At 54.3% G+C, this 230,686-nt stretch carries 208 protein-coding genes, 2 tRNA genes, 1 other RNA gene and 1 other annotated feature (2 of these 212 running past the window's edge); of the genes, 104 read left to right on the top strand and 107 right to left on the bottom strand.

What is annotated here, in order from left to right:
• Both J2125_RS22930 and J2125_RS22925 read left to right on the top strand, forming a co-directional pair.
• Positions 1 to 225, top strand: partial view of a DUF1283 family protein gene (locus J2125_RS22930; protein ID WP_017802268.1) — the 3' portion only. It extends 123 nt beyond the left edge of the window; the window shows 225 of its 348 coding nt (coding positions 124–348); the start codon falls outside the window, past its left edge; the stop codon is at positions 223 to 225.
• A 51-nt stretch (positions 226 to 276) separates the two neighbouring features.
• Complete coding sequence (locus J2125_RS22925) at positions 277 to 573, top strand: DUF1161 domain-containing protein (protein ID WP_026111859.1); 297 nt, start codon at positions 277 to 279, stop codon at positions 571 to 573.
• Positions 574 to 602: 29 nt separating this feature from the next.
• Here J2125_RS22925 and J2125_RS22920 read toward each other — a convergent pair whose 3' ends face one another.
• Complete coding sequence (locus J2125_RS22920) at positions 603 to 2,063, bottom strand: MDR family MFS transporter (RefSeq protein ID WP_017802266.1); 1,461 nt, start codon at positions 2,061 to 2,063, stop codon at positions 603 to 605.
• A 479-nt stretch (positions 2,064 to 2,542) separates the two neighbouring features.
• On the opposite strand from J2125_RS22920, the gene osmY reads away from it, so the two are divergent.
• Genes osmY through osmV form a run of 4 tightly spaced genes read left to right on the top strand, consistent with a single transcriptional unit; the run spans position 2,543 to position 5,946 of the window.
• Positions 2,543 to 3,208 (top strand): osmoprotectant ABC transporter permease OsmY, encoded by a 666-nt coding sequence (osmY, locus tag J2125_RS22915; protein ID WP_420864406.1) that lies wholly within the window; start codon positions 2,543 to 2,545, stop codon positions 3,206 to 3,208.
• 21 nt (positions 3,209 to 3,229) lie between these two features.
• Positions 3,230 to 4,153 (top strand): glycine betaine ABC transporter substrate-binding protein, encoded by a 924-nt coding sequence (locus J2125_RS22910; RefSeq protein ID WP_017802264.1) that lies wholly within the window; start codon positions 3,230 to 3,232, stop codon positions 4,151 to 4,153.
• Between the two features lie 9 nt (positions 4,154 to 4,162).
• The gene (gene osmW, locus J2125_RS22905) at positions 4,163 to 4,810 is read left to right on the top strand and encodes an osmoprotectant ABC transporter permease OsmW (protein ID WP_017802263.1); all 648 of its coding nucleotides are present in this window, start codon (positions 4,163 to 4,165) and stop codon (positions 4,808 to 4,810) included.
• Positions 4,810 to 5,946 (top strand): osmoprotectant ABC transporter ATP-binding protein OsmV, encoded by a 1,137-nt coding sequence (gene osmV, locus J2125_RS22900; RefSeq protein WP_017802262.1) that lies wholly within the window; start codon positions 4,810 to 4,812, stop codon positions 5,944 to 5,946. Before osmW ends, osmV begins: the two co-directional genes overlap by 1 nt.
• 41 nt (positions 5,947 to 5,987) lie before the next feature.
• Here osmV and bioD read toward each other — a convergent pair whose 3' ends face one another.
• The 3 genes from bioD to J2125_RS22885 form a co-directional block, all read right to left on the bottom strand.
• A complete protein-coding gene (gene bioD / locus J2125_RS22895) occupies positions 5,988 to 6,653 on the bottom strand; it encodes a dethiobiotin synthase (protein ID WP_017802261.1) in 666 nt (221 codons plus the stop codon).
• Positions 6,654 to 6,785: 132 nt separating this feature from the next.
• A complete protein-coding gene (mlc, locus tag J2125_RS22890) occupies positions 6,786 to 8,003 on the bottom strand; it encodes a sugar metabolism global transcriptional regulator Mlc (protein ID WP_017802260.1) in 1,218 nt (405 codons plus the stop codon).
• A gap of 156 nt (positions 8,004 to 8,159) precedes the next feature.
• Positions 8,160 to 9,044: a LysR family transcriptional regulator gene (locus tag J2125_RS22885; protein ID WP_017802259.1), complete on the bottom strand. Its 885-nt coding sequence runs from the start codon at positions 9,042 to 9,044 to the stop codon at positions 8,160 to 8,162.
• 96 nt (positions 9,045 to 9,140) lie between these two features.
• Between J2125_RS22885 and J2125_RS22880 the strand changes: the two genes are divergently transcribed.
• Together J2125_RS22880 and tus are read left to right on the top strand one after the other, a co-directional pair.
• Positions 9,141 to 10,397 carry an MFS transporter gene (locus J2125_RS22880; RefSeq protein WP_017802258.1) on the top strand — a complete coding sequence of 419 codons (1,257 nt, stop codon included), beginning with the start codon at positions 9,141 to 9,143 and terminating at the stop codon, positions 10,395 to 10,397.
• A gap of 168 nt (positions 10,398 to 10,565) precedes the next feature.
• Positions 10,566 to 11,495 carry a DNA replication terminus site-binding protein gene (gene tus / locus J2125_RS22875; protein WP_017802257.1) on the top strand — a complete coding sequence of 310 codons (930 nt, stop codon included), beginning with the start codon at positions 10,566 to 10,568 and terminating at the stop codon, positions 11,493 to 11,495.
• Between the two features lie 53 nt (positions 11,496 to 11,548).
• On the opposite strand, the gene fumC is transcribed toward tus, so the two are convergent.
• Complete coding sequence (gene fumC, locus J2125_RS22870; protein WP_017802256.1) at positions 11,549 to 12,946, bottom strand: class II fumarate hydratase; 1,398 nt, start codon at positions 12,944 to 12,946, stop codon at positions 11,549 to 11,551.
• A 209-nt stretch (positions 12,947 to 13,155) separates the two neighbouring features.
• On the opposite strand from fumC, the gene manA reads away from it, so the two are divergent.
• The 4 genes from manA (at position 13,156) to J2125_RS22850 (ending at position 18,065) form a co-directional block, all read left to right on the top strand.
• Entirely contained in the window at positions 13,156 to 14,328 is a 1,173-nt protein-coding gene (gene manA / locus J2125_RS22865) for a mannose-6-phosphate isomerase (RefSeq protein WP_017802255.1), read from the top strand.
• A gap of 143 nt (positions 14,329 to 14,471) precedes the next feature.
• Positions 14,472 to 15,980, top strand: a complete 1,509-nt coding sequence (locus J2125_RS22860) for a YdgA family protein (RefSeq protein WP_017802254.1) — start codon at positions 14,472 to 14,474, stop codon at positions 15,978 to 15,980.
• A 160-nt stretch (positions 15,981 to 16,140) separates the two neighbouring features.
• Positions 16,141 to 16,860 (top strand): helix-turn-helix transcriptional regulator, encoded by a 720-nt coding sequence (locus tag J2125_RS22855; protein WP_026111857.1) that lies wholly within the window; start codon positions 16,141 to 16,143, stop codon positions 16,858 to 16,860.
• Between the two features lie 470 nt (positions 16,861 to 17,330).
• Entirely contained in the window at positions 17,331 to 18,065 is a 735-nt protein-coding gene (locus J2125_RS22850; RefSeq protein ID WP_017802252.1) for a PAS and helix-turn-helix domain-containing protein, read from the top strand.
• 64 nt (positions 18,066 to 18,129) lie between these two features.
• Here J2125_RS22850 and J2125_RS22845 read toward each other — a convergent pair whose 3' ends face one another.
• Positions 18,130 to 18,999, bottom strand: coding sequence for a LysR substrate-binding domain-containing protein (locus tag J2125_RS22845; RefSeq protein ID WP_017802251.1), 870 nt, complete (start codon positions 18,997 to 18,999; stop codon positions 18,130 to 18,132).
• 120 nt (positions 19,000 to 19,119) lie between these two features.
• Between J2125_RS22845 and J2125_RS22840 the strand changes: the two genes are divergently transcribed.
• Positions 19,120 to 20,499, top strand: a complete 1,380-nt coding sequence (locus J2125_RS22840) for an NAD-dependent succinate-semialdehyde dehydrogenase (protein WP_017802250.1) — start codon at positions 19,120 to 19,122, stop codon at positions 20,497 to 20,499.
• A 155-nt stretch (positions 20,500 to 20,654) separates the two neighbouring features.
• Positions 20,655 to 21,653: an adenosine deaminase gene (gene add / locus J2125_RS22835; RefSeq protein WP_017802249.1), complete on the top strand. Its 999-nt coding sequence runs from the start codon at positions 20,655 to 20,657 to the stop codon at positions 21,651 to 21,653.
• A gap of 82 nt (positions 21,654 to 21,735) precedes the next feature.
• Here the strand turns inward: add and J2125_RS22830 are convergent, their stop codons facing one another.
• The 5 genes from J2125_RS22830 to J2125_RS22810 form a co-directional block, all read right to left on the bottom strand.
• Positions 21,736 to 22,776, bottom strand: coding sequence for an oxidoreductase (locus J2125_RS22830; RefSeq protein WP_017802248.1), 1,041 nt, complete (start codon positions 22,774 to 22,776; stop codon positions 21,736 to 21,738).
• Positions 22,777 to 22,901: 125 nt separating this feature from the next.
• On the bottom strand, positions 22,902 to 23,816 hold the full coding sequence (gene araC / locus J2125_RS22825) for an arabinose operon transcriptional regulator AraC (protein WP_017802247.1): 915 nt from the start codon (positions 23,814 to 23,816) through the stop codon (positions 22,902 to 22,904).
• A gap of 73 nt (positions 23,817 to 23,889) precedes the next feature.
• A complete protein-coding gene (araH, locus tag J2125_RS22820; RefSeq protein WP_017802246.1) occupies positions 23,890 to 24,879 on the bottom strand; it encodes an L-arabinose ABC transporter permease AraH in 990 nt (329 codons plus the stop codon).
• Between the two features lie 22 nt (positions 24,880 to 24,901).
• On the bottom strand, positions 24,902 to 26,425 hold the full coding sequence (gene araG / locus J2125_RS22815; protein ID WP_017802245.1) for an L-arabinose ABC transporter ATP-binding protein AraG: 1,524 nt from the start codon (positions 26,423 to 26,425) through the stop codon (positions 24,902 to 24,904).
• A 72-nt stretch (positions 26,426 to 26,497) separates the two neighbouring features.
• On the bottom strand, positions 26,498 to 27,481 hold the full coding sequence (locus tag J2125_RS22810; RefSeq protein WP_017802244.1) for an arabinose ABC transporter substrate-binding protein: 984 nt from the start codon (positions 27,479 to 27,481) through the stop codon (positions 26,498 to 26,500).
• Positions 27,482 to 27,854: 373 nt separating this feature from the next.
• On the opposite strand from J2125_RS22810, the gene J2125_RS22805 reads away from it, so the two are divergent.
• The 4 genes from J2125_RS22805 to J2125_RS22790 all read left to right on the top strand — a co-directional run bounded on the left by J2125_RS22805 (position 27,855) and on the right by J2125_RS22790 (position 38,147).
• Positions 27,855 to 29,540: a ribulokinase gene (locus tag J2125_RS22805; protein WP_017802243.1), complete on the top strand. Its 1,686-nt coding sequence runs from the start codon at positions 27,855 to 27,857 to the stop codon at positions 29,538 to 29,540.
• 11 nt (positions 29,541 to 29,551) lie between these two features.
• Positions 29,552 to 31,057, top strand: a complete 1,506-nt coding sequence (gene araA / locus J2125_RS22800) for an L-arabinose isomerase (RefSeq protein ID WP_017802242.1) — start codon at positions 29,552 to 29,554, stop codon at positions 31,055 to 31,057.
• A gap of 516 nt (positions 31,058 to 31,573) precedes the next feature.
• A complete protein-coding gene (locus J2125_RS22795) occupies positions 31,574 to 34,756 on the top strand; it encodes an inverse autotransporter beta domain-containing protein (protein ID WP_209499542.1) in 3,183 nt (1,060 codons plus the stop codon).
• A gap of 742 nt (positions 34,757 to 35,498) precedes the next feature.
• A complete protein-coding gene (locus J2125_RS22790) occupies positions 35,499 to 38,147 on the top strand; it encodes an inverse autotransporter beta domain-containing protein (protein WP_017802239.1) in 2,649 nt (882 codons plus the stop codon).
• A gap of 58 nt (positions 38,148 to 38,205) precedes the next feature.
• Here J2125_RS22790 and yjfF read toward each other — a convergent pair whose 3' ends face one another.
• From yjfF to ytfQ, 4 genes are all read right to left on the bottom strand, one after another.
• Complete coding sequence (gene yjfF, locus J2125_RS22785; protein ID WP_017802238.1) at positions 38,206 to 39,192, bottom strand: galactofuranose ABC transporter, permease protein YjfF; 987 nt, start codon at positions 39,190 to 39,192, stop codon at positions 38,206 to 38,208.
• A complete protein-coding gene (gene ytfT, locus J2125_RS22780; RefSeq protein ID WP_017802237.1) occupies positions 39,185 to 40,204 on the bottom strand; it encodes a galactofuranose ABC transporter, ATP-binding protein YtfT in 1,020 nt (339 codons plus the stop codon). Before ytfT ends, yjfF begins: the two co-directional genes overlap by 8 nt.
• Positions 40,197 to 41,717 (bottom strand): galactofuranose ABC transporter, ATP-binding protein YtfR, encoded by a 1,521-nt coding sequence (ytfR, locus tag J2125_RS22775; protein ID WP_017802236.1) that lies wholly within the window; start codon positions 41,715 to 41,717, stop codon positions 40,197 to 40,199. The genes ytfT and ytfR overlap by 8 nt, the downstream gene beginning before the upstream one ends.
• A gap of 106 nt (positions 41,718 to 41,823) precedes the next feature.
• Complete coding sequence (ytfQ, locus tag J2125_RS22770; RefSeq protein WP_017802235.1) at positions 41,824 to 42,780, bottom strand: galactofuranose ABC transporter, galactofuranose-binding protein YtfQ; 957 nt, start codon at positions 42,778 to 42,780, stop codon at positions 41,824 to 41,826.
• Between the two features lie 702 nt (positions 42,781 to 43,482).
• On the opposite strand from ytfQ, the gene ydgT reads away from it, so the two are divergent.
• The 9 genes from ydgT (at position 43,483) to nth (ending at position 50,855) form a co-directional block, all read left to right on the top strand.
• A complete protein-coding gene (gene ydgT, locus J2125_RS22765; protein WP_017802234.1) occupies positions 43,483 to 43,698 on the top strand; it encodes a transcription modulator YdgT in 216 nt (71 codons plus the stop codon).
• Between the two features lie 113 nt (positions 43,699 to 43,811).
• A complete protein-coding gene (locus J2125_RS22760; protein ID WP_017802233.1) occupies positions 43,812 to 44,255 on the top strand; it encodes a DUF2569 domain-containing protein in 444 nt (147 codons plus the stop codon).
• A gap of 126 nt (positions 44,256 to 44,381) precedes the next feature.
• Entirely contained in the window at positions 44,382 to 44,963 is a 582-nt protein-coding gene (rsxA, locus tag J2125_RS22755; protein ID WP_017802232.1) for an electron transport complex subunit RsxA, read from the top strand.
• Complete coding sequence (rsxB, locus tag J2125_RS22750; protein ID WP_017802231.1) at positions 44,963 to 45,541, top strand: electron transport complex subunit RsxB; 579 nt, start codon at positions 44,963 to 44,965, stop codon at positions 45,539 to 45,541. The genes rsxA and rsxB overlap by 1 nt, the downstream gene beginning before the upstream one ends.
• The gene (gene rsxC / locus J2125_RS22745; protein ID WP_209499541.1) at positions 45,534 to 47,825 is read left to right on the top strand and encodes an electron transport complex subunit RsxC; all 2,292 of its coding nucleotides are present in this window, start codon (positions 45,534 to 45,536) and stop codon (positions 47,823 to 47,825) included. The genes rsxB and rsxC overlap by 8 nt, the downstream gene beginning before the upstream one ends.
• Positions 47,826 to 48,884 carry an electron transport complex subunit RsxD gene (gene rsxD / locus J2125_RS22740; RefSeq protein ID WP_017802229.1) on the top strand — a complete coding sequence of 353 codons (1,059 nt, stop codon included), beginning with the start codon at positions 47,826 to 47,828 and terminating at the stop codon, positions 48,882 to 48,884.
• A 12-nt stretch (positions 48,885 to 48,896) separates the two neighbouring features.
• Positions 48,897 to 49,529: an electron transport complex subunit RsxG gene (gene rsxG / locus J2125_RS22735; protein WP_026111856.1), complete on the top strand. Its 633-nt coding sequence runs from the start codon at positions 48,897 to 48,899 to the stop codon at positions 49,527 to 49,529.
• The gene (locus J2125_RS22730; RefSeq protein ID WP_017802227.1) at positions 49,522 to 50,223 is read left to right on the top strand and encodes an electron transport complex subunit E; all 702 of its coding nucleotides are present in this window, start codon (positions 49,522 to 49,524) and stop codon (positions 50,221 to 50,223) included. Before rsxG ends, J2125_RS22730 begins: the two co-directional genes overlap by 8 nt.
• Positions 50,220 to 50,855 carry an endonuclease III gene (nth, locus tag J2125_RS22725; protein WP_017802226.1) on the top strand — a complete coding sequence of 212 codons (636 nt, stop codon included), beginning with the start codon at positions 50,220 to 50,222 and terminating at the stop codon, positions 50,853 to 50,855. Before J2125_RS22730 ends, nth begins: the two co-directional genes overlap by 4 nt.
• Before the next feature lie 40 nt (positions 50,856 to 50,895).
• Here the strand turns inward: nth and J2125_RS22720 are convergent, their stop codons facing one another.
• The 3 genes from J2125_RS22720 to J2125_RS22710 form a co-directional block, all read right to left on the bottom strand.
• Positions 50,896 to 51,972 (bottom strand): porin OmpC, encoded by a 1,077-nt coding sequence (locus J2125_RS22720; protein ID WP_017802225.1) that lies wholly within the window; start codon positions 51,970 to 51,972, stop codon positions 50,896 to 50,898.
• Positions 51,973 to 52,050: 78 nt separating this feature from the next.
• Positions 52,051 to 53,445, bottom strand: a complete 1,395-nt coding sequence (locus J2125_RS22715; protein ID WP_017802224.1) for an amidohydrolase — start codon at positions 53,443 to 53,445, stop codon at positions 52,051 to 52,053.
• Between the two features lie 12 nt (positions 53,446 to 53,457).
• Positions 53,458 to 54,717, bottom strand: coding sequence for an MFS transporter (locus tag J2125_RS22710; RefSeq protein WP_017802223.1), 1,260 nt, complete (start codon positions 54,715 to 54,717; stop codon positions 53,458 to 53,460).
• A 133-nt stretch (positions 54,718 to 54,850) separates the two neighbouring features.
• Here J2125_RS22710 and J2125_RS22705 point away from each other — a divergent pair, with 133 nt between their 5' ends.
• Complete coding sequence (locus J2125_RS22705) at positions 54,851 to 56,860, top strand: helix-turn-helix domain-containing protein (RefSeq protein ID WP_017802222.1); 2,010 nt, start codon at positions 54,851 to 54,853, stop codon at positions 56,858 to 56,860.
• Between the two features lie 46 nt (positions 56,861 to 56,906).
• Here the strand turns inward: J2125_RS22705 and betA are convergent, their stop codons facing one another.
• The 3 genes from betA to betI form a co-directional block, all read right to left on the bottom strand.
• Positions 56,907 to 58,553: a choline dehydrogenase gene (gene betA / locus J2125_RS22700; RefSeq protein WP_209499540.1), complete on the bottom strand. Its 1,647-nt coding sequence runs from the start codon at positions 58,551 to 58,553 to the stop codon at positions 56,907 to 56,909.
• Between the two features lie 66 nt (positions 58,554 to 58,619).
• Positions 58,620 to 60,086 (bottom strand): betaine-aldehyde dehydrogenase, encoded by a 1,467-nt coding sequence (betB, locus tag J2125_RS22695; RefSeq protein WP_017802220.1) that lies wholly within the window; start codon positions 60,084 to 60,086, stop codon positions 58,620 to 58,622.
• Between the two features lie 22 nt (positions 60,087 to 60,108).
• A complete protein-coding gene (gene betI, locus J2125_RS22690) occupies positions 60,109 to 60,705 on the bottom strand; it encodes a transcriptional regulator BetI (protein WP_026111854.1) in 597 nt (198 codons plus the stop codon).
• A 161-nt stretch (positions 60,706 to 60,866) separates the two neighbouring features.
• Between betI and betT the strand changes: the two genes are divergently transcribed.
• From betT to J2125_RS22655, 7 genes are all read left to right on the top strand, one after another.
• A complete protein-coding gene (gene betT / locus J2125_RS22685; protein ID WP_017802218.1) occupies positions 60,867 to 62,882 on the top strand; it encodes a choline BCCT transporter BetT in 2,016 nt (671 codons plus the stop codon).
• 87 nt (positions 62,883 to 62,969) lie between these two features.
• Positions 62,970 to 64,547, top strand: coding sequence for a sensor domain-containing diguanylate cyclase (locus J2125_RS22680; RefSeq protein ID WP_017802217.1), 1,578 nt, complete (start codon positions 62,970 to 62,972; stop codon positions 64,545 to 64,547).
• 87 nt (positions 64,548 to 64,634) lie between these two features.
• Positions 64,635 to 64,976, top strand: coding sequence for a hypothetical protein (locus tag J2125_RS22675; RefSeq protein WP_026111852.1), 342 nt, complete (start codon positions 64,635 to 64,637; stop codon positions 64,974 to 64,976).
• A 476-nt stretch (positions 64,977 to 65,452) separates the two neighbouring features.
• Positions 65,453 to 66,955, top strand: a complete 1,503-nt coding sequence (dtpA, locus tag J2125_RS22670; protein ID WP_017802215.1) for a dipeptide/tripeptide permease DtpA — start codon at positions 65,453 to 65,455, stop codon at positions 66,953 to 66,955.
• Between the two features lie 161 nt (positions 66,956 to 67,116).
• Entirely contained in the window at positions 67,117 to 67,722 is a 606-nt protein-coding gene (gene gstA, locus J2125_RS22665) for a glutathione transferase GstA (protein WP_017802213.1), read from the top strand.
• Between the two features lie 243 nt (positions 67,723 to 67,965).
• Positions 67,966 to 68,745, top strand: coding sequence for an L-threonylcarbamoyladenylate synthase (locus J2125_RS22660; RefSeq protein WP_017802212.1), 780 nt, complete (start codon positions 67,966 to 67,968; stop codon positions 68,743 to 68,745).
• Positions 68,746 to 68,880: 135 nt separating this feature from the next.
• Positions 68,881 to 69,783: a LysR family transcriptional regulator gene (locus J2125_RS22655; protein ID WP_017802211.1), complete on the top strand. Its 903-nt coding sequence runs from the start codon at positions 68,881 to 68,883 to the stop codon at positions 69,781 to 69,783.
• 66 nt (positions 69,784 to 69,849) lie between these two features.
• On the opposite strand, the gene J2125_RS22650 is transcribed toward J2125_RS22655, so the two are convergent.
• Both J2125_RS22650 and J2125_RS25230 read right to left on the bottom strand, forming a co-directional pair.
• Positions 69,850 to 71,127, bottom strand: coding sequence for an HlyD family secretion protein (locus tag J2125_RS22650; protein ID WP_026111851.1), 1,278 nt, complete (start codon positions 71,125 to 71,127; stop codon positions 69,850 to 69,852).
• 260 nt (positions 71,128 to 71,387) lie between these two features.
• The gene (locus tag J2125_RS25230; RefSeq protein ID WP_017802208.1) at positions 71,388 to 71,750 is read right to left on the bottom strand and encodes a hypothetical protein; all 363 of its coding nucleotides are present in this window, start codon (positions 71,748 to 71,750) and stop codon (positions 71,388 to 71,390) included.
• Between the two features lie 568 nt (positions 71,751 to 72,318).
• Here J2125_RS25230 and olsF point away from each other — a divergent pair.
• From olsF to map, 4 genes are all read left to right on the top strand, one after another.
• On the top strand, positions 72,319 to 74,031 hold the full coding sequence (gene olsF / locus J2125_RS22640; RefSeq protein ID WP_026111850.1) for a bifunctional ornithine lipid synthase OlsF: 1,713 nt from the start codon (positions 72,319 to 72,321) through the stop codon (positions 74,029 to 74,031).
• Positions 74,032 to 74,286: 255 nt separating this feature from the next.
• On the top strand, positions 74,287 to 75,474 hold the full coding sequence (locus J2125_RS22635; protein WP_017802206.1) for a serine hydrolase domain-containing protein: 1,188 nt from the start codon (positions 74,287 to 74,289) through the stop codon (positions 75,472 to 75,474).
• Positions 75,475 to 75,575: 101 nt separating this feature from the next.
• Positions 75,576 to 75,815 (top strand): ParD-like family protein, encoded by a 240-nt coding sequence (locus J2125_RS22630; protein ID WP_017802205.1) that lies wholly within the window; start codon positions 75,576 to 75,578, stop codon positions 75,813 to 75,815.
• Entirely contained in the window at positions 75,812 to 76,597 is a 786-nt protein-coding gene (gene map, locus J2125_RS22625; protein ID WP_017802204.1) for a type I methionyl aminopeptidase, read from the top strand. Before J2125_RS22630 ends, map begins: the two co-directional genes overlap by 4 nt.
• Positions 76,598 to 76,642: 45 nt before the next feature.
• Here the strand turns inward: map and J2125_RS22620 are convergent, their stop codons facing one another.
• Both J2125_RS22620 and J2125_RS22615 read right to left on the bottom strand, forming a co-directional pair.
• Positions 76,643 to 76,945 (bottom strand): HigA family addiction module antitoxin, encoded by a 303-nt coding sequence (locus J2125_RS22620; RefSeq protein ID WP_017802203.1) that lies wholly within the window; start codon positions 76,943 to 76,945, stop codon positions 76,643 to 76,645.
• Positions 76,945 to 77,223, bottom strand: coding sequence for a type II toxin-antitoxin system RelE/ParE family toxin (locus J2125_RS22615; RefSeq protein ID WP_209499539.1), 279 nt, complete (start codon positions 77,221 to 77,223; stop codon positions 76,945 to 76,947). The genes J2125_RS22620 and J2125_RS22615 overlap by 1 nt, the downstream gene beginning before the upstream one ends.
• Before the next feature lie 158 nt (positions 77,224 to 77,381).
• Here J2125_RS22615 and J2125_RS22610 point away from each other — a divergent pair, with 158 nt between their 5' ends.
• Positions 77,382 to 78,248 carry a hypothetical protein gene (locus J2125_RS22610; RefSeq protein ID WP_017802201.1) on the top strand — a complete coding sequence of 289 codons (867 nt, stop codon included), beginning with the start codon at positions 77,382 to 77,384 and terminating at the stop codon, positions 78,246 to 78,248.
• Between the two features lies 1 nt (position 78,249).
• Positions 78,250 to 78,663: a CesT family type III secretion system chaperone gene (locus J2125_RS22605; protein WP_017802200.1), complete on the top strand. Its 414-nt coding sequence runs from the start codon at positions 78,250 to 78,252 to the stop codon at positions 78,661 to 78,663.
• 36 nt (positions 78,664 to 78,699) lie between these two features.
• Here the strand turns inward: J2125_RS22605 and pdxY are convergent, their stop codons facing one another.
• The 5 genes from pdxY to anmK form a co-directional block, all read right to left on the bottom strand.
• A complete protein-coding gene (gene pdxY / locus J2125_RS22600; protein ID WP_017802199.1) occupies positions 78,700 to 79,560 on the bottom strand; it encodes a pyridoxal kinase PdxY in 861 nt (286 codons plus the stop codon).
• A gap of 94 nt (positions 79,561 to 79,654) precedes the next feature.
• A complete protein-coding gene (tyrS, locus tag J2125_RS22595; RefSeq protein ID WP_017802198.1) occupies positions 79,655 to 80,926 on the bottom strand; it encodes a tyrosine--tRNA ligase in 1,272 nt (423 codons plus the stop codon).
• 123 nt (positions 80,927 to 81,049) lie between these two features.
• Positions 81,050 to 81,706 carry a pyridoxamine 5'-phosphate oxidase gene (gene pdxH / locus J2125_RS22590; RefSeq protein WP_017802197.1) on the bottom strand — a complete coding sequence of 219 codons (657 nt, stop codon included), beginning with the start codon at positions 81,704 to 81,706 and terminating at the stop codon, positions 81,050 to 81,052.
• Positions 81,707 to 81,774: 68 nt separating this feature from the next.
• The gene (locus J2125_RS22585; protein ID WP_017802196.1) at positions 81,775 to 82,095 is read right to left on the bottom strand and encodes an MliC family protein; all 321 of its coding nucleotides are present in this window, start codon (positions 82,093 to 82,095) and stop codon (positions 81,775 to 81,777) included.
• A 13-nt stretch (positions 82,096 to 82,108) separates the two neighbouring features.
• On the bottom strand, positions 82,109 to 83,230 hold the full coding sequence (anmK, locus tag J2125_RS22580; protein WP_017802195.1) for an anhydro-N-acetylmuramic acid kinase: 1,122 nt from the start codon (positions 83,228 to 83,230) through the stop codon (positions 82,109 to 82,111).
• A gap of 285 nt (positions 83,231 to 83,515) precedes the next feature.
• Between anmK and slyB the strand changes: the two genes are divergently transcribed.
• On the top strand, positions 83,516 to 83,983 hold the full coding sequence (gene slyB, locus J2125_RS22575) for an outer membrane lipoprotein SlyB (protein ID WP_017802194.1): 468 nt from the start codon (positions 83,516 to 83,518) through the stop codon (positions 83,981 to 83,983).
• Between the two features lie 51 nt (positions 83,984 to 84,034).
• Here the strand turns inward: slyB and slyA are convergent, their stop codons facing one another.
• The 5 genes from slyA to J2125_RS22550 form a co-directional block, all read right to left on the bottom strand.
• A complete protein-coding gene (gene slyA / locus J2125_RS22570; protein ID WP_017802193.1) occupies positions 84,035 to 84,472 on the bottom strand; it encodes a transcriptional regulator SlyA in 438 nt (145 codons plus the stop codon).
• 258 nt (positions 84,473 to 84,730) lie between these two features.
• The gene (gene sodC, locus J2125_RS22565; protein WP_017802192.1) at positions 84,731 to 85,252 is read right to left on the bottom strand and encodes a superoxide dismutase family protein; all 522 of its coding nucleotides are present in this window, start codon (positions 85,250 to 85,252) and stop codon (positions 84,731 to 84,733) included.
• Positions 85,253 to 85,340: 88 nt separating this feature from the next.
• Positions 85,341 to 86,237: an aldo/keto reductase gene (locus J2125_RS22560; protein WP_017802191.1), complete on the bottom strand. Its 897-nt coding sequence runs from the start codon at positions 86,235 to 86,237 to the stop codon at positions 85,341 to 85,343.
• A 75-nt stretch (positions 86,238 to 86,312) separates the two neighbouring features.
• Positions 86,313 to 86,552, bottom strand: a complete 240-nt coding sequence (locus tag J2125_RS22555) for a DUF1289 domain-containing protein (protein ID WP_026111848.1) — start codon at positions 86,550 to 86,552, stop codon at positions 86,313 to 86,315.
• Positions 86,553 to 86,593: 41 nt separating this feature from the next.
• Positions 86,594 to 87,520: a LysR substrate-binding domain-containing protein gene (locus J2125_RS22550; protein ID WP_040462491.1), complete on the bottom strand. Its 927-nt coding sequence runs from the start codon at positions 87,518 to 87,520 to the stop codon at positions 86,594 to 86,596.
• Between the two features lie 112 nt (positions 87,521 to 87,632).
• On the opposite strand from J2125_RS22550, the gene J2125_RS22545 reads away from it, so the two are divergent.
• From J2125_RS22545 to rnt, 6 genes are all read left to right on the top strand, one after another.
• Complete coding sequence (locus J2125_RS22545) at positions 87,633 to 88,277, top strand: NAD(P)-dependent oxidoreductase (protein ID WP_017802188.1); 645 nt, start codon at positions 87,633 to 87,635, stop codon at positions 88,275 to 88,277.
• A gap of 109 nt (positions 88,278 to 88,386) precedes the next feature.
• A complete protein-coding gene (gene eptA / locus J2125_RS22540) occupies positions 88,387 to 90,018 on the top strand; it encodes a phosphoethanolamine transferase EptA (RefSeq protein WP_026111846.1) in 1,632 nt (543 codons plus the stop codon).
• Positions 90,019 to 90,061: 43 nt separating this feature from the next.
• Entirely contained in the window at positions 90,062 to 90,658 is a 597-nt protein-coding gene (locus tag J2125_RS22535; RefSeq protein WP_026111845.1) for a TetR/AcrR family transcriptional regulator, read from the top strand.
• A gap of 43 nt (positions 90,659 to 90,701) precedes the next feature.
• Entirely contained in the window at positions 90,702 to 91,799 is a 1,098-nt protein-coding gene (gene nemA, locus J2125_RS22530) for an alkene reductase (RefSeq protein ID WP_017802185.1), read from the top strand.
• Positions 91,800 to 91,922: 123 nt separating this feature from the next.
• Complete coding sequence (gene gloA, locus J2125_RS22525; protein ID WP_017802184.1) at positions 91,923 to 92,330, top strand: lactoylglutathione lyase; 408 nt, start codon at positions 91,923 to 91,925, stop codon at positions 92,328 to 92,330.
• Positions 92,331 to 92,434: 104 nt separating this feature from the next.
• The gene (rnt, locus tag J2125_RS22520) at positions 92,435 to 93,115 is read left to right on the top strand and encodes a ribonuclease T (protein ID WP_017802183.1); all 681 of its coding nucleotides are present in this window, start codon (positions 92,435 to 92,437) and stop codon (positions 93,113 to 93,115) included.
• 91 nt (positions 93,116 to 93,206) lie between these two features.
• On the opposite strand, the gene J2125_RS22515 is transcribed toward rnt, so the two are convergent.
• A complete protein-coding gene (locus J2125_RS22515; RefSeq protein ID WP_017802182.1) occupies positions 93,207 to 93,539 on the bottom strand; it encodes a Grx4 family monothiol glutaredoxin in 333 nt (110 codons plus the stop codon).
• 431 nt (positions 93,540 to 93,970) lie between these two features.
• Between J2125_RS22515 and J2125_RS22510 the strand changes: the two genes are divergently transcribed.
• Entirely contained in the window at positions 93,971 to 94,762 is a 792-nt protein-coding gene (locus J2125_RS22510; RefSeq protein ID WP_017802181.1) for a C40 family peptidase, read from the top strand.
• Positions 94,763 to 94,837: 75 nt separating this feature from the next.
• Here J2125_RS22510 and cydH read toward each other — a convergent pair whose 3' ends face one another.
• Positions 94,838 to 94,927, bottom strand: coding sequence for a cytochrome bd-I oxidase subunit CydH (gene cydH / locus J2125_RS22505; RefSeq protein ID WP_017802180.1), 90 nt, complete (start codon positions 94,925 to 94,927; stop codon positions 94,838 to 94,840).
• A gap of 284 nt (positions 94,928 to 95,211) precedes the next feature.
• Between cydH and purR the strand changes: the two genes are divergently transcribed.
• A complete protein-coding gene (purR, locus tag J2125_RS22500) occupies positions 95,212 to 96,237 on the top strand; it encodes an HTH-type transcriptional repressor PurR (protein WP_017802179.1) in 1,026 nt (341 codons plus the stop codon).
• Positions 96,238 to 96,265: 28 nt separating this feature from the next.
• On the opposite strand, the gene punR is transcribed toward purR, so the two are convergent.
• Positions 96,266 to 97,177 carry a DNA-binding transcriptional activator PunR gene (gene punR / locus J2125_RS22495; protein WP_017802178.1) on the bottom strand — a complete coding sequence of 304 codons (912 nt, stop codon included), beginning with the start codon at positions 97,175 to 97,177 and terminating at the stop codon, positions 96,266 to 96,268.
• A 116-nt stretch (positions 97,178 to 97,293) separates the two neighbouring features.
• Between punR and punC the strand changes: the two genes are divergently transcribed.
• Both punC and cfa read left to right on the top strand, forming a co-directional pair.
• Positions 97,294 to 98,487, top strand: a complete 1,194-nt coding sequence (gene punC / locus J2125_RS22490) for a purine nucleoside transporter PunC (RefSeq protein ID WP_017802177.1) — start codon at positions 97,294 to 97,296, stop codon at positions 98,485 to 98,487.
• A 371-nt stretch (positions 98,488 to 98,858) separates the two neighbouring features.
• The gene (gene cfa / locus J2125_RS22485) at positions 98,859 to 100,007 is read left to right on the top strand and encodes a cyclopropane fatty acyl phospholipid synthase (protein WP_026111844.1); all 1,149 of its coding nucleotides are present in this window, start codon (positions 98,859 to 98,861) and stop codon (positions 100,005 to 100,007) included.
• A 112-nt stretch (positions 100,008 to 100,119) separates the two neighbouring features.
• Here the strand turns inward: cfa and J2125_RS22480 are convergent, their stop codons facing one another.
• A complete protein-coding gene (locus tag J2125_RS22480) occupies positions 100,120 to 100,770 on the bottom strand; it encodes a riboflavin synthase (RefSeq protein ID WP_017802175.1) in 651 nt (216 codons plus the stop codon).
• Between the two features lie 233 nt (positions 100,771 to 101,003).
• Here J2125_RS22480 and J2125_RS22475 point away from each other — a divergent pair, with 233 nt between their 5' ends.
• The 3 genes from J2125_RS22475 to J2125_RS22465 all read left to right on the top strand — a co-directional run bounded on the left by J2125_RS22475 (position 101,004) and on the right by J2125_RS22465 (position 102,699).
• Entirely contained in the window at positions 101,004 to 102,377 is a 1,374-nt protein-coding gene (locus J2125_RS22475) for an MATE family efflux transporter (RefSeq protein WP_017802174.1), read from the top strand.
• Between the two features lie 151 nt (positions 102,378 to 102,528).
• Positions 102,529 to 102,605, top strand: a tRNA-Val gene (locus J2125_RS22470).
• A 17-nt stretch (positions 102,606 to 102,622) separates the two neighbouring features.
• Positions 102,623 to 102,699: transfer RNA gene (locus J2125_RS22465), tRNA-Val, on the top strand.
• A gap of 33 nt (positions 102,700 to 102,732) precedes the next feature.
• Here the strand turns inward: J2125_RS22465 and J2125_RS22460 are convergent.
• The gene (locus J2125_RS22460) at positions 102,733 to 103,563 is read right to left on the bottom strand and encodes an alpha/beta hydrolase (protein ID WP_241763967.1); all 831 of its coding nucleotides are present in this window, start codon (positions 103,561 to 103,563) and stop codon (positions 102,733 to 102,735) included.
• Between the two features lie 77 nt (positions 103,564 to 103,640).
• Positions 103,641 to 104,585: a LysR family transcriptional regulator gene (locus J2125_RS22455; RefSeq protein WP_017802172.1), complete on the bottom strand. Its 945-nt coding sequence runs from the start codon at positions 104,583 to 104,585 to the stop codon at positions 103,641 to 103,643.
• A gap of 72 nt (positions 104,586 to 104,657) precedes the next feature.
• Here J2125_RS22455 and J2125_RS22450 point away from each other — a divergent pair, with 72 nt between their 5' ends.
• From J2125_RS22450 to J2125_RS22440, 3 genes are all read left to right on the top strand, one after another.
• Positions 104,658 to 105,590: an alpha/beta hydrolase gene (locus tag J2125_RS22450; RefSeq protein ID WP_017802171.1), complete on the top strand. Its 933-nt coding sequence runs from the start codon at positions 104,658 to 104,660 to the stop codon at positions 105,588 to 105,590.
• Positions 105,591 to 106,020: 430 nt separating this feature from the next.
• Positions 106,021 to 107,433: a pyruvate kinase PykF gene (gene pykF / locus J2125_RS22445; RefSeq protein ID WP_017802170.1), complete on the top strand. Its 1,413-nt coding sequence runs from the start codon at positions 106,021 to 106,023 to the stop codon at positions 107,431 to 107,433.
• Positions 107,434 to 107,737: 304 nt separating this feature from the next.
• Positions 107,738 to 107,974, top strand: coding sequence for a major outer membrane lipoprotein (locus J2125_RS22440; protein ID WP_017802169.1), 237 nt, complete (start codon positions 107,738 to 107,740; stop codon positions 107,972 to 107,974).
• 147 nt (positions 107,975 to 108,121) lie between these two features.
• Here the strand turns inward: J2125_RS22440 and J2125_RS22435 are convergent, their stop codons facing one another.
• From J2125_RS22435 to sufA, 7 genes are all read right to left on the bottom strand, one after another.
• Positions 108,122 to 109,162 (bottom strand): L,D-transpeptidase family protein, encoded by a 1,041-nt coding sequence (locus J2125_RS22435; protein WP_017802168.1) that lies wholly within the window; start codon positions 109,160 to 109,162, stop codon positions 108,122 to 108,124.
• Positions 109,163 to 109,233: 71 nt separating this feature from the next.
• Positions 109,234 to 109,650 carry a cysteine desulfuration protein SufE gene (sufE, locus tag J2125_RS22430; protein WP_017802167.1) on the bottom strand — a complete coding sequence of 139 codons (417 nt, stop codon included), beginning with the start codon at positions 109,648 to 109,650 and terminating at the stop codon, positions 109,234 to 109,236.
• Between the two features lie 28 nt (positions 109,651 to 109,678).
• Positions 109,679 to 110,902 carry a cysteine desulfurase SufS gene (sufS, locus tag J2125_RS22425; RefSeq protein WP_017802166.1) on the bottom strand — a complete coding sequence of 408 codons (1,224 nt, stop codon included), beginning with the start codon at positions 110,900 to 110,902 and terminating at the stop codon, positions 109,679 to 109,681.
• Positions 110,892 to 112,178: a Fe-S cluster assembly protein SufD gene (gene sufD / locus J2125_RS22420; protein WP_017802165.1), complete on the bottom strand. Its 1,287-nt coding sequence runs from the start codon at positions 112,176 to 112,178 to the stop codon at positions 110,892 to 110,894. The genes sufS and sufD overlap by 11 nt, the downstream gene beginning before the upstream one ends.
• On the bottom strand, positions 112,153 to 112,899 hold the full coding sequence (gene sufC, locus J2125_RS22415; protein WP_017802164.1) for a Fe-S cluster assembly ATPase SufC: 747 nt from the start codon (positions 112,897 to 112,899) through the stop codon (positions 112,153 to 112,155). Before sufC ends, sufD begins: the two co-directional genes overlap by 26 nt.
• 51 nt (positions 112,900 to 112,950) lie before the next feature.
• Positions 112,951 to 114,444, bottom strand: a complete 1,494-nt coding sequence (gene sufB / locus J2125_RS22410; protein ID WP_017802163.1) for a Fe-S cluster assembly protein SufB — start codon at positions 114,442 to 114,444, stop codon at positions 112,951 to 112,953.
• 8 nt (positions 114,445 to 114,452) lie between these two features.
• On the bottom strand, positions 114,453 to 114,827 hold the full coding sequence (gene sufA / locus J2125_RS22405) for a Fe-S cluster assembly scaffold SufA (protein ID WP_017802162.1): 375 nt from the start codon (positions 114,825 to 114,827) through the stop codon (positions 114,453 to 114,455).
• A gap of 397 nt (positions 114,828 to 115,224) precedes the next feature.
• Between sufA and J2125_RS22400 the strand changes: the two genes are divergently transcribed.
• The gene (locus J2125_RS22400) at positions 115,225 to 115,629 is read left to right on the top strand and encodes a hypothetical protein (RefSeq protein ID WP_026111843.1); all 405 of its coding nucleotides are present in this window, start codon (positions 115,225 to 115,227) and stop codon (positions 115,627 to 115,629) included.
• A 31-nt stretch (positions 115,630 to 115,660) separates the two neighbouring features.
• Here the strand turns inward: J2125_RS22400 and J2125_RS22395 are convergent, their stop codons facing one another.
• Together J2125_RS22395 and ydiJ are read right to left on the bottom strand one after the other, a co-directional pair.
• Positions 115,661 to 116,083, bottom strand: coding sequence for a hotdog fold thioesterase (locus J2125_RS22395; RefSeq protein ID WP_017802160.1), 423 nt, complete (start codon positions 116,081 to 116,083; stop codon positions 115,661 to 115,663).
• Positions 116,084 to 119,137, bottom strand: a complete 3,054-nt coding sequence (ydiJ, locus tag J2125_RS22390; protein ID WP_017802159.1) for a D-2-hydroxyglutarate dehydrogenase YdiJ — start codon at positions 119,135 to 119,137, stop codon at positions 116,084 to 116,086.
• A 225-nt stretch (positions 119,138 to 119,362) separates the two neighbouring features.
• Here ydiJ and ydiK point away from each other — a divergent pair, with 225 nt between their 5' ends.
• Both ydiK and rprA read left to right on the top strand, forming a co-directional pair.
• Positions 119,363 to 120,499, top strand: coding sequence for an AI-2E family transporter YdiK (gene ydiK, locus J2125_RS22385; RefSeq protein WP_017802158.1), 1,137 nt, complete (start codon positions 119,363 to 119,365; stop codon positions 120,497 to 120,499).
• A 255-nt stretch (positions 120,500 to 120,754) separates the two neighbouring features.
• An RNA gene (rprA, locus tag J2125_RS22380) (antisense sRNA RprA) lies at positions 120,755 to 120,858 on the top strand.
• A gap of 221 nt (positions 120,859 to 121,079) precedes the next feature.
• Here rprA and ppsA read toward each other — a convergent pair.
• A complete protein-coding gene (ppsA, locus tag J2125_RS22375; protein WP_017802157.1) occupies positions 121,080 to 123,455 on the bottom strand; it encodes a phosphoenolpyruvate synthase in 2,376 nt (791 codons plus the stop codon).
• A gap of 487 nt (positions 123,456 to 123,942) precedes the next feature.
• Between ppsA and ppsR the strand changes: the two genes are divergently transcribed.
• The 7 genes from ppsR (at position 123,943) to J2125_RS22340 (ending at position 131,949) form a co-directional block, all read left to right on the top strand.
• The gene (gene ppsR / locus J2125_RS22370; RefSeq protein ID WP_017802156.1) at positions 123,943 to 124,776 is read left to right on the top strand and encodes a posphoenolpyruvate synthetase regulatory kinase/phosphorylase PpsR; all 834 of its coding nucleotides are present in this window, start codon (positions 123,943 to 123,945) and stop codon (positions 124,774 to 124,776) included.
• 175 nt (positions 124,777 to 124,951) lie between these two features.
• Positions 124,952 to 125,998, top strand: a complete 1,047-nt coding sequence (locus J2125_RS22365; RefSeq protein WP_017802155.1) for a 3-deoxy-7-phosphoheptulonate synthase — start codon at positions 124,952 to 124,954, stop codon at positions 125,996 to 125,998.
• Between the two features lie 267 nt (positions 125,999 to 126,265).
• Complete coding sequence (locus J2125_RS22360) at positions 126,266 to 128,281, top strand: TonB-dependent hemoglobin/transferrin/lactoferrin family receptor (RefSeq protein WP_017802154.1); 2,016 nt, start codon at positions 126,266 to 126,268, stop codon at positions 128,279 to 128,281.
• A 51-nt stretch (positions 128,282 to 128,332) separates the two neighbouring features.
• Positions 128,333 to 129,364, top strand: coding sequence for a hemin-degrading factor (locus tag J2125_RS22355; protein WP_017802153.1), 1,032 nt, complete (start codon positions 128,333 to 128,335; stop codon positions 129,362 to 129,364).
• Entirely contained in the window at positions 129,361 to 130,179 is an 819-nt protein-coding gene (locus J2125_RS22350) for a heme/hemin ABC transporter substrate-binding protein (protein WP_017802152.1), read from the top strand. The genes J2125_RS22355 and J2125_RS22350 overlap by 4 nt, the downstream gene beginning before the upstream one ends.
• Positions 130,176 to 131,177, top strand: coding sequence for a FecCD family ABC transporter permease (locus tag J2125_RS22345; protein ID WP_209499538.1), 1,002 nt, complete (start codon positions 130,176 to 130,178; stop codon positions 131,175 to 131,177). Before J2125_RS22350 ends, J2125_RS22345 begins: the two co-directional genes overlap by 4 nt.
• The gene (locus J2125_RS22340) at positions 131,170 to 131,949 is read left to right on the top strand and encodes a heme ABC transporter ATP-binding protein (RefSeq protein WP_017802150.1); all 780 of its coding nucleotides are present in this window, start codon (positions 131,170 to 131,172) and stop codon (positions 131,947 to 131,949) included. Before J2125_RS22345 ends, J2125_RS22340 begins: the two co-directional genes overlap by 8 nt.
• Here J2125_RS22340 and J2125_RS22335 read toward each other — a convergent pair.
• From J2125_RS22335 to J2125_RS22255, 17 genes are all read right to left on the bottom strand, one after another.
• On the bottom strand, positions 131,946 to 133,385 hold the full coding sequence (locus J2125_RS22335; protein WP_017802149.1) for a protein adenylyltransferase SelO: 1,440 nt from the start codon (positions 133,383 to 133,385) through the stop codon (positions 131,946 to 131,948). The genes J2125_RS22340 and J2125_RS22335 overlap by 4 nt on opposite strands.
• A gap of 130 nt (positions 133,386 to 133,515) precedes the next feature.
• The gene (locus J2125_RS22330) at positions 133,516 to 134,256 is read right to left on the bottom strand and encodes an EAL domain-containing protein (protein WP_017802148.1); all 741 of its coding nucleotides are present in this window, start codon (positions 134,254 to 134,256) and stop codon (positions 133,516 to 133,518) included.
• A gap of 382 nt (positions 134,257 to 134,638) precedes the next feature.
• Complete coding sequence (locus tag J2125_RS22325) at positions 134,639 to 135,097, bottom strand: C40 family peptidase (RefSeq protein WP_017802147.1); 459 nt, start codon at positions 135,095 to 135,097, stop codon at positions 134,639 to 134,641.
• A gap of 92 nt (positions 135,098 to 135,189) precedes the next feature.
• Entirely contained in the window at positions 135,190 to 135,942 is a 753-nt protein-coding gene (btuD, locus tag J2125_RS22320) for a vitamin B12 ABC transporter ATP-binding protein BtuD (protein WP_017802146.1), read from the bottom strand.
• Positions 135,943 to 136,488, bottom strand: coding sequence for a glutathione peroxidase (locus J2125_RS22315; protein WP_017802145.1), 546 nt, complete (start codon positions 136,486 to 136,488; stop codon positions 135,943 to 135,945).
• A 33-nt stretch (positions 136,489 to 136,521) separates the two neighbouring features.
• Positions 136,522 to 137,511: a vitamin B12 ABC transporter permease BtuC gene (btuC, locus tag J2125_RS22310; RefSeq protein WP_017802144.1), complete on the bottom strand. Its 990-nt coding sequence runs from the start codon at positions 137,509 to 137,511 to the stop codon at positions 136,522 to 136,524.
• A 92-nt stretch (positions 137,512 to 137,603) separates the two neighbouring features.
• Positions 137,604 to 138,026: a DUF2502 domain-containing protein gene (locus tag J2125_RS22305; RefSeq protein WP_017802143.1), complete on the bottom strand. Its 423-nt coding sequence runs from the start codon at positions 138,024 to 138,026 to the stop codon at positions 137,604 to 137,606.
• 214 nt (positions 138,027 to 138,240) lie between these two features.
• The gene (ihfA, locus tag J2125_RS22300; RefSeq protein WP_017802142.1) at positions 138,241 to 138,540 is read right to left on the bottom strand and encodes an integration host factor subunit alpha; all 300 of its coding nucleotides are present in this window, start codon (positions 138,538 to 138,540) and stop codon (positions 138,241 to 138,243) included.
• A 4-nt stretch (positions 138,541 to 138,544) separates the two neighbouring features.
• Complete coding sequence (gene pheT / locus J2125_RS22295; RefSeq protein ID WP_017802141.1) at positions 138,545 to 140,932, bottom strand: phenylalanine--tRNA ligase subunit beta; 2,388 nt, start codon at positions 140,930 to 140,932, stop codon at positions 138,545 to 138,547.
• 15 nt (positions 140,933 to 140,947) lie between these two features.
• Positions 140,948 to 141,931 (bottom strand): phenylalanine--tRNA ligase subunit alpha, encoded by a 984-nt coding sequence (gene pheS, locus J2125_RS22290; RefSeq protein ID WP_017802140.1) that lies wholly within the window; start codon positions 141,929 to 141,931, stop codon positions 140,948 to 140,950.
• A 77-nt stretch (positions 141,932 to 142,008) separates the two neighbouring features.
• Positions 142,009 to 142,133 (bottom strand) — a sequence feature (Phe leader region).
• Positions 142,084 to 142,128, bottom strand: a complete 45-nt coding sequence (gene pheM / locus J2125_RS22285; protein WP_106120997.1) for a pheST operon leader peptide PheM — start codon at positions 142,126 to 142,128, stop codon at positions 142,084 to 142,086. Its footprint overlaps the feature before it by 45 nt.
• 189 nt (positions 142,134 to 142,322) lie before the next feature.
• On the bottom strand, positions 142,323 to 142,679 hold the full coding sequence (rplT, locus tag J2125_RS22280; protein WP_017802139.1) for a 50S ribosomal protein L20: 357 nt from the start codon (positions 142,677 to 142,679) through the stop codon (positions 142,323 to 142,325).
• Positions 142,680 to 142,720: 41 nt separating this feature from the next.
• On the bottom strand, positions 142,721 to 142,918 hold the full coding sequence (rpmI, locus tag J2125_RS22275) for a 50S ribosomal protein L35 (RefSeq protein WP_010275699.1): 198 nt from the start codon (positions 142,916 to 142,918) through the stop codon (positions 142,721 to 142,723).
• 94 nt (positions 142,919 to 143,012) lie between these two features.
• Positions 143,013 to 143,564: a translation initiation factor IF-3 gene (infC, locus tag J2125_RS22270; RefSeq protein WP_040462415.1), complete on the bottom strand. Its 552-nt coding sequence runs from the start codon at positions 143,562 to 143,564 to the stop codon at positions 143,013 to 143,015.
• A 3-nt stretch (positions 143,565 to 143,567) separates the two neighbouring features.
• Positions 143,568 to 145,496: a threonine--tRNA ligase gene (thrS, locus tag J2125_RS22265; RefSeq protein ID WP_026111840.1), complete on the bottom strand. Its 1,929-nt coding sequence runs from the start codon at positions 145,494 to 145,496 to the stop codon at positions 143,568 to 143,570.
• 342 nt (positions 145,497 to 145,838) lie between these two features.
• Positions 145,839 to 146,591 (bottom strand): DUF481 domain-containing protein, encoded by a 753-nt coding sequence (locus J2125_RS22260; protein ID WP_026111839.1) that lies wholly within the window; start codon positions 146,589 to 146,591, stop codon positions 145,839 to 145,841.
• A gap of 255 nt (positions 146,592 to 146,846) precedes the next feature.
• Positions 146,847 to 147,959: an ABC transporter substrate-binding protein gene (locus J2125_RS22255; RefSeq protein WP_026111838.1), complete on the bottom strand. Its 1,113-nt coding sequence runs from the start codon at positions 147,957 to 147,959 to the stop codon at positions 146,847 to 146,849.
• Positions 147,960 to 148,120: 161 nt separating this feature from the next.
• Between J2125_RS22255 and ghoS the strand changes: the two genes are divergently transcribed.
• Positions 148,121 to 148,411 (top strand): type V toxin-antitoxin system endoribonuclease antitoxin GhoS, encoded by a 291-nt coding sequence (gene ghoS, locus J2125_RS22250; protein ID WP_017802134.1) that lies wholly within the window; start codon positions 148,121 to 148,123, stop codon positions 148,409 to 148,411.
• A gap of 104 nt (positions 148,412 to 148,515) precedes the next feature.
• Complete coding sequence (locus tag J2125_RS22245) at positions 148,516 to 149,409, top strand: fructosamine kinase family protein (protein WP_017802133.1); 894 nt, start codon at positions 148,516 to 148,518, stop codon at positions 149,407 to 149,409.
• Positions 149,410 to 149,438: 29 nt separating this feature from the next.
• Here J2125_RS22245 and J2125_RS22240 read toward each other — a convergent pair whose 3' ends face one another.
• On the bottom strand, positions 149,439 to 149,978 hold the full coding sequence (locus J2125_RS22240; protein WP_017802132.1) for a YniB family protein: 540 nt from the start codon (positions 149,976 to 149,978) through the stop codon (positions 149,439 to 149,441).
• 172 nt (positions 149,979 to 150,150) lie between these two features.
• Here J2125_RS22240 and hxpB point away from each other — a divergent pair, with 172 nt between their 5' ends.
• The 7 genes from hxpB (at position 150,151) to J2125_RS22205 (ending at position 157,952) form a co-directional block, all read left to right on the top strand.
• Positions 150,151 to 150,819, top strand: coding sequence for a hexitol phosphatase HxpB (gene hxpB, locus J2125_RS22235; RefSeq protein ID WP_017802131.1), 669 nt, complete (start codon positions 150,151 to 150,153; stop codon positions 150,817 to 150,819).
• Between the two features lie 174 nt (positions 150,820 to 150,993).
• On the top strand, positions 150,994 to 151,830 hold the full coding sequence (gene kduI, locus J2125_RS22230; protein WP_017802130.1) for a 5-dehydro-4-deoxy-D-glucuronate isomerase: 837 nt from the start codon (positions 150,994 to 150,996) through the stop codon (positions 151,828 to 151,830).
• Positions 151,831 to 151,883: 53 nt separating this feature from the next.
• Positions 151,884 to 152,645 (top strand): 2-dehydro-3-deoxy-D-gluconate 5-dehydrogenase KduD, encoded by a 762-nt coding sequence (gene kduD, locus J2125_RS22225; protein WP_017802129.1) that lies wholly within the window; start codon positions 151,884 to 151,886, stop codon positions 152,643 to 152,645.
• 123 nt (positions 152,646 to 152,768) lie between these two features.
• Positions 152,769 to 153,359: a metal-dependent hydrolase gene (locus tag J2125_RS22220; RefSeq protein ID WP_017802128.1), complete on the top strand. Its 591-nt coding sequence runs from the start codon at positions 152,769 to 152,771 to the stop codon at positions 153,357 to 153,359.
• A 169-nt stretch (positions 153,360 to 153,528) separates the two neighbouring features.
• A complete protein-coding gene (locus tag J2125_RS22215; RefSeq protein ID WP_017802127.1) occupies positions 153,529 to 154,920 on the top strand; it encodes an L-cystine transporter in 1,392 nt (463 codons plus the stop codon).
• A 177-nt stretch (positions 154,921 to 155,097) separates the two neighbouring features.
• A complete protein-coding gene (gene katE, locus J2125_RS22210) occupies positions 155,098 to 157,362 on the top strand; it encodes a catalase HPII (RefSeq protein WP_017802126.1) in 2,265 nt (754 codons plus the stop codon).
• Positions 157,363 to 157,571: 209 nt separating this feature from the next.
• Positions 157,572 to 157,952 carry a DUF6515 family protein gene (locus tag J2125_RS22205; RefSeq protein ID WP_017802125.1) on the top strand — a complete coding sequence of 127 codons (381 nt, stop codon included), beginning with the start codon at positions 157,572 to 157,574 and terminating at the stop codon, positions 157,950 to 157,952.
• A 124-nt stretch (positions 157,953 to 158,076) separates the two neighbouring features.
• Here J2125_RS22205 and J2125_RS22200 read toward each other — a convergent pair whose 3' ends face one another.
• From J2125_RS22200 to osmE, 3 genes are all read right to left on the bottom strand, one after another.
• Complete coding sequence (locus J2125_RS22200; RefSeq protein ID WP_017802124.1) at positions 158,077 to 158,553, bottom strand: hypothetical protein; 477 nt, start codon at positions 158,551 to 158,553, stop codon at positions 158,077 to 158,079.
• Positions 158,523 to 159,281: a winged helix-turn-helix domain-containing protein gene (locus J2125_RS22195; protein ID WP_017802123.1), complete on the bottom strand. Its 759-nt coding sequence runs from the start codon at positions 159,279 to 159,281 to the stop codon at positions 158,523 to 158,525. The genes J2125_RS22200 and J2125_RS22195 overlap by 31 nt, the downstream gene beginning before the upstream one ends.
• A gap of 335 nt (positions 159,282 to 159,616) precedes the next feature.
• A complete protein-coding gene (osmE, locus tag J2125_RS22190) occupies positions 159,617 to 159,952 on the bottom strand; it encodes an osmotically-inducible lipoprotein OsmE (protein ID WP_017802122.1) in 336 nt (111 codons plus the stop codon).
• Positions 159,953 to 160,184: 232 nt separating this feature from the next.
• Between osmE and J2125_RS22185 the strand changes: the two genes are divergently transcribed.
• The 5 genes from J2125_RS22185 (at position 160,185) to cho (ending at position 164,827) form a co-directional block, all read left to right on the top strand.
• Positions 160,185 to 160,769, top strand: a complete 585-nt coding sequence (locus tag J2125_RS22185) for a TetR/AcrR family transcriptional regulator (protein ID WP_017802121.1) — start codon at positions 160,185 to 160,187, stop codon at positions 160,767 to 160,769.
• Positions 160,766 to 161,956: a multidrug effflux MFS transporter gene (locus tag J2125_RS22180; protein WP_017802120.1), complete on the top strand. Its 1,191-nt coding sequence runs from the start codon at positions 160,766 to 160,768 to the stop codon at positions 161,954 to 161,956. Before J2125_RS22185 ends, J2125_RS22180 begins: the two co-directional genes overlap by 4 nt.
• A gap of 106 nt (positions 161,957 to 162,062) precedes the next feature.
• Entirely contained in the window at positions 162,063 to 162,890 is an 828-nt protein-coding gene (nadE, locus tag J2125_RS22175; RefSeq protein WP_017802119.1) for an ammonia-dependent NAD(+) synthetase, read from the top strand.
• A 57-nt stretch (positions 162,891 to 162,947) separates the two neighbouring features.
• A complete protein-coding gene (yddG, locus tag J2125_RS22170) occupies positions 162,948 to 163,853 on the top strand; it encodes an aromatic amino acid DMT transporter YddG (protein WP_017802118.1) in 906 nt (301 codons plus the stop codon).
• Positions 163,854 to 163,957: 104 nt separating this feature from the next.
• Positions 163,958 to 164,827, top strand: coding sequence for an excinuclease Cho (gene cho, locus J2125_RS22165; protein ID WP_017802117.1), 870 nt, complete (start codon positions 163,958 to 163,960; stop codon positions 164,825 to 164,827).
• A gap of 85 nt (positions 164,828 to 164,912) precedes the next feature.
• On the opposite strand, the gene spy is transcribed toward cho, so the two are convergent.
• From spy to J2125_RS22135, 6 genes are all read right to left on the bottom strand, one after another.
• Complete coding sequence (gene spy, locus J2125_RS22160; protein WP_026111837.1) at positions 164,913 to 165,410, bottom strand: ATP-independent periplasmic protein-refolding chaperone Spy; 498 nt, start codon at positions 165,408 to 165,410, stop codon at positions 164,913 to 164,915.
• Positions 165,411 to 165,711: 301 nt separating this feature from the next.
• Positions 165,712 to 166,707, bottom strand: coding sequence for a succinylglutamate desuccinylase (astE, locus tag J2125_RS22155; RefSeq protein ID WP_017802115.1), 996 nt, complete (start codon positions 166,705 to 166,707; stop codon positions 165,712 to 165,714).
• Positions 166,708 to 166,789: 82 nt separating this feature from the next.
• On the bottom strand, positions 166,790 to 168,118 hold the full coding sequence (gene astB, locus J2125_RS22150; protein WP_017802114.1) for an N-succinylarginine dihydrolase: 1,329 nt from the start codon (positions 168,116 to 168,118) through the stop codon (positions 166,790 to 166,792).
• Complete coding sequence (gene astD, locus J2125_RS22145; protein ID WP_017802113.1) at positions 168,115 to 169,584, bottom strand: succinylglutamate-semialdehyde dehydrogenase; 1,470 nt, start codon at positions 169,582 to 169,584, stop codon at positions 168,115 to 168,117. The genes astB and astD overlap by 4 nt, the downstream gene beginning before the upstream one ends.
• Positions 169,581 to 170,618 (bottom strand): arginine N-succinyltransferase, encoded by a 1,038-nt coding sequence (gene astA / locus J2125_RS22140; protein WP_017802112.1) that lies wholly within the window; start codon positions 170,616 to 170,618, stop codon positions 169,581 to 169,583. The genes astD and astA overlap by 4 nt, the downstream gene beginning before the upstream one ends.
• Positions 170,615 to 171,835 carry an aspartate aminotransferase family protein gene (locus tag J2125_RS22135; protein WP_017802111.1) on the bottom strand — a complete coding sequence of 407 codons (1,221 nt, stop codon included), beginning with the start codon at positions 171,833 to 171,835 and terminating at the stop codon, positions 170,615 to 170,617. Before J2125_RS22135 ends, astA begins: the two co-directional genes overlap by 4 nt.
• A gap of 511 nt (positions 171,836 to 172,346) precedes the next feature.
• On the opposite strand from J2125_RS22135, the gene J2125_RS22130 reads away from it, so the two are divergent.
• From J2125_RS22130 to J2125_RS22115, 4 genes are all read left to right on the top strand, one after another.
• Positions 172,347 to 173,768, top strand: a complete 1,422-nt coding sequence (locus J2125_RS22130) for a cytochrome ubiquinol oxidase subunit I (protein WP_017802110.1) — start codon at positions 172,347 to 172,349, stop codon at positions 173,766 to 173,768.
• Complete coding sequence (cydB, locus tag J2125_RS22125; RefSeq protein ID WP_017802109.1) at positions 173,768 to 174,778, top strand: cytochrome d ubiquinol oxidase subunit II; 1,011 nt, start codon at positions 173,768 to 173,770, stop codon at positions 174,776 to 174,778. The genes J2125_RS22130 and cydB overlap by 1 nt, the downstream gene beginning before the upstream one ends.
• A 10-nt stretch (positions 174,779 to 174,788) precedes the next feature.
• Positions 174,789 to 174,950 carry a DUF2474 domain-containing protein gene (locus J2125_RS22120; RefSeq protein WP_017802108.1) on the top strand — a complete coding sequence of 54 codons (162 nt, stop codon included), beginning with the start codon at positions 174,789 to 174,791 and terminating at the stop codon, positions 174,948 to 174,950.
• Between the two features lie 547 nt (positions 174,951 to 175,497).
• Positions 175,498 to 176,571: a porin OmpC gene (locus J2125_RS22115; RefSeq protein ID WP_017802106.1), complete on the top strand. Its 1,074-nt coding sequence runs from the start codon at positions 175,498 to 175,500 to the stop codon at positions 176,569 to 176,571.
• A 99-nt stretch (positions 176,572 to 176,670) separates the two neighbouring features.
• On the opposite strand, the gene J2125_RS22110 is transcribed toward J2125_RS22115, so the two are convergent.
• From J2125_RS22110 to J2125_RS22100, 3 genes are all read right to left on the bottom strand, one after another.
• Positions 176,671 to 177,576, bottom strand: a complete 906-nt coding sequence (locus tag J2125_RS22110) for a bestrophin family protein (protein WP_017802105.1) — start codon at positions 177,574 to 177,576, stop codon at positions 176,671 to 176,673.
• 118 nt (positions 177,577 to 177,694) lie between these two features.
• Complete coding sequence (locus J2125_RS22105; RefSeq protein ID WP_017802104.1) at positions 177,695 to 178,615, bottom strand: bifunctional helix-turn-helix transcriptional regulator/GNAT family N-acetyltransferase; 921 nt, start codon at positions 178,613 to 178,615, stop codon at positions 177,695 to 177,697.
• Between the two features lie 105 nt (positions 178,616 to 178,720).
• Positions 178,721 to 180,160, bottom strand: a complete 1,440-nt coding sequence (locus J2125_RS22100) for a YchO/YchP family invasin (protein WP_017802103.1) — start codon at positions 180,158 to 180,160, stop codon at positions 178,721 to 178,723.
• Positions 180,161 to 180,379: 219 nt separating this feature from the next.
• Between J2125_RS22100 and J2125_RS22095 the strand changes: the two genes are divergently transcribed.
• Entirely contained in the window at positions 180,380 to 180,925 is a 546-nt protein-coding gene (locus tag J2125_RS22095; RefSeq protein WP_017802102.1) for a YbhB/YbcL family Raf kinase inhibitor-like protein, read from the top strand.
• Here J2125_RS22095 and J2125_RS22090 read toward each other — a convergent pair whose 3' ends face one another.
• The 6 genes from J2125_RS22090 to J2125_RS22065 form a co-directional block, all read right to left on the bottom strand.
• Positions 180,926 to 181,726, bottom strand: a complete 801-nt coding sequence (locus J2125_RS22090) for a glucose 1-dehydrogenase (protein ID WP_017802101.1) — start codon at positions 181,724 to 181,726, stop codon at positions 180,926 to 180,928.
• A 25-nt stretch (positions 181,727 to 181,751) separates the two neighbouring features.
• Positions 181,752 to 182,795 carry an ABC transporter permease gene (locus J2125_RS22085; RefSeq protein WP_026111836.1) on the bottom strand — a complete coding sequence of 348 codons (1,044 nt, stop codon included), beginning with the start codon at positions 182,793 to 182,795 and terminating at the stop codon, positions 181,752 to 181,754.
• 19 nt (positions 182,796 to 182,814) lie between these two features.
• Positions 182,815 to 184,353 carry a sugar ABC transporter ATP-binding protein gene (locus tag J2125_RS22080; RefSeq protein ID WP_017802099.1) on the bottom strand — a complete coding sequence of 513 codons (1,539 nt, stop codon included), beginning with the start codon at positions 184,351 to 184,353 and terminating at the stop codon, positions 182,815 to 182,817.
• A 10-nt stretch (positions 184,354 to 184,363) separates the two neighbouring features.
• Positions 184,364 to 184,975, bottom strand: a complete 612-nt coding sequence (locus tag J2125_RS22075) for a DUF2291 family protein (RefSeq protein ID WP_017802098.1) — start codon at positions 184,973 to 184,975, stop codon at positions 184,364 to 184,366.
• Between the two features lie 52 nt (positions 184,976 to 185,027).
• Positions 185,028 to 185,963 (bottom strand): D-ribose ABC transporter substrate-binding protein, encoded by a 936-nt coding sequence (locus J2125_RS22070; protein WP_017802097.1) that lies wholly within the window; start codon positions 185,961 to 185,963, stop codon positions 185,028 to 185,030.
• A gap of 118 nt (positions 185,964 to 186,081) precedes the next feature.
• Positions 186,082 to 186,879 carry a GolD/DthD family dehydrogenase gene (locus J2125_RS22065; protein ID WP_017802096.1) on the bottom strand — a complete coding sequence of 266 codons (798 nt, stop codon included), beginning with the start codon at positions 186,877 to 186,879 and terminating at the stop codon, positions 186,082 to 186,084.
• Between the two features lie 359 nt (positions 186,880 to 187,238).
• Here J2125_RS22065 and J2125_RS22060 point away from each other — a divergent pair, with 359 nt between their 5' ends.
• Positions 187,239 to 188,030 (top strand): DeoR/GlpR family DNA-binding transcription regulator, encoded by a 792-nt coding sequence (locus J2125_RS22060; RefSeq protein WP_017802094.1) that lies wholly within the window; start codon positions 187,239 to 187,241, stop codon positions 188,028 to 188,030.
• On the opposite strand, the gene cobA is transcribed toward J2125_RS22060, so the two are convergent.
• The 7 genes from cobA to J2125_RS22025 form a co-directional block, all read right to left on the bottom strand.
• Positions 187,973 to 188,809: a uroporphyrinogen-III C-methyltransferase gene (gene cobA / locus J2125_RS22055; RefSeq protein WP_017802093.1), complete on the bottom strand. Its 837-nt coding sequence runs from the start codon at positions 188,807 to 188,809 to the stop codon at positions 187,973 to 187,975. The two genes, J2125_RS22060 and cobA, sit on opposite strands and share 58 nt — an antisense overlap.
• Before the next feature lie 11 nt (positions 188,810 to 188,820).
• Positions 188,821 to 191,445, bottom strand: a complete 2,625-nt coding sequence (locus J2125_RS22050) for a nitrate reductase (RefSeq protein ID WP_017802092.1) — start codon at positions 191,443 to 191,445, stop codon at positions 188,821 to 188,823.
• The gene (nirB, locus tag J2125_RS22045; protein WP_017802091.1) at positions 191,442 to 195,530 is read right to left on the bottom strand and encodes a nitrite reductase large subunit NirB; all 4,089 of its coding nucleotides are present in this window, start codon (positions 195,528 to 195,530) and stop codon (positions 191,442 to 191,444) included. Before nirB ends, J2125_RS22050 begins: the two co-directional genes overlap by 4 nt.
• Positions 195,531 to 195,540: 10 nt before the next feature.
• On the bottom strand, positions 195,541 to 196,329 hold the full coding sequence (locus tag J2125_RS22040) for an ABC transporter ATP-binding protein (RefSeq protein WP_017802090.1): 789 nt from the start codon (positions 196,327 to 196,329) through the stop codon (positions 195,541 to 195,543).
• A gap of 10 nt (positions 196,330 to 196,339) precedes the next feature.
• A complete protein-coding gene (ntrB, locus tag J2125_RS22035; RefSeq protein ID WP_017802089.1) occupies positions 196,340 to 197,221 on the bottom strand; it encodes a nitrate ABC transporter permease in 882 nt (293 codons plus the stop codon).
• Between the two features lie 11 nt (positions 197,222 to 197,232).
• Entirely contained in the window at positions 197,233 to 198,483 is a 1,251-nt protein-coding gene (locus J2125_RS22030; RefSeq protein ID WP_017802088.1) for a CmpA/NrtA family ABC transporter substrate-binding protein, read from the bottom strand.
• 281 nt (positions 198,484 to 198,764) lie between these two features.
• The gene (locus tag J2125_RS22025) at positions 198,765 to 200,030 is read right to left on the bottom strand and encodes a nitrate- and nitrite sensing domain-containing protein (protein WP_017802087.1); all 1,266 of its coding nucleotides are present in this window, start codon (positions 200,028 to 200,030) and stop codon (positions 198,765 to 198,767) included.
• A gap of 189 nt (positions 200,031 to 200,219) precedes the next feature.
• Between J2125_RS22025 and J2125_RS22020 the strand changes: the two genes are divergently transcribed.
• The 9 genes from J2125_RS22020 to J2125_RS21980 all read left to right on the top strand — a co-directional run bounded on the left by J2125_RS22020 (position 200,220) and on the right by J2125_RS21980 (position 211,515).
• On the top strand, positions 200,220 to 202,028 hold the full coding sequence (locus J2125_RS22020) for a methyl-accepting chemotaxis protein (protein WP_209499537.1): 1,809 nt from the start codon (positions 200,220 to 200,222) through the stop codon (positions 202,026 to 202,028).
• Between the two features lie 400 nt (positions 202,029 to 202,428).
• Positions 202,429 to 202,944, top strand: coding sequence for an SH3 domain-containing protein (locus tag J2125_RS22015; protein ID WP_040462414.1), 516 nt, complete (start codon positions 202,429 to 202,431; stop codon positions 202,942 to 202,944).
• A gap of 100 nt (positions 202,945 to 203,044) precedes the next feature.
• Complete coding sequence (gene icmH / locus J2125_RS22010) at positions 203,045 to 204,265, top strand: type IVB secretion system protein IcmH/DotU (protein ID WP_026111832.1); 1,221 nt, start codon at positions 203,045 to 203,047, stop codon at positions 204,263 to 204,265.
• Complete coding sequence (tssM, locus tag J2125_RS22005; RefSeq protein WP_017802084.1) at positions 204,265 to 206,376, top strand: type VI secretion system membrane subunit TssM; 2,112 nt, start codon at positions 204,265 to 204,267, stop codon at positions 206,374 to 206,376. The genes icmH and tssM overlap by 1 nt, the downstream gene beginning before the upstream one ends.
• 16 nt (positions 206,377 to 206,392) lie before the next feature.
• Positions 206,393 to 207,091 carry a type VI secretion system-associated protein TagF gene (gene tagF, locus J2125_RS22000; protein WP_017802083.1) on the top strand — a complete coding sequence of 233 codons (699 nt, stop codon included), beginning with the start codon at positions 206,393 to 206,395 and terminating at the stop codon, positions 207,089 to 207,091.
• Positions 207,092 to 207,127: 36 nt separating this feature from the next.
• Positions 207,128 to 208,294: a type VI secretion system-associated FHA domain protein TagH gene (tagH, locus tag J2125_RS21995; RefSeq protein WP_017802082.1), complete on the top strand. Its 1,167-nt coding sequence runs from the start codon at positions 207,128 to 207,130 to the stop codon at positions 208,292 to 208,294.
• Positions 208,291 to 209,067: a PP2C family protein-serine/threonine phosphatase gene (locus J2125_RS21990; protein ID WP_017802081.1), complete on the top strand. Its 777-nt coding sequence runs from the start codon at positions 208,291 to 208,293 to the stop codon at positions 209,065 to 209,067. Before tagH ends, J2125_RS21990 begins: the two co-directional genes overlap by 4 nt.
• Positions 209,068 to 209,081: 14 nt before the next feature.
• Entirely contained in the window at positions 209,082 to 210,032 is a 951-nt protein-coding gene (locus J2125_RS21985) for a hypothetical protein (protein WP_017802080.1), read from the top strand.
• 55 nt (positions 210,033 to 210,087) lie between these two features.
• Complete coding sequence (locus J2125_RS21980) at positions 210,088 to 211,515, top strand: serine/threonine protein kinase (protein WP_017802079.1); 1,428 nt, start codon at positions 210,088 to 210,090, stop codon at positions 211,513 to 211,515.
• Positions 211,516 to 211,573: 58 nt separating this feature from the next.
• On the opposite strand, the gene J2125_RS21975 is transcribed toward J2125_RS21980, so the two are convergent.
• Positions 211,574 to 212,245 carry a gamma-glutamylcyclotransferase gene (locus J2125_RS21975; protein WP_017802078.1) on the bottom strand — a complete coding sequence of 224 codons (672 nt, stop codon included), beginning with the start codon at positions 212,243 to 212,245 and terminating at the stop codon, positions 211,574 to 211,576.
• Positions 212,246 to 212,495: 250 nt separating this feature from the next.
• A complete protein-coding gene (chaB, locus tag J2125_RS21970; RefSeq protein WP_017802077.1) occupies positions 212,496 to 212,723 on the bottom strand; it encodes a putative cation transport regulator ChaB in 228 nt (75 codons plus the stop codon).
• Between the two features lie 388 nt (positions 212,724 to 213,111).
• Between chaB and chaA the strand changes: the two genes are divergently transcribed.
• Positions 213,112 to 214,209: a sodium-potassium/proton antiporter ChaA gene (gene chaA, locus J2125_RS21965; protein WP_017802075.1), complete on the top strand. Its 1,098-nt coding sequence runs from the start codon at positions 213,112 to 213,114 to the stop codon at positions 214,207 to 214,209.
• 44 nt (positions 214,210 to 214,253) lie between these two features.
• On the opposite strand, the gene J2125_RS21960 is transcribed toward chaA, so the two are convergent.
• The 7 genes from J2125_RS21960 to hemA form a co-directional block, all read right to left on the bottom strand.
• Positions 214,254 to 214,670: an META domain-containing protein gene (locus tag J2125_RS21960; RefSeq protein ID WP_026111831.1), complete on the bottom strand. Its 417-nt coding sequence runs from the start codon at positions 214,668 to 214,670 to the stop codon at positions 214,254 to 214,256.
• 90 nt (positions 214,671 to 214,760) lie between these two features.
• The gene (gene kdsA / locus J2125_RS21955) at positions 214,761 to 215,615 is read right to left on the bottom strand and encodes a 3-deoxy-8-phosphooctulonate synthase (RefSeq protein WP_017802072.1); all 855 of its coding nucleotides are present in this window, start codon (positions 215,613 to 215,615) and stop codon (positions 214,761 to 214,763) included.
• A gap of 34 nt (positions 215,616 to 215,649) precedes the next feature.
• Positions 215,650 to 216,459: an invasion regulator SirB1 gene (gene sirB1, locus J2125_RS21950; RefSeq protein WP_017802071.1), complete on the bottom strand. Its 810-nt coding sequence runs from the start codon at positions 216,457 to 216,459 to the stop codon at positions 215,650 to 215,652.
• Positions 216,456 to 216,854 carry a SirB2 family protein gene (locus J2125_RS21945; RefSeq protein ID WP_017802070.1) on the bottom strand — a complete coding sequence of 133 codons (399 nt, stop codon included), beginning with the start codon at positions 216,852 to 216,854 and terminating at the stop codon, positions 216,456 to 216,458. The genes sirB1 and J2125_RS21945 overlap by 4 nt, the downstream gene beginning before the upstream one ends.
• Positions 216,855 to 216,863: 9 nt before the next feature.
• On the bottom strand, positions 216,864 to 217,697 hold the full coding sequence (gene prmC / locus J2125_RS21940) for a peptide chain release factor N(5)-glutamine methyltransferase (RefSeq protein ID WP_017802069.1): 834 nt from the start codon (positions 217,695 to 217,697) through the stop codon (positions 216,864 to 216,866).
• Positions 217,697 to 218,779, bottom strand: a complete 1,083-nt coding sequence (prfA, locus tag J2125_RS21935; protein WP_017802068.1) for a peptide chain release factor 1 — start codon at positions 218,777 to 218,779, stop codon at positions 217,697 to 217,699. Before prfA ends, prmC begins: the two co-directional genes overlap by 1 nt.
• Positions 218,780 to 218,848: 69 nt before the next feature.
• The gene (hemA, locus tag J2125_RS21930; RefSeq protein WP_017802067.1) at positions 218,849 to 220,105 is read right to left on the bottom strand and encodes a glutamyl-tRNA reductase; all 1,257 of its coding nucleotides are present in this window, start codon (positions 220,103 to 220,105) and stop codon (positions 218,849 to 218,851) included.
• A gap of 237 nt (positions 220,106 to 220,342) precedes the next feature.
• Here hemA and lolB point away from each other — a divergent pair, with 237 nt between their 5' ends.
• The 3 genes from lolB to prs all read left to right on the top strand — a co-directional run bounded on the left by lolB (position 220,343) and on the right by prs (position 222,913).
• Positions 220,343 to 220,966 carry a lipoprotein insertase outer membrane protein LolB gene (gene lolB / locus J2125_RS21925; RefSeq protein ID WP_017802066.1) on the top strand — a complete coding sequence of 208 codons (624 nt, stop codon included), beginning with the start codon at positions 220,343 to 220,345 and terminating at the stop codon, positions 220,964 to 220,966.
• Positions 220,966 to 221,823, top strand: a complete 858-nt coding sequence (ispE, locus tag J2125_RS21920; RefSeq protein WP_017802065.1) for a 4-(cytidine 5'-diphospho)-2-C-methyl-D-erythritol kinase — start codon at positions 220,966 to 220,968, stop codon at positions 221,821 to 221,823. Before lolB ends, ispE begins: the two co-directional genes overlap by 1 nt.
• A 142-nt stretch (positions 221,824 to 221,965) precedes the next feature.
• Positions 221,966 to 222,913 carry a ribose-phosphate diphosphokinase gene (gene prs, locus J2125_RS21915; RefSeq protein ID WP_085939527.1) on the top strand — a complete coding sequence of 316 codons (948 nt, stop codon included), beginning with the start codon at positions 221,966 to 221,968 and terminating at the stop codon, positions 222,911 to 222,913.
• Between the two features lie 133 nt (positions 222,914 to 223,046).
• Here the strand turns inward: prs and J2125_RS21910 are convergent, their stop codons facing one another.
• The gene (locus J2125_RS21910) at positions 223,047 to 223,940 is read right to left on the bottom strand and encodes a LysR family transcriptional regulator (protein WP_017802063.1); all 894 of its coding nucleotides are present in this window, start codon (positions 223,938 to 223,940) and stop codon (positions 223,047 to 223,049) included.
• A gap of 103 nt (positions 223,941 to 224,043) precedes the next feature.
• Here J2125_RS21910 and J2125_RS21905 point away from each other — a divergent pair, with 103 nt between their 5' ends.
• Positions 224,044 to 225,534, top strand: coding sequence for an MFS transporter (locus J2125_RS21905; RefSeq protein ID WP_017802062.1), 1,491 nt, complete (start codon positions 224,044 to 224,046; stop codon positions 225,532 to 225,534).
• A 67-nt stretch (positions 225,535 to 225,601) separates the two neighbouring features.
• Here J2125_RS21905 and ychH read toward each other — a convergent pair whose 3' ends face one another.
• Positions 225,602 to 225,880, bottom strand: coding sequence for a stress-induced protein YchH (ychH, locus tag J2125_RS21900; protein ID WP_017802061.1), 279 nt, complete (start codon positions 225,878 to 225,880; stop codon positions 225,602 to 225,604).
• Positions 225,881 to 226,158: 278 nt separating this feature from the next.
• On the opposite strand from ychH, the gene pth reads away from it, so the two are divergent.
• The gene (pth, locus tag J2125_RS21895) at positions 226,159 to 226,746 is read left to right on the top strand and encodes an aminoacyl-tRNA hydrolase (protein ID WP_017802060.1); all 588 of its coding nucleotides are present in this window, start codon (positions 226,159 to 226,161) and stop codon (positions 226,744 to 226,746) included.
• A 61-nt stretch (positions 226,747 to 226,807) separates the two neighbouring features.
• On the opposite strand, the gene J2125_RS21890 is transcribed toward pth, so the two are convergent.
• Positions 226,808 to 228,286, bottom strand: a complete 1,479-nt coding sequence (locus tag J2125_RS21890) for a SulP family inorganic anion transporter (protein WP_017802059.1) — start codon at positions 228,284 to 228,286, stop codon at positions 226,808 to 226,810.
• 238 nt (positions 228,287 to 228,524) lie between these two features.
• On the opposite strand from J2125_RS21890, the gene ychF reads away from it, so the two are divergent.
• The gene (ychF, locus tag J2125_RS21885; RefSeq protein WP_017802058.1) at positions 228,525 to 229,616 is read left to right on the top strand and encodes a redox-regulated ATPase YchF; all 1,092 of its coding nucleotides are present in this window, start codon (positions 228,525 to 228,527) and stop codon (positions 229,614 to 229,616) included.
• Between the two features lie 186 nt (positions 229,617 to 229,802).
• On the opposite strand, the gene J2125_RS21880 is transcribed toward ychF, so the two are convergent.
• A protein-coding gene (locus tag J2125_RS21880) for a phthiocerol/phthiodiolone dimycocerosyl transferase family protein (RefSeq protein WP_026111829.1) crosses the window boundary here: on the bottom strand, positions 229,803 to 230,686 show its 3' portion. The gene runs 376 nt beyond the window's last position; 884 of the gene's 1,260 nt are visible here — the last part of the coding sequence; its start codon lies beyond the right edge, outside the window — the gene reads right to left on this strand; it ends in the stop codon at positions 229,803 to 229,805.

Here is a 230,686-nt window from a genome sequence, read left to right as displayed (position 1 = left end):
GCCGCCCTTAGCAACGAACAGGCGCGTCAGGAAAAAGAGCAGTGGGACGATACGCGTATGCTACGAAAAAAAGTTAACAGCCGCGTCGAAAAAGAGTTCGATAAATCTGACCGCGCATTTGATACCCGTGATGCCTGCGATAAAAGCTACAACGTTAACGCGTACTGGGAAGCCAACACCCTGCGCTGCCTTGATCGCCGCACCGGACGTCCGGTAGCGCCATAATCGGCTGACTGATGCTATGCTTACGACAGTTTTTAACAAAAGGATGATGTGATGAAAACGTCTACATTGATGCTCACTGCACTCTGTTTATTCGCCCCGCTGGCTGCTCAGGCATCCTGTGAGACGGTTAAAGCCGATATCAGTAAAAAAATCATCAGTAACGGTGTGCCTGAATCGGGTTTCACCCTCGATATTGTCCCTAACGATCAGGCCGACCAGGCCGGTGGCCAGGTCGTCGGTCATTGCGAAAACGATACGCAAAAAATTGTTTATAAACGCATGACCACTGATAGCGACACCAATGTGCCTGCCGACGCGGGCAGTACGCAGGACGCCCCAGCGCAATAACCGCAGCGGGCGGTGTTCACACCGCCCTTCTACAGGTCTTCAGGCCGCCGCTGCGGCATCACGCGAGCAATCAGCAGACTCATCAACGCAATCAGCAATGCAGCAACAAACACCCAGTGCAGTGATGCCGCAACCTGCGTCACCATCTGTTGCAAAGTGTCGTGCTGTAATGCCTGACGCTCATTTCCGGACATTATCTGCTGTACCGGATCCTGCTGATCGGGCAAGCGCAGCAGCAAATTATAATTAAGCACCGCGCCCATTAATGCCGTCCCCAGCGCTGAACCGAGCATGCGGCTGAACATAATCGATGCAGTACAGATACCACGAATATGAAACTCCGCGCTGTTCTGCACTGAAACCAGGAAGGTAGTGCTGGTCATGCCCATGCCGGTGCCAATAATAAAGGCGTAGAGTGCGGCGTGCAGCATGCTGCTGTCACGCTGCAGCGTCAGCAACAGCCCGCAACCTACAATCAGCAGCAACGCGCCCAGTTGCGCAGTAAAGCGATAGGAGGTGCGTTGCATTAAATGACCGCTAATCGCACTGGCAATGGGCCAGCCAATCGACATCATCGCCAGCGCGCTACCCGCCTGTAACGGCGTGCCGCCATTTACGCCCTGGATCCAGGTCGGCAGAAATGCGCTGATGCCCATCATCGCCGCGCCGATAATCAGATTTCCGGCGTTACCCGCCACAATCACCCGGCTGCGCCAGATAGCCAGCGGAAATAGCGGCTCCTTCGCCTGCTGCTCATTTCTTACCAGCGCAAAGCCACAAAGCAGTGACAACGCCAGAAACGCCAGCGACCAGTAGCCAAGGGTTTCCGCCTGCAACAGCGCGATCAACAGTGATGAGACACAGAGCATCAGCCAGCCACTGCCCGCCAGATTCAGGCGATGTTGCTGCTTCGCCTGCATATCCGGCAGAAAGCGCGCCAGCATCAGCATTGAAATCAGGCCAATTGGCACATTAACCCAGAAGATTAACGCCCAGTTAAAGTGCTGCACAATCCAGGCGCCGGAAAGCGGTCCAATAATCGCCGCAAAACCCCAGACGCTGGAGAGCCAGCCCTGAATACCGGCGCGCTCTTTTGGCGAATAGATATCTGCGACGATAGTGGAGGTCAGCGGCATAATCGCCCCGGCCCCCAGTCCCTGAAATGCACGAAACAGAATCAGCCAGCCCATACTGCTGGCGAAGCCGCACAGGACCGAACCCAGCAGAAACAGCGATGTACCGATAAAGAACACTTTCTTTCTGCCCCACAAATCGGCCAGACGACCATAAATCGGCACGCTAACCGCCTGCGTCAGCAGATAGATAGAGAATACCCAACCAAAATGAGAAAAGCCGCCCAGTTCCGCCACGATAGTGGGCATTGCTGTGGCCACAATGGTGACTTCAATCGCCGCCATAAACATCGCCAACATCGCGGCAATCAGAATCCAGTGGCGATGCGTGACCTGATGATCAATAGTTTCCGTCATAGTATTCCTTTCCTGTGTCTCTTTTAAGGCTAGCTTATCCCGCCTGGCAATAGTTTCCGTATTGTGCGCCACTTATAGTGACAGGGTCACTTCCCCCGGTTAAATTTATATTTATGCGCTTTGCGCCAGTTGAGACGCGGCTCTCAGCCAGATCTGGCGAAAAACTATCCTGCTGATTTTGCCCGTAAAAGTTGCCATTATCAGCAACACACTGCTATAGATTCAGAGGCCATTTTTAACCTTTATCATGCAAAAAAGGTGGAAAATAGTTTTTTTGTCTGCTTAAAGCGGTGATTTCGGTATTGGATATGGCGTTCAGTTTTGGCGATATCTGTCGATTCACTAACTGAATGAAATAACAAGGGCAGGCTTCCGGCTCCCAATGGAAGTCCGACCTGATTAATGACGTTTCAGGGAGAATCCTGTTTATGCAAAACTCTACGCTGGCTAAGCGTGCAGCCCTTGCGGTGCTGTTTATTATGGTGGTGGTCGGGCTGCTGGTTTATGGCCTTGGCTTCGATACCATCCGCGCACGTCAGGTCGATTTAGTCTATCTCGGTCAGCAGCATATGATGCTGGTGTTCTGGTCGATGTTCTTCGCCCTGCTGATCGGCATTCCCAGCGGAATTTTTCTCAGCCGTCCTTTCGCCCGTCGCTGGGCCGAATATGTGATGCAAATCTTTAACGTCGGCAACACCCTGCCGCCGTTAGCGGTGCTGGCGCTGGCAATGGTGATCATCGGTATTGGCGATGGCCCGGCAATCTTCGCGCTGTTTCTCGCCTCGTTATTACCTATTGTGCGCAATACCTACGCTGGACTCTGCTCGGTGCAGCCTTCGTTACTGGAAGCGGCTAACGGTATTGGCATGACTAAAAATCAGCGTCTGTGGCAGGTAGAGTTACCTAACGCCTCGCCGGTGATTCTTTCCGGGATACGTATCGCCACCGCGATCAATGTCGGCACCGCCCCGCTGGCGTTTCTGATTGGCGCCAGCAGTTATGGCGAGCTGATCTTCCCGGGTATCTATCTGAACGATTTCCCGACGCTGATTTTGGGTGCTGCGGCAACGGCGCTGTTTGCGCTAATCCTCGATATGTTGCTGGCCGGTCTGGGTCGTTTGTTAAGCCCACATACGGCGGTCTAAAACAATAACAGGAGCTTTGCTATGGCATCTGCCAATAAATTGACCCGCTGGGTCCGCCACACCACTCTCGCCCTCAGCGCCACACTGGCGCTAACCAGCGCCGCTTCAGCCGCGCCGATTATTATGGCGACTAAAAGCTTTACCGAGCAGCATATTCTATCGGCGATGAGCACTCTGTGGCTGACGAAAAAAGGCTTTCAGGTTGAACCGAAAACCAACATTGCCGTCAGCATTACGCGCAGTGCAATGCTGAGTAAACAGATCGATATGACCTGGGAGTATACCGGTACGTCGCTGATTATCTTTAACCATGTTGAAAAGCCAATGAGCGCGGAAGAAGCGTATCAGACGGTGAAGACGCTCGACGGTAAGAAAGGATTAATCTGGCTGGATCCGGCGCCAATGAATAATACCTACGCCTTCGCCATGCAGCGCGACCGCGCGGATAAAGAGCATATCGATACCATGTCGCAGCTGGTGGCCAAAATCGAACAGGTGCGTAAGACCGATCCGGACAATAACTGGATGCTGGGCCTCGACCTGGAGTTTTCTGGCCGCTCCGACGGTATGAAACCGTTGCAGAAAGCCTATGGACTGGAGCTGGATCGTCCGCAGATCCGCCAGATGGACCCGGGGCTGGTGTATAACGCCATTCGCGACGGTTTCGTCGATGCCGGTCTGATTTACACCACCGATGGCCGGGTTAAAGGCTTCGACCTGAAGGTGCTGAAGGATGATAAAGGCTTCTTCCCGAGCTATGCCGTTACGCCGGTGGTACGCCAGGATACGCTGGATGCCCATCCTGGTCTGGCGGAAGCGCTGAATCAGCTCTCGCCGCTGATTACCGATGAGGCGATTACCGAGATGAACAAACAGGTCGATATCGATCATCAATCTCCGCAGCAGGTTGCGCGCGATTTCCTGAAATCTCACGGCATGCTTTAAGGAGAAGCTATGGATACGATTCATTATATTGTCGACAACTGGGGTTACCTGCTGAGCCTTACCGGGCAGCATTTGTGGCTGGTAATGCTGGCTGTCGGCTGCGCGATTATTATCGGCGTGCCGATTGGCATCCTGATTATGCGCTTTAAATGGCTGGCGACACCGGTGCTGGGACTGGCGACCATTGTGCTGACCATCCCTTCTATTGCGCTGTTTGGCCTGATGATTCCGCTGTTTTCGATGATCGGTCAGGGGATTGGCGTCGTGCCTGCAGTAACCGCAGTGTTTCTCTACTCGCTGTTGCCGATTGTGCGGAACACCCATACCGCACTGGAGAATATTCCCGGCGGTCTGCGTGAAGCTGGTCGCGGCATTGGTATGACTTTCTGGCAGCGTCTGCGTTGGGTGGAAATCCCGATGGCGCTGCCGGTCATTTTTGGCGGTATTCGTACCGCTGTCGTCATGAACGTTGGCGTTATGGCCATCGCCGCAGTGATTGGTGCGGGCGGACTGGGCCTGCTGTTACTTGATGGTATCAGCGGCAGTGATATCCGCATGTTAGTTTCCGGCGCTTTGATGATCTGTTTGCTGGCGATTATTCTTGACTGGCTGTTGCATCGTCTGCAGTTAGCGCTGACTCCTAAGGGGATTCGATAATGATAAAACTGGAAAATCTCACTAAACAATTTACCCAGAAAAACGGCACCACTTTTAATGCCGTCGATAATGTCAGCCTGAATGTGCCTGAGGGCGAGATGTGTGTGCTGCTTGGCCCGTCCGGCTGCGGTAAAACCACCACGCTGAAGATGATTAATCGTCTGATCCCGTCAACCAGCGGCAGGATTCTGATTAATGGCGAAGATACCAGCAGCCTCGATACCACTACCCTGCGCCGTAATATTGGTTATGTGATCCAGCAAATTGGTCTGTTTCCCAATATGACTATTGAAGAGAATATTACCGTGGTGCCACGCATGCTGGGCTGGGATAAAAAGCGCTGTAAAGATCGCGCCAGTGAGCTGATGAGCATGGTGGCGCTGGACCCGACTAAGTTTCTGCACCGTTATCCCAAAGAGATGTCTGGTGGCCAGCAACAGCGTATCGGCGTGATCCGTGCGCTGGCGGCGGATCCACCGGTGCTGCTGATGGATGAACCTTTTGGCGCGGTAGACCCGATTAACCGTGAAGTGATTCAGAATGAGTTTCTCGATATGCAGCGCCAGCTGAAGAAAACCGTGATGCTGGTCAGCCATGATATTGATGAAGCGCTGAAGCTTGGCGACCGTATTGCGGTATTTGGCCAGGGTAAAATCGTGCAGTGCGCCAGCCCGGATGAGCTGCTGGCGAAACCGGCCAATGAGTTTGTCGGATCTTTTGTTGGTCAGGACCGTACGCTGAAACGCCTGCTGCTGGTGCAGGCGGGTGACGTTACCGATCAGCAGCCGACCATTACCGTACAGAAATCGACATCGCTGTCAGACGCCTTTGGCACCATGGACGATAATGATATGCGTTCGGTTACCGTGGTGGATGATGACGGCAAGCCACTGGGCTTTGTTAAACGCCGCGAAGCGCGCGGCGCCAGCGGCGTCTGCGCGGAAATGCTGCATCAGTTTACCGTGACCGGCCGTGCCGAAGAGAACCTGCGCGTGGTGCTCTCCAAACTCTATGAGCACAATCTGGTGTGGATGCCGATTGTTGATGAAGAGGGTCGCTACAGCGGTGAGATTTCGCAGGATTATATTGCAGATTATCTCAGTTCTGGCCGTACGCGGCGTGCGCTGGGCCTGTAGAAATCGGTAAGACGGGCGGCGATAACGCCGCCTTTTTTACACTATTTAATCGCCGATAAATCGAGGTATTTCGCCAGTTCACGCTGTTCGGCCCGCGGTAAATAGGGCAACTCGCCTAACAGTGGCGCCGGGATCTTATCGCGCAACACATCGATAATCTCTGCGTAGTGCGCCAGTCCCGGATTAATCCGGTTCGCAACCCATCCCAGCAGCGGCAGGCCATCATTAATCACCGATTCTGCGGTTAGCAGTGCATGGCTGATACAACCAGACTGGATGCCAACCACCATCACCACCGGCAGTTTCTCCTGTACCGCCCATTCAGAAAGCGGACGCAGATCATTCATCAGACTGCGCCAGCCGCCCGTCCCCTCAACCACCACCGCATCCGCCTGCTCGCATAAGTGCTGCAAACCGGCGCTCAACTGGCTGTAGCTGATTTTATGATCGCGGCTGGCGCTGATCTCATCTTCCTGCAGGGTGAACGGATTTATTGCCTGATACGGCAGTTGCAGGCTGGAAGACGCCTGTAACACCAACGCGTCTTTGTTGCGTAAGCCCTCTTCCGTTTGCTGGCTGCTTTTGGCTACCGGCTTATAGCCCACCACGCGTGGGTACTCAGCGGCCAGTTTTTGCAACAGTGCGCGGGAAACCACCGTTTTTCCGACAGCAGTATCCGTACCGGTTACGAATATACGACTAAACATGGGTGCGTCTCCGACAGGCCAACAACCTGAAATTAATGATTTTGCTCAAAGGTTTGTGTCGGAAAATTGTAGAGTAGCGCGCCGGACGCCAGTTTGCGTTAGCGCAAGCTTTTGTGGATAAGCAGCAATGGATTAGCCCTGCAACAGTTTGACCAGCAGCGACCCGTTATACATCGCATCTTTAACCAGCGCCGCACCAGGCATGGTGCCCAGATTAACAAACTGCGTCGGTTCGACATCGATTTGCGTACTGTAAGCGGGCAGCGATTGCTGGCGAATACAGGCGGTTATTGCCGGATAGAGGATTTCTGCGGCGCGATTTAACGGCGAACCAATCAGAATTTTTTGCGGATTAAACAGATTGACCATCACCGCCACAATGCGGCCAACGCTGCTGCCGACACCAGCGATAATATCTCTGGCCAGCTGATCGCCAGCCAGCGCCGCATCACAGAGTGCTGTCACCGTCAGCGGCTGGTTATGCAGCGTGGAAGCTGGCGCTAACACCATACGTTGTGCGGCGAGGGCAAGGATGCTGCTGATACTGGCCACCGTTTCGAGGCAGCCATGGTTGCCGCAATAACACTGCTTGCCATAAGGATCGACCTGAGTATGACCAATCTCCACCAGAGTGCTGTTGCCGTTATGCAGCAGACGCCCACCGGTAATCACCCCGGCGCCGACATTGTGATCAATCACTACATGGATCACGTCGCGCGCGCCGCGTGAGGCGCCAAACAGCGACTCAGCCATGGTCCAGGCGCAGATATCGTGCTGAATATAGATCGGTAAGCCGGTGCGTTGTTCCAGCTCCGGCCCCAGTGGCATATCCACCACGTCGTAAAACGGCATACGATGTACAATGCCGCTGCGGGTATTAATGATGCCCGGCAGAGTGATGGCAATCGCGGTCAGGCGTTCAAGCTTGCGCTGATGGCGGATAAAAAACTGGTCAATTTCAGCGGTAATGCGCGTTAACAGCGGCTCACGGCCTTCCTGCGGCAACGGCAGTTGCTGCTCGATAACCAGCGCACTGCTCAGATCGCGCAGAGCCAGGGTGATCTCCCCTGCGCTGATACGCACGGAAAGATAGTGCCAGGCGGCAGTATCGAGGATCAGACCGACCGCTGGCCGTCCGCGGCTGCCCATCTCCTGGAACTCCGTCTCCTGCACCAGGTGAGCTTCCAGCATTTCGCGCACAATTTTAGTAATGCTGGCCGGAGCCAGTTGCGCAAGTCTGGAGAGTTCAATGCGCGAAATCGGACCAAATTGATCTATCAGGCGATAAACAACGCCAGCATTGGTCTGCTTTATCTGGTCTATATGCCCAGGCTGACTATCCGCTATCACAACCCTGCTCCCGCTTATTTTCGCGCTTCAAAATAAACCCTTTTCGCTATGGTGAAACACTTGGCGGGTTGCGTCAAATATTTGATTCGATATGTGATTTACTGCACACAAAAGCGCTTATAATGCGCGTAAAACCGTCAGCCAGCCTGTCAGCCGCTACTTTAACAACAGGCCCATCATATGCTGGAGTACCGCGCTCTGTTCACGCTGCTTCGCCCAAACCAGCCAGACTTCAGATAAGGCATCATGCTGTTGCAGTGGCAACCAGACCACATCAGTAAGATGAATACGCTTAAATGACGCTGGTAGAATCGATACCCCAAGACCCGTAGAAACCAGCCCGAGAATGGTCATCGCCTCGCCCACTTCCTGAGTGATATAGGGTTCGATCTGGTGGCGCTTGAGCATACCGAGAATTTCGCTGTATAACGCCGTGCCGACCTGCGGGTCAAAAAAGACAAAAGGTTCGCTGGCCAGCGCCTGCAACGGAATACTCTGCTTCTGCGCCAGCGGATGAGCGCGATGCACCAGCGCATATAAAGGTTCGCGCAGAATCAGCTTATGGTCGAGATTATCCGGCAGCGGCGTATTACGCATCACCCCCAGATCAAGGCGCCCATCGCTGAGTGGATCCAGCTGCTGACGGGTATTAATTTCCTGCATCTGAATATGAACCTGCGGATAACGCTGGCGAAAAATAAACAGCGCATCAGAAACCGGGGCGATAAATGGCGCAGACGAGGTAAAACCAATGCGCAACTCTCCTTCCACTCCCATATGCAGACGTGCAGCTTTATCCGCCGCCTGTTCCACATTCAGTAATATCTGCCGGGCATCGGTCAGAAACTGCTCACCGGCCGCGGTAAGGTTGACGCTGCGATTAGTGCGCGCCAGCAGACGTGCGCCAATTTGTTGTTCCAGCAGCAATATTTGCTGGCTGAGGGGGGGCTGAGAGATATTCAGCCGCTGAGCGGCGCGGCCAAAATGCAGTTCTTCGGCGACGGCAATAAAGTAGCGCAGATGGCGCAATTCGATATTCATACTTTAAACGTCTTATTTGAGATTATTAATATATTAGACATCATAATCCAGCTTGCCTAAGGTTAACACTCTGATTTTATTCCCTGAGGAACAGTTGTGAACCGCTCATCCCAGACCGTTACGCTGGACGACTCCAGCGTTGAACGCGTCTCCACCCCCGCATCAGCAAAAAACTTGTATATCTCCCGCGGTACGCCGCAATTTATGCGCGTTACCTTAGCGCTATTTTCCGCCGGACTGGCCACTTTTGTGCTGCTTTACTGCGTGCAACCGATTCTGCCGGTGTTATCGCAACAGTTTGGCGTTTCGCCCGCAGAGAGCAGTATCTCGCTGTCGATTGCGACGGGAATGATGGCGCTGGGGCTGCTGTTTACCGGCCCGCTTTCTGACGCCATTGGTCGTAAATCGGTGATGGTTACCGCGCTGCTGCTGGCGGCGATCTGCACCCTGATCTCAGCAACCATGACCAGCTGGCATGGCATTCTGTTGATGCGTGCCTTGATCGGCCTGTCACTGAGCGGCGTGGCGGCAGTGGGTATGACCTATCTGAGTGAAGAGATCCATCCCAGCGTGGTGGCTTTCTCAATGGGGTTATATATCAGCGGCAACTCGATTGGCGGCATGAGCGGTCGCCTGCTGACCGGGGTGATTACTGACTTTTCCTCATGGCGCGTGGCGGTGACCACCGTCGGCTGTTTCTCTCTCGCCGCCGCACTGATGTTCTGGAAAATTTTACCGGCCTCACGCCATTTTCGTCCGGCATCGCTGCGTCCGCGCAATTTACTGATTAATTTCCGTCTGCACTGGCGTGATGCGGGTTTACCGCTGCTGTTTGCCGAAGGCTTTTTGCTGATGGGCGCGTTTGTCACTCTGTTTAACTACATCGGTTATCGCCTGTTAAGTGCGCCATGGTTTCTCAGTCAGGCGGTAGTAGGTCTGTTGTCAGTGGTTTATCTCACTGGCTCCTGGAGTTCACCGAGAGCGGGCGCGATGACTGCACGCTTTGGTCGCGGTAAGGTGTTGCTGTTCTCTACCGCTGTTATGCTCAGTGGCTTATTACTGACCGCATTTAATATGCTGTGGCTGATATTTATCGGCATGATGCTGTTTTCCGCCGGTTTCTTTGCCGCCCACTCGGTCGCCAGCGGCTGGATCGGCAAGCGCGCCCGTCGCGCCCGCGGCCAGGCTTCTTCGCTGTATCTGTTCTGTTACTATGCCGGTTCCAGCGTTGCCGGTACGCTCGGCGGCGTGTTCTGGCATAATTATGGCTGGCCGGGAATTACCGCGTTTATCGCGACCTTGCTGATACTGGCGCTACTGGTCGGTTTCCGCTTAAAGCAACGCCAGCTGTAATGACAGCATGGCCATAATGATTAATTTCATTATGGCCACTGCTCATCGAATACCTTCTCCCGCTTTTACCTTTCCCGATCTTCCCTGTTGAAAAATAAACGACTCTGATGCTGAAATATGCGCCAATACCGACTATAGTTTTTGTATGTTGTAACTAAAGAGGGATCTATGAACCAATATGACGCTGTCGCCGCGCTACATCAGTGTGTAAATCAACTTGAAGCTGAACTGAATCAGCTACAACAACAGTTACAGTCGTTGCACCTGCTGGCTGGCCGGGTATTTAGCCTGCCGCCGGTGGTTAAAGGCAAAGAGCATGATGCCATTACGTCGATCGACGTCAGACAACACCTCGGTAGCGAAGCGCTACAGTTGGGATTAGAGCACTATTGTCGGCTATTTATGCAGCATCAGTCGGAACAGATCAGCACCAAAGCCGCCGTACGCCTGCCGGGCGCGCTCTGTTTTGCTGCTGATTCGGCGCAGTCTGCCCTGCTCCACCAGCAGGTGGCGCGGGTTAATCAGCTTAAAGCGCGGCTGGAACAGATTATTACCGTCGAGTCCGGCGTCGAAAGTGAAGAGCGCTTTGATTTTGTCCATACTCATCTGCGCGGACTGATTACCCTTAACGCCTATCGCGCCATCACCCTGCTTGATGCACCCGACACCGTGCGCTTTGGCTGGGCAAATAAGCATATTGTGAAGAATCTGAGCCATAAAGACGTACTGGAAAAACTGGAGCGTGGCCTGAAAGCCGGTCGTGCGGTGGCGCCCTGGTCACGTGAACAGTGGGCCGAGAAACTGCTGGAGGAGATTGAAGCGATTCGTTCCCTGCCCGCCTCCGCCCGTCTGAAGATCAAGCGTCCGGTAAAAGTGCAGCCGATTGCCCGCACCTGGAATATACAGCAACAGAAACAGACGCAACTGGCCTGCTCTTCGCCACTGCTGGTGCTTTGTACCGATAAAAATCAGGTGCCAGCACTGGGAGAACTGCTTAATTACGATGCAGGACAGGTAAAACATCGTTATAAACCACAGGCGCAGAAGCTGTTTGCCATCATTCCGCGTCTGCATTTGTATAGCGATCGGCTGGTGTAATGCAGCATAAAAAAGGGAGCCAGCTGGCTCCCTTACGGCGATCAGGCCGGATATTACGACTTCATACTGCCGACCATATCTTCCGGTCGCACCCAGGCATCAAACTCTTCTTCCGTGAGATAACCGAGTTTCAGCGCAGAACCTTTCAGGGTCAGTCCCTCTTTATGCGCTTTCTTCGCAATTTCCGCCGCTTTATCGTAGCCGATATGGGTATTCAGCGCCGTTACCAGCATCAGTGACTCATTAAGCAACTGCTCAATACGATCACGGTTTGGCTCGATGCCTGCCGCACAGTGATGATTAAAGCTATCCATTCCGTCCGCCAGCAGGCGAATGGACTGCAGGAAGTTATGAATAATCATCGGACGGAACACGTTCAGTTCGAAGTTGCCGGATGCGCCACCCATATTGACCGCCACATCGTTACCCATCACCTGGCAGCACAGCATGGTCATCGCTTCACACTGCGTAGGGTTAACTTTGCCTGGCATAATTGAGCTGCCCGGCTCGTTTTCCGGGATGGCGATTTCGCCAATGCCACAACGCGGACCGGAAGAGAGCCAGCGCACATCATTGGCAATCTTCATCAGTGAAGCCGCCAGCCCTTTCAGCGCGCCGTGAGCATGCACCAGTGCATCACAGGCAGCCAGCGCTTCGAACTTATTCGGCGCGGTGACAAAAGGCTGTTTCGTCAGTTCTGCCAGCTCTTTAGCCACACGCACCGCATATTCCGGATGAGTATTCAGTCCGGTGCCTACTGCGGTACCACCCAACGCCAGCTCCGCCACATGCGGAATGCTCTGTTCGATATGCTTCAGGTTGTGTTCCAGCATCGCCACCCAGCCAGAAATCTCCTGACCCAGCGTCAGCGGTGTTGCATCCTGCAGATGGGTACGGCCAATTTTAACGATATCGTTATAAGCTTCCGCCTTGGCATGCAGGGTCTTTTTCAGCGTATGCAGTTGCGGGATCAGATGTTCGCGCACGGCGATAACCGCCGCCACATGCATTGCGGTCGGGAAGACATCATTGGAGCTTTGACTCTTATTAACGTCATCATTTGGATGCACCAGACGTGACATGCCGCGCTCGCCGCCGAGAATTTCACTTGCCCGGTTGGCCAGCACTTCATTCATATTCATATTGGTCTGGGTACCGGAACCGGTCTGCCAGATCGCAAGAGGGAATTCATTGACGTGCTGTTCAGCAAGGACTTCATCCGCCGCTTTGATAATCGCTTCGGCGCGTTCATCCGCCAGCAGGCCTAAATCACGGTTCACCTTTGCGGCGGCACGTTTGGTCAGCGCCAGCGCATGAACCAGCGCGGTCGGCATTTTTTCCGTAGAGATGCGAAAGTGTTCAAGTGAGCGCTGTGTCTGTGCGCCCCAAAGTTTATCAGCCGGTACATCAATGGGTCCCATTGAGTCTTTTTCAATGCGATTAGCGGCCATTCCTGTCTCCTTTAGCACATACATTTGATTTAAAAGGCCCGGTTAACCGTGACGGTATTCGCTACGGGCAACAAAGGCGCGCGATATTCTGCCATACAATAATTTAACATTATGAGACTCAATCGTCCTTATTGCATTTCGACTGTATTTATCAGGGTAGTTTCTGTTTTAATAAACCCAGTTAAATTCATCTTAAACAGGGATAAATGATGCAAAAGTTGCTCAATTCGTTGCAAAACTACGCATGGGGTAGCAAAACTGCCCTCACCGAGCTGTATGGTATTGCCAATCCCGACAATCTGCCGATGGCGGAAGTATGGATGGGCGCGCACCCGAAGAGCAGTTCTGCGGTAGAGATTGACGGGGAAACGCGTAGCCTGCGCAGCGTGATCGACAGTGATAAAACGCGTCTGCTGGGGGCAAAAGTTGCCGAACGTTTTGGTGAACTGCCTTTTCTGTTTAAAGTCCTGTGCGCCGATCAGCCGCTATCGATTCAGGTGCATCCAAGCAAAGCCGCCGCAGAAGTGGGCTTTGCGAAAGAGAACGCGGCCGGTATCGATCTGAACGCGGCTAACCGTAACTATAAAGATGCTAACCACAAACCTGAACTGGTGTATGCCCTGACGCCGTTCCTCGCGATTAACGGCTTCCGTGAAAACCGCGAAATTGTTTCCCTGCTGCAACCGGTCGCGGGCGCGCATCCGGCAATTGCTCATTTTCTGCAGCAGCCCGATGCCGAAAATCTTGCGCAGCTGTTTGCCAGTCTGCTTTCGCTGGACGGTGAAGAGAAGTCGCTGGCGCTTGGCGTGCTGAAATCAGCGCTTAGCAGCCAGCAGGGCCAGCCGTGGGATACCATTAAAGCGATTGCGGAAGTCTATCCGGATGACAGCGGTCTGTTCTCGCCACTGCTGCTGAATGTGATTGAGCTGCAACCTGGCGAAGCGATGTTCCTGTTTGCCGAAACGCCACATGCATACCTGCAGGGTGTCGCGCTGGAAGTGATGGCCAACTCTGATAACGTCTTACGTGCCGGGCTGACGCCAAAATATATCGATATCCCTGAACTGCTGGCAAATGTACGCTTTAGCGCCAGCCCGTTCGCCGGATTGCTGACGCAACCTGAAGTTAACGGCAACAGCCTGAACTTCCCGATTCCGGTTGATGATTTTGCCTTCGCCATCCATACGCTGGATAAGACGCCTGCAGCCTTAGACCAGCAGAGCGCGGCAATTCTGTTCTGTATCGAAGGCGAAGCGGTTATCGCGAATGGCGATCAGCAGCTGGTGCTGCAGCCTGGCGAGTCCTGCTTTATCGCGGCCGATGAGACGTCTGTCACCATCAGCGGCAGCGGACGCATCGCACAGGCCTATAATACTTTGTAATTAATCCGACTGACGCCAGCCGGGGCAATTGCTATTATTATTCAAGCTATTAATCAGAAAACGCCCGCGTGGCGTTTTTCTTCGCTGCCGGTGACGGGACAGAGTGGGCAGCGCTGACATCAGTGAAAGGATGACAAATTAAGATGAAAAAGACCAAGATTGCAGTAGGTGTAGTGGTTGCACTGGGCATTATCTGGACCGGCGGCGCCTGGTTTACCGGCAAGCAGCTCGAAAGCCATATGGATACCCTGGTGCAGAACGCCAATGCCCAGCTGAACAATATTGCGCCCGACAGTCGCCTGAAAGTGAGCTATCAGGACTATCAGCGCGGTCTGTTTAGCAGCCACGCTAAACTGGTGGTGCAGGCCAGCTCGCAGACGGAAGATAACGCGCTGCTGAAGCCGGGCCAGAGCATCGTGCTGAACGAAACCATCGACCATGGTCCCTTCCCGTTCGCCCAGCTGAAAAAATTTAACCTGATTCCGAGTATGGCGTCAGTGCATACCGAGCTGGAAAACACTGAAGCGGTTAAAGGACTGTTTGAAGTGACCAAAGGTGTTTCCGTGATTCAGGCGGATACCCGCATTGGTTACAGCGGCGCCACCGCTTCGGCAATCACCCTGCTGCCGCTCGATTATCAGAATGCCACCAGCGGACAGCGCTTTGCGTGGAATGGCGGTACGCTGAATGTTGATGCTGATGCGCAAGGCGATAAAGTCAGCTTTGATGGCAATCTCGACAGTGTCGCAATCACCAGCAAAAATCAGATGGGTATGCCAGTGCTGTTTACGCTGAACGGCCTGAAAGCGACGGCGAATACTCACCTTAGCCCACAGGGCGTGCGTATTGGCGATCAGGGCATCGATCTGAAAAAGCTGACTGCTTCGGTTAATGGTCAGGAAGCGGTGACGCTGGAAGGCCTGAAAGGCAATTCGCGCTTTGATTCTGATAATAAAGCGGTGTCCGGTCAGATTGATTACACCCTTGATAACCTGAAAATGCAGAACCAGTCGTTTGGTCAGGGTAAACTGGCGATGAAACTGTCGCAGTTCGACGGTGAGGCGCTGAAGACCTTCTCTGAGAATTACAATGCTCAGGTACAGGCGCTGCTGAATCAACCAGGCATTGCCGAAGATCCACTGCGTTATCAGCAAGGAATGAACCAGATCCTGGCTACCAATTTGCCAACCCTGCTGAAAGGCGACCCGATCGTCACCATCGCGCCTCTGAGCTGGAAGAACGATAAAGGTGAGAGCAGCTTTAACCTGGCGGTTAACTTTAAAGATCCGGCCACCGCCAGCGGTGAAGCGCAGAATATCAACCAGGCCGCCGATCGCGTGCTGAAAAGCCTCGACGGCAAACTGGTGATCTCAATGGATATGGCCACCGAGCTGATGACCCATGTGGCGATAGCTGAAGGTCATTCGCAGGAAGAGTCCGCCAGACTGGCGGAACAACAGGTGAAAGGCCTGGCGGCGATGGGCCAGATGTTTAAGCTGACCACGCAGCAGGATAATAATATCGTTACCAGCCTGCAATACACCAGCGGCCAGGTCACCATGAACGGTGAGAAAATGCCGCTCGACCAGTTCCTGTCACGTTATATGCTGGGTGGCATGTCTGCACAGCCGCAAGGTTTGCCAGCAGAATAATTGCTCTTCAGGGCGAGGATCCCCTCGCCCTTTCTTAATGAAGCCATGTTATTAATAGAAAAATCATTTTAATATAGAGCGCCCTCTTTCTCAGGACGGCATCTGCAGTGTAGAAATGGAATCAGCACTTTAAAATACCCCGATATGGAGCAGGGAAACTATGTATTCAAATGATAGATTAAGTAATTGTGATATTATTAATAATGCAACAATAATGCGGTCACTGGATTTATTAGCAGAGCCTTATTGCATTCGGACCGCAGAGGGTCTTTTTCTGTATGCTAATATGGCGATGGCGAAGCTGTCTGGATTGCGATCGCCTCATATCATGATGGAACGGCCGGATCATGAAATTCCCTCACTGCTGTTTGATAATCAGGAAGATCTCGAAGCATGGCGTCAGCAGGACAGAACGGTTTCAGAAACCAGAAAGCCATTAACCATGCTGGAAATTCATCCCAGTGCGGTCGACTCGCCTTATCTGTGCAGAAAGGTGCCTTTTTACAGTCACAACGATGAGTGTATTGGTACTTTTTGCACAATTAAATACCTTGAAGTCCTGACGCCCAACGATTTTATCAAAGGCAAGCTACCTGGCTCGCTATTGCTGAATAAACCTGATGACTTTTTCACTGAGAAACAGTGCGAAATTATATTCTTCAGGTTACAAGGGGTAAGTAATAAAGAAATCAGTCAGATATTGGGACTGTCGCCGCGCACGGTTGAAAATCGTATCGCGCAGATGTATACCAAAGCTCGCGTAAATCACCTTGATGATTTTCGGCAATTTTGTGAGAGTCGGAATTTACACCGCTATTTGCCTAAAAGAGTGCTTTCCGAACGTAAAATGGCCACTCACGAGGAAATCGATGTCAGTTAAATGCGGTTTTCTACAGTAAATGGCAGTAAAGCTGACAGCCTGGTTTAAACCAAGTATTACATACTCCGACCTCAAGGTACTAATTAGTCTCTGTTCCTTCAGCCCCAGTTGTTACTATCGCCATTGTTGCGGTTGCAACACCAGGGAAAACATCAGGTTCCTGAGCAACAATATTAGACTCCATTCCTATTTTATGGTCACCGGCGGGGATTTCCTCGCCCTCTTTTGTGGTTATAATGCCACACTTCTCACAACATCTCTCATTCCTGTATTTTTTTGTCAAATAAAATTGAGCAAACAGATGAGATGATCTATATTCCACGAGGCTTACAAATTCAGCAGACAGTAAATAACCTTATCAGCAAAACCATTAACAGCGTCACTAATTAATGTGTTGCACCAGCTTAACTTATTTAACCAGGAAAGGAATTCGCACGAAAAACTAACTGTTATAAAATGGAGAGGAAAAAATGGACTCACATAACCCGTCAAGGACGAATAATGAGATTGCCGTACCTGAAATGCTCAGCCGCTCTCTGGATTTGTTGCCAGAGCCATACTGCATCCGGACGCCGGACACCCGGGTAATCTATGCCAATCTGGCAATGCTTAAACTGGCCGGTCTTAAATCAGGCAGAGAGATAGTCGGCCGCCTGGATTATGAAGTACCATCAATACTGTTTGAAAATGAAAATACGCTCAAAGCATGGCGGGATCAGGACAAAAATATTATTGAAAACAGGAAATATTTAGCCATGCTTGAAATCCATCCTGATGCCGTAGACTGCCCTTATATTTGTCGGAAGGTCCCTTTTTATAATAATGATAACCAGTGCGTGGGGGCTTTTCTCAGCGTCAAATATCTTGAAGTTTTCACACCTAATGATTTTGTACGTGGCAGGCTACCGGGGTCACTGCTGCTTAATAAACCTGATGATTTTTTTACCGAGAAAGAGTGTGAAATTATTTTCTTCCGATTACAGGGAATGAGCAGTAAAGATATCGGTAATCTTCTCTATCTCTCCCCACGAACTATCGAAAACCGGCTGGCAAATATGTATCAAAAAGCTGGCGTCAATCACCTTGATGATTTCCGCGAATTTTGTGAAGCACGCAATCTTCATCGCTATCTGCCGCAACGACTGGTTTCGAATAAACGTATTGGTTTTAGTGGCGATTATGATCCAGAAGAGCCGATGCCGTGAACCGCTGAGCAACGAGTGGCCAGACTACAGCGGCCACTCACTGACCCACTTACCGCTAACGGCATTAAGGCCTGCCGGTAAGCCATTTCTCCAGCCGCAACAGATTGGTTTCTTTCGGACTGCCGTCACGCCATACCAGATAATAGGTAAGATTGCCGCAGTCCAGCTGACACTGTTCCATCGCCATCAGCGTTCCCTCGTCAAGTTCCTTCTCTACCAGTACCCGCTGCGCCAGCGCGATCCCCTGCCCTTCAAGCGCGGCCTGATAAGCCAGCGCGGAGCTTTCCAGTTCGCGCCAGTTGTGCAGAGCATGGATATTCACGCCAAAGGCTTCACACCACAATTGCCAGTCATCAGGACGCCCTCGTACGCTAAGCAATGTGTGTTGCGCCAGGTTTGCCGTATTGAATATCGCCTTACGCGTGAGCGTGGGCCGGCAGACCGGCAATAACAGGTTTTCCACCAGCGCTGTGGCATGCTGCTGCGGCCAGTCGCCATGGCCAAGGCGGATGGCGGCATCAAAGTCAGTGGCATCATCCCAGTCCGAAGCAGTCGTCAGCCGCACCTCAATAGCCGGATGCGCCAGCTGGAAGGTGGACAAGCGCGGGATCAGCCAGCGGGTGGCAAAAGTGGTGAACGAGTGCAGGCGCAACACCGCGCGCCCCGCACTGCGCTGCAAAACCTGTCCGGCGCGCCGCAGCCCGTCAAAATGACCGCTAATTTGCTGATAATAGGCGTTGCCGGCATGCGTCAGCATCAGACCACGTCCCTGGCGCTGAAACAGCGTGGTGCCAAAGTGCTCCTCCAGCAGCCGCAGCTGACGACTTACCGCACCCGGGGTAACGGACATACTTTCAGCCGCGGCGCGCACGCTGCCGGTACGGGCGACAACTTCAAAAGCCAGCAGTGCATTCAGGGGAGGCAGTTCACGCATTACAGTGTAACCATTTAGTTTTAATCAACGGTTGAGCAATTTTAATCGATTGTCGTCAGATGGCAAACGACACAAAATCGTCTGCGTATCAACAACGCAATCAGTAAGGAAAAAAAGACGATGATTAAAGTAATTAATCCTGCCGACGGTTCAGTTGTCGGAGAAACACCGATGATGAGCGCAGAAGAAGTGGCGGCGGCTATCGATCGCACCTGCGCCGCCTTTCCTGCCTGGGCTGAGAAAACAGCCCAACAGCGTAGCGATATCCTGCGTCGCTGGTACGATCTGGTGCGTGCCGATAAACGCGTGTTCGCCGAAATTATGGTGAAAGAAAATGGCAAATGCCTGAGTGAGGCAATGGGCGAAATCGACTACGGCCTCGGCTTTATTGAGTGGTATGCCGAAGAGGCGAAACGAGTTTACGGCGACACCATCCCTTCGCACGATGTTAATGCCTCAATTCTGGTGGTTAAAGAGCCGCTTGGCCCGACGGCGGCGATCACCCCATGGAACTTCCCGTTTATGATGATCACCCGCAAGATTGCCACCGCGCTGGCGGCAGGCTGCACCATGATTATCAAACCGGCAGAAGAGACACCGCTGACCGCCTGGAAACTGCTGGAGTATGCCCGCGAAGCCGGTATCCCGGCGGGGGTGTTTGAGATGGTCACCGGCGATCCGCAAGCTATCGGCGAAGCTTTTGCCAGCGATACGCGCATTCACAAAGTTTCGTTTACCGGCTCCACCCGTGTCGGCAAATTGCTGGCCAGTAATTGCGGCGCCGCGCTGAAAAAAATGACGCTGGAACTCGGCGGTAATGCCCCTTTTATCGTATTTGACGACGCCACGCTTAACGATGCCGTCAGCGGGCTGATTAGCGCCAAACTGCGTAACTCCGGCCAGGTATGTATTTCACCTAACCGCGTGCTGGTGCAGGATGGTATCTATCAGCAGTTTGCTGAGCAGCTGACGGCAGCGGTGGCGAACATCCGCGTCGATCAGGGGATGCAGGATGAATTTGTCGTTGGACCGCTGATTAATCAACAGGCAGTGGATAAAGTGACCTCACTGGTGGATGACGCGGTGTCGCGTGGCGCTACCGTACATCTGGGTGGAAAGCGGGATGCAAAAGGCGGGCTGTTCTACCAGCCAACGATCCTTGGCGATCTGGACGACAGCTTCGGAGTACATAATACGGAGATTTTTGGCCCGGTTTTTGCCCTTTACCGTTTTAGCAGCGAAGAAGAGGCGATCCGCCGCGCCAACAATACCGAGTACGGCCTGGTGGCTTACGCCTGGACACGTGATCTGGGCCGCGCCTTCCGTCTTTCGAAAAAGCTGGAAGCGGGTATGGTGATTATCAATTCTGCTTCAGTCGGCACTGCTTCAGTCCCTTTCGGTGGCATCAAACAATCCGGCTATGGCCGCGAAGGTGGACACTACGGTATTGAAGAGTACATGCAGGTGAAATATGTGCTGATGGCGGGCCAGAATCGCTAATCCTGCGCCGATTCGGCTGCCAGCCACGGACTTTCGCGCGACACGGCCAATTAACCAGCAGTTAAACCGCCCTGTTGCGCAATTCTCTGGCGTATTTGCGCAAGTTGTTTTTATAATTCTCTGCACTTTACTTAAAATAACCAAGAGAGTGCGAAATGATCGATACCCGCCTTCCCCTGACTGATATTCATCGCCATCTTGACGGCAATATTCGCGCGCAAACCATTCTCGATTTAGGTCGCGAATTTAACCTCTCCCTGCCTGCCACTACGCTGGAAACCCTGCGTCCCCATGTACAGGTCACCCAAAACGAACCGGATCTGGTCAGTTTCCTGCAGAAACTGGACTGGGGCGTCAAAGTGCTGGGTTCGCTGGATGCCTGTCGTCGTATCGCCAGAGAAAATGTCGAAGATGCGGCACGCGCGGGTATTCACTATACCGAACTGCGTTTCTCACCGGGTTATATGGCGATGACGCATAATCTGCCAGTGGCGGGCGTGGTGGAAGCAGTGATTGACGGCATTAAAGCCGGTTGCCAGCAACATGATATCGAGGTACGCCTGATTGGTATTATGAGCCGCACCTTTGGTGAAGAGGCGTGTCTGCGTGAACTGGAAGCGTTGCTGGCGCATCGCGACGGTATTACTGCGCTGGATCTGGCCGGTGACGAACTGGGCTTCCCGGGCAGTCAGTTCCTCAGCCACTTTACGCGCGCGCGCGATGCCGGTTTCCGTATCACAGTACATGCTGGTGAAGCGGCCGGTGCGGAAAGCATCTGGCAGGCGATCCGTGAACTGGGCGCCGAGCGTATCGGTCACGGTGTTAAAGCGATTGAAGATGCCGCGCTGATGGATTTCCTTGCTGAGCATCAGATCGGGATTGAATCCTGCCTCACTTCCAATATTCAGACCAGTACGGTGGCGCAGCTCAGCAACCATCCGCTGGTGACTTTCCTTAATCACGGTATTCTGGCCACCATTAATACTGACGATCCGGCGGTGCAGGGAATTGAGCTGGCGCATGAGTATCAGGTGGCAGCGCCGCAGGCAGGTCTTAGCCCGCAGCAGATCCGTACCGCACAGGAAAATGGGCTGAAGATTGCGTTTTTAACTGAAGCAGAGAAAGCGAAGATTCGCGCGAAGGTTGCAGCCTGATCACCAATGGGCGGCGATAACGCCGACCCTACGGAAATATTGATGCAGGGGCGGCGTTATCGCCGCCCGCTGCCCAGTCCGCTTACTTCAGTGACAGTGTCTGGCGTTTCTCGGCAGACTGTAATCCCAGTTCAATCAGTTCCATCACCTGAATCGCCTCGGCGGCGGTAACCGGATTACTGCCGCTACCATTAATCGCATCGCGGATTGCCGCGTAATAGGCCGGATAGTTGCCCGGAATGGTCAGCAGCGTCTGCTCGGCCATCACGTCACCTTCGGCCAGCGTCAGCACACCATCGCGCATATCATAACCCCAGTCTTCCAGCGGTGGGCGCGCGCCGGCTTTCAGACTGTCTTCCTGTGGATCCAGACCATATTTCACATAGCTGCCGCGGGTGCCGTGCACCTGAAAACGGGCTGACTCTGCCGCCACCAGCATACTGGCATGCAGCACCACCCGGCGTTGCGGATAAGTCAGCACCGCGTGGAAATAATCGGTGGTTTGCGCGCCGGAACGTAGCTCAGCCATATCAACATTAATCGCCACCGGCGCGCCAAACAGCTGTAGCGCCTGGTCAATAACATGCGGACCAAGATCAAACCAGATACCGCTGCCCGCACCTTTCATTTCACGCCAGCGCTGACGCACTTCCGGACGGAAACGATCGAAATGGGATTCCAGATAACGCACTTCACCCAGCGTACCATCAGCCAGCAGCGCTTTCAGCGTCAGGAAATCACTGTCCCAGCGACGGTTATGGAACACCGACAGCAGCAGACCTTTGGCTTTCGCCAGCGCTTCCAGCTCACGTGCCTGTGACAGTGTCACGGTGAATGGTTTGTCGACCACCACATGCTTACCGGCATTCAGCGCGGCTTTTGCCAGCGGAAAATGGGTGTCATTAGGCGTGGGGATAACAATCAGTTGCAGCGTCGGGTCATCAAACAGCGCCTGCGGATCGGCAACCACCTGCATCGAAGGCCAGTCGGCGTGAACTTTGGTCGCATCACTGCTGGAGACAGCAGCCAGCTCCATCTCTGAGGTACCGGCAATTAGCGGAGCATGAAACGTCTTGCTGGCGAAACCATAGCCCACCAGGCCGACACGAATTTTATCACTCATTAGTCTTCCTCTTGTTCACTCTGCGCTCTGCCGCCAGGGCGGGATCTGCCTGACGACAGAGCGTTACCTCAATGATTTAAAACCAATCGGCCACGGAGAACAAGGCGGATTCGCCTGAAATATCGCTATCCGGCGGTGCGCGGCAGATCCCAGCTCTCCTGGGCCACCAGCGCATCATGTGCATCCTGACTACGGCGGCGGAAATCACTGGGGCTGACGCCAACCCGTTTACGGAATACGCGCGAGAAGTAGAGCTGGTCGTCATAGCCCACATCGCGTCCGACACTGGCGATGGGCTCCTGAGTGGTTTGCAGCAGCAGTTTGGCACGGATCACCCGCTGATCTTCACGCCAGCGCAGCAGATTAACCCCCATCTGCTCGCGGAACAGATGCGCCAGCCGTGATGGCGACAGGCAGACATACTTCGCGACTTCTTCAATCTTCACCTCAGCCGCCAGATTCCCGGTGACATACTGGCAGGCTTCGATCACCCGAGGATCGCGCACCTGCTGATGCGATCGCGGATCTTCCTCCACCGCGCGCAACAGCAGACGTTCCAGCAGGTTCATCGCCAGCTCTTCGGCAAAACGACGACCGGAGTTATGAGTCTGTTCGATATTAGCGAACAGGCGGTCAAACTCGCCACGCAGCGATTCTGGCAGGCGCAGACGTCCCACTCCCTGGGTTTCATCCTGCCACTGAAGCCAGTCGCTCCAGTAGGCTCGCGGGCGGAAATAGATCCAGCGATGAAACCAGCAGTCGCTTTCGGCTGAGCGGCCATAGTAGTGCGGGGTTTTTGGCTGAAACAGCAGCAGATCACCCGGCTCACAATCAAAGGCCGCTTCGCCATCAAATACCCGGCCTCGCCCTTTGATCGTCAGATTCAGAATGTAACCTTTCATCCCCAGCGGACGGTCAATAAAAAAGTCCAGCGGTCCGTTGGCGCTGATTGGCGTTAACCCGGCCACCAGCCAGGCATTAAACGGATAGCCCGGCAGCAACGGGTTGGATTGTATAGCTGAAGGCAGACGATGATACATGTTTCCTCCGGTGGTGAATTTTGCAGGTGCGAGAAAATCATCATTACCGGCGGCATTTTCACCGCCGGTAGATTTAATGGGTTTTTGCTTTCTGTTTATAGCGGTCGAAAATCACTGCCGCCAACAATATCAAACCTCGTACGACATACTGTGAGAACGGCGATATATTCAACAGATTCATCGCATTCTCAACCGTACCCAGAATCAGCACCCCGGCCACCACGTAAGAGATTTTGCCAATCCCGCCTTTCAGTGATACGCCGCCCAGAACACAGGCTGAGATCACAATCAGCTCATAGCCCAGCGAGGTCATCGGCTGGCCGCTGGTCATACGCGACGCCAGAATAATCCCGGCCGCAGCCGACACCAGTCCGGAGAGAATGAAAATAATAATTCGCGTGCGCACCACCGGTACCCCGGCCAGCCGCGCGGCTTCTTCGTTACCGCCAATCGCCAGCGTATTACGACCAAAAGTGGTTTTATTCAGCAGAAAACCAAAGATAATCATGGTGCCGATGGTCAGCCAGATTGGCGCTGGCAGACCCAGCCAGTTGGTGTAACCCAGCGCAAAGAAACGCTCATCTTCAATACCAACCGCTTTACCATCGGAGAAGATATACGCCAGCCCGCGCACAATCTGCATGGTCGCCAGTGTGGTGATCAGCGCATTGATCTTCAGCTTCGCGATCACAAAACCGTTAACCAGACCACAGGCAACACCGAGCAACAGACCCGCAGCGATACCGATCCATAAACTTTCAGTCATATTGATCACCACCGCAGTGGTGACTCCGGCACAGGCAATCACTGACGCCACAGAGAGGTCAAAATCACCCGAGGCAAGGCAAAACAGCATGCCGCAGGCCACCATACCGGACATCGACATCGCCAGCCCCAGCCCTTTCATATTGATAAAGCTGCCAAAATTGGGGACGAAAATCATGCAGCCGATAAACAGCACGGCAAACACCACCAGCATGCCGAAGTTATCCCAGATGCGGCCCAGATTGACGCCGGAACGTTGCGTCGGTGGCGTGGTATTTGAGGTCGTTGATGAAGACATAACAGCACTCCTGAATGCTTAATCAGACCGTCGCAGCGGCCATTTGAGAGGTTTTCGGCATAGCGAGACGCAGCGTTTTCTGCTCTGTCGCCTCGTCATGGCTTAATTCACCGGCAATTTCACCTTCGCGCATCACCACAATACGGTCGGCAAGACCCATCACTTCCGGCAGGTCACTGGAGGCAAACAGCACCGCAATCCCCTGCGCAGCCAGCGCATAAATCAGGTTATAGATTTCATGTTTGGCGCCGACATCAATGCCACGCGTCGGCTCATCGAGCAAAATCACCTTCATCTCCTCCGACAGCCAGCGCCCAAGAATCGCCTTCTGCTGATTACCGCCGGAAAGATTCATAATCAGCTGATCTGCTGACGGCGTTTTGATATTCAGCGCACGGATATGTTTGTCGGCGTTCTTCGCTTCCCAGCGATGATCGATCAGACAGCCAGCGGTGACATTGTTGCGGCGGGCGCTGATATTGATATTGTCGCGTACCGAGTGCACCGGAATAATACCGTCGGCTTTACGATCTTCCGGGCAGAGCATCATGCCGGCACGAATGGCGTCGGAGGGTTCGCTGATTTTCAGCTGTTCGCCATCCAGCCACACCTCTCCGGATTTAATCCGCGTGCCGCCAAACAGCCCTTTCATCAGTTCGCTGCGTCCGGCCCCCACCAGACCAAACAGACCGACAATCTCGCCGGCGCGCACCTGCAGCGAAACCGGCGTACGCACGCCGCGGGCATGCACCTGATTCAGTTGCAGACGCACCTCGCCACAGGGGCGCGGGCTGTAGCCATAGATATCGCCAATTTCACGGCCGACCATCGCCTGCACCAGCTGGTCATTATTGGTATTAGCGACATCGGTAAAGGTGTTCACATAGCGCCCGTCTTTAAACACCGTAATCGCATCGCTGAGGGCAAAGATCTCTTCCATGCGGTGCGAGACATACAGCACCACCCGGCCCTGATCGCGCAGGTTACGGATAACGCGAAACAGCTGTTCGATTTCACGCGCCGACAGTGAGCTGGTCGGTTCATCAAAGGCGATAATTTTGGCATTGCGCGCCAGCGCCTTGGCGATTTCCACCATCTGCCACTGACCAAGCGACAGATACTTCAGTGGTGTATCCGGGTCGATATCCATGCCGAGATTTTGCAGTTGCTGTCCGGCCTCATAGCGCAGCAGTGAGCGATTTACCCAGCCACCGCGCTGCGGCAGCTGACCAAGATAGATATTTTCAGCGATGCTCATTTCCGGCACCAGGTGCAGCTCCTGATAAATAATCGCCACCCCGGCGTCAAGCGCGTCAGTGGCCTGATTAAAGTGCATCTGCTGCCCTTTAATACGGATCTCGCCGCTGGTCGCCTGATAGCTGCCGCTGAGAATTTTTAACAGCGTCGATTTTCCGGCGCCGTTTTCGCCCATCAGCGCATGAACCTGTCCGGCATGACACGCGAAGCTGATGTCCTGCAGCGCTTTGACGCCGGGAAAAGTTTTGCTGATGCCATGAAACGACAGAAAAGCGGGTTCAGTGCTCATGGTGGTCTCCCTGTTAATCACTCTGTTACGCAGACCGGGGCCTGACTGGCAGGCCCCGTAACACGGCGCTGATTACATCAGCCCTTTTTTCGCCAGTTCAGTTTTAAAGTTGTCGCGGGTGATCAGCACCACGTCGGTAACTTCGGTGAATTTGGCGGGCTCAGCGCCTTTGGTTACCCACTCATACAGCATCTGGCTGCTTTTATAACCATGCACGTCCGGGCTTGGCAGCAGCGAACCGTAGAAACCGGTGGCGTTGCCTTTCGACAGCTCACTCACCGCATCGACGCCGTTAATACCAATACCGATCACATCCGCCGCTTTAAAGCCCTGGCCTTCAGTGGCGCGGACGCCGCCCAGCACGGTGTTATCGTTCATACCAACGATCAACCAGTGTTTGATTTCCGGATGCTGCACCAGCAGTGAGTTACCGGCGTCAAACGCGCCTGGGATATCATTGGATTTGGTCGGCACCTGATAGATCTGTTTTTCCGGGAAACCGGCGGCTTTCAGCGCATCCATTGAACCGCCAGTACGACGACGCGCGGTATCCAGCTCATTAGCCGTAATCGCCATTACGCCGGTCTGCTTCGCATCCCAGCCGCGTTTCTGCATCTCTTTGTACAGCTCCTGCCCCTGACGCTCGCCAATCTTGGTGGCGGCCATCATCACCAGTGGCACGGTGTCCATCGGTTTGCCTTTAGCGGTGACAAACTGGTCATCGACGGCAATCACTTTTAGATCGTAGCTACGCGCCTTGGCCACAATCGCCGATCCCAGTTTTGGATCCGGCGTACAAATCACAAAACCTTTGGCGCCACTGGCCGCCAGACTGTCGATAGCATTAAGGGTTTTCTCGCCATCCGGGACGGCAATTTTGATCACTTCAAAGCCCAAATCCTTGCCTGCTTTATCAGCGAATTTCCACTCGGTCTGAAACCAGGGTTCCTCCGGCTGTTTGACCAGAAAACCCAGTTTCAGGGTTTCGGCGATAGCCGAATGTGACATAACGGCAGCCAGCCCGACGACGGCTAACGTTTTAGTGAATTTATGCATGATGCTCTCCGGCTCAATGATGTTTTTTGCATGAGATAAGCGAAACGGTGTAACCGATACCAGTCAGTCGACTGAACTTTACAGCGACTATAAATCAGTTAATTAGCGTGCAAACTGCACACTCGCTGAACAACCGCTGGGCTAGTTGTACGCAGAAATATCACAAAAAATGTAGAGCGCTATCACATCGTGGAATAACAGCAGAATCCTCCATACATTCAGCAAATTTAACCGTCCGTTAACTTTTGATGTCGGTCACAGATCGCAACAGGATGGCAGAAATGTGCATATTTGCAGCCGCAGGCGACTAACCGCTTTACCGCCATCTTCTTAGGGTTATCTGCAGTGATTGAGGATTAACAGGAGAGTCCCGATGCGTGCTGGCGCTATTACGATTGGTCTTGATTTCGGCAGTGATTCGGTGCGCGCTCTGGCGGTAGATTGCCAGAGCGGCGCCGAGTTGCAAAAACAGGTAATTGCCTATGCGCGATGGAAAGAGGGGAAATATTGTGACCCAAGCGCCAACCGCTTTCGTCATCATCCGCAGGATTATATTGATGCGCTGGAACAGGCGATTGTCGGCGTGGTGGCGCTGTTAAGTGCGGAACAGCGCGCCAGCGTGGTCGGCATCGGCGTCGATTCAACCGGATCCACCCCTGCCCCGATCGACCGTGAAGGCCGGGTGCTGGCGCTGCGTCCGGAGTTTGCCGACAATCCCAATGCGATGTTTGTATTGTGGAAAGATCATACGGCGATTGAAGAAGCCGAGGCGATTAATAAGCTGTGTCATAGCGGCAAATTTAATGATTATTCCCGCTATATCGGCGGCGTTTACTCCTCCGAGTGGTTCTGGGCGAAAATTTTACATGTCTCGCGTGCAGATGCCGCAGTACGCGAAGCCGCGGTATCCTGGATTGAACTGTGCGACTGGGTGCCAGCGCTGTTAAGCGGTACCACCGCACCGGCAGCCATCCGCCGTGGGCGCTGCGCCGCCGGACATAAGTCATTGTGGCACCCGGAGTGGCAGGGTCTGCCGGATGCGGAGTTCCTTAATGCGCTCGATCCCTTGCTGACGCGCGATCTCGACTTCCCGCTGTTTACGGACACCTGGACTGCCGAAGTCCCGGTCGGCACCCTGACCGCCGAATGGGCGCAGCGTCTGGGTCTGCCGCAGACAGTGACGCTGTCCGGTGGCGCTTTCGACTGCCATATGGGCGCTGTAGGCGCCGGAGCGCAACCCTACACGCTGGTAAAAGTGATTGGCACCTCTACCTGCGACATTCTGATCGCCGATGCGCAACAGGTTGGCGACCGGGCGATTAAAGGCATTTGTGGTCAGGTGGATGGCAGCGTGACGCCGGGCACCATCGGTCTCGAAGCAGGCCAGTCGGCGTTTGGTGATATGTACGCCTGGTTTAGCCGTTTACTGAGCTGGCCACTGCAACAGGCAGCAAAAGATCAGCCACAGCTGGCGCACCAGCTGGAAGCCATCCAGCAGGATCTGTTACGTCAGTTAACCGAAGCCTGGGTGGCGAAACCCAATATGGATCATTTGCCGGTGGTGCTGGACTGGTTTAACGGCCGCCGCACCCCGTTCGCCAATCAGCGTCTGAAAGGGGTGATCACCGACCTTAATTTAGGCACCGATGCGCCAACCCTGTTTGGCGGATTTATCGCCGCCACCGCGTTTGGCGCACGCGCGATTATGGAGTGCTTTGAACAGCAACAAATTCCGGTAGAAAACATCCTGGCCCTCGGCGGTATCGCGCGCAAATCACCGGCGATTATGCAGGTATGCAGTGATGTGATGAACCGTCCACTTGATATTGTCGCTTCCGATGAGTGCTGCGCGCTCGGCGCCGCCATTTTCGCCGCGGTTGCCGCCGGTGTCTGGGCCGATATCCCCAGCGCGCAGCAGCAGATGGCCAGCCCGATCGCCACCACCCTGCAACCGGACGCCGGGCGCGTCGCGCGCTTCGAGCAACTGTATCAACGCTACCAACACTGGTGTGAGGCTGCTGAACCGCAGTTTGCCTCGCGCACTTCATCCGATATGTAAGGAGTGGTTTTATGGAACAGGTTAACGCGCTTAGCGTGTGGTTTGTGATTGGCACGCAGCATCTCTATGGCGCCGAAACGTTGCGCCAGGTAGAGCAGCACGCGCAGCAGGTGGTTGACGGCATAAATCGCGAGGCCAGTCTGCCGTTTAAACTGCAGCTGAAACCGCTGGTGAAAAGTCCGGATGAAGCGCTGGCACTCTGTCGTGACGCCAATTTTGATAACAGCTGCCTCGGGATTATCACCTGGCTGCACACCTTTTCGCCGGCAAAAATGTGGATTGGTGGCCTGTCGATCCTCAACAAGCCACTGATGCAGTTCCATACCCAGTTTAACGCGGCGATCCCGTGGGACAGCATGGATATGGACTTTATGAACCTCAACCAGACCGCGCACGGCGGTCGTGAGTTCGGCTTTATCGGTGCGCGCATGCATCTGCAGCACAGCGTGATCACCGGCCACTGGCAGGATCCGCTCAGCCACCAGCGCATCGCCAGATGGATGCGCGGCGCGGCGGCGAAACGGGCCAGTCAGCAGCTGAAAGTGGCGCGCTTTGGCGACAATATGCGGGAAGTGGCGGTCACCGAGGGTGATAAAGTGGGCGCCCAGATCCAGTTTGGTTATGCCGTCAATGGCTGGGGCGTCGGCGATCTGGTGGAAGTGATTAACCAGGTTTCCGATGGCGACGTCAGTGCGCTAATCGACGAGTATGAAAGCCAGTATCAATTTACCGCCGTAGCGGCGGTGAATGGCGAGAAGCGCCAGAACGTGCTGGATGCGGCGCGTATTGAACTTGGCATCAAGCGCTTCCTCGAGGCGGAAGATTGTCATGCTTTTACCACTAACTTCCAGACCCTGCATGGTATGACGCAGTTACCGGGCCTTGCGGTGCAGCGTCTGATGGCGCAGGGCTATGGCTTTGCTGGTGAAGGCGACTGGAAAACCGCCGCGCTGCTGCATATTTTCAAAGTGATGGCGCAGGGCCTGCCAGGTGGCACCTCCTTTATGGAGGACTATACCTATCACTTTGCACCAGGTAACGACCTGGTGCTGGGATCCCATATGCTGGAAGTGTGCCCGTCGATTGCCCGTGAGGAGAAACCGTTAATTGATGTGCAGTATCTGGGGATTGGCGGCAAAGCCGATCCGGCGCGTCTGATCTTCTCGGCGCCTGCCGGACAGGCGGTTAATGCCAGCGTAGTGGATATGGGCGACCGCTTCCGCCTGCTGGTTAATGTGGTCGATGCGATTGAACAGCCGAAACCACTGCCGAAACTGCCGGTGGCACGTGCCATCTGGCGCGCTCAGCCGACGCTGGCAACCGCAGCGGAGGCGTGGATTCTCGGCGGCGGCGCGCATCATACGGTATTCAGCCAGGCGCTGGATGTGGAGGATATGCGCCTGTACGCTGAAATGCATGGTATTGAAGTGCTGGTGATTGATAACGACACCACCCTGCCAGCATTTAAGGATGCGCTGCGCTGGAACGAGGCTTATTATCGTCTGAATATGCGTTAACTAATAAACTCTATACTTAACAGCATTATTAAAAAGGCGGATTAAACCCCGCCTTTTAATTTACACCCGCAAGGTTAATATCTGTTTCCCGCGCAATATTAATAACCTTATTACCATAAATAAACTGCCTTACTATTTACATGCTAAAATAGCGGTCATATAATTGACATCCAGTCGATAAGAATCGTCTCCTCCACGCTGCAGTAAATAAGGGTGGTATCACGAAACTTCTCCGCTCCCCTCCAGCCCTGCATCAATCATCAATAGATTTAAACCGATTTCTCTATGAATCATCTGATTAAAACCTGAAAAAAACCTCAGCACACAGGTGACTGTTAAAACATATGTAAAACGTATTTATCTGCTCAGGCATTGATCGTTTATTTACGCGAGCTTTTTGCAAACCCTTGCGGACAAAATAATCGATTTTATTATTTAAGACTTGAGCAGAATATGATGACTAAGCAAACTCTTTCAGACATTACAAAAAAAACTGACCGGGGCTGGGGCAGGCTGGTGGTAATATCCCAGATAGCATTACAGATTTCCGTTGCTATCAGCCCTTGTTATCTTCCCACCGTGCAGGCTGCCGCCACTCCAGCGGATATTAAGTGGTATCAGAGCGGCAATCTTAGTCCGCAGGAACAGGCGCAATATCGCCTGCAAAGCGAACGGATGACCACTGCAGCGACCCTGATGTCACAGGATAATCCGGGTCAGGCCGCTGCCGGGATGGCGCGCTCCGCCGCCGCCGCTGAACTTGGTAACGCTACCTCTGGCTGGCTGAACCAGTTCGGCAATGCCCGCGTGCAGCTGCATTTCGATGAAAAATTCGCTCTGGAAGGTAGCCAGGCCGATGTGCTGGCGCCGCTGTATGAAAATGACACCAGCCTGCTGTTCAGCCAGCTCGGTGTTCGCCGGATGGATAAACGCACCACCGGCAACCTCGGCGCGGGCGTCCGTACCTTTACTGGCGACTGGATGTTTGGCGTTAACACTTTCTACGACAACGATTTTACCGGCAATAACCGCCGTCTTGGCGTTGGCGTCGAAGCCTGGCGCGACTACCTGAGATTGTCCGGCAACAGCTACTGGCGACTGAGCGACTGGCGTCAGTCGCGTGATTTCGCCGACTACGACGAACGTCCGGCAAATGGTTACGACCTGCGCGTGGAAGGCTGGCTGCCCGCATACCCGCAGCTCGGCGCCAAAGTTATGTATGAACAGTACCAGGGGAATGAGGTTGCGCTGTCTGGCAAAGATAATCGCCAGAAAAATCCATGGGCGTTTACCGGCGGCGTCAGCTATACGCCCTTCCCGCTGCTTACCGTCGGCGCTGAACACCGGGCCGGTAAAAACGGTCAGCAGGATTCTCAGCTTAGCCTGGCGCTAAACTACCGTCTGGGCGAAGCCTGGCATAAGCAGCTTGATGCCTCCGCCGTTGGCGCCACACGCCTGCTAAGCGGCAGCCGCTACGATCTGGTTGAACGTAATAACACAATTGTGCTGGATTACCGTAAACGCGAACTGCTGACGCTGGGCCTGCCGGACAAAGCCAGTGGTAAAAGCCGCAGTGTGCTGCCGGTCAGCTTTGTGGTGAAAAATACCCATCCGATACAGCGCATTGACTGGCACTCACCGGCGCTGACAACGGCGGGCGGCATTATTACTCCAGCCGGTGACGGGCGTCTTAATATTACCCTGCCCGCCTGGCAGGTTACCGGGAGTAACAGCTATACCCTGACCGGCACCGTTTATGATGTGGAAGGCAACAGCCACAGCGCCGCCATGCCGATTATGGTGGAAATCGCCGACATCAGCGCCGACAGCAGCAGCATTGCCGCCATGCCGCCAGCTATCCCGGCTGATGGCGCCAGCACTTCGGTTGTGACCGTCACACTGCTGGATAAAGATGCTAAAGCAGTGACAGATATGGCGTCTGCGCTGAAAATAGCATTAAAACAGACCCTTGCGCAGGAGCAGCGTACGCTGAAGCAGCAGAATGCAACCATCACTGAGGTGAAGGAAACCTCCGCAGGTGTCTACGAAGCAGTGCTCACCTCAGGTACCCGCAATGGCAGCGTCGTGGTAACGCCATCCATTAACGGCATAATGTTAAAAACGATGACCCTTGAGCTGACCAGCGAAAATGCATCGCTTAAAGACGGAAACCTGACGGTTGACAGAGATCAGCTACCGGCCAATGGCGCTGATAAAGCCACCTTTACTGCGCTGGTAACCGGCGACAGTGGTAAGCCGCTGGCAGGGATCACCGTCAACTGGAGCACCAGTGCCGGGGTGCTTAGCGGCGCCAGCAGCATTAGCAGCGCAGCGGGTAAAGCTACCATCACGCTGAGTCACACGGTGGCAGAGGATGCACAAGTTACTGCAACGGTAAACGGTGCAGGCATCACTAAAGCGGTAACCTTTATCGCCGATAGCGCCCAGGCGGGTATCGACAGTCGCGATCTGACCCGCGATAAACCCACCGCTGTCGCCAATGGCCGCGAGCAGGTGACCTACAGCGCTATCGTTAAGGATGGCAGCGGCAACCTGGTGCCGAATATTGCCATTGAGTGGACCACCAACCGCGGCGCGCTGACTGGGGGAACCAGCACTACCGATGCGAACGGCAAAGCGACGATTATGCTCAGCTCCACCTCAGCAGGTGAAGCGCAGGTGACGGCCAGAGTTGGCGCCCGGGCGGCGGTCAATGCCCCGCTGGTTAACTTTACCGCCGATAGCGACAGTGGACAGATCGACGGTGCGGTTACCGTAGACAAGACCCAGGTTGTGGCCAACGGCAGTGATAAGGCGACCTTCTCCGCAACCGTTAAGGACGCCGCTGGCAACCTGGTGCCGGATATCAGCGTCAGCTGGCAAACCAGCCATGGCGACCTTAGCAGCAATAGCAGCAATAGCAGCAACACTGATAATAATGGTGTGGCAACCATTACCCTGAGCAGCACAGCACTGGGCAATGCACAGGTGACGGCGACAGTTAACGGTAAAAGCGCCAATGCACAACCGGTCATTTTTACAGTCGACATCAAAACGGCGCGCGTAGTCAGCTTGCAATCCAGCAAGTCGCAAATTACCGGTACAGGTATGGAACGGGCTGAATTAACCGCAAGAGTTGAGGATAACTATGGTCACCTGATACCAAATGCTACGGTCATATGGCGCAGTAACCTGGGTAGCATCGACGCAACCTCACAAACCGATAGCAGTGGTCAGGCAACGGTTTACCTGACAGCTCCGGTTCTGGTTGCGTCACAGAATGCGATGGCGACAGTAACCACCAGCATCGATGGGTCAGATTATCAGCCTGTCGGCAATCAGCTGGTGGAGATCACTGCGGTTATGCAAGCTTCGGGTAAATATTACTGGACACTCAGCACCCGCTATGGCACCGATCTGGAAGATCACGCCATCCTGGCCTGCAGGAGTCGCGGCAGTGCTGACAGGATGCTTGAGCGCAGTGATTTAAGCGATTTCGGTACCGCTGCCGGTCAGATAGACTTTAGCAATATGCAGGTGCAGGGAGAGTTTAAACCCGGCTATTATCCGCTGGTGGGCAGCTGGGGAACCACCGGAGCTTACCTCAGTTCGCAGGACGGCCCGGGCCTTATTGGCACCACGGTCGATCGTCAACTTGACCAGGGCTCATGGAAATATGTCTGTGTTAAAAATATTTAGTTAAATGCTAAAGGCTCCGCAAGGAGCCTTTTTTCTTGCCAGTATCAGCACTGAAGCAAACTCCTCCAGCCCCCTTCCCGCCAGCAAACTCAGCTTCCCACCGTCAGAGATTTCCCACACCATCGATAACTGCATGGCACAGAAAGAGTGTTCGATCGGCAGCTAACTTTCCGCCATCCGATAATAACCACCGCGCAGTAAGAACATCCGATGCGGAGAATATAAATGCCGGAATTGTCCGCACACCCATCACTCAGCCAGCCATTTCATGCTGAAATAAGGTTTAAGATGTTTAACCCGCTCAGAGAATGACAGGCCTCCCCCTTCTTTTTATCGCTTAATATGCCTGACGGCATTTACCATTAATTAGCCTGAAAAACTCACAACAATGGCTCACGTTAATTTTCACCCTGATGTCGTTAGGAATTTTCTCTCATCTGATATGAAAAAAGGAAAGGGTTATTGCTAAGTTTTTCTGACATCGATGTTATCTGTCGCCGTTTAGCAATAAGTCGGTTGCAAATCACTCATGATAATACTCTGATAAAGACATGATAAACACCTAAACCATTTAAATATAAGTAAATTTCATTTTCACCCTGCATGTTAAGTCGTTTATTACTTCTGCCCGCCAGCAGATTTCCAGGCGGTTAATAAATTTTCTTACTGAAGAGGAACGGCCCCAAAGCAGTGGCCAGTTATTTCTTCGCATATAAATGCATAATTAAAGCAGAGCGATTTAATGAAACAGAAAAGTTTTTCCCCTATTGCTAAAAACCCAGGGAGCAGAACTGGTAAGTTCCTTGTACTTTCACAGATAGCCGCGCAGATCGCGCTGGCTATCTCCCCATTCTATATTCACAGCGCCACCGCCAAAGAAGAGCCGCTGAAGTGGTACCAGAGCGGTAATCTGACGCCGGAAGAACAGGCGCTGTACCAGAAACAGAGCGATCGACTGGCTACCGCAGGCTCACTGCTGGCGCAGGACAACTCTGCCGCCGCTGCAGCCGGGATGGCGCGTTCCGCCGCCACTGGCGAAATGAACAATGCGCTCTCAGGCTGGCTCAATCAGTTTGGTACCGCTCAGGTTCAGCTGAATCTCGATGAGAAATTCACCCTGCAGGGCAGCCAGGCTGATGTACTGCTGCCGATGTATGATAACAACAACACGCTGTTATTTACCCAGTTAGGTCTGCGTAATGCCGACCAGCGTACTACCGGCAATATCGGCGCCGGTGTACGTACCATGACCGGGGACTGGATGCTCGGAGTTAACACTTTCTATGACAATGATTTTACTGGTAAAAACCGCCGACTCGGCGTTGGCGTCGAAGCCTGGCGCGACTACCTGAAATTATCCGGCAACAGCTACTGGCGTCTGAACAACTGGCATCAGTCACGGGACTTTGCTGACTATGATGAGCGCCCGGCCAATGGCTATGATGTCCGTGCAGAAGGCTGGCTTCCCGCTTATCCGCAGCTCGGCGCCAAAGTCATGTATGAACAGTACCAGGGGAATGAAGTTGCGCTGTTTGGCAAAGATAATCGCCAGAAAAATCCATGGGCGTTTACCGGCGGCGTAAATTATACACCGGTTCCGCTGATCACCGTTGGCGCGGAGCATCGTGCTGGCAAGAGCGGTAAACAGGATTCACAGCTTAATCTCGCGCTGAACTACCGTCTTGGTGAATCCTGGCAGTCGCAGATTGACCCGTCGCGTGTCGATGCCGCCCGCCTGTTAAGCGGCAGCCGTCTGGATCTGGTGGAACGTAATAACAACATTGTGCTCGACTATCGTAAACAGGAGTACCTGACGCTGGGACTACCGGAAAGCGTCACGGGTAAAAGCCATAGCCTGTTGCCATTAAGCTATAAGGTAAAAAATAGTTATGCGATACAGGGCATCAAGTGGGAATCCCCCGCGCTGACCGCGGCAGGCGGCGTGATTACGCCAGCCGGTGAAGGCCGTCTGAATATCACCCTGCCCGCCTGGCAGATAAAGGGGACCAACAACTATACCCTGAGCGGCACCATTACCGATGTGAAAGGCAATACCCATACCGCCACCAGCCAGATTGTGGTGGATATCGCCGACGTCAGCGTTGATGGCAGTACCACAACGGCGACGCCGCCCAGCATTATCGCTGACGGCACCAACGCCTCACTGGTACAGGTGACGATGGTTGACGGCAACGGTCAGCCAATCACCGATATGGCGCCGGCGATGACCATGGCGCTGGTAGAAACCCAGCATAAGGATCAGCCGAAAGCGCAGCGGGCAATGAAGTTGCAGCATGCGGCGATTGGTGAAGTTAAAGAGAACGCCCCTGGCGTATATGAAGCCACCTTAACGTCAGGCACCCGCGTAGGCAGCCTGGTGGTGACACCATCATTTAACGGCACCGCCTTAAAAGCAGTTACCGTGCAGCAGACCGCTGATATCAGCACTGCGCACTTTAAAGGTGACACCATCGTTGCTATCACTACTGGCAGCGTGGCAGATGGCGTAGCGACCAACCAGGTTGATGCGATTGTCACTGATGCCAACGACAACCCAATCCCGGGTATCGCGGTGGACTTTACGCTTAGCGGTAGTGCAATACCGGTCAACAATACGTTACAGATAGTGACTGATGATCAGGGCAAGGCCAGCATCAGCTATACCAACACCGTTGCCGAGACGGTCACCGTGAATGCCACGCTGACCGCTAATGGCGGCATCAATGCGAAGGTTGACACCCGTTTTATTGCTGATATCACCACCGCGGAAGTGGTTACTTTAACCAGCGATAAGACAAGAATAACCGGTACTGGTGGTGAAGAGGCGCAGCTTACTGCCACGGTAAAAGATGCGAAAGGCAATCTGGTGCCGGGTGCGACAGTTACCTGGCAATCAAATGCAGGTAGCTATAATCCAAACTCAACCACCGATAGCGACGGTAAAACGCAGATTACCCTGAGTGCAGTCAGAGCGGCAACCACTGATATTACGGCAAAAGTCTCTGCTAAGGCGACAATTGGTACGCCAGCAACCATGGATATCGGCATCCGTGCGGTACTGCAGACCAACGGTAAATATTACTGGACCCTGATCAGGGATCACCGGATTAGTAATAGTGCGCCAGCTTCAGTTGCCCTTGCTAATTGCCAAAACTACGGTGGTGGGCGCTTGTTAAACAGCTCTGATGTCAATGATTTTGGCCCCGGCAAAGCCGATTTCGCCACCCAGTCAGTAGCGGATGAGTTCCAGGACTGGGCGTATAAAATATCTGACAACTGGACCACCGGTCACGGCAAAGGGGCTGATCTCAATTCCATTGGATCACCCCATGGCGTTATTAATGATGTAAACATTGATTTTGAAGGCTATGTTTGCGTCAAGTCGGTCTGATGCTTTCAGCTAACCATTAGTCCTGAAAAGGCTCCGTCAGGAGCCTTTTCTTTGCCGCTTACGAATGCAACCGCTTCACCGGCGCATTTTGCTGCCGATCCCAGATCACCGTTAACAGCCGTTGCAACGCAATAAAACCAAACAACAAAATACCGATGGCAATTTTGGTCCACCAGGAACTCAGCGTGCCGTCAAAGTTAATCCAGGTCTGAATCAGTCCCTGAATCAGTACGCCAAATAGCGTCCCCAGCACCGTCCCTACACCGCCAGATAGCAAGGTTCCGCCAATCACCACCGAGGCAATCGCATCCAGTTCAACGCCCATACCCGCCAGCGCATAGCCTGCCGAGGTATACAACGAGAAAACGATTCCGGCCAGCGTCGCCAGCCCGGAGGACAACATATAAATTTTCACCGTGGTGGCGCGGGTCGAAATCCCCATCAGCTGCGCCGAGGTGGCGTTGCCGCCAATCGCATACACCTGATTACCAAAGCGCGTGCGGTGCGCCAGCAAAATTCCAGCCGCCACCACCACCAGCATCATCAGCGCCAGCAGGCTGAGCCGCCCCCCGCCGGGAATTTTCCACGCCATTGAAGACAACGTGGAATAGAGCGGGTGATCGATCGGGATCGAGCTTTCCGCCACCAGATAGCTGCAACCACGCAGAAAAAACATCCCGGCAAGGGTAATAATAAATGCCGGGATTTTCAGCGCATCAATCAGCCAGCCCATCATGGCGCCAAACGCCGAACCGGCCAGCAGAATAAGGCTAAATGCCAGCCACGGCGACAGATTGAAATCCCCAATTGCCCGTGCCAGAAATACACCGGTAAAGGCGATCACCGCCCCAACAGAGAGATCGATACCGCCGGAAAGGATCACAAAGGTCATGCCCACCGCGATAATACCGAGAAAAGCGTTATCGGTCAGGATATTGCAGATCACTCGCGTCGAGGCAAAACCGGGAAACTGGCTCAGACAAAACAGATAACCGGCGACAAACACCAGCAGGGTAATCATTAATGGCAAATGACGTTTAATCACGGCGACGCCCTCGTTTAAATAACTGGATAAAGCGCGGCGACTGCAACAGCAGAACGCACATCACCACTATCGCTTTTACCACCTGATTCAGCTCCGGTGGAAAACCGGAAAGCAGAATACCGGTATTCATCGCCTGAATAATCAGTGCGGCAATCAGCGACAACACCAGATTAAAGCGCCCGCCCATCAGCGAAGCGCCGCCAATCACCACCGCCAGAATTGCATCCAGCTCCAGCCACAGCCCGGCATTATTGGCATCGGCGCCGCGAATATCGGCGGCAACAATCAACCCTGCCACTGCGGCGCACAGCCCGCTAATCGCATAGGTTGACATCACCACCAGCCAGCCGGTCACCCCGGCATTGCGAGCCGCGCGCAGATTAATCCCCACGGCCTCAATAAACAGACCGAGCGCGGTTTTGCGGGTTAACCACCACACCAGCAGCGCTACCAGCAAAGTGATCCATACCGGCACCGGCAAATACCACAGGGTGCCGCTACCAATCCGCGCCAGTGCATCACTGTTAAAGGTGACAATCTGTCCCTGAGTAATCAGCTGAGCAATGCCGCGCCCCGCCACCATCAGAATCAGGGTGGCAACAAACGGTTGGATCTTCAGTAATGCCACCAGCACGCCATTCCACAGGCCGCAGGCGATGCCGGTACCCAGCGTGGCGAGGATCACCAGCGTCAGGCTGTAACCGGCCACCGTCATGGTGGCCGCCGTCGCGCCGGCAATCGCCATCACCGCCCCCACCGACAGATCAATGCCGCCGGTAGCGATTACCAGTGTCATACCAATCGCCAGCAGCGCCACCGGCGCGGCGCGATTGAGAATATCAATGGGACTGCCAAACAGGCGGCCATCCTGCAAATGGATGGCAAAAAAGTTACTGGCAACCAGACTGTCGACCAGCAGAACCAGGATCAGAGCGGCAATTTGCGGCATACCCGGCGGCAGTTTACGTTTCAGCATACGTGGCTTCTCCGGGGTCAGGTGTGTCTCAAGCATATTGCGCCCCTCCGTCAGCAATCGCGTTGACGATTGACGCTACCGAGAGCTGTTCGAGTGGAATTTCCGCCACCTGACGGCGATCGCGCAGGATCACAACCCGATCGGCATAGCCCACCAGTTCTTCCAGCTCCGAAGAGATCACCAGCAGCGCCAGGCCGTCGGCACAGAGTGATTCAATCAGACGAATAATTTCAGCATGCGCCCCCACGTCAATGCCGCGCGTTGGTTCATCGAGAATCAGAAACTGCGGCCGCGTTACCAGCCAGCGTGACAGCAAGACTTTCTGCTGATTACCACCGGAGAGCAGCTCCACCGGCTGATCGGCATCCGGAGTACGGATACCCAGGCTTTTGATAAAGCGTTCAGCAATCTGCTGCTGTTCACGCCGTTTAATCGGCCGCAGCCAGCCACGCTGCGCCTGCAATGCCAGAATAATATTTTCGCGCACCGAAGCTGCGCCAATAATGCCGTCGGTTTTACGATCTTCCGGACAGAACCCCATTCCCAGACGCGATGCCTGCGCCGGGGTGCGGATGGTGCGCGGTTTGCCTTTGACCTTCGCGCTACCGCTATCGGCCCGCCGGATGCCAAACAGCAGTTCGGCGGTTTCGGTGCGGCCAGATCCCAGCAGTCCGGCCAGGCCTACCGCCTCGCCCGGCCTCACCTGCAGGCTAAACGGCTCAATGGTGCCCTTCTTGCCGTAATCGGTAAATTCCACGACCGGCTGATTACTGCGCAGCGTACTGCCAGCACGCTGCAACGCGGTCTCCAGCAGCTCGCGCCCGAGCATCAGTTTAATCAGTTCTATACGCGGCAGGCTTTTCGTCTCGCGGGTGGCAATAAACTGGCCATTGCGCAGTACGGTGATCCGGTCGCTGATGCGATACACCTGGTCGAGAAAATGGGTGACAAAAATCAGGCTCATGCCTTTCGCCCTGAGCTGGTTCATCAGGGTAAACAGCATTTCCACCTCGCTGGCATCGAGGCTGGCGGTAGGTTCATCAAGGATCAGCACCTGCGCCGAGAGATCCACCGCGCGGCAGATGGCGATAATCTGCTGCATCGCCACCGAATACTGGCCGAGCGAACGGGTCACATCCAGTTCAAAACCGTAATTCTGCAGTAATTTCGTCGCATCCCGCACCATCGCCTTTCGGTCGATCATGCCAAAGCGTCGTGGTTCGCGGCCAATAAACAGGTTATCCGCCACCGACATATTGGGCAGCAGGTTCACTTCCTGATACACCGTACCGATACCGATCTGTTGCGCCTGCGCGGTGTTATGTGGATTGATCGCCTGCCCGTCCAGCGTCACGGTGCCGGTATCACGCTGATAGACGCCGGTAAGCACCTTGATCATCGTCGACTTACCGGCGCCGTTCTCCCCCAGCAGCGCCATGATTTCACCACGCCTGATACTAAAAGAGACATTATCCAACGCTTTTACGCCGGGGAAAAACTTACTGACGCCGCGAATATCTAACAGCGTCTCCTCTGTTTGCGTGGTCATAAACGTCGCCTCTTAAACATGAAAAAAACCGCCTGATTGCATAGCCTGCCCCGCAATCCCTTATGCTGCTAAAGGGGGGGTGGCTGTGAATCAGGCGGCGCTATGCTTAGTAACCCATACCTTTTTTCTTGTCTAACTCGGTCTGCGCATCGGCTGGCAGGAACAGTTTTGACTCGGTTTTGATAATTTTCGGCGGTTTGGTGCCATCTTTTTTCAGTTTTTCCAGCGCATCAAATGCCGGACCAGCCATATTCGGCGTCAGCTCGACGTTGGCGTTGGCTTCACCCGCCAGCATCGCTTTATAAATATCCGGTACACCGTCAATCGATCCGGTAAGAATATCTTTGCCCGGTTTCAGGCCTGCCTCTTTAATCGCCTGAATAGCGCCAATCGCCATATCGTCATTGTGGGCATAAACCATGCAGATATTTTTGCCGTTGTTTTCCGCCTTGATAAAGCTCTCCATTACCTCTTTCCCTTTACTGCGGGTAAAGTCGCCAGACTGGGAACGGACTACTTTGATATTTTTGGCGCCGGCAATCGCTTCAGCGAAACCTTTCTTACGGTCGATAGCGACACTGGCGCCAACGGTGCCCTGCAGCTCGACGACGTTACAGGGTTTGCCTGCCACCTGTTTTACCAGCCAGTCACCAATCAGTTTTCCTTCCAGTACGTTATCAGCGGTGACCACCGCCTCATACAGCGACTTATCTTTCACCACGATGGCGCGGTCCAGCAGAAAGACCGGAATTTTAGCGTCTTTTGCTTCTTCAAGTACCGGTTCCCAGCCGGTTTGCACGACGGGGGCGATAAAAATGGCATCTACGCCCTGCGCAATAAACGAGCGCACCGCTTTAATCTGATTCTCCTGCTTCTGCTGACCATCGGCAATTTTCAGCGTAATGCCGCGTTTAACCGCTTCGCTTTTCGCCACGCTGGTTTCGGCCGCGCGCCAGCCCGATTCAGAGCCAACCTGCGAAAAACCGACCGTCATATCGGCTGCCAGCACAGAACCGGAGAGTGCGGCACTCACCAGGGTGGTTAAGAGTAAACGCTTCCACATAATCTTTTTTCCTCTGATGGGAGATTGCTGTATAGGGACAAAGCCACTCAAGCCTGGACTATCCGGGTGAAAACAATTTCGACTTACTTCACAAAATGCCACGAATTAAATGAGTTACGTAAAAACGGGGCAGATTTCGCCGCCTCACATATGGAGTTTTTTCCTGCCACTCATTTAACCGCGGCTGAATAATCGTAATAAACAGAAGCGGTTAACACACCAGCATTTGGAAGCGATTACAGCACCACGTAAAGTTCTGTCATTTCGCTCCCATGGTCAGGCATAAAAAAAATTATCTAATCTGTGACTGGTCGCACACTGGAAGCTTTACTGTTGTTTTTACCGGTAACAGCGGAAAAAATGGCGGCAACGGCAGAAAGCGATTATTTACGCCTGCGGTGGAGAAGACCTTTTTGCCTGTAATGGCGAGGGAGTGGGCTTACGGGTTATTTTTTATGATGATCGGGCTAGCTTTATTCGATTCAGCCTGGCCGCTTAGTCGCTGACAAGCGTGTATTTAGGTTGCACAAAGGCAAACAGAACGGCCATTGCGTGCAGAAAACTCTTAAAAGCAGCATTTTGTGAGGTATTGGGGCGCATTTTTCTGATTCTGACGCCTGTTTACGCTTTGAGGTATAGACAGCTTTAACCGTCTCCCTATACTTGGAAGCTTATTGTCCCCTACCTGATCCGACGACAACTATGACAGCACAAGATTACCTGTTGAAATTTCGTAAAGTGAGTAATTTAGAAACCCTGGAAAAATTATTTGATCATCTTAACTATTCGCTTAGCGATGACAGTGAGATTCTGAATATGTATCGCGCTGCCGATCATCGTCGCGCCGAATTAGTTTCCGGTGGACGCTTATTTGATTTGGGCTGTGTGCCGAAATCGGTCTGGCGCTACGTGTTATAGTCGTAACGCTGCGCGGGCGGCAGCAATCGCCGCCCTGTGATGTTATCTGCCCCTTTTTTCTGTATAATCCTCGCCTTACTTATCGCCGTTTATCTCAGTCAGGAAATGTAATTATGTCTGTGCAACCTTCTGCGCCACGTATTGGCGGCTGGCTTATTGTGCCGCTGGCCTGGTTGATTATGACGCTGCTGACCAGCGCGCTGGTGCTGGCGATGTATCTCAGCGCGTTATTTAATCCGGAACTGCGTCAGGCACTGCTGAATAACACTCACGCCTTTACCCTGCAGTGGACGCTGTCACTGGGTACCTCGCTGGCGATGTGGGTTTACAGCATCTGGGTCACCTGGATGTTCTGTAAACGCTCGCAGCGTTTGCCGCGCCACTACATTATCTGGCTGCTATTGACGGTGGTGCTGGCGATTAAAACCTTTGCCTTCTCGCCGGTGAGCGACAGCACGGCAATTCGGACTTTGCTGATCGCACTGCTGGCTGCATCGGTTCTGGCACCCTATTTCAAACGTTCTCAGCGGGTTAAGACAACATTTATTGAGCCATAAGTGATGTCAAAATCGTCAGTAATTTAATCCTGAGTGCTATCCGTCCCCACGCCGGGGCGCAGATATTGTGATACCGCCGCGAATGCCCGATAATAAGCGGCTTTTATTTTTCCTCCAGGCGTAACCATGACCGAATACCTGCTTCTTTTTGTTGGCACAGTGCTGGTGAATAACTTCGTATTAGTGAAGTTTCTCGGCCTCTGTCCCTTTATGGGCGTTTCCAAAAAACTGGAAACGGCAATTGGCATGGGACTCGCCACCACCTTCGTTATTACACTGGCTTCAATCTGTGCGTGGCTGGTGAATCACCTTATTCTGCTGCCGCTGGATCTGGTTTATCTGCGCACCCTGGCGTATATCCTGGTTATTGCCGTTACCGTGCAGTTCACCGAGATGGTGGTGCGTAAAACCAGCCCGGCGCTCTATCGCCTGCTGGGGATCTTTCTGCCGTTAATCACCACCAACTGCGCCGTGCTGGCGGTGCCGCTGCTGAGCGTCAACCTGAATCACAGCTTTATGCAGGCGGCGATGTATGGTTTTAGCGCCTCGATTGGTTTCTCACTGGTGATGGTGCTGTTTGCCGCGATGCGTGAACGACTGGTGCTGGCCAATGTGCCTGCGCCATTTAAAGGCTCTTCGATTGCGCTAATCACCGCCGGTCTGATGTCTCTTGCCTTTATGGGCTTCTCCGGACTGGTGAAGTTCTGATGTCAGCCATCTGGATTGCGATTATTGCGTTAAGCGCCCTGAGTCTGGTGTTTGGCGCTCTGCTGGGCTACGCCGCGCGCCGCTTTAAAGTGGAGGCGGATCCGATTGTCGAACAAATCGATGAGATTCTGCCGCAGAGCCAGTGTGGCCAGTGCGGTTATCCTGGCTGCCGCCCCTATGCGGAAGCGGTCGGTAACAACGGTGAAGCCATTAATAAATGCGCCCCGGGCGGCGAGCAGACCATGCTGAAACTGGCCGGACTGCTGAACGTCGATCCACAGCCCATTGATGGCGATGCGGCGGCGCAGGAACCGGTACGCACCGTGGCGTGGATCGATGAAGAGAACTGCATCGGCTGCACCAAATGCATTCAGGCCTGCCCGGTCGATGCGATTGTCGGTGCCACCCGCGCGATGCATACCGTGCTGAGCGACGTCTGCACCGGCTGCGATCTCTGCGTGGCCCCTTGCCCAACCGACTGTATTGAAATGCGTCCGGTGGCGACCACTACCGCCAACTGGAAGTGGGATCTGAACACCATTCCGGTACGGGTTATTCCTGTGGAAAGTCATGCGTAATCTGTTTAATTTTCTGAAAAAAGAGAAGATCTGGGATTTTGAAGGCGGCATTCACCCGCCGGAGATGAAGACCCAGTCTAATGGCACGCCGCTGCGTCAAATCCCGCTGCCGGAACGCTTTATCATGCCGCTGAAGCAACATATCGGTCATGAAGGTGAACTGTGCGTCAGCCCGGGCGACAAAGTCCTGCGCGGCCAGCCGCTGACCTTTGGTCGCGGACGGATGCTGCCGGTGCATGCGCCAACATCCGGCACCGTCGAAGCTATTGCCCCGCATATCACCGCTCATCCCTCGGCGCTGTCTGAGATGTGCGTATTTATTACGCCGGATGGTGCAGACCGCTGGATTGAGCGCGAAACCCTTAGCGACTATCGCCAGCTGGATCGCAGTGAACTGATTAATCGTATTCACCAGGCGGGCGTGGCCGGTCTCGGTGGCGCCGGTTTCCCCACCGGCACCAAATTGCAAGGCGGACTGAGCGGCGTCAACACCCTGATTATCAATGCCGCCGAGTGCGAACCCTATATCACCGCCGATGACCGTCTGATGCAGGACTATGCTGACGAAATTCTCGAAGGCTCGCGTATCCTCGCCTGGGTGCTGCATGCAGAGCAGGTGCTGATCGGGGTGGAAGATAATAAACCCGCAGCTATCGCCGCGCTGAAACAGGCCCTTGGCAGCGCCAGCGATCTGCAACTGCGCGTGATTCCGACCAAATACCCCTCCGGCGGCGCCAAACAGCTGACCAAAATTCTGACCGGTAAAGAGGTGCCGCACGGTGGTCGTTCGTCAGATATTGGCGTGCTGATGCAGAACGTCGGCACCGCTTTTGCAGTTAAGCGCGCGATCATTGATGGCGAACCGCTTACCGAACGTGTAGTCACCCTGACTGGCGAATCAGTGGCGCAACCCTGTAACCTGTGGGGCCGGCTTGGCACCCCGGTCAGCCACCTGCTGCACCATGTTGGATTTACCCCGGCGGCTGGTCAGATGGTGGTGATGGGCGGTCCGCTGATGGGCTTTACCCTGCCCGCGCTGGATGTACCGATGGTGAAGATCACCAACTGCATTCTGGCGCCATCCGCCAGCGAAATGGGCAACAACGAGCCGGAGCAATCCTGCATTCGTTGTAGCGCCTGCGCCGATGCCTGTCCGGCCAATCTGCTGCCGCAACAGCTCTACTGGTTCAGCCAGGGCGCCGATCATGAAAAAGCCCGCGCGCACTATATTGACGACTGCATCGAGTGCGGCGCCTGTGCCTATGTCTGCCCGAGTAATATTCCGCTGGTGCAGTACTATCGCCAGGAAAAAGCCGAGCTGCGGGCGATAGACCTTGAAGCCCAGCGCACCGCGCAGGCTAAAGCGCGTTTTGAAGCGCGTCAGCAGCGTCTTGAGCGGGAGAAACAGGCGCGTGAAGCACGCCATGAACAGGCCAAACGCAAAGTCAGCAACAGCGATCAGGGTGAAATCACGGCCGCGCTGGAACGGGTGAAAGCGAAAAATGCCGCCAGCGCCCCCACAGAGACGGTTGAAGAGCCGGATAGCGCGGTAGTGATGGCACAGCGTGAAGCACGCAGAGCACAGGCGCATGCCCGTCAGGCGGAAAAACAGGCTGAGACCGAGCCGGTTACCCGTCAGAGTGCGGATCCGCGTAAAGCCGCGGTCGAAGCGGCAATTGCCCGTGCTAAAGCGAAAAAAGCAGCGGCGCAACCCCCTGCAGTCAGCGAAACCGCTGAGCAGCCTGAAACGGTTGATCCGCGCAAAGCGGCCGTCGAAGCGGCAATTGCCCGCGCTAAGGCGAAAAAAGCAGCGGCGCACCCCCCTGCAGTCAGCGAAACCGCTGAGCAGCCTGAAACGGTTGATCCGCGCAAAGCGGCCGTCGAAGCGGCAATTGCCCGCGCTAAAGCGAAAAAAGCAGCGGCGCAAACCCCTGCAGTCAGCGAAACCGCTGAGCAGCCTGAAACGGTTGATCCGCGTAAAGCGGCCGTCGAAGCGGCAATTGCCCGCGCTAAAGCGAAAAAAGCAGCGGCGCAGGCCCCTGCAGTCAGCGAAACCGCTGAGCAGCCTGAAAAGGTTGATCCGCGTAAAGCAGCGATTGAAGCAGCGGTAGCCCGTGCCAAAGCGAAGAAGGCGGCTCAGCAACCCACTGAACCAACGGCATCACCTGCACCCGCTGTCAGCGAAACTGAAAGCGACGATCCCCGTAAAGCGGCAGTGGCGGCGGCCATCGCTCGTGTAAAAGCGCGCAAAGCCGCGCAGCAGCATTCAGTGCAAGAGGAATAAATGGCTTTTCGTATTGCAAGTTCGCCTTACACCCACAATCGTCGCAGCACCGGCACCATTATGCTGCTGGTGCTACTGGCGGCGATTCCGGGCATGGCTGCCCAGTGGTATTACTTTGGCTGTGGCAACCTGATTCAGGTGGCGCTGGCGGCGATTGTCGCCCTGTCGGCTGAAGGTCTGATCCTCAGACTGCGTCAACAACCGCTGGCGGCGAATCTCGGTGATAACTCCGCGCTGCTGACCGCCCTGCTGCTGGGTATCAGCATTCCGCCTCTCGCCCCCTGGTGGCTGATTGTGCTGGGTACGCTGTTTGCCGTGGTGATTGCCAAACAGTTGTACGGTGGCCTTGGGCAGAATCCGTTTAACCCGGCGATGATTGGCTACGTGGTGTTACTGATCTCCTTCCCGGTGCAGATGACCAGCTGGTTACCACCGGATTCGCTGCAATCGATCACCCCTGGTTTTCTCGATTCCCTTAGCATGATCTTCACCCACCACACACTGGCCGGTGAAACCATGCAGCAGCTGCAAGTCGGCATTGATGGCGTCAGCCAGGCCACACCACTGGATACCTTTAAGACTGGTCTGCGCGCCGGACACAGCGCCGGACAGCTGTTAGCGCAGCCGATCTATAGCGGTGTGATTGCCGGTTTAGGCTGGCAGTGGATCAATATCGGCTTTCTGCTCGGCGGCCTGTTTCTGCTGTGGACCAACTGTATTCGCTGGCATATCCCGGTCAGTTTTTTGCTGTCGCTGGCCTTCTGCGCCACGCTTGGCTGGCTGATTGCACCGCAAAGCCTGGCGTCGCCGGTCATTCATCTGTTCTCCGGCGCGACCATGCTTGGCGCTTTCTTTATCGCGACCGATCCGGTTAGCGCCTCCACCACTAATAAAGGGCGTCTGATATTTGGCGTACTGATTGGTTTACTGGTGTGGCTGATCCGCAGTTTTGGCGGCTATCCGGATGGGGTGGCTTTTGCGGTTCTGCTGGCCAATATCACCGTGCCGCTGATTGACTACTATACTAAGCCGCGCGTTTACGGCCATCGCAAGGAATAAGCAATCATGAGCATGCTGGATTCCATCAGGAAAAATGGCGTAACCCTGGCGCTGTTTGCGGCGGTAACCACTGGCGTCACCGCCGTGATTAATGCCGTAACCAAACCGACGATTGAACATCAGACCGCGGTGCAGCAGAAAATCTTGCTGGATCAGGTAGTGCCGCCAGAGATTTACAGTAATCACATCCAGCAGGAATGTTACGTTGTCACTGATAAGGCGCTGGGTAATGGCAAACCTCACCATCTCTACCTGGCGCGCATGCAGGATAAACCGGTGGCGGTGGCTATTGAGACTACCGCGCCAGACGGCTATTCTGGAGAGATTCAGATGCTGGTCGGCGCCAGCTTCAGCGGTAAAGTGTACGGCGTACGTGTGGTGGAACATCATGAAACTCCGGGGCTGGGTGATAAAATTGAGCTGCGCATTTCCGACTGGATTAACAGTTTTAATGGCAAACAGCTTTCCGGCCCGGATGATAAACGGTTTGCGGTAAAGAAAGATGGTGGCGATTTTGACCAGTTTACCGGCGCCACCATTACCCCACGCGCAGTGGTGAATGCAGCCAGACGCACTGCCCTGTATGTAGAAACGCTGCCGGCCAGACTCACGTCGCTGCCTGACTGTGGAGACACCAATGAGTAGTGAAGCTAAAACCCTGTTAATTAACGGCCTGTGGAAAAACAACTCGGCGCTGGTGCAGTTGCTGGGCCTCTGTCCGCTGCTGGCGGTGACCTCTACCGCCACCAATGCGCTGGGACTGGGTCTTGCCACCACGCTGGTGCTGATCTGTACTAACAGCGCCATTTCCGCCTCGCGCCGCTGGGTGAAGCCGGAAATCCGTATTCCAATCTACGTAATGATTATCGCCGCAGTGGTGAGCTGTGTGCAGATGCTGATTAACGCCTATGCCTACGGCCTGTACCAGTCGCTGGGGATCTTTATCCCGCTGATCGTCACCAACTGTATTGTGGTTGGTCGCGCCGAAGCGGTGGCGTCGAAAAGCAGCGTGCCGCTGGCGGCGCTGGATGGCTTTGCCACCGGTATGGGCGCCACCAGTGCGATGTTTGTACTCGGCTCACTGCGTGAAATTATCGGCAACGGCACCCTCTTTAACGGTGCTGACCAGCTGCTGGGTCCATGGGCAAAAGTACTGCGCGTTGAAGTGGTGCATTTCGATTCGCCAATGCTGCTGGCGATGCTGCCGCCAGGCGCCTTTATCGGTCTGGGGATGATGCTGGCTGGCAAATATATGATCGATCAAAAGATGAAACAGCGTGCGCTGCGTATTGCCGCAACCCAGGCAACGCCCGAGGGCCATCCAGGGAAGGCAATGTGAACAAAGAGAAACGCCAGCAGATCCTTAGCCGTCTGCGCGACAATAATCCGCATCCCACCACCGAACTGGCGTTCAGCTCCCCTTTTGAGCTGCTGATCGCCGTGCTGCTGTCGGCGCAGGCCACTGACGTCAGCGTCAATAAAGCGACGGCAAAGCTCTACCCCGTTGCCAATACTCCGGCAGCAATGCTGGCGCTGGGGGTGGATGGCGTCAAAGAGTATATTAAGACTATCGGGCTGTTTAACGGTAAAGCCGAAAATATCATTAAAACCTGCCGCATGTTGCTGGAACAGCATAATGGCGAAGTGCCGGAAGATCGCGCGGCGCTGGAAGCCCTGCCGGGTGTCGGACGTAAAACCGCCAATGTGGTGCTGAATACCGCTTTTGGCTGGCCGACGATTGCGGTGGATACGCATATTTTCCGCGTCAGTAACCGTACCCGCTTCGCGCCGGGCAAGAATGTCGAGCAGGTGGAAGAGAAGCTGTTAAAAGTGGTGCCTGCCGAGTTTAAGGTTGATTGTCATCACTGGCTGATTCTGCATGGCCGCTACACCTGTGTGGCGCGTAAACCGCGTTGCGGTTCCTGTCTGATTGAAGATCTTTGCGAATATAGCGACAAGGTCGAGATATAGTCCGCAGAATGCGTCATTATCTGACGCATTCTGTGTCGTGTTAAAACTGATAAGTCATACCCACACCAAAGGTATCATCGCCAGAAATACCAAACGGCGTGTCATCATTTAACTGATTAATTTTATAATCGGCATAGGTGAAGAAGTTTTTATTAAAGAAATACGAGACACTTACATCAAGGTACTTCATTAAATCGACGTCGCCATAGCCTTCAATCTGTTTACCTTTTGACTGGAACCAGCCAATTCCCGGAATCACCCCACTGTCGGCAACATAACGCATATAAGCTTCAAAGTTTTGCGTCTTATTCGCGTAGCCATAATTTTTAATCGGGGTGATATTTTTTCCCTGCGAGTATTTAATGGCCGCATAGAACTTGCCAGGGTTATATTTAAATCCGGCGGCCCACATCTCAGCGTGTTCACCATCGCCATACGCCAGCGCCTGCTGAGCGGCAGTGCGTTTTGAGTTGCCATAAGCCGCCAGCAGAGTGCCATCCCAGTCGAAGTCGTAGCTGACCGACACCCCGGCGCCTTCGCCGTTAGTGGTATACACCGAACGACCGCTGCTGTTGCTGTCATCGCCCTCCGCTCCCTGATACTGGACCGCGAACTTAACCTTATCCGTCAGGCCAAACAACGTATTGTTACGCCAGGTCAGCAGGCCATTGGCGCGTCCGGTAAGAAAGCCATCGGTATAGCTGTCGGTCATAATATCGAAGATCGGCGCGTAGTCGGTAATACCGGCAACGTCATACAGCACACCCGCATTACGGCCATAGTCCAGCGAGCCTAAATCGCCATAACGCAGGCCAGCATAACCGAAACGCGTTTTCGTCCCTTCGGTTCCTTCGGACTCCGCTTTATTGGCCTGAATACTGTATTCCCACTGACCATAGCCGGTTAATTTATCATTAATTTGCGTCTGACCACGAAAACCAAAACGCACATAACTATTATCACCATCGACGCTGGTATCATCACTGAAATAGTGGCGTGCGCGCATGCTGCCATACAGATCAAGTTTATTACCGTCTTTATTATAAATTTCCGCCGCACCGCAAACGCCAGAAATTAACAACGCCCCCATAATAATGGAGATTTTGCCTGCACTCATTTTAGCCTCATCATCTGAAGTTTATTATTAATATTATTATTGAGCGGGCTGGCGCCCACTCAGGCGAGACAGAATTAATTAATCGCTAAGCGGACGTGGCTTTGCCTCCGCTGGCAGCAGTGAGCGATAGCTTTCGCCATCCAGCTGCTCCGTATGCTCCTGCTGTGCCGCAGCAATTAATTCTGGTGTGGTCAGCGCCCGTACCACTGCAGCCGCCATCACGCTGCCCGCCAGCAGCATCCCCTTATGGGCGTAACTGGTTTTACCCTGCGTCACCATCTGCCAGGAGTGCGGCGGCGTGCCTCTGGCGCAGGTGGCGATATACACCTGACCAACCGGCACCAGCCAGCTGACATCACCCACATCGGTGGAACCATTCAGAAAGTCAGGCTCTTTGCGCAGCGGCGTCAGTTGTTCCGCCAGCACATCGCCGCGTTTCGCCAGCAGTCTTTTCTCTTCATCCGAGAACGTCTGCTGAATGGCGCGGGCAAAAGCTTTCTCTTCTGCAGTAAAGGTCAGCGCGCCGACTTTCGCCAGCTCTTCGTCCAGCATGCTGGCAAGGGTCACGTTCGGGATCAGATCAGCCGAGGCGGCATCAAACTCGATACTGACTGCGGTGCCGCTCATCAGCGCCGCTCCCTGGGCAATATCATGGACGCGTTCAGTGATTTCGCGTACCTGCTGCATTTTTGGCGAACGGATTTTATACAGCACCTCCGCGTCGGACTGCACCACATTTGGCGCTCTGCCACCGGCGTTAGTAATCGCATAGTGCAGGCGCGCTTCGGGAATAATATGTTCACGCAGGAAATTAGCGCCGACATTCATCAGCTCAACCCCATCCAGCGCACTGCGTCCGAGATGCGGGCTAAAAGCGGCATGGGTGCTTTTGCCTTTAAACGAATACTTCACCTGGTTGGTGGCCAGCATGCGCGCGTTATAGGCCAGATTTTCATCCCATGGATGCCAGGTAAAAGCGGCATCAATACCGTCAAACAGACCGGCGCGCGCCATATAGGCTTTACCCCCGCCGCCTTCTTCGGCCGGACAACCGTAGTATTTAATCGTGCCGCCCAGTCCGAGGGTTTCGATGCAGGCTTTGGCCGCCAGCGCCGCCGCCAGCGCGCCGGAACCCAGCAGATTATGCCCGCAACCATGTCCATGCCCTGCTTTCACCACCGGCGCATAGCAGTCGCGATTCGCTTCCTGACTCAGTGACGGCAGCGCATCATACTCACCGAGAATGGCAATCACCGGCTGCCCTTCACCAAAGCTGGCGACAAACGCGGTACTGATATCACCGGCATTACGCGTCACGGCAAAACCGGCGTCTTCCAGCGTCTGCGCCATCAGCGCTGCGGATTGCTCTTCTTCGTAGCGCACTTCGGCAAATTCCCAGATTTGATCGCTTACCGCCACAATGCGCGCGCGCTCTTTTTCCAGGGTGTGCTTAATAATGTCTAAGTAGTTCATCTGTTTCTCTCTTTAGCGTGCAGGGCCGGCAGTCAGCTCTGCGTCGACCGGGGCGTTCTGATGTTTAATGGACAGGGAAATCAGGCAGGTGATGATGGCGCAGGCGATAATCATCAAAAAAGCTGACGAATAGTTCTGGTCGGTTAATTTCAGGATGTAGCCGATCACCAGCGGCGACAGAAATGAACCGATCTGCGCCACCGAGTTAATCAGGCCGGTGGCAGTGCCGACTGAGTCTTTCGGGAACTGTTTGATAATGGTGACAAACACGCTGATGCTGATGGCATTGAGGAAAATGTTCGACAGCGACAGCCAGGTGAAGGCCAGCGGGATAGAGGAGGCATTAAACATCAGCCAGATAAACAGTGCCGATACCGCTGCGCCGATAGCAATCAGGTACTTTTCGCGGCCATTAAAGAACCGGTCCAGCAGCCAGCCACAGGTCAGGAAGGAGATAAAGCCCAGCGTCGGCGGCAGTACCGACCAGGCGCCCATCGACACCATGCTCATGCCTTTCACTTTAACCCAGTATGAAGGCAGCCAGGATTGCAGTCCCCAGAACACAATATTGGTAAAGAAGTAGCAGGCGGCAACCTGCCAGGTCAGCGGTCGGGTGATAATCTCCATCAGGCGTTTCTTCTCTGACCCTTTGCGCGCCTGTTCAGCCGCGCTGATCTCCACCTGCTGTGACTGGCTGACCGGCTGCTCACGCAACACCAGCCATAACAGCAGCGCCAGCGCCACACCCGCAAGGCCGAGCACAAAAAACATAATGCGCCAGTTATAGAACGCGATCAGCGCCGACACCACAATCGAGCCAACCGCAAAGCCCACCGAAGCGCCGGATTGCAGAAAGGCCTTCGCCCGCGCCATTTTTGACCGTTCGAATTTCTGTGCAATCACCACCGAACTGCCGGAAGGAAACACCGCTTCGCCCATACCGACAAAGAAGCGGGAAACCACCAGACTGACCACTCCGCCCGCCATACCGGTGCAGGCGGTCGCCACAGACCACAGTCCTACCGCGCCGGTAAGGATAGTTTTACTGCCGAGCCGGTCGACCAGATAGCCGCCAATCAACTGGGTTAAGGAATAGGCGAGGAAAAAACCGCTGATAATCATGCCGGTCTGGTCACTGGCCAGGCCAAAATCGTTACTGATGGGAATGATGGCAATATTTATTGCTGTTTTATCGATAAATCCCACTACCCAACATAAAAACAAAATGAAGATAATCAGTTTGTTTCTGTTACTCGTCTTCACGTCACTCATAGATACTTCCTCAGGGAGGGTCGCCATTAAATCAATAACTGCCTTGCTACATTTGCAAAAAAAGTGATACATATCTATGTAGATTCACACACTGATTAAATAAATTATATGTGGCTTTATACGGGACGATAAAATGCAGGATTATACTATTGCGCTGGGAAAAGTGATCGGTAAATATTTTCCGTCAGCGATTTTCTCTGTCGCCACTTCGGATAACCGCTTTGACGATCTGATTCAGGGTAATCAGCAGCAGATGGATGAGTTAAATGAAAACTTTATTCTCACCCACTCTTTTAATGGCGGAAATCTGGTTATTGAAGCCATCTGTCTGTATATCGACTCAATCATAATTACCATCACGTGTGATAAACATGGCTGTGCAGATAATCAGCTAAATGGTTTATTAAATGAGATTAAAATTTATCTGTTCTCCGAAATATTACAGCAGCAAAAAAAGATGTTTCGCAGCATCAGCGATAATACCTGGCATCTGGCTTCCGGTTTATCCCATAAGCGTATTACACAACATGTAGTCGATGGCGCATTAAAAACCATTCCATTCAGCGATGCAGTGATCTTTCGTATTTACGATGAGGAAAAAAATCTGCTGATCCCCATCGCCCTTTCCGGCTTTAAAGATAATTATTATGATTATGCGGTATCCCCTCAGGAGTCACTATCCGGCCAGGTATTTGCCAGCCGGCAATCGGTCACGCTCAATTCCCGTGAAGCGATTATTGGTTCAGTGACGCATCAGTCCGCGCTGCGCGCTTCGGTAATGGAAAATAACCCAATTGCCAGTTCACTGGTTTGTGTGCCGGTGCAGGATAAACAGATCTGTTATGGCACCCTGACGCTGCTGTCATTTAGCCGCCACTCTATTTTTAACTCACTGGCGGTTTCCCTGCTGGAGACCTTTGCGTCACAGGTGGCGCTGGCATGGCGCAACGCCAAAATTCATGACGAAAAAATATCCAGCCTGAATGAGGTTGATGCGCTGCGCCAGCAGCTGGAGCGGCAAAACGCGGTGCTGAAAGGAAGCGTGGAATTCCATAATGAAATGGTCAGTTTATCCACCAGAGTCAATAACTTAACTGCATTTATTGTTGCTATCTGTGAGCGGGTAAACCTGAAAGCAGGTTATATTGATATCCTCGGCAATCGTCATGCCGCCACCGTGAATTTTCCTTATCGCTGGGACGATCTGACCAGCCGTTTTGCAGCGGAGAGCGGTTTCACCGACGGCGATTATTTTATCCAGCCGCTGAAACATGATGCGCTTGCGGTTGGCTTTTTTATTCTGCATAGCGACACGATTAGCGACGCGACTCGCCTGATTCTGTCGCGTCTGGGTGACTTTATCGTGATGGAGATTATGCGCAAAGCCAGCAGTCTGATGCTGGAACATAAAAGAAAATCTGCGCTAATCGAACAGCTTTTTTCCCGTGGCATAACCAGTGAAACCGAGCAGACTTTTTCCCGATACGGCTTTGTACTGCAAAACTGGATTATCTGCATCAGGCTGGAAGCGGAAGACTCCGTCAACCAGGATGTCACTTCATTAGCCACTCTCAATAAATTAAATACGCTGTTTTCACGCCGCAACGTATTCAGCTATGCCGACAGTGCCAGCATCACAGTCTATATTTCCGATCTGCACAGCGTTAAATTAAAAGAATTTACCGACAGAATATCCAGGGAATTATCGCTAACGGCAATCAGTAAAGCGGGGATCAGTGAAATAGTTAAACGCCATGAGTTCAGACTTGCCTGGCAGCAGGCCAGCACCGCGCTGGAAGTACTGAAGACACGTAAGAAAGAGGGAGTATTATTTTTCCATGAAACCGGTATCGAAAGACTGTTTATTCATCATAAACCGGAGGAGCTTAAACGTTTTGTGGCGGATATTCTGGCGCCGTTAATGGCGGAGGGAGAAAAAAACGCAATCCTGTTAATAACTTTAAGCAGTTATATTTATCATCGCTGCTCGACAATTAATAGCGCCGCGGCGCTGAATATCCATGTTAATACGCTCTATCAGCGCATCAGAAAAATTGAAAATATGATCGGTTTAAACCTCAATCATCCAGACGATTTTCTTATTGTCAGCCTGGCCTGTCATCTGAATAAATTATTCAACTGATTACTCTGGCCCGGGATGCAGGCCAGAGTTACCGTCCGTGTAGCGATTATCCGGCTATCTGGTAATAGTCGGCGGTCGAGCGGGCTAATGCGGCTTTGCCGCGAATGGCGTCCGCGATCTTCTCGGCAATCATCACCGTCGGCGCATTCAGGTTGCCGGTAACAATCTGCGGCATAATCGAGGCATCGACCACCCGCAGCTGCTGCATACCGTGTACGCGCCCGGCTTCATCCACTACCGCCATTTCGTCACTGCCCATCGCGCAGCTGCCACATGGATGATAGGCGGTCTCAGCGTGTTCACGAATAAACGCATCAATCTGTTCGTCGCTCTGTACCGCGACACCGGGCTGGATTTCTGCGCCGCAATATGGAGCCAGCGCTGGCTGACGCATAATTTCGCGCGTCAGACGCACCGCATTACGAAACTCCTGCCAGTCACGCTCCTCGGACATATAGTTAAAGAAGATCGAGGGCGCAGCATAAGGATCGGTCGACTTCAGCTTAATGCGGCCACGACTCATTGAACGCATTGGCCCGACGTGCGCCTGGAAACCATGCTCTTTGACCGGGCTGCTGCCGTTGTAGTTAATCGCCACCGGCAGGAAGTGGTATTGCAGATCCGGCCAGTCTGGCTGGTCATCACTGCGAATAAAGCCACCGGCTTCAAACTGGTTACTGGCGCCAACACCTGTGCCTTTAAACAACCATTCAGCGCCGATCGCCGGTTGATTCCACCACTTCAGCGAAGGATAGAGGCTGATCGGCTGTTTGCAGCGGAACTGCATATAGACTTCGAGGTGGTCCTGCAGATTGCGCCCCACGCCAGGCAGCGCATGCACCACATCAATATCCTGCTCGCGCAGCCACTCTTCCGGGCCGACGCCAGAGCGTTGCAGGATTTGCGGTGATGCAATCGCACCGGCGCACAGCAGCACTTCACGCGTGGCTTCAGCCTGCTGCGGCTGGCCTTTCACCAGCCACTTCACGCCAGTGGCGGTTTTACCGTCAAACAGAATACGGTCGGTCTGCGCATGGGTGATAATTGTCAGATTGCTGCGCTGACGCGCCACATCCAGATAACCGCGCGCGGTGCTGGAACGACGACCATCAGCGGTCACGGTACGATCCATCGGACCAAAGCCGTCCTGACGATAACCGTTCAGATCGTCGGTTTCATGGTGACCCGCCTCGGTCGCGGCGTCGATAAACGCGCGGTACAGCGGATTGTTATCGCTGGCAGGCGTGGTGACGCTCAGATAGCCTTCAGCGCCATGATAGTCGTTCTCGCCGATATCACGCTTTTCCGCCCGACGGAAGTAAGGCAGGCAGTTAAGATATGACCAGTTAGCGAAACCGGTTTTCGCTGCCCAGTTATCATAATCCATCGCATTGCCGCGAATATAACACATGCCGTTAATCAGCGAAGAGCCGCCCAGCCCTTTGCCACGGCCACACTCCATACGGCGATTATCCATATGCGGCTCGGGATCGGTTTCAAACGCCCAGTTATAACGTTTACCCTGTAGCGGATAAGCTAAAGCGGCTGGCATCTGGGTACGGAAATCAAGGCGATGATCGCGACCACCTGCTTCCAGTAAAAGTACCGATACGTCAGCATCCTCAGTTAAGCGGGTCGCCAGCACATTGCCAGCGGAACCGGCGCCAATAATGATATAGTCAAATTTCTGCATTAAACCTCCAGCTAAAAACCAGTGCCGACAGCAGACGCTGCCGGCCAGTAAACCTTACTTCATCACTTAAAACGCAGTGGGATACTCGCCCATCTCAATCAGAATCGATTTAGTGCGCGTGTAGTGCTTCAGCGTCTCAACACCGTTTTCACGACCCAGACCTGACTGCTTATAGCCGCCAACCGGCATCGGCGCGGGTGACTCACCCCAGCTGTTGATCCAGCAGATACCGGCTTCCAGCTGATGGATTACGCGGTGCGCGCGGTCCAGCGAACGGGTAAACAAGCCCGCGGCCAGACCCAGTTCAGTGTTATTGGCGCGGGTAATCACTTCCTGCTCATCATCAAACACCAGGATGCTCATCACCGGTCCGAAGATCTCTTCACGCACAATGCGCATCTCATCCTGACAGTCGGTAAATACCGTCGGCTCGACGTAGCAGCCTTGCGCCAGCGGCCCTTCAGTGATGCGGTGACCACCCGCCAGCAGACGCGCCCCCTCCTGCTGACCCAGTTCAAGGTAAGAGACCACTTTCTGGCAGTGTTGCTCACTGACCAGCGGCCCGAAGTTCACCGTTGGATCGCGCGGATCGCCGGTTTTGATATTGGCCAGCTTCTGTAACAGACGCTGTTCGAAACTGGCTTTCAGCGAGCGGTGGACAAATACCCGCGTGCCGTTCGTACATACCTGGCCGCTGCTGTAGAAATTAGCCATCATCGCGGCATCTACCGCGCGCTCAAGATCGGCATCCTCAAAGACGATCAGTGGCGACTTGCCACCCAGTTCCATCGTCACTTCTTTCAGATTCGACAACGCGGCATCGGCCACCACGCGTTTACCGGTTTCCACCTGACCAGTGAAGGAGACTTTGGCAATATCCGGATGCTGGCTAAGAGCTTTGCCCACTGCGCCCGCACCCTGTACCACATTAAATACGCCATCCGGCAGACCGGCTTCGCTGTAAATTTTCGCCAGTTCCAGTGCGCTTAACGGCGTCACTTCACTTGGCTTAAAGATCATCGCATTGCCGGTCGCCAGCGCCGGGGCGCTTTTCCATAGCGCGATCTGAATCGGGTAGTTCCAGGCGCCAATTCCGGCGCAGACGCCCAGCGGCTCGCGGCGGGTGTACACCAGCGCGGTATCGCGCAGCGGGATCGACTCACCCTGCACCGCCACCGCCAGACCGGCGTAGTACTCCAGCACATCAGCGCCGGTAACAATATCCACCGCTTCGGTTTCGCTGATCGGCTTACCGGTATCGGCAGTTTCCAGCTCAGCCAGTTGCTGATTGCGTTCACGCAACAGCGCCACTGCTTTTAACAGCACGCGGCTACGCTCAACCGGCGTGTAACTGCGCCAGATGCGCTGACCGGCGAGTGCAGAAGCCACGGCGCTGTCGATATCCTGCTGGCTGGCGGCGGTAATTTCCGCAATCACTTCGCCATTGGCCGGATTAATGCTGGTGAAAACCTCACCCTGGCCCTGCTGTTCGCGGCCATTGATATATAAACCACGGCGATTGAGTTCTGCCATGACTCCTCCTCTGATAAGGGGTTTAGCGTTCCGGCCTGTTCAGCCAGAGCGCGAGATTCTGATAACACAGCTCACGAGCATCTTCTAAGCCGTGAGCCATTGGCTGTGGCGCCAGCGTCATGCGCAGCCACAAGCCATCAATCAAGGCGGCGATACTGCTACCGGCCTGGCGCGCCTGCTCACGCGGTAATTCGCGGGCAAACTGCGCAGTAATATTGGAGTGCAGTCGGCGATCATTAACCCGCTGCAAACGCTGCAAATTTTTCTGATGCAGACTGTTGGTCCAGAACACCAGCCAGGTTTTCAGTACTGGTGCCGCCACCTGAGTTAAATCGAAGTTACCGTCAATAATCGCGCGGATTTGCGCCTGCGGATTATCTGCAGCCCGTACCCGATGTCGCTCAACGGCCAGATAAAGGTCCGTCAGGATCTGGCGCATACAGGCATCCAGCAACCCGTTTTTGTCACCAAAGTAGTGGCTGACAATCCCGGTCGACACACCGGCTTCTTTCGCAATCAGCGCAATGCTGGCGTCCGCCAGCCCTACCCGATCGATAACCGTCAATGTTGCGTTAATCAGCTGCGCCTGACGGATGGCTTTCATTCCAACTTTTGGCATCGTTTCATCGGTTCCGACTATTGAATGAGAGAGATAATAACTTTTTTATATTGAACGTTCAATCAATAAAAACTAGACTTGGTAACAACTGGATAACAATTCCATGCTCTTTGTAAGGATAAACGCAACCAAACTTCGCTATTTTTTGATGAGGATTTTCAATGCTGGGAACTCAGGATCGGCTGTTACTTCAGCCGGTTAAACTCAATAAAGCGGTGTTCTTTAGCGCCGCGCTGGTAGTGATACTGTTTTCAGGTGGTGTCCTGCTTTTCCCCGAACAGGCCAGTTCGTTACTGTCGCGCGCTCAATCCTGGGCATCGGCAACCTTCGGCTGGTACTATATGCTGGTGGTCTCTTTCTACCTCGGCTTTGTTCTGTTTGTCGCTTTCTCACGCTACGGCGATATCAAACTGGGGCCGGACCACTCGACACCGGACTTCAGTTATGGCACCTGGGCAGCGATGCTATTTTCCGCCGGCATCGGTTCCGAGTTGCTGTTCTTTGGCGCTTCAGAGCCGCTCGATCACCTGCTGCAGCCACCCGATGGTGTTGCCGGTTCGGCGCAGGCCGCCCGTGACGGCATGGTATTAACCATGCTGCACTGGGGCTTGCACGGCTGGGGGATCTATACGCTGGTGGCGATGTCCCTCGCCTACTTTGCCTATCGCCACAATCTGCCGCTGGCGCTGCGTTCGGCTTTCTACCCGCTGATTGGCGACCGGATTAACGGTCCGATTGGCCACGCGGTGGATGTGTTCGGTATTGTCGGCACCCTGTTCGGTCTGGCCACCAGCCTAGGCATCGGGGTGATGCAGATTAACTCCGGCATCAGCTTCCTGACCGGTATTGCGCAGAGCCATACCATGCAGGTGATCCTGATTATGATTGTGATGGGGGCGGCCACCCTGTCGGCAGTCAGTGGTGTTGATAAGGGTATTCGCCGCATGTCAGAAGTGAATATGCTGCTGGCAGTGCTGATGTTCGCTTTTGTGCTGTTTGCCGGTCCCACCGGCCATCTGCTGAACACGCTGGTGCAGAACTTTGGCGACTACTTTGTCAGCCTGCCGCGTAAAACCTTTGATCTCTATGCTTACAGCGACGGCAATAAAGACACCTGGCTCGGCAACTGGACGGTATTCTACTGGGCGTGGTGGATTGCCTGGTCACCCTTTGTCGGTATGTTTATCGCCCGTATCTCCCGTGGCCGTACCCTGCGTGAATTCGTGATCGGCGTCCTGCTGATCCCGATGGGCTTTACCCTTGCCTGGCTGTCGGTGTTTGGTAACAGCGCGCTGGCGTTGTATCAGAAAGGTATGGATAAGCTCGGCGATGTGGCGTTAAGCGATCCGGCGATGGCGGTCTACCATATGCTGGCCACCTACCCGCTGGCGACGCCAGTGATTGTGCTGGCGGTGGTAATCTGCTTTATCTTCTTTGTCACTTCCGCTGACTCCGGTGCGCTGGTGGTGGCTAATCTCTCCTGCGTTGGTGATACCGCCGCTCAGGATGCGCCTAACTGGTTACGCATTTTCTGGGCGGTATCGGTCTGTGTGCTGACGCTGTCACTGTTGTTTGCCGGTGATTACACCTCGCTGCAAACCGCCGTGGTGCTGAGTGCGTTACCGTTTTCGCTGGTGCTGGTGCTGTTTGTGATTGCCATGTACCGCGCACTGCACCATGAGAAGCAGAAAGATCGCAGCCGTTCAGTGGCGATTGCCTCGCCGTTACTGCTGGACCGCCATCGTCCCGGCCATACCAGCAGCTGGCGTCGTCGTCTGAACCGCGCCATCTCTTATCCTTCACGCGATATGGTGTATCGCTTTATGGATGAGACCGTGCGTCCGGCGCTCAGCAAGGTCTCAGAGGTGCTGGAGGAGAAAGGTCTGCTGGTGGAAAGCGATCTGTCGCCGCAGGACTTTACCCTCGGCATCCGCGTTTCCCACGGTGACGAAGCGCCCTTCCACTACGGTGTGCAGATGAGTGGCTACAGTACGCCATCCTTTATGCGCAGCGGCGGCAATCTCAGCCATACCGCCAGCCGTTACTACCGCGCGGAAGTACATCTGTGGGAAGGCAGCCAGGAGTACGATCTGGTGGGGTATACCGAGGAGCAGATCATCAATGATATCCTCGACCACTATGAACGCCATCTGCAGTTCCTGCATCTGATTCGTTAATCGTATCCGTCGTTAAAAAGGGAGCCTTACAGGCTCCCTTTTTCTTTTGTGCTTTACTTAGTTATGGCTTTTATCAGGAATGACTTAATGAGGTTCAGTAACCGCCTGTCCGCTTCACTGCTTCTGAACTCTTCACTCGGGCGCAGCATTACGGTATTTGTTTGTCTGTTATTTGTGGCGGTGGTAATTATCAATCTCTGGTCACTGAAGGAATCCTGGCAGCGCACCGTTGGCGATGCGGAACAGACCGCGGTCAATCTGTCACTCTCGCAGGCGCGTCAGGCGGAAGATACCGTGCTGCAAACCGAAATTACCCTCAGAGATATTCAGCGCGATATCCAGGCCGGTAACCTTACAAGCCTTGATGCCAGTGCGCTGAGCAACACCATGCGTGAACTGCGCAGCCGTCTGCCGCAGCTGCATGGCCTGTTCTATTTTAACGCGTCAGGCAAATGGGTAGCCCGTTCGGTGGATCGTGAACCAGTGGGCGCTAACAATGCCGACCGCGAATATATCCATTTTCACCGCAACAATCGCCACACCGGCATCCATATCGGCCCGGTGATTCGTAGCCGCAGTACTGGCGACCTGGTGATCCCGGTATCCTTGCGGATGAATGACGCCGCAGGCGCATTTGCCGGCGTGCTGCTGGCGACCATTCGCGTGGACTATTTCCGCCAGTATTACAGTTACTACGAAATGGGCAGCAAGGATGTGCTGGTGCTGATGCTGGCCGACAGCAGCGTGTTGTATGCCCGCCCGATGCCCGACAGCTATATCGGTATGAGCCTGGCGGAAAGCCCGTTGTTCCGCCAGATGCTGATCAAATCGGATCGCGGCAGCGGCGAGTGGAGTTCGGTGCTGGATGGTCAGCCCAGGATCTTCGGTTTCGCCCGCTCACAGCGCTATCCGCTGGTGGTGGCGGCGGGTTATGACCGCGCGACGCTGATCGATCAGTGGCTAAAGGAGCGGCTACAGGATATGGCGCTGAACGCCGCCTTACTGATCAGTATCCTGTTTATGGGCGGCTCGGTGTTACGTCAGGTGCGCACCAATATTAAAAATCAGAGTGAGCTGGCGCATCTGCGTGATGAGCTGACTTCCGTTAACCATGCGTTGCAGGCGCTGGCGCTGGTTGACGGCCTGACCGGGGTGGCCAACCGACGGCAGTTTGATACGGTGCTGGAGCAAAGTTTGCAGCGATCCGCCAGCAATGGTCAGCCGGTATCGCTGATTATGATGGATATCGACTACTTCAAACGCTACAACGACACCTATGGTCATGTGGCAGGCGACAACTGCCTGAAGCGGGTGGGAGAAATACTACGCGCCATGCCGCATCGTCAGGCGGATCTGATTGCCCGCTATGGTGGTGAGGAGTTTGCTATTGTGCTGCACGATACCACCTTGCAGGAAGCTCGGGTGATCGCACAGCGTGCGGTGGATGTGGTGCGGGAAACTGCAATATCCCATCAAAGCAGCGACCGTCCGGAGCATGTGGTTACGCTGAGCGCCGGATGCTTTACCCTCACCGCCAGCGGTAATCCGGGCGATGTGCGCCGGATCAAAGAGGGCGCGGACCGCGCGCTGTATGCCGCTAAACGTAATGGCCGTAACCGGGTATCCGCGCTAAGCACGCCATGGCTGCCGGTGATTAACGACTAACCAGCGGCAGACGTCCGGCTCGAACCCTCAGGCAAATCCTGTTACCGTAGCGCCCCTGCTACTGCTTTAATAACGGTTTTCTCTTCGATGACATTTCCTAAACTACGATTACTTTTTCCCGTGCTGGCCGTGGCCGCCCTTGCTGGCTGGTGGCTGACCCCGCATTACAGCCAGCAAGATGAGTCTTATTACGTCGCGGTATTTTGCAGTATCAGCCACGATAACCGTTCGCGCTTTCTTGATGATATGCAAAAGGTGATTGAAGGCGGTAATTCCGATTATGCGCTGAAAAAGGTTGTTTTTATTCCGGCGCTTGGCAAAAAAGTGGTCGCCCGCTGGATGCAGCTCACCCCGGCAGCGCAACAGCGCGCAGGCGATAATGATGCTACCTGCCAGCAATTACTGTCGGCGCAACAACAGGCAAAATAAGCGGTGATAACTTTTTTTTTGTTCTGAAATAATATTCCGTTTCGTGATCCTGCTCACATACAATCCGCGACACCGCGCTTTTTAAGCTAAAAAAAGCGCAACCCGCATATAAAATCAGCAGCCAGCCTATTAACAGAATTTTAATCTGTTAAATTAAATTTTAAACCAGCTTTGCGCGGCGTTTAACGACCATGGCAACTTTACCCTCTTTTGGCTAAAACCTGCGCAGGGTGGTGGTGTATTATTTCGCCATATAAATACAAATCAATATTTAACACCATTTAACATCATTGTTGCGCTTATTTAACGTCGCTACTGTCCGATTTTGCAGAGAATGAAAAAAGGCTTGCCTGATGCCGCCGGATCAGCGAAATTAACCGCCGTTTTTGCCATCTTATAACAACGCACCGAATAGATTCGCGCTATTACGCGTGCTTAATTCCCGATGCGAAATTGGCATCTATCCAGAGGTACAAGTGTCTACTGCAAACAAACACACTGATGAGGTTAGCCTCAATGCGTTCAAACAACCCAAATCGTTCTATCTGATCTTTACCATCGAACTGTGGGAACGTTTTGGTTACTACGGTCTGCAAGCCATTATGGCGGTGTACCTGGTTAAAATGCTGGGGATGACTGAATCTGATTCCATCACTCTGTTCTCCTCATTCAGCGCGCTGGTCTATGGTCTGGTCGCTGTGGGTGGCTGGCTGGGTGATAAAGTGCTGGGTACCAAGCGCGTAATCGTGCTGGGAATTCTGGTGCTGGCGACCGGTTATGGTCTGGTGGCGTGGTCTGGTCACGATCAGAGCATGGTGTATATCGGTATGGCGACCATCGCCGTCGGTAACGGCCTGTTTAAAGCCAACCCCTCTTCACTGCTCTCCACCTGCTATGAAAAAGACGATCCGCGTCTTGATGGCGCTTTCACCATGTATTACATGGCGATCAATATCGGCTCCCTGTTCTCGATTATGGCCACACCCTGGCTGGCGGCGAAATATGGCTGGAGCGTGGCGTTTTCCCTGTCGTTTGTCGGCATGCTGATTACGCTGGTTAACTTCCTGATCTGTCGTCGCTGGGTGAAAAACTACGGTTCTAAACCTGACTTCGCGCCGGTAAATATTGGCAAACTGCTGATGACCCTCGTCGGCATTGTGCTGGTGATCACTGCCGCTACCTGGCTGCTGCATAACCAGCAGATTGCCCGTATCGCCCTTGGCTGTATCGTGGTTGGCATCGTGCTGTTGTTTGGTAAAGAAGCCTTTGCCATGCAGGGCGCCGCGCGCCGCAAAATGATTGTCGCCTTTATGCTGATGCTGGAAGCGGTGGTGTTCTTTGTGTTGTACAGCCAGATGCCAACCTCGCTGAACTTCTTTGCCATCCGTAACGTTGAGCACAGCATGCTGGGGATTACCTTCCAGCCGGAGCAGTTCCAGGCGCTGAATCCGTTCTGGATTATGATCGGCAGCCCGATTCTGGCTGCGCTGTACAATAAAATGGGCGACCGCCTGCCAATGCCGCATAAATTTGCCATCGGCATGGTGCTCTGCTCCGGCGCCTTCCTGGTGCTGCCGCTGGGAACCAAATTCGCCAGCGATCTCGGTATCGTGTCGCTTAACTGGCTGATCCTCAGCTATGCGTTGCAGAGTATTGGTGAGCTGATGATCTCCGGTCTGGGTCTGGCGATGGTGGCGCAGCTGGTTCCGCAGCGTCTGATGGGCTTTATTATGGGTGCATGGTTCCTGACCACCGCTGGCGCGGCGATTATCGCCGGTAAAATCGCCAATCTGATGGCAGTGCCAGAAAACGTTACCGATCCGCTGCAATCGCTGCACGTCTATGGTGATGTGTTCCTGAAAATTGGCATCGCCACCGGGGTGATTGCCATCCTGATGATGTTAACCGCCCCGCTGCTTAATCGTATGACGCAGGGTGACGACGCCGCTGAACTACAACAGGCCAACGCGACAAACTAATCGCCTGCCTGAACCTGTGCAGCCGCCTGTTTATCAGGCGGCTTTTTTTTTTGCGCCGCAGACGGAGAAAAATCGCCGCGTAACGGCCAGCTTCACTGACAATTTTTACTTCCGGCACTAAGCTAATCAGATCCCTCTGCGCACAGCCCAAGGAGCAACTGATGAAACTGTTTTATCACCCCGGCGCCTGTTCTCTCTCACCACATATTGTGTTGCATGAATGCGGCCTCGATTTCACCGCGGTAAAGGTCGATCTCGCCCGCAAAACCACCGAGCAAGGTGACGATTACCGCCAGATTAATGCCAAAGGCAAGGTTCCGGCGCTGGAGCTGGATGACGGCAGCGTACTGACCGAGGGAGTGGCGATTATTCAGTATCTTGCCGACCTGAAAGCCGATCGCCAGTTGCTGGCCCCGGCCGGAAGCCTGACGCGCTACCACACCATCGAATGGCTTAACTATATCGCCACCGAGCTGCATAAAAGTTTTTACCCACTCTTTGACTCCGCCGTGCCGGACGCATATAAAGCGACGCTACGCGCCGCGCTGGAACAAAGATTTGCGTATGTTAATGACGAGCTGGAGGAGAAACAGTGGCTGATGGGCCTGCGTTTTAGCGTCGCCGACGCTTATCTCTACAATATTACCCGCTGGGCCGTGGCGCTGAAACTCAATCTTAGCGGTCTGGATGCGCTGAATAGCTGGGCTGCGCGCGTAGCGGAACGTCCCGCGGTGATTGCGGCGTTAAAAGCAGAGGGGCTGGTTTAAGCAGATCATTTTCTCCTCCGCTGTCGATTTTTTCTGCGTCAAGCTTCGCCAGTCTCAGGCGCTGCCTCTCACAGCGCCAACCCCCTCATTCCCTGTAATTTTCATCACCATTGTTGCCAATATGAAACAATCCCCGCTTTTGCTGCGCAGCGCTTGCCGTTCAGCGAAAGCGAGGTAGGATTGACTTATACCCGATACAGCTGAAAAGCTGATGTAATCTGAATCTGAGTAAAAGGTGTCCCTATGAGCAACGCAAAAGTAGAGTGGAATGGTGGCTTGCAGCCGGAAGCAATTGAAATTCTGGCGAAAGACGGCGGGATGATTGTCTGCCCGACGAAAGTGGGCTACATCATTATGACCTCTGACAAAGCCGGTCTGGAGCGCAAGTTTGAAGCCAAACAGCGTAACCGTAACAAACCTGGCGTTGTGCTGTGTGGCTCACTGGAACAGCTGAAAGAACTGGCCCAGCTGAACCCGGAAATCGAGCAGTTGTATCAGCAGCACTGGGACGCTGACGTGCTGCTGGGTTGCATCCTGCCGTGGAAAGAAGAAGCCCTGGCGCGTATTCCTGATGACGGTTCCAAAGAGCTGATGATGGATGGCCGTCAGACCAGCTGCTTCGTGATCAAATTCGGTAAGCCGGGTGAGATTCTGGCGAAAGAGCTGTGGGAAAACCATGGCAAATTCTCCTTCGCCAGCTCCGCTAACCCGTCAGGCAAAGGCAACCGCGGCCTGGTTGAAGGGATTGGCGATCGTATCGAAGAGCGTGCCGACCTGATTATTGGCGCGAATGACTATGTGAAATCTATCCAGCCAAACGATACCAATAAAACCCGTTACGAGCAGGGTGTGATGGTTTCGATGGTTGATGCCAACGGTAAACTGGTGCCAGAGCAGAAAGGCGAACGTAAAGTGACCCCTTGCCCGGTGCTGATCCGTAAAGGTCTGGATGTCGATAAAATTATGTCGATGATGTCTGATATCTTCACCACCTGGGATTACCGCCACGGCGATTACTATTAATCCCTGAGACACGTTTTACCCCTCTGAGTTAATACCGCGTAAGGTCTGAGTTCTGTGTTCACAGGACTCAGACCTTTTTGTATTTATGTGCTAGATTATGCCCCCTTCTCCAGCAAAAAAGCCGCAGGGTATAAAATGAGCAACATTGAAAATCTGGCCTCAATGGTGGCATTTGCCCGCGTGGTGGAAACCCTGAGTTTTACCGAAGCCGCGCGCGCGTTGCAGCTGTCGAAATCTTCTGTCAGCCGTGAAATTGCGCAGCTGGAAGTGCGTCTTGGCGCGCAACTGCTGAAACGCACCACCCGTACCATTGAGGTGACTGAGCTGGGCCAGAGCTATTATCAGTACTGCCAGCGCATCCTCAATGAAGTGAAAAGTGCCGAGCGCTTTATCCGCAACTTCCATGAAGAGCCGATGGGCAACCTGCAACTTGCGGCGCCGGTGACCTTCGGCTGCCAGTGTATTGTACCGGTGCTGAATAATTTTATTGCCGGTAATATTCATGTCAGCGTCGATCTCGATTTAACCGACCGGCCGGTAAATATGCAGGACGATCACTACGATATGGCGATTGTCATTGGTCGGGACGCCCCGGAACATGCGCTGGTAAAGCCGCTGGTTGATATTACCTGGGGCCTGTACGCCACGCCGGAATATATGCGCCAGTATGCTAAAATTGAGAAACCGGAAGATCTGCCGCGCTATGACTATATTCTGTTCCGCGGCCCGGCCCATACCATTTCATTACCGTTTCGCAAAGATAAGCAGAAGCTGGATATTGAGGTGCGCAGCCGCTTTCGCGCCAATAATAGCGTCGCGCTGATGAGCTCTGCGCTGGCGGGCACCGGTATCGCCTATCTGCCGGATTATATGACTCAGGACGCGTTAAACAGCGGTAAATTAACGCGCCTGCTGCCCGGCTGGCGGATGGATACCTATCGCGCATGGATGTTGTTTAAAGAGGAGAACAACCTTTCGCCACGGGTCAGACGCTTTGCCAGCGACTTGCAGGCGCGGTTGCAGCGAGAGATAAATTAAATTACGCCTTGTCGCCTTGCGTCAGAGTGATCACACGATCAACCGAGGCAATACCAGTCAAAGGTATCATTTGCCACTGGCCAGCCCCCCGGCGCTGTTGCGCAGGTCATAAAGGGGTGAAAGCACCCACTGATACAACTTGCGCTCCTCAAGAAAAAGCGTACTGGTGGCCTTCATGCCATTCTCAGCGTCAACCCAGTGATCTTTGTAATAAAATCGATCTTTGTCAGGACTCACCACCACTTTATACCAGGTTTGTGGATTATCAGCGCTTCTGGCAGGTGCACTCGGGTAAGTCGCCATTTCCTGTAGCGAGGCAGGCGTGCGCCCAACCGCAATGATTTGTCCTGAATATTGGCCAAATTTTTCCGCGGGAAATGCATCATAGCGAATATTAATGCCGTCTCCGGTGGCAAGATAAGGCGCTGCGGTGTCAGGCACCCACAGAATCAGAGAATAGCGGGTGGTGTCGCCCGGGATAATTTGCAGCAGACTGTCGCCAACGGCCACCATCTGTCCGGTAGTGACGCTCAGCGAATCCACTCTCCCCGCCACCGGCGCGGTAATAATCAGCTCGCTCTCTGCATCGGCAGTGGTGAGTTGCCCGCGCAGCGAACTTTTCTGTATCTCCAGCTGATGCAACTGATTATCAAAATCTACCGCCTGGGTCTGAATATTGCTCTGAAGCGAAACTATTTGCAGTGCATTTTGTTGGTTCTGGCTATGAAGATTAAGCAGTTCATTTTGCTGTTGATAATATAATGCAGTCTGGTTGGCCAACTGATCCTTGTTTATTAATCCCTGCACCTGATAATTATGATAGTTGTCCATATTCGCCTTCATTATACGCAATCCCTCTTCCGCTTTAGTCAAAATAGCAGAGGAGTGTTGCAGCGCATTTTCATAATGGCTTTTCTGGCGATTAAGGGTATCAAGAGTGATTTTTTTGTTTTCCCTTATCTTTTTAGCGATTTCATTGAGCGTGCTGATCTGCTGTTGAATACTCTCACTTATTCTTTTACTCACTACGCCCGAGCTGGTGGTTCTGCTAACGTCAATTTGATAGATCGGCTGACCTTTTTCTACGTTTTCGCCAGCACTTACCATCTGCCGGACAACAAAGCCCTGCTGTGCTGACAACACATTGATGGCACGTGGCGAGGAAACTATTTCTCCGCTAACATTGATCCTGCGGGTATAGGAGCCGAAAATAAGCAGGCAGAGAAAGCAGGTAAAGAAGATAACCGTAAAAATGGTCATATAAGACACAGGCACGCCTGAGAGCAGTAGAGCCTTTCCTGACCAGATATTTTTTCGGTGTTCAATTGCCTCTTTTCTGTACAGCATCATTTTTCCGGCAGTGCCGCATATCAGTGAGAGGTGAATGATACCAATCAATAAATCTGAACAGGCATAAAATAGAATACTTAACACCCATCACGATAAAAAACAGCAAAACAACATCCAGGTACTGTGTGTCGGGTTGAACCAGCTTAAGTGAAGAGAAGTTAATTAGCACCCCACTCATCATTATCCAACACATCTGCCCCCAGAACTCTCTGCTTTTAAATCCCCCCCGGTACCAAAACGTTTTATTTGCTATTTTATTCATACGTCCCTCTCACTATATCGAACATATTCTTAATAAAAGGCAGCAATATACTACCTTTTATTATTTTCCTGTCACGGATGACACTGACCATTGACACTATTGCTGTCAGCATCGCCACCAAGCGAACCACTATGATTGCCACTATTACTGCTGTACGGGCTATTACTTGGGCAGGACAAAGATGCCTGTGCGGCACCTGCGACTGCACCTGCAATAACCCCTCCAGCGCCCATCGGTAGACCAGCCAGGGCCCCAATAATAGCGCCAGCACCTGCAGAGTTATTACAGCTATGCGGTGCCCCACCGCCACCATTAAGTGCAGCAGCGCCATGGTGGGAACCAATACTAATGTCATGAGATGTATTCGCCCCGCCACCAGAAACGGCCGAGACTTCATCAGTTGTTAACTCACGAATAGAAGTCGATGACATATAATTTATCCTCCATGAAAAATAGTCTTCACTAGATTAATTTATAAAATATCGGTTACACGAACAAGTAACACTTATTATGGCTTACGATATCCATTACAACAGCAAAAAATACATTAAGAATATAAAAAATCTATCAGCAGCCGTGACCAAACACAATATATTTTTTTGTAAATAGTGACCGGTACACAACAACAGCCAATTATATAACCACACAGAAATCATTCAAACATAATAAATTAATCACCTATGAATATAAAAAAATTAAGCGACCAATTAGTTTATACGTTGAGTATTGAAAGTGATTTTATTTAGGTTATCACGTTACAAATTGCATTATTAATCGCCTGCGATAAATTGATGTTCTCATCCTGCCAGATACCTGTTTTTACTCTCCCCCGTTTCGGATCATTCCCCATTTTGTCATCTGCCGGTAATCAAACCGTCATTCTGTCTCTTTAGTGTCGCGTTAAAACCGCCGGAGAGATGCCTGTGTTTACTATCGAAACTGTACTCGACGACCTTTATCCTCAGCGAAATACCCCGGGCTGGCAGAAAAATATTCTGCGACTACTGCTGCGCGAAAAGGAGTTTCAGCAGTTTAACCAGCAGCACCGCCATCTGAAGGGACTGGATATGGTGGAACAGGTGCTGGAATATCTCGATATCAGTTGTGAGCTCAGTGAACGCGACCTGGAGCAGATCCCCAGTCTCGGACCGGTGGTGATTGTCGCTAACCATCCGCTGGGCACCCTCGATGGCCTGGCGCTGCTGCATGCAGTCTCTCAGGTGCGGCGCGATGTTAAAATCGTTACCAACCGTCTGTTAAACTGCCTGACATCACTGCGCAGCCTGATGGTGCCGGTTGACAATATGGGCAACCGCACCAGCCGTCAGCAGGTGACGCAGATGCAGGATCAGCTGGAAAATCAGGGCGTGCTGATTTTCTTTCCGGCAGGCGAAGTGTCGCGCTTCGGCAGCAAGGGCGTCAAAGATGGTAAATGGAGCCACGGCTTTCTGCGCCTCGCCGCCCGTTTTCGTGCGCCAGTGGTGCCAGTCCACGTCAGCGGGCACAACAGCGGCCTGTTCTATCTCACCTCAATGCTTTATCAGCCACTCTCAATGCTGCTGCTGGTGCGTGAAATGTTTAAGCATCGCGGCGAGCGACTGAAGCTTAAAATTGGCGCACGTATTCCTTATGCCAGCTGGCACGACGGCCGGACGCCAGCAAAAGAGCTGGCGGCGCGTTTCCGGCGCCATCTTTATCGTCTCGGTCAGGAGAAATCCGCGCTGTTTCAGACTGAACCGGCGATTGCCCGCGCCGAAGATCGCGCGGTGCTGAAGCGGGCGCTGGCAGAGTGTGAAGTGCTGGGGAAACTGCCTGACGGCAAAATCATCTATCTTTACCGGCGCAACGGCGAAGACTATGTGCCGATTCTGCGCGAACTGGGACGACTGCGTGAGATCGCCTTTCGTGCCGTAGGCGAAGGCAGCGGCAAACGTCGCGATCTCGATGATTACGATGACGACTATTACCATCTGATCCTGTGGGATCAGGAAGCGCTGGAGGTGGTTGGCGCTTACCGTTTTCTGCCTACCGCCGGGCAGCTGGCGCGCAAAGGCGTTGATGGCATCTACAGCCAGAGCCTGTTCCACTATGATAATCAGATGAACGCTGTACTGATGCAGGGTATTGAACTGGGACGCAGTTTTATCCAGCCTGCGTACTGGGGCAAGCGTGGACTCGATTATCTGTGGATGGGCATTGGCGCTTATCTGGCGAAATATCCGCAGTACCGTTATCTGTTTGGCCCGGTGTCGATCTCGGGTGGACTGCCGCTGGCGGCGCGCGATCTGCTGGTGGCATTCTACCGACTCTACTTTGCGCCAAACCTGCCGCTGGCAACTTCACGCCGTCCCTACCCGGCTTCCCTGCCTGCGGTACTGGCGCAGTTTACCGGCGATAACTACCAGGAAGATTTAAAACGCTTAAAACGCATGCTGAATAATCTCGGCACCGCGATCCCACCGCTGTATAAACAGTATTCTGAACTCTGTGAGCCGGGCGGCGTACAGTTTATCGATTTCGGCAGCGATCCCGATTTTAACCACTGTATTGACGGCCTGGTGCTGGTGGATTTGACCCAGCTGAAAGCGACACGTTATCAACGCTATATCGCCGTTCACCAGCAGAACGCAAACTAAGCACGCCGGGCGGCATTTCGCGTCGCCCGGCATTCAGTGAATGATGATGCAGAAACTATCCTTCTCTTGCCCCCTCCGCTGACGCAGTATAAAATGCGCCGCTAATAACCTGTTATTTTTATTGCTCTTTTTGGCAATACAATCCGTTAAATTGTTGGTATTAAAGAAAATCCGCAGCAGGAAATCGGCTGAAATTTTCGCTATCACGTTAACTATCGCGCGGCGCTGGAAATTACCGGTATAAATCCTGATATCATGCGTAAACCCAATTTTTATATTCTGTTTTGCTGCCTGCTGGCCAGCGGCTGTGCGTCGCTCTCCAGTAACACTATTGATAGCTCGCGGCAGGCCAGTCTGCTGGCCAGCTGTAATATTCCGCTACAGCAACAGATTGATGCACTGGCGCAGCCACTGATCGATCAACAGCGTACGCCCGGCCTGGTGGTGGCGCTATTAACCGCCGACCAGCAGCGCCATATTTACCGTTATGGCTTTACCGATCGCGATCGCCGCACCCCAGTGACTGGCGATACGCTGTTTGCCATTGGCTCATTGACTAAGGGTTTTACTGCCGAAAGCGCAGCGTTGCTGGTTCAGGATGGCAGGCTGCACTGGGACGATACGCTGGGGGAATTACTCGGCGATCGGCTGCAACTGAGTGAGGACGCACAGCAGATTACCCTGCTGCAGCTGGCCACCCACACCTCCGGCCTGCCACGTCAGATGACCACTCTGCATATGTTCGGCAACCTGACGCGTTACCTGTTTAATGGCGCGCCGTTTTACGACGATCTTGATGACGGTGAGTTTCTCAACTATCTGCACGACTTCGTCAGGCCGCAGCAGCAGTCAGTAATCTACTCCAACCTCGGCTATGCCATCCTCGACTACGTGATTAGCCAGTATACACAGCAGACGCCACAGCAGATTGCCAGCCAGCAGATTATTGCGCCGTTGCGACTGAATCACACTGGCTATCAGCCAGAAAAACTGCCCGGCTACCTGCAACGCGCACATGGTCATGCCGGCGATCAGCCGAAGTTTATGCGGCGCGGCGAGCAGGTGCCGGACTGGCATTTCTCCGGTTATATGGTTGGCGCGGCATCACTGTGGTCCAGCGCAAACGATCTGCTGAGCTATCTTGATGCCCATCTGTATGGCAGTGGTGATGCCCGGCTGGATCGCGCTTTTGCCGACGCCACCCATGTGCGTTTCCGGCAACCTGATCACGACTCTTCCGCGCTGGCGTGGCTTAGTAATCGGGTTAGCGGACAGACCATTTTTTATCAGTCCGGTTTTATTGGCGGCTACTCCAGCTATATCGGCATGGACGTTAAACATAAAACCGCCATTGTGGTGTTGCAGAACAGTTTTAACTGGGATAACGATATCGGGCATCGCATGCTGGTCAGAATGGCGGAGGAACAGGAGTGTGCGCCATAACCCGGCCCGGTTGATATATCAGGCAATTTGCTACAGAGAATTGCATGACCCTGCCCGCTTATGCCAATATACGTTTTATATATGTTTCGTATAGGTGCAATATGGGAATCGTTAAAATCTCCGATCTGATGCATGAAAATCTGCGCATCACCAGCAATGCCATGAGCCGCTCGATTAATTCGCAGGCCGAGCACTGGCTGAAAATCGGCATGCTGGCCGAGCTTTATCCGCAGCTTACCCATCATCAGCTGGCGCGTGCGCTGGTGAAAGCCGAAATGCAGGGTGGCGTGGATATCGCCACTATCCTCAACGCACCCGCAGAAGCTGAGGCAACCTGTTGAAATCGATAAAAATTCACTCTGCGGCGGAGATTGAACTCGCCCGCGCAGCCGGTCATGCGGCAGCTAAAGTGCTGGAAATGATTACGCCTTTTGTACAGCCTGGCGTCACTACCGATGCCCTTGACCGCATCTGTCATGACTATCTGGTCAATGAACTGAAGGTAATTCCGGCGAATATTGGCTATGAAGGCTATACGCGCACCGTCTGTACCTCAGTTAATCATGTGGTTTGCCATGGCATCCCCTCGGATAAAAAACTGAAAAAAGGCGATATCGTTAATATCGATGTGGCGATCATCAAAGATGGCTGGTATGGCGATACCAGCCGAATGTACTTTGTTGGTGAACCTTCGGTACGGGCGCGTCGCCTGACAGATATCACTTATCAGGCGATGGTGGCCGGAATTAAAGTAGTGCGTCCGGGCGCCACATTGGGTGATATCGGCGCCGCCATTCAGCAACTGGCGGAAGGGGCGGGTTTTTCCGTGGTGCGTGAATATTGTGGCCATGGCGTCGGTGAGATCTATCATACCGCCCCTCAGGTGCTGCATTACGGCGAAGCGGGCACTGGCAGAGTGCTGGAAGCGGGGATGATTTTTACTATCGAACCGATGATTAATGTCGGCAAAGCGGCAACCAGCGTGCTTTCCGACGGCTGGACGGTGGTGACAAAAGATCGCTCCCTCTCCGCGCAATGGGAACACACCATTGCGGTGACCGCGACAGGTTTCGATCTGCTGACGCCATGGCCGGAAGGCACCGGTGATTACCCGGCGATCTGAATTATTTGGGGCGGCGATACGCCGCCCTGAACCATACGCCAGGCGTTATGCCTGGGAAATAGAGACAACCGTAAATAGCGGCGTGAGCTTCGTGGTATCAACCGTTTTTACCGCTTTATCCAGACTCCAGGCTTCCTGCAGTCTCATCCACATTTCAGGGCTGCTGCCCAGTACTGTCGCCAGTTTAACCGCCATCTCAGGCGTAACTGCGGCTTTACCGGCTACCAGGCGTTGAGCAGTGGAAGGCGCCACGGCCAGTGCCCGGGCAAGATCACGGATTCCCAGTCCCAACTCTTCCAGAGAGCCAGCAATAATTTCACCCGGGTGTGGGGGATTAAACATTTTCATCAGTGATAGTCCTCATAATTAACGATATACGCATCACCATCGATAAATTCGAATGTCACACGCCAGTTGCCGGAAACCGTTACCGACCATAATCCTTGTCGCTCACCTGTCAGAGGATGAAGACGATATCCAGGAAGATTTATTTCTCCCACGGCTTCAGCCTGATTAATCACTGCCAAACGCTGGCGGAGTTTATCTGCGTGTCGGGGATTGATGCCGCTGGTTATTCCTTTTGCAAAAAAGAGTCGCAGCCCTTTGTGTTTGAAATTTTTAATCATTCCATTGCACTCCCTGATCCCTGTTGCGCCACAAGCAACAGCATATCAGGACGCAATTAATCACGCAAGCTTGCCGCCTTTGCCAGTTTTGCCCTCAATAAGGAACTTTTCTCCCGCTCTCTGCACATAGCTGACTAAAGCGTTCAACGGAGAAATTAATGTTCCCAGCCATTCCCGCCGCACCGCATCTGTTAAAAAGCAGCGACCAGCAAACCGTTAAGCTCTGGCAGGCAATGCCTGGCAATCATCGCGGCGAAACCGTCGAGGTGTCGGCCAGCCTGATGTCAGAATTGCAGACTGCGCAAAGCGTCCTTGATATCACTAAAGAGCATCTCAGCTTCGGGCCTGGCAACGGCAAAAGCGCGTTTATGCTGACCAGAGGCCAGAACTATCAGCGTGAAGTGGCCGCCAGGCATGTGCGCGATGCCGACTTTCGCGGCGATAATCAGGCAATTGTGAAATCCGCTCTCGCCGCGCAAACCGGCAATTGCGGTGAAAACTCGGCGCTGACGATGGCATATCTTTCCGCGATGGAGCTGGATCGCCCGATAGCAACTTATGCGGCGGCAAATAACCCGGATCATCAGTTTAATGTTATTGGCGACCTGCGTATGCCTGGCGAAGCGGTGGTCGTCGACGCCTGGCCAGTCTTCGCCCGCGCGCATCTGATGAATAACGCGCAATTTCAACCAGATACCAGCAGGCCGCTGGATATCCATATGCCAGGTATGCCACCGAAGATGGAACTCGATCAAATGGGTGAAATCACACCACTTAGTGAGGAGCGAATCGCGCATATTAACCAGCGTAAGCAGACGCCGGGTTATGAGCAGGCGCTGGCCGATCCATCCCGCGTGCGCTTATTTGAACGCAACCACGGCATGGTTAATCTCGACGTACGCTACCAGAACCGCGATAATTCGCAGGAGGTGCATGAAAATGTCGCCAACCGCGAAGAGTATGAGCGCCAGGCGTACGGCACCCAGCTGGCGCGCCAGCATCTGCGTAACACTGATGGGGAGTAGAATGATGAGCAGCACTTTTGCGCGGCTGATGCAGCCACTGTTACGCCACCTTAACGTCACAGCGCCAGCGATTGGCGCTGGTCAGGCGATTAAGGTCGACTTTGCCCACCTGCAAATCCAGTTTACGCCGCTGGAGAGTCAGGAACTGCTGATGGTCGCCAGCCTCGGCGCTTTACCGGCACAGATGGATGAATCGCTTCCCTGGCGGTTACTGGCGGAAAACAGTGTCGAACAGCCGACGCCAGCCATCTCGCTGGCGGTGCTCGGCGAAAACCGCACGCTGATACTCTGGAGTCGGGAACGTTTTGTGCAGCTTGACACACCAGCGCTAATCGCCCTGTTTGATCGTCTGGTGGATAAAGCGAATCGTCTGGTTGGCGTGGTGTCAGCGGCCAGTCAGCGTGAGATGGCCTGAGATCAGGGGGCTGGCGGCGCCAGCCCCGCAAGCGTTTTACAGCTTCACTGCCGCAAAGTGCTGCTGAGGATGAGCAATCCCCTCCTGCGCCGCGACCAGCTGTAACTCATACTCACCCATTTCATGGGTTTTAATCATCACTTCATACACGGCGGCGGTAACATGCTCCAGCGCCTGTTGCAGTGGCATCTTATGCAGCAGATCGACCAGCAGCAGACCGCTGGTCAGATCACCCACGCCTACCGGCTGACGCACGCCAAAATCCACCAGCGGACGGCTGATATGGAACGCTTCATCAGCGGTGATGAGCAGCATCTCAAAGCGATCACTGCGATAACCGGCACGTGCCAGATGCTTCACCAGCACCACTTTCGGGCCGACGGCAATCAGTTCGCGCGCTGCAGATACTGCCTCTTCCACGCTGGCCACGCTTTTGCCGCTCAGCATTTCCAGTTCCAGCAGGTTCGGCGCAATTATATCGCTGGCAGGCAACGCGTATTTACAGTGGAACTCCGCCACGCCCGGCGCCACGATACAGCCCTTTTCCGGATGGCCCATCACCGGATCGCAAAAATACCAGGCATCAGGATTGGCCGCTTTCACCTGGTTGACGATTTGCAGAATATGCTCGCCCTGTTCACCAGAGCCAAGATAGCCGCTCAGCACCGCATCACAGGTTTTCAGCCGATCGATATCCGCAATGCCTTTCACAATATCGGTCAGATGGGATGCCGGCATCACCGCGCCGGTCCAGTGACCATACTGCGTATGGTTGGAAAACTGCACGGTATTCAGAGGCCAAACGTTTGCGCCCATACGCCGCATAGGAAATTCAGACGCGCTATTGCCAGCATGTCCGAACACCACATGCGACTGGATAGAAAGGATATTTTTCATTATCGGGGGACCTGCACAGCCTTGCCAGTTAAATGCCGGAGTGTCCGGCTTCAGGGCGAGGGAGGATATCCCCCGCCCCGGGAATGATTAAGTCTTACCAGCACACCAGGCAGTAATGCTTTTTGCCACGGCGTAACAGGGTAAAACGGCCAAACAGTTTGTCGCTGTCACTGAAACGGTATTCGGCATCCGCCTGCTTTTCACCGTTGACGGTGACCGCATTGGAAGCAATCATCGTGCGTGCCTGACCGCGAGACGGCACCAGCTCCGCATTGACCAGCGCCTGTTGCAGATCGTCTTCCGCCGCCAGGGTGACGGTTGGCATACCATCCTGCGCCAGCTGTTCGAAGTCCGCTTCGGTCATCTCACTCATTGCGCCGGAGAACAGGCTCTGCGTAATACGTTTAGCCGCCGCCAGACCCTCTTCACCGTGTACCAGACGCGTTACCAGATCCGCCAGCACATACTGCGCGCGTGGCGCTTTACCGCTGGTCTTATCTTCCGCTTCCAGCGCATTGATCTCTTCAATGCTCATAAAGGTGAAGAATTTCAGGAAGCGATAGACATCAGCATCAGCGGTGTTAATCCAGAACTGGTAGAACTTGTACGGGCTGGTCTTTTTCGCATCCAGCCAGACCGCCCCGCCTTCGGTTTTACCGAATTTGGTGCCATCCGCTTTGGTGATTAGCGGCACGGTCAGACCAAACACCTGGTTCTGATGCAGACGACGGGTGAGATCGATACCGGAGGTAATATTGCCCCACTGGTCGGAACCACCAATCTGCAGCACCACATTGTGACGCTCATTCAGACAGGCAAAGTCATAACCCTGCAGCAGGTTGTAGGAGAACTCGGTAAAGGAGATGCCCTGATCGTCGCGATTCAGGCGCTGCTTCACCGCTTCTTTGTTAATCATCTGATTAACCGAGAAATGCTTACCGATATCACGCAGGAAGGTCAGCACGCCCATGCCGCCAAACCAGTCATAGTTATTGGCGGCAATCGCGCTGTTGTCACCGCGGTCAAAGTCGAGGAAAGGCGCAACCTGCTGGCGAATCTTTTCGACCCATTCATTAACCGTATCAGTGGTGTTCAGTTTGCGTTCAGCTGCTTTGAAGCTTGGGTCGCCAATTAGCCCGGTTGCGCCACCGACCAGCGCCACAGGCTTGTGTCCGGCGTCCTGAAAGCGTTTCAGGCAAAGCAACGGCACCAGATGCCCCAAATGCAAGCTATCGGCGGTCGGATCGAAGCCGCAATAGAGTGCGATTGGCCCTTGCGCCAGTCGTGCTGCTAACGCGTCCTCATCCGTTACCTGGGCGACAAGGCCCCGCTCTTGCAATTGTTTAATCAGGTTACTGCTGGCCATCAAAGACTCCATGTAAAAACGACTGCACCTAAGCTGGTACACAGCTTTCCGCTGCACGCGGAAGAAAAATATGCGTTATAGAATAAAGCGCGGCGGCGCTCAGTGCCAGCGTATTTCAGCAATTTACGGCGCCAGTCGGTCGATTTTCCAGCCTTCACCGTCACGCTGATAGAAGAAGCGATCGTGCAGGCGGTGTTCGCCCCCCTGCCAGAACTCCATCGAATCAATTTTGATGCGGAATCCGCCCCAGAAACTCGGCAGTGGGATCTCACCCTGCAAAAACTTCTGTTTCAGTTCGAGGAATTTGCTCTCCAGTACGCCGCGCGCTGAAATACGGCTCGACTGTTGCGAGACCCAGGCGCCAATCTGGCTGTCGCGCGGGCGACTGTGGAAATATTTCAGCACTTCCAGCGGTGACAGTTTCTCCACGCTGCCCAGCACCATCACCTGGCGCTCCAGCATATGCCACGGAAACAGCAGGCTGATACGCGGATTATGTTCCAGCTGCTGCGCTTTGCGGCTGCCGAGGTTGGTGTAAAACACCATGCCCTGCTGATCATAGTGTTTCAGCAGCACGATACGCTGATAAGGCTGGCCGTGCTGGTCGACGGTGGCCACGCTCATCGCGGTCGGATCGGGCAATTGCGCGTCACAGGCCTGACGCAGCCAGTGTTCAAACAGATCCAGTGGTTGCTCTGGCAGATCCTTACGGCGCAAACCACCACGCGTATATTCACGACGCAGATGGGCAATCTGTTGCAGGTTATCGCTATCGGTCATAGAAAAGGTTTCTGGCAATAAAAAAGGGTAAAGCCATTGTGCGCTTCACCCTGATGAACTTCAACGAGTTAACTGCCCGATTGCAGCTGACAATCATCGACGATAATTTTGTCGTTGCGTTCGATAAAGGCGCCCTCGCCCTTTGACCAGAACACATAGTTACCGTCACTGTAACGCGTGCCGGAGGCGGCGGGTTGCTGCTTCAGGGTTAATGGCGTGCCGTCCATAATCAGGCTCACCTGCTGCTGGCTGTTATTCAGCTTAACGGTCAGCGGCAGAGTGCCACAGCGGTAGTGCAGCGTTTGAATCTGATCGCCCTGTGGCTGTGATAACAGGCCGCAGCCCGATAAGGTGGATAATGCAGTGGCGATGATCAGGCACTTTTTCATCGGTAACTCCTCGTTAGTGTGATGCGCGGCGATTGGCGGGATAAATTGCCCCTAATACCGAGGCCTCACTGGCGCCGGTGACCGAGGGCAGATTGCCCGGCTGCCCCGATAAAGTGCGATACGCCAGCCAGGCAAACGCCAGTCCTTCCATATCGTCGCCGCTGATCCCCAGCTGATCGGTGGTGATCACCTCAGTGCCTGCCAGCAGTGCGGCGATCCGCGCCATCAGCAGCGGATTGCGGCTGCCGCCGCCGCACACCATCAGACGATCGCAGCCGCCACTCAGCAGCACCTGTTCGGCGATGGTGGTGGCGCTAAGCTCCACCAGCGTCGCCTGCACATCCTGTGGCGCCAGCGCCGGAAACGCCTGCAACTGCTTCTCAACCCAGCTGAGATTGAAATATTCACGGCCGGTGCTTTTCGGCGCCGGACGCGCAAACCAGGGATCAGCGAGCATCGACTGCAACAGCGGCAACACCACTTTGCCGCTGCTGCCCCAGGCGCCATCCTTATCGTAGCCCTTGCCGCGCTGACGCCAGATCCACGCATCCATCAGCATATTGCCAGGGCCGGTATCGTAGCCACGCACCGGCATATCGGGGATCAGCAGCGAAAGGTTAGCGATACCGCCAATATTCAGCACCATCCGTCGTTCGGTAGCGTGCATCAGCAGGGCCTGATGGAATGCCGGCACCAGCGGCGCACCCTGCCCCCCCAGCGCCATATCACGACGACGGAAATCGCCCACCACGGTGATCCCGGTGGCGGCAGCGATCTGATTATTATCACCAATCTGCAGGGTATTTGGCGCATCGCCCAGCGGTTCGTGCCAGACGGTCTGACCATGGCAGCCAATGGCGGTGACATCAGATGCTTCCAGCCCCTGCTGTTGCATCAGGGCCAGCACCGCTTCGGCAAACAGGCGGCCCAGCCGGGTATCCAGCTGACCCAGCTGTGACAGGGTAAGAGTTTGCCCCTGGCAGATCGCCAGCACCTGCTGACGCAGATCGGCCGGAATCGGATGGGTATAGCTTGCCTGTTGCGCGACCATACGCTGGTCAATAGCCGCCAGCACGACATCAACACCATCGAGGCTGGTGCCGGACATCACACCGATATAACGTCCTGATTTCATTTTATTGCCTTAGTTTCGCGCCACATTCGCGGGCATATAATGCAGCCTGGCAAAAACGCCGCTGTAATTCTATGATTAATTGTTGTTTTTTGAAGCGAGTAACGCTTTTTCGTCATAATCCTGACGCGCGCCATTGTCATTGCTTTTTTGTTTACTCGCCCTCCGGTATGCTGCGCGCGTCGCCTTTTTCGACTAAAATCCGCATCAGGCCGGACTTGTGCCATATACTATGGTTGTCTATCGCTGCCGCTTTTGCGCAGCAACTGAGTAATAAGGAGCTCCACAATGATCAAGCGTTTATTTATCGTGGCATTAGCCGGGATGACGCTGGCTGGATGTACCAATACGGATACCCTTTCCGGTGACGTATATAGCGCGTCTGAAGCCAAACAGGTACAAAATGTGACTTACGGTACGCTGGTTTCCGTGCGCCCGGTGAAAATTCAGGGTGGCGATGAGAACAACGTGATTGGCGCCATCGGTGGCGCGGTGCTTGGCGGCTTCCTCGGTAACACCATTGGCGGCGGCAGCGGACGCAGTCTGGCCACGGCTGGTGGCGCGGTGCTCGGTGGCGTGGCGGGTCAGGGCGTACAGGGCGCGGTGAATAAGGCCGATGGTGTGGAGCTGGAAATCCGTAAGGATGATGGCAATACTATCATGGTGGTGCAGAAACAGGCCGCCAGTCGTTATGCTGTGGGCCAGCGTGTCACTTTGGCTTCCAACGGCAGTCAGGTTACCGTCTCCCCACGTTAATCTGCACGAAAAAAAACCGGCGTCGAACACGCCGGTTTTCAGATTTACCGGTTATTCTGCTTTGTGATGCAGTTCGAGAATATTCTTCTCCAGTCGCGCAATCAGCGTGACCAGTTGATCGATCTCCTGACCTGAAATACCGGCCAGAATATCATCGCGAGTGGCGTCAATAACATGCTCCACCTCACTGATAATCGGTTCCGCTTCTTTCGTCAGTTTAATGCGTTTGGCACGACGATCGTTGACACAGGTACAGCGGGTGATTAGCCCTTTCTCCTCAAGCTGATCCAGCGTTCTGACCAGCGAGGGTTGCTCAATACCAATTGCCTTCGCCAGCTGAATTTGCGACTGCTCCGGCGGCAACTGATGAATATTATGCAGCGTGACCCAATGGGTCTGCGTCAGCTCTAATGGCTTAAGCCGTTGATCAATCAAAGCGCGCCATATGCGCACCAATCGTGCCAGGTCCGTTCCTAGTGGCGTATCCATTTCATCTCCTTATAATTAGCTTGCTAGCTATCAAGCCTGATTCTAGACTATTCTGCGAGTTTACAGGACAAAATACAAATTCTGAGCTAACAGACACGCGAAAGAGTGTATAAATTTCGAGTAAGCACGCATTATTGCAGCCAGCAGAGGGTATGCTGCCACACTTTTTTTCGGCGCAGCAATATCAGGCGTGGCGGTCTGGCAGGAAGCGGAGAGAATGAATGGGTTAACAGGCGCTGGCTGGCCAGCGCCTGTTGATTACTTAATCACACCGCAGGCAAAGCGGTCACCGCCGCCACCGAGCGGTTTTGGCATATCGGCATGGTTATCACCACCGACATGCACCATCAACGCCTTGCCGGAAATCTCAGACAGTTTTTTTATCCGTGGCGCCAGTAGCGGATAAGTTGCTTTGCCATCGGTAGTGACAAACAGCGCCGGTAAGTCGCCTAAATGGCCGTTCTGATAAGGCCCGAGATGTTTGCCGCTATGGGATGGATCAAGATGTCCGCCCGCTGCGCCAGCGGCTACTGTTTTACCGTCAGTGGTGGCGGCGTCACAACTGCCTTTGGCATGCACATGGAAACCGTGTATGCCTGGCGGCAGCCCGTGCAGATTCGGCGTAAATTCCAGTCCCCACGGCGTTTCACTGATCGTTACCTGACCGATGGACGGGCCAGTCCCCTGCTTAGTCGCTTCGTGCAGTTCAACCTGTTCGCTGGCGGCCTGCGCAAAACCGCATGCCAGCAGCGTCAGTGCTGCTAAACCGTAACCTTTCATCGTAACTCCTTTGCGTTGTTTTCCAGACCCACTAAGTCTGGTCGCTTTTTCGCATTACAGACAATAAAAGGTGACGATTTGCGTTTCTTTACGGCACATCGTAACCAAGCGCGGCTTTGCGAATACGGAACCACTGCTGGCGGGTAAGCGTAATTTCCGTTGCCCGCACTGCCGCGCGCACCCGGTCAATTTTCCCCGAACCGATAATCGGCAAAGGTTGTGACGGCAGACGCATCACCCAGGCATAGACCACCTGCAAGATATTATCCGCCGCGGTTTCATCCATGACCGCTGTCAGTTCATCACGCAACGGCTGATATTGCGCGGCGGTAAACAGTTCGCCGCCACCGAGGCAGGACCACGCCATCGGTTTAATCCGCAGCTGCTGACACTGGTCCAGCGAACCATCAAGCAGTAACGGCTGATGCAGCGGCGAAATCTCCAGCTGATTAGTAGCAAGGGTAAATGGCAGACGGGATTGCAGCAGCGAGAACTGCGCCGGAGTAAAGTTTGATACGCCAAAATGGCGCACTTTGCCGCTCTGATGCAGCGCGATAAAGGCTTCGGCGATCTCATCGGCATCCATTAGCGGATCGGGACGATGGATCAGCAGCAGATCAAGATAATCAGTGTTGAAATAACGCAGTGAGTTTTCTGCACTGTGCAGAATATGCCGGCTTTCGGTAATGTAATGACCGATTTTATGGTCAGGATTCGCGGTAGTGGCGATACCGCATTTGGTCACCAGCTCCAGCTTCTGCCGCAGAGACGGCACCAGTCGCAGCGCTTCACCGAAGGCGGCTTCACACTGGTAGTCGCCATAGATATCGGCGTGGTCAGTGGTGGTGATCCCCAGCTCTAGATGCTGTTCAATAAAAGTCACGCGCTGCTGCGGCGTCATTCCCCAGTCCATCAGGCGCCAGTAACCCATCACCAGACGTGAAAATTCCGGCCCCTGTGGTGCAATCTGCAGACGTTGTAGCATGCTGTTCTCCCTGCGTAGTTAACTGAAACGGAATTGCGCATCAGTATATACCGGTCAGCAGAGAAAAAACCGGCGCTAAAACAATGACGGCTGTTCGGGTTCGTCCGGCAAATCATTTTTTCCGCCGCGCTGCAGACGCAGGAAACGCTGACGGCACAGACGCAGCACCTCGCGTTTTTGTGCATCACTGAACTTCATCCAGTTAAAACGCTCGTCACGGCTACGCATACAGCCACGGCAGTAACCGCGCTCATCTGACTGGCATATACTCCGGCATGGGCTGGGAACCGGGAAAAACTCGAGTTGCTCGGCCACCTGAACTCCTGAATAACAGCGCAGACTCTATTGAAGATCGCTTAGCCGCGTTCCGCAAGTGTTGCGGCGTCAATTCGCTGGAAATAGTCACGCAATACCTGGAGCGCCTGACGGGTTTTCTCCGGCAGCACCCGCTCGAGGGTTAGCGCCGTTAGTCTCAGCGATGCCGGACGCCACTCCGGCAGTAACAGCATCAGTTCGCCACTCCGCAATTTATCCTGAATCTCATAGAGCGGTTGCAGCGAAATGCCCTGTCCGGCAAGGGTAAAGTCGCGGATCACCGACATACTGTCGCTTATCACCTGCCCTTCGGCGATACGCAGACGTACCGCAGGATAATGACTATGATGAAGTTCTATATTGCGTGCGTTAACACCGCTGGCAGGCATACCAGTGATCCAGCGATGAGCAATCAGATCTTCGGGCGTTTCCGGCACGCCATGCAGCGAAAGATAGCGTGGTGATGCGCAAACCACCAGCGGCCACGCTACTAACTGATGGGCAATAATGGTGGTGTCGTTGAGCTGGCGATTCACCCGCAGCGCAATATCGATACGGTGTTCAATCATATCCAGCACCTGATCGGTGGCGATAATCCGTAACTGCAGGCCGGGATGTTGTTGCAGTAATGGCGTCAGCGCTTCGCACAGCGGTTTCCCGCCGATGCCGACGGTGGAAGAGATTCGCAGCTCACCGCTGAGGGTATCACGCATCTCCGCCAGCCGCTGTTCCGCCTCACGGGCGCTGCCAAGCATCGCTTCGCAACCGGGGAAGAATGCTGCACCAGCATCAGTCAGGGTTAGCTTGCGGGTAGAACGGTGCAGCAGTGGTACCCCGACCGCCGTCTCCAGCTGACGTAAATGCTGGCTGACCGCCGATGCCGAAATGCCCAGCCGACGTCCGGCGGCGGCCAGAGAGCCTTCACTGACCACGGTGGCAAACACCGCCATGCGATTAAGGTTTTCCATCATTCGTAAGTATAACTTCATTGTGAAAGTGGAAATATGGCACTTATCGCCACTATTGTTAAGTATTAAAGTGTAATTACTGAGTATCACAATCGTAAATAAGGTGAACATAATGAAAATTACCGTTATTGGCGCAACAGGTTTTGTCGGTCCGGACGTGGTAAAAGAAGCGCTGGCGCGCGGCCATCAGGTCACTGCCGTCTCACGATCCGGCAAGAATCTGCCACAGCATGACAACCTGACGCTGGCGACTGGCGATATTTATAACACTGAGTGGCTAAGTAGTGTGTTGCAGGGGCAGGACGCGGTGATAAGCGCATTTAACCCGGGCTGGGCAGAAAGCGACCTGTATCAGAAATTCACCGCTGGCAGCGCGCATATACTCGACGCGGTCAGAGCTGCGGCGGTTAAACGTCTGCTGGTGGTCGGCGGTGCGGGCAGCCTGCAGGTGGCGCCGGGTGTCGAACTGGTGGATACCGATGCTTTCCCGGCAGAGATTAAACCCGGCGCACTTGGCGCGCGCGAGCTGCGTAATAAACTGCAAAGCAGCGCCGCCGATCTCGACTGGACCTATCTGTCACCCGCCGCGCTGCTGCAACCCGGCGAGCGCACCGCACAGTTCCGTGTCGGCAGCACTGAACTGCTGATGTCCGGCGACCATCCGGCATCAATTAGCGTCGCGGATTTAGCGGTAGCGATTCTGGATGAAATCGAGTCGCCACAACATTTGCAAAAGCAGTTTACGGTTGGTTACTAAACTACTATGCCCGCCCTGTGCGGGCCATCAAATGTTTAGCTTCTGTTAAGGTAGCGCTAAGCTTTTACGCCTATGCTTCTGGTAATGAATGTTATTTTTACCGGAAAATATGAAACTAGTAAGAAAGTTACACTGCAATGAATTTACGTTTAACCTGGTTGCAGCGCTCTGGTTTGCTCTGATACTGAATGCCCTGTTTATTATTCGTGTCTGGGAAATCATTCCTTTTATCTCCCTGCGCGACTATCTGTTTGCCGCTACCCTGCCCGTTGTCCTGATCTGCGCGTTTACGCTGATTTTTAATCTGCTGGCATTGCCATGGATCCGCAAACCGCTGCTGATACTGCTGATCCTGGCCAGCGCCGCTGCCAATTATTTTATGTTTAGTTTTGGCACCGTTATTGACACCAATATGGTGCAAAACGTGTTTGAAACCGACGCGCAGGAAGCGCTGGCGTTGTTTAATACCCGCTATCTGACCTGGATGACCCTGATGGGGGTGCTGCCGGCGCTGCTGCTGTGTATGGTGCGCATTACCCGCCATCGCCCCTGGTGGTTTGGTCTGGCGCTACGCGCGGTGAGCAGTACTGGCGCATTGCTGGTGATTTTGCTGGTCGCGGCGCTGTTTTATAAGGATTACGCTTCGGTGATCCGCAATAATAAAGGTCTGGTAAAGATGATAACGCCAGCCAATATTATCAGCGGCAGCGGCCACTATATTCATGACCGCTGGTTCGCTGGCGATCAGTCACTGGTGCGGATCGGGCTGGACGCCAGAAAAGGCCCGCTGATCAGCGCCAGCAGGAAAAAAACGCTGGTAGTGTTTGTCCTGGGTGAAACCGCACGCGCCGAGAACTTCTCGCTGGGCGGCTATGCCCGGGAAACCAATCCGCAACTGAAACAGCAGCAGGTGATTTATTATCCGCATGCCAGCTCCTGCGGCACCGAAACAGCTATCTCGGTACCCTGCATGTTTTCCAATATGCCGCGCGTCGATTATGACGCCAGCCTCGCCCGTCACCAGGAAGGTCTGATGGATGTTATGGCGCATGCAGGCGTGAATGTGCTGTGGCGTGAAAACGATGGCGGTTGCAAAGGAGCCTGTGACCGCGTGCCGCATACTGATATGACCCGATGGACGCTGCCCGATCAGTGCCGCGATGGCTACTGTCTGGATGGTGCGCTGCTGCATCGCCTGAATAACTATATTGACAGCATTAAAGATGACTCGGTCATTGTCCTGCATCAGATGGGCAGCCACGGCCCGGCTTACTATCTGCGTTACCCGCCAGCGATGCGCAAATTTACCCCGACTTGCGACAGTAACCAGATTCAGGACTGCGATCATCAGGCATTAATTAACACCTATGATAACAGCCTGCTGTATACCGACTCGATGCTCAGTGACACCATTAATCTGCTGAAGTCTTACAGCGACAAATATAATGTGGCGCTAATCTATCTCTCGGACCATGGAGAGTCACTGGGTGAACACGGCATGTACCTGCATGGCACGCCGTATGTGTTTGCCCCAAGCCAGCAGACTCATATTCCGTTTCTGCTGTGGATGTCGCCGGATTATGCACACACCTTTGGCATTAATCAGCAGTGCTTACAGCAACATGCCGCCAGCGATGCGGTGTCGCAGGACAATATTTTCCATACCCTGCTCGGCATGATGAATATCCAGACCAGCGAATATCAGCCTGCGCTCGATATACTAAAAGTGTGCCAGGCGTAGGCAACGGGTTGCATTAGACCGATTGGTCTATTACCCTGTGGTGATGAACAAAACGACCCGACACGACACATGTGAACATCTGCTCGCCACTGGTGAGCAGCTGTGCCTGCAACGCGGCTTTACCGGCATGGGGCTCAGTGAGCTGCTGTCGGTCGCAGAGGTGCCGAAAGGGTCGTTTTATCACTACTTCCGCTCGAAAGAAGCTTTTGGTGTGGCGATGCTGGAGCGTTATTTTGCCCATTATCACCATCAGGTGAGCAGTTTTCTGGCGGCTGACCCGCAACATCCCCGTCAGCGCGTGCTTGATTACTACCACACAGCTTACGAAAATTTTCGTCATGACGGCGCGTTTGCCGCCTGTCTGTCAGTGAAACTTTCGGCGGAAGTCTGCGATCTTTCGGAACCGATGCGGATTGCGCTCGAAAGGGGTTCGCAGGCAATTATCGCGGCCCTCGCCGCCACCCTGCAACATGCGGTGGAACAAGGCGAGGTCCGGCTGGACACTGACGCGCAGATCAGCGCGGAAACCTGTTACATGCTGTGGCTCGGCGCCAGCCTGCAATGCAAAATCCGGCGTGACGTGACGCCATTAAGCTGGGCTTACGCGGCAATTACACGTATGCTGCCCGCAGCCAATTAAAAAAACACCCTTACTAGTCGACCGGTCTAATACAGGATTATTTATGCAAATTACCAGACTGTTTACCCCCCTGAAAGTGGGTGCCATCACCGTACCAAACCGCATTTTTATGGCGCCGTTAACGCGCCTGCGCAGCATTGAACCGGGCGATATCCCCACCCCATTAATGGGCGAGTACTATCGCCAGCGCGCCAGTGCCGGTCTGATTATCACCGAAGCGACGCAAATCTCTTTCCAGGCTAAAGGCTATGCCGGTGCGCCCGGTCTGCACACCGCAGAACAGATTGCCGCGTGGAAAGCGATTAATGCCGGCATTCATGCCGAAAACGGCCATAGCGCCGTGCAGCTGTGGCATACCGGCCGCATTTCCCATACCAGCCTGCAACCAGGCCAGCAGGCGCCGGTCGCACCGTCCGCCATCTCCGCCCAGACCCGTACCTCACTGCGTGACGATCAGGGCCGTGCGATCCGTGAAGAGACTTCCACGCCACGTGCGCTGGAAACCGCTGAGATCGCGCAAATTGTCGAAGATTTCCGCCAGTCCGCCGTAAATGCCAAAGCCGCTGATTTCGACCTGCTGGAGCTGCACTCCGCTCACGGCTACCTGATTCATCAGTTCCTCTCTCCGGCTTCTAACCAGCGTACCGATGAGTACGGCGGCAGCGTTGAAAATCGCACCCGCTTTGCGCTGGAAGTGGTGGACGCAGCGATTGACGGCTGGAGCGCAGACCGCATTGGCATTCGTATTTCGCCGCTTGGTCCGTTTAACGGCCTTGATAACGGCGAAGATCAGGAAGCCGCTGCGCTGTACTATATTGCTGAGCTGGCGAAACGTAATCTGGCCTATCTGCATATTTCCGAGCCAGACTGGGCGGGCGGCAAGCCGTATGCAGAGTCATTCCGTCAGGCCATCCGCGCCGTTTATCCGGGCGTCATTGTTGGCGCTGGCGCCTATACCGCGGAGAAAGGCGAAGAGCTGATTGAAAAAGGTCTGATTGATGCAGTGGCCTTTGGTCGCGTGTATATCGCCAACCCGGATCTGGTGGCGCGTCTGCATAAACAGGCGCCACTGAATGAACCAAAACCAGAAAGCTTCTACGGCGGCAGCGCCGAGGGTTATACCGATTACCCAACGTTGTAAGCGTGATGCCGCAACCCTTATGTTGCGGCAATTCGTTAACAAGCCGGTTAATCGTCGCTATACTTAGCAGGATTTTTCAGTCATCGCTGAATCGATGGCAATACTCGCGTTAAGAGGATATTTATGCGCTTACTTCATACCATGCTGCGTGTCGGCGATCTGCAACGCTCCATCGACTTCTACACCAAAGTACTGGGCATGCGCCTGCTGCGCACCAGTGAGAACACCGAATACAAATACAACCTCGCCTTTGTCGGTTATACCGAAGAGAGTGAAGGCGCGGTGATTGAGCTGACTTACAACTGGGGCGTCGACAGCTACGATCTCGGTAACGCTTATGGCCATATCGCACTGGGCGTCGATGACGTGGCAGCCACCTGCGATCGCATCCGCAATGATGGCGGCAATGTGACGCGTGAAGCGGGTCCGGTAAAAGGCGGCAGCACCATTATCGCCTTTGTCGAAGATCCCGATGGTTATAAAATTGAGCTGATCGAAAATAAACACGCCGGTCACGGCCTCGGCAACTGATGCCGACGGGGGCTTTGCGGCCCCCTTCTCCTCGCTTCCCCTGCTGCAAGCCTTTCTGAAATTTGCCATAATACGCGCTGCATTTTTCCGTCAACGAGATCCCGATGCCTGAATCGAAAGAATTGAATGCCCTTAGCGACCGTTTTCGCGGTTTTTACCCGGTAGTAATTGATGTTGAAACCGCCGGTTTCAATGCGAAAACGGATGCGTTACTGGAAATTGCCGCGGTAACCTTAAAAATGGATGAGAACGGCTGGTTGCAAAAAGACGAAACCTTGCATTTCCATGTTGAGCCGTTCGAAGGGGCAATTCTCCAGCCGGAAGCGCTGGCGTTTAATGGTATCGATCCGCATAACCCACTGCGCGGCGCCATCAGTGAATACGATGCACTGCACGCCATTTTTAAGCTGGTGCGTAAGGGGATTAAAGACCAGGGTTGTAACCGGGCGATTATGGTGGCGCATAATGCCACCTTCGACCTGAATTTTATGAGCGCCGCCGCTGAACGCGCCGGTCTGAAGCGCAATCCGTTTCATCCGTTTGTCACGTTCGATACTGCCGCTCTCAGTGGCCTGGTGGTCGGACAGACGGTGCTGGCGAAAGCCTGTAAAGCGGCTGGCCTGCCATTTGACAGCACTCAGGCGCACTCCGCGCTGTACGACACAGAACAAACCGCCGACCTGTTCTGCGAGCTGGTGAATCGCTGGAAACGCCTCGGTGGCTGGCCACTGCCACCAGCGGCAGAGGATAGCGCCGAGGGTGACAACGCGGAAAACGCAGAATAAAAAGGGCGGCGAAAACGCCGCCCCTACATGAGATCTGCGTAGGGGCGGCGTTTTCGCCGCCCGCACTCGCACTGATGGTTTACATCAACGGTTATTCAGCTTCTTTAAATTTCTCGGCTGTCTCTTTGATCAGCGTCTGCAGTTCGCCGCGCTGGTACATTTCAATCACGATATCACAACCGCCAACCAGCTCGCCATCGACCCACAGCTGTGGGAAAGTTGGCCAGTTAGCATATTTCGGCAGTTCAGCACGAATATCCGGATTTTGCAGAATATCAACATATGCAAAACGCTCGCCGCAAGCAGAAAGCGCCTGAACGGTCTGAGCAGAGAAGCCGCAGCTTGGCAGCTTCGGTGAACCTTTCATATACAGCAGGATCGGGTTTTCTGCGATCTGGCGCTGAATTTTTTCAACAGTACTCATTTTTGCCTTCCTTAATGCGTTACTTCGTGTCTATTTATTGTAGCGACGTTTCATTGTAACGATTCTGTCTGCCGACTGAAAACGACATTTTATACAGAGACGCAGGTGTAAGGCCCATTTTGCCAAAAGTCGTGGCTAAATAACCGTCTCTTATCATTACACATGGTTAACAGATTAATAAATAGCAACAATATTGGTGAGATAAGCGACTGATCTGGCTCATTTCAGCCACTAATCACCTTTATAAACTGATTAATTGAAAAAGACCTTACCTTTTCGGAAAAAGTTAGATTAGAATTGCCTGGCCCTGTTTCTTTGGGCGCCAGTTGTCGCTTCAAACCCCTACTATGCTTTGACATTATGCGTCGGGCAGCCGTGGGATTGTCTATGCGGTCCTCTCTGCTACGTGAGAGCCTAACCAGAAACGGATAATGCGTTTACTCATCACACTCTTTATGCTGGCTTTTGCACAGTTGTTTTTAAATATGGCGCACGCATCGCCACAGGCACCTGTGAATGCAAATCAGCAAAAGGTGGAAAAAAAGAGTGCACGAAGTGATGAACGCCGTAAAAAACGCCAGCTGAGAACCCCGACAAAAAAAAACCGCCAGACCAGCGTAGAAAAAACAACAGCAAATAAAAAAGCCCCTCGTGAAGCCACCCAGCATACTGCCGCAACTAAGATGCCCCTTAGCGCAAAGAAGAAACTGACCAGACACTATGGTCATCAGCGCCGTGGTAAAAATGCTGAGGCGCTCGCCAGCATCAGCGCCAACAGCGGTCCGTTAAAAATGAGCAAAGAGCATCGGGTGCGTTATCAGAAAGCGCGTGAAACCGCGATGAACAAACTGATGGGACAGCTGGGTAAACCTTATCAGTGGGGTGGCACTTCACCGCGTACCGGTTTCGACTGCAGTGGTCTGGTGTGGTACGCCTATAAAGATCTGGTGAAGTTCAAGATCCCGCGCACCGCCAACGAGATGTATCACCTGAATGACGCCGCACAAATTAAACGCGATTCGCTGGAAAAAGGCGATCTGGTGTTCTTTCGTATCAACAATCGCGGCGCAGCCGACCATGTTGGCGTTTATCTCGGCAATGGCAAATTTATCCAGTCGCCACGCACCGGCAAAGATATTCAGATAAGCGCATTAAGCGAAGAGTACTGGCAGCGCCACTATGTCGGCGCCCGTCGAATGATGACGCCAAAAACCATTCGTTAAACCACCGGTTTGCGCAACAAAAAACGCCTGATACAGTAATGCATCAGGCGTTTTTTTATCGCTGCAGAAACAGCGTCAGTTCATCACGGCGACAAAGCTAAAAGCGATAATCATTAATAATGAACCGACAGTGGTCATCAGAGACAACTTAAGATTAGTATCCACATCTACTCCTTAAAGACCCTGGGATTAATAGCGGTATAGATTTTCCCATAGTTACGGGTAAAAATCTCGTTTTCTTGTCACAGCCTTGCTAGAATTCTGCTTTTCCGTTGCGCAACAACTGCAACACCGCGTTACTTGCCGTGTTTCCTGACGTCATTCCCCTTCCCGACGTCACTCAGAATGCAACAAAGAAACCGATCGTCGGCTGAAAAACGCGTGGCTGACGCAAACGTTTAACATGATATTTATCAATGCGTTGAGATAAGCGCAGGAGTACCAGTTTAATGGCAACAATTAAAGATGTGGCGAAACGCGCCGGTGTTTCAACCACCACCGTTTCGCATGTCATCAATAAAACACGCTTTGTCGCGGAAGATACGCGTGAAGCGGTTTGGGCCGCCATCAAAGAGTTACACTATTCGCCCAGCGCCGTTGCGCGCAGTCTGAAGGTTAACCATACCAAGTCGATTGGTTTGCTGGCGACCTCCAGTGAAGCAGCTTATTTTGCTGAAATTATTGAAGCCATCGAAACGCGCTGCTTTGCCAAAGGCTATACGCTGATTCTGGGTAACGCCCATAACGATCTGCAAAAGCAGCAGGCTTATCTGTCGATGATGGCGCAGAAGCGCGTCGACGGCCTGCTGGTGATGTGCTCGGAGTACCCGGACGAACTGCTGACCATGCTGGAAGAGAATCGCAATATCCCGATGGTGGTGATGGACTGGGGCGAATCGCGCGGCGATTTCACCGATACTGTGCTGGATAACGCCTTTGAAGGCGGTTACATGGTGGGACGCTATCTGATCGATCGCGGCCATCGCGATATTGGCGCGATTCCCGGCCAGCTGGAGCGCAACACCGGTGGCGGACGCCATGCGGGTTTCCTTAAGGCGCTGAATGAAGCCAATATCCAGCTGCGTGATGAGTGGATCGTACAGGGGGATTTTGAACCCGAATCCGGCTACCGCGCGATGCAGCAAATTCTGTCGCAGAAACAGCGTCCTACCGCCGTCTTCTGCGGCGGCGATATTATGGCGATGGGGGCGATTTGCGCCGCTGACGAGATGGGCTTGCGCGTGCCGCAGGATATTTCGGTGATCGGCTATGACAATGTGCGCAACGCGCGCTATTTCACGCCAGCGCTGACCACCGTACATCAGCCGAAAGAGCGCCTCGGCGAAACCGCCTTCGATATGTTGCTGGACCGTATTACCAGCAAACGTGAAGATCCCCAGACTATCGAAGTCCATCCGTCGTTGATCGAACGGCGTTCAGTGGCTGATGGTCCGTTCCGCGACTATCGCCGCTAAGCTGCCAGCCGGCCACCGCAGTGGCCGGTTAATCTCCCTCGCGCAACCACTCTTCATTCATCGTCTCCGGATCGCCCAGGTACTCCAGTAACCAGTTCAGCGCCGGTGATGCGCTCTGTTGCGCCCAGCTGACACAACATGGGCTGTCAGGGAAAGCGGCAGGTAGCGTCAGGGTCACCAGTTCGCCACTGGCGATCAGCGGCGCGGCAAAATGCCCCGGCACCATGCCAACACACAGCCCGGCCAGCAGACAATCAAACGCGCTGTCCCAGTCCGGCGCCACCAGTCGCCGCTGGTTATCCAGCGTCCAGGTAATACGCCTGGTCAGGCTGCGCGAGGTATCTTCCAGCACCAGCGACGGCCACTGGCGAATACTCTCTTCATCAATCACCCCCTGCTGTTGCGCCAGCGGATGTGTTGCACTGACCACACAGCGCCAGTTAAGCGCGCCCATATCGCGAAAACCAAAGCGTCCGCCGACCGGAATCGCCTGGGTGGCGCCAATCGCCATATCCACCCGCCCGTCCACCAGCGCATCCCAGACGCCGTTAAACACTTCATGGGAAACCAGCAGCTCCATATCGGGAAAGTGGCGATAGAAATCCAGCACCAGCTGGCGCGTGCGCTGCGGTTTCACAATCGAATCGACGGCGATGCTCAGTTGCCCGCGCCAGCCATTAGCCACTTGCTGACACTGGCGCCGGGTGGCAAGCATTTTTTTGATAACAGCGCGCCCCTCCTGGATAAACACTTTGCCCGCATCTGTGAGCACCACATCACGATGCCGCCGTTCAAACAGCGGAACCGCCAGCCACTGTTCCAGTTGCCGCACGGTATAACTTATCGCCGACGGCACGCGATGCAGCTCGCTGGCGGCGGCGCTAAAGCTCCCGCTGCGTGCAACGGCATCAACCACTTCCAGAGAATGTTCTGACCACATAAGTTGCCTGCAAATTTTTTGAATGCAATACGCAAATATTAGCGTTTCACAAGCTGGCATGCACCCGATTACACTCAGCGCGTTAAAATCACCTGCATAAGAAAAAGAGTTATCTGATGATCAAATCAAAAGGATTTATTGTTTACCTGGCGCTGTTAAGCATGCTGGGTTTTCTTGCTACCGATATGTACCTGCCTGCCTTTGGCGCGATGCAACAGGATTTGCATACCCATCCCGGCGCAATCAGCGCCAGTCTGAGTATCTTTCTCGCCGGTTTTGCCTGTGCGCAGCTGATCTGGGGGCCGTTGTCCGACCGTATTGGTCGTAAGCCAGTGCTGGTGATTGGCCTGAGTCTGTTTGCACTTGGCTGTGCCGGGATGCTGGCGGTACAGGATGCCACCATGCTACTGGTATTGCGCTTTATTCAGGCGGTCGGTGTCTGTTCAGCGGCGGTAAGCTGGCAGGCGCTGGTGGTCGATCGTTACAGCGGCGCGCAGGCCAACCGGGTGTTCGCCACCATTATGCCGCTGGTGGCGCTCTCCCCGGCGCTGGCGCCACTGCTGGGCGCCTGGCTGCTAAACCATTTTAGCTGGCGTGCGATCTTTGTCGCTCTTCTGCTGATTGCGCTGGCGCTGCTGATTCCGACCCTGCGCCTTAAGCCGGCGACCAACCGCTCCGCCTCTGACAATCAAGCGCCGGTCAGCTTTTTGTCATTGCTAAAATCGCGAATTTACAGCGGTAATGTGCTGATCTATGCCGCCTGTTCCGCCAGCTTTTTTGCCTGGCTTACCGGTTCGCCGTTTATTCTGGCGGATTTGGGCCTGACGCCCGGCGATATCGGTCTGAGTTATCTGCCGCAGACGCTGGCATTTTTAACTGGCGGCTTTGGCTGCCGCGCGCTGCTGCAACGTATGGATGGCAAGACTCTGTTGCCGTGGCTGCTGCTGGGATATGGCGTCAGCATCAGCGCCATTTTTGCCGTCGCACTTTCAGATCAGGTGACATTAACTGCATTACTGATCCCGTTTTGCGGTATGGCAATGGCGAATGGCGCTATCTATCCCATCGTGGTGGCCAACGCGCTGCTGCCGTTCCCGCATGCCACCGGCAAAGCGGCGGCATTACAGAATATGTTGCAGCTGGGACTCTGCTTCTGCGCCAGCATGGCGGTATCAACCCTGATCGCCAATGTGCTGCTGACCACCACCGCCATTATGCTGCTTACCATAATTATTGCTTTGGCAGGATATGCACTACAATTTCAACGTAAAGCAGTAAAAGCCGGTTCGGCAGTAAAATCATTTGGTTAGCATGCTAACAATATTATATTGAATATTGCCTGCCGTGAGCATATACTCATCTAAGGCAATATTTTATAACAATAAATCAACACTTTTTAGTCAGACCTGACAGGGTTGTCGTGGTGTTTTTCGGCGTGGCATTCGCGACGCATCTCTGCAGGACCCTATCTGAATTTATTGATATTTCAGCATCGATACCGGAGCTGTTTATAACGGCCGGGTTGTGGTCTCAGTGAAAACAGATATTTTTCGTTCAATTTCAATCCTCTGTTTAACGTCGGATATCAGGCGCACGGATCATCCGTGAGTTCTCTCACAATCCTGCAGAAATTGGCTATCCTATTTCTCAGGTTCTAATCACAGCAGGTGATGGAGAAGCTATGAGTTCATCGTGTATAGAAGAAGTGAGCTTGGAAGAAAACCACTGGTATCGGATCGTTCACGAGATGCTGCAAACCGCCGGTATTGCAGTGAACGGTTCACATCCATGGGATATTCAGGTTAAAAACCCCGAATTCTTTCGTCGCGTATTGCAGGAAGGTTCGCTGGGACTGGGTGAAAGCTATATGGACGGCTGGTGGGAGTGTGAACGCCTCGATATGTTTTTTCATCGGGTGTTAAAGCATAAACTCGACCAGCAACTCCCCCACCACTTCAAAGATACGTTGCGCATCGCCGCGGCGCGCCTGACCAATCTGCAGTCCAAAAAACGTGCGTGGATTGTCGGTAAAGAGCATTACGATCTGGGTAACGATCTGTTCTCATTAATGCTCGACTCGCATATGCAGTACTCCTGCGGATACTGGAAAGACGCCACGACCCTTGAAGAAGCGCAGCACGCTAAGCTGAAGATGATCTGCGATAAGCTCCAGCTGCAACCGGGCATGTCGCTGCTGGATATCGGCTGCGGCTGGGGCGGTCTGGCGGAGTTTGCCGCGCGCCACTATGGCGTCAGCGTGGTCGGCGTAACCATCTCGGCCGAACAACAGAAACTGGCGCAACAGCGCTGCGCGGGTCTGGATGTCACCATTCTGCTACAGGATTATCGCGATCTGAACCAGCAGTTTGACCGCATTGTTTCCGTCGGGATGTTTGAGCATGTCGGGCCGAAAAATTACGCCACCTATTTTGCCGTTGCCAACCATAACTTAAAGCCCGAGGGCATTTTCCTGCTGCACACTATTGGCGCGCTGAAAACCGATATGAATCTTGATCCCTGGATTAATAAATATATTTTCCCCAATGGCTGTCTGCCTTCGGCACGCCATATCAGCGTGGCCAGTGAACCCTGGTTTGTGATGGAAGACTGGCATAATTTTGGCGCGGATTACGATACTACCCTGATGGCATGGCATCAGCGTTTTATTGAGGGCTGGCCGCAATTGGCCGGACACTATGGTGAGCGCTTTAAACGGATGTTTAGCTACTATCTGAATGCCTGCGCCGGCGCTTTTCGCGCGCGCGATATTCAGCTATGGCAGGTGGTATTTAGCCATGGTGTGGAAGGTGGCTTAAGAGTACCGCACTGATTAACGGGCGGCGGTAACGCCGTCGCGCGAATCATTGACACGGGCGGCGAGAACGCCGCCCCTACAGGGTTCAGCATTTTTTGTAGAGGCGGCGTTCTCGCCGCCCAATGCCTTATGGCTGTAAATGCTCTGCCGCGGTTGCCAGTAGCGCCGCTTCGCGCTGAGCCAGTACCCGCTCAACCGTTTCCACTATCGCCTGGGTTTGCGGGTCGATTTCAATATTGACCCGTTGCCCCAGTTTTTTGCTGCCAAGCGTGGTACGCATCAACGTTTCAGGGATCAGATGCACGCAGAATTTGCTTTTGCTGACCTCACCCACCGTCAGACTAATACCATCAATACCGATATAACCTTTGCGCAAAATAAACTTCATCAGTTCTGTATCCTGGGGTTTAAACCAGATTTCGCGGTTATTTTCGGAATTAATGATCTTACAGATTTCAGCGGTGGTCATAATATGGCCGGACATTAAATGCCCACCGATCTCATCGCTGAATTTTGCCGCACGTTCAACATTTACGCGATCACCGGTCTGTAATTCACCGAGGTTGGTCACGCGCAAGGTCTCTTTCACCAAATCAAAGCTGACCTGGTCGCCTTCAACATGGGTCACCGTCAGGCAGCAACCGTTGTGCGACACCGACGCGCCTAATTCCAGCCCCGGCAACATCTCCGGCGGTAATTTAACGATATGGGTGCGGAAATTGGTTTTTTCTTCAATCGACAGCACCTCAGCGGTGCCCTGCACAATTCCGGTAAACATGCTTAAGCCTCAGTCTGTTTTTTGACAATCTTAACACAACTGCAATGCCGCACGGATAAAAGCCGACAGCAAGCTGTGCTAACTGTATAACATAAAGAGCGATTGTCTGGTCAGATGATTGGCTTAATCCGCTCCCCCCGTTACACTACGCGGCTTAATATTCTGATCTCTATTTTAGCGCTCATCAGGGCGTTAAATTCGTTCACCCTTAATAAAACGGACAAGGTGTTTGTGTGCAGAAGTATTTGACTGAAGCGCGTCAATTATTAGCCCTCGCAATCCCGGTGATCCTTGCGCAAGTTGCGCAAACCTCCATGGGTTTTGTCGATACCATTATGGCCGGTGCCGTTAGCGCCACGGATATGGCCGCCGTCGCCGTCGGTACTTCTGTCTGGATGCCGACCATACTGTTTGGTCACGGCCTTATCCTGGCGTTAACCCCGGTTGTGGCGCAGCTAAACGGCTCCGGGCGACGCGACCGCATTGGACATCAGGTGCGCCAGGCATACTGGCTGGCGGGATTTGTCTCCATCCTGATTATGCTGGTGTTGTATAACGCCGGATTTATGATTTCAGCAATGAAAGATATTGATCCGGAAATGGCGCGGATTGCCGTCGGCTATCTGCATGCTCTGCTGTGGGGGGCGCCCGGCTACCTGTTTTTCCAGGTGCTGCGTTGCCAGTGTGAAGGGCTGTCAAAGACCAAACCCGGTATGGTGCTGGGCTTTATTGGTCTGCTGGTTAATATTCCGGTTAACTATATCTTTATCTATGGACATTTCGGCATGCCGGCGCTGGGCGGCATCGGCTGTGGCGTCGCCACCGCTTCGGTGTACTGGGTGATGTTTATCCTGATGAAAGCGTGGAGCAGCCGCGCACCTTCGCTGCGAGATATCCGTTTAAGCCGCCGCTTTGACGCCCCGGACTGGGCGGCGCTACGACGCTTAACCGGCCTCGGGATGCCGGTGGCGCTGGCGCTGTTCTTTGAAGTGACGCTGTTTGCCGTCGTCGCCCTGCTGGTCTCACCGCTGGGTATTGTCAAAGTGGCAGGTCACCAGATTGCGCTGAACTTCAGCTCACTGATGTTTGTGTTGCCGCTCTCTTTAGGCGTGGCAGCCACCATTCGCGTCGGTTTCAGTCTCGGACAGGGTTCGGCGGAAGGCGCGCGCGTCGCTGCCTGGACCGCTCAGGGCGTTGGCGTGGCGATGGCGGCGGCGACCGCTACCTTTACGGTGATTTTCCGCGAGCAGATTGCGCTGCTGTATAACGACAATCCGGAAGTGGTGACCCTTGCGGCGCAGCTGATGCTGCTGGCGGCGATTTACCAGTTCTCCGATTCGATTCAGGTCATTGGCAGCGGTATTTTACGTGGCTATAAAGACACCCGCTCGATCTTCTATATCACCTTTATCGCCTACTGGGTGCTGGGATTGCCGAGCGGCTATGTGCTGGCGATGACGAATCTGGTGGTGCCGGCGCTCGGTCCCGCCGGTTTCTGGTGCGGCTTTATTATCGGTCTCACCTCGTCAGCGGTGATGATGATCTGGCGCATGCGTCGTTTGCAACGCTTGCCGGCAGAAGTGATCCTGGCGCGCGCAGCGCGTTAATTTCCGGGCGTTTTTACGCCCTTAACGTGTAAAAAAAACGCTGATTGCACAGTTGCGCAGCAGTCGATAACAAAAATAGATGTTTCCACTTGCCAGGCGGGGACACTGCCGTTAATATTCGTCCCCGTTGTCAACACGATAGCGAAATGATGCGTCCGTAGCTCAGTTGGTTAGAGCACCACCTTGACATGGTGGGGGTCGGTGGTTCGAGTCCACTCGGACGCACCAGATATCGTTGCAGCAAAGCGTTCTTAGCTCAGTTGGTTAGAGCACCACCTTGACATGGTGGGGGTCGGAGGTTCGAGTCCTCTAGAACGCACCACTCCTTTTTTCCCCTCTGTTTCTGTATCACCCCTTAACGTTGAAAATGATGCATCATCGCTTTTTGCAGCGCCAGCATCGGCACTGACTGATGAGACTGATCCGCATAAAGCACAAATTCCGTCCGCACATTTTGTTGTTGTCCCGCCTGTAACTGCCACGCCAGTTCGCGAATGCCATCAACCATCCGCCGCTGCCGACGATGCTGCACCAGCGTTGCACGTGTTGCGGCATCCAGGCTGAGTTCAAAACGTTGCAGCGACTGCTCATACTCCCCCACCGACAGCAACAGCACCTTCTGCTCCGCGATATCCGAGCGTAGGGCAAAGCGCGCGGCCATGGCACTGAGATAGCCATCGTTCCACCATACTGACGGACTGGAGGCATAGTAGTGGCGAAAGCTGTCGCTGGCGGTAAACAAGGTATTCAGGGTGAAGAGCCCGCCATAGGAGTGACCAAATAGCGCAGTATTACGGTTATCGATCGACAACTGACTGCTGAGCCAGGGTTTAAGCTGATGCTGAATAAAGTCGAGAAACGCGGCCGACTGTCCTGCCATCCCCGGCGGATAAAAGCCGCCATGCGGACTGGCTTCCGCGACCAGCTGCGCCACCGCCGGACGATAATCTTTTTCCCGCCGGCTGCTGTCCGGGTAATCAATCGCTACCACCACGCCCGGCAGCAGGCAACAGCGCGGATGGGCCAGCGTGCGCAGCAGATATTCGGCAATCGGAAAATAGCTGGCGCCATCCAGCAGAAAGATCACCGGCCAGCCATTTTCCGGTGCAGGTTCATCCGGCCAGCACAGCTGGATGCGGTAGTCGCCGCAGCTGTGGGAGTGAAAAATCGTATCGCGGTTATACATAAACATCTCTTTCGGTTCTGCCTGGGATAAGAAAACTGCCTTTTCATCACCACGCCGTCAATTGTTTCCGATCGGCATTATGCAGAATCAGCGGCCTGAAAGTTTATCACCAGCATATCGATAAATTGCCGGATTTTAGCCGCCAGATGTTTCCGGTTGGGATAAATGGCATTGATGGGGATCTGTTTCCCTGCATAGTGCGGAAATAATTTTACCAGACGATGGTTATGCAGATCATCAGCAGCCAGAAAAGAGGGCATTAGCGCAATACCCATCCCTTCAACAGCGGCATCTTTGATCGCTTCGCCACTATCAAAGCGCAGGCGGCGATTTCCGCTAATTGAAACCTCAACGCCGTCATCGTTAGCCAGTCGCCATATACCAGAACCAGCCTGAAGCCCATAGATCAGCCGCTGATGTGCGCCCAGTTCAGCAATATTTTCCGGCATCCCATGGTTCTGCAAATAAGCCGGAGAGGCGTAAATCCAGGGACGGTAGCGGGTAATCGGCCGTGCCACCATCATCGAATCGTCAGGCATATCCCCCATTCTGATACCGAGATCAAATCCTTCTTCGACCAGATCGACAAGCCTGTCGGTAAAACTGATTTCGACATCCAGATCGGGCCATTTTTCAAGAAAATCATTGAGTAGCGGCAGAATCGCTATCCGGCCAAAAGCCGAAGTGACCGTCAGACGTAAAGTGCCTTTCGGTTGGGGATTATCCTGCCTGATGCTGCTTTCAGCCTCGTGAATATCAGTCAGTATCTGGATGCATCGTTCGTAAAAGTATTGCCCATCAGCGGTCAGTGACACACTTCGCGTGGTGCGATGGAGTAACCGCGTAGCCAGATGCGCCTCCAGCCGCGCCAGCGACTTTCCCGCCGCAGAACGCGTTAACCCCAGCGCTTTACCAGCGGCAACAATGCTGCCGGTTTCAGCAATCGCCACAAAGGTGCGCATGGTATTGAGTTCAATCCCGCCGCTAAGGTGATGCCCGGTGAGGAATTTATGGCTGCTCATTGTAGAAACCCTTTCCCGAATTGTTGGATTACATTATCAGCGTAGAAAATAATTCACCGGGAGAGAAGTTAAATGTTACCTGTTAATGCGCAAAACGCGTTGAATGGCTGGATAGCGGCTGCCATGCCAGTTGTAGAGAAAATAAATGGTCAAAGCGACCAAAGCTGGTCCGCGGCGCGCGCGGATTATGTTGACGGGCTTGACCGTCTTTTTCCCGCGACGGAGGGCGTGGCCTTTACCAGGGTTGATCTGGGTGGTGTAGCGACAATGGTGGTGACGCCGGATAACCTTATCGATGGCCGTGTACTTTTTTATATCCATGGCGGCGGTTATGTTCACGGCGGTGTAAAAGCGTATCAGGGCCTGGCCGGGAACTACGCCAGACTGCTTGGTGCCCGGGTTTATGTGCCTGACTACCGCCAGGCGCCGGAACACCCTTTCCCGACCCCGATTGAAGATACCTTCACCGCTTATCGTTCATTGCTGGATAGCGGCATTGATCCGCGCGCGCTGGCCATTTCCGGGGATTCAGCAGGCGGGGCGATGGTGATAACCATTATGCGCAAAGCGAGAGATTTTCATCTGCCGCTTCCTGCCGCCGCCGTGGCTATTTCGCCGTGGGCAGATCTGACCCATAGCGGCGACTCGGCGCGAGTCAGAGATGGTATTGACCCTTTGTGCAGCACTGAGTTTCTCAACCAGCTGGCAGCTACCTTCCTCGCCGGGGAGTTGCCAACGCATCCCGATGCCTCACCGGTTTTTGCCGATGTTCGCGGTCTTGCGCCGGTGCTGATCCAAATCGGTGAAAATGAAGTGATGTTGAGTGGTGCGATGCAGCTGGCCTCTCATCTTGCAGAAAACCGCGTAAGAACCTCCCTTGAGGTATGGCCTGGCATGTTCCACGTCTGGCATTTATTTGCCGGGCTGCTTCCTGAAGCAGACCAGGCGTTACGTAACGCCGTAAGATTCCTTGATGATGCACTGCCATCTGAGAGCAAAGGGTAAACCCGGCTGGCGCAGGCGGCTCATGCAGAGCTGCTTCGCTGGCATTTTCAGCTTTTTCCTGGTAAAAATCTGACGGCGTGAAATTTGCCTTACGCTTGCGCAACTTCACTTTTTCTTGATCCTGGCGAGGTTGTTACACCGCTTTTTAATTGGTTTTCGCACACTTAGCGACTATAATACCATCCGTTGTTTCACTTGAATGGTTTCAGCCAATTGACCTGTCGATACTTACAACGATCACAGTTTGCGCAACACAGCCCGGCGGGCCAGCTAAACCATCCGCACAACTTCCTCTGCACGCTTTATATCTGTCACCTATTCTTACTCTGTATCGCAGATCGCTTGTTACCAGGCACAAATTTCTCCTTCGGTGGCCACGCCATCGAAATCAATCCTTTATCATCCATCACAACTTATAGATAACTTGCTCATGAAAAAGACCAAGATCGTATGTACTATCGGTCCAAAAACCGAATCGGAAGAAATGCTGACCAACCTGCTTGACGCAGGTATGAACGTAATGCGCCTTAACTTCTCCCATGGTGATTATGCCGAACACGGTCAGCGCATCGTTAACCTGCGCAATGTAATGAGCAAAACCGGCCATCAGGCGGCAGTTCTGCTCGACACCAAAGGCCCGGAAATCCGTACTATGAAGCTGGAAGGCGGCGTTGATGCCTCTCTGAAAGCGGGTCAGACCTTTACCTTTACCACCGACCAGTCGGTGATCGGCAACACCGAGCGTGTGGCAGTCACTTACCCTGGCTTTGCAGCGGACCTGAAAATCGGCAATACCGTTCTGGTTGATGACGGCCTGATCGGCATGGAAGTGACTGAAGTCACCGAAAACAGCGTGGTATGTAAAGTGCTGAACAACGGTGACCTTGGTGAAAACAAAGGCGTTAACCTGCCAGGCGTCTCCATCCAGCTGCCCGCGCTGGCGGAAAAAGATAAACGCGACCTGATTTTCGGTTGCGAGCAAGGCGTTGACTTCGTTGCCGCCTCGTTTATCCGTAAACGTTCCGATGTACTGGAAATCCGTGAGCACCTGAAGCAGCACGGCGGCGAGCATATTCAGATCATCTCCAAGATCGAGAACCAGGAAGGCCTGAATAACTTCGACGAAATCCTGGATGCCTCTGACGGCATTATGGTGGCGCGTGGTGATCTCGGCGTGGAAATTCCGGTGGAAGAAGTGATCTTCGCCCAGAAGATGATGATCAAAAAATGTAACCGCGCACGTAAAGTGGTGATCACCGCCACCCAGATGCTCGATTCAATGATCAAAAACCCACGCCCTACCCGTGCGGAAGCTGGCGACGTGGCTAATGCCATCCTCGACGGCACCGATGCGGTGATGCTGTCAGGCGAAAGTGCGAAGGGTAAATACCCGCTGGAGTCGGTCACCATTATGGCGACCATCTGTGAGCGTACCGACCGCGTGATGAAGAGCCGTATTGACTCGCAGCACGACAGCCGCAAAATGCGCATCACCGAAGCGGTGTGCCGCGGTGCGGTAGAAACTGCGGAAAAACTGGAGTCGCCGCTGATTGTAGTCGCCACCGAAGGCGGTAAATCAGCCAAGTCGATCCGTAAGTACTTCCCGAACGCCACCATCCTGGCGCTGACCACCAATGAACAGACCGCGCGCCAGCTGCTGCTGAGCAAAGGTATCGTTACCCATATCGTGAAAGAGATCGCCTCAACCGACGATTTCTACCGTATTGGTAAAGAAGCGGCGCTGGAAAGTGGCTATGCGCTGAAAGGCGAAGTGGTAGTGATGGTATCCGGTGCATTAGTGCCAAGTGGCACTACTAATACCGCGTCAGTTCACGTTCTGTAATTAAAGATTACCCTTCGCAGACAAAAAGCGCCTTTAAGGCGCTTTTTTTACAACTTCAGTAAACAGTTTCTAAGAAATTTCCAATCGAAAATAACTATTCAAATTCGGAAATAACAAAGATTAATCCGATTAAAACTTTCTGTTTTCTTTTAATTTTTTGTTTTTTTTCGCCAGACAGATGCTTCTTTGAGCGAACGATCAACTTTAGGCACGTTCTCATCAAAAAATTATTCTCATTAGAAAATACTTTGTGTAATACTTGTAACGCTACATGGAGATTAACTCAATCTAGAGGGTATAAATAATGAATCGTACTAAACTGGTACTGGGCGCGGTAATCCTGGCTTCAACTATGCTGGCTGGTTGTTCTAGCAATGCTAAAATCGACCAACTGTCTACCGACGTTCAGACTCTGAACGCTAAAGTTGACCAGCTGAGCAACGACGTGAACGCAGTGCGTTCTGACGTTCAGGCTGCTAAAGACGACGCAGCACGCGCTAACCAGCGTCTGGACAACCAGGCTCACGCTTACAAAAAATAAGCGCGTTCTGGTATTAAAAATGGCGCACATTGTGCGCCATTTTTTTGTCTGTTTTTTAGCTCTTTTATGCCTCTCATGTATCCGTTATCAGCAAGGGCGGCGTTCTCACCGCCCGTTACGAATATCTTACCCTCTGCTCTCTCAGCGCTATTCTGCCGGTCGTTCGCCAGTTGCCTGTGAGATGGTGGCGGGCTGACTGCCTGATGGCTCAGAATGCGTCTGCTGCTGGATAATCGCTGGCAGTGGCGTGTTTTCATCCACCGCTTCACCACGATTTACCAGCACCGGCATCCCGGAGCGGCGCGCCAGAGTCTGTTTAATCAGCGCGCTGTCACTGTGCCTGCTGTTGATAAACGTCTGCGCCGCTTTGCTTAGCGGCAGCTTCATGGTCTGCGGGTCATCACTCTCGTGGTGCGACAACGGCTGATGCACCTCAATATAGCGCTTGCCGTCTGGCTCAATGGCGTACTTCACCGGCTGATTAATTATCTGCACCCGCGTCCCTTTTGGCACCGCATTAAATAACGCTTCAATATCGTCCGGACGTAAACGGATACAGCCGGAGCTGACGCGCATACCGATGCCGAAGTTGGCGTTGGTGCCATGGATCAGATACTGGCCTTTCCCGTACGCCAGACGCAGCGCATACAGCCCCATCGGGTTATCCGGCCCGGCAGGCACCACCGCCGGCAGCGTCACGCCATCCTGCGCATAGCGCTTGCGGATATTAGCGGTCGGCGTCCAGCTGGGATCGGGCACTTTCTGGCCAACACTGGTGACTACCAGCGGCGTCATAATGCCCTGCTGGCCGATACCAATCGGATAGACCACGACTCTGTTCTCGCCTTTCGGGTAGTAATAGAGACGTAATTCGGCGAGGTTAACCACAATGCCTTCACGTTTAGTATCCGGCAGCAGCATCTGGGTGGGGATAGTCAGCTGGCTGTTGGCTTTCGGCAGCCAGGGATCGGTACCCGGATTGGCTTCCAGCATGCCCAGCAGGCCAATTTTATACCCGGCAGCGATCTGTTCCAGCGAACGGTTATCACCCGGCACAATATAGGTGCTGTTTTCGCCAATCAGGCGACTGTTTTCGGCAGGTAAAGGGTAGTCTGTCGCACTGGCAGTGCGCGTCCCGGCAAGCAGGCTAAGAAGGAAAAATCCGGCAAGGTGTAACACAGGTTTCATGCGCAACTCTCTCGTTATCAATGAAGGACACCCCGCTTAGCGAAACGAGGTGTTCAACGAGAAAGTGTAGCTCAGACGAGCGTCTGTGCTTTGAGACGAATGGCGCGGATCATCGCTTCCAGCCCCTGTGAACGGGACGGAGTGAGGTGCTGGGTCAGGGCAAGTTGTTCAAACCACGGTCGCACATCAAATTCAACAATCTCACGCGCGGTCATCTGCTGATACAGGATAAAGACAATAGCAATCAGTCCTTTAACAATCGCCGCATCGCTGTCGCCCTGTAACTGGATTTTACCATCGCTGGCCTGATCCATCACAATCCACACCTGGCTCTGACAGCCGGAAATGGTGTTCTCGGGCTGATGCAATGAATCGGACAATTCTGGCAGAACCGCGCCTAATTCAATCACGTACAGATACTTCTCTTCCCAGTTGGCGCAGCGATTGAAATTGCGCACCAGCTTATCTTTGTCTGGCAATGTCGCCATCAGTTCCTCCCTTGCCTGCTGGGTGGCATCAGCCGCCCAGCAAACGATGAATACGTAGCAGACCCGCAACCAGCCGGTCAGCCTCTTCTTCGCTATTATACATGGCAAAGGAAGCGCGACACATCGCCGGTACCTGGTAATAATTCATCAGTGGCATAGCGCAGTGATGGCCGGTGCGGATCGCAATGCCATACTGGTCAAGGAAGCTACCGACGTCATAAGCGTGATGACGACCGAGATTAAAGGCAATCACCCCGGCCCGCTGCTGCGGTCCGTAGATAATCAGATCGGGAACCGATGCCAGTTTATCCAGCGCATAACGCATCAGCATCTGCTCGCGCTGCTGGATATTATCCAGTCCCAGCGCAGCGACATAGGCCAGCGCGGCGCCCAGACCGATAATGCCACCGGTGTTTGGCGTACCCGCTTCAAAGCGCCATGGCGCAGCGGCAAAGCTGGTGCCTTCCGTCAGGCTGACGGTGGCGATCATTGAACCGCCGCCTTCCCATGGTGGCATCTGATCCAGCAGCGCTTTGCGGCCATACAGCACGCCAATCCCGGTCGGGCCGTAGATCTTATGGCCGGAGAACACGTAGAAATCACAGTCGATATCCTGCACATCGACCTGCTCATGCATCACCGCCTGCGCGCCGTCAATCAGCGTCACCACCCCGGCGGCTTTCGCCACAGCAACCAGCGCTTTGACCGGGTTAATGGAGCCAAGTACGTTAGAAACCTGGGTCACTGCGAGGATGCGCGTCCGGCTGTCAATTAATGACGGCAGCTGCGCCACATCCAGCTCACCCTGCGGCGTCAGCGGCAGTACGCGAATTTCCGCGCCCACACGTTTCGCCACCATCTGCCATGGCACGATATTAGCGTGGTGCTCCATCTGGGTGATAATAATGTTATCACCCGCCTGCAGCTGACTGCCGCCCCAGCTGCTGGCCACCAGGTTAATGCCTTCGGTTGTGCCTTTAACAAACACAATCTCTTCCGGCGAAGCGGCATTAAGAAAACGCGCCGCCTGATTGCGCACATTCTCCATCGCCGTGGTGGCTTCAGCACTCAGGGTGTGAATACCGCGATGCACTGCGGCGTAGCCATGCTGATAGAAATGGCTTTCTGCGTTAATTACCGCTAACGGTTTTTGCGCGCTGGCGGCACTGTCGAGATAGGCCAACGGCTGGCCGTTGACCTCGCGCGACAGAATCGGGAAGTCCGCTCTGACGCGCGCAAGATCAAAATTCATTCGTTGCCTCCGGGAAACGCCGGGAGATACGGTGCAACACCACCTCTTTCAGCGTTTCATCAGTGATCGCTTCCGTCAGCTCTGCGGCAAAAGCGTAGATAATCATGCGCTCTGCGGACTCTTTATCAATCCCGCGCGAACGCAGATAGAACATCTGTTCATCGTCAATACGACCAATGGTGGCGCCATGGCTGCATTTAACGTCATCGGCATAGATTTCCAGCTGCGGTTTGGTATCTACTTCCGCCAGACGACCCAGCAACAGGTTATTGTTGGTCATCTGTCCGTCAGTTTTCAGCGCATGCTTCGCCACTTTAATCATGCCGTTAAACACGGCGCGCGCGCGATCGCGCACGATGGTTTTATGCAGCTGACGGCTCTGGCAATGACCTTTATTGTGCTCAAGATAAGTACGGGTGTCGGACACGTCTTTATCGACCGGCAGAATCAGGCTGTTGATCACCAGGTTGCTGTTTTCACCATTCAGTTGTGAACTGGTGTTATGACGCGTCAGACCCGCGCCCAGCAGGAAGCTCTGGCTGTTAACCCGGCAATCGCGCAGCAGCGTAATGTCGTTATGGGCAAAGTGGTAACTGCCAACATTCTCAAACGCCAGTTTGGTGTGATTCAGCTGGGCATTGTTGCCAAGCGCCATCGTCATGCGCGCGCCGGTGAAATGCACCGCGTCATTCAGGCTGACATAGTGTTCAATCACTTCAGCTGCGGCGCCATCTTCCAGCTGAAGATGATGACGATAGTGTGAAGTGTTCATCTGCGCAGCGCCGCTGCCGCTGCTGATATGCAGCAGATACAACGGCCGTGGCGCCACTTTGCCGCGCGCCAGATGCACGGTCGTGGCCTCTTCCGCCAGACTTTCGGTCAGGTGCAGAAACACTTCCGGCTGGACTGGCGCGTCAAAAGCGCGACGGTCGGCAGCACGGGAGATTTGAATATCAAACAGGTCAAAGCTGCTGTCGCTAAATTCAGCACTGAACTTGCCATCGATATACACCAGGCGCACCGCATCCAGATTTAGCGTCAGCTGCGCCAGAGCGTCAGCGCTGACATCGCCATTTTTTGGCAGCACAAAGCTTTCGCCAAACAGCGTTTCCAGCGGCGTATATTTCCAGTTTTCCTGCTTGCGCGTCGGTAAGCCTAAACGCAGCAGCTGCTGCCAGTGTTGTTGCGCCTGTAGCGAACGGTTTTCACCGCGCGACTCAAACAGGTGATGCCACTGTTGCAGCGCGTTTTCACTCTTCGTCGGTAAGCCAGCCATAGCCCTGCTCCTCCAACTGTTTAACCAGGCTAAAGTCGCCGGATTTAACGATTTTGCCCTGATACAGCACGTGAACGAAATCCGGCTTAATATAATCAAGGATACGCTGATAGTGGGTAACGATAATAAATGAGCGTTTGCCATCGCGCAGAGTGTTAACCCCGTTGGCGACAATTTTCAGCGCATCGATATCCAGACCGGAGTCGGTCTCATCAAGAATACACAGTTCTGGCTCCAGGGCTGCCATCTGCAGAATATCGTTACGTTTTTTCTCACCGCCGGAGAAGCCGACGTTGACTGAACGGGTCAGCAAATCTTCCGGCATTTTCAGCAGGTGAATTTTATCTTCGATAAAGTCCTGGAAATCGAAACGATCCAGCGCGTCCTGACCGCGGTATTTACGCACCGAGTTGACCGACGTCTGCAGGAAGAACTGGTTACTGACGCCCGGGATCTCAACCGGATACTGGAACGCCATAAAGATACCTTCACCCGCGCGCTCTTCCGGCGCCAGTTCCAGCAGGTCTTTGCCTTTAAAGCTTACTTCACCGCCAACCACTTCATACTCTTCGCGTCCGGCCAGGGTCGCGGAAAGCGTGCTCTTACCTGAGCCATTCGGGCCCATAATTGCGTGGACTTCGCCGGGTTTAACCTCTAAATCCAGACCGCGCAAAATCGGCTTATCTTCAATACTTACCTGTAAATTTTTGATACTTAACATAGAATTTCCTTCACATTGCCTTCCGGCAACGGTTCTTATCGCGACGCGGGTTTAACCCACGCTATGTTCCAGACTGATGGCCAGCAGTTTTTGCGCTTCAACAGCAAATTCCAGCGGCAGTTCGGAGAAGACGTCTTTACAGAAGCCATTCACAATCATCGAGATGGCGTCATCTTCACTGATACCGCGCTGCACACAATAGAACAGTTGATCTTCACCGATACGCGAGGTCGTCGCCTCATGTTCCAGCTGGGCAGTGTTGTTACGCACTTCAACATACGGGAAGGTATGCGCGCCACAGTCAGCACCAATCAGCATGGAGTCACACTGGGTGAAGTTACGGGCGTTGGTGGCGGTCGGCATAATTTTCACCAGACCACGGTAAGTGTTCTCACTTTTACCGGCGGAAATCCCTTTAGAGATAATCGTCGACTTGGTGTTTTTACCAATATGGATCATCTTGGTGCCGGTATCGGCCTGCTGATGACCCGCGGTCAGCGCCACCGAGAAGAACTCGCCGATCGAGTTGTCGCCACGCAGGATCACACTCGGATATTTCCAGGTAATGGCGGAACCGGTTTCTGACTGGGTCCAGGACATTTTACTGCCATCGCCTTCGCACAGCGCGCGTTTGGTGACGAAGTTCAGAATACCGCCTTCGGCTTCACCGCCGGCGAACCAGTTCTGCACCGTTGAGTATTTCACTTCGGCATTTTTATGGATAATCACTTCCACTACCGCCGCATGCAGCTGGTAAGTGTCACGCACCGGCGCCGAACAACCTTCGATATAGCTGACATAACTGTCTTCATCGGCAACCAGGATGGTGCGTTCGAACTGACCGGTCTTCGCCGCATTAATACGGAAATAGGTCGACAGCTCCATCGGGCAGCGCACCCCTTTCGGGATATAGACGAAGGTGCCGTCCGAAGCCACTGCGGAGTTAAGCGCCGCAAAGAAGTTATCGTTGGCAGGCACCACGGTGCCGAGATACTTCTGCACCAGCTCCGGATGGTCATGAATCGCTTCGCTGAATGAGCAGAAAATAATCCCCTGCTCCGCCAGCTTATGACGGTAAGTGGTGGAAACGGATACAGAGTCAAAAATAGCATCGACCGCCACTTCCTGACCTTCACGCACCGGCACACCCAGCTGTTTAAACGCCTCTTCCACTTCCTGCGTCAGATAGTTGGCTGGCTCAGCGCCGGACGCCTGGGTCGCGCCGGGTTCAGAGGCGCAGCTGTCGTCGCAGTTGCCGCAGGATGGCGCGGAGTAGTAGCTGTAATCCTGATAATCAAGCGATTTGTAATTAGCCTTCAGCCAGTGTGGCTCTTCCATCTTCAGCCAGGCTTCATAGGCTTTCAGACGGAATTCCAGCATCCACTCAGGTTCATTGCGTTTAGCGGAAATCGCGCGGACCACCTCTTCGCTGAGGCCGTGCGCCAGTTCATCGGTTTCCAGATTGGTAAAGAAGCCCTCTTTGTAGTTCTGATGGCTGCCTTCCCAGATTTGTACATCGTCAGATGCTTCAGTATGTCGCGACATAACGTTAGTTACTCTACGCCAAAGCTCTCACCACAGCCGCAGGCGTGTTGAGCTTTGGGGTTATTAAATTTGAAAATCTGATTCAGGCCTTCGCGGACGAAGTCGACTTCGGTGCCGTCGACAAACGGCATCGCCTGAAGCGGGACAAACAAGCTGGCTCCCTGATGGGTGAACTGAAGATCGTCTTCAGCGGGTTCTTTCACCAGTTCCATCACATAACCAAAACCCGCGCAGCCAGACTGCTTCACGCCGAGCTTTAATCCCTTAACGTGTGGATCGCTGGCGGAAAGCGCAATAATTTGCTGCGCCGCGCTGTCGGTGAGCTTAAGTCCCTTCCAGACAAAGTCGTCAGGAGAGAATGATGCAGGATTTGCAGATTGCATAAAAAAAGTACCTCGCGATGCGATAGCCCATGAGGGCTAATATCCCTATGTTAGTGATAATGATTAATGCTTCAACCTCTTGTTTTGCAGGGATATAGCTGAAATGGTCTTTTTCGTACCTGTTTTACTAAGGATAGACCCTGTACTGAGGATTGCGCTCTGCGCCTCATACTGCAAAACTGAAGTAATAATCTGTTAAAAAACAACAACTCATTCGTTAACACAAAGTAACGAAGATGAATAATAGTTATTTTACCCGTTTATCGGGCGTCAGGTATCGATTATATCAATTTAATTAACAGGCAGCATTTATCGGTAAATAAGTTTCTGGAATATCTTGAAGATCGTGCTGATTATAATATGATAATGATTATCATTAACGTGATTGGATGGTTGCATGAATGTCTCGATGAGTGCCTGGCTGCAGTACAAAATTGATGAGTACAAGTTTTCGATGCGCGATATCACCGTCGATTTCTATATGGCGCAGGCTAAGCTCAACCGTCCGGACTGCTCACTCGATCAGCTACGCAAATTCAGCGACACCTGTTTAGATATGGCCGAATTGTGCCAGATCAACGGCGACGACCAGAGCTATCTGCATGCGCTGGGAAAACTGCATCATCGCCTGGTTTCCGAGATGGTAAATAGCGAGCGTGAACGTCTGTTCCGTATGCAAGCCTGGCAGCTGGCGCGTCACTCACTTACCCAACTGTGCCATCAGCTGGCGATTAGCGGAGAGTGGGACAAAGCCACGGTATTGCAGAATGAGTTTGTGAAGCACGCGTCGTGGAATATGTAATACGGGCGACGAGCGCCGCCCGTGCGCAAGATTATTGCCGTTGCATCACCGACGTGGTTAAGCGTGAAATGCAGCACAGCTGGTCTTGCTGGTCGAAAATCTCAATCTGCCACACCTGATGCGACCGGCCAAGATGCAGCGGCCGACAGACGCCACGCACTTCGCCTTCACGCGCCGAACGAATGTGGTTGGCATTGATCTCCAGCCCGACAATATAGTCATCCCCGGTGGTACAGAGATAACCCGCCATTGAACCCAGCGTTTCCGCCAGCGCCGCCGAAGCGCCGCCATGCAGCAGGCCAAACGGCTGTGTGGTGCGATGATCAACCGGCATCATCGCAGCGAGGCTGTCATCGGTTAACGCCGTAAAGCGAATGCCAAGATGTTCGACCATACAGCCAGCGCTGCGCTGATTAAGCTGCAACAGCGTGGTTTCACGTTTCCAGATTGCCATTTACACCATCTCCAGCAGAGCCTGTAGTGGATGACGCATGCCATTGCCCTCAATACGTTTCACCTGGCTGCGACAGGAGTAACCGGTGGCCAGACAGCGCTGACGCGGTAATTTCTGCAACGCCTGATGCCATGACAGCGCATAAATTCCCAGCGAATTTTCAAGGTTTTTGCTCTCATGGCCGTAAGTTCCCGCCATACCGCAACACCCGACGCTGATATTTTCCAGCCTGGCACCAAAACGGGCGAAAATTCCCTGCCACTGGTCTGGCGTTGACGGCAGCGCGGTAACTTCGGTGCAGTGACCAAACAGATACCAGGCTTCTCCACTGGCTTCTGGCGCATCGCGCAGATCAAGCGCATTTTGCAGCCACTCGTGCACCAGCTGCACATGGAAGTCGCCGCGCTTATCGCCGAGGATCTCTTTGTACTCATCGCGATAGCAGAGCACCAGCGCCGGATCGACGCCCACCATCGGCATCTGCAAACGGGCGACGCGATTCAGAACGTCGGCGGTCTTCTGCGCAGTGCGGGCGAAACGCTGCAAAAAGCCCTTGATATGTTGCGCTTTGCCGTTGGGCGAAAACGGCAGCAATACCGGCTGATAACCCAGTTTTTCAATCAGGCGCACAAAATCAGCAACCAGCTGCGCTTCGTAGTAACTGGTAAAGGGATCCTGCACCACCAGCACCATTTTCGCCCGTTGCTCTGCGCTAAGCAGCTCAAGGCTCTCCAGCGTAGCTTTACCGGCAGCGTGCCCGGCCAGCTGCTGTTTCAGATTGGGTGACGAGAGCAGCGGCAGATCGACCATGCCGATATGTTTTTTACTCAGCTCACGGATCCATGGCTGGCGCAGGAAGAAGTTAAAGGTCTTCGGCGCACGCGCCATCAGCGGCGCATAGCTCTCGACGCTGGCGACCAGATGATCACTGAGCGGGCGCAGATAGCGCGTATGGTAGAGCTGCAAAAAGCGCGAGCGGAAACCTGGCACATCAATTTTGATCGGACACTGGGTGGAACAGGCTTTACAGGCCAGACAGCCCGACATCGCCTCTTTCACCTCATGGGAGAAGTCATACTCGCCCTGCTTAGCATGCCAGCTGTTGCGGGTGCGTTCGATCAAGCCACGCAGGCTGACACCGGCGGTCGGCAGCTGTTTCTCCAGCAGCAGTGGATCGACGCCTTTCTCCGCCAGCAGACGCAGCCATTCACGCGTCAGCGTAGCGCGTCCTTTTGGCGAGTGAATGCGGTTGCGGGTAATCTTCATCGACGGGCACATCGGACTGCGCGCATCAAAGTTAAAGCATAAGCCGTTGCCGTTACACTCCATGGCGCCGCGCCAGTCGCTGCGCACATTCACCGGGATCTGGCAATCATAAGTGCCACGCTTCACCGCATCGACTTTCATCATCGGATCATCGACGCCGAGCGGCGCACAGATTTTGCCCGGATTAAGCCGGTTGGCGGGATCAAATGCCGCTTTAATCCGGCGTAACTCATGATAGAGCGTCTCGCCAAAGAACGCCGGACTGTATTCGGCGCGGAAACCTTTTCCATGTTCGCCCCACAGCAGACCGCCGTAGCGCGCGGTCAGCGCCACCACCTCATCAGAGATCTGCTTCATCAGCATCTCCTGCTGCGGATCGCACATATCCAGCGCCGGACGGACATGCAGCACGCCGGCATCGACATGGCCAAACATGCCGTAACTCAGGTTATGACTGTCGAGTAAGGCGCGAAATTCCACAATGTAATCCGCCAGATGATCCGGCGGCACCGCCGTATCTTCGACAAACGGAATCGGTTTGGCGCGCCCTTTGGCATTGCCCAGCAGACCGACCGCTTTTTTACGCATCGCATAGATGCGCTCAATGCCGTCGAGGTCGTTACACAGCTGGTAGCCAATCACTCCGCCCTCGCGCGCCGCCATCAGCCCTTCCAGGCGTTCACACAGTGATTCAACCTGGCTGTCGATCAGCGCCTTATCATCACCGGCAAATTCGACAATATTTAGCCCAAGCATGGTCTGATCCGCCACATCGGTAATCAGTTCACTCACCGAATGCCAGACAATATCTTCGCGCGCCAGATTAAGCACTTTTGAGTCAACGGTTTCCACCGACAGCGCTTTGGCCTCTACCATAAATGGCGCATTGCGCAGCGCCGAATCAAAGGCGTCATATTTAATATTGACCAGCCGTCGCACTTTCGGCAGCGGCGTAATATCCAGCCGCGCTTCGCTGATAAACGCCAGCGTCCCTTCGGCACCACACAGGATGCGCGTCAGGTCAAAACGTTGCAGGTCGTCACTCAGTACATGGCGCAGATCGTAACCGGTTAAAAAGCGGTTCAGTTTCGGGAATTTTTCGACAATCAATGCGCGCTGATCGCGACAGCTGGCGAGTACCGTGCGATAGATCTCGCCTTCTGGCGTGGCGTCCTGCGCCAGCTTCTCCGCCAGCGCTACCGGCATTTCACGCGTATCAAGGATCTCGCCGCCCAGCAACACCGCTCGCAGGCCCAGTACGTGGTCGGAGGTTTTACCGTACACCAGCGACCCCTGACCGGAGGCATCGGTATTGATCATCCCGCCGAGGGTGGCGCGATTACTGGTTGAGAGTTCCGGTGAAAAGAAGTAGCCATAGGGTTTCAGGTAAGCATTAAGCTGATCTTTAATCACCCCGGCTTCCACCCGTACCCAGCCCTGCTCCGGGTTAATTTCCAGAATACGGTTCATATGGCGCGACATATCGACCACAATGCCCTGGTTCAGCGACTGGCCATTGGTGCCGGTGCCGCCGCCGCGGGGGGTAAACACCAGGCTGCTGAAACGTGTTTCACCGGCAATACGGGCAATCAGCGCGACATCAGCGGTGGATCGCGGAAAAAGCACCGCATCGGGCAACAATTGATAGATACTGTTATCGGTCGACATTGTCAGGCGATCGGCATAACTGGTTGCCGTATCACCGGTGAAGCCCTGCTGCTGTAAAGTTTCCAAAAACGTCAGCACCAGCTGAATGAGGCCAGGTGCCTGAGAAATCTGTGGGATCATTATCGGGTGACCAGCATGTTGAGTGAAACGTTTGCGTATAATTTTGTAAGTTATCCGTTTTATCACATTTTTATATGACCTGTCGTTTTTTCAGAAAAGGTAAAAACTGTTTTTTTACGCCACTGTCACAAACCCAATCTATGCATCATTATTATTCAGGTAGCCCTGATGGCTGACATCATGGAATGCAACTGTGAAGGAAATTTTTGAGGTGTTAATTTTCGTATGAAAAACCTGCAACGTGGTACGGATTTACCGCAGATAATGTTTACGCTGATGTTTATTACTATTTTAATCGTCGCGTGTTTTTGGGTCGTGCAGCCGTTTATTCTCGGCTTCGCCTGGGCCAGCATGGTGGTGATCGCCACCTGGCCGTTAATGATTAAGATTCAGAGCTGGCTGTGGGGACGACGCTCGCTGGCGGTACTGGCGATGACGCTGCTTTTACTGCTGCTGTTTATTATTCCGATCGCCATTCTGGTCAACAGTCTGATTGATAACAGCGCGCCGGTGATCGCCTGGGCCACGTCCGGCCATCTGCAGATCCCACGGCTCAGCTGGCTGCAGGAGATCCCGATGGCCGGCGATAAGCTGTATGCCAGCTATCACAAGCTGATTGATGGCGGTGGTTCAGCGCTGATGGCGAAAGTGCAGCCCTATGTTGGTCGCACTACCGGCTTTTTTGTCGCGCAGGCCGGTCATTTTGGCCGCTTTATGATGCACCTCGGTCTGATGCTGCTGTTCAGCATTCTGCTCTACTGGCGTGGTGAGCAGGTCGGCAATGGCATTCGTCACTTTGCCTGGCGTCTGGCTGGCCGTCGCGGCGACGCATCGGTGTTGCTGGCGGGTCAGGCGGTACGCGCCGTGGCGCTCGGCGTGGTCGTTACCGCGCTGGTTCAGGGCGTGCTGGGGGGAATCGGACTGGCGATCTCCGGCATCCCTTACGCCACCCTGTTGACCGTGCTGATGATTCTGTTCTGTCTGGTGCAGCTCGGCCCGTTGCCGGTGCTGGTGCCGGCGATTATCTGGCTCTACTGGAGCGGCGACACCACCTGGGGCACCGTACTGCTGGTGTGGAGCTGCGTGGTCGGTACGCTGGATAATGTGCTGCGACCGATGTTAATCCGCATGGGCGCCGATTTGCCGATGATCCTGATCCTTTCCGGCGTGATTGGTGGTCTGTTCGCATTCGGCATGATCGGTCTGTTTATCGGCCCGGTGGTGCTGGCCGTCTCTTACCGCCTGGTTTCAGTGTGGATGCATGAAGCGCCGCCGCCCAATGAAGACCCACACGATGTGGTCGAAGAGCTGGCGGAAATTGAAAACGAAGCCGCCGCGTCAGAGTCCGATCATAAACAGTAATCCTCTCAGGCGGCCAGTTGCCACTGGCCGCCGAAAAATTTACACGTCACGTCTTAATTAACTTTGATTAGTATCTTTTACCTGTAAAAGCCTCATTTTGCCCTTTCCAGTTGATAATTTGCTTAATTGATTACTTTCCAGACAGTTTTGTCGTCTGATTTGCACCTGGCGTGTCACAAAGGATTATTGCCTTTAAACTAATAAGAGGATTCTTAAAGACGCCTGGAGCGATGGTGCATAGTATGAATCACATGTTCGGGATCAAACCCCTGATTTTTAAACAACCTTTTTACCCTGAGTAAAGTAAAGAATTGCTGTGTGTAGTCTTTGCCCATCCCATGTGATGGGCTTTTTTTTTGCCGCTTGCCGTCTGAACCGGCGCAGAACACCCACCCCGCCCCGTCACTCTATCCTGTTGATTTAATGGCAATAATTTTATTGTGCATCCTTTCAGCATCTGGCCGTTATTTTTACCACTTTTCGTCTGACAAATTTATCATTTCAGGACCAGTGAAAAGTAAAAAAGCGCCACATTGACTGTGGCGCTTTTCCCGCTGCGGATAAAGGTCAGATATCAGGCTTATTTAATCTGCGCCAGACTTAACCAGGTCTGCACCACGGTATCCGGGTTCAGAGATAAACTGTCGATACCCTCTTCCATCAGCCAGGCGGCGAAGTCCTCGTGGTCCGAAGGTCCCTGACCGCAGATACCGACATATTTACCCTGTTTCTTCGCTGCACGAATCGCCATCGACAGCAGTGCTTTCACCGCCTCGTTACGCTCATCAAACAGTTCGGATACCACGCCGGAGTCACGATCCAGTCCCAGCGCCAGCTGGGTCATATCATTCGAACCAATCGAGAAGCCGTCAAAATATTGCAGGAACTGTTCAGCCAGCAGCGCGTTAGACGGGATCTCACACATCATAATTAATTTCAGCCCGTTCTCGCCGCGCTTCAGTCCCTGCCGCTCCAGCTCTTCCACTACCGCTTTGGCCTGCGCCACGGTACGGACAAACGGCACCATAATCTCGACGTTAGTCAGGCCCATTTCATTGCGTACGCGTTTTACTGCCGCGCACTCCAGCGCGAAACAGTCGCGGAAGCTGTCGGCAACATAACGACCGGCGCCACGGAAGCCCAGCATCGGGTTCTCCTCCTGCGGTTCGTAGCGCTCGCCACCGACCAGGTTGGCGTACTCATTCGATTTAAAGTCAGACAGACGGACAATCACCCGCTTCGGCGAGAAGGCGGCGCCCAGCGTGGCGATCCCTTCAGTCAGGCGACCAATATAGAATTCGACCGGATCGTCAAAACCTTTCATCAGCGCTTTGATCTGCTTTTGCAGTTCCGGCGTCTGCTGATCAAACTCCAGTAATGCCTTTGGATGCACGCCGATCATACGGTTGATAATAAACTCCAGACGCGCCAGGCCAACGCCTTCATTTGGCAGACAGGCGAAGTCAAAAGCACGATCCGGATTACCGACGTTCATCATAATTTTCAGCGGCAGCGCGGGAAGTTCATCGACCTGCGAACTGGTGATATCAAAGTCGAGCAGCTCGTCATACACATAGCCGGTATCGCCTTCGGCGCAGGAGACCGTCACTTTATGGCCCTCTTGCAGTCGCTCTGTGGCGTCACCGCAGCCCACCACCGCCGGGATCCCCAGTTCACGGGCGATAATCGCCGCATGACAGGTACGCCCACCACGGTTGGTGACAATCGCCGACGCTTTTTTCATGATCGGTTCCCAGTCCGGGTCGGTCATATCAGTGACCAGCACATCGCCTTTTTCAATGCGGTTCATTTCGCTGATATCGTGAATCACCTTCACTTCACCGGCACCGATGCGATGACCGATGGCACGGCCTTCGATCACCACTTTGCCTTTGCCCTGCAGCGAGTAGCGCTCCATCACCTGTCCGTTCGAACGCACGGTTTCCGGACGCGCCTGCACGATAAACAGTTTGCCGGTATGACCATCCTTCGCCCATTCGATATCCATTGGACGCTGGTAGTGCTGCTCAATCTGCACTGCCTGTCGCGCCAGCGCCTGCACTTCGTCATCGGTCAGCGAGAAGCGGTCGCGATCGTCCTGCGGCACATCTTCAATCCGCACCTGTTCGCCATGCTCTTTTGAGTCGGCGTACACCATACGGATTTTTTTTGAGCCCATATTGCGGCGCACAATTGACGGACGGTTAGCCGCCAGCGTCGGTTTATGCACATAGAACTCATCAGGATTAACCGCCCCCTGCACCACCATTTCACCGAGACCAAACGCAGCGGTGATAAACACCACCTGATCAAAACCGGATTCGGTATCAATGGTAAACATTACGCCTGAAGAGGCGAGATCCGAACGCACCATACGCTGAACGCCAGCTGACAGCGCCACGCCGCGATGATCATAGCCCTGATGCACACGGTAAGAGATGGCGCGATCGTTAAACAGCGAGGCATAGACGTGTTTTACCGCCACCATCACCGCATCGATGCCCTGCACATTAAGGAAGGTTTCCTGCTGACCGGCAAACGAAGCATCGGGCATATCTTCTGCGGTCGCAGAAGAACGCACCGCAAATGAGGCGTCGGCATCATCGCTGGAGAGCTGCTGATAAGCCGTCAGGATCGCCTGCTCCAGTTCGGGCTGGAACGGGGTTTCAATGATCCACTGGCGAATCTGTTTACCGGCTTTCGCCAGTTCATCAATATCATCAATATCGGTCTTATCCAGCAGCTCATAGATGCGCTGATTAACGCCGCTTTGGTCAAGGAATTGGTTGAAAGCATCGGAGGTGGTGGCAAAGCCATTTGGCACTGACACACCCAGTGAGGACAGATTGGTAATCATTTCACCCAGAGAAGCATTTTTGCCTCCCACCCGATCAACATCATTCATGCCGAGCTGGTTGTACCAGAGTACTAACGGCACTTCGCCTATATTGGACATTGAAGCAATCCTTTTCAGATTTAAATGGGGGGTACTAAAAAGCATTTAAACGCGCTGATAACGCATCCTCAGCCTGGCACATTCATTTAACAAAGAGAAAGAGGTGAATCGTTCAAGCAGGCAAAAAATGCGATTTTAAGAAAACTCCGCGCTTATTTATTTTGTTGCGCAACGCGTTAATATCAACATAAATACTTTAAAATCATACAGCTGTTAACAGATTCAGTAAGAAATGGGCTATTTTATTTGCGCAACGGAATGATGGCGGAAATAACCCTTCCGTCACCAGTTACGCGCTACACTGTGGTAAAAGAACAGAAACGTCATTTCATTTTGTTATGTTTCCCTTTTCAGTCGAATCTGATAAAAACGGAGTTTTCATTTCCTGGTTTTGAATGATTTATTTCAGTTCACCAGCATAATCACTATAAGCACCGCCTGAACCGGCGCATTCACTCTTAACAAAAAGCACAGCTCAGGAGATAAAATGGACATAGCGGGCGAACGAAGTGTTTTTTACATCTCTGACGGCACCGCCATTACCGCGGAAGTGCTCGGCCATGCGGTGATGTCGCAGTTCCCGGTGGGAATGAATAGCGTGACGCTGCCCTTTGTGGAAAATGTGCAGCGTGCGCAGGCGGTGAAAGGCCAGATCAATGCCATCTATCAGCAAAGCGGCATCCGCCCACTGGTGTTCTTTTCGATTGTGACGCCGGATGTGCGCGAAATTATTATGCAAAGCGACGGTTTTTGTCAGGATATCGTGCAGTCACTGGTTGCCCCGCTGCAGCAGGAGCTGGGGATGGCGCCCGCGCCGGTAGCCCACCGTACCCATGGTCTGACGGCCAATAATCTTGGTAAGTACGATGCGCGCATTGCAGCGATTGATTACGCGCTGGCCCATGATGACGGTATCTCATTGCGCGGTCTGGAAGACGCTCAGGTGATTCTGTTAGGCGTTTCACGCTGCGGTAAAACCCCCACCAGCCTCTACCTGGCAATGCAGTTTGGCGTACGTGCGGCAAACTATCCGTTTATCGCAGATGATATGGATAATCTGAAACTGCCACCCGCGCTAAAAGCGCATCAGCAGAAGCTGTTCGGACTGACCATTGATCCCGAGCGTCTGGCGGCAATCCGTCAGGAGCGCGCGGAAAACACCCGTTACGCCTCAATGCGGCAGTGCCGGATGGAAGTCGGTGAGGTGGAAGCCCTGTTCCGTACGCAGCAAATTCGCTATCTGAACAGCACTAACTATTCGGTCGAAGAGATCGCGACAAAAATCCTCGATATTATGGGTCTGAACCGTCATATGTACTGAAGTGCTGCTTTTATCTGCGCCGCCAGCGATCAGGGCGGCTTTTTATGCGGCAATTTGTGTCAGAAAGCGCGTTTTACTATCCCTGCGGTTTGAATTCATCGTTATTTGCTCTATTGTGATCACCATCACTTCCCGGCACTTCTGCCGCTGCGAAGAAAAAATTTCAGAGAATTAAATGAACAAAACAGATGAACTGCGAACCGCGCGCATCGAGAGTCTGATTACGCCTGAACAGCTGGCTTCCAGACATCCGATTACTGCGGCGATTGCAGAAAACGTGACAGCGTCACGCAAGCGCATTGCGCGTATCCTGTCTGGCGAGGATAAACGCCTGCTGGTGGTGATTGGCCCCTGCTCGCTGCATGATCCGGTCGCTGCAGTTGAGTATGCGCAGCGACTGAACGCCCTGCGGGTAAAGCATCAGCATCGTCTTGAAATTGTGATGCGCACCTACTTTGAAAAACCCCGTACGGTAGTTGGCTGGAAAGGCCTGATCTCCGATCCGCACCTTGATGGTAGTTTCCGCGTAAATCAGGGGCTGGAAATTGCCCGTAAGCTGCTGCTGGATATCAATGCGCTCGGCATGCCAACCGCCACTGAATTTCTTGATATGGTGATCGGCCAGTTTATTTCTGACCTGATTAGCTGGGGCGCGATTGGCGCGCGCACGACGGAAAGTCAGATTCACCGGGAAATGGCCTCCGCGCTCTCCTGCCCGGTCGGCTTTAAAAACGGTACCGATGGCAACACACAGATTGCGGTCGATGCCATTCGCGCAGCGCGCGCCAGCCATATGTTTTTATCTGCCGATAAACAGGGGCAGATGACCATCTACCAGACCAGCGGCAACCCGTCAGGGCATATTATTATGCGCGGCGGCAAACAGCCCAACTATCACCCGGATGATATCGCGGCAGCGGCGGCCAGCCTGCGCGAATTTAATCTGCCTGAACAGCTGGTGATTGATTTCAGCCATGCCAACTGCCTGAAGCAGCATCACCGTCAGAAGGATGTCGCCGCTTCGGTAGCCCGGCAGATCCGCGACGGCTCCCACGCCATTGCCGGGGTGATGATTGAAAGCTTCCTGCAGGAAGGCACGCAGAAAGTGATTGCCGGTCAGCCGCTGACCTACGGTCAGTCCATTACCGATCCCTGCCTTGGCTGGGATGACAGCGAAGCGGTGCTGGCCTTGCTGGCGGATGCCGTCGACAGTCGTTTCTGATCTTCTGCGCTGGCCCGTCAGGGCCAGCGCTACTGCACAATTTCACATTTCCTTCCTTTCATCACGTCTCCTTTAACATTTTGTTCTTGCCTGAATGAAACATTTGTTGATAATGATTATCATTGTGAAAACAATTAGCATTACTAAACAGGTGGGTTTACGGAGCGGTGATCTTACCCACGAATAAATTTATCAACCGCCAGCTGGGGTTACGTGGTACCCAGCCAGCAAATTCCTGCATAAAGTACAATATGGAGAGTTGCACTGATGCTTAACTTACCTTCAGCCGGACTGCGCCTGTCGCGCCTGACTCTGGCTATTACCTGTAGCTTGCCCTGTTTCGCGCAGGCTGTGACTGACACCAGTGAAGAAAACAGCACCCGCAAAAAAACCGAACAAATGACAGTGGTAGCGACTGGCACACCACGCAGCACTTTTGAAGCGCCGATGATGGTGACAGTGATTGACGGCGATGCGCCCTCAGCCAGAACCGCCTCCTCCGCAGCCGATATGGTACGTCGCGTGCCCGGTATCACCGTCAGTGGTAGCGGCCGCACTAACGGCCAGGATCTGAGTATGCGCGGTTATGACCGGCGCGGCGTGCTGACGCTGGTGGACGGCGTGCGGCAGGGAACTGATACCGGCCACCTGAACAGCGTGTTTCTCGATCCGGCGCTGATTAAACGTGTAGAAGTGGTGCGTGGCCCGGCGGCGTTGCTGTATGGCAGCGGCGCGCTTGGCGGGGTGATCGCCTTTGACACCGTTGATGCCGCCGACCTGCTGGCGCCGGGAAAAAACAGTGGTTACCGGGTGTTTGCTACCGGCGCCAGCGGCGATCACAGCCTCGGACTTGGTGCCAGCGCCTTTGCGCGCAGCGACGATCTCGACGGCGTACTGGCGTGGAGTTCACGCGACCGCGGTGATATTCGCCAGAGCAGCGGCGACGCCGCGCCTAATGATGAAAGCATCAGCAATTTACTGGCGAAAGGTCACTGGCAACTGGATCAGGCGCAAACCCTGAATGGCAGTCTGCGTTATTACAATAACAACGCACAGGAGCCACGCAATCCGCAGGCGAGTCAGCCGGGCGTCAGTAACCCGATGACTGACCGCTCCACCATTCAGCGCGATATGCAGCTGGGTTACCATCTCGAGCCGGCCGATAACCCCTGGCTGGATGCCAGCGTCAGCGGTTACTGGTCAGAGACACGTATTAATGCCGGTACGCGGGAAACCGGCAGCGATTCGCGCCAGCAGACCACCAAAGGGCTGAAACTGGACAACCACAGCCGCCTGTTCAGCGACAGTATTGCCGCGAATCAGCTGACGTACGGGGGGGAATATTATCGTCAGGAGCAGCAGCCGGGCGGTAACGCCACCAGTTTCCCGCAGGCGAAAATCGACTTCGCCTCCGGCTGGTTGCAGGATGAAATCACCCTGCGCGATCTGCCGGTTACCCTGCTGCTGGGCAGTCGCTTCGACAGCTATAGCGGCAGCAGCGCCGGTCATGCCGATGTCGATGCGGATAAATGGTCATCACGCGCCGCGTTGTCGGTCACGCCTGCTGACTGGCTGATGCTGTTTAGTTCATATGCCCAGGCGTTCCGCGCCCCGACCATGGGCGAACTGTATAACGACAGTGTGCACTTTTCATTCCCAGGTTACGTTAATCGCTGGGTGCCCAATCCCAACCTGCGTCCGGAAACCAACGCCACACGTGAGGCGGGCTTCGGATTGCGTTTCGACGATCTGCTGACGGCGCGTGATGATGTTGAGTTTAAAGCCAGCTACTTTGACACCCGGGCGAAAGACTATATCTATCCGGAAGTGAATTTCCCGGCGGGCACCACGTATAACACCAACCTGCCAGAGGCCAAAATCTGGGGCTGGGATATGAATCTGAAATATAACCACCCGCTGTTTAGCTGGAATCTGGCTTATAACCGTACGCGCGGCAAAGACAGCAATAGCGGCGAGTGGATCTCCAGCCTCAATCCGGACACCGTCACCAGTATGGTCGATATTCCGCTGGCGCAGAGTCCGTTCTCCGTCGGCTGGGTCGGCACCTTTGCTGAGCGATCCAGCCATATCAGCGCCCAGTACGCCAGCCAGCCGGGTTATGCGGTGAACGATTTCTATCTGCGCTACCAGGGGCAGGATCGCTACAAGGGCATTGCCACCACGCTGGTACTCGGCAACGCCTTTGATAAAGAGTACTACTCTTCGCAGGGCATTCCACAAGATGGGATCAACGGAAAGGTCTTCGTCAGTTATCAATGGTAATGATTGCCCCCTGCCAGCAGCCGCAGGGGCATTTAAAACAGGAAGCAACTTATGACTACACTTTATCAGCAATATCAGGATCTGAAGGCGGCGCAACCGAAGAAATATGCCCGCGATCTGGCGCGCGACATGGCAATTAGCGAAGCAGAACTGACTCATGCCCGCGTCGGTTATGATGCGCAGCAGTTACGTAATGAAATGCGCGAGATTTTGCAGGCGCTGGAAGCCGTGGGGGAAACCAAATCCATCACCCGTAACGAGTACGCCGTGCATGAACATATCGGCCACTATACCAATCTGAATATCGGTGATCATGCCGGATTGGTGCTGAACCCGCGCGCGCTGGATCTGCGTCTGTTCGTCAATAGCTGGCACAGCGCCTTTGCGCTGAAAGAGCAAAGTCCACGCGGCGAGCGCCAGAGCCTGCAGTTCTTTGATGCGCACGGTGATGCGGTACTGAAAGTGTACACCACTGAGCAGACTGATTTTGCCGCATGGGATGCGCTGATTGCCCGTTTTGCGCAGCCCGCTGCTGGCGCACTGAGCGTGACGCCGCTTGTCGCCGTGACGCAAAGCGCTGCGCCGGATGCCGCATTGATTGAAAACGAATGGCGGGCGATGACCGATGTTCATCAGTTCTTCCGTCTGCTGAAACGACACAATATCAGTCGTCAGCAGGCATTTCATGCAGTGCCTGAGGATCTGGCGATCCGCGTCGGCAATCACGCCCTGCGCCAGCTGCTGGAGGCCGCGAAAAGCGACGGCAATGAGATTATGATTTTTGTCGGCAACCGCGGCTGCGTGCAGATCTTTACCGGCACGGTTGAAAAGCTTGTGCCAATGGACAACTGGCTGAATATCTTTAATCCGCACTTTACCCTGCACCTGACTGAAGATGCTATCGCTGAAAGCTGGATCACCCGCAAGCCAACCGCCGACGGCATGGTCACCAGCCTCGAACTGTTTGCCGCCGACGGCACGCAAATTGCGCAACTGTATGGTCAGCGTACTGAAGGCCAGCCGGAGCAGATGCAGTGGCGCCAGCAGCTGGCGGCGTTAAGCGGCGAAGGAGTAAGCGCATGAAACGCTGGCTGATAGCGCTGATCGCCCTGCCACTTTCCGCACTGGCCGCCGGACGCGTGGTATCGATTGGCGGTGACGTTACACAGATTATTTATGCTCTCGATGCGCAGCAGGATCTGGTAGGTCGCGACAGCACCAGCCTGCATCCGGCGCAGGTCACTAAACTGCCCGATGTCGGTTATATGCGTCAGCTGAATACCGAAGGTATTCTGGCGCTGAAACCCACGCTGGTGCTGGCCAGCGAGCTGGCGAAGCCCTCGCTGGTTCTGCAACAGGTAGAGCAAGCTGGCGTCAAAGTGGTGACGATCACCGGCGCCACCGATCTGAAGGCTATCGACAGTAAAATTGCCACTATCGCCACGGCGCTACAGCGTCAGGACGCCGGTAAGAATCTGCAACAGCGCATTGATAAACAACTGTCAGCGCTGCCTGCACAACCGTTGCCGGTAAAAGCGCTGTTTATTCTGGCCCATAGCGGTATGACTGCGATGGCGGCCGGACGTAATACCGCCGCCGATGCAGCCTTTAGCGCCGCCGGGGTGCAGAATGCGATGGGCAATATCCAGCGTTATCAGCCGCTGTCACAGGAAGGGGTGATTGCCAGTGCCCCCGATCTGGTAGTGGTCAGCGTCTCCGGGATGGATAAGATCGGCAGTGAGGAGAATCTGTGGAAACTGCCAGGTCTGGCGATGACGCCAGCCGGTAAAAATAAGCAGTTGCTGGTGGTGGATGATATGGCGCTGCTCGGTTTTGGTCTTGATACGCCGGGTGCGATTGTTAAATTGCGTAAGGCAGCGGAAGCGGTAGCCAGATGATCGTTCGTTTTCCCCTGCGCTGGCTGGCGGTGATGCTGATTAGCCTGCTGCTGCTGGCGGTACTGGCCGCTAACCTGGGTGCCATGCGCCTGTCATTGCCGATGGTCTGGCGCGCACCGCATGACAGTATGCTGTGGCAGATTTGGTGGAATATCCGTCTGCCGCGAGTATTGCTGGCAATGCTGGTCGGCGCCGCGCTGGCGCTGTCAGGGGCGGTGATGCAGGGGCTGTTTCGCAATCCACTGGCCGATCCTGGCCTGCTGGGGATCAGCAGCGGCGCGGCGCTGGCGGTGGCTGTTTCGGTGGTGCTGCCGCTGGCGTTACCGGCAATGCTGGCGCTGTATGTGCCGATGCTGGCGGCGTTTATCGGCAGTCTGGCGATTACGCTGGTGATCTTCACCCTCAGCCGCCTCGGACAGACCGGATTGTCACGTCTGCTGCTGGTGGGGATCGCGATCAATGCCCTGTGTGGTGCAGCGGTGGGCGTGTTCTCGTGGATCAGTAACGATCAGCAGTTACGTCAGTTGTCGCTCTGGGGCATGGGCAGTCTCGGTCAGGCGCAGTGGTCAACAGTGCTGGCCTGCGCCTCACTGATTATCCCGGCGGCACTACTGATCCAGTGGCGCGCATCGCGTCTTAATCTGTTGCAGTTTGGCGAAGAGGAAGCGCACTACCTGGGTGTCGATGTGCAGCGCACCCAGCGCCATCTGATGATCCTCAGCGCCCTGCTGGTCGCGGCGGCGGTGGCGATCAGTGGCGTGATTGGTTTTATTGGCCTGGTGGTGCCGCATCTGATGCGTATCTGCCTCGGCGCCGATCACCGCTGGATGCTGCCCGGTTCGCTGCTGGCGGGCGCGATTCTGTTACTGATTGCCGATACGCTGGCGCGCACGCTGGTGGCGCCGGCTGAAATGCCGGTGGGTCTGCTGACCAGTCTGCTCGGTGGTCCGTGGTTTCTCTGGTTAATCTTGCGCCGTCAGGCAGGCAATCGTGGATAATCTGTTACAGGCGTATGGCCTGAGTTACATTGTGGGTGGCCGCCGGTTGATTGAGTCGGTTTCACTGCAGATGCACGCCGGGGAGATGGTGTCGCTGATCGGTCCAAACGGCGCCGGTAAATCGACGTTGCTGCGCCTGCTAACCGGCTACCTGCCCCCTTCGGCGGGTTATTGCCAGCTGCATGGCCTCGCGCTGACTGACTGGTCGCAACAGCAGCTGTCGCGCCAGCGCGCGGTGATGCGCCAGCAGAGTACGCTGGTATTTCCGCTACCCGTGCAGGATGTGATTGCCATGGGCCGCGCGCCCTGGCCGCAACAACCGGTGATGCCGGTGGTCAGAGAAGTGATGGCGTTAACCGGCTGTGAAGCACTGGCAAAACGTGATTATCGTCAGCTGTCAGGTGGTGAACAGCAGCGGGTGCAGTTAGCGCGCGCGCTGGCGCAGTTATGGCAACAGGACGGCCCCCAGGGCTGGCTGTTTCTTGATGAACCAACCTCGGCGCTGGATCTTTATCATCAGCAACATGCTTTACGTTTACTGCACCAGCTGACGCGTCAGAGCAAACTGACAGTATGCTGCGTGCTGCACGATCTTAATCTGGCGGCGCTGTGGTCGGATCGGATGTTGCTACTGCATCAGGGCAGTCTGGTGGCCAGCGGAACGCCGGCGGAAGTGATGACCGAAGCGACACTGACGCGCTGGTATCGGGCCGATCTGCAGGTACTTCCCCATGCCAGTGAGGCCGTACCGCAGATTGCGCTGCGCCGTTAACTGGAGCAGCTGACCTCAACTTTTTTCCCCCAGTCTGGCGGGCGTTGCGCCAGATCGGCAAACTCAGGCGCATCGTCAAACGGACGGGCCAGCGCCTGGTGCAGCCGCGTCAGCACGCTGATATCATCCTGTTCCGCCCGTTCAATCGCCTGCTGGGCCAGGTAGTTACGCAGGATAATCGCCGGGTTAACCGACTTCATCAGCCGCTGTCGCACCTCATCACTGCTTTGATCGCGCTGCAGCCGCTGGCGATAGTCGTTGTACCAGCGGTCAAAGGCGTCACGGTCAATAAATTCATCGCGCAGTGGTGAACGGCTCTCATCCTGTTGCGTCGCACTTAACAGGCGGAAGGTGCGCGTATAGTCACTGCCCTCGTTGGTCATCAGGGATAACAAACCGGTCAGAATATCGTTATCGCCTTTATCCTCGGTAAGCAGCCCCAGTTTAGCGCGCATCTTGCTGCCCCAGCTGCGCATCAGCTCGGGTTCATATTCCGCCAGCGCTTGTTTCAGCTGTTCGCTGCTCATCAACCCGGAAAGCGCGTGCGCCAGACGGTTAAGATTCCACAGCCCCACCACCGGCTGATTATCAAAGGCGTAGCGTCCCTGATGATCGGAATGATTGCAGATAAAGTCCGGCTGATAGTCGTCAAGGAAGCCATAAGGACCATAGTCCAGCGTAATACCGAGAATCGACATATTGTCGGTATTCATTACGCCATGGGCAAAACCAATGCTTTGCCAGTGGGCAATCAGCCGCGCGGTGCGTTTTACCACGTCGGTAAACCACTGCAGATATACATCAGCAGCGCCGACCAGCGCGGGCCAGTGATGGGCAATCACATAGTCAGCCAGCTGTTGCAGTTTTTCCTGCTGGCCGTTATAGAAGAAGTGTTCAAAATGGCCAAACCGCACATGGCTTTCCGCCACGCGCAGCAGCATCGCGCCGCGCTCGGTGGTTTCGCGGTATACCGGTTCATCGCTGGTCACCACGGTTAACGCGCGTGAGGTCGGTACGCCGAGATGATGCATCGCCTCGGAGGCAAGAAATTCGCGCAGCGTGGAGCGCAGAACTGCGCGACCATCGCCCATCCGCGAATAAGGCGTCAGTCCGGCTCCCTTCAGATGCCAGTCAAATTTACGACCATCGGCAAGCTGCTGTTCGCCGAGCAGAATACCGCGCCCGTCGCCCAGCTGTCCGGCCCAGACGCCAAACTGATGGCCGCTGTAGACCTGCGCCAGCGGCTGCATCCCTGGCAGCAGGGTTTCACCGCTCCACAGGGTGGCTTTATCCGCGCTAAACCAGCTGTCATCGAGGCCCAGCAGTTGCGCAACAGAGTGGCTGTAATACAGCAGACGCGGATTTTTTAATGGGGTGGGGTTAAGTGCGCTATAGAAGCCGGGTAGCTCATTAAACCAGCTATTATTGAACTGCATGCAGCCTCCTTAAAAGCAAAAATCGAGGCAATTTCTGATAAAAATCAGACAGGAAATGATGCTTTCACTGGCCCAATTTTTTCAGTTTACCCCCTGCCTGCTTCAATAGACAGGGGGTGAACCGGCTTTTCTAACCGTAGAAATCCGAAAGCTCTTTTGGTGGCCGAATTAATGCGCCCAGCGATGCTTCATCTACTGCCGGAAACAATGCACTCTGGATGCCGGAAAAAGGGTACTTGCTGATCTCTTCCAGCCCATTTGCATCATCAACGCCCTGAACAATGATCTGCTGACAGTGCGGAGCAATATTATTCAACACAGCATTTATAAAAGGTGCAAAAGAGAGACGCCTGATATTGTGCTGAATAAAAGTCTTATCTAATTTCACCCGGTAAAAAAGGTTGTCATAAACCGCTTTTGGTGTGGCTTTACCCGCACCAAAATTTTGCAGACTAAGATAAAACTGATCGCTTAACGCCGTCAGCAAAGGATTATCTCTGCCTTCCGATAAATTCGCGAAGCTTTCATTAATTTCCAGTTCGAGACAATCCAACAACCCCATTTTGTGTAAAAGGAACTCGCTATCTAAAATCGCCTGGGCGATCATTTCGTCAATATTAATAGCGACATGCAGATCATGATGACTAAAGAAATCATAATGTTTTTCTACTAAACTAATTTGGCTTTGCAGCAGTGCGATGCGTTGCTCAAAGGTAAGCTGCGCAATCAGCATCTCAACCGGGATCGCCACATTAGCCGTTTCATGCGAGAACCACGAGATAAGTTCCACGGCAGTCAACTGACCCGTCAGGGTGTAAATAGGATAAAATGCTGCACTAATATCATAGTCAGCAGCTAAATGGATTTTCATTTTGTTAAGCCATTATTAAGTGGCAGTTTGCGCATCCTATAACAACAAATTATGACAATCAATAGCGCTAATGGGCCTTCAGCTGCATCCTCCTTTGCACAGACAGAAAAGTCCCGGGCAAAACGTAAATAAAATTAACGATTGAAAGTCACAAATTGTGCTTATCCACAGATAGCAGGTACGCGTCGGAAAGGTTTTCTTCTATCGTAGTGAGTGACGAAGCGGGAAAATCTGAGTTAAGGGAATATAAAAAAATCGTCTAATTGAAATAGTATCATTCACAGCGCCGAAAAACCTGGGATGATTATCTCCTTTTTCTGTCGCTGATTAAATGCGCATTTATCTGAAACTATTCGCAGACTATTAAATAGTTTCAATCATTTTAAATCCTGCGCGCCTGCCAGAATACTTTTCGCCAATAAACATTATCCAGCGAAGATCGTATCACTCCCCTGCTGGTTGAGGCATGAATAAACTGATTGTCAGTATCATAAATGCCAACATGCAGGCCATTTTCCCCGCTGCCGGTTTTGAAAAATACTAAATCGCCAGGCAACAGGTCATCTTTGTCGATGCGGGTGCCAACATCCGTCTGGGCTTCAGTGGTGCGCGGTAGTTGCAAATCAAAGCGGTCGCGGAAGGTAAGATAGACAAAACCAGAGCAGTCAACACCACCACGGCTCATGCCGCCATAACGATAAGGCGTGCCGCGCCACTGGCCCAGTTGTTCATTTAGCTGGGCGATAACCGTAATCGAATCTGACAGTCGTCCATTTGGCGGCGGAGCATGACTGCTGCAACCAGCCAGAATAAGCACGACAATAATAAGCCAGATGCGCATAACAGCAGTTCCCGGAAAAATAAGATAAAAATAACTTTATACTATACAACGAGTAGAAACCATCGACACGGACGGCAAGAACGGCTCCCACGCTAATCCACCAGCGTGGTAAGAATTTGCTGCCCTTCAACCGTGAGTTTACGGAATGGCACCTGATAGAGTTGTTCAAGCTGCTCAGGCTGCATCACCTGTTGCGTATCGCCCTGAGCGATCACCGCGCCCGCCTTCATTAACCAGACCTGTTGCGCATGACGCAGACTGTGGTTGAGATCATGCCCGCTCATTATTACCGTTACGCCCGCCTGACACTGAGCCAGCAGCAGACGATCCAGCGCCGCCTGCTGCGCCACATCCAGCCCGGCCATCGGTTCATCCAGCAGCAGCAGTTTGCCGTGGGAATTGGCCTGCGGTGTAATCTGTAACAGCACCGCCGCCAGCCGCACCCGCTGCCACTCGCCACCGGAAAGCTGATTAAGCGGTCGCGCCAGTTTATCCTCCAGGTGCAGCTCAGCCAGAATATGCGCTAATGCCCTGTCATAAGGCTGGTCGGCATATTGCAGATGCTGTTGCAGATAGTGGAATACCGCCATCAGACCGGGCGGCAGCTGTTGCTGGTGCAGCCAGCCGCGATGACGCGCCAGCTGCTGGCCACTCCAGCTCTCCAGCGGTCTGGCGAGAAACTGAATCCGTCCGCTGCCCGCCAGCAAACCCGATAACCGGGCCAGCAGCGAGCTTTTACCGGCCCCGTTGGGGCCGAGCAGATGGATAAGCTGTCCGCGGGTGACCTGAGCGCTAAAGGGCGCCAGACGTCCGGCCACCGCAGCGCCATCAATCTCCAGCAGCATTTATCCGGCCAGCGCCTGCTTAATGCTGTTAACGATAATCGGATCATCCGGCGTCATATCTGGCGAGAAACGTTGCAGCACTTCACCGTTACGTCCAATCAGGAACTTTTCAAAATTCCACAGGATATCGCCGCTGGCTTTTGGCGCGCGGCCTTTGCTGGTCATACGCTCAAGGAAGCCACTGCCTTCCGGAGCAAGCGCCTGCGGCTGTGCGGCTGTCAGTTGCGCATACAGCGGATGACGATGATCACCATTAACCTCGATTTTACTGAACATCGGGAAAGTCACACCATAAGTGGTGCTGCAAAAGGTTTTAATCTCTTCGTTAGTGCCCGGCTCCTGCTCAAGGAATGCATTGCACGGAAAGCCCAGTACATCGAAGCCCTGCGGATGGTGTTCTTTCTGCAACTGCTCGAGCTGCTCATATTGCGCGGTTAAACCACATTTTGACGCCACGTTAACCACTAACAGCACTTTGCCTTGCCACTGTTGCAGCGTGGTTTTCTCACCATCCAGCGTCACCAGTTCTGTATCATAAATACTCATGCGGATTTCCTGTGTCAGGGTTGAGTTTGCCAGCTAGTGCTGACGACGGTTGTTCAGTAATAACCAGATAAAGATCGGCGCGCCCAGCGTAGCGGTCACTACGCCAATCGGCAGTTCCGCCGACGTCAGCACCACACGGGCGATAATATCTGCGCCCAGTAATACTGAGGCGCCCGCCAGCGCGCATGCCGGTAACAGTATGCGGTGATCGGTCAGCCCGTTAAGCCGCAATATGTGCGGGATCACCAGGCCGACAAAGCCGATGGCCCCGGCCAGCGCCACGCTGACGCCCACCAGCCAGCCAATCGCCATCACCAGCAGATTACGCCATAACGCCAGCGGCAGGCCCAGCTGACGCGCGGAAACCTCCCCCAGCGCCAGTAAATTCAGCGCGCGTGACTGAGCGGTCAGCCATAACAGAATCGGCAACAGCGCCAGCATCAGCCAGCGATAACGCCAGTCAATGCCGCTAAAGCCCCCCATCATCCAGTACATTAACTGGCGCAGATCGAGGCTGCTACTGAAATAGACCGCCCAGGTCATCACCGCGCTACAGATAATCCCCAGCGCCACACCGGCCAGCAGCAGACGACTGCTGGAGAGATGATGACGGGCAAAGCGCAGCAGAATCAGCGTTGCCAGCAGCGCGCCAGCGATGGCGGCAAGGCTGTGGCTCCAGGGTTGCCCGCTACCGAGCATCACACTTAATACCAGCCCGACGCCAGCGCCATTGGAAACACCCAGCAATCCCGGTTCCGCCAGCGGATTATCAAACAGCGCCTGCATCACCGCACCAGCAACGGCCAGTGACGCCCCCACCAGTAATACCGCCAGCGTACGTGGCAAACGCAGTTGCCAGACAAACAGCTGCCCCTGCTGACTGAACCAGGCGTCAGGCGCGATCCAGCTGTCACCGGCGCACAGGCTAATTATCGTCACCAGCAGCGTCAGCGCCAGCAACAACCCCAGCCAGCGCCGCCCATAGCGTTCGGCGCGCTGCGACAGGTGCGAAAGCAGCGTCATTGATGGCTCTTTATCAAAGAAAACAGGGTTTTAATTGTAGTGGCTGCGGCAGAAAAAGATAGAGCCAGCAATGCTGGCTCCGGGGGAAATGATTAACGATGCTGATCCTGCGGCGGGACAGGCTGGTGATTATCACCTTTGCCTTTATTACCCTGACCTTTCTGGTCGCCGCCCTGCTGCGGCTTACCGTGATTACTCTCATGCTGAGCAACCTGCTGTGGCTGGCGCTGGGGTTGTGGCTTCGGCTTCGCGGCATGCTGTGCAGGCGAGTGCTTCTGCCAGCCATTACCATTCCAGTAGTCACCACGCGGGCCACGTTCGCCGACACGACGACCATGGTGCGACTGCCACCAGGCCGGCTCACGCCAGTCATAGCCATCCCAGTAGTAACCGCGATCGTTACGATCGCCAATCGATACAGAGACTCCCGGTGTATTAATATTGATGGAAACACCGGCCTGCGCCAGCAGCGGCATCCATGACAGGACGCAAAGTAACATAGCCGTTTTTTTCATCGGTCTTACCTCTCTTTATAAGATGGGCAAGTTATAGCAATACCTTATGCTGCTAACTATCAGCTGACGGATGATTTTCATCATACTTTCCGGTAACTTACGAAATCCTGACATTGTGAAGGGAGCGTGGAGTGATAACAGCAGCAAAAAACATCGCCACCGTGGACGCAGAACATGAAAAAGGCCGCTTGCGCGGCCTTTTATATAGCAGAGATTAGTCTTCTTTCGGCGAGGCGTTCTCAACCCGACTTTTGAGCTTCTGACCCGGGCGGAACGTCACCACGCGCCGTGCCGTAATCGGAATATCTTCGCCAGTCTTTGGGTTACGTCCCGGACGTTGATTCTTGTCGCGGAGATCAAAGTTGCCAAAACCGGACAATTTGACCTGTTCACCATTTTCCAAAGCACGTCTCACTTCTTCGAAAAACAGCTCAACCAGCTCTTTGGCATCCCGCTTGCTAAGCCCAAGCTTCTCAAACAGGTATTCAGACATTTCAGCTTTTGTAAGCGCCATAGGTTCAATCCCTCAAGGATGCTTGGAATCGCTCTTTCAGTGCCTCTACACATCTTGCAACAGTAGCGGCAATCTCCTCTTCTTCGAGTGTCCGGCTGGTATCTTGCAAAATCAGGCTGATAGCGAGGCTCTTATAACCCTCATTTACACCCTTACCGCGGTACACGTCAAACAAGTTTACGCCAACTACCTGATTTACGCCAACTTTCTTACACTCGGCGATGATATCTGCTGCGGGCACGTTTTCGGCCACGACAACAGCGATATCACGGCGGTTTGCCGGGAAGCGTGAAATCTCGCGCGCTTCAGGCAGCACGCGGTCTGCGACCTTATCCCAAAGCAGTTCAAACACTAAGGTGCGTCCGTTAAGATCCAGCTTACGTTCCAGCTCAGGATGCACCACACCGATAAATCCGATTTTCTCACCGTGCAAATAAATTGCCGCACTTTGACCCGGATGAAGAGCCGGATTGGCTTCGGCCCGGAACGAAACAGACTCCAGTTTACCCGTCAGATCCAGAACCGATTCTAAATCACCTTTTAAATCATAGAAGTCTGTTGCCTGTCGCGCCAGGTCCCAATGCTCTTCATAGCGATTACCGCTTAAAACGCCCGACAGCATAAGATCCTGACGGATGCCGAGGTTTGCCTGTGTATCAGGCACAAAGCGTAAGCCGCTCTCAAACAGGCGTACACGGCTCTGCTGACGGTTCTGGTTATACACCACCGCTGACAGTAAACCACTCCACAGCGACAGACGCATCGCCGACATCTCGACCGAAATCGGGCTTGGCAGCAGCAGATTCTCTTCGCCCGGGTGCAACAGCGCCTGGATTTTTGGATCGACAAAGCTATAAGTGATCGCTTCCTGATAGCCTTTATCCACCAGCATCATCTTCGCGCGCTTCAGCGACAGGTTCGCTTCACGATGTTTAGTCATCACCAGGCTGGCCTGTACCGGCACATCAGGAATATTGTTGTAGCCGTATACACGCGCCACTTCCTCTACCAGGTCCTCTTCGATTTCCATATCGAAACGCCAGCTCGGTGCAATTGCCTGCCATTCGCCGTCAGTGACGGTGACCTGGCAACCCAGACGTTGCAGAATATCGGTCACCTGATCGTCAGCAATCACATGGCCAATCAGACGGTCGAGTTTTTCACGACGCAGACGGATGGTCGCCGCTTTGGGCAGCGAGGCTTCATTGGTCACATCGATAACCGGACCGGCTTCGCCGCCACAAATATCCAGCAGCAGGCGGGTAGCGCGCTCCATCGCTTTATATTGCAGCGCCGAATCAACACCACGCTCGTAACGGTGTGAAGCATCGGTATGCAGACCCTGACGGCGCGCACGGCCGGTAATCGCCAGCGGACTGAAGAATGCACATTCAAACAGCACATTGCAGGTCTGTTCATTGACGCCAGAGTGCTCGCCGCCAAAGATGCCGCCCATCGCCAGCGCCTGCTGATGATCGGCGATCACCAGCGTATCGCTGCTCAGTTTCGCTTCACTGCCGTCCAGCAAGGTCAGGGTTTCACCCTCTGCTGCAAGGCGCACAATAATGCCGGAATCAAGGCGATCCAGATCGAAGGCGTGCATCGGCTGACCCAGTTCCAGCAGCACAAAGTTGGTGATATCCACCACCGGATCGATAGAACGAATACCGCAACGACGCAGTTTTTCGCGCAACCACAGCGGTGATTCGGCTTTAACATTAATGCCTTTCACCACGCGGCCCAGATAACGCGGGCAGGCGTCAACGGCATCGACGCGAATCGGGAAGGTATCGCTGATGGTGGCGACGACTGGCGCGATTTCCGCTTCGGTCAGCGGCAGCTGATTCACCACCGCCACATCACGCGCCACGCCGATAATGCTCAGGCAGTCGGCGCGGTTTGGCGTTACGCTGATTTCGATGGTGTTATCGTTCAGCTGCAGGTAGTCACGGATATCAGTACCCACCGGCGCATCGGCAGGCAGTTCGATAATGCCATCATGATCGGCAGAGATCGCCAGCTCAGAGAAAGAGCACAACATGCCTTCAGACGGCTCGCCACGCAGTTTCGCCGCTTTAATTTTAAAATCGCCCGGCAGCACCGCGCCAACGGTGGCGACCGCCACTTTCAGACCGAGGCGGCAATTCGGTGCGCCGCAGACGATATCCAGCAGGCGTTCGCCGCCCACATTGATTTTGGTGACACGCAGTTTATCGGCGTTGGGATGCTGACCGCATTCAACCACTTCGCCAACCACCACGCCATGGAAGTCACCGGCAACGGCGTCAACGCCGTCGACTTCCAGTCCCGCCATGGTGATTTGATCGGATAACGCTTCACTGTCAATGGCTGGGTTTACCCATTCACGTAACCAGAGTTCACTGAATTTCATTGGTATAACCTGCCCTTATTTAAACTGTTTGAGGAAACGTAAATCATTTTCGAAGAAAGCGCGCAGATCGGTTACGCCATAGCGCAACATGGTCAGACGCTCCATGCCCATACCAAAGGCGAAACCTGAATAGATTTCCGGATCGATACCAACATTACGCAGGACGTTTGGATGCACCATGCCGCAGCCCAGCACTTCCAGCCACTTGCCGTTTTTACCCATCACATCCACTTCAGCGGAGGGTTCGGTAAACGGGAAGTAAGATGGGCGGAAACGCACCTGCAGATCTTCCTCAAAGAAGTTGCGCAGGAATTCGTGCAGTGTTCCTTTCAGGTTGGAGAAGTTGATATTTTTATCAACGATCAGCCCTTCCATCTGATGGAACATCGGGGTGTGAGTCTGGTCGTAATCGTTACGGTAGACACGGCCCGGCGCGATAATGCGGATTGGCGGCTGCTGATCTTTCATGGTGCGGATCTGCACGCCAGAGGTCTGAGTACGCAACAGGCGCGTGGCGTCAAACCAGAAGGTGTCGTGATCGGCGCGCGCCGGGTGATGGCCCGGAATATTCAGCGCATCGAAGTTATGATAGTCATCTTCAATTTCCGGCCCGGTTGCCACCGCAAAACCGAGTTCGCCGAAAAAGGTTTCGATACGATCAATAGTGCGGGTCACCGGATGCAGGCCACCGTTCTCAATGCGACGACCAGGCAGGGAGACATCAATGGTCTCCTGCGCCAGACGGGCATTCATCACTGCTGACTCTAATGCCGACTTCTGCGCATTCAGCGCTTCCTGCACCTGCTGTTTGGCATCATTAATTACCGCACCGGCCGCCGGACGATCTTCCGCTGGCACGTCGCGCAGGGAGCTCATCTGGAGCGTAAGATGCCCTTTCTTTCCCAGGTATTCGACGCGTACCAGCTCTAACGCGGCGACATCATGGGCATCTTCTATGGCTGCCTTAGCACTGGCAACCAGGTCTGCGAGATGTGACATTGTTTCCTCTTCTTCCAGCCTGGATGGCCGGTCTGTTTTTTTGTTGGGACTCAAAGTCCGATTATCGTGACGCCAAAAACAAAAAAGCCTCCACGAGGGAGGCTTTTAGCGCGATTTTTCGTTTCTTCTCTTTGCGCAAAAGCCCCCGGTGGTCAGGCGCTAAAGTAAAAAAAGAAACGGAAAATAGCAGCATTCATGCTTGCATTACCTTTATAGAGAGTCATATCAGTCATCGGAACCGCTCTATTGAAAAGCCAGCAGCCACAAATGTCAATCTTTTGCTTGAGTTACTTAAAATAAAAGAGGGAGACAAGCTCCCTCTCTCACCTACCCGTCATATTTCGGGCGGCAGACGCATTGCTGCCGCTCAAACTATTCAGGGTATTCTGGCTTACGCCAGAGCTGCTTTCGCTTTTTCAACCAGTGCCGAGAAGGTCACTTTGTCGAATACAGCGATGTCAGCCAGAATCTTACGGTCGATTTCAACAGAAGCCTTTTTCAGGCCATTGATGAAGCGGCTGTAAGACAGGCCGTTCTGACGAGCTGCTGCGTTAATACGCGCGATCCACAGCTGACGGAACTGACGTTTACGTTGACGACGGTCGCGGTAAGCATACTGACCAGCTTTGATTACTGCCTGGAAGGCAACGCGGTAAACACGTGAACGTGCACCGTAGTAGCCTTTGGCTTGTTTTAAGATTTTTTTGTGACGTGCGCGAGCAACTACACCACGTTTTACACGAGCCATTTAGCTCTCCTGTTTAATATTCTGAATTTAAAAAAATTTACTTATGCGTACGGCAGGCAGGCAATAACCAGACCCAGATCGCCTTTAGACACCAGGCCTTTCGGACGCAGATGACGTTTACGCTTAGTAGATTTTTTGGTCAGAATATGACGCAGGTTAGCGTGTTTACGCTTGAAGCCACCAGAGGCGGTCTTCTTGAAGCGCTTAGCCGCGCCACGTACAGTTTTAATCTTTGGCATTTCAAAAATTTCCACTTCGCATTGTTAATAAAATGAATCAGACAGGCGAGTCACCGTGCAGCGCGAACGCTGCGCGGTAAACTACTTGAATGGCCTACTGCTTCTTCTTGGGAGCGAGCACCATGATCATCTGGCGGCCTTCGATCTTCGAAGGGAAGGATTCGACAATGGCCAAATCCAGATCTTCACACAGATCTTTACGGACGCGGTTAAGCACTTCCATACCGATCTGCTGGTGCGCCATCTCACGACCACGGAAACGCAGCGTGATTTTGGCTTTATCGCCATCTTCCAGAAAGCGAATCAGGTTGCGTAGTTTGACCTGATAGTCGCCATCATCGGTTCCAGGACGGAATTTAATTTCCTTAACCTGGATAACTTTTTGCTTCTTCTTCTGTTCCTTAGAAGATTTGCTTTTTTCGTAGAGGAACTTGCCGTAATCCATAATACGGCATACAGGCGGTTCGGCGTTAGGGCTGATTTCAACTAAATCAACACCTGCTTCTTCAGCTTTCTCGATAGCTTCACGCAGACTAACAATACCCAGCTGCTCGCCTTCGATGCCTGTCAGACGCACCTCTGTAGCACGGATTTCACCGTTAATTTTATTTGGTCGCGTCGGTAGAACTCGTTTTCCGCCTTTAATACTTTATTCCTCCAATTGATGAAGATTTCGGCTGCGAATCTCATGCTGCAGCTTTTCGATAACATCATTTACGTCCATGCTTCCCAGGTCTTTACCACGGCGGGTGCGAACGGCAACTTTGCCTGCTTCCACCTCTTTATCACCACAGACCAGCATGTAAGGGACACGACGTAAAGTGTGCTCGCGGATTTTAAAGCCAATCTTCTCATTTCTCAAGTCCGCTTTGACGCGAATTCCCGCATTCTGCAGTTTACGGGTCAATTCTGCGACATATTCGGACTGACCATCAGTGATATTCATTATCACTGCTTGTACAGGAGCGAGCCAGGTCGGGAAGAAACCGGCGTACTCTTCGGTAAGAATACCGATAAAGCGCTCCATGGAACCCAGGATGGCGCGGTGAATCATCACCGGCACCTGACGATCATTATTTTCACCCACGTATGAAGCATTCAGACGTGTTGGCAAAGAAAAGTCGAGCTGTACGGTACCACACTGCCACGCACGATCCAGACAATCATGCAGGGTAAATTCAATTTTCGGACCGTAGAACGCCCCTTCACCCGGCTGATACTGGAATTCGATGCCATTTTCCTGCAGTGCTTCCGCCAGATCTTGCTCGGCGCGATCCCACATCTCATCGCTGCCAATGCGTTTTTCCGGACGGGTAGACAGCTTCACCACGATTTTTTCAAAACCGAAGGTGCTGTACATATCGTACACCATCTTAATACAGCTGTTTACTTCGTCACGCACCTGCTCTTCAGTACAGAAGACATGGGCGTCATCCTGAGTAAAGCCACGCACGCGCATCAAACCATGCAGCGCGCCTGACGGCTCATTACGATGACAGCTACCAAACTCCGCCATACGCAGCGGCAGGTCGCGGTATGATTTTAGACCCTGATTGAAAATTTGCACGTGGCCAGGGCAGTTCATCGGTTTAATGCAATATTCGCGGTTTTCCGATGACGTGGTAAACATCGCTTCTTTGTAGTTTTCCCAGTGGCCGGTTTTTTCCCACAGCACGCGGTCCATCATAAACGGACCCTTCACTTCCTGGTAGTCATACTCTTTCAGCTTGGTGCGCACAAACACTTCCAGTTCACGGAAGATCGTCCAGCCATCGTTATGCCAGAACACCATGCCAGGCGCCTCTTCCTGCATATGATACAGGTCGAGCTGTTTACCAATTTTGCGGTGATCGCGTTTCGCCGCTTCTTCCAGACGCTGCAGATAAGCCGCCAGCTGCTTTTTATCGGCCCATGCGGTGCCGTAAATACGCTGCAACATCTTATTATTACTGTCGCCGCGCCAGTAAGCGCCGGACATTTTCTGCAATTTAAAGTGATGGCAGAAACGCATATTCGGTACGTGCGGACCGCGGCACATATCGATATATTCTTCGTGGTGATACAGGCCAGGACGGTCGTCGTGGCTGATATTCTCATCAAGAATGGTGGTTTTATAGATTTCACCACGCGCCGCGAAAGCATCACGCGCTTCCTGCCAGCTCACTTTCTTCTTGATGACGTCATAATTCTTCTCAGCCAGCTCATGCATACGCTTTTCGAGCAGCTCGAGGTCTTCCTGCGTCAGGGTGCGGTCAATATCAACATCGTAGTAAAAACCGTTGTCGATAACCGGACCGATAGCCATTTTGGTGTCCGGCCACAGTTGCTTAATCGCATGGCCTAACAGGTGCGCGCAGGAGTGGCGAATAATTTCCACACCGGCTTCGTCTTTCGCGGTAATGATCGCGACCTGGGCATCTTCGGTAATCGGATCGATGGCATCAACCAGTTCACCATTTACGCGACCAGCAATACAGGCTTTCGCCAGACCTGGACCGATGTCCTGAGCAATTTCCATCACGCTAACGGCGTGGTCGAAAATACGCTGACTTCCATCAGGAAGAGTAATAACGGGCATTTTATATCCTTAATTGCAGTGGTAACCCACACGAAAGGCTACATACAAATCATCGTTTATTTATATACATCAGGCGCATGAGACTTGAAACCAACTCACAATTGTCAGTTTGGTACTCGGCCTGGGTACAGAGTGTTAAAGCGGGATAAAAAACCAAAACGCTTTAAGCGGGAACATCTTACACGCCGGGACGGTTAAATGCACGGGCTGTGAGACGCGGGCTGATATTAACATCAGGCTACAGGTCACTGATTACGCAATTAATATCACTTTGGACGGGCTGTTCGGCTGATAAGTGGCGGGCAGTAGAGAAACGGGCCGAAAACATTCGGCCCATGGAAATTACATCGCGTAGGACAGCAGAATGGTAGTTTTGGTATCGGTATGATCCGGCGCAGATTCCGGCGGATTCTGGTTCCAGGTCACGTTGTACGCCATCTTCAGCGAGAAGTGCTCGTTAATCGCTACCTGCAGACCGGTTTCAGAGTTGACGGTGGTATCGTCACTGCCCAGCACTGATACACCCTGGATAAACTTGGTGTTATCGGTTAGCTGCCAGTTATAGCTGACTGCGCCATAGGCCAGCGGCTGAGTATCATGGCCGCCTTCATGGTAATCGTCGTAACGCACACCAGGACCCGCTTCCACACGCAGTGAATGCACCGGACCATTCAGGATCTGACGACCGTAACCGGCAGCCAGAATGGAACGACCATCGTAACCATTAAAGCGATCGCTTAACCAGCTGGCCTGACCAAACAGGTAGTCATAATCAGTCATGTTGTAACGTGAACGACCACCAATCTGGTAAGTCTCAGAAGAGCGCTCATCGTTGGACGACGCATTCGATGCGTTGCCCCACAGGCTGTAAGCGGTTCTGGTCTGATACCAGGTCATATTGGTTGCCGCAGTGGCGTTAGAACTTTTGGTGTTGCCACTTTGCGCCAGGTAACCGGCAGAAGCGCTGCCTTCAAATGGCGTTTTAGCGGTAGACGGGTCATCCATGGTGGTAAAGACGGAGTTATCAGCCAGAGCCTGGTGACAACACATCCCTGAGAGCAAAAGAACAGCAGACAACTTTTTAAGCGCTTTCATATAAATGTGACCTGTACGGCAGTTTCAAAAGGAATGAGTCTGAAGCGTTTTGAAGGACGATCAATGCCATTTACGGTAATTTTTGTAAAAAAGTATGAAATCGCTCTTTTTACCAGGCATTCGCAGTGAAACGCTTCATTTATAAGATACTTCTGATTAACGGCGCGCATTATAGAGGTTATTAGCGCAACTTACAGCGGGGGCGGAAGAAGATTTTTTCCGGGGCGAGCGCGGTTAAAAGCGCCCGCCCGCTAATCAGTTTTTCGGCGCCTGAGAACCTAATACGCCCTTACCTTCCGGCACGGTAGTGAAGCGGGTCAGAATCTGATGCCAGGTATTCGCCGGATCGAGATTGCTGAACTGCTGCGGATAGATAAACTTCGCCAGATACTCCAGACCGACGATGTTATACGGATGGTTATAGAAATTGTGATACAGACCGTAGAAACGTCCGTCTTTGACCGGCTGCAGCTCGGCAAAGCCCGGGCGCTGCTTCATTTTTTCAAACGCGCCATCAACCTGCTGCTGAGTGACACCGTAACCAAACGGCACGGCGGCATTATTTTTACTGGCCCACTGCGAACCGGAGACAATATAGGCGTCAGGTTTCATCGCAATCACTTTTTCCAGCGAAATATCACCGGTGGCGCCAGGCAGCAGATCAGAGCCAAGGTTAGTTGCGCCTACAGCCTCGACCATTGCGCCCCAGCCGACATGCCCATGGGTAAAGCAACAGGAATCAAGCCCGCCCAGTCCGGCTTTGGCTTCGATAAACACCCGCGGCTTCGGCTGAACGTCACGCACTTTATCCAGAATCGCCTGGTAGTGCTGCTGATAGAAATCGGTGTACTCTTTAGCTTCAGTTTCACGGTTAAGCGCCTTACCGAGCAAGGTGATGCTTTCAGGCGCATCTTCAACCGGTTTCTGGAAAGTATCAATAAACAGCACCGGAATGCCTAACTGCTTCATTTTATCCAGCACGCCGGTTTGCGTCAGCGAGGGTTTGGAACGCAACTGCGCTACCATCAGATCAGGACGCTCGGCAATCACGCTTTCCAGATTGACTTCGCCTTTATCGCTGAAGCCCATATCGATAATTTTTTTCGCCTGCGGCCATTTTTTATCCATCAATTGCCAGGTGGCGCCATCACTTTTCTTCAGCAGGTTATTCCATGCCACCACACGCTGGAAGGGATTGTCACGGTCCAGCAGCGCCAGCGACAGAATATCGCGCCCGTCCTGCACCACCAGACGCTTTGGCTCCTGCTTCAGTGTCACTTGTTTGCCGTCGGAATCGGTCAGGGTCAGCGGGTAAGTCGATGCCAGTACCGATGAAGAGAGGGCCAGCAGCGAGGCCAGCGAAACCAGTTTGCATGCGCGTTGCACATCGAGCTCCTTAAGGATCAGATTGTTAGCAGCATGATGGTAATGATTATTAGTTGCATTATCAAATCTGCGTTATGGCCTGCTAACCCCTTTTCCTCCTATGGTCTATGCTAAAAACACCCGCGATAACAATGAGGTAAACCATGAGCTCAACATCATTAACCCGTTATGTGGTTACATTTCATTACCAGGAAAAAGGTCTCAGTGACCTGAATAAGCTCACCAGCACGATGACAGAAGCCGGTTTTTCGCCCACGCTGAATGACGATGAGGGCAAACCTCATGAGCTTGGCACCAACAGTTTTGGCATTATCAGTGCGCTGGAAGAGGATGAAATCAAACAACTGGCCGCCGGATTTGGCGAGATTGCGCTTGGCGAGCGCCCGGAAGTTGAAGTACTCAGCTGGGAGGCATATCAGCAGCAGCAAAAATAACTGCGCTATTCTGTAAAATCGTGCAATATCTGTGCAGAACGCTGGATTCGGTGAATATTTAAGCGTTAGAATTGACATTACGCAGCGAAATAGAGGAAAGCCCAATGTGGTCAGCCATTAGTCGTCTGTTGAGTGAGCAGTTAGGCAATGCCGAAATCCATCAGCGTACCGAGCTTCCCGGGGGCGATGTGCATCCTGCGTGGCATATTCGCTACGGTGATCATGACGTATTTGTAAAATGTAATAACCGCGACATGCTGGCGCTTTTCACCTGGGAAGCTGATCAGCTTGAACTGCTGGCGCGCAGCCAGACGGTGCGGGTGCCGAAAGTGTATGGCGTGGGCAGTGACCGCGAGTACAGCTTCCTGCTACTGGAATACCTGCCGATCAAACCTCTCGATGCCCACAGCGCCTGGCAACTGGGAGAGCAGCTGGCAAGGCTGCATCAGTGGAGCGATCAACCGCAATTTGGCCTCGATTTCGATAATAATATTACCACCACCCCGCAACCTAACAGCTGGCTGCGTCGCTGGTCGGTGTTTTTTGCAGAACAGCGTATCGGCTGGCAGTTGCAACTGGCGGCGGAGAAAGGCATTCAGTACGGCGATATGGATCTGATTGTTGACTGCGTGCAACAGGCGCTGGCTGCCCATCATCCCCAGCCTTCGCTGCTGCATGGCGATTTGTGGCCGGCTAACTGCGCAGGCAGCAATACCGGCCCGTGGATTTTCGATCCGGCCTGCTACTGGGGCGATCGTGAATGTGATTTAGCCATGCTGTCGTGGTATGACCATCTGCCGCCACAGATCTATGACGGTTATCAGTCTGTATGGCCGCTGCCGCATGACTTTCTGCAACGTCAGCCTCTGTATCAGCTCTACTTTTTACTAAATCGCGCCAATGTATTTGGCGGCAGCTGGCTGGGTGAGGCGCAACGCGCGGTGGGCGCATTGCTGGATCTGGATGAGCTGGGGCAAAGGCAGGTCAGACCGGCCTGATACGGTTATCAGGCCAGCACTGATATCGATTAGCGGATAAAACCCAGCAGTGAGAGGACGAAGTAACCCGCGACGGCGACAATAACCGGCAGGATATAGAGCGGGAAAATCTGCAGGAAAATGGTGTGGCGCGGCACAACAATTTTCTCTTCCAGCTGCTTGCGGCTGCGCCCTTCACTGCCTTTAGCATTCTCAAGGATCAGCTGATCCTCAATCCCTTCTTTCAGATGACGCGACTGTCGCCACATACGTGCGCCGGAAGTGGTTAACGCCAGCCCGACAAAAATCAGAATATAGATCAGCCAGAACAGCAGATTGCTGCCGCCATTAAAATCAGGCACCGGCGAGTTATGCCAGAATATATTCAGAAAGGGTGTATTAAAGCGGATCATATCAATGATGACATGGACAAAATCCAGCATCACGGCGTCAATGCCCGGTTGCTTCTCACTGTGCTTAAACATAAAGCCCAGCAGTGAAATAAATGTCGACAGCAATGCCGGAATAAACACAATCCAGCCGGCGATGCGCTTCAGAATGGCGACGTTGCCAGCTTGTTGATAAGTCATGGTTTCTCCTGGTACCTTCTGTTTCGCTGTAAGTCTACCCGCTGACGACGAAAACTGCCTGCAAAAAACGTTAATCCGGCGTAATTTTGCCGATCCCGACGGCTTTAATGCCCTCTTCAGCGCTTCGGGGCTTCATGTTAAGGTGGATTAAACTGTAAAACGGAGCCGTGATATGCCTTATACCCGCCCAGTGCTGGCCGCGATTTTCGATATGGATGGTCTGCTGATTGATTCTGAACCGTTGTGGGACCGTGCTGAGATGGATATCTTCGCCACTCTCGGGGTTGATCTTTCGCGCCGTGACGAACTGCCAGACACTCTTGGCCTGCGCATCGATCAGGTAGTCCGCATGTGGTATGAAGCGATGCCATGGAGCGGACCAGACCAGGCCGAAGTCACCCGGCGCATTATCGCCCGCGCGCTGCAACTGGTGGAGGAGCAGCGCCCGATACTGCCTGGCGTCGAACATGCACTGCAACTTTGCCGCGATCAGGGTCTGAAAATCGGCCTCGCTTCAGCTTCGCCACTGCATATGCTGGAGCGGGTGCTGGAGATGTTCGAACTGCGTCACTACTTTGACGCGCTGGCTTCCGCCGAAACGCTGCCTTACAGCAAACCCCATCCACAGGTCTATCTGGATGCTGCGGCGAAACTGGGGATTGATCCGCTTAATTGCGTCACGCTGGAAGACTCCTTTAACGGCATGATTGCCACCAAAGCGGCACGGATGCGCTCGATTGTGGTACCCGCGGCTGAATTGCGCGCGGATGCGCGCTGGTCGCTGGCCAATGTGCGCCTCGATTCACTTGAACAGTTAAATCTGCAGCATCTGCAAGGGTGATCGGCACTGTAAAGCGCAGGCCGTCGCGCCAAAAATATGATCTGAGTGACATAATAAGTAAAACAGCATTTCATTTTTATTGAATTAACGTCCCATCATGCCTATCATCTGGTTATCCGCCCGCATAAACTGCGGGCAGCACGTTTAACCTGAATGAATCAGAGAGGCATCGACATGCAAGTTCGTCAAAGCATCCACAGCGAGCACGCTAAACAGCTCGACACTCACGCCTTACGTAGCGAATTCCTGATCGAAAAAATCTTCGACGCCGATAACTACACCATGACCTACAGTCATATCGACCGCATTATTGTCGGCGGCGTGATGCCGGTGAGCAAAAGCGTCACTATCGGCAGCGAAGTAGGTAAACAGCTGGGCGTCAGCTACTTTCTTGAGCGCCGTGAGTTAGGGGTTATCAATATCGGCGGCCCTGGCCTGATTGAAGTGGATGGCAAAACCTGGGAGATCGGTAACGAACAGGCGCTGTATATCGGCATGGGCGCGCAATCGGTGGTATTTAGCAGCGCCGATGCCGCGCAGCCGGCAAAGTTCTACTACAACAGTGCCCCGGCCCACACCACTTATCCCGATACCAAAATCACTCTCGAAGAAGCGGCCACTGCCACTCTCGGCGATGCGGCCACCAGTAACCGCCGCACCATCAATAAATTTATCATTCCTGATGTATTGCCGACCTGCCAGCTGACCATGGGACTGACCAAACTGGATGAAGGCAGCCTGTGGAATACCATGCCGTGCCATACCCACGATCGACGCATGGAGGTCTACTTCTACTTTGATATGGATGAGGAAACCGCGGTGTTTCATATGATGGGACAACCGCAGGAGACACGCCATCTGCTGGTGCATAACGAGCAGGCGGTGATCTCGCCAAGCTGGTCAATCCATTCCGGCGTTGGCACCAAACGCTATACCTTTATCTGGGGTATGGTCGGTGAAAATCAGGTATTTGATGATATGGACCACGTAAAAGTGAGTGAATTGCGTTAACCCCCGCAGCCAGTCTGTAGCTGTTGAGATGGTCGAAGACAAAGAGAGCGAATATGATCCTTAATGCATTTAATCTGGAAGGCAAAGTAGCGCTGATAACCGGCTGTAACACCGGTTTAGGTCAGGGAATGGCCATCGGTCTCGCTGAAGCAGGCTGCGATATTATTGGCGTTAACCGCGATAGCGCGGATGACACCCCGGACCTTGTGGCTGCCGCTGGCCGCCGTTTTCACGCGATTAATGCTGATCTGATGGACAGCGCCAGCGTGCCGCAGGTGGTGGAACAGGCGGTAGCCGCCTTCGGCCATATCGATATTCTGGTGAATAATGCCGGTATTATCCGCCGCGCCGATGCGCTGGAGTTCAGCGAAAAGGACTGGGATGACGTGATGAACATCAACAGCAAGACGCTGTTCTTCCTGTCACAGGCGGTAGCACGTCAGTTTATCAGACAGGGCCAGGGCGGCAAGATCATCAATATCGCCTCAATGCTCTCTTATCAGGGGGGCATTCGCGTGCCCTCTTACACCGCCTCGAAGAGCGCTGTGATGGGCTTAACCCGCCTGATGGCCAATGAATGGGCGCCATATAACATTAATGTGAATGCCATTGCGCCCGGCTATATGGCCACCAATAATACCGAACAGCTGCGTCAGGATGAAGGCCGCAGTCAGGAGATCCTCGGACGTATCCCTGCCGCGCGCTGGGGTAAGCCGGAAGATATGAAAGGGCCAGTAGTCTTTCTCGCCTCATCGGCGGCAGACTATATCAATGGCTATACCCTGGCGGTGGATGGCGGCTGGCTGGCGCGTTAACGCGATTTTGCCCGGCGTCGTCCGGGCAAAATATTCATCTTTAGTTACAGCGTCACATATTTAATCTACTGGTTATATCCCCTATACTGGATGCATTGACAGTTATGCAGCCAGGTTACCCTCATGACGGCCGAAGGCCATATTATTTTTGCCATCGCCAGTGCGATTTTTGCTAAGCGCGCCGAGCTGACGCCAGAACTGGCGAACGGCGACTGGTGGCATATTGTGCCTGCTGCACTGCTTACCTGCCTGCTACCGGATATTGACCATCCGAAATCGGTGCTGGGACAGCGGCTGAAATGGATCTCTGTTCCGGTGGCGCGCGCCTTTGGCCATCGCGGCTTTACCCACAGCCTGCTGGCGGTGCTGGGTGGCCTGGCATTGTTCCAGATGAATGTTCCTGCCGACGGGCCACTGCCTGCTGATGTGTTGCAGGGGATGGTGCTGGGTTATCTCAGCCATATTGCCGCTGATATGCTGACGCCCGCGGGTGTGCCGCTGCTATGGCCCTGCCGCTGGCGCTTCCGTCTGCCGATCCTCAACAGCCAAAAAGGCAACCAGCTGGAACGAACACTCTGTATGGCACTGGTGGCGTATTCAATGTGGTTTTCACCGGACATGCCGCATTTTGGTGCGAACGGCTGGCCCGCCCAGTTAATTAATTCGGTGCAAAGCAGCCTTAATCGGGTAATAAACAAACAATCAGCGCAATAATAATACAAATAAATTAATAAAGTTATAACCCATTACTTTTGAATATAATGCTGCACCAACAGCAACTGGTACTATGCGCGCGAATAAAGCTTGTTACGCGATTCAAAATATCGCCTTGTAGTCTGAGCGGAGCATATCCAGCCGCCAGACCTTTCACCGGAGAAATGGGATGAATCTACCTCTGATTCTGAATATCGTGGCGTTTGTCGCGCTATTGTTACTGCTGGCGCGTACCGGCCGCACCAACTGGAGTTTGTCGAAAAAAGTTCTCAGCGGCTTGCTGCTGGGCGTGGCGTTCGGCCTTGCGCTGCAACTGATCTATGGCGAAAACTCTGCGGTGGTGAAAGAGTCGATCGGCTGGTTTAACATTGTAGGTAATGGTTACGTGCAACTGTTGCAGATGATTGTGATGCCACTGGTATTTGCCTCTATTCTGAGTGCAGTTGCGCGTCTGCATAACGCCTCCTCACTGGGTAAAATCAGCGTACTGACCATTGGCGTATTGCTGTTTACCACGGCGATCGCCGCGCTGGTAGGGGTATTTGTTACCCAGCTGTTTGGCCTGACCGCCGATGGTCTGGTGCAGGGCACGCAGGAGAGCGCCCGTCTTGCCGCTATTCAGAGCAACTATGTCGGCAAAGTCGCCGATTTAACCGTACCGCAGCTGCTGCTGTCGTTTGTACCGAAGAACCCGTTTGCCGACCTCACTGGCGCTAATCCGACCTCTATTATCAGCGTGGTGATTTTTGCCGCCTTCCTCGGTGTGGCCGCTCTGCAACTGCTGAAAGATGATCAGGTTAAAGGACAGCGCGTTCTGGCAGCCATCGACACCCTGCAATCCTGGGTGATGAAACTGGTGCGTCTGATTATGAAACTGACGCCGTACGGTGTACTGGCACTAATGACCAAGGTGGTTGCCGGTTCTAACCTGCAGGACATTATCAAGCTGGGCGGTTTTGTGGTTGCTTCCTACCTCGGTCTGGCGATTATGTTTGCGGTTCACGCTCTGCTGCTGTCAGTTAACGGCATCAATCCGCTACGCTTCTTCCGTAAAGTCTGGCCGGTAATCACCTTTGCGTTTACCAGTCGCTCCAGTGCCGCCAGTATCCCACTGAGTGTAGAAACGCAAACCCGCCGCTTAGGTGTGCCAGAGTCTGTCGCCAGCTTCTCCGCTTCGTTCGGCGCCACTATCGGTCAGAATGGCTGTGCGGGTCTCTACCCGACGATGCTGGCGGTAATGGTTGCGCCAACCATGGGGATTAACCCGCTGGATCCGGTATGGATTGCCACCCTGGTCGGTATTGTTACCTTAAGCTCCGCCGGTGTTGCCGGTGTCGGCGGCGGTGCAACTTTCGCAGCGCTGATTGTACTGCCCGCGATGGGACTGCCGGTGACGCTGGTGGCATTGCTGATCTCCATCGAACCACTAATTGATATGGGCCGCACCGCGCTCAACGTCAATGGATCAATGACCGCCGGTTCATTAACCAGCCGCTGGTTAAAGATGACCGACAAAAAGATCCTCGACAGTGACGAGCAGGCCGAACTCTCCCATCAGTAATCGTCCAGAGGCCGGTTTTACCGGCCTTTTTTTTTGCATCGTAATACTTGCTTACAGCCTTTCAGCCCTGCCATTCCCCCGCTTACCTGCTGTTATCCATGTAGTTTGCAGGCGTATATCTCCCACTGTTCTATAGTTAAGGATGACTAATAACGATATCTACGGGAGCAAGATACAATGTCGAAAGAAACAGATAACAAGGAGCTGAGCCATAATGCACCGGCGACAGGCCCCGAGTCGGCAAAACCCGGACTGGATTCTCTGGCGCCTGAAGATGGTTCTCATCAACCGAAAGCCGAACCCAGCGCCCCCGGCAAACAACCGACCGCGCCAGGCAGCCTGAAATCACCTGATACCCGCAATGCAAAACTCGACCAGCTCGACGCACACCGTAAAGGCGGCGAAAATTTCCCGCTAACCACCAACCAGGGCACGCGAATTGCCAACGACCAAAACTCGCTACGCGCCGGCACACGTGGCCCGACGCTGCTTGAAGACTTTATCCTGCGCGAAAAAATCACCCACTTCGATCACGAGCGTATCCCGGAGCGCATCGTACATGCGCGTGGTTCCGCCGCGCATGGCTATTTCCAGCCCTACCGCGCACTGACCGATATCACTAAAGCTGACTTCCTGCGCGACCCTGACACCGTCACCCCGGTATTTGTGCGCTTCTCTACCGTACAGGGCGGCGCCGGTTCAGCCGACACCGTGCGTGATATCCGCGGTTTCGCCACCAAGTTTTATACCCAGGAAGGGGTATTTGACCTGGTGGGTAACAATACGCCGGTATTCTTTATTCAGGACGCGCATAAATTCCCCGATTTTGTGCATGCAGTGAAACCTGAACCCCATAACGAGATGCCGCAGGGGCAGAGCGCCCATGACAGCTTCTGGGACTATGTCTCGCTACAACCGGAAACGCTGCACAATGTCTTCTGGGCGATGTCGGACCGCGGTATTCCGCGCAGCTACCGCACCATGGAGGGCTTCGGCATTCATACCTTCCGCATGATCAATGCCGAAGGGAAAGGCACTTTTGTGCGCTTTCACTGGAAACCGGTAGCCGGTAAAGCCTCGCTGCTGTGGGACGAGTCGCAAAAACTCACCGGACGCGATCCTGATTTCCACCGCCGCGACCTGTGGGAAGCGATTGAAGCAGGCGATTACCCGGAATATGAGCTGGGAGTGCAGCTGGTGCCGGAAGAGGATGAGTTTAAGTTCGATTTCGACTTGCTGGATGCCACCAAGCTGATTCCGGAGGAACTGGTGCCAGTAGATCTGATCGGTAAGATGGTGCTGAACCGTAATCCGGATAATTTCTTTGCCGAGACTGAACAGGTCGCCTTCCACCCCGGTCATATTGTCCCCGGTCTCGACTTCTCCAACGATCCACTGCTTCAGGGACGGTTATTCTCCTATACCGATACCCAGATTAGCCGCCTTGGCGGCCCCAACTTCCACGAAATTCCGATTAACCGCCCGGTCTGTCCGTACCACAATTTCCAGCGCGGCGGCATGCACCGCCAGGATATCGATAATAATCCGGCTAACTACGAACCGAATTCGATTAACGATAACTGGCCGCGCGAAACGCCGCCAGCGCCGCATCGCGGCGGCTTTGAAAGCTACCAGGAGCGGATTGAAGGCCATAAGGTGCGCGAGCGCAGTCCGTCATTTGGTGAGTACTATTCACAGCCCCGTCTGTTCTGGTCCAGTCAGACACCGGTGGAGCAGCAACATATTATTGATGCCTTCTCCTTTGAACTTGGCAAGCTGTCGCGCCCCTATATCCGTGAGCGGGTCGTTGATCATCTGGTGCGTATTGATATTTCGCTGGCCCATGCAGTGGCGGAGAATCTCGGTATTGCGCTCTCTGATGAGAAGCTGCATACCGCCCCGCCAAAAGATGTCAATGGCCTGAAAAAAGATGCCAGCCTGAGCCTGTACGCCGTGCCTAGTGGCAATATCAAAGGCCGCCAGGTGGCATTACTGATCAGTGACGGCGTGAAAGCAGCCGATGTGCTGGCGATTCTGCAGGAACTGAAACTCAACGGCGTACACGCCAAACTGCTGGCTTCGCATATGGGCCAGGTGCGCGCCGACGATGGCTCAGTGCTGCCGGTAGACGCTACCTTTAGCGGCTTACCGTCACTGACCTTTGATGCGGTGATTGTGCCGGATGGCAATATTGACGCCCTGCTGCTAAGTGGCGACGCGCGCTATTATCTGCTGGAAGCCTATAAGCATCTGAAAGTGATCGGCCTGAGCGGCGATGCTCGCCGCTTTAAAGCGCAGTTTGGTCTGGCGGATGATGAACAGGAAGAAGGTATTGTTGAAGACAGCAAAGCCGAAGGACTGTTTATGAGTGAGTTTATCGCCTTCCTTGCCGCTCACCGTATCTGGTCACGCAGCCAGAAGGCACTGTCGGTTCCGGCGTAACGCACTATTCCCCCTCCTCCCGTGGCCGGTTAATCCGGCCATTTTTTTTATGCCTGATGGCCAACGTAAACAGCATCACTGACGCAGACAGGCGGGGAACAGTCAGAATAACGTTAAGCGCTGTAAGCATTGAATAACAACCACAAGTAACGCCTTGTGTTTTTTGCTCTGCGGGCTAATGTGAGCGGAGTACACGCAGGAGTTGCACTATGAAAAAGATCATCGCGTCATTACTGGCATTAACCTTAATCAGCCCGCTGCTAGCCAGCGCACATCCTGGCGGATGGGGACCTGGTGGCCCAGGCCCTGGCTGGCATGGCGGCGGTGGACCCGGACCATTAAACTTTCTGCCTTCCGCAGCCGAAGCCGTATTGATTAGCGGCCTGACTTATTATCTGCTGAACGGCAGTTACTATCAGCGTCAGGGCGACACTTATGTGGTGGTAGATCGCCCGCCGGAAGATCGTTCTCCGGCGCCGATGCGCGCGCTTGATTACGACGGCGAGCGTTTCTATGTCGCGGACGGTCACTATTATCGCCGTGATATTTCCGGTGAATATCTTGAAGTGCCACGCCCGCCAGGTCTGTAATTTTCCGGCTGTCCCCCACCCGCAAGCAGTGATGTTTGCGGGTTAGCGTTTAATCATTGAATGCCTTCCTGAAAAACCGCCTCCCTTATAAGTCGATACGTAGCGGGAAAAATAATAATTAATATTATTTATTGCTGCACATTAATATCCAGTTATCATTCATCATCAGCAACCAGGATTTAGCATTAATTTTTTTAAACATTATTTGCATCGGTTCATCTTTGGCACTGAGCATAACTCGCTGACTGCCTGACTTATCTGCAGGCGAAATATCCACTGCCGCTACCCGACCGCTAATCACGTTATTATATTGTATTACCTGATTTAAGGTCAGGGTACGTCTGATCATAATACTGTTGTGATCCTGTTCCTGCTTTACACCATTAATAGTGATTTTATGGCTATCAGGCCACCAGCTAATACTGCCATTAAAGGTATAAGGTTGATGATTATCATCGAAATACTGGCCATCCGTAATCGTGCTGGTACAGGGCTTTTGCGGCACGCTGGCGCTGAGATGCCAGTGATGAAGGATCAGCGCCAGCAGTACGCCGGTAAGTGCGCTGACAACTAATACAGCGACAGATTTTGATACTGACATTGGTTATCGACCTTAGCAATTTCATCCTTACATCTGGCGATCCAGATCCTCGGACCATTTTCCGCAATATAAATATGCCGCAGCGTTTTCTCGGGGGTGCCAAGCAGTTTCTGCAGGACCTCAGGCGCCAGCAGCTGGCTGCGGCTGGCGTGAATCACCACCCCCTGCACCATACGCTGCGCCGGGAAGTTCTCCTCTTTCGGCAGCCAGAACAGTACTCCCACCACCGGCAACAGCAACATCAGCATAGCGAGAGGAACCACAACGCTGAGCCGAAGCACCACGCGCGCCGGGGCGCGTTCCACACGTACCGGCACAGTCGCCTGCGCATCTGTGGCCGGAGCGAATCCGCCAGTCAGCGGCTCTTCAGCTGACAGCGTCTGGGGCCATTCCGCAACAGCGCTGTCCTGCGGTTCATCAGGCCGCAGATAAATAATGCCGAAACGCGGCAGAGTTTTAATCACTGTCTCCGGCAGGTTCGCTTTCAGCAATTTACGCCGCAGCATTTTCACCAGCTGGTGATAGCTTGACTCGCCGACGATGGTGCCGTTATTCAGCCAGATCTGCTGCAGAATATTCTCTTTGCTTCCCTTACCTTCCAGCACGATCTCCAGCAATTTTTTTTCGCTTGGAGAGAGATAAATATCCTCACAATCTGCGGATTTCACACAGGAGTGTTCAGGATAAAAGAATACCTGTGAGGATAAAGCAATACGTTTAGCGTTCACAACATGTCCTGTAAAAAAGGCCGTCCATTAATAATGGTAACTATACTAATTCATCATATTTAATTAACAGCTCCATCATATCACTCTCATAATTTTATCATGACACAATCTGTTTTTCTGCGGCGGGGATTGTAAATCAGCTGCAACTAAGAATAAAGTTATTATCGCCAGAGGAATTTCTGTTAAGGAATAGAATAAATTCTTAACGCCAGATTGTCAGATATAAAAAAGTCCGCAACCTGAAAGGTTGCGGACTTCACTATCAGCGTGGCGTAATCGCTAAACGTTACTGACGATAACCTGTCGATCTGATTAACGCCACGCCAGTGATCCGATTACTGTGCTGCCTGCGGATCGGTATCGTAATCTTTACAGCTCTGGAAACCGTAATTCATTACGCGACCGGTATCGTTGTAGCTAACAAAGTAGGTTTGTGCTTTACCGTCACGCTCGCCCAGCACATAAGTCTGGCAGGTACCGCGGGCATGAACCATAGTGATTTCAGTGGAAGGCGCACCAGCAACCTGACGCACCTGCTCACGCGTCATACCTTTTTTCACATCCTGCACCACTGGCTTGGTGACATAGCTTTCCGCACGATCATACGCGCTACAACCGGATAACACAGCCAGAGCCACAGCAGCACCAATCAATCCCGTTACTTTAGTCATTTTGTTATTCCTCATTTATTGTCCATGTGACATTAATCCTGGGATATAAACGCTGATTAATCAAATTTATGGCCGCGTTTTGTGATTTTTAGGACTCCACTGATACCTGCCCCGGCCGCCGCTTAACCGGCAGCGAGAAAAGAGTGGGAATCCCCTGCCGGATTCGTATAATGCGAAAAATGAGAACGATCGCTCACAAACGCCAGCAATGGCTCTGCGCCCGGAGATAACCATGACGCCACAACCCACCGCCCGCGATCTGCGCCATCGCCAGCGTCAGGATGAGATTATCGCTGCCGCACGCCGTTGCTTCCGCCGTTCCGGCTTTCACGGCGCCAGCATGGCGCAGCTGGCCAGTGAAGCGCAGCTCAGCGTCGGGCAGATTTATCGCTACTTTATTAATAAAGACGCGATTATTGAAGAGATGGTGAAACGCATTATTGATCAGCGCATGGCAGAGATCAGTAACAGCACGCATACGCCTAAATTACCGGCGCTGCTTGCATGGCGCAAAGTGATCGATGAAGACGATGAAGCGCTGATGCTGGAAGTGGCGGCGGAAGCTACGCGCAATCCCCGCGTCGCCAGCATGCTTAGCGAAGCCGATGGCCGCATGTTTAATCATGCGCGACAAGCGATGCAACAGGAACATCCGCAGTTTAGCGACGACAAAATTCGCGCCTGCGTGGAAGTATTAGCGGTGATGGTTGAAGGCACCGCTTTTCGCCGACTGACGCCACAGAAAGCGTCCGCGGACCGGCTCTACCCGATCTATCAGCAATTACTTAAACAACTTTTAGAGACAGAGGATAAATGACACCTGCACACCCCAACCGCCTTGGTTATGCCATTACACTCGGCCTGCTGGCGGCCCTTGGCCCGCTATGTATCGACCTCTATTTACCCGCGCTGCCAGAACTGGCGCGCGATCTCAACACGCCCACCGCCACCGCGCAGTTGAGCCTGACCGCCGGACTGCTGGGACTCGGCGCGGGTCAGCTGATTTTTGGCCCGATGAGCGACAAGTATGGCCGTATTCGGCCATTACTGCTGTCGCTGGTACTGCTGTTTATCGCGTCGGTCGGTTGCGCGCTGGCGCAGGATATTCATCAGCTACTGCTGGCGCGCCTGTTTGAGGGCCTGTCTGGCGCAGGCGGCGCGGTGCTGTCGCGCGCCATTGCGCGCGACATGTACAGTGGCCACGAACTGACCCGCTTCTTTGCCCTGCTGATGCTGGTTAATGGACTGGCGCCCATCGGCGCACCGGTGCTGGGGGGCGCACTGATGGCGTTTCTTGACTGGCGCGGACTGTTTATGGTGCTGGCGCTGATTGCCATTCTGTTGCTGGTGCTGGCGCGCAGCAAATTACGCGAGACGCTGCCACAGGAAAAACGTAATCAGGGCAGTCTGTTTTCCGCCTGGGCGGCGCTGGGCCAGGTAGTCGTCCACCGGCCGTTTATGGGCTTCTGCCTGACGCAGGGCTTTATGATGTCCGGTATGTTTGCCTATATTGGTGCTTCGCCTTTTGTATTGCAGGAGCTGTACGGCATGTCGCCGCAGGCGTTCAGCCTGTGCTTCGCGGCCAACGGCGTTGGTCTGATTATCGCCTCGCAAACCAGCGCGCGTCTCTGTCCGTTATGGGGTGAATACCGGGTACTGAAAGGTGGCCTGACGCTGGCGTTTATCGCCTCCGGCAGCCTGCTGCTGGCGGGGATCACCGGCGCGCCGCTGCCGCTGGTATTAGTCGCGCTGTTCTTTAGCGTCGCCAGCAATGGCGTGATTGCCACTACCGCATCGTCGCTGGCGATGCAGAGTCAGGGGCATCGTGCAGGCAGCGCCTCGGCGGTGATTGGCGTCACCATGTTTACCCTTGGCGCCATCAGTGTGCCGGTTACCGGTATTGGCGGCACCTCGGTACTGACCATGACAATGACCATCTTTGGCTGCTATATGCTGGCGATCACCCTGTTCACCCTGCTGGCGAAAAAACCGAAAACTGCCTGATTTAACAGCGTTTGACGCGAAACAACACCGATTGTTTCTTGTCGTTTGGCGTCATGCGCGTTAGCTTAACAGAAGAAGATTTCGCAACTGACTTGAGGAGAGGTTCATGGCACTGCAACAAGAGATTATCGCGGCACTTGGCGTTAAGCCAGTGATTGACGCACCGCAGGAGATCCGCACCAGCGTTGAGTTTCTGAAGTCTTATCTGCAAACCTACCCGTTTATTAAATCGCTGGTGCTGGGCATCAGCGGCGGCCAGGATTCGACGCTGACCGGCAAACTGTGCCAGACCGCGATTAGCGAGCTGCGCGACGAGAGCGGCGATGCCAGCTATCAGTTTATCGCCGTACGTTTACCTTATGGCGTGCAGGCCGATGAGCAGGATTGTCAGGATGCTATCGACTTTATCCAGCCCGACCGCGTACTGAAGGTCAATATTAAGGAAGCGGTGCTGGCCAGTGAGAAAGCGTTGCAGGATGCCGGCATTACCCTCTCCGACTATATCCGCGGCAATGAAAAAGCCCGTGAAAGGATGAAAGCGCAGTACAGCATCGCCGGGATGAATGCCGGTGTGGTGGTCGGCACCGATCACGCAGCTGAAGCGGTCACCGGGTTCTTTACCAAGTACGGCGATGGCGGCACCGATATCAATCCGATTTTCCGTCTGCATAAAGGTCAGGGCAAGCAGCTGCTGAAAACCCTCGGCTGCCCTGAGCATCTCTGGCTGAAGCACCCAACCGCCGATCTGGAAGATGATCGCCCCGGGCTGCAGGATGAAGTGGCGCTGGGTGTCACCTACCAGTTGATCGATCAGTATCTGGAAGGCAAAACAATTGATGCCGCCAGCGCCAGCATTATCGAAGGCTGGTATCTGAAAACCGAGCATAAACGTCGCCCACCGATCACCGTGTTTGACGATTTCTGGAAAAAATAACCCCGCCCCAGTCTCTCAGGGCGACGCAGGCGTCGCCCGTTTAGTAATGGAACATCAATGTCATCTCTGTCGCAACGCGCAACCCTGATGGGACTGCTGGCGATTGTGCTGTGGAGCACATCGGTCGGAATGATCCGCAGCATCAGTGAACTGCTGGGCGCCACCGCCGGTGCTGCCTTAATCTACAGCGCCAGCGCGCTGTTTCTCTGCGGCGTACGCGGTATACCGAAAATTCGCCAGTTTCCGCCTGTGTATCTGTGGTTTGGCGGCCTGCTGTTTGTCAGCTATGAAATCTGTCTGGCCCTGTCGATCGGACTGGCCAGCAGCCGTAGCCAGTCGCTGGAACTGGGGATGATCAACTATCTGTGGCCCTGCCTGACCATCCTGCTGGCTATTCCGCTGAATCAGCAGCAGTATCGCATCTGGCTGTGGCCGGGTCTGGCTCTGTCGCTGCTTGGGATTATCTGGGTGATGAAAGGCGACAGCGCCTGGACACCGGCGCTGCTGTGGCACAATATTCAGTCGAATCCGCTGGCGTATGGCCTGGCGTTTAGCGCTGCGCTGTTATGGGGCTTGTATAACAATATCACCAAACGCTACGCCAACGGCGCCAGTGGCGTGACGCTGTTTTTTATCGTTACCGCGCTGGTGTTATGGCTCAAATTTGCGCTTACGTCGACGCCGCACAGTCTGCACTTTTCGCTGCGCGCCATCGCTGAAGTGCTGTTTATGGGCGCATCGGCGGCGATTGCCTACTCGGCCTGGAACAGCGGTATTCAGCGGGGCAATCTGACCCTGCTGGCCACCGCCTCCTATTTCACGCCGGTATTCTCTACCCTGCTGGCGGCCGTGTGGCTTCAGCTGTCACCCTCATTAAGCTTCTGGCAGGGGGTGGCGATGGTTACCGCCGGTTCACTGATTTGCTGGCTGGCGACGCGCAATCTGCCGCGCGTCGCAGAATAAATTGTGCAATTCATCGACACGGTGGGCGATAACGCCGCCCCTACAGACTATGATAGATTTTGTAGGGGCGGCGTTATCGCCGACCGATGTAAGCGGAGTCTCCAGTGGTAAGACGTGTTGTCACCCATCGCCTTGAATTTGAACCGGCGGCCATCTATCAATATCCCGAGCATCTGCGCGCCTGGCTGGATGAGCTACCTAATCTGCCGGGCGTCTATCTGTTTCATGGCGAAAGTGAACTGATGCCGCTGTATATCGGCAAAAGCATCAATATTCGCAGCCGTGTTATGTCCCACTTCCGCAATGCGGATGCGGCGAAAATGCTGCGCCAGGCGCGGCGAATTAGCTGGATCACTACCGCCGGAGAGCTTGGCGCCCTGCTGCTGGAAGCGCAGATGATTAAAACCCGCCAGCCGCTGTTTAATAAACGGCTGCGCAAAAATCGTCAGCTCTGTTCGCTGCAACTGAATGGCGATAAACCGACCGTGGTCTATGCCAAAGAACTGGATTTCTCCCGCTCACCCAATTTATTTGGTCTGTATGCCAGCCGTTATGCGGCGCTGGAAACCTTAAAGAAGGTGGCTGACGAGCAGCGGCTCTGTTATGGCCTGTTAGGACTGGAAAGCCTCAGTAAAGGGCGTGGCTGCTTTCGCGCCAGTCTCGGGCGCTGTGCCGGGGCCTGCTGCGGTAAAGAGAGTGTGGCGGAGCATCAGCAGCGTCTGCTGAGCGCGCTGGAACAGGTGCGGGTAATGTGCTGGCCATGGCCGGGCGCGGTCGGACTGGTGGAGCAAGGCGTCGCAGAAACCCAGATCCATATAATCGATCACTGGTTTTATCTCGGCTCCGTCAGCGATATCCGCGAAGCCAGCGCGCTGAATGCCACACCGCAGGGATTTGATCAGGATGGCTATAAAATTCTCTGTCGCCCGCTGCTGAGCGGCGACTATACCATTATTCCGCTGACAGAAACGTAAAACCGCCGGTGTTGACCACGGCCTGACAGGCAATGTGGGCAACACCGGCGGTCTCAAATTTTAACCACGTTTAATGCAGGATGGCTTACTCAGCCGGTGCATCTGGTGGTGGCAACATCTTACCTTTCTGCTGCGGCTTTTCCGTCAGACGTTTCTCAAAATTAGCGTTGTACTGCTTTTTCTGTTCAGGTGTCAGCACGTTATACAGCTTGTTCTGAGTTTCCATCATCGCCAGCGCTCGCTCTTTGGCGTCAGCGGTCATGGTAGCCGCCTGGGCTTCCGCTTTGCTCTTATCGAAACTGTCTGCGGCAATAATCGCATGGCTGGCACGACGCTCTTCCAGCGAAGGGCGTTTAAAATCTTTATGTGACTCATGCATAATGCTGCGCATTTTCTCTTTCTGCGCGTCGGTCAGGTTCAGACCTTTAAACATATCGTGCATACCACGATGCATCGGTGGCTTGTGCATCGGTTTTTCTGCGCCTGCTGGCGGTGGCGTCAGGTTGTCAGCCGCAGCATGAACGATATTAGCTGCACCCAGGGCCAGAGTTGTTGCAATAAAAAGGGATGTTAATTTACGCATAATATTGTCCTTACTTTTCAGTTTCATGACGACAGCCTGTGTCGCGAGTTCGAAATCAAGTGTAGAGCGCTGAACGTCAAGTACTCAGAGCGTTGGTAAAGCCCTGAAAGCATAAAAGACAGGAAAGGAACAATCATGAAGAGAATAAGAAGAATAAGGTGAGGAATTGCTAACGAATATGAATTTACCGCGGTTTTAGCAGAAATTATGGAGGAGTGTAACGCTTCAGGCAGGGTTTGGGAAAGATTATGTCAGCGCCAGTGGCATGGTTTCGGGCGCACCGCGCGCCCGGTAAAAACCATCAGCAGCTTAAGGCTTCGTTATGGGCGTTATCTTCCACCAGCATCAGACCGGCGCGCAAACCGCTGGCGACGTTCGGATTCGGGAACAGCACATACTCACGAGCCTGCTGCACAAAATAGCGCTTCTCGCCATCTTCCGCCAGCAGCGTGCCCTGCGGAAAGGCGGTAAAGTTAAGCGTCTCGGCGCTCATATGCAGTTTAAACGCCGGCGACAGACGGGTGATTTGCTGCGAAACCCGATAACGACGCGGCGCTTCACCGCTCTGCGGCAGCGGCTCACCAGACAGCAATGCTGCCAGCGCCTGTTTAGCGGCGGCAAACTGCGACAGATCGTTGGCGCCAAACGGCTGCGCTTTGCCTAACTCCAGCGTACAGCTGGCGGCATTAAAGTGTTCACAACTGTAGTGGGTAAAGGTGCCGCCCGGCGCGCGATGGAACACCAGCGCTTCCAGTCCGGCGGCGCCCAGCCACTGCATAAACGCGTCCGGCCACTCGCGCGGGTTTAACGGCAATACGCCGAAACGCGGATGGTATGAACCACGAATCGCCGTATGCAGATCGATATGCCAGCACACTTCCAGATTATCGCCCGCCTGCCAGAAGGTCTCCATCGCCTGTTCCAGACGCCAGGCGCGTCGGGCTTCCGGACAGTCTTCATACTGCTGCCAGCGACCGCCGAACATCCGGTTAATATCACAACGCAGATAACGTTTGTTTTGACGCAGCGCCGCCGGATTGCCGAGGATCACCAGCAGACGCGGCACCAGCGCTTTTTCGCCGCGCAGCAGCTGCGTCAGTAGCTGATTCAGGATCTCAACCGGCGCGGTTTCATTGCCATGCAGACCGGCGGACACCACGATCGCCTGCTGCGTAGCCTGATGCGGTGTGAACTCGATAATACCTTCATCCCACCACGACCAGCGCAGATGGGCATTCTCGCCTGATAGTTGTTGCGGAGTTTCACCTGACAGCGTTTGCTGTAAAAAATCCTGCATTAGTTCTCCTTTGTATTATTCTGACTCCCTGATAAACAGGGCGTTACGCGGCAACGTCAGCGCCCTGAGCTTTCATCCATGGTTACTTTTGAAAATCGTACACATTGCCTAAGTCTAGCAGCTTCGTCAGCTGATCGAGCGCTTCGCGCCCTTCGCTTAGCAATTGTGGATCGGCGAGGTCATCGGCAGAGAGACGGTCGCGGTAGTAGCGATCTACCCACTGATTGAGCGTGGCGAACAGATGATCATTCATCATCACCGCCGGATTCACCGCGGCCTGCTCCTGCGCAGTAAGCACCACACGCAAGCGTAAACAGGCCGGGCCACCACCGTTACACATACTCTCGCGCAAGTCGAACACTTTCATCTCGCGGATCGGCCCGCCACTCGCCACTAATTCATTCAGATAGCGCCAGACACCCGGATGCTGACGCGCCTCTTCCGGCAGCACCAGCAGCATCTCACCCGGGCTACGGCTCAGCAGCTGGCTGTTAAACAGATAGGTGCTGACCGCATCACTGACCGACACGCGATGATCCGGTACTTCGATGGCGCAAAAACCGCTAACCCGCTGTTGCAGCTGCGCCAGCAGTTGTGGCTGATGCAGAAAAGCGTGCTGATGACAGAACAGCACCTGCTGATTACTGACCGCAATCACATCGTTATGAAACACGCCCTGGTCAATCACCGCCGGATTCTGCTGAGCAAACAGCGTGCTGCTGGCCGGTAACTGATGCAGACGCGCCACCGCCTCGCTGGCTTCACGGGTCTGCCGCGCCGGATAGCGCGCCGGGATCAGGCCGCTGCTGGCCTCTTCACGACCATAGACAAACAGCTGCACGCCGGGATCGCCATACTCAGCGCCAAGGCGGTTATGGTTGGCCGCTCCTTCATCGCCAAACAGCGCGACCTGCGGTAACGCCGGATGCACGGAGAAATAATCCGCATCGCGAAAAATAGCGCTCAGCAATCCCTCGGTGGTGGGCGCTTCCATCGCCCGGTGAAATTTATTATTCAGATTGGCGACGGTGAAATGCACGCGGCGATCGCCGCTGTCCGCCGAGGGCGAGACGGTGGCGGCATTCGCTACCCACATCGCCGAAGCGGAACTCACCGCCAACAGCAATTTTGGCGCCTGCTTAGCCGCCTTTGCCAGCACCTGCGCATCACTGCCGCTAAAACCCAGCTGACGCAGCGCGGCGATATTGGGCCGCTCATGCGGCGGGATCACTCCTTGCGCAAAGCCGAGATCCGCCAGTGCTTTCATCTTCAGCAACCCCTGTTTTGCCGCCAGTCTGGGATTGGACTGCTGATGCTGATTACGCGTCGAGGCTTCATTACCAAACGACAGCCCGGCGTAGTGATGGGTTAAACCCACCAGACCATCAAAATTGACTTCACGGGCGGTCATTTCTGCTCTCCTGTTGCGCTAAAATCCAGTCCCGGTGACAGAGTGGCGGGCAGGGTTAACTGCGGACTCTCCAGCGACGCCATCGGCCATGCGCAGTAATCCGCCGCATACCAGGCGCTGGCGCGATGGTTGCCGGAGGCGCCAATACCGCCAAACGGCGCGCTACTGGAAGCGCCGGTCAGCGGTTTATTCCAGTTAACGATCCCGGCGCGCGCTTCAATCAGCAGCCGGTCAAATTTGCTCCGGTCAGGCGAGATCAAACCACATGAGAGACCGTAACGTGTGCTATTAGCCAGATAAATCGCATGGTCGTAATCGTCGTAGCGGATCACCGCCAGCAACGGCCCGAATACCTCTTCATCTGGCAGATTTTTCAGGTTAGTGACATCAATAATCCCCGGCGTCAGGATGGCGCTGTCGCGTTGCGGCCACTGCATCGCCAGCAGCACCTTGCCACCTGCATCCACGCGCGCCTGCCATTCGTGATAAATACGCTCTGCCGCCTGCGGCGAGATCACGCTGCCCATAAACGGCTGCATCTCATCATCCCAGCGTCCGACACGCAGCCGCCCGGCCACCGCCGCCAGACGCGCCAGGAAGGCATCGCCACTGGCGCCGCGTTTAACCAGCAGGCGGCGCGCACAGGTACAGCGCTGTCCGGCAGTAATAAACGCCGACTGAACAGCAATATGCACTGCCGCATCAATATCATCCGGATCTTCGACAATCAGCGCGTTATTCCCGCCCATTTCCAGCGCCAGCATTTTTTCCGGTTGTCCGGCGAACTGGCGATGCAGCTGGTAGCCGGTACTGGCGCTGCCGGTAAACAGCAGGCCATCAACCTGTTTATCCTGCGCCAGCGCCTGGCCGGTATCGCGCCCGCCCTGTAACAGATTCAGCACGCCGCCCGGCACTCCCGCGCTGTGCCACAAACGCACGGTTTTCTCCGCAGTCAGCGGCGTCAGTTCACTGGGTTTGAACACCACGGTATTCCCTGCCAGCAGCGCCGGCACAATATGGCCGTTCGGCAAATGCCCGGGGAAATTATAGGGGCCAAACACCGCCATCACGCCGTGCGGCCGGTGACGTAAGGCACTTTCGCCCTCCTGCTGCTCGCCGGTGCGGGCATGATAAGCTTTCACCGAGATCGCCACTTTATTGATCATCGCCTGCACTTCGGTCTGCGCTTCCCAACGTGGTTTACCGGTTTCGCGGGCGATAGTGGCCGTCAGATCGTCTTTATGCTGCTCCAGCAGCGCGGCGAATTTCTCAGTAATCGCCTGACGTTCAGCAAACGGACGACGCGCCCAGCCGGGGAAAGCTGCACGCGCCGCTTCGCAGGCGGCAACCACCTGTCCGGCGCTGGCGGTTTTCCCCTGCCACAGCTGAACACCGTCAACCGGATCACATTTAGTGACATTGTCACCGCTACCGGTGATCCATTGACCATTAATACAGTGCGTCATGCTTTTCTCTCCTCGGTAAACAGTTTCACCACCCGCAGACTGTCGCCCGGCTGACACGCCATCACTGCGGCCACTTCAGGGTTAATGGTGATGGCGTCGCATTTCGGATCGGCGCGCAGCAACAGCACGCGGAAACGGCGGTAATCGTTGTTGGCCACCAGACACAGCGGCAGCGTCTCGTTAGCTGGCGCATCACTGATAGCGACCGTCAGCAGGCGGCTTTTACGAATCGCGCGCACCCGATCGATATCGCACTCCAGCGTCGGACCGCCGTCAAAAATATCGACATAGTTCTGATAGCGAAAGCCTTCCGCTTCCAGTACCGCGCGCGCCGGGGCGGTTTGCGGATGCACCTGACCAATCACCGCCTGCGCTTCCGGCGACAGATAATCGATATACAGCGGATGTTTCGGCATCAGCTCGGCAATAAAGGATTTCTGCCCGGTGCCACTGAGAAAATCAGCATCCGCAAAGGCCATCGAAAAGAAGCGACTGCCGACACTGTCCCAGAAAGGAGAACGCCCGTTTTCATCGCTGACGCCGCGCATCTCAGCCACCACTTTATCCATAAAACGATCGCGAAATTCCGCCATAAACAGAAAGCGTGATTTCGACAGCAGATAGCCATTTTTCCCGTCGCGATAATCCGCATCGAGAAACAGCGTACAGAGTTCGCTGCTACCGGTATGGTCATTGCTCAGGGACAGCGTCGGCAGATTGTTATAGACATTCAGCTCTTTCGACGCATGCACCTGGGTGCCGACGCGAAAGTTATACCAGGGATCCTGCAGACCCACAGCAACCTCAATGGCGCAAATGCCCACCGCCCGGTTGCTGTCGCTGTCAGCCAGCACAAAGACATATCCCTGTTCCGCACGCGGCAATGCATCCTGCCAGGTTTGGATTGAGCGTTCGATCCGCGCCGACAGCGTATCGCTGTCGGCAGGCAACGAGGTCAGACCGCCACCGGTTTTACCCGCCAGCGCCAGCAGTTGCGGCAAATCGTCGCGCTCAACGGGACGAATAACCATCATACCCCTGCTCCTTTCACAACCACTTCGCAGGCACGCTCAAAGCGCGCCAGACCCAGCTTCACTTCCTGTTCGCTGATCACCAGTGACGGCGCAAAACGCACCACGCTGGCGCCAGCGATCAGCACCATCACCCCCAGTTCGGCGGCGGCGAGGTTAAACTGTCTGGCTTTACCGCTGTAATCCTCGTTCAACACACAGCCAATCAGCAGGCCTAAGCCACGGATCTCTTTAAACAGATGCAGGCGCTGATTAATCGCATTCAGGCCATCGATAAACCAGCGGTGACGCAGACCCACGCCATCCATCACATCCGGGCGATTAATCAGTTCGATGACTTTCCCCGCCACTGCCCCGGCCAGCGGATTACCGCCATAGGTCGTGCCGTGGGTACCGACACCCATTACAGCCGCCAGTTTTTCCGTGGTCAGCATCGCGCCGATCGGAAAACCGCCGCCCAGCGCTTTAGCAGTGGAGAGCACATCCGGCGTGACGCCATAGTGCATATAGGCATACAGCGAACCGGTACGGCCCACGCCGGTCTGCACTTCATCAAAAATCAGCAGCGCGTGATGCTTATCGCAGAGTTCACGCAGCCCGCGTAAAAAGGCCGGTTCTGCTGGCAACACGCCGCCTTCGCCCTGAATCGGTTCGACAATCACCGCACAGGTATCATCATTAATCAGCGCCGCGGCGGAGGCTAAATTGTTAAACTCCGCATGGCTGATCGCTTCCGGTAACGGAGCAAAATCGCGGGAGTAAGCTGGCTGACCGCCCGCCGTCACGGTAAACAGCGTGCGGCCATGGAAGGCATTATTAAACGCCACAATACCGCTCTTCTGGCTGCCGAAATGATCATGGGCATATTTACGCGCCAGCTTCAGCGCCGCCTCATTAGCTTCCGCACCGGAGTTACAGAAGAACACCCGCTCGGCAAAGGTGGCGTCAATCAGCTGCTTCGCCAGACGTAAAATCGGCTCGTTGGTATAACCGTTACCGGTATGCCACAGGCGTGCCGCCTGCTGTTGTAACGCCAGCTGTAATTCAGGATGAGCGTGGCCAAGCGCGTTCACTGCGATGCCACCAGCAAAATCGATATAATCTTTATTGTTTTGATCCCACAGCGTAGACCCCTCGGCTTTGACCGGTACAAAGCTGGCAGGTGCATAGGTTGGCACCATCCACTGATCAAAATTCTCACGTGATACTGACTGTTGCATAGCGGCCTCACTGCTCACCCTAAGTGAACGAAAAGTTTAAAAAATGTTAATAAAATAACTCACCACGGCTCTACTGTAATTTGCACGCATCGTGCCAGCCAGCGCTAAAAATGCATAAAATGATTGAGAGAACCCAATATCAATAAGTTACGTCAATGTCATATGCAGTGTTAACGCATAAAAAGTGAATAACAATCCGAAAGCAGGCCACTGGCGGAACATAAAAAAGCAGAATTATGCATTAGCAAAATTAAATATGGCTTTTGTGATCGATGATGGGATTTGGTTGTATTAAGAAGCAGTTACTGCACATTTCTGGCGCATTGCGCACCAGAGAAGTGCACCTGAACAGCAATCTGTTATAGCTTTAATTCAAATAACTGTGTCTGTTATCATTCCTTGCGCCATGTTTAACTGAAAGCTCTTCTACACTTGTAGTGACTGAACGCTGCTGGTTCAGCCCCTTCTTTCTGCTTTTTGGCAGCAATGCAATGACACTAATGAGGTGCCTATGTTCGGTTTAGACGCATTCGAACTGGCAAGGATACAATTCGCTTTTACCGTCTCTTTCCATATTATTTTTCCGGCGATCACTATCGGGCTGGCCAGCTTCCTGATGGTGCTGGAAGCCTTATGGCTGAAGACCAAAGACGATACCTGGCGCGATCTGTATCATTTCTGGCTCAAAATATTTGCCGTTAACTTCGGTATGGGGGTGGTTTCCGGACTGGTGATGGCCTATCAGTTCGGCACTAACTGGAGTGGTTTTTCCGCTTTTGCCGGCAGCATTGCCGGCCCGCTATTAACCTATGAGGTACTGACTGCTTTCTTCCTTGAAGCAGGCTTCCTTGGCGTCATGATGTTTGGCTGGAACCGGGTGGGACCGGGGCTGCACTTCTTCTCTACCTGTATGGTGGCGCTCGGCACCCTGATGTCGACCTTCTGGATTCTGGCGTCGAACAGCTTTATGCATACGCCGCAGGGCTATGAGATTGTCAATAATCAGCTGATCCCGGTCGACTGGCTGAAAGTAGTGTTTAACCCCTCCTTCCCTTATCGCCTGCTGCATATGGCTACCGCCGCTTTCCTTGCCAGCACCTTTTTTGTCGGCGCCTCAGGAGCGTGGCATCTGCTGCGCGGCAATAAAAGTCCGGCGGTAAAACGCATGTTTTCCATGGCGATGTGGATGGCGCTGATCGTGGCGCCGATTCAGGCCGGTATCGGGGATGCCCATGGCTTAAACACCCTGAAATACCAGCCAGCGAAAATCGCCGCAATTGAAGGTCACTGGGAGAATAAAAACAGCGATCCAACCCCGCTGATTCTGTTTGGCTGGCCGGATATGCAGGCGGAACAGACGAAATATGCGCTTGAAGTGCCATACCTCGGCAGCCTGATTCTGACCCACAGCCTCGACAAACAGATACCGGCGCTGAAAAGCTTCCCGCCGGAGGATCGGCCAAATTCCACTGTGGTCTTCTGGTCGTTCCGCATTATGGTGGCGCTGGGACTACTGATGATCACCGCCGGTGTCTGGAGTCTGTGGCTGCGCTTGCGTCACCGTCTGTACGATCAGCGCTGGTTCCACCGCTTTGTGCTGCTGATGGGGCCGTCCGGTCTGCTGGCGATTCTGGCTGGCTGGTTTACCACCGAAATTGGCCGCCAGCCGTGGGTGGTGTATGGCCTGCTGCGCACCCGCGATGCGGTATCGGCCCATGGCGCGTTACAAATGTCGGTCAGTCTGCTGGCTTTCGTGCTGGTGTATGGCTCGGTATTTGGCGTTGGTCTGATCTATCTGCTGAAGCTGGTGGCGCGCGGCCCACAACCTTATGAAGAACATGCGCCGGAAGGCGGACCTGGCACGCCGCGCACGCCTGCGCGTCCGCTGTCCGCCGCCGATGATGCTTTTGATCAACCACAGAGGAAACAGTAATGGGTATCGATCTTGCTCTGATTTGGTTCATCATCATCGTGTTCAGCATCCTGATGTATGTGGTGATGGATGGTTTCGACCTCGGTATCGGCCTGCTCTATCCGTTAGTGCCGGACACGGAGGATCGCGATGTGATGATGAACACCGTCGCGCCGGTATGGGATGGCAATGAAACCTGGCTGGTAATGGGTGGCGCCGGACTGTTTGGCGCCTTTCCCCTCGCCTATGCGGTGATCCTCGATGCGCTGACCATTCCGCTGACCATTATGCTGATCGGGCTGATATTTCGCGGCGTTGCCTTTGAATTTCGTTTTAAGGCGACACCCGCACACCGCCCGTTTTGGGATAAGTCATTTATCGGCGGCTCCTTTGTGGCGACTTTTGCGCAAGGCGTGGTGCTCGGCGCTTTCCTGAATGGCTTTCCGGTGGCGGGACGCACATGGAGCGGCTCGGCGTTTGACTGGCTGACCCCTTTCAGTCTGTTCTGCGGGCTGGGATTAGTGGTCGCCTATGCGCTGCTGGGGTGCAGCTGGCTGATTATTAAAACGGAAGGTGAGCTGCTGTTACGGATGCGTAAGCTGGCCCGTCCGTTGCTGCTGGCGCTGCTGGTGATTCTGGCGATTGTCAGCGCCTGGACACCACTGTCACACACTGCAATTGCCGAACGTTGGTTTAGCTTCCCTAATCTGTTCTTTTTCCTGCCGGTACCGGTCCTGGTGCTGCTGGTCTCATGGGGATTGTGGCGCAGCGCGTGGAACCGCGACGCCCATTATTCGCCATTTATGCTGACGCTGGGGTTAGTGTTCCTCGGATTCAGCGGACTGGGCATCAGCATCTGGCCGAACCTGATCCCGCCGGATATCACTTTCCGCGCCGCCTCCTCACCGCCACAAAGCCAGGGTTTTATGCTGGTTGGCGCGCTGTTTATCATCCCACTTATTCTGGTCTATACCCTGTGGAGTTACTATGTGTTCCGCGGCAAGGTTAAACCAGAACACGGTTATCACTGAGGAACTGACTATGCAATTTATCCAGCGGATGACGCAGAAGAACCTGAAACAGCCGTGGTGGAAGAGAGTGTACTGGATGCTGATTATCTGGTTCGGCAGTGTACTGGCGCTGTTTATTATCGCCAGCCTGTTTCGCGCATTAATGAGCGCCGCCGGTTTAAAACTTCATTAATCTTAATCATACCTGCCAGCAGCGGTGAGGATTTCACCGCTGCTTTATTTATTACCTTGCATTGATAATTAGCACACTACTGACACCCCGCTGTATTATCCCCTCTGATATCAATTCTGTAATGTTAATTCTCTGCTGCACAATTTTATATTTCAGACAAGAAACATTTGTAACTGTAGAAATGAAAATAAAGCTTCAATTCGCGCGAATCTTTTTTGTTACTGAACATAAGATGTGAACTATTTGCAAAATTCGCAAAGTTAAATGCCAGCTAAACGAAAAAGCAAAAACGAACAACATTTAAACAATAACCTTCTGTTAACAGTAGGTTATCGCGTTACCTGATGATCTAATGAGGAAATAGCCATAATAAGAAAAAATGATAAACACATGAAAAAAACGTGTTTAACCATCGTTATTATTGATAAATGCTATATTTTTACATTTTGTAACACTTATGTTCTTATTGTAAATTTATTATTTGTGACATTTTCATGTTGGTCGCAAAAGCGCGTCACAAATAAAAATAATTTACAGGATACTTTTTATGATGAAGCATAACGTAATTGCAGTGGTAGTCCCTCTGCTGCTGGGGCTCGGTAGTGCGCAGGCGGCAGAGATTTATAACAAGGACGGTAATAAGCTGGCGCTGGATGGTAAAATTAACGCTGGCCATGTGTTTACCAAAGACGATAACAGCGATGGCGACTCCACCTATATCCGTTTAGGGTTTAAAGGCGAGACGCAAATCACCGACCAGCTGACTGGCTATGGCCGCTGGCAGTACCAGTTCCAGGGCAACAATTCCGAGAGTGATGCGGATGCGCAGAGCGGCAACAAAACCCGTTTAGGCTTTGCAGGTCTGAAATATGGCAACCTGGGCTCATTCGATTACGGCCGCAACTACGGTCTGATCTATGACGCGCTGGCCTCCACCGATATGCTGCCAAAATTTGGTGGCGACTCCGGCTACACTGACGCCTTCCTCGCCGGTCGCTCCACGGGCGTAGCCACTTACCGTAACAGCGGCTTCTTTGGTCTGGTTGATGGCCTGGATATCGGCCTGCAGTATCAGGGTAAAAACGATCGTGGCACCGATACTAACGGTATTCGCCGCTCGAACGGTGATGGTTATGCGCTCTCTGCGGCTTACAACCTTGACCTCGGCCTGTCATTTACCGGTGCTTTCGCCAGTCTTGACCGCACTGAAGGCCAGAACGCGGCTTCGCGCGGTGAAGGCGAGCGCGCGCAGTCATGGGCAACCTCGGTTAAGTACGATGCTAACCAGGTTTACCTGGCGACCATGTATGGCGAAACGCTGAATGCCACCCCAATCAGCGGTGGCTACGCCAACAAAGCGCAGAACTTCGAAGCCGTGGCCCAGTACCAGTTCCTGAACGGTCTGCGTCCGTCTCTGGCCTATGTGTCATCAAAAGCCAAAGATGTTGAAGAGATCGGCAGTGTCGACCTGTTTAAATACGTTGCAGTAGGCACCTACTACTACTTCAATAAAAACATGGTGTTCTACGCAGAATACAAAATTAACCTGCTGGATAGCGATAACGCCCTCGGCCTGGCTAACGATGATGTCACCGGTGTTGGCCTGACTTACCAGTTCTGAGTTAATTCCCTCTCATTGGTTGCGGTTCTGTTGTGTCGACAAACCGCAAATAAAAAAGGGCAGCGTGTAAACGCTGCCCTTTTCTTTTGCCGTCAGCCCTCAGGTTACACGGAACTGCGCATCCGGACGGATGGCATCCGGCAACAGCGTTTCGTTATTCATCTCGCGCAGATTGATCTCAATATTGGTGCACATGGCATCCATCGGCAGATGGTTACTGGCATAGCCAAACGGCGTCTCCAGCTCTTCCGCCAGCGTATCCAGCGACAGGAAGGTATAGGCGATAAAGACCGATACCAGCGGCGTCATATAGTGCAGGTCCGGCACCAGTGCAAACGGCAGCAGCGTACAGAACAGATATACCGTGCGATGCAGCAGCAGGCCATAAGCAAAGGGCACCGGCATACTCGCCAGCCGCTCACAGCCGCCCAGCACCTGGGTCAGCTGATTCAGACTCTGGTCCATACTGACATACACCATATCGGACACATTGCCCCGCCGGCGCTGCTCAGCCAGCCATTGCGACAGCTGTAACTCGATAAAATTGGTCGGTGCGCGGCGTTGCAGCACAATCTCTGCTTCACTGCCGAGATAGCGAGTCAGATCTTCGCGCGCATCGCTGCCGCGCAGCTGGTGCTTCATGCTGTAACAAAACGCCATCAGCAAGGTGGTGACGCGTGGCACTTCATGGGGACAGATTGCCAGCGCCTGACGCTGAATGGTGCGACAGGCAATCAGCAAGCCGCCCCATAACTGGCGCGCTTCGGTAAAACGGGCATAGCAAACGCTGTTACGAAAACCAAGAAAGATAGCAATCGACACCCCGAGCAGACTAAAAGGCGCCAGCGTTAACTTCACGCCCAGCGACTCATACCAGCCAAGGCAGAAGATGGCGATAACGGACATCGCCAGATTAAGAGCGAGACGAAACAGAATGCCGGGCAGCACCGAGCCGTGCCAGGCAAACAGGCGGATAAACCAGTGACGATGGGGGCGGATGATCATGATGTGCAGGTGGTTGTAATTTTCGCCGATTGTGGCAAAAAGCCATGCCGCTGGAAAGGACTATTTTGTGATATCAGTCACATTTTTATGGCGACAGGTTATAGCGCATTTGTTGACTTCACAGATCGCGGATCCATAGCTGATCCACCAGGTCCTTACCGAAGCGGTGCCGCGCTTGCTCTTCTGTCAGCCTGAAGCCAGTCTGCTGATAAATTTTCGCGGCCGCAATCAGTATGCTGTAAGTCGACAGCACCATTTTTTTATAGCCGGCTTGGCGGGCAAAGGTCAGCGCTTCTTCCACCAGTCGATGGCCGATCCCCAGTCCGCGCGCGCTGGCATCAACATACAACACCCGCAGACGCGCGGTGTCATCATCCTCACGCACCACAAAAACCGAGCCGACCAGCTTGCCGGCTTTTTCAGCAATCCAGCAGCGCGCTTTACCGGGTACAAATTCCCGCAGATATTTCGCCACAATCTCCGCCACCCTCGCTTCAAATTCGCTACTCCAGCCATACTCCGTGGCATACAGCAGCGCATTATGATGCACCACCATCCCCAGATCGCCAGGCTGCGGATCGCGCAAAATATATCCCGGCGCCGGACTGCCAAGCAGCCCCTCAATCTGGTTCATCGCATTGGTCAGCTGCTGTTGCTGCGTGGCGGAAAGCGGCTCCAGCATCGCCATCAGCTGCTGCTGCGCCAGCGCGTTAAGCAACTCAATGCGTGTCAGTCCCTTATCTGTCAGTTGCAGCTGCAACACGCGGGCATCTTCGGTTGAACGGGTTTTGGTGATCAGTCGCTGGTTTTCGAGACCAGAAATCACCCGACTCAGATAGCCAATATTCAGGCTCAGCTGGCGGCAGATAGCGGACGTGGTCAGCTGAGGATGCATCAGCAGTTCATGCAGCACCCGCACTTCAGTCAGTGAGAATTCGCTGCTAAGCAGTTGCTGGTTAAGCTTATCGATCTGACGGCTATAGAAGCGGTTAAACTGGCGCACCAACTCTGCACGCTCAGACAGCGTCTTGTCGGTCATAGCTGCTCTCTCTGTTGCCAGCGTTAAACAAGCAAATTTACCTGTTTAATATAGGCGCAGAAAGATCACGCGGTTGTGATATGGCTGGCAACTGCGTGGTGCAGATTACGGCGCCATCAGATCGTAGCTCGTGTTACCGGCACTCTGTAGCGTCATCGGCGGTGACAATTTCAGGGTGATCCAGTTGGAGGTGACGCGCTGCTGCTTGCTGTCTTCCAGCGTGACCGACAGCCGGTACTCATTGCTGGCGCCAGCTGAACTGTCCCACTGCGGCATAATAATTGACCAGCCCTGCGGGTCGCTGTTATTGGCTGGTGGCGTCAGGCTGAGCGCCTGCGTATCGCCCTGCCAGCTGACGCGGGTAATATCGTTGCTGGCGCGAATCTGTAATTTCAGCGGCAGAGTTTCGCCGCTCTGTAACTGCCATGGCGGCGTGGCAAGGAACACTCCCAGCGTTTTACGCTGCCGGAACTCCAGCACCGGGGTGTTATTTCGTTCCACCACATCATAACGACTGCCACTCAGCGAGCGCGCGGCAGCGACATTGTCTGCCGACAACTGCTGGCTCAGCGCCACGCCAATGCGGTAATTAACCTTCATGCCAAACTGATCCTGCGACTCGCCGCCCTCGCCCTCTTTATGCGCAGCGGTAAAGCTCAGCAGCGGCACCGGGGTGTAATTGACACCCACTTTAACCGCCACCGGATTACGGTAACTGCTGCCGCTGTTGAACAGGTCAATATTATCACCAAGATACTGCTCATAAGTCAGGGAGACCCCAAGCTGGCGGTAAAATGGCAGATAGCCCTGGGTGGTGATGTCATAGCCACGCGCCAGCCGCATCTGTGAACTGCTGCTGCGATTGCGCCAGCCGGAAAGCGGATGGTAGTAATTGGCGGAGAAATGCAGGAAGTCGCCCCACGCCTCGGTGCCGACGCCAGCGCGCTGCATACCGCTGTCAAACTGGCGATCAACAAAAGTGTTATAACCCAGCATCCAGTCACCGGCAAACCAGCGCTGACCGAGACCAAGATTGCCCACCGCACCCTCATCGGTTTGCGACACGCCAAGCTGGGTAAAGGTCAGGTACTGATATTTATCCTGCCACGGCGTCAGCAACTGGGCGCTGCTGCCATCGAGGTTGCCGTCCATATCCACCTGCAATGACAGGTTGGCGGTGCCATATGGCGAAAGCAGGCTCTGCCCGCGGTCAACCACTCGCTCCGCCACTTCATCACGAAAATGGTTAAACGCCCACTGCCCGGCCTGCTTGCCCAGCGGATCGTCATTGCCGCTGTCCATACTGGCCTCGCCAATATCTTTGGCCACCGTCGCCAGATTTTTGGCAAAGCTGTCATTGCTGGCGCTGGCATTACCCAGGTCAGGCAGACTGCTTTGCAGCTGGCTAAAACGCGCAGGATTTTCAAAGGGATAGTCGGGAACTTGCGTGTTGGTTTGCAGAGCGTAAGCGCCGGGCACGGTGAGTCCGATGCCACTGAGCATCAGTACCACGGGGATTGTCTGTTTGCGCTGCAGTAATGCCATTACACCTACCGTTTAGCTGTCGGGTTCACCAATTTATGACCGATCTCACGGACTTGACATAAAAAAGTAGACTTCAGCTTAACATACTGTTCGGCGTATTTCGAAAAATCGCTACTCTGCGGCCAGCGGAAAAGATAATCAGCATAACTAAAATGCGTATGGCAACTTATTGAATTATCGACCAGACTTTAGCCAGTTTCTCACTTAAGAGGATTGACCATGAAGAAAACGCTACTCTGCGCCAGCCTGCTGCTGGCCACCGCCAGCGCGGGTGCTGAGCAGGTCTTCAGCCTGAGCTCGCCGGACTTTTCTGATAATGCGCTGCTGGCGCAACAATTTGCCGGCGCCACGCCAGGCAATGCCAGCTGCACCGGCAAAAACGTCTCACCGGCGCTTAGCTGGAGCAGTGCGCCGCAGGGCACCAAAAGTTTCGCGTTACTGGTGTTTGATCCGGAAGGCGCCAAAGGTCTTGGCGTGTCGCATCTGGTGGCCTATAACATTCCCGCTGAGCGCAGCAGCTTTGCACAGGGTGAGCTTACCGCGGGCACCGGCTATACCGGCGGTAAAAACACCCCGGGGAATGACCGCTACCATGGCCCCTGTCCACCGGCAGGCAGCGGCGCACACCACTATGTGTTTACGCTGATTGCCACCGACCTGCCCGCCAGCGGCTTGCAACATGGTTTAACCCGCGAAGCGTTGCTGGCAAAACTTAAAGGCCACGCCCTCGGCGCGGCCGGGATTATTGGTCGTTACAGTAACTGATCACGACATAATTAATCCGCCATCGACATTGATGGTCTGTCCGGTGATATAGCGCGCGTCATCGGACGCCAGAAACGCCACCAGCCCGGCGACATCGCGCGGCTGCCCGGCGCGTTTTAGCGGGATACCCTCAACCCACTCCGCCATCAGTTCGCCTTTGCCGTAACGTTTGCTGTCGTTGCTGAGAATCTCCCCCCATACACGGTCGTTATAGTCCCACATCTCACTTTCGATAATTCCCGGGCAGAAGGCATTGACGGTGATATGCCAGGGCGCCAGCTCATGGGCCAGGCTCTGGGTAATGCCGATCACCCCCATTTTGCTGGCTGCGTAGTGTGGCGTATAGATAAAGCCCTGACGCCCCTGGCCGGAAGAGGTATTGATCAGGCTGCCGCTCTGCTGCTTCACCATATATTTCGCCGCTTCGCGGCAGCAGAGCCAGACGCCGGTAGTATTCACCGCGAGGATGCGCTCGAAATCGGCTTTTGGCATAGTGTCGTAAGTTGCAATGGTGATCACCCCGGCATTCTGAATCGAAACATCGATGCTGCCGAACTTCTCTGCCGCCTGCTGATACAGCGCCTGCACCTGCGCTTCATCGGTCACATCAACCTGTAGCGCCAGAATCTCCGCGCCATACTGCGCGCGCAGTTTTTCTGCCGTCGCCTGCACCCGCTCACCATCATTAGAAACCATTACCAGCCGGGCGCCATCCCCGGCAAAACGCTCTGCAATCCCGGCGCCAATGCCACGGCAGGCACCGGTGATCACCACCGTTTTCCCGCTAAAATCACGCTTCATATTCTGCTCCTGTTGAGGGTGGCCATCACGCTGCCTGCTGTTTAATTTCATGGCGACGCATTAACACCACCTTACTTTGTAAACGCTGCTGGAACTGGTCGATCACCACTGCGGTGACAATCACCAGGCCTTTAATCACCATCTGCCAGAAGTCACTGACGCCCATCATCACCATGCCGTCGGCAAGAAAAACGATAACAAAGGCGCCAATAATCGAGCCGGAAACCCGGCCACGTCCGCCCGCCAGCGCGGTGCCGCCCAGCACCGTGGCGCCGATGGCGTCCATCTCGAACATATTGCCGGTCATCGGATGGGCGGTTTGCAGCTGTGAGGCCACCACCAGCCCGACCAGCGCGGCGCACAGCCCGGAGAAGCCATATACAAACACTTTCACTTTGATAATCGGCACACCGGCGAGGCGCGCGGCGGATTCATTGCCGCCAGTGGCGTAGATATAGCGCCCCAGCGGGGTTTTACGCGTCAGATACAGACCCAGCAGCAGAAATCCCAGCATCAGCCAGATGGGGATATAGACGCCGAATACCGTGCCGGAACCGAGAATCGCAAAACCGGTATTGCCCAGTGCATCAAGGCCGACCAGGTTGGCATAGGTGCTGCCGTCGTTAAACAGCAGCGCCGCGCCACGCGCCACATACATCATGCCGAGCGTACAGATAAAGGGTGCGACGCCCAGGCGGGTGATCACCGCGCCATTGACCAGGCCAATCAGTACACCGAACACCGCCACCAGCAGGATCACCTCGGGCACATTAAGGAACAGAATATTGCCGCCCCACAGCGGAATGCCGTTGGTCAGCAGAGCGCCCGCCACCATGCCGCAAATCCCCGCCACCGCCCCGACCGACAGATCGATACCGCCGGTGAGGATCACCAGCGTCATGCCGATGGCCAGCAGGCCGGTAATCGCCACGTGTTGCGTCATAATCAGCAGGTTTGAGGTGGTAAGAAAGTTCGGCACCATAATGCTAAAGAAACCAATCACGATTAACAGGGCGATAAAGGTGCGCGCTTTAAGTAAGTACATGTAAAGCAGGTATTTCTGGTTCATCTTATTATCCTCAGCGCGGTCAGTCATGCGGCGTTGACGCCGCTATCAGCATTTCGCGCGTCGCCTCGGCGCGCGGTAAATCGGCGGTGATCCTGCCATCGGCCATCACTAAAATGCGGTCGGCCAGCGCCATCACTTCATCCAGTTCGGAAGAGGAGAACATCACCGCCAGCCCCTGATGCGCCATCGAACCAATCAGGTGGTAAACATCGGTTTTTGCCCCGACATCGATGCCGCGTGTCGGCTCATCCAGCAGCACCACTTCCGGCCCGGTCATTAATGCCTTACCCAGCACCACTTTCTGCTGATTGCCGCCGCTCAGGGACGTGATCGGCAACTCGACATCACTGACTTTGATCGCCAGTCGCTGGATCATATCGCTGACCCGGCTCTGCTCTTTGCCGGGCCGCAGCAGCGCCAGTGCGCGATAAAATGCGCGCAGGCTGACATCGGAGAGGGTCATATTGGTTTTGATCGACATCAGCTGGATCACCCCTTCGCCCTGACGATCTTCCGGCACCAGCGCAATACCGCGCTTAAGCCGCTGCTGAAAATTGTATTTCGCCAGCGACTGGCCATTCAGCGTGACGCTGCCGCTCTGACAGTGCATCAGGCCAATCACCCCTTTAAACAGCTCGGTACGTCCGGCGCCCAGCAGGCCATAAATGCCCAGCACTTCGCCTTTGCGCAGGGTAAATGAGACATCGTTCAGCTTGTAGCCGCCGTTCTGATGCAGCGCCGTCAGACCGCTGACCGCCAGCACCGTTTCGCCCTGGCTGGCCGGGGAGTAATCAAAATGCTTTTTCTTATCGCCAACCATCTGCTCGATAATCCACGGCACGCTGGCGTCGCGCACATCGCGCTCGCTGATAAAACGTCCATCGCGAAAAATGGTGATGTGATCGCCAATCTCCATCAGCTCTTCCAGCCGGTGTGAGATATAGATAATGGTGACGCCACGTCGCTTCAGCTGCGCAATCACGTTAAACAGCACTTTGACTTCCGACTGACTCAGCGCCGAAGTCGGCTCATCCATAATCAGTACCCGGGTATCTTTTGACAGCGCCCGCGCGATCTCCACCAGTTGCTGATGGCCGATACCCAGTTCGCCGAGCGAGGCATAGGGGTCGACATCCAGCTCCAGCCGCTCCAGCAGCGCTTTCGCCAGCTGATACTGATACTTCTCATTAATCCGTCCGCGCTGGAAAAACTCATTGCCGATAAAGATGTTGTCCATCACATTCATATTGGGAAACAGGTTCAGCTCCTGAAAAATAATGCTGATGCCATGTTTTTCCGCCTGCTGAGTGGAGTGCAGCTGGACAGGTTCGCCGTCGAGGAAAATCTGTCCGGAGGAGGGCGTTTCCACCCCGGCCAGCATTTTCATCATGGTGGATTTACCCGCGCCGTTCTCGCCGATCAGCACATTGACCTGATTGCGATAGACGCGGTAATTGACCTGGTCGAGAGCGATAACGCCGGGATAGATGCGCGACACATTCTGCGTCTCGATAATCACTTCCGCCGGTTGCGCCTGCTCGGTTTGCATCTGGGCCATCACTCACTCCTTACTGACGCGTTACCCGCGCCGGGGTAATATCCGGTACGGTCTGCGGAATATCCCAGCTGCTGAATACCCCCACCACTTCAAGCTTATCGCCCACTTTCGGTTGCAGCGTTTTCATCTGGTCGGAGGCCTGGTTATTGATCGCGCGGCCATAGTCGCCAAACAGCACCTGGTCGTTAAAATCCTGATAACTTGCGCCTTTATAAGCATCGCGCAGCGCCGTGCCGCGAATAATCGGCCCGATCTGTACTGGCGCACTGAGACCGCTGACATCTTTCACTGTCATCTTGCCGCTGCGCGAGGTGGTATTGACGTTCTCCACTGCGCCCTTTACCAGCACGGTAAACACACACGGATTCTCCGCCTGCGCGCGATAACCGAATGCCTGGCAGGCGCTGTCAAAATCCTTCGCCGCCGCCAGATCTTTCATCAGCGCATCAAGCGGTTTCGCCTCGCTGGCCAGTTGCGGAATGATTTTTTGCTGAAACACCTGATGAACATCCGCCATCTTCGGGTTCGGCGGATTTTTTAATGCGGCCAGCTCCTGCTGGGACACGATACGGCAGCCACCTAAGGCCAGTGCGGCAATCGTCAGCCAGACACTTCTGAACATCGTTACTCTCCTTTGCGCCCGCGAGGCGGGCGCGACAGCAATGGGTCACAGGTTACGACTTAAAGTTAAAGTCCTGAACCTTGCTGGCATTCTCCGGCGTAATCAGGATGCCGCGAAACATCACGCGCTGTTTCTCGGGTTTGGCGCCTTTCTGGATAAAGTTATCGAGGTCGGTCACACCCTGCGCGGCAATCGCCTGCGCCTGCAACATCACGGTAGCTTTCAGCGTGCCGGCTTTGACCGCTTCACGTTCGTCGTTGCTGCCATCGATACCCACCACCACCACATCGTCACGGCCAGCCGCTTTCAGCGCGGCAATCGCCCCCAGCGCCACCGGACCGTTACCACAGATCACCCCTTTCACATCCGGATGTGCCTGCAGAATACTGTCCATAATGCGTTTACCGTCAATCAGCGTCCCCTTAGCATCCTGGCGCGCCACGCTCTGCATATCGGCGTATTGATCCAGCACCTGGTGGAAGGATTTGGATCGCGTCACACAGTTGTTATCTGCGAGGTTACAAGTCAGCTCGGCATATTTGCCCTTCTCGCCCATCTTCTCGACAAACACGTTGGCGACATCGGAACCCGCCTGGAAGTTGTTATGGGTAATTTGCACCAGCGCCACATCGTCAACCGGGATTTCACGGTTGATCAGCACTACCGGGATACCGGCATCTTTGGCTTTTTTGATCGCCGCCACGCTGGCGGTGGAGTCAGCGTTATCCAGCACAATGCCCTGGACTTTTTTACCAATGGCAGCATCGATTAATTCGCTTTGCTTCTTCACATCTTCGCCATGCGAAAGCACCGAGGTTTTATACCCCAGCTCCTGCGCCTTCAGGTTGGCGCCTTTGGCTTCAGAGGCGTAATAAGGGTTATCCAGTGAGTTAACCATAATCATAATGGTGCCTTTCTCCGCGGCGAACAGCGCCGGGGAGAAACTACAAGCCGTGGCAACGGCTAACAGCAATAAACGCGTTTTCATGATGATGTTCTCTCTATTTGTTATATGCAGGGTAAAACGATGTTCTGGTGCTTACGCGGGCGGCGAGAATGCCGCCCCTACGGGTTTTGTAAGGGAGCCGTTCTCGGCTCCCTTTTGATTACCAAATGGTGAAACCGCCATCGATCATCAGATCGGCGCCGGTGATCATGTCACTGCCGTTGCTGGCGAAAAACAGCACCGCTGCGGCGATCTCGTCCGTAAAGGCGAAGCGGCCGAGTGGAATTAATTTTTTCATGGCTTCCCCCTTCTCACCGCGCCAGGCTTTTTCACCCATTGGCGTCAGCACTACGGTCGGTGACAGGGTGTTAACGTTGATTTTGTGCGGCGCAAACTCTTTCGCCATCACTTTGGTCATGCCCAGCAGCCCGGCTTTCGCTGAGGTGTAGGCCACATGGTTATCGATGGCGATGGAAGCCGCCTGTGAGGCGATATTGATGATTTTGCCGCCGCGACCGGCGGCAATCATCTGCCTGGCCGCCGCCTGCGAGCAGAGGAAGGGACCGGTCAGATTGACGGCAAGCTGTTTTTGCCACTCGGCAAACTCGGTCTCCAGTACCGGCTGTAACATTACATAGCCCGCGCAGTTCAGCAGAATATCCAGATGACCATAGTGGGCGACCACCTGACGGAAAGCGTCCTCCACCGAAGCGGGATCGGTGACGTCGCAGGAAACAAACAGCACGCGGGCGGTATCGAATTGTGCGGCGATTTCCGCCACTTTATCCTGCTCAAATGCCGGATAGAGCAGTGCAAGGCTGGCGCCCTTCGCCAGCAGCATCTGATTACTGGCCATCGCAATGCCGCCGAGGCCACCGGTGACCACCGCCACTTTTCCGCTCAAATCAAGATTGATATCCACGCCGTAACGCAGACTGACATCGTATTCACTACTCATCCCGGCTCTCCTTATGCTCTGGCACTACTGACGAAACGGCTCTATTGATTTTCGAATAAAAATATACGCTATCGATTGTTAATGGTTTGTGGCGCAGATCATAGTTCAAATAAAAACCACAACTGCTGTTAAACCACTGATTTATTAGCATAGTGATAATTCCAAAAACAGACCATATGGAAAAATAAGCGTGAAAAGCGTGATAAATCAATCGCATTTCATCCATAACATTTTCGAACGAAAGCGTTATGTGCATTAAAGCCATCTCGCTTTAACTCACCAGCGGCGTTAATATTTGCTGCAGTAATAGCGACTGAGCCGAGCCTGAGCGCGACAATCAGGAAAAGGGAGTATTTCGATTGAAAAGCAAAAGTGAACAGCTGGCTGATATGCAGCAACGCCGCGATAAGATCCTGGAGATGATTCGGGAGGACGGCACCGTCACGGTAAAAATGCTGACAGAGGCTTTTAACCTGACCGAAGCCACCATCCGCACCGATCTGCGCAGTCTGCAGCAGCAGGGGCATGTCCAGCGCTATCATGGCGGCGCCACCTTAATGACCGGCAGGCAGAATACCGGTGCGCTGCTGCTGGAACGCCAGACGCATCTGGAGGCGAAAGACGCCATTGGCCGGCTGGCGGCGCAACATATTGAGAATGGCGATACGGTGATTTTCGATTCCGGCACCACCACTACCGCAATCGCTAATCATATGAGCCATATTCGAAAGCTGTCGGTTATCACTACCGCAGTGAATATCGCGCTGAAGCTGGGCGGCGAGCCGGGGATCAATATCCTGCTTACCGGCGGCACCTTTAAATTCCCCACGCTCTCCACCTCAGGTGAAAAAGCCGCCGGATTTTTTGACAATGTGCTGGCCGGTAAACTGTTCCTCGCCACCGCCTGCATCTCACCGCGCCTCGGGCTGAGCTTCCCCAGCGAGACCGATATCAAAGTGAAAACCGCGATGATGAAATCAGCCAGCACCGTCTATGTGGTGGCCGATTCCAGTAAAATCGATAAGGTGTCGATGTTTGCCATGCCCTGCGACTGGAGCGATATCCACTATCTGATCACCGACAGCGGCATCTCTCAGCTGTCGATTAACGCGTTTGAAGCGCTGGGCGTCAAAGTACTGGTGGCGGAATAAGCGGGCCGGTACAGTGTCACCACCTCGCCGACAATCAGCAGACTCGGTGACTGCGGTAGCTGCTGTGCCACGCAGCTGGCCAGTTCGCTTAAGCGGGTGATAATGACTCGCTGATCGTGCCGGGTGCCGCGCTCAATAATCGCCACCGGCGTTTGCGCATCGCGACCATGAGCAATCAGCTGCTGGCTTAATGCTTCGCACCAGGTCAGTCCCATATAAAACACCAGCGTCTGACGCGGATCCTGTAAACTCTGCCAGTCCGGCTGCGGTTTGCCATCGCAGCCATGGCCGGTAATAAAACGCACCGACTGCGCCATCCCCCGATGAGTTAACGGAATGCCGCTGGCTGCGGCACAGCCCGTCGCCGCCGTGATCCCCGGCACCACATGGCAGCGTATACCCGCCTGCTGTACCCAGCGCATCTCTTCGCCGCCGCGCCCGAAGATAAAGGGATCGCCACCTTTTAAGCGAATCACCTGCTGACCGGCACGGGCTAAATCCACCAGCAGCTGATTAATCTGCGACTGTTTCATTCCGTGAAAGCCAGGGGTTTTGCCGACATCGATACACAGCGCACCGGCGGGCGCCAGCGCCAGAATCCCGGCGCTTACCAGCCGATCGTAGACCACCACCTGCGCCTGCTCGATCAGCCTGAGCGCTTTCACCGTCAGCAGTTCAACATCGCCGGGTCCGGCGCCCACCAGCCACACCGCGCCAGGCTGTTCGCCTTGCGCCGTACCACGCAGTAATTTATTCAGAGAAGAGAACGCCACTGTCATCAGATACCTCGTCAGACCGGTTGCATTGCCGTGCAACGGGCAATTAACTGTTTTAACTCAGGAATACAGGAGCCGCAATGGGTGCCGCAGCCTACTGTTTTGCCCAGCGCCGCCGCGCTGTCGCAGCCACCGGCAATCGCCGTGATGATTTGCTGTTCACCGATGCCCAGGCAGCTGCAAATGATTTTGCCGTGGCCTGCGCCATCGGCAGCGCGTCCCGCCAGCAACGCATGGCGTGCGGCGGCGGTGGCTGGCGGCTGAAGAAATGCCTGCGCCACCAGCGCAGTATCAATCTGCGGACGTAAGCCATCGGCATAAAATGCCACCACCAGCATGCCGTCACGCCAGCCCAGCAGCCGGTAAAAAGCCCCTTCGCCCTGAGCATACTGGATTGTCAGGCCACTCAGGTCGCACTGTTGCGCCAGCCAGCGCTGGGGATCGCCGTCAGCAGCCAGCTGATATTGCGTTGCCACCTGATGCGGTATCCGCGCCCACCAGCCGACATGCGGAATAGTGACGTTGTCACCAACCAGTAACATCCCCTGCCAGTCACTCTGCCAGCGACGCAGGCGTACCGGGGTCTGCTTACTCTCCGGCTGGCCGGAATGCGGGTCGAGATGCGCCGCCACCAGCCGATCGACATTGCCTTCGGCGGTGAACTGCTGCGTCCAGTGCATCGGCACAAATAACGTGCCACGCTGCTGGGCGTCTGTAAGATGGGCGCGCACCACGATCCAGCCGCTGGCCGACTGCACACGCACTAAATCACCTTCGTTAATCTGATGTTGCTGCGCATCCTGCGGATGCAGATCGGCAAAAGGTTCACTCCGGTGCTGCATCAGACGCGGTACGCTGCCGGTGCGCGTCATGGTGTGCCACTGATCGCGAATGCGCCCGCTGTTCATCAGCAGTGGCCAGGCGTCGCTGACCTGCGTGGCGGGAAGACGCGGCCTGATGGCCAGCAGCCGCGCTTTACCGTCGGCATGGAAAAAGCGTCGATCGCTGAACAGCCGCGCGCAGCCCTGCGGATAGTGCGCATTGACCGGCCACTGGATCGGTTGCAACGTATCCCACTCGCCATCAGTAAGGGTCGCCAGCCCGCTGATATCAAAAGCACGCGCGCCCTGATTCTCAAAACCGGACAGCGCCGCATGTTCACGAAAGATCTGCGCCGGATGTCGCCAGGCAAAAGCAGCGCCAAATCCCATACGCTGCGCGACGGCGGCAATCATCCACCAGTCGGGTTTCGCCTCACCCGGCGCCGCGACAAATCCGCGCTGACGCGAAATGCGGCGCTCCGAATTGGTGACGGTGCCGTTTTTCTCGCCCCAGCCCTGCGCGGGCAGCAGAACATCGGCATATGCGGTAGTATCGGTGTGCTGGCTGACATCAGAGACGATCACCAGTTCACAGCGCGCCAGCGCCTGCGCCACCTGATGACTATCCGGCAGCGATACCGCCGGATTAGAGCCCATAATCCATACGGCTTTCACCTCGCCGCGCTCAACAGCCTGAAACAGCTCCACCGCTTTCAGCCCCGGCTGCTGCGCCACCCGATCGCTGTGCCAGAAGCGTTGCAGACGATCGATATCCTGTGGCGTAAACGCCATATGCGCCGCCAGCTGGTTTGCCAGACCGCCCACTTCGCGTCCCCCCATCGCATTGGGTTGGCCGGTAAGCGAAAATGGCCCACTGCCCGCACGCCCCAGTTTGCCGCTTAGCAGATGAACATTGATAATCGCATTGCACTTATCGCTGCCGCTGGTCGACTGATTGATACCCATGCAATAGAGCGTCAGTGCCTGTGGGCTGCGGGCAAATAGCTGATAAAAGGCTTCGACCTGCGCCAGCTCCAGCTGGCAAAACGCCGCCACCGCCTCGCAGTGCCACTCCGCTGCGGCCGCCAGCGCCGGCTCCACGCCCGAAAGATGCGCCAGCATGCTGTTATCGATGCCCTGATGCTGCGCCAGCCAGTGCAGTAAACCGGCAAATAGCGCGCCATCGCTGCCGGGACGTAGCGGCAGATGCAGATCGGCAAGATCGCAGCTGGCGGTGCGGCGCGGATCGATCACCACCACCTGCATCGCCGGCCGCTGTTTTTTTGCCGCCACCAGCCGTTGGTACGCCACCGGATGCGCCCATGCAGTATTGGAACCCACCAGCACAATCAGATCGCTGTGGCTGAAATCATCGTAACAACAGGGTACGGCATCGGCGCCAAAGGCGCGTTTATACCCCACCACCGCCGACGCCATGCAGAGCCGGGAATTGGTATCGATATTGCCGCTGCCAATAAAGCCCTTCATCAGCTTATTCGCCGCGTAGTAATCCTCAGTCAGCAGCTGGCCGGAAGCGTAGAACGCCACCGCCTGCGGACCGTGCTGTGCTATCACCTGCTGAAGCCCCTGCGCCACCCGATCCAGCGCCTGCTCCCAGCTGACGCGCTGGCCGTTCAGCTGCGGCCACAGCAAGCGTCCCTGATGACCGAGGGTCTCACCCAGCGCCGCGCCCTTAACGCACAGGCGGCCAAAATTGGCTGGGTGGCGGCTGTCGCCGCTCACCTGCACCTTGCCGTCAGGCAGTGAATTCAGCGTGACACCGCAACCGACCCCACAGTAAGGGCAGGTACTGTTCATAACGCCACCGCCAGCGCCGTTTCCGTCACCGCCAGCGGGGTATTCGCCACCAGCACCACGCCATTTTCCAGCTTCACCGGCCAGCAGCGCAGCTGTAACGCGGGATTATCGAGACTCTGACCATCCCGCAGGCGGAAGCGCTGCTTGTACAGCGGCGAGATCACTATCGCTTCGCCATCGCTGTCACCGAGAATGCCACGCGATATCACGCTGGCCTGCGTGCCCGGCTCAAGATCATCAAGAGCAAACATCTGCTCGCCAAAACGGAACAGCGCGATGCGCTGGCTGCCAAGCCGTGCGCCAATTCCGGCCTGCGCCGGAATATCCTGCAACTGGCACAGGGCGCTCCACGGCTCGGCTGGCACTTCAGTCAGCGGGATCGGAACACCGGTCGCCGGACGGATCTGCCCGCGCGAGCTTTCCCGGCGCACCGTCTCATCGGCATCCTGACTGTTCACCGCAGGACGGAACAACGCCAGACGATCCGGCGTCGCCAGCGTGGTCTGCCATTCGCACTGATATGCCATCACCACCCGCTGCATCTCCTGCTCCAGCTCGCTGCCGATGCCTAAGCTGTCCTCAATCACCACCGCCCGCAGATAGTCGAGTCCGCCTTGCAGATTGTCCATCCAGACGCTGGTGCGTTGCAGCCGCCCGGCGGTTCGTACATAAAACATCAGCAGGCGATCGACATAACGCAGCAGAGTCTGATCGTCGAGATCGCTGGCAAACAGATCGGCATGCCGCGGCTTCATACCGCCATTGCCGCAGACATACAGATTCCAGCCCTTCTCGGTGGCAATCACGCCGATATCTTTGCTCTGCGCTTCGGCGCATTCGCGGGTGCAGCCGGAGACCGCCATTTTGATTTTGTGCGGCGCACGCAGCCCTTTGTAGCGGTTCTCCAGCGCAATGGCGAAACCGGTGGAGTCCTGCACGCCATAGCGGCACCAGGTGGATCCGACGCAGGATTTTACCGTTCGCAGCGATTTACCGTAGGCATGACCGGTTTCAAATCCGGCGTCGATCAGCTGCTGCCAGATTTCCGGCAACTGATCGAGACGCGCGCCAAACAGATCAATACGCTGGCCACCGGTGATTTTGCTGTAGAGGTTATAACGCTGGGCAATCTGACCAATCGCGATCAGTCCCTGCGGCGTCACCTCACCGGCAGGCATACGCGGCACCACCGAATAGGTGCCATCTTTCTGAATATTGGCAAAGTAGCGGTCATTGGTATCCTGCAATGGCAGATGTTGCGGTTTTAGCAGATATTCATTCCAGCAGGAGGCGAGCAGCGATGCCACCAGCGGCTTACAGACTTCGCAACCGTGGCCACGACCATGCTGCGCCAGCAGTTGATCAAAGCTTTTGATCTGGTTCACGCGGATCAGATGGTGCAACTCCTGACGCGACCAGGCAAAGTGTTCACAAATATCTTTCTTCACCTCCACGCCAAGGCTCGTCAGCTGGAACTCCATCACCTGCTTCACCAGCGCGGCGCAACCGCCGCAGCCGGTGGCCGCTTTGGTACAGCTTTTCACCGCCGCCATATCGCCAGCGCCATCACGCACCGCACCACAAATATCGCTTTTACTGACATTATGACAGGAGCAGATCTGCGCGCTGTCGGGCAGCGCCGCCACGCCCAGCGCTTTTAGCGGCGCGCCGCTCGCCTGCGGCAGGATCAGGCTTTCCGGCGCCTGCGGTAGCGCGATATCATTCAGCATCATCTGCAGCATCGTGCTGTACTCGCTGCTGTCCCCAACCAGCACTCCGCCGAGCAGCTTTTTCCCGTCGGCGGATACCACCATTTTTTTGTAGATCTGCTGTGGCCCGTTGGTCCAGTGATAGCTCTGACAGTCCGGCGTGCGGCCATGCGCATCACCGAGCGAAGCCACCTCAACCCCCAGCAGTTTAAGTCTGGTACTCATATCCGCGCCGGTAAACGCTGCCGCTTCTCCGGCCAGCGTGGCCGCCAGCACCCGCGCCATCTGATAACCCGGCGCCACCAGGCCAAAAATCTGCCCGTGCCACAGCGCACATTCACCAATGGCAAAGATTGCCGCATCGGAGGTGGCGCAGCTATCGTCGATCATAATGCCGCCACGCGGGCCAGTGGCCAGACCGGCATCACGCGCCAGCTGATCGCGCGGACGGATACCGGCGGAAAACAGCACCAGATCGCTGGTCAGGGTTTCACCATCGGCGAAGTTCAGCGTCATACTGCCGTCGGCATGCTCAGTGATATCGCGCGTCTCTTTGCCTGTATGAATGCGCACGCCGAGCGCTTCGATTTTATGTCGCAACATCTGCGCGCCGCCATCATCCAGCTGCACCGCCATCAGCCGTGGTGCGAACTCCACCACATGGGTTTCCAGTCCCAGCTGTTGCAGCGCATTGGCGGCTTCCAGTCCTAACAGGCCGCCGCCAACCACCACGCCGCGCGTCGCCTGTTTAGCCCGTGCGGCAATCGCATCAAGATCGTCCAGCGTACGGTAGACAAAACAGTTGGCTGCTTTAGCGCCAGGGATCGGCGGCACAAATGGCGAGGATCCGGTGGCCAGCACCAGTTTGTCCCACGCCATCTCATGGCCGCTGGCATCGCGGACAGATTTTCGCTGACGGTCAATCGCCACCACTTCGCTGTGGCTACGCAGCTCAATGCCGTGCTGTTCAAAGAAGTTTTCGCTGACCAGCGACAGATCTGCATGGCTGCTGCCGGCGAAATAGTCTGAGAGATGGACACGATCGTAAGCCTGATGGCGCTCTTCGCCGTACACCACCACCTGGTAGTGATGATGCAACTCACGCTGCACCAGCTGTTCAAGAAAATGATGACCGACCATCCCGTGGCCAATCACAACTAATTGCGGTTTGCTCATCATAGTGTTCCCTGCAGCCAGCGGCTGCCTGTCATTATCTTCAGCATCAAAAAGCGCGGCAGATGACACGGCCTCTGCGCGTTGTAATTTTTTCATCAGCGATGCCGCCTGACTGATATCGCCATATAGCAGCACGCCGCTTAATTTGCCGTCGCGCAGCAGCAAGCGGCGATAGTGCGAACTGATTGGATCAAAACTGATTAGTGAGCGGCTGTGCGGGTCTTCCCGGATATCCCCGGCGCTAAACACGTCGATACCGGTGACCTTCAGCCGGATGGCGCTCTCTTGCGGCTTAAAATCAGCCAGCGGCTGTGCCGCCAGCTGATGGGCCAGAATCTGCGCCTGACGCAGACAGGGAGCCAGCAGGCCAAAGGTTTCGCCGTTGATTTCACAGCATTCGCCTAACGCATAGACGCCCTGCTGATTAGTCTGCAGCTGAGCGTTAACCTGAATACCGCGCCCACAAGCCAGCCCTGCCGCCTTTGCCAGCGCCAGATCCGGCGTAACGCCAGTGGCGATCACCACCCGCGCAGCAGGCAGCTGCTGCCCAGCGGATAACGTGACACTGTCACTATGAATGGCATCAATTTGCTGATTCAGCCAGCAGGCGATACCCCGCTGTTGCAGCGAATCCTGCAGTAATGCTGCGGCCTGCGCGTCCAGCTGACGATCCAGCAACCACGGCTGACGATGCACCAGCGCCACCGCGCGTCCACGCAGACGCAGCGCTGCTGCCGCTTCAATCCCCAGCACGCCGCCGCCCAGCACCACCACCGGCCCGTCACTGCTTAGCATCTGATCAACATCCGCCAGCCGGCGAAAACCGTTCACATGCGACGCATCAATACCGGCAATCGGCGGCATCACCGGTAGCGAGCCAGTGGCAAATACCAGCCGGTCCCAGTTCAGCTGACGCTTGTCGGTCACCAGCTGGCGATCGGCGATCGCCACCGCCTGCACGGTTTCTCCGCTCAGCAGTGTGACGCCGTGATCGGCATACCACTGCGGTGCATGCAGCAGCGTAGCGGCAAACGCTTTTTCACCACTGAGCACCGGCGACAACATAATGCGGTTGTAATTACCCAGCGCCTCGCGGCCAATCACCGTAATGCGATAGCGCTGCGGCGCCAGCTGTAACAGCGTTTCCACCATGCGCATCCCGGCCATGCCGTTGCCAATCACCAGCAGATGTTCGACCATTGCCCGCTCCTTATGCCGCGCTGACCTGCTTCTCATAGAGGAAATGCAGCACCTGCTGGCGCAAATGGTGGTAACGCGGCTCTTCCGCCAGCGCCACCCGCGAACGCGGCCGCGCAAGGTCGATAGTAAGGATCTCACCGACCGTCGCCGCCGGGCCGTTGGTCATCATCAGCACGCGATCGGAAAGCAGTACCGCTTCGTCGACATCATGGGTAATCAGCACAATGGTGGTGTTAAGCTTCTGCTGGATGCGCATTACCGCATCCTGTAAGTGAGCGCGCGTCAGCGCATCTAGAGCGCCAAAGGGTTCATCCATCAGCAGCACCCGTGGCTTCATCGCCAGCGCACGGGCAATGCCGACGCGTTGCTTCATGCCGCCGGAGATCTCGCCTGGCCGTTTATTCAGCGCATGCGCCATCTGCACCAGTTCCAGATTGTGCTCAATCCACTCGCGCATCTCCGCTTTGCTCATCGTGGCGCGAAACACCTGACTTACCGCCAGCGCCACATTGTCATAGGTGGTCAGCCACGGCAGCAGCGAGTGGTTCTGAAACACCACCGCGCGCTCCGGGCCAGGGCCGTCGATTTCCCGGTTGTCACACAGCAGCACGCCGGAAGTCGGCTGGCTTAAGCCAGCGATTAAATTCAGCAGCGTCGATTTACCGCAGCCGGAGTGACCAATCAGACTGACGGTTTCGCCCTCGCTGATGCTAAAACTGACATTATCCAGCGCGAGAAACTCCCCACTGGCGGTGTCAAAGCGCTGGCTGATATTCTGTATCTGAATTATTGGATTCACGATGTTCCCCTTATTTTTCCCAGCTAAAACGGCGAGCCAGCAGCATCAGCCCCTGCTCCAGCAACAACCCCACCACACCGATAATCAGAATGGCGATCAGGATGTTTTCCACATTCAGGTTGTTCCACTCATTCCAGATCCAGAAACCGATCCCCAGTCCACCGGTCAGCATCTCGGCGGCGACAATCACCAGCCAGGCAATGCCAATCGACAGCCGCACGCCGGTCAGCACCGCCGGCAGTACCGCCGGAAACAGAATTTTGCGCATCACCGTCCACTCGGAGAGCTTCAGTACGCGCGCCACATTGAGATAGTCCTGCGGAATACGCATCACCCCTTCGGCGGTATTGATCACCATTGGCCAGATTGAGCAGATAAAAATCGTCCAGCTGGAGGCTGGTTCGGCACGCTGAAACAGCAGCAGACCAATCGGCAACCACGCCAGCGGGCTGACCGGGCGCAGTAAGGCGATAATCGGATTCAGCATGCGCGCCAGAAAAGTGAAGCGGCCAATCAGAAAGCCAGCCGGAATGCCCACCAGCGCCGCGAGGCCAAAGCCCATCGCCACGCGTTGCAGTGACGCCAGCACATTCCAGCCAATCCCCTGATCGTTAGGACCGGCGTTATAGAACGGATCGGCAAACAGCGTCAGCGCCGCCTGCCAGGTGCTGTATGGCGTCGGAAAACCACGGCTGTAAAGCGCGGCGATTTGCCACACCGCCAGCAGCAGCAGCAGACCACAGCAGGGCGGGATCACCCGCTGCATTAAGCGCCGTAGCCCGTTGCGGCGTAATTTAACTGCCGCTGTTGCAGGCGGTTTCAGCGTAATCACCTCTGCACGGGTTGCCACACTGTCAGCATTCAGCACTACCACGCGCGCTTCATTTTTCATCTTTACTCTCCTCAACGTTTAATCGCGAAACTGGCGGCATACTGCGCCGGATTGCTGCCGTCCCAGACTTTGCCGTCCAGTAAGGTGCTGCTGCGCATCTCACTGGCGGGCAAAGCCACATTGCCCACCGCGCTGGCCGCCTGGCGGTAGATATCGATGCGGTTAACCTGTTTCGCCACCGCAAGATAGTCCGGATCCTGTTTCAGCAATCCCCAGCGTTTTTGCTGGGTCAGGAACCACATGCCATCGGAGAGATAAGGGAAGCTCACCGCCCCATCATGAAAGAAGCGCATCGCGTGCTGATCCTGCCAGCGCTGCCCGAGGCCGTTTTCATACTGGCCGAGCATGCGGCCTTCGATGGTGTCGGGTTTGGTATTGAGATATGCGCGACCCGCGATAACTTGTGCGGTTTCACGGCGATGGTCGTCGGAAGCATCGATCCAGCGCGCCGCTTCCAGCACGGCGGCGGTCAGTGCGCGGGCGGTATTGGGGTTTTCCTGCACCCAGGCGGCGCGCGTGCCCAGCACTTTCTCCGGATGGTCCGGCCAGATCTGCTGCGTGGTAGCGGCGGTAAAACCGATGTTTTCGCTGATAGCGCGCTGGTTCCACGGCTCGCCGACACAGTAGCCGCTCATATTGCCGATTTTCATATTCATCACCATCTGCGGCGGCGGAACCACCACGGTGCGCACGTCATCGAAAGGATTAATACCGGCACTGGCCAGCCAGTAATAGAGCCACATCGCATGGGTACTGGTGGGAAAGGTATGGGCAAAGGTGTAAGTCCCCGGCGGTTTAGCCGCCACCGCCTGGTGCAGACTGACACCGTCGGTGACGTTCATCTCTTTCAGCTGATTCGACAGGGTGATCGCCTGGCCGTTATTGTTCAGCGTCATCAGGTTCGCCATATTATGCTGCGGTCCGGCAACGCCCAGTTGCAGGCCATACAACATGCCATACAGCACATGGGCGGCATCCAGCTCCCCGGACGTGAGCTTATCGCGTACCGCCGCCCAGCTCGCCTCTTTGCTGGGCAGAATGCGAATGCCATACTTTTTATCGAAGCCTTTTATCGCCGCCATAATCACCGGCGCACAGTCGGTCAGCGGAATAAAGCCGACATTTACCTCAGTTTTCTCCGGCGCATCAGATCCGGCGGCCCAGACGCTGTTCATCAAACCCGGCAGCAGATAACTGCCGCTCAGCACGGCGCTCCCGGCAAGAAATCGGCGTCGTGACAGCGGAAAACGGTCTTTGCTCATCATTTGCTTCCTGGAAAAAAGAAATAAAAAAAGGCGTCCTCCGACATGCTCGAAAGCATGCGGCAGGACGCCTTTATCCAAAGCACTCGTTGCACCGCCATTGGCGAAACAAATGCATTATTTGTCGTAATAATGTTGCAAGCTGTGTGCCAGATTTGCTGGCGGCTAAGAAAGTTGCCTTTTACAGGCACTTATCGCCTGTCGCCGTTTCAGCGGTCAGAGAGTGGTCACAACCCACGCACTATGCTGAAGCAATAAACGCACACTCATTGTGCATTTAACTATTTTTCCTGCTCGCTGAAGGCAGAGGCGACAGATAGCATCGCAATCGCGATATCTACCACACGTTTATTTTGGTTCATCGCCATTTTGCGCAGCGTTTGCCACGCCTGCTCCTCACTGCAAGCCTGATGTTTCATCAGCAGCAATTTAGCCTGATCAATATGTTTCCGCTCATTGATACTGGCGCGCATGCTTGCCAGCTCATCGGCCTGCGCCTGCAAACGTTGCGACTGCTGCTGGATCAGCGTTAACACCGCACGCCCCAGCTGCGGCGCAACGCCCTCAGCATCAAGCGCCACACTATGGCCGCCATTCCAGTCGGCGCCTGCGACATACAGGCTGTAACCCTGCTCGCTGTTTATCGCCTGCAAGTGACTGCTCAGATCGCTGATTTCATCCGCCTGTTCGGCACGGCGGATAGTGTCACGGCAGCACTGCATCAGGGTGGTTTCCAGCCGATCTTCCACCACCTTCATGCCATCCAGCCTTTTACTTAGCAGCTGAAACCAGCGTGACACCCCCGCTTCTCCCGTGTGGCTGCTCATACAGGCGACCCGGCGCAGACGCTCAACTTCCGGCTCAGCTTCGGCTATTTCGCGCCACTGTTGCAGACTCTGCGCATCAGCAAACTGGCTGAAGGTGCTGAAACAGCGATCCTGCGCCTCAATCAGCGCCACAATATGTTTACTCTGTTCGGCGCTGAATACGCCGGCGGCAAATCCGGCGGAACCGGTAGCGCGCTCCTGGCCCGCCAGCTCTTTGCCCTGCATAAAGCTGAACATGGCGATCAGCGCGCGCGACACCTGCGCATCGCTGGCGGCGTCGGCGGCTTCAAATACCAGGTTCAGCAGCTGACGAATAATCTGGTTAAAACGCGCCATCGCCAGCGCATGACTGAGGGTGCGATCGCGTACCTGCTGGCGTAGCGGCTCCAGTTCACTCAGGCCATGCAATGCCGCCGCGATACGCGCATACAGGCGGCTGTTGCCCGCCAGCGGACTGCTCTGCGGACGCGGCAGCAGCTGGATCATGCTGGCTAATTCGCGGCTGACATCGCGCTCGCGCTGCGGCAACTCATCGCCAAACAGTTTGCCGGTCGAACAGAGCCAGATATTGGAGGCGCCCCTTTCGCGTTGCAGCACATGGATCAGCTGACTGAGCTGACCAATCAGCTGGCCGGTATGCAGCAGATTACGCAGGCTGGCGATCTCACTTTGTCGTGATGCCAGTAAAAAATTGAGGGCTGTAGGTGTGGCTGCCGTCATGGGTTCGCTCCGGGAGGCGCAAAGTGATGGCCAGATCAAGCAAGAGTCGTGCCGCTTAACCTGGTTACAACAACTATTTCACCTTTGCGAAGCATCAGCCATAGGCTTTTCTTATAAGCCAAAAATCCTGCTCAAGTAGCCAGCATCTGAGCCGATATCAGGCAAAATCCTGTCTGTTATGAGGTCTGTATGTTATCCATTTCCCGGCTTTCATCGCTGCGACTTGCATCGATACGCGCACGTATTCTGGCGATCACCATCGGTTGTGTGGTTATCGCTCTGATTATCAACACCAGCATCAATTACTCCGTAACCCGCAAGTACAATCAGCAGGCGATTAACAGCACGCTCGACGCGGTAACCGGCAGCCACCGGGCAGCCATCGGCGACTGGATCAACGGTAAACTGACCATGATTGCCTCGTTGCAGGCGGTGACGCTGAGTGACGATCCGCTGCCGATGTTTAAGCAGATTGCCGCTGCCGGTGGCTTTATCAATGTTTACGCGGGCTACGCCAATGGCACCGCCCGATTCTCCTCGCCGGGCGGCATTCCCGCCGACTACAACCCTACTGTGCGCCCCTGGTATATTGACGCCATTAAGCTGGGCAAGCCGATGGTGACCGCTCCCTATGTGGATATGGCCACCAACAAACTGGTGGTGAGTTTTGTTGCGCCGGTCAATGGCAATGCGGCGGTGGTCGGCTCCGATGTGGCGATGGACAGTATTGTCGCCAACGTCAGCTCGATTCGCCCGACACCGGCCAGTTCAGGGCTGTTAATCGATAAAAATGGCACCATCGTCACCACCAGCGACGCCAGCATGGCGTTAAAACCGGTGAAAGATCTGCTGCCTGACCTGGATGTCGCGGCGCTGATTGCCGCCGATAAACCGCTGCTGGCGCATATTAATGGCGTCGCCAAACTACTGCGCGCGATGCCGGTCGCCGGTACCGACTGGTATCTGGTGGTGGCGCTGGATCAACAGGAAGCCACCGCCGGCATGAAGTCATTGCTTAGTGCCTCAGCGCTGTCGCTGGTGTTGCTGGTGCTGACGGCGGCGCTGTTAATCAGTCTGCTGATTGGTGCGCTGATGCGCCGCCTGCTGACCATCCGCGATGCGATGCTGGCGATCAGCTCCGGCGATGACGATTTAACCCAGCGCCTGCCGGAAAATGGTCACGACGAAGTCACACAGATTGCGGTGGCGTTTAACAGTTTTATCGATAAGCTGGCCACCGTGATGGGCCAGCTGCGGGATGCCAGCGCCTCGGTGCAGGTGGCCGCCAACGAAATCGCCAGCGGCAATAAAGATCTCTCTGCGCGCACCGAGCAGGCGGCGTCTAACTTGCGTGAAACCGTCAGTTCCATCGATGCCATTTCCGCTTCGGTCACCCACTCCACCGCCTCGGCCACCGAAGCGAATCAGCAGGCGGCGACCGCCTCAGAAACGGCGCAGCGTGGCGGCAAGGTGGTATCGAATGTGATCAGCACCATGCATGATATTGAACATGCTTCAGCGAAGATTGGCGACATTATCAGTGTGATTGACGGCATCGCCTTCCAGACCAATATTCTGGCGCTGAATGCGGCGGTTGAAGCGGCTCGCGCCGGGGAACAGGGTCGTGGCTTTGCCGTGGTGGCCGGTGAGGTGCGTAATCTTGCCCAGCGCAGCGCGCAGGCGGCGAAAGAGATTAAAACCCTGATTGACACCACCACCGAACGGGTGGCCAGCGGATCGCGCTATGTGCAGATGGCTGGTGAAACCATGGAAGATATTGTCAGCAGCGTCGCCAGCGTCTCCGGCATTATCGCCGGTATCACTCAGGCGAGCGATCAACAGATGCAGGGTATTCAGGGCGTCAACCTCGCGGTCGGTCGTCTGGAAGAGATGGTGCAGCAAAATGCCGAACTGGTGGTGGAATCAGCCGCCGCCGCAGGTGCGCTGCAATTCCAGGCCAATGAACTGGCAGAAACGGCGGGGCATTTTCGTCTGTAAACTCTGAATTATTTCACTTTTTTAGCATCGGGCGGTGGCGCTGCCGCCCGTAAAACATATCAGATTTGTTAATAAGATAAGTTTCAGGGCCACTTCCCTCGGTCGATGGCGACATTCTTTGCCCTGCCCGCCAAATTTTTAAGCATAAATTCGTTTAATCAAAGCACCGCCCTGTCAGCCCTCAGCCGCAGTGACACTTAGCCGTGCGCGGGTAACTAACATGATAATGATTTGCATGCAATGGTTTTAAATCTCAAAAGTGTCAGGTAGACTGACCGCACTTTATGTTTATGTAAAACTAAGCAATTTTCCGGGCGGGCGCGCCGCACGAATTGGTCAAAAAATAAGCTTACTTTGCGCAGAAATGCGCCAATATGTCTGCAATAGTCCAGACTCCCTGATGATATTCACGAGGATCACTGTGAAAATTCGTATCGCGTTGACACTGTTAGCTGTGCTTACCGTGGCCGGATGTAAGGCACCTCCGCCACCTTTGACCGATGATACGCTGGTGACCAGTGAGGTAGCGGGCGTAAAACTGACTCACCGTTATGCCGTCCAGCCGCCGCAGGAATTTACGGCGATCAACGAAAACTGGCGCGCGCTGTATAATGCATCAGTAATGACCACGCCGGACTATAGCGGCAAAATTGTGCGCTATCTCGACAACGGCAAGCCATTTACCGTATTAGGGGAAGTTGAAAACCACTGGCTGGCGATTGCTGAAGAAGATCAGCAGCAGTTAATCGGTTATGTACCGCTGAAAGCGGGCGTTAAAAGCGAACGTTATGACGCCACCCTGCGTAACGATCGGCCACGCCCGCGTAAAACGGCAAAACAGCAAGTTTGTGTGGATGTCGGCGGGGCCAGCAAAGCCTGCAAAAACAGAGACACCGCAACCTGGATCCTTGAATGATCCATGCTGCTTCGCAAGGCGCAGTGACGCGCCTTACTGCTTGAACAACACGTGAAATCGCCTGATGGAACAGACGCTGAGCCAGGATTTACCACAGCCAATGACGCCGGAACTTGCCGCCCGTGATACCCCGTATGCGAGCGCCGAAAACCCATTACTCGCCGCCGCTGCGCCCTTACTAAATGCCATTGTGCAAATTCGTCTGGCCGCAACGCATGATGACCCGGCCGGACTACGCCACCAGCTGGTGGATGAGATCCGCCTGTTTGAAACTCGCTGTAAGCAGCTGGATTTACCGTTTGAGATGATAATTGGCGCCCGCTACTGCTTATGTAGCGTGCTGGATGAGGCGGCGGCGCAGACCCCATGGGGCACGCGCGGCGTCTGGTCCGGTAATGGCCTGCTGGTCTCCTTCCACAACGAAAGCTGGGGAGGCGAGAAGTTTTTCCAGTTGCTGTCACGTATTTCGCAGTCGCCACAACAGCATTTGTGGTTGCTGGAAGTCATTCACTACTGCCTGCTGCTCGGTTATGAAGGCCGCTATCGCGGCGTGGAACATGGCCGCGCACAGTGCGATGCCATTCGCAACCGTCTGGCTCAGCTGATTGACAGTACTCGCACCACGCCGCAGCAGCCGCTGGCGGCGCAGGTGGTGGTGCGTCCGCAACAGAGCAATCTGTGGCGTCCGCCGGTCCCCCTCTGGGCCTGTTTTACGGTTACCGCTTTTATCGCCTGCATGGTCTACAGCGGCCTGAACTGGCAACTGGGCAATTCAGCGGAACCTCTGCTGCGTAAGATCTATCAGACGCCTCTGCCGCAGGTCACCAGCGGACGCAACACCAGTTCACCACAAAGCCTGCTCGATCTGCGTAAAGCCTTAAGCGATGTGATCGCCGCCAGTCAGCTGGAGGTCAGCGACGGGCCTTTCGGCAGTAAAGTATTGTTGTCAAACGACAAGCTGTTCGACGACAACGCCACTACGCTGAATGCCGTCGGTCGCGCGCTGATTGGCCGCGTGGCGGCGGCGATGGATGATATCAAAGGTAAAATTGTGGTGACGGTGTATACCGACGATCAGCCGCTGCGCAGCGCGCGCTTTGCTTCAAACTACGAATATTCGCTGGCGCTGGCGCGCACCATTGCCAGCCAGCTGCAACAGCAGCTGTCGCCCGGTCATGATATCCGCGCAGAAGGACGCGGTGACAGCGATGCCATGATGCCGAATGACAGCAAGGAAAATCGCGCCCATAACCGCCGCGTAGAAATTACCCTGTTTGCCGCGCCAGAAGCGGCCAGCTCGGTTAAGAAAGGAACGCCGTGATGCGTAACCAACTGTTTTCACTGCTTACCAGCCGCCTGCTGTGGGGCTTTATCGGCATCACCGCGCTTGCCAGCGTGATCTGGATGCTCGGTCCGCTGGTCACCGTTAACGATTTGCGTCCGCTGGAAGCGCCGCTGCACCGTCAGGTGCTGGTCGGCATCAGCTACTTCTTGTGGATTCTGTTTCAGCTTATCCCGCATCTCTACAGCGCCTGGTTTAACAGCAAGCTACTGCATAATCTGCAATACAACAATGTCGACCACGGCGAGATGATGGCCACCGAGGAGCTGTTAACCTCGCGTTTTAACGAAGCGGCATCCTTGCTGAAAAAAGCCCACTTCTACCAGCGCCCGCCCTCCAGCTGGTTCCAGCGCTACAGTGCGCGTTATCTCTATCAGCTGCCCTGGTACATGATTGTCGGCGCGCCCGGCGCCGGTAAAACCACCGCGCTGATTAACTCCGGCCTCGAGTTTCCGTTGACTGACAGTATGGGTAAGCAGGCAATCCGCGGCGTTGGCGGCACCCGTCACTGCGACTGGTGGTTTACCGACCGTGCAGTGCTGCTGGACACCGCCGGGCGCTACACTTTGCAGGAGAGCATGCGCGCCCGCGACGCCAGCGAGTGGCAAACCTTTATCAATCTGCTGAAGCATTACCGTGCCCGTCAGCCGATCAATGGCGTGATCATCACCATCAGCGTCGCCGATCTGCTTAGCGACTCCGCCGAAGCGCGCTTTACGCAGGCTACCGCCCTGCGCAGCCGGATGGCTGAACTGCATCAGCAGACCGGCATCCATTTCCCGGTGTATGTGATGGTGACCAAGACCGACCTGCTGAAAGGGTTTATGAGTTACTTTGCGACCCTCGACAAGTCACAACGCGAACAGACCTGGGGCTTTACCTTCCCGTGGGAGCCTAACCGTGACAGCGAACGGGCGCTTAATCAGCTGTTTGATCAGCAGTTCCTGACGCTGTCCAATCGCTTAACCCGCGATTTAGCCTGCAAGATGGCGCAGGAACATGATTTAACCCAGCGCGCCGACTGTTTTCTGTTTCCGCAGGAGTTCGCTTCGCTGCGGCCGCTGCTGGCCGAATACCTTGATATTGTCTTTTCGCCAGACGGCGGTGAAGTGGCGTGGTCAGCGCGTGGCCTGTTCTTTACCAGCGGCACTCAGGAAGGATTGCCGTTTGACCGCGTCATGGGTGAGCTGACGCGCAAATTACAGCTGCCGCAGGCAAGACGCCACTCCATCGCCAGCTGGGACAGCGTTAACCGCGCTGCGCCAATTCCGGCGAATAAAGGCCAGAGCTTCTTTATCCGCGACCTGCTGAGCGAAGTGATTTTTAAAGAGAGCGGGCTTGCCGGCAGCGACCGCTCATGGGAATACCGTAACCGCCTGATGCACTGGGTTGGCTATGGCGCGCTGGCGTTGACCTTGCTGGTCGCCAGTGGCTGGTGGCTGCTGAGCTATTACCAGAATCAGCACTATCTGCAGCAGATAGAGGCGCGGGTTCCCGCGCTGTCGCAGCAGGCTGAACATTTTTCGCAGCTTGAGAACGGCGATATTATCGATCTGCTACCCTTCTTAAACAATCTGGTGAAGTTGCCGCAACCCGGGGAATTTTCGCTCGACAGTCCACCGCTCAGCATTCGCGCCGGGCTGTATCGCGGTGACCAGATCAGTGATGCGGCCTGGACGCTGTATCAGAACGCGTTGCGCTCACTGTTGCTGCCACGCGTAGCGCGTCAGATTACCGCCACTCTGCGCAATGATAAAGGTGGTGACAGTGAATTCAGCCGTAATGCACTGCGGGCTTATCAGATGCTGTATCAGCCGCGCAATTACGACGGCGAGTTTCTGCGCGGCTGGGTCATGCAGAATTTCCAGCGTTCCCTGCCGGCGGACGTGACCACGCGAGATTTGCAGCAGCTCGACTGGCACCTCAGCCAGCTGCTGGATCGTCAGATTCAGACTTCACCTTATGCACGCGATAACGCATTAATGATGCGTAAACTGGCGGATAATCTGGATAAAGCGGGCCAGAACGGCACCGCGCTGGCGTTAACGCCTGGCGTGCTGTTTCCGTCAGTTACCCGGAACGCTCACTAATCCGAAGGATAAGGTTATGGCAGAGAGATTAAGTCTCGGCTGGTACGGCAAGCTGCCGATCACCGGTGACTTTATCCAGCGACGATTGCCTGAACCGATCGTCGCCAGCTGGTCAAACTGGTTCCAGCAGGGGCTGACCCACTGGCACCATCATACCGGCGCCACCAGCGATGATTTCTTACGCGCGCCGGTGTGGAATTTTGTGTTGCCGGCCACCAGCGGCGTACAACGGATCCAGATGGGCTGCCTGCTGCCGTCGCGCGATCGCGTTGGCCGCGCCTGGCCGCTGCTGGCGCTGCGCAGCTTTGCGCTCAGTGACTGGCATCCGGCCCAGCTGGCGATTGCCGGTCAGTGGTATCAGGAGCTGGGCGATACCTTATGGCGCGGGGTGCGCAATGGTCTGTCACCAGAGGCGCTGGAAACCAGTCTGCTGGCGCTGGCGCCGCTGTCGGCGCCGGAAAAACAGCGCTCAGCGATTATGGATGTGATTGGCTATCAGGATCTGCCCTGCACGCTGAGCTGGCGCGAGGTCGCGGACCGTTTCGATCCACAGCAATATATCAGTTACTGGTGGAGTAACCGCATCGACGGCTACCCACATGCGACACACAAGCATAGCGGCAACCTTACCGCACAGCTGTTTTCGCTACTCTTCAACCCGGCGGCCGGCGCGCTGCCGGGGCGGAACGGGCTTTATCCGCCGATGTTTGAATAGCGTCATGCTTTTTGGCTTTTTAATGCAGGATACCTCATGCGATTTACCATTGTGCAGAGCAAAACAGCGATGCCGCAGACGGCTTTTGATTTCCTGCCTCCAGGCGGGACCATTGGCCGCAGCGTTGACAACGACCTGATATTGCCTGATGAAGATCGTGCTATTTCGCGCCTGCAGGCGCTGGTGCATATCTCCGCCAGCGGCGAATGCCGCCTGACCAACCGCGGCAGCGTCACCTCGGTAGTGCTGAACGGAAAACCGCTGGAGTGTGGTCGTCAGGTTGAACTGCAACATGGCGATGCGCTGGGGATTGGCGCTTATCAGATTGATGTCAGCGACCCGGGCCGTGTGGCTGAAACTAATCAGGAGTCGCTGGATCCGCTCGATCTGTTTCACGACAATACAACGCAGACCCCCGACCCGCTGGGCATTCTCACCGCAGAAGAGCCGCTTATCAGCCGCGATCATGACATTATTCATCCGGAACAGGCCGCGGCGCGCCCTGTCAGACACAGCGGTGCGCGGCTGGATATCGATCCGCTGCCGCACGACGCCAGCGAGCGCAACGGTTATACCAGCGCCAGCAGCGATGAGAAGTTGATTCAGGCGCTGCTGACCGGCATGGGACTCGACAGCAGCCAGAACAGCACCCTGCTGACCGAAGAGGATATGATGATGACCGGCCGTATGCTGAGTCTGTTCTCACAGGGCACCGTGGCGCTGCTCTCTTCGCGTTCAATTCTGAAACGCGGCGTCAAAGCCGAGATGACGATGATCCTCAACGAGGCCAACAACCCGTTTAAAATCCTGCCCTCCGGCAAAACGGTGCTGATGCAGATGTATCAGAGCCAGATGCCAGGCTTTATGCAACCTGAACAGGCGGTGCGCGATGCGCTGGTCGATCTGCAGGCGCATCAGCTGGGGATGATTGCCGGTATCCGCGCGATTATTGCCGCCATGCTGCAATCCTTTAACCCGCAACGGCTGGAAGAGAGTGCGCGGCGCGATGGCGTGCAGCCGAAAATGAGTTTCTCCTCAACGCGTAAAGCGGCGATGTGGGACTATTTTGTCCGCAATTTCCAGCAAACTTCCGGCGAGATTGAAGATGACTTCCATACCCTGTTTGGTGAGGCATTTCTGCATGCTTATGATGTCGAGGTGAACCAGTACAAGGATTCACAACTAAGAGCGGACGACGAATGAAAATAACCTTTGCTTCCACTTCGCAGATTGGCGGACGCGACAGTAATCAGGATATCACCGGCAATTTACCGGGCGAACACCGTGCCTGCTTTCTGGTCTGTGATGGTGTCGCGGGTTTACCCGGCGGCGATAAAGCCGCGCAGATCGCCTGCGACAGATTGCTGAGTGAACTGAGTGACGATCGCCGCTATTCGCCGCAGGAAACCCGTCAGGCGGTGGAAAAAAGCGCGCGTTCCATCCGCGAGGTGCAGCAGATAAATCCGAAACTTGCCCGCATGAGCACCACCCTCGCAGCACTGTTTATTGACCGTGACCGGCTGCTGGCATGGTGGGCCCACGCCGGTGACAGCCGCGTTTATCACCTGCGTCGCGGTTATATCCATCAGGTGACGCGTGACCATAGTCTGGCCCAACAGATGAAAGATGCCGGTTATGAAAATACCGGAATTAACAGTAATTTACTTTATAATGCACTCGGTGCGGAAGCCGAGCGTGAAGCCAGTTACAGTGATGTGCTGGAGCTGGAAGATGGCGATGCTTTTTTGGTCTGCACCGATGGTTTCTGGTTAAACCTGGCGCCTCAGGAGATGGAGCAGGCGCTGCGCATGGTTAACTCGCCTGACGAGTGGCTGGCCCTGATGCAAACGGCCATCAATCGCAGCAGCAAAAGCGATAACCTGAGCGCAGTCGCGGTATGGGTTGGCTCACCGCAAGAAACGACATTGTTACAATCACAGTCTGATTCGGCACGCTTTCTGCCGCCTCGCGATTAACAGCAAGGAACGATATGAAATACTGGTTGCCCGGCGTTATGACATTGTTGATGGCTTCTGCCGCCAGCGCAGAGGACTATCGGGTGGTCTATTCCCCGAGCCTTGAGCTGGAAGTCTATATTGATAACGTTGAGAGCAACGCACCGCAGGACTGGTGTAAACAGACGCTACATCTGCGGATTGTCTCCGGCGAGAGTAAAGAGTCGCAGGTGTTAGACAGCTTCCTGCCACGCGTCGGCAACCTGCTGGCCAACCAGTGCGGCAAGCTGGATGAACTGCCGTGGCAGATGACCGATAAACAAGGTTCAGTGCTGGCTGGCGGCACTGCCGCCAAACTGCAAGGCTGGCGACCAATTGTCACGGCCGATGCCACCGCCACCGCCAATGCCAGCAACGCCGCCCCGCTCGACCTGTCGCGCCCCGCGGATAGCCAGCCGCTACAACATTTCGATCTGCCCGGCGGTTGCCACTTCCGCACCTGGTGGGATGAAAACGGCCAGTCGCTGTTTATTCCTGACGATCGCGCGATGAGCTGCTCCACCGAAGGCTGGCTGGAAGGTTACAGTCAGCTGACGCTTTCCAGTGAAGGCGCCGCCACGCCGATTCCGGTCAATTTCTACCAGGGTTATCCGTTACAGAATATGCGTCCGGGCAAAAATGCGCTGGAAGTGGTGGCGATTAATAACCAGCGCATGGTTGTCGGCAATAAACAGGCCGCTGACAGCTGGCTGGTGCTGCCGTTTGATCCGCGTCTGCACGTCTGGTCGTTTAACGGCACGCTGCTGGTGAAAATGAACAAAGACGATGCCGCTGACGTAGCAACGGTGAAAGCGCGGATTGATGCGCTGAAGAAGAGCTGGTCAGCGCAATACGACCCGAAAGTTAAACTGACGGTGTTGTTAATCGACGAACTGCATGCCGATCTTGCCGACCCGGCGATTGGCGCATACCGTACCCTTAATTAATCGCAGGCGTAACGCCTGCTGTAGTCAGGCCGTTAGTTCTCAGAGAGTGTGAAATATGTCGGCAAACGAGAATCAAAAAAATGTGCCAAATGCATTACCCAACGGGCATCGTTTTAATGAATTCGAGATTAAAGAGGTTATCGGTGGCGGCGGCTTTGGTATCGTCTACCGCGCCTGGGACCATTTATTAGAACGCACCATCGCCATCAAAGAGTACATGCCGATCTCCCTGGCAGTACGCAACGAGGATCTGAGCCTCGGCCTGCGCGGCGAGCGTTTCCATAAAATATTCCATGCCGGTCTGAACAGTTTTATTCAGGAAGCACGGTTGCTGGCGCGTTTTAATCATCCCGGCCTGCTGCATGTATTGCGCTTCTGGGAAGAGAATGGCACCGCCTATATGGGCACCCTCTACTATAGCGGCATGACGCTAAAAGAGTGGCAGCTGACCAGCCCGCAGATGATAGATGAGAACTGGATCCGCCAGCTGTTGTCGCCGCTGTTCGGCGCGATTAATACCATCCATCGCGCGGGCTATCTGCATCGCGATATTTCGCTCGATAATATCCAGATTCAGGAAAACCAGCTGCCGGTGCTGCTGGATTTCGGCTCGGCGCGGAAAGAGATCGGCAACCTCTCGGATGAAACCGAAATCATGCTGAAACCGGGTTTCGCACCGATTGAGCAATACAGCGAAGAGAGTGACAGCGAACAAGGCCCGTGGACAGATATCTACGCGCTGGGCGCGGTATTACATACGCTGGTGACCGGCGCGCCGCCACCGGCCAGCGTGGTGCGCTGTATTGAAGATAGCTACCAGCCGCTGACGCAGCTGCATCCGCAAGGTTTTTCCCTGCCGTTGCTGCACGCGATTGACCGTACGCTGATGATGAAACCGGCGGATCGCCCGCAAAGTATTGATGAGCTGGCGGCACTGATTGATTTGCCGGTCAGCGAAGTCCAGGAGCTGATGACGGCGGTCAGCGCCCCCGCTTATCAGCAGGCGGAAGCTGAGGCTATCGAACCGGCGGATACGGTGATACTGGCGGTTAATCCGGCGGCAGGCGCCGCAGAGAATGTCGCCCTGCCGCTGCACCGTCGTCTTTCTCCGGTGCTGATGGCGCTGAGCGGCGTGGCGCTACTGGCGGTGATTGCCCTGACGCTGTTTCTGAACCGTGGCGACAGCGACGGTGATATTGAACATGCCGCCTCAGCGGGCGCAGCCCCTGCCAGCAGCGCCGGCGGTGCGAAGAGCGCAACCAGTGCGCCAGCGCTGGCCACCGTCTATCTGAAGCTGAAAAGCGGTGAAAGTATCAAGCTTAACGGTGAAGTGATGGATGTGAAGCCGAGCAACAGCGGTTATGCTTCGCTTAATCTGGCGGCAGGCGAATATAAAATTGAAGTACAGCAGCAGGATCGCGTGCATTCACAGACGCTGAAAATCGATCGCGCCGGAACCTGGCTGATTAATCCGGGGTCATAACACGGGCGGCGAGAACGCCGCCCCTACAGCAGTGCACTGACGCAAGGGCAGCGCCCATTCAGACATACGGATGCGAAGACTGCAGTTCCCGTACCTGCTGCACCAGATCGGTCAGACACTTATCATGCATACCGCGCTTCACCAGCTCCTGCTCCAGCGAAAACAGATACTGTGCATTGGTGCCCAGCGGTCCACTGGCGCGTGCAATCAGTGGCGCAATGGTGCTGGCGCAGGAATCAGCCTCATACAGCGGGTGACGCGGATCCATAATAAACACCAGCGCAGTGACGTTACGTCCATCCTCCAGCGCCAGTTCGCACCAGGTCGGCAGATAGCAGCCGGTAATCATCTCACGCTTCCACAGCAGCTCCAGCTCTTCATGCAGCTTCTCTTCCGGCAGACGAAACGCCAGCCCGCTGGTCTGGCCGCCCTCTTTCAGCGCCAGCATCCGTCCCGGCTGGTTATGGGTGCCGCGCCCGGCGGTCAGGCGCAAGCAGAATGCACGATGCCAGCCCCGCAACGTACCGCTGGCGACCTCATCGGATTCAAATACCGGATTCCACATCAGCGAGCCATAGCCGAAGATCCAGACCGGACTATGATCCGGGCGACAGGCAAGCGCTGCCGCCAGCGACGATGCGCGCTGTTCGCAGGTCCATAACAGCGACTCCTCGATGGTGCCAAAAGCAGTTTTACAATCAGCTTTTAATAAGAAATCCCGCGTTAACATATGAACCTCCCACGCCACAGCTCCACTTCCCTGTAACAGACAGCCACTTTTCCCTCAGTATTTAGTTATTTGAACAACTTTCGTTGTGTTTACCCTATGACCTTATTCATTTATCAGCCGACGATCAAGTTTGAAGGCGATCACAAAAGAAAAAAAGTGTCATAAATGCCATCGGCAGGCGACCATTATTCTTGAGTGGGTTAAGGCAAATTTTTTCAACATGAGGTGATTGCTCACAGGGCGGGCGGAACTATTTTTTATGCCACTTATCATCACCCCCCTTCTGATACTGATGTTTAACTGCAGCCCAGGCGACTTTGTGCGCCACCTCTTCGCGTGACTCATCACCGCGCCGCTCCTGTTTGTCTTTGTACTGCTGCCAGGCGCTGTTAAACGCCTCTTTATAGATCTCCTGCGCATGGGCGGGCAGCACATTTTTAACGCTTTCCGGCAGTTCGGATTTCGTCTGATAAGGCATGATTTCTCTCCTTTTCATTCAACTCCCATTAAGCCTGGCTTATTCTCTCCAGAGTGCAAAGCCACAGTTGTGGTATGGTTAGCGCAAACGCGGGAATAGTCACTATTTACTCTGGTTATTTACGGTATTAATCGCGTAAAAAGCAGGTTTAAGTTTGCCGAATCCGTGTCTAACATCATTAAATACCATCATATATTCACGATATCCTGCCATTATCGCAACCTTGCGCTAATTTTAGCGCTAACGGGTAAAATAACGTAAAAATTAAATAATTATGCGGCTAACTTGTTACACTGGCGGCGCTGGTAAAATAAACAAACTGTGATAATGCTTAGAGGCCTGCACTCGGGTTTCTGCCAAATTTGGATATAAAAGGAGATGAATGCCTATGGGAGCACATGAAGGCTCAAAGACGCGTCATACCGAATACACACTGATTCTGACGATTGCCGCCCTGGCGGTGCTAACAATGTGGGGCTCATCCACTTCTTTTCCTGTAGTTATTGCTATCAACCTGCTGGCGCTGGTGGCGATTCTTAGCAGCGCCTTTAGCGTGGTGCGTCATGCCGACGTGCTGGCGCACCGTTTAGGTGAACCCTATGGCTCACTGATCCTCAGTCTGTCGGTGGTTATTCTTGAAGTGAGCCTGATCTCCGCGCTGATGGCCACTGGCGATGCCGCGCCGGCGCTGATGCGCGATACCCTCTACTCGATTATTATGATTGTCAGTACCGGTCTGGTCGGCTGTGCGCTGCTGCTGGGCGGTAATAAGTTTGCCACCCAGTATCTGAACCTTGCGGGTGTTAAGCAGTATATGATCGCCATCTTTCCGCTGGCGATTCTGGTGCTGGTGTTTCCCAATGCGTTACCGGGCGGCAACTTTACCACGGGTCAGGCGCTGTTAATCGCCGCTATTTCTGCCGCGATGTATGGCGTCTTTCTGCTGATTCAGACCAAAACCCACCAGAGCCTGTTTATCTATGAACATGAAGATGAAGGCGACGGTGACGACCCGCATCACGGTAAACCTTCGGCGCACAGTAGCCTGCGGCATGCGCTGTGGTTAGTGATCCATCTGGTGGCGGTCATTAGCGTAACTAAAATGAATGCCAATCCGCTGGAGTTCCTGTTAACGGAACTTAATGCGCCGGCACAGTTTACCGGTTTCCTGGTGGCGCTACTGATTCTGTCACCGGAAGGTTTAGGCGCGATTCGGGCGGTACTGGCAAATCAGGTGCAGCGCGCGATGAACCTGTTTTTTGGTTCAGTACTGGCGACCATTTCGTTAACGGTGCCAGCGGTGTCGATTATTGCCACCCTGACCAATCAGCAGCTGATTTTCGGCCTTGAACCGCCGCAGATGGTGATGCTGATGGCGACGCTGATCCTGTGCCATATCTCGTTCTCTACCGGCCGTACCAATGTACTCAACGGCGCGGCGCATCTGGCGTTGTTTGTCGGCTATCTGATGACCATTATGTTGTAAAAAAATGGCCGGGCATGATGCCCGGCCACATTTAAGACGTGATATTACTGCGCTGTTTTGTACTTCAGCGTATGACCGCCACCTTTCAGCGTTAAATTACCCTGCTCCAGCGTCACCTGCGCACCGTTGCTCAGGGCTTCGGCCACCGCCCTGTCCCAGCGACTTAACTGCTCGTCGCTGCATACCATGCGCGTTGAACCCAGCTGCTTTACCGTCAGCAGATTATGACTTAACTCACCCTGACCAAAAAAGCGATTGCACATCATGCCGCTAAGGCGTAAATCGTGGCTGAAGGCGATTTCCGGCTGCTGACCCTGGTTGCTGCGCGCCGCGACACCGTCAACACTTTGCAAGATAAAACGCTGGTCGGCCAGCTGCTGCGCATCAAGAGCGGAATCTGCGTGCTGATTACAGCCGCTGACCATCAGGGCCAGCAACGCCATGGGAAGGATTTTTTTCATCTTACTGCTCCTTTACGGGACTATCCATTTTGATAAAAACCTGGCATCAAAAAAGGCGCCCTTGGGCGCCTCTGTATATTATCACGACAATTAATTACTGGTATCGAGTTCCGGGAAGTTCTTCACCAGTTCATCGATAGCTTTCATCTGTTTCAGGAAAGGTTCCAGTTTATCCAGCGGCAGTGCGGACGGACCGTCACATTTCGCGTTCGCCGGATCCGGATGCGCTTCGATAAACAGACCCGCAAGACCAATCGCCATACCGGCGCGAGCCAGTTCGGTAACCTGACCACGACGGCCGCTGGAAGCTGAGCCAAACGGGTCACGGCACTGCAAGGCGTGCGTCACATCGAAAATCACCGGGCTACCGTTGGTCACCTGCTTCATTACATTGAAGCCCAGCATATCAACCACCAGGTTGTCATAACCGAAGTTAGCGCCACGGTCACACAGGATCACTTTATCGTTGCCGCCTTCAGCGAACTTCTCAACGATGTTACCCATCTGACCCGGGCTGACAAACTGTGGTTTCTTAACGTTAATCACCGCACCGGTCTTCGCCATCGCTTCAACCAGATCGGTCTGACGCGCAAGGAACGCGGGCAGCTGAATCACATCAACCACGTCAGCAACCGGCTGCGCCTGGCTGGCTTCATGCACATCAGTGATAATTTTCACGCCAAAGGTCTGCTTCAGTTCCTGGAACAGCTTCATTCCCTCTTCCAGGCCCGGGCCACGGTAAGAGCGAATTGATGAACGGTTAGCTTTATCAAATGACGCTTTAAATACGTAAGGAATACCGAGTTTATCGGTGACGGTAACGTAATGTTCGCAGATACGCATCGCCAGATCGCGCGACTCAAGAACATTCATGCCGCCAAACAGAACAAATGGCAGGTCGTTTGCGACCTTGATGTCGCCGATATTAACTACTTTCTGAGTCATGCCTTCGCCTTTTTTTTCTGCAGATCGGCTCCGATTAATGAAGCGTAACCTGCTTATGCTCTATCGAATGAATTTGTACTTTGATCATTTCGCTGACCGGATCTTCCGGACACTGCTCAACGAAATAGGTCAGATCGGTTAGCGCGATATGTTCACACTCTAACTGGGCGTAAATCAAGCCGCGGTCGCGAATCTCATACGGATCGTGCGGATCGATCTGCAGCAGCACATTGCTGACATTCAGCGCCATCTCCATGCGTTTCTCTTCCATCAGCGCCGACTTCAGCGTATCCAGCATTTTGCGGATCACCGTAGTGGATTCGGCCTCTTCCAGATCGTCTTCATACAGCTCCGCCGTTGGGCTGATATTGCCCTTCAGCCATACTTCCAGCGTATGTTCGTCAAGTGTGTCGCCGTTAAATGGGTTAATCAGCCACATTTCACCATCGAGCCAGTCGGCGCGAAGAATCAGCTGCGTCGGGAAAATCACCGGCATCAGCGGTAGTTCCAGTTCACCGGCGATATGCAGCAGGATCACCCCGAGCGATACTGCGGTGCCCTGACGGCTTTCCAGCACATTATCCAGCCATAAAGCATCGGACAGTTTGTAGATGCCGCTGGCACCGCCAAACCCCCACTGTTTATAGAACAGTTCCAGCAGTTTTTCTAACCTGGCATCCTGTTCGCTTTCGGCAGCAACATACTGCTGCGCTTCGGCAACCAGCGCCCGAAGCTGCGTTCCTACATCTTCCGTGGGAAAATCGGCGCGGATCTCGCGCGATGCTGCAATCACCGCTTCACAAAGCGGCGATTGCGAAATATCAAATTTCGCTACTGACGTCATACAATCCCCAACAGTGGCATTTTACTTGTGGCCAGCTTGATGATCAGCCCGATCACCACCAGCGCCACGAGGAAGGCGATCCAGCGCACTTTATTGCTGCGCGGACGGCGTCCAAGGACGATAATGCCGAGCACGATATAGATAATAACGCCAAACAGCTTCTCAGTCAGCCAGCTACCTTGCGGTGAAAACGGATAAAAATGAGTAATGCTCACCAACAGAATACCGGAAACAAACAATAAGGTATCGTTCAGATGCGGAACAATCCGTACCCAGCGGCGTTGCAGCATTGCGGAACCGGCCTGTTGCCAGTAAAAACGCAGCATAAACATCACAATAGTGATGGCAACCGTCAGCAGATGAAAATGTTTAATTGTGGCGTAATAAGCGGCCATTGAGATTCCTTATTCTGATAGTTGCCCAACCGTGACCCGATCGTTGCCTGCATAATCCTGACAGGTTTCCACCTGCAAAAAATTGTGATCGCGCAAGATATCGCGTACCGCGGCGGCCTGCTGCCAGCCATGCTCAAACAATAACCAGCCAGCAGGTTGCAGATATTGCGCCGCCGCGGCGCTAATGCGACGGATATCGGCCAGCCCCTGCTCATCGGCCACCAGCGCGCTTAACGGCTCAAACCGCACATCACCCTGTTGCAGATGCTGATCGTCAGCATCGATATAGGGCGGATTGCTGACAATCAGATCAAAACGCTGATTTTCCAGCGCGGAAAACCAGTCGCTGAGCAGAAAACGGGCGTTTGGCAGCTGCAATTTCGTGGCATTATGCTGCGCCAGCGTGACGGCTTCAGCAATACGATCAACGCCGACAACCTGACAATCGCCACGCTCACTGGCCAGCGCCAGTGCGACTGCACCGGTACCGGTGCCCAGATCGAGGATCTGCGCAGGGGACGATGGCAGACGCGCCAGCGCCTGCTCGACAAGGATTTCGGTATCGGGACGCGGGATCAGCGTGGCGGCTGAGACGCTAAGCGGCAGTGACCAGAACTCACGTTCACCGGTCAGATGCGCCACCGGTTCGCCGTTTGCACGACGGGCAATCAATGCTTCAAGCTGCGCCAGCTGCGGCGCAGTGAGTTCGGTCTCATCAAAGGCGATCAGCCAGCTGCGGGATTTGCCGGTAACAAAACCGAGTAAAATCTCCGCATCGCGTTTTGGGCTGTCGCCACCGCACAGCGCAGCGGTGGCGGCTTTCAGCCAGCTGCGGATATCCATTAATCCTGCCCGGACAACGCGGCCAGCTGGTCTGCCTGGTACTCCTGGACAATCGGCTCAATCAGCGCGTCCAGTTTACCTTCCATCACTTCATCCAGACGGTAGACCGTGAGGTTGATGCGGTGGTCAGTGACCCGGCCCTGCGGGAAGTTATAGGTGCGGTTACGGTCAGAGCGGTCGCCGCTGCCCAGCAGGTTGCGGCGCGTTGACGCCTCTGAGGCCTGACGTTTAGCCACTTCTGCGGCGCGGATACGTGAACCCAGCACCGCCAGCGCTTTGGCTTTGTTTTTATGCTGTGAACGCTCATCCTGACATTCAACTACAATGCCGGTTGGCAGGTGGGTAATACGGATCGCCGAGTCGGTGGTGTTAACGTGCTGGCCGCCCGCTCCAGAAGAGCGGAAGGTATCAATACGCAGCTCAGAGGGGTTAATATCCGGCAGTTCGGCTTCCGGCAGTTCTGGCATCACCGCGACGGTACAAGCCGAGGTATGAATGCGGCCCTGCGATTCGGTTTCCGGCACGCGCTGTACGCGATGACCGCCGGATTCGAACTTCAGACGGCCATAGGCACCCTCGCCGATCACTTTGGCGATGATCTCTTTATAGCCGCCATGTTCACCGTCGTTAGCGCTCATCACCTCAATCCGCCAGCGGCGCGATTCAGCATAACGGCTGTACATACGGAACAGATCGCCGGCGAAAATCGCCGCTTCGTCACCACCGGTACCGGCACGGACTTCCAGATAGCAGTTACGCTCATCATCGGGATCTTTCGGCAGCAGTAATACCTGCAACTGCTGCTCCAGCTGCTCGCTCTGCGCACGCGCTTCGGTTAACTCTTCCTGCGCCATATCGCGCATTTCCGGGTCAGCCATCATCATTTCAGCGGTTTCGATATCTTCCTGCACCTGCTGCCACTGACGGAAACACTGGCTGACATCAGTAAGCTGGGCGTATTCACGGGAAAGCGCACGAAAGCGGTCCTGATCGGCGATCACGCCAGCGTCACCGAGCATCGCCTCCACTTCTTCGTGGCGCTCCTGCAAGGCTTCCAGTTTGGCAACAATAGAAGTCTTCATGTGGTGTTATTTACCTTGTAAATGGAGTTCGAGTAATACAGCTGCGTCACACAATCGGTTGTGAAGCAGCTAATCCAGCCCGAGGCTGTCGCGCAGGATCTGCAGTCGTTCGTCATCGCCATCGCGAGCGGCCTGCTGGAGAGATTTGGTAGGGGCGTGGATCAATCGGTTAGTCAGTTTATGGGCCAGATCGCGCATAATCTCCTGCGCATCACCGCCCTGTTGCAGCGCCGCCAGCGCCCGTGCTTCAAGATCGGCACGGATCTGATCGGCCTGCGAACGGTAGTCACGGATGGTCTCAACGGCGCTTTGCGCACGCAGCCAGGCCATAAACTCGCCGCTCTCTTGCACAACAATACTTTCAGCCTGTACGGCGGCGGCTTTACGCTGCGCCATATTTTTTTCGATAATCTGCTGCAGATCGTCGACGCTGTATAAATAGGCATTCGCCAGCTTGCCCACTTCCGGCTCCACATCGCGCGGTACGGCGATATCCACTAGCAGCATCGGCTGATTACGCCGCGCTTTTAACGCACGTTCAACCATACCTTTACCGATAATCGGCAACGGGCTGGCGGTAGAGCTGATAATGATATCGGCTTCCGCCAGACGCACATCAATATCCGCCAGATTGATCACTTCAGCACCCACCTCATCCGCCAGCAGCTGGGCGCGCTCACGGGTGCGGTTAGCGATAATCAGTTTTTTAACCTTGTGCTCGCGCAGATGACGCGCCACCAGTTCAATGGTTTCACCCGCGCCCACCAGCAAGACATTCACCGTCGATAGTGATTCAAAGATCTGTCGCGCCAGTGTACAGGCGGCAAACGCCACCGAGACCGCACTGGCGCCGATATCGGTTTCAGTACGCACACGTTTGGCGACGGAGAAGGTTTTCTGGAACATGCGTTCCAGTTCGCTGGAGAGCGAATGGCCGCGCTGGGAGTCAGCAAAGGCTTTTTTCACCTGGCCAAGGATCTGCGGCTCACCGAGAACCAGCGAATCCAGTCCGCTGGCGACGCGCATCAGATGGCTGACCGCCTCGTTATCATGGTGCCAGTAGAGGCTTTTATGCACATCTTCGGCGCTGAGCTGATGATAGTCACACAACCAGCGCACCAGCTGCTCCTGCAGATTCTCTTGCTGTTCAACACTGAGATACAGTTCGGTGCGGTTACAGGTAGACAACACTACGCCGCCCTGCACAAGTGGCTGCGCCAGCAGGCTGTTAAGCGCCTGTTCCAGCGTATCCGGCGAAAAAGCAACTTTTTCGCGCAGCGCAACAGGTGCTGTTTTATGATTGATTCCGAGGGCCAGCAGGGTCATGGTGAGTTCGGTTTGGTTATCACACTGATATTGTGGTTTTGTGAGGCGCATTCTACAAGATGAGCGAGATCAATAAAAGCCATACAGAGCATATGTCTGTACCAGGTTGTGCCTTGATCTGCGCAATTGCAGTTAATTAAGACAATTTGAGCATTGACTGCTTAAACGCGGATGGTTAGCGTTAACGGTTAACTTTGGGCAAGCATGCCCTGAATGTGTCTGAGGAGATGACCACCTATGTACGTACGCAAGCCCCGCCTGATGCGGTTGCTGCCGCTTGCAGGCCTGTTACTGGCAGCCTGTACCGCCAATAAACCGCAGGGTCCTGGTCAAAGTGTTACCTCTCCACAGTGGCAACAACATCAGCAAAGTGTCGAAAAAATCACCCAATACCAGACGCGTGGCGCTTTTGCCTATCTTTCCGATAAGCAAAAAGTTTATGCGCGCTTTAACTGGCAACAAACTGCGCCGGATCGCTACCGTTTACTGTTAACCAACCCGCTAGGCAGCACCGAATTACAGCTGGATGCACAGGGTTCGGTGGTGCAGCTGGTCGATAGCAACGGTAAACGCTATGTCAGCAATGACGCGGAAAAAATGATTTCACAGCTGACCGGCATGGATATTCCGCTGGAAAATCTGCGCAAATGGATGATGGGTCTGCCGGGCGAAGCGACCGATTATCAGCTGAACGATCAGTATCAGCTGCGCGAGCTGAACTACAGCCGCAACGGTCAGCAGTGGAAAGTCAGCTGGCAGGATTACGACAGCAAAGTTAATCCGGCGCTGCCCGCCAGTCTCGAACTGCGCGAAGGTTCGCAGCGCATTAAACTGCGTATGGATAGCTGGACCGTAAAATAATGATCACCACCTGGCCTGCTCCGGCAAAACTTAACCTGTTTCTTTACATCACCGGGCGTCGTGCGGACGGCTACCATAATCTGCAGACGCTGTTTCAGTTTCTTGATTACGGCGACACGCTGCATATTACGCCGGATAACAGCGGGACTATTCGTCTGCTGACGCCGATCGACGGTGTGGCCGACGAGCAGAACCTGATCGTGCGCGCCGCGCGCCTGCTGATGCAGCAGGCAACGCAGGCGGGCACCCTGCCCGGCGAAGCTGGCGCCGCTATCGCCATTGATAAGCAGTTACCGATGGGCGGTGGACTGGGCGGCGGCTCGTCAAACGCCGCCACGGTGCTGGTCGCGCTGAACCAGCTATGGCAGACCGGTTTCACTCTCGATCAGCTGGCGACGATGGGATTAACCCTTGGCGCTGATGTGCCGGTGTTTGTAAAAGGCCATGCCGCTTTCGCTGAAGGCGTCGGTGAACAGTTACAACCGGTAAATCCGCCAGAAAAATGGTATCTGGTGGCGCATGCAGGCGTTAGCATCCCGACACCGCTGGTATTCAACGATCCCGAGCTGAAACGTGACACCCCATTACGCGCTTTTTCGCACATTATGCAGTCACCTTTTAGCAATGATTGTGAACCAGCAGTAAGAAAACGTTTTCGCGAGGTTGAACAGCTCGTTTCCTGGCTGCTAGAATACGCGCCGTCGCGCCTGACTGGAACCGGTGCTTGTGTGTTTGCTGAATTCGACACTGAGTCCGCTGCCCGCCAGGTGCTTGAGCTGGCCCCGAACTGGTTGCGGGGATTTGTAGCGCGAGGCGTTAACGTCTCACCGCTGCATCGCAACCTTTCAGGGCAGTAAGCGATTACGTGACAGTGTCACCCGTTCCTGACACTGCATGTGGCGCATTAACATACCCGTATGAAACAGCTGTAATATTGTGGCGCCCGTAGCCAATTACAGTTATGTTCATTCTCTGGACGCAAAGCCTGAGGTTCTTCTCGTGCCTGATATGAAGCTTTTTGCTGGTAACGCTACGCCGGAACTAGCACAACGTATTGCCAACCGCCTTTACACCAGCCTGGGAGACGCCGCTGTCGGTCGTTTCAGTGATGGTGAAGTCAGTGTACAAATTAATGAAAATGTACGCGGTGGTGATATTTTCATCATCCAGTCCACCTGTGCCCCAACCAACGATAACCTGATGGAACTGGTTGTAATGGTTGACGCGCTGCGTCGTGCTTCCGCTGGTCGTATTACTGCTGTTATTCCCTATTTTGGTTATGCGCGTCAGGACCGTCGTGTCCGCTCAGCGCGTGTGCCGATCACCGCGAAAGTGGTTGCGGATTTCCTTTCCAGCGTTGGCGTTGACCGTGTTCTGACCGTGGACCTGCATGCAGAACAGATTCAGGGATTCTTTGATGTCCCGGTTGATAACGTGTTTGGTAGCCCGATTCTGCTTGAAGATATGTTGCAGATCGGTCTGGTCAATCCGATTGTGGTTTCTCCGGATATCGGCGGCGTGGTGCGTGCTCGTGCTATCGCTAAACTGCTGAACGATACCGATATGGCGATTATCGATAAGCGCCGTCCACGCGCCAACGTGTCTCAGGTGATGCATATCATCGGTGACGTGGCGGGCCGTGACTGTGTGCTGGTTGATGATATGATCGATACTGGCGGTACGCTGTGTAAAGCAGCGGAAGCGCTGAAAGAACGCGGTGCAAAACGTGTGTTTGCCTATGCCACGCACCCGATTTTCTCTGGCAACGCGGTGGAAAACCTGCGCAACTCGGTGATTGACGAAGTTGTGGTATGTGACACCATCCCGCTGCCGGAAGAGATCAAAGCCCTGCCAAACGTGCGTACCCTTACGCTGTCTGGCATGCTGGCCGAAGCGATTCGCCGTATCAGCAATGAAGAATCCATCTCTGCGATGTTTGAACACTAAGCATCTGACAGAGCGCAAAAAGCCGGGCTTGCCCGGCTTTTTTTATAGTCTTTACCCGACGTTTAACCGGACGCCAATGGGATTACTTGTTACAGGTAAAAACTAAATATTGGCTGCAAATTCTTTTAGCTATTTAGTCCCCCAGCAGATGATTCTGATGGATAAAATCAATAAATACCCGCAACTTAGGCAAAAGATGTCGATTACCCGGCCAAAGTAACGAAAACTGCCCACCGCCACTGGTTGTGTCATCCAGTACGGTAACCAGCGTTCCGGTTTTAAGCTCCTGCGCCACAGCAAAATCCGGCACCGACACCACGCCCAGCCCGCTTACTGCCGCCGAAATCATCGCTTCCAGATTGGTAAATACCAGCTTTTCCGGCAGCGGCTCATGCAGTGCGTCGCTAAACAGCCAGGGCTGTACTGCGCCCGTGGCGCTAAAGCGATAGCGTAAGCAGGCATGGTGCATCAGTTCAGCCGCAGAGTGCGGTACGCCATGTCGCGCCAGATAAGCGGGCGATGCCACCAGCAGCAAACGGTAGCTGCCGAGCCGCTTTACCCGCAGCTGCGAATCGTCAAAGCTGCCGCTGCGCACCACCACATCGACACCTTCAGCAATCACATCCACCAGCCGATCGCTAAAATCAAGATCCAGCTCGATATCCTGATATTTTTCGATAAATTCTGGCAACAGCGGCAGCAGCATACGGTAACCAATCGCAGGCAAACTGACGCGCAATCGGCCGCTTGGCTTTGCCGTTACCCGCGACAGTTCATGTTGCGCCTCCTCGATCTCAGCGACAATCCGCCGCGCACGCTCATAAAACAGCGCTCCTTCATCGGTCAGGCTGATACTACGGGTACTGCGATTAAGCAGGCTGACGCCGAGACTGTTCTCCAGCCGCGCCACACTTTTACCAACCGCCGATGCCGACACGCCAAGACGTTCCGATGCGGCAATAAAACTGCCGGTTTCCACGGCCTTTACCAGCGCGGTTAACCCGCTAAGACTCTCAAGTGCGTTCATTGCGGAGTTTTTGTCCTTTCAGTCACGAACTACGGCCTGTTTTTAACGATAGCCGGTCATTTTATCCTGCCATCCTCGCACAGGTTAACCACGGACGCACGCTATGAGCACGCTTATTATTGAACAGACCAGCCCGCGCTGGACCTTACTGGCGGTTTGCACTGCCGCGATGATCCTGCCACTCAGCTTTACCGGAGGCGTGATTGCGACTCCGGCGATTGCACAGGAGTTAGGTGGTTCGCCGCTGGCGCTTAGCTGGATCACCAATGCTTTCATGCTGACTTTTGGCAGCCTGCTGATGGCCGCCGGTTCACTGGCAGACCATCTGGGACGAAAACGCCTGTTCCTCAGTGGCGTGGGACTCTTTACCCTGACTTCACTGATCATTGGTCTGGCGCCGAATGTGTTAATCCTCGACTTACTGCGCGCCCTGCAAGGCATAGCCGCCGCCTGCGCGCTGGCAGGTGGTGCGGCAGCGCTGGCCGATAGCTGGAGCGGCGCGGCGCAGGCACGCGCCTTCAGCCTGCTGGGAACCAGCTTCGGCGTCGGCATTGCCGGTGGCCCGGTGGTCGCGGGATTACTGATCGATCATGGCGGCTGGCGCAGCGTGTTTCTGCTACCCGCATTGCTGGGCGGCACTGCTGCGTTAATCAGTTACTGGCGGATGCGCGAATCGCGCGCCTCACAACGTACCGTGATCGATACTGGCGGCATTATCACCTTCAGCCTGGCGCTGACCGCCTTTACCTGGGGCATCCTGCAGTTCAGCGAAGACGGCTGGCGCCATCCGCTGGTGATCGCCCTGCTCGCCTGTGCCCTGCTGTTTTCCCTGCTGTTTATGGTTATCGAACTGAAAAGTCGTCAGCCAATGCTGGATCTGACGCTGTTTCGCTATCGCCGTTTTCTTGGCATCCAGCTGCTGCCGATCGCCACCTGCTACTGCTTTGTCGTGTTACTGGCGCTGCTGCCGGTACGATTTATGGGGATTGATGGCTACAGCACGCTGACTACCGGACTGTTGATGCTGCCGATTTCAGCGCCGATCCTCGTGGTGCCGAGCCTGGCCGTAACCCTGACCCGCTGGTTTTCCCCTGCCACGCTGGCCAGCAGCGGCCTGGTGATTGCTGCCGGCGGTCTGTTATTGCTGAGTCAGCTGGATAGCAGCACGGATCTGCCGCTGCAACTGCTGGCGATGCTGATTATTGGTTGCGGTAGTGGTCTGCCATGGGGTCTGATGGATGGTTTGTCGGTTAGTGTGGTGCCGGAAGAGCGCGCCGGAATGGCGACCGGTATTTTCAGCACCATCCGCGTGGCGGGAGAAGGCGTGGCGCTGGCACTGGTGACCAGCCTGTTAACGGTACTGATAGCCGCCCCGCTGACAGCGTTACTGCCGGAGGAGAGCGCCCGCCACGCAGCGCAGTACCTCGCTGCGGGCTATCTGACGGTAGTCGCACATTCGCTACAGCTACCGGTTGCCGCGCTGCAACAGATCTGGCTACAGGCGTTTAATCAGTTACTGTTGCTGTTAATGGCGATTACCCTGCTGTGCGCGCTGCTGGTGCAGATTAGTCTGCGCCATAAAGTTTCACAGTAACGCTAAAATGTATGCCAGTAAAAAGGGCGGCAACGTTGCCGCCCCGCAGTATATACCGAAGTTGTAACTATGAATGGCGATGGCTGTCACGACGGCAACGTTTGTCGCCACAGTGACGCAGCCAGTAATAGCGGTCGGCGACTTTTTCCCGCCCGCTCAGGCTTGCTCCCGCCAGCCACAGCAACGCGCCAATAAAGATGCTGAATATTGCGCCATGCGCCATATACTGCGGTAGATGCAGCTGTGGCAGCTGGTTCAGAATGGAGTAACCCACGCCAACCACCATGGTGAGCAAGCCCAGTATCATCAGGCCATTCCCGGCAAAACTCGCGTGTTTACGTTTCATCTGTCACCTCCACTACCTGCGTAAAGCGGCAATAGCACAAATTGCCTGGTTGCCATAAGTTTAGGAAATGACCGGCCATTTCGTTGCGGGGTTGATCACAATATGCGCTTAATTTTGACAATTCTTTACGTCTAACAGCCTGAATTTCGATAGAAAATGTATTATCGCGACACTGAACTATTACGCATGTAGCGGAGTGGCGCGGGATTTTTGTGTTCTGCTGGTCAGCACAGTAAACTATCGCCCTTTGCTTAAGCACTTATCAGGAACCCACCACCGTGAGCAGCATTAAACTGATTGTTGGCCTTGCCAACCCTGGCGCTGAATACGCCGCAACCCGCCATAACGCAGGCGCCTGGTACGTCGACCTGCTGGCTGAGCGTCACAATCAGTCGCTAAAAGAAGAGAGCAAATTTTACGGCTACACTGCGCGCCTGAATATCGGCGGTGAAGATGTGCGCCTGCTGGTGCCAACCACCTTTATGAATCTGAGTGGCAAAGCGGTAGCGGCTATGGCGACCTTTTATCGTATTACGCCAGAAGAGATTCTGGTGGCGCATGATGAACTGGATCTGCCGCCGGGTGTGGCGAAGTTTAAACAGGGTGGCGGCCACGGTGGCCATAATGGCTTAAAAGATATTATCAGCAAGCTGGGCAACAGCCAGGATTTCCACCGTTTACGTATCGGCATCGGTCATCCGGGCGATCGTAATAAAGTGGTGGGTTTTGTGCTGGGCAAACCGCAGGCCGCGGAGCAGAAGCTGATTGATGATGCCGTCGATGAAGCCGTGCGCTGCACCGAAGTGTGGCTGAAAGAAGATCGCCTGAAGGCGATGAACCGCCTGCATACCTTTAAAGCCGAATAACCGGCTGGCGGCGCCTTCCCCCGTGAGTGACGAGGGAAGGCCGGGATGGGGGAGCAGCGACTCAGGCGTCGTCGGCAGCCACCTTATAATTCGGATCGTCCAGTTCATGCATGCAATAAGGCCCGGCCTTACGCAGCAGACTGATACAATCCTCACTCAGATGGCGTAAGCGCAAGCTTTTCCCTGCCTGCTGGTAGCGCGCACTGAGTTTATCAATGGCTTCCACACCGCTGGAATCCATTACCCGGGTACGGGCAAAATCAATCACCACATTTTGCGGATCGTTTTCCACAGTAAACAACTCAGCAAAAGCACTGGCGGAACCGAAAAACAGCGGCCCTTCCAGCTGATACGTTTTGCTGTCACCCTCTTGCTGCTGGTGCAGAATGGTAATCCGCGCATGCTGCCAGGCAAACACCAGCGCCGAGATAATCACCCCGCAAATCACCGCCATCGCCAGGTCGGTAAAAATCGTCACCAGCGTCACGGCAATCATCACCACCGCATCGGCTTTTGGCATTCGCTTCAGACGGCGAATCGAACTCCATTCGAAAGTCTTAATGCAGACCACAAACATAATCCCCGCCAGCGCCGCCACCGGCAGCAGCGCAATGTATTGCGACAGGCTGACAACAAACAGAATCAGCAGAATGGCGCCGACCGCATTGGAAATGCGCCCGCGTCCGCCAGAGGTAAAGTTGATAATCGACTGGCCTATCATCGCGCAGCCAGCGAAGCTGCCAAAGAAGCCGCAGAGAGTATTGCCGATACCCTGCGCCACACACTCTTTATTACCTGCGCCCTTCTTACTGCCCATCTCATCAAGCACCGCCAGCGTAAGCAGCGACTCAATCAGCCCGACCAGCGCAATAATTACCGAATAAGGCAGAACAATTTTCAGCGTTTCCCAGCTTAACGGCGCATCCGGCAGATGGAACATCGGTAAACTACCGGAAATATCCGCCAGATCGCCGACGCGTTTAGTATCGAGATGGAAACCGATGGCAATGGCGCTAATCGCAATCAGCGCCGCCAGTGAACCGGGGATAATTTTGCTGAATTTAGGAAACAGCCAGACAATCAGCATCGCCAGCGCCACCAGCGCGTACATCATCGGTCCCTGATCTTTAATCATCGGCAGCTGCGCCAGCATAATCACAATCGCCAGCCCGTTCACAAAACCAAATATCGCCGGTTGCGGCACCAGGCGAATAAATTTACCCAGCCGCAGGACGCCAATCGCCACCTGCAACACCCCGGCCAGAATCGAGGCCAGCAGCACATACTCATAACCATGCTGATTAATCAGGCTGATTAACACCACAACAATTGATCCTGCAGCGCCTGAAATCATCCCGGGTTTTCCGCCGAAAAATGCGGTGACCAGACCGAGAATAAAGGCGGTATGCAGGCCGATAGTCGGCGAAAGGCCCGCCAGCAGCGAAAAGGCGGTGGCTTCCGGGATCAGCGCCACGGCGACAACAGAGCCTGCCAGCACATCATTTTTGACGTCGGCGGCCCTGAGATTCAGGTTAAACATAGATTTTTCACTTATTATTGATAGCAGGTGACTGAAAACAGCGAGTGCCTTGCAACTGAGCGATTCGGCCACAAGTATCGGAAAATCAGATCGCGATCACAAGTCTTTACTTAGCGTTCAGGGTGAAATCGCCGCCATACCGGTAATAATTACGTGTATAATGCCGGAAGTTTTTTCTATGTCATTATTGAGGTATTTTTAAATACCTTGATTATCAAGCTATTAAGGTGATTCAAACATGGGATTCAAATGCGGTATCGTGGGCCTGCCTAACGTGGGTAAATCCACTCTGTTCAATGCGTTGACCAAAGCGGGAATTGAAGCAGCGAACTTCCCGTTCTGCACCATTGAGCCGAATACCGGCGTGGTGCCAATGCCAGACTTACGTCTTGACCAGCTGTCGGCCATCGTTAAGCCACAGCGCGTGGTGCCGACTACCATGGAATTTGTTGATATCGCGGGTCTGGTAAAAGGCGCGTCAAAAGGCGAAGGCCTTGGCAACCAGTTCCTGACCAATATTCGTGAAACCGAAGCCATCGGCCATGTAGTGCGCTGCTTTGAAAACGACAATATTATCCACGTAGCGGGCAAAGTTGACCCGGCGGAAGATATTGACGTGATCAATACCGAGCTGGCGCTGTCGGATCTCGACACCTGTGAACGTGCATTGCAACGCGTCCAGAAGAAAGCGAAAGGCGGCGATAAAGACGCGAAAACCGAACAGGCTGCGCTGGAAAAATGTCTGCCGCATCTGTCCGAAGCGGGCATGCTGCGTTCACTGAAACTGGATGCTGACGAACTGGCCGCTATCCGTTACCTGAGCTTCCTGACGCTGAAGCCGACCATGTATATCGCTAACGTCAACGAAGACGGTTTTGAAAATAACCCGTACCTCGATCAGGTGCGTGCGATTGCAGAGAAAGAAGGTTCAGTCGTGGTGGCGATTTGCGCCGCAGTGGAATCAGATATCGCTGAACTGGATGATGCAGACCGTGAAGAGTTTATGGCGGAGCTGGGTCTGGAAGAGCCAGGCCTGAACCGCGTGATTCGCGCCGGTTATGCGCTGCTGAACTTGCAGACTTACTTCACCGCAGGTGTGAAAGAAGTGCGTGCCTGGACCATTCCGGTTGGCGCCACTGCCCCGCAGGCGGCCGGTAAAATCCATACCGATTTCGAAAAAGGCTTTATCCGCGCGCAGACCATCGCTTTTGATGACTTTATCGCCTATAAGGGCGAGCAAGGCGCGAAAGAAGCCGGCAAAATGCGTTCAGAAGGGAAAGATTATATCGTTAAAGATGGCGATATCATGAATTTCCTGTTCAACGTCTGACCGGTTTTGTATTTTTCATAAGGCTTCGATGAAGCCTTATGATTCATCACAACCAGCTAAAACTCTGCCGGCTCTATGACTTATCGGTAGAAAAAAGTGACGCCTGAATTAAAAACCCTGGCACAGAAATCATGCGTTACTGAGCAGATGTTTACTGGCTTTCTATATCAGGCGTCATTCTTTACTTCATCCGTGCACCTGGAGCTCCGTAATACCTGTCGCTACAGTGAGTGCATTTTTAGCATGCTCTAAAAAATCAGAAATTGGTTGATAAGAAGTATGAATCAGATGAATGCAATTATTGATCGTTGCTACACCAATAGTTTGTTCACCTTCAGTACCCAGTAAAACACTCGGCCCCCACAGGGATTCCAGAGTTAAATTGCCAATTTTCTTATTAAATGGGAGCACACCCAGATTTGATATAAGAACATCAGCAGCAGAGCATTCCCGGTCAAACTTGATCATTTCACTGAGGCCATGATTATTCATTAATGGCTCAACAAGTTCGATCAAGGCCGCCATTCCGGATTTTTTTCGATAGGCGTCAAGGTCCTCAGTAACCGCTCGGGCAATATGCCAAAAGTCCTCAGAGGTTCCAGCTTCGTAGTGATAAGTGGGAAACAGCGCCATAAAACTGAGTCCATAGTCCAGACCAGAATATTTCCTCGCATCGATGGGTGTACAGATACGAACGGGTCTGTCAGGCCAGGCAGGTGATTTATAGAATGCCATAACGAAAGCGGCTGACAACGCCCCGTGAACGGTTGTATTCTCCTTTTTAGCTCGATCCCGGATGCGGTTGGAAAGCTCAGGTGAAAGCTGTTGTCGCGAGATATTAAGTCTGGCTAAGCTTCTTTCTGTGTAAGGGACAGGCTCTGCAGCAAGCACTGGCATATTGATGTCACCCGCACATTCTGTATCTAATGAACATGCATCTTCAATTGAAGGTAGTAAAGCCAGGTCAGGCAGAATCGTTCCCGTCAGCGTCTCAAGAATATCATGAATAAAATGTGTCAGAGACTTTCCATCGGCGATCGCATGGTGTGCGGTGATAATAATAACGCAGC

The organism is Winslowiella toletana (assembly GCF_017875465.1).
GTDB classification, from domain to species: Bacteria; Pseudomonadota; Gammaproteobacteria; order Enterobacterales; family Enterobacteriaceae; genus Erwinia; species Erwinia toletana.
Note: the sequence above shows the minus strand (reverse complement) of the source record. Positions and strands in the feature narration are given on the sequence as shown.

Bases quoted from the DNA above. Each gene is read 5' to 3' on its own strand.
- J2125_RS22925 (WP_026111859.1), top strand. From the start codon at position 277: ATGAAAACGTCTACATTGATGCTCACTGCACTCTGTTTATTCGCCCCG.
- J2125_RS22920 (WP_017802266.1), bottom strand. From the start codon at position 2,063: ATGACGGAAACTATTGATCATCAGGTCACGCATCGCCACTGGATTCTG.
- osmY (WP_420864406.1), top strand. From the start codon at position 2,543: ATGGTGGTGGTCGGGCTGCTGGTTTATGGCCTTGGCTTCGATACCATC.
- J2125_RS22910 (WP_017802264.1), top strand. From the start codon at position 3,230: ATGGCATCTGCCAATAAATTGACCCGCTGGGTCCGCCACACCACTCTC.
- osmW (WP_017802263.1), top strand. From the start codon at position 4,163: ATGGATACGATTCATTATATTGTCGACAACTGGGGTTACCTGCTGAGC.
- osmV (WP_017802262.1), top strand. From the start codon at position 4,810: ATGATAAAACTGGAAAATCTCACTAAACAATTTACCCAGAAAAACGGC.
- bioD (WP_017802261.1), bottom strand. From the start codon at position 6,653: ATGTTTAGTCGTATATTCGTAACCGGTACGGATACTGCTGTCGGAAAA.
- J2125_RS22885 (WP_017802259.1), bottom strand. From the start codon at position 9,044: ATGAATATCGAATTGCGCCATCTGCGCTACTTTATTGCCGTCGCCGAA.
- tus (WP_017802257.1), top strand. From the start codon at position 10,566: ATGAACCAATATGACGCTGTCGCCGCGCTACATCAGTGTGTAAATCAA.
- fumC (WP_017802256.1), bottom strand. From the start codon at position 12,946: ATGGCCGCTAATCGCATTGAAAAAGACTCAATGGGACCCATTGATGTA.
- manA (WP_017802255.1), top strand. From the start codon at position 13,156: ATGCAAAAGTTGCTCAATTCGTTGCAAAACTACGCATGGGGTAGCAAA.
- J2125_RS22860 (WP_017802254.1), top strand. From the start codon at position 14,472: ATGAAAAAGACCAAGATTGCAGTAGGTGTAGTGGTTGCACTGGGCATT.
- J2125_RS22855 (WP_026111857.1), top strand. From the start codon at position 16,141: ATGTATTCAAATGATAGATTAAGTAATTGTGATATTATTAATAATGCA.
- J2125_RS22850 (WP_017802252.1), top strand. From the start codon at position 17,331: ATGGACTCACATAACCCGTCAAGGACGAATAATGAGATTGCCGTACCT.
- J2125_RS22845 (WP_017802251.1), bottom strand. From the start codon at position 18,999: ATGCGTGAACTGCCTCCCCTGAATGCACTGCTGGCTTTTGAAGTTGTC.
- J2125_RS22840 (WP_017802250.1), top strand. From the start codon at position 19,120: ATGATTAAAGTAATTAATCCTGCCGACGGTTCAGTTGTCGGAGAAACA.
- add (WP_017802249.1), top strand. From the start codon at position 20,655: ATGATCGATACCCGCCTTCCCCTGACTGATATTCATCGCCATCTTGAC.
- J2125_RS22830 (WP_017802248.1), bottom strand. From the start codon at position 22,776: ATGAGTGATAAAATTCGTGTCGGCCTGGTGGGCTATGGTTTCGCCAGC.
- araC (WP_017802247.1), bottom strand. From the start codon at position 23,816: ATGTATCATCGTCTGCCTTCAGCTATACAATCCAACCCGTTGCTGCCG.
- araH (WP_017802246.1), bottom strand. From the start codon at position 24,879: ATGTCTTCATCAACGACCTCAAATACCACGCCACCGACGCAACGTTCC.
- araG (WP_017802245.1), bottom strand. From the start codon at position 26,425: ATGAGCACTGAACCCGCTTTTCTGTCGTTTCATGGCATCAGCAAAACT.
- J2125_RS22810 (WP_017802244.1), bottom strand. From the start codon at position 27,481: ATGCATAAATTCACTAAAACGTTAGCCGTCGTCGGGCTGGCTGCCGTT.
- J2125_RS22805 (WP_017802243.1), top strand. From the start codon at position 27,855: ATGCGTGCTGGCGCTATTACGATTGGTCTTGATTTCGGCAGTGATTCG.
- araA (WP_017802242.1), top strand. From the start codon at position 29,552: ATGGAACAGGTTAACGCGCTTAGCGTGTGGTTTGTGATTGGCACGCAG.
- J2125_RS22790 (WP_017802239.1), top strand. From the start codon at position 35,499: ATGAAACAGAAAAGTTTTTCCCCTATTGCTAAAAACCCAGGGAGCAGA.
- ytfT (WP_017802237.1), bottom strand. From the start codon at position 40,204: ATGCTTGAGACACACCTGACCCCGGAGAAGCCACGTATGCTGAAACGT.
- ytfR (WP_017802236.1), bottom strand. From the start codon at position 41,717: ATGACCACGCAAACAGAGGAGACGCTGTTAGATATTCGCGGCGTCAGT.
- ytfQ (WP_017802235.1), bottom strand. From the start codon at position 42,780: ATGTGGAAGCGTTTACTCTTAACCACCCTGGTGAGTGCCGCACTCTCC.
- ydgT (WP_017802234.1), top strand. From the start codon at position 43,483: ATGACAGCACAAGATTACCTGTTGAAATTTCGTAAAGTGAGTAATTTA.
- J2125_RS22760 (WP_017802233.1), top strand. From the start codon at position 43,812: ATGTCTGTGCAACCTTCTGCGCCACGTATTGGCGGCTGGCTTATTGTG.
- rsxA (WP_017802232.1), top strand. From the start codon at position 44,382: ATGACCGAATACCTGCTTCTTTTTGTTGGCACAGTGCTGGTGAATAAC.
- rsxB (WP_017802231.1), top strand. From the start codon at position 44,963: ATGTCAGCCATCTGGATTGCGATTATTGCGTTAAGCGCCCTGAGTCTG.
- rsxC (WP_209499541.1), top strand. From the start codon at position 45,534: ATGCGTAATCTGTTTAATTTTCTGAAAAAAGAGAAGATCTGGGATTTT.
- rsxD (WP_017802229.1), top strand. From the start codon at position 47,826: ATGGCTTTTCGTATTGCAAGTTCGCCTTACACCCACAATCGTCGCAGC.
- rsxG (WP_026111856.1), top strand. From the start codon at position 48,897: ATGCTGGATTCCATCAGGAAAAATGGCGTAACCCTGGCGCTGTTTGCG.
- J2125_RS22730 (WP_017802227.1), top strand. From the start codon at position 49,522: ATGAGTAGTGAAGCTAAAACCCTGTTAATTAACGGCCTGTGGAAAAAC.
- J2125_RS22720 (WP_017802225.1), bottom strand. From the start codon at position 51,972: ATGAGTGCAGGCAAAATCTCCATTATTATGGGGGCGTTGTTAATTTCT.
- J2125_RS22715 (WP_017802224.1), bottom strand. From the start codon at position 53,445: ATGAACTACTTAGACATTATTAAGCACACCCTGGAAAAAGAGCGCGCG.
- J2125_RS22710 (WP_017802223.1), bottom strand. From the start codon at position 54,717: ATGAGTGACGTGAAGACGAGTAACAGAAACAAACTGATTATCTTCATT.
- J2125_RS22705 (WP_017802222.1), top strand. From the start codon at position 54,851: ATGCAGGATTATACTATTGCGCTGGGAAAAGTGATCGGTAAATATTTT.
- betA (WP_209499540.1), bottom strand. From the start codon at position 58,553: ATGCAGAAATTTGACTATATCATTATTGGCGCCGGTTCCGCTGGCAAT.
- betB (WP_017802220.1), bottom strand. From the start codon at position 60,086: ATGGCAGAACTCAATCGCCGTGGTTTATATATCAATGGCCGCGAACAG.
- betI (WP_026111854.1), bottom strand. From the start codon at position 60,705: ATGCCAAAAGTTGGAATGAAAGCCATCCGTCAGGCGCAGCTGATTAAC.
- betT (WP_017802218.1), top strand. From the start codon at position 60,867: ATGCTGGGAACTCAGGATCGGCTGTTACTTCAGCCGGTTAAACTCAAT.
- J2125_RS22680 (WP_017802217.1), top strand. From the start codon at position 62,970: ATGAGGTTCAGTAACCGCCTGTCCGCTTCACTGCTTCTGAACTCTTCA.
- J2125_RS22675 (WP_026111852.1), top strand. From the start codon at position 64,635: ATGACATTTCCTAAACTACGATTACTTTTTCCCGTGCTGGCCGTGGCC.
- gstA (WP_017802213.1), top strand. From the start codon at position 67,117: ATGAAACTGTTTTATCACCCCGGCGCCTGTTCTCTCTCACCACATATT.
- J2125_RS22660 (WP_017802212.1), top strand. From the start codon at position 67,966: ATGAGCAACGCAAAAGTAGAGTGGAATGGTGGCTTGCAGCCGGAAGCA.
- J2125_RS22655 (WP_017802211.1), top strand. From the start codon at position 68,881: ATGAGCAACATTGAAAATCTGGCCTCAATGGTGGCATTTGCCCGCGTG.
- J2125_RS25230 (WP_017802208.1), bottom strand. From the start codon at position 71,750: ATGACATTAGTATTGGTTCCCACCATGGCGCTGCTGCACTTAATGGTG.
- J2125_RS22635 (WP_017802206.1), top strand. From the start codon at position 74,287: ATGCGTAAACCCAATTTTTATATTCTGTTTTGCTGCCTGCTGGCCAGC.
- J2125_RS22630 (WP_017802205.1), top strand. From the start codon at position 75,576: ATGGGAATCGTTAAAATCTCCGATCTGATGCATGAAAATCTGCGCATC.
- J2125_RS22620 (WP_017802203.1), bottom strand. From the start codon at position 76,945: ATGAAAATGTTTAATCCCCCACACCCGGGTGAAATTATTGCTGGCTCT.
- J2125_RS22615 (WP_209499539.1), bottom strand. From the start codon at position 77,223: ATGATTAAAAATTTCAAACACAAAGGGCTGCGACTCTTTTTTGCAAAA.
- J2125_RS22610 (WP_017802201.1), top strand. From the start codon at position 77,382: ATGTTCCCAGCCATTCCCGCCGCACCGCATCTGTTAAAAAGCAGCGAC.
- J2125_RS22605 (WP_017802200.1), top strand. From the start codon at position 78,250: ATGATGAGCAGCACTTTTGCGCGGCTGATGCAGCCACTGTTACGCCAC.
- pdxY (WP_017802199.1), bottom strand. From the start codon at position 79,560: ATGAAAAATATCCTTTCTATCCAGTCGCATGTGGTGTTCGGACATGCT.
- tyrS (WP_017802198.1), bottom strand. From the start codon at position 80,926: ATGGCCAGCAGTAACCTGATTAAACAATTGCAAGAGCGGGGCCTTGTC.
- pdxH (WP_017802197.1), bottom strand. From the start codon at position 81,706: ATGACCGATAGCGATAACCTGCAACAGATTGCCCATCTGCGTCGTGAA.
- J2125_RS22585 (WP_017802196.1), bottom strand. From the start codon at position 82,095: ATGAAAAAGTGCCTGATCATCGCCACTGCATTATCCACCTTATCGGGC.
- anmK (WP_017802195.1), bottom strand. From the start codon at position 83,230: ATGAAATCAGGACGTTATATCGGTGTGATGTCCGGCACCAGCCTCGAT.
- slyB (WP_017802194.1), top strand. From the start codon at position 83,516: ATGATCAAGCGTTTATTTATCGTGGCATTAGCCGGGATGACGCTGGCT.
- slyA (WP_017802193.1), bottom strand. From the start codon at position 84,472: ATGGATACGCCACTAGGAACGGACCTGGCACGATTGGTGCGCATATGG.
- sodC (WP_017802192.1), bottom strand. From the start codon at position 85,252: ATGAAAGGTTACGGTTTAGCAGCACTGACGCTGCTGGCATGCGGTTTT.
- J2125_RS22560 (WP_017802191.1), bottom strand. From the start codon at position 86,237: ATGCTACAACGTCTGCAGATTGCACCACAGGGGCCGGAATTTTCACGT.
- J2125_RS22550 (WP_040462491.1), bottom strand. From the start codon at position 87,520: ATGGAAAACCTTAATCGCATGGCGGTGTTTGCCACCGTGGTCAGTGAA.
- J2125_RS22545 (WP_017802188.1), top strand. From the start codon at position 87,633: ATGAAAATTACCGTTATTGGCGCAACAGGTTTTGTCGGTCCGGACGTG.
- eptA (WP_026111846.1), top strand. From the start codon at position 88,387: ATGAAACTAGTAAGAAAGTTACACTGCAATGAATTTACGTTTAACCTG.
- J2125_RS22535 (WP_026111845.1), top strand. From the start codon at position 90,062: ATGAACAAAACGACCCGACACGACACATGTGAACATCTGCTCGCCACT.
- nemA (WP_017802185.1), top strand. From the start codon at position 90,702: ATGCAAATTACCAGACTGTTTACCCCCCTGAAAGTGGGTGCCATCACC.
- gloA (WP_017802184.1), top strand. From the start codon at position 91,923: ATGCGCTTACTTCATACCATGCTGCGTGTCGGCGATCTGCAACGCTCC.
- rnt (WP_017802183.1), top strand. From the start codon at position 92,435: ATGCCTGAATCGAAAGAATTGAATGCCCTTAGCGACCGTTTTCGCGGT.
- J2125_RS22515 (WP_017802182.1), bottom strand. From the start codon at position 93,539: ATGAGTACTGTTGAAAAAATTCAGCGCCAGATCGCAGAAAACCCGATC.
- J2125_RS22510 (WP_017802181.1), top strand. From the start codon at position 93,971: ATGCGTTTACTCATCACACTCTTTATGCTGGCTTTTGCACAGTTGTTT.
- purR (WP_017802179.1), top strand. From the start codon at position 95,212: ATGGCAACAATTAAAGATGTGGCGAAACGCGCCGGTGTTTCAACCACC.
- punR (WP_017802178.1), bottom strand. From the start codon at position 97,177: ATGTGGTCAGAACATTCTCTGGAAGTGGTTGATGCCGTTGCACGCAGC.
- punC (WP_017802177.1), top strand. From the start codon at position 97,294: ATGATCAAATCAAAAGGATTTATTGTTTACCTGGCGCTGTTAAGCATG.
- cfa (WP_026111844.1), top strand. From the start codon at position 98,859: ATGAGTTCATCGTGTATAGAAGAAGTGAGCTTGGAAGAAAACCACTGG.
- J2125_RS22480 (WP_017802175.1), bottom strand. From the start codon at position 100,770: ATGTTTACCGGAATTGTGCAGGGCACCGCTGAGGTGCTGTCGATTGAA.
- J2125_RS22460 (WP_241763967.1), bottom strand. From the start codon at position 103,563: ATGTATAACCGCGATACGATTTTTCACTCCCACAGCTGCGGCGACTAC.
- J2125_RS22455 (WP_017802172.1), bottom strand. From the start codon at position 104,585: ATGAGCAGCCATAAATTCCTCACCGGGCATCACCTTAGCGGCGGGATT.
- J2125_RS22450 (WP_017802171.1), top strand. From the start codon at position 104,658: ATGTTACCTGTTAATGCGCAAAACGCGTTGAATGGCTGGATAGCGGCT.
- pykF (WP_017802170.1), top strand. From the start codon at position 106,021: ATGAAAAAGACCAAGATCGTATGTACTATCGGTCCAAAAACCGAATCG.
- J2125_RS22440 (WP_017802169.1), top strand. From the start codon at position 107,738: ATGAATCGTACTAAACTGGTACTGGGCGCGGTAATCCTGGCTTCAACT.
- J2125_RS22435 (WP_017802168.1), bottom strand. From the start codon at position 109,162: ATGAAACCTGTGTTACACCTTGCCGGATTTTTCCTTCTTAGCCTGCTT.
- sufE (WP_017802167.1), bottom strand. From the start codon at position 109,650: ATGGCGACATTGCCAGACAAAGATAAGCTGGTGCGCAATTTCAATCGC.
- sufS (WP_017802166.1), bottom strand. From the start codon at position 110,902: ATGAATTTTGATCTTGCGCGCGTCAGAGCGGACTTCCCGATTCTGTCG.
- sufD (WP_017802165.1), bottom strand. From the start codon at position 112,178: ATGGCTGGCTTACCGACGAAGAGTGAAAACGCGCTGCAACAGTGGCAT.
- sufC (WP_017802164.1), bottom strand. From the start codon at position 112,899: ATGTTAAGTATCAAAAATTTACAGGTAAGTATTGAAGATAAGCCGATT.
- sufB (WP_017802163.1), bottom strand. From the start codon at position 114,444: ATGTCGCGACATACTGAAGCATCTGACGATGTACAAATCTGGGAAGGC.
- sufA (WP_017802162.1), bottom strand. From the start codon at position 114,827: ATGCAATCTGCAAATCCTGCATCATTCTCTCCTGACGACTTTGTCTGG.
- J2125_RS22400 (WP_026111843.1), top strand. From the start codon at position 115,225: ATGAATGTCTCGATGAGTGCCTGGCTGCAGTACAAAATTGATGAGTAC.
- J2125_RS22395 (WP_017802160.1), bottom strand. From the start codon at position 116,083: ATGGCAATCTGGAAACGTGAAACCACGCTGTTGCAGCTTAATCAGCGC.
- ydiJ (WP_017802159.1), bottom strand. From the start codon at position 119,137: ATGATCCCACAGATTTCTCAGGCACCTGGCCTCATTCAGCTGGTGCTG.
- ydiK (WP_017802158.1), top strand. From the start codon at position 119,363: ATGAAAAACCTGCAACGTGGTACGGATTTACCGCAGATAATGTTTACG.
- ppsA (WP_017802157.1), bottom strand. From the start codon at position 123,455: ATGTCCAATATAGGCGAAGTGCCGTTAGTACTCTGGTACAACCAGCTC.
- ppsR (WP_017802156.1), top strand. From the start codon at position 123,943: ATGGACATAGCGGGCGAACGAAGTGTTTTTTACATCTCTGACGGCACC.
- J2125_RS22365 (WP_017802155.1), top strand. From the start codon at position 124,952: ATGAACAAAACAGATGAACTGCGAACCGCGCGCATCGAGAGTCTGATT.
- J2125_RS22360 (WP_017802154.1), top strand. From the start codon at position 126,266: ATGCTTAACTTACCTTCAGCCGGACTGCGCCTGTCGCGCCTGACTCTG.
- J2125_RS22355 (WP_017802153.1), top strand. From the start codon at position 128,333: ATGACTACACTTTATCAGCAATATCAGGATCTGAAGGCGGCGCAACCG.
- J2125_RS22350 (WP_017802152.1), top strand. From the start codon at position 129,361: ATGAAACGCTGGCTGATAGCGCTGATCGCCCTGCCACTTTCCGCACTG.
- J2125_RS22345 (WP_209499538.1), top strand. From the start codon at position 130,176: ATGATCGTTCGTTTTCCCCTGCGCTGGCTGGCGGTGATGCTGATTAGC.
- J2125_RS22335 (WP_017802149.1), bottom strand. From the start codon at position 133,385: ATGCAGTTCAATAATAGCTGGTTTAATGAGCTACCCGGCTTCTATAGC.
- J2125_RS22330 (WP_017802148.1), bottom strand. From the start codon at position 134,256: ATGAAAATCCATTTAGCTGCTGACTATGATATTAGTGCAGCATTTTAT.
- J2125_RS22325 (WP_017802147.1), bottom strand. From the start codon at position 135,097: ATGCGCATCTGGCTTATTATTGTCGTGCTTATTCTGGCTGGTTGCAGC.
- btuD (WP_017802146.1), bottom strand. From the start codon at position 135,942: ATGCTGCTGGAGATTGATGGCGCTGCGGTGGCCGGACGTCTGGCGCCC.
- J2125_RS22315 (WP_017802145.1), bottom strand. From the start codon at position 136,488: ATGAGTATTTATGATACAGAACTGGTGACGCTGGATGGTGAGAAAACC.
- btuC (WP_017802144.1), bottom strand. From the start codon at position 137,511: ATGACGCTGCTTTCGCACCTGTCGCAGCGCGCCGAACGCTATGGGCGG.
- J2125_RS22305 (WP_017802143.1), bottom strand. From the start codon at position 138,026: ATGAAAAAAACGGCTATGTTACTTTGCGTCCTGTCATGGATGCCGCTG.
- ihfA (WP_017802142.1), bottom strand. From the start codon at position 138,540: ATGGCGCTTACAAAAGCTGAAATGTCTGAATACCTGTTTGAGAAGCTT.
- pheT (WP_017802141.1), bottom strand. From the start codon at position 140,932: ATGAAATTCAGTGAACTCTGGTTACGTGAATGGGTAAACCCAGCCATT.
- pheS (WP_017802140.1), bottom strand. From the start codon at position 141,931: ATGTCACATCTCGCAGACCTGGTTGCCAGTGCTAAGGCAGCCATAGAA.
- rplT (WP_017802139.1), bottom strand. From the start codon at position 142,679: ATGGCTCGTGTAAAACGTGGTGTAGTTGCTCGCGCACGTCACAAAAAA.
- rpmI (WP_010275699.1), bottom strand. From the start codon at position 142,918: ATGCCAAAGATTAAAACTGTACGTGGCGCGGCTAAGCGCTTCAAGAAG.
- thrS (WP_026111840.1), bottom strand. From the start codon at position 145,496: ATGCCCGTTATTACTCTTCCTGATGGAAGTCAGCGTATTTTCGACCAC.
- J2125_RS22260 (WP_026111839.1), bottom strand. From the start codon at position 146,591: ATGAAAGCGCTTAAAAAGTTGTCTGCTGTTCTTTTGCTCTCAGGGATG.
- ghoS (WP_017802134.1), top strand. From the start codon at position 148,121: ATGAGCTCAACATCATTAACCCGTTATGTGGTTACATTTCATTACCAG.
- J2125_RS22245 (WP_017802133.1), top strand. From the start codon at position 148,516: ATGTGGTCAGCCATTAGTCGTCTGTTGAGTGAGCAGTTAGGCAATGCC.
- J2125_RS22240 (WP_017802132.1), bottom strand. From the start codon at position 149,978: ATGACTTATCAACAAGCTGGCAACGTCGCCATTCTGAAGCGCATCGCC.
- hxpB (WP_017802131.1), top strand. From the start codon at position 150,151: ATGCCTTATACCCGCCCAGTGCTGGCCGCGATTTTCGATATGGATGGT.
- kduI (WP_017802130.1), top strand. From the start codon at position 150,994: ATGCAAGTTCGTCAAAGCATCCACAGCGAGCACGCTAAACAGCTCGAC.
- kduD (WP_017802129.1), top strand. From the start codon at position 151,884: ATGATCCTTAATGCATTTAATCTGGAAGGCAAAGTAGCGCTGATAACC.
- J2125_RS22220 (WP_017802128.1), top strand. From the start codon at position 152,769: ATGACGGCCGAAGGCCATATTATTTTTGCCATCGCCAGTGCGATTTTT.
- J2125_RS22215 (WP_017802127.1), top strand. From the start codon at position 153,529: ATGAATCTACCTCTGATTCTGAATATCGTGGCGTTTGTCGCGCTATTG.
- katE (WP_017802126.1), top strand. From the start codon at position 155,098: ATGTCGAAAGAAACAGATAACAAGGAGCTGAGCCATAATGCACCGGCG.
- J2125_RS22205 (WP_017802125.1), top strand. From the start codon at position 157,572: ATGAAAAAGATCATCGCGTCATTACTGGCATTAACCTTAATCAGCCCG.
- J2125_RS22200 (WP_017802124.1), bottom strand. From the start codon at position 158,553: ATGTCAGTATCAAAATCTGTCGCTGTATTAGTTGTCAGCGCACTTACC.
- osmE (WP_017802122.1), bottom strand. From the start codon at position 159,952: ATGACTAAAGTAACGGGATTGATTGGTGCTGCTGTGGCTCTGGCTGTG.
- J2125_RS22185 (WP_017802121.1), top strand. From the start codon at position 160,185: ATGACGCCACAACCCACCGCCCGCGATCTGCGCCATCGCCAGCGTCAG.
- J2125_RS22180 (WP_017802120.1), top strand. From the start codon at position 160,766: ATGACACCTGCACACCCCAACCGCCTTGGTTATGCCATTACACTCGGC.
- nadE (WP_017802119.1), top strand. From the start codon at position 162,063: ATGGCACTGCAACAAGAGATTATCGCGGCACTTGGCGTTAAGCCAGTG.
- yddG (WP_017802118.1), top strand. From the start codon at position 162,948: ATGTCATCTCTGTCGCAACGCGCAACCCTGATGGGACTGCTGGCGATT.
- spy (WP_026111837.1), bottom strand. From the start codon at position 165,410: ATGCGTAAATTAACATCCCTTTTTATTGCAACAACTCTGGCCCTGGGT.
- astE (WP_017802115.1), bottom strand. From the start codon at position 166,707: ATGCAGGATTTTTTACAGCAAACGCTGTCAGGTGAAACTCCGCAACAA.
- astB (WP_017802114.1), bottom strand. From the start codon at position 168,118: ATGACCGCCCGTGAAGTCAATTTTGATGGTCTGGTGGGTTTAACCCAT.
- astD (WP_017802113.1), bottom strand. From the start codon at position 169,584: ATGACGCACTGTATTAATGGTCAATGGATCACCGGTAGCGGTGACAAT.
- astA (WP_017802112.1), bottom strand. From the start codon at position 170,618: ATGATGGTTATTCGTCCCGTTGAGCGCGACGATTTGCCGCAACTGCTG.
- J2125_RS22135 (WP_017802111.1), bottom strand. From the start codon at position 171,835: ATGCAACAGTCAGTATCACGTGAGAATTTTGATCAGTGGATGGTGCCA.
- J2125_RS22130 (WP_017802110.1), top strand. From the start codon at position 172,347: ATGTTCGGTTTAGACGCATTCGAACTGGCAAGGATACAATTCGCTTTT.
- cydB (WP_017802109.1), top strand. From the start codon at position 173,768: ATGGGTATCGATCTTGCTCTGATTTGGTTCATCATCATCGTGTTCAGC.
- J2125_RS22120 (WP_017802108.1), top strand. From the start codon at position 174,789: ATGCAATTTATCCAGCGGATGACGCAGAAGAACCTGAAACAGCCGTGG.
- J2125_RS22115 (WP_017802106.1), top strand. From the start codon at position 175,498: ATGATGAAGCATAACGTAATTGCAGTGGTAGTCCCTCTGCTGCTGGGG.
- J2125_RS22110 (WP_017802105.1), bottom strand. From the start codon at position 177,576: ATGATCATCCGCCCCCATCGTCACTGGTTTATCCGCCTGTTTGCCTGG.
- J2125_RS22105 (WP_017802104.1), bottom strand. From the start codon at position 178,615: ATGACCGACAAGACGCTGTCTGAGCGTGCAGAGTTGGTGCGCCAGTTT.
- J2125_RS22100 (WP_017802103.1), bottom strand. From the start codon at position 180,160: ATGGCATTACTGCAGCGCAAACAGACAATCCCCGTGGTACTGATGCTC.
- J2125_RS22095 (WP_017802102.1), top strand. From the start codon at position 180,380: ATGAAGAAAACGCTACTCTGCGCCAGCCTGCTGCTGGCCACCGCCAGC.
- J2125_RS22090 (WP_017802101.1), bottom strand. From the start codon at position 181,726: ATGAAGCGTGATTTTAGCGGGAAAACGGTGGTGATCACCGGTGCCTGC.
- J2125_RS22085 (WP_026111836.1), bottom strand. From the start codon at position 182,795: ATGAACCAGAAATACCTGCTTTACATGTACTTACTTAAAGCGCGCACC.
- J2125_RS22080 (WP_017802099.1), bottom strand. From the start codon at position 184,353: ATGGCCCAGATGCAAACCGAGCAGGCGCAACCGGCGGAAGTGATTATC.
- J2125_RS22075 (WP_017802098.1), bottom strand. From the start codon at position 184,975: ATGTTCAGAAGTGTCTGGCTGACGATTGCCGCACTGGCCTTAGGTGGC.
- J2125_RS22070 (WP_017802097.1), bottom strand. From the start codon at position 185,963: ATGAAAACGCGTTTATTGCTGTTAGCCGTTGCCACGGCTTGTAGTTTC.
- J2125_RS22065 (WP_017802096.1), bottom strand. From the start codon at position 186,879: ATGAGTAGTGAATACGATGTCAGTCTGCGTTACGGCGTGGATATCAAT.
- cobA (WP_017802093.1), bottom strand. From the start codon at position 188,809: ATGACAGTGGCGTTCTCTTCTCTGAATAAATTACTGCGTGGTACGGCG.
- J2125_RS22050 (WP_017802092.1), bottom strand. From the start codon at position 191,445: ATGAACAGTACCTGCCCTTACTGTGGGGTCGGTTGCGGTGTCACGCTG.
- nirB (WP_017802091.1), bottom strand. From the start codon at position 195,530: ATGGTCGAACATCTGCTGGTGATTGGCAACGGCATGGCCGGGATGCGC.
- ntrB (WP_017802089.1), bottom strand. From the start codon at position 197,221: ATGAAAAATGAAGCGCGCGTGGTAGTGCTGAATGCTGACAGTGTGGCA.
- J2125_RS22030 (WP_017802088.1), bottom strand. From the start codon at position 198,483: ATGAGCAAAGACCGTTTTCCGCTGTCACGACGCCGATTTCTTGCCGGG.
- J2125_RS22025 (WP_017802087.1), bottom strand. From the start codon at position 200,030: ATGACGGCAGCCACACCTACAGCCCTCAATTTTTTACTGGCATCACGA.
- J2125_RS22020 (WP_209499537.1), top strand. From the start codon at position 200,220: ATGTTATCCATTTCCCGGCTTTCATCGCTGCGACTTGCATCGATACGC.
- J2125_RS22015 (WP_040462414.1), top strand. From the start codon at position 202,429: ATGATATTCACGAGGATCACTGTGAAAATTCGTATCGCGTTGACACTG.
- icmH (WP_026111832.1), top strand. From the start codon at position 203,045: ATGACGCCGGAACTTGCCGCCCGTGATACCCCGTATGCGAGCGCCGAA.
- tssM (WP_017802084.1), top strand. From the start codon at position 204,265: ATGCGTAACCAACTGTTTTCACTGCTTACCAGCCGCCTGCTGTGGGGC.
- tagF (WP_017802083.1), top strand. From the start codon at position 206,393: ATGGCAGAGAGATTAAGTCTCGGCTGGTACGGCAAGCTGCCGATCACC.
- tagH (WP_017802082.1), top strand. From the start codon at position 207,128: ATGCGATTTACCATTGTGCAGAGCAAAACAGCGATGCCGCAGACGGCT.
- J2125_RS21990 (WP_017802081.1), top strand. From the start codon at position 208,291: ATGAAAATAACCTTTGCTTCCACTTCGCAGATTGGCGGACGCGACAGT.
- J2125_RS21985 (WP_017802080.1), top strand. From the start codon at position 209,082: ATGAAATACTGGTTGCCCGGCGTTATGACATTGTTGATGGCTTCTGCC.
- J2125_RS21980 (WP_017802079.1), top strand. From the start codon at position 210,088: ATGTCGGCAAACGAGAATCAAAAAAATGTGCCAAATGCATTACCCAAC.
- J2125_RS21975 (WP_017802078.1), bottom strand. From the start codon at position 212,245: ATGTTAACGCGGGATTTCTTATTAAAAGCTGATTGTAAAACTGCTTTT.
- chaB (WP_017802077.1), bottom strand. From the start codon at position 212,723: ATGCCTTATCAGACGAAATCCGAACTGCCGGAAAGCGTTAAAAATGTG.
- chaA (WP_017802075.1), top strand. From the start codon at position 213,112: ATGGGAGCACATGAAGGCTCAAAGACGCGTCATACCGAATACACACTG.
- J2125_RS21960 (WP_026111831.1), bottom strand. From the start codon at position 214,670: ATGAAAAAAATCCTTCCCATGGCGTTGCTGGCCCTGATGGTCAGCGGC.
- kdsA (WP_017802072.1), bottom strand. From the start codon at position 215,615: ATGACTCAGAAAGTAGTTAATATCGGCGACATCAAGGTCGCAAACGAC.
- sirB1 (WP_017802071.1), bottom strand. From the start codon at position 216,459: ATGACGTCAGTAGCGAAATTTGATATTTCGCAATCGCCGCTTTGTGAA.
- J2125_RS21945 (WP_017802070.1), bottom strand. From the start codon at position 216,854: ATGGCCGCTTATTACGCCACAATTAAACATTTTCATCTGCTGACGGTT.
- prmC (WP_017802069.1), bottom strand. From the start codon at position 217,697: ATGGATATCCGCAGCTGGCTGAAAGCCGCCACCGCTGCGCTGTGCGGT.
- prfA (WP_017802068.1), bottom strand. From the start codon at position 218,779: ATGAAGACTTCTATTGTTGCCAAACTGGAAGCCTTGCAGGAGCGCCAC.
- hemA (WP_017802067.1), bottom strand. From the start codon at position 220,105: ATGACCCTGCTGGCCCTCGGAATCAATCATAAAACAGCACCTGTTGCG.
- lolB (WP_017802066.1), top strand. From the start codon at position 220,343: ATGTACGTACGCAAGCCCCGCCTGATGCGGTTGCTGCCGCTTGCAGGC.
- ispE (WP_017802065.1), top strand. From the start codon at position 220,966: ATGATCACCACCTGGCCTGCTCCGGCAAAACTTAACCTGTTTCTTTAC.
- J2125_RS21910 (WP_017802063.1), bottom strand. From the start codon at position 223,940: ATGAACGCACTTGAGAGTCTTAGCGGGTTAACCGCGCTGGTAAAGGCC.
- J2125_RS21905 (WP_017802062.1), top strand. From the start codon at position 224,044: ATGAGCACGCTTATTATTGAACAGACCAGCCCGCGCTGGACCTTACTG.
- ychH (WP_017802061.1), bottom strand. From the start codon at position 225,880: ATGAAACGTAAACACGCGAGTTTTGCCGGGAATGGCCTGATGATACTG.
- J2125_RS21890 (WP_017802059.1), bottom strand. From the start codon at position 228,286: ATGTTTAACCTGAATCTCAGGGCCGCCGACGTCAAAAATGATGTGCTG.
- ychF (WP_017802058.1), top strand. From the start codon at position 228,525: ATGGGATTCAAATGCGGTATCGTGGGCCTGCCTAACGTGGGTAAATCC.